This is a genomic window from Micromonospora salmantinae (assembly GCF_022230905.1).
Taxonomy (GTDB): Bacteria; Actinomycetota; Actinomycetes; order Mycobacteriales; family Micromonosporaceae; genus Micromonospora; species Micromonospora salmantinae.
This window is the reverse complement of the sequence record NZ_JAKKFG010000042.1, coordinates 1-225,237: the sequence shown is the minus strand read 5'-3', so window position 1 is coordinate 225,237 and position 225,237 is coordinate 1. Positions and strand designations below refer to the sequence as shown.

Genomic DNA, 225,237 nt, shown 5'->3' with positions numbered 1-225,237 from the left:
GCGGCCCGGCCCGTCACCGGTGCGCAGGGCGCCCAGCAGCAGCGCCGCGCCGGCCAGCCCGGTGAACAGGCCGGCGACCGGGCTGGCCGCCGTCGCCAGGGCGGCGCAGACGGCGGCGAGCGTCAACCGGAGCCAACGCGGCGGGCGTTCCACGCTGACCGCGCAGAGCGCCAGCAGCCCGAACGCCAGCCCGACCGCGAAGGTGATCCGACCACTCGCCAGGTTGCCGACCAGCACCACAGCGCCGAGGACGCCGGCCAGCAGCGGTCGGCGGGCCCGGTTGCGGGTGAACAGCCAACCCAGCGCGGCCGCGCCGACCACGGCGGCGACCGCCCCCAGCGGACGCACCCCGATCAGCGCGCCCAACCTGGCCGTGAAGAGGCTGTAGCCGTACTGGTTGACGCCGCCGTACCAGCCGAAGTCGACCGGCGCGGCCCCGTACCGCTCGGTGAACCCGGCACGGGCCACCTGGGCGGCGAGGTCGGTGCCCATCGGCGGCGCGAGGAGGAACGCGACGGCGAGCAGCGCCGCCACAGCGGTCGCCGCCGTCCAGCCCGCGACGCTCCGCCCGGTTGGGGGCGGCGACGCGTCAGGCATCGAGGACCCGTTCGGCGGCGGCGCGGGAGCGGCGGCCGGTGCGCAGGTACTCGTCGAGGAACTCCCCCGGGTCGTCTCGGCCGAGCAGCCGGGCCACCCCGGCCAACTCCACCCCGTGCCGGGGCAGTTGGTCGCCGGCCCGGCCCCGGACCAGCATCAACGCGTTGCGGACCTGCGCGGCCAGGGCCCAACCGGCGGCCATCTCCGCGGCGTCCGCCGGGTCGATCAGGCCGGCCCGCTCGGCCGCCGCGAGGGCGTCGAGGGTACGCGTGCCACGCAGCGCCGGGTTCGCGCCGGCGTGCCGGAGCTGGACGAGTTGCACCGCCCACTCCACGTCGGCGAGCCCACCGCGCCCCAGCTTGGTGTGGGTGGCCGGGTCGGCGCCACGGGGCAGCCGTTCGGTCTCCACCCGGGCCTTGATTCGCCGGATCTCGACGACCTGCTCGCGGGTCAGCCCGTCGGCCGGGTAGCGCACCGGCTCGATCATCGCCTCGAACTCGGCGCCCAGGTCGGCGTCGCCGCAGACGAACCGGGCGCGCAGCAGTGCCTGCGCCTCCCACACCCGCGACCAGCGGGCGTAGTACTGCGCGTACGCGGCGAGGCTGCGTACCAGCGGACCCTGGCGGCCCTCCGGTCGCAGGTCGGCGTCGACGCCCAGCGGCGGGTCGGGGGCGGGTACGCCGAGCAGCCGGCGCAGTTCCTCGGCGACGGCGTGCGCGGCGGCGCTGGCGGCGCTCTCGCTGGTGCCCGGCGGCGGGTCGTAGACGAAGAGCACGTCGGCGTCGGAGAGGTAGTTCGACTCGTACCCGCCGAGTCGGCCCATGCCGATCACCGCGAACCGCAGCCCTGCCGGTGCCGGCTGGCTGGCCTGGGCGGCCCGCAGCGCGGCGGCCAGGGTGGCGTCGGTGACGTCGGCGAGCGCCGTACCGACCTCGGTGATGTCGGACAGCCCGCGGGCGGGCCGGTTCGCGCCGTCGGGCCTGGTGGGGCTGGGCGCGAGCGCGCCGGCCCGGCAGAGCACGTCGGCGCAGGCCACCCGGACCAGCTCGCGACGTCGCAGCGCGCGCACCGCGCTGGTGGCCTCGACCGGGTCGGTGTGTCGGGCCGCCGCCGCCAGGAACCCCTCCCGCAGCACCTCGGGCGCGCGTGGCGTCAGCTCGTTCTCCTCGGCCAGCAGGCGCAGCGCCTCCGGGTCGCGGGCGAGCAGGTCGGCGACGTACCGGGACAGCGCGAGGACCCGGGCCAGCCGACGGGCGACCGGGCCGCCGTCGCGCAGCAGCCGCAGATACCAGGGGGTGCTGCCCAGCTTGTCGGAGACCTTGCGGTAGTTGAGCAGCCCCCGGTCCGGCTCCGGCGCGTCGGCGAACTCGCTGAGCAGCACCGGCAGCAGGGTGCGCTGGATGGCCGCCGTGCGGCTCACCCCGCCGGTGAGCGCCTGCAGGTGGCGCAGCGCGCCGGCCGGGTCGGCGAAGCCGAGGATCTCCAGGCGGTTCCTGGCCGCCTCCGGGGTGAGCCGCAACCCGTCCGCCGGCACCCGGGCCACCGACTCCAGCAACGGCCGGTAGAGCAGTTTGGCGTGCAGTCTGCGTACCTCGGTGGCGTGGGTGACCCACTCGGCCCGGAAGCTCTCCACGGCGCTGCGCCCCGGCGCGGCCGTGAAACCCAGCGCGGCGGCGAGCCAGCGCAGCGCGCCCGGCTCGGCGGGCACCGTGTGCGTACGACGCAGGCCCTGGAGTTGCAGCCGGTGCTCGACGCTGCGCAGGAAGCGGTAGCCGCGCAGCAGGGCCTCGCCGTCGGCCCGACCGACGTAACCGCCGGCGACGAGCGCGCGCAACGCCGGGATGGTGCCGGGCGGGCGCAGCGTCTCGTCGCCGCGACCGTGCACGAGTTGCAGCAACTGGACGGCGAACTCGATGTCGCGCAGCCCGCCCGGACCGCGCTTGATCTCGCGCTCCAGCTCCTTCGGCGGGATGTGGTCGATGATCCGGCGGCGCATGGCGCGGACGTCCTCGACCGCCTCGGGCCGCTCGGCCGCCCGCCAGACCAGCGGCGCGAGCTGGTCGATCCACTCCTGGGCCAGCGGCAGGTCCCCGGCGGCCGGGCGGGCCTTGAGCAGCGCCTGGAACTCCCAGGTGCGCGCCCACCGCCGGTAGTAGGCCAGGTGGCTGGCGAGGGTCCGCACCAGCGGGCCGCGGCTGCCCTCGGGGCGCAGCGCGGCGTCCACCGGCCAGGCGACCAGCCCACAGATGTAGATCAACCGGGTCGCCACCAGGGTCGCGGCGGACAGGTCGGCATCCTCGGCGGCGACGAAGATGACGTCCACGTCGGAGACGTAGTTCAGCTCGCCGCCGCCGCACTTGCCCATCGCCACGACCGCGAGCCGGGGCCGCTCGGTCCCCTCCGCCAGCTCCGCGACAGCGATCTCGTACGCCGCGGAGAGCGTCGCGTCGGCCAGCGCGGAGAGCGCCGCCATCGTCTGTTCCAGGCCGCGACCGCCGGTCAGGTCGGCCGCCGCGATCCGCAGCAACGCCAGGCGGTACGCGGTCCGCAGCGCCGCCACCGCGTTGCCGCCGTCGGCCGGTTCCAGCCGCCCCTCGGCGGTCGGGGCGAGCCCGTCCGGAGCGGTCCGCAGCGCCTGGTAGTGCTCGGGGTGGGCCACCAGGTGGTCGCCGAGCGCCGCCGACGCGCCGAGCACCGCGATCAGCCGCCGCCGTAGCCCGGGGTCGTTGTGCAGGTCCGCGAGCAGCGGCGATGCGGCACCGCCGTCGGTGGTGCGACCCTCGGCCTCCACGATGCGGTGCAGTTGGCGCAGCGCCAGGTCCGGGTCGGCGGCCCGGGACAGCGCGGCGAGCAACTCCGCGGCGGCCTCGTCGACCGGCTCCTGCTCGGCCGGCTGCCACAGCCGCAGCCCCTCCGGGCCGAGCAGGTCCGCGGCGCGCGCGCCGCCGTCGCCTTCGGCGGTGCCGAAGCCGTACCGGGCGAGCCGGCCCGGTGCCCTGGTCGGCCGGCTCATCAGTGCCCGAGCAGCGGCAGGCCGCGCCGCATCGTGCTGTCGTCCAACTCGCCGAGGGCCAACGCGGCGAACCGGGCGGCGAACGGCTGCCAGACCTCCTCGACGTCGGGCAGCACCGAGGCGCAGGCCGCGACCACCAGCTCCGGGTCGTAGCCCAGCTCGGCGAGTTGGGTCGAGTCGGTGGCCCAGTCGGCGATCATCGCGGCGTCGCACTCGATGTGGAACTGCAACCCCCACGCCCGGTCACCGAGGCGGAACGCCTGATGCGGGTAGCGGGTGGACGCGGCCAGCAGGGTCGCGCCCCGAGGCAGCTCGGTGATCTCGTCGGAGTGCCACTGGAGCACGTCCGGGATCAGCGGCACGTACCGGAACAACGGGTCGTTCTCGGCGGCGTCGCGCCGGCCGACCACGCCGGGGCCGATCTCCGGCCCGGACGGGCTGCGCTCCACCAACCCGGCGTGCGCGGTGGCGAGCAGCTGCGCGCCCAGGCAGACCGCCAGGGTCGGCACTCGGTACCGGACCGCCTTGCGCAGCAGGCCCTCCACGGCGGGAAACCAGTGCGCGCCGGGCGAGCCGTCCGGCAACGGGTACGCCTGTTGGTCGCCGCCGAGCACCACCAGCGCCGCGTACCCCTCCAGATCGGCGGGGAGTTCGTCGCCGGCGTGCGGGCGCACCACCCACAGCTCCAGCCCAGCCTCGGTCAGCCACTCACCCAGCCGGCGCGCGTCGTCCGTCGGGTCGTTCTCGATCACCAGCGCGGTTGCCACCCGTCGAGGCTAGCCGGTACGCCCCACGGCACCACGCCCCGGCACGGGCCGCGCTTCCTCCCGCCGCCCGTGCACAGGTCCCGACCACGGCGGGGTGATTAGGCTCTGCGGTTGTGATCAGCGAGGACACCACAGCCGTACGCCCGCCCGTGCTGCGCCCGGGTGACACGGTGCTGCTGGTGTCGCCGTCCGGGCCGACCTCCCCGGAGCGGGTGGCCCGGGGCATGGAACTGCTCACCGGCTGGGGCCTGCGCCCGGTGCCGGCGCCGAACGCGTACGCCCGCCACGGCTACCTCGCGGGCACCGACGACCTGCGCGCCGCCGACCTGAACGCGGCCTTCGCCGACCCGGACGTGCGAGGGGTGATCTGCACTCGCGGCGGCTACGGCGCCCAACGGATCGTGGACGCCATCGACATGGCCGCCGTCCGCCGCGACCCGAAGGTGGTGGCCGGCTTCTCGGACATCACCGCGTTGCAGTTCGCGCTGTGGCGGGGCGCCCGCCTGGCCGGAGTGCACGGCCCCGGGGCAGCCTGGCGCGACGAGCGGACGCCGCTGCGCTCCGCCGAATCCCTGCACGCGGCGCTGATGACCACCGAACCGGTGTCGATCACCGCGGTCCCCACCGAGGAGACCTTCGGCGTACGCGTCCCGGGTCGCGCCACCGGCACCCTGCTCGGCGGCAACCTGTGCATGATCGCCGCGTCGATCGGCACGCCCGACCTGCCCGACCTGACCGGTGCGGTGCTGTTGATCGAGGACGTGCAGGAGCCCCCGTACAAGGTCGACCGGATGCTCACCCACCTGCGCCGGGCCGGCGCGCTGGACGGACTGGCCGGGGTGGCTGTCGGGCAGTTCACCGACTGCGGCGACGGCTGGGAAACCACAATCGTCGACGTACTCACCGAACGCCTGGGCGACCTGGGCGTACCGGTCCTCGGCGGCCTCCCCATCGGCCACGGCCCCAACCAGCTCACAGTCCCGGTGGGCACAACCGCCACCCTCGACACCACCACCGCCACCCTCACCGCAACCCCCGCAGTCCACTAACCCCCACCCCCACCCCCACCCCACCCCTCCCCTCCCCCCTCCCCGGTGATCAAGAGGTTTGCGTCATGTCCGGAGCGGATCCTGACGGAAACCTCTTGATCAACCAGGGCGGGGCTGAGGGGGACGGGCGGGTCGCCAGTTCAGGCGGGGGTCGGTGGGCTTAGGGGGGTGGGGTTAGGTGGGCTATGGCGCCGATTTCCAGGGCGGCCCAGATGCCGGTGGAGGTGCGGGTGATGCCGTGCGGTTCGGCGTTGGGAGTGGGTAGGGCGTAGCCCTCGATCCGTCCGGCGGGGTCGAGGTGACCGATCCGGTTGGCGCCCCACTCGGTGAACCACGCGCCGCCGTCCGGATCGGCCACGATCGCGTGCGGGCGGGCCGCCCGGTCCGGCAGCGGGAACTCGGCGATCTCGCCGTCCGGGTCGATCCGGCCGAGCTGACCGGCGGCGATCTCCACGAACCAGATGACGCCGTCATCGCCCAGCGTGATGCCGACCGGCCCCGCCTTCACTGTGGGTAACGGATGCAGCGTCACCCTGCCGTCGAGGTCGATGCGACCGATCGCATTGGCCTGGTTGAGGGTGAACCAGAGAGCCTGGTCCGCGCCAGCAGTGATCATCGAGGCGAATCCGCCGGTCACCGGCAGCGGGAATGCGGTGTGGGTGCCGTCGGTCTCCACCCGGCCGATGGTGTCGGAGGTCATCCCGGCGTACCAGAGCGCGCCATCAGGCCCAGCCGCGATGCCACCCGGCCCGGTACCGGCCGGCAGGGCGACAGTGCGCTGCTCACCGTCGACGGTGATCCGACCGATCCGGTCGTCTCCCGAGCGGGTGAACCAGAGCGCCCCGTCCGGCCCGGCCGTGATGATCAGCGGGCGACCGCCGGCCGGCTCCAGCGGGTAGGTCCGGACCGCGCCGTCGGGCGACAACCGGGCGATGCCGCCGGCCTGGGCCAGCGTCAGCCACAGCGCGCCGTCCGGGCCGGGCGTGATGCCGTACGGCCCGGCGCCCGGCTCGACGAGTGGAATCTCCCGAATCTCGACGGTCATGCCGTGGGGTCCTTCCGTCGGTGGATCGTCCACCCTGACCGCTCGGCCACCGCCCACACAACCGATTTCGCCCGCTGCCGGCCCTGATTGTCAGCTCGCTGACAGGGTCGCCACGGCTTCCGCCCAGACTGCCCGGTCACTGTCGGTGACGACAGCGCACGATGACCGAACCTCTGGAGGACAGCATGTCCCGCACCATCCGCAGGAAGCACCTGCTGGCCGGCCTGGCCACCGCCGGCGTCCTCGGCGTCGGGATCGCGGCCCCGACGATCGCGTTCGCCGCCGACACTTCCACGCCGACACCGAGCGCCAGCACCGCCCCGGCTCCCGGCGGGGCTCCGGGTGCGAAGGCCGACCGGCAGGGCGAGTTCGCCGAGGCGCTCGCCAAGGAGCTGGGCGTGCCCACCGACAAGGTGACCGCCGCACTGGAGAAGATCCGCGAGCAGCACCGCCCGACCGACCGCCCGCAGCGCCCGTCCGCCGAGGACCGGCAGGCCGCGCTCAAGCAGCGCCTGGACCAGGCCGTCAAGGACGGCAAGCTCACCCAGGAGCAGGCCGACGCCATCACCAAGGCCGTCGAGGCCGGCGTCTTCCCCGGCCCCGGCGGCCACCGCGGTCCAGGCGGCCACCACGGCGCTGGTACGCCCGGCAAGTAGTCCGGCGAGTCCGGCCCCGGCAGGCACGAGCAGGCCGGGGCCGAACTCGGTACGGCCCGGGCAGGCCGGGGCCGGCCTCGGCACGCCCCGGGCAGCCGGCAGCCGGCCTCGCACGCCCCGGGCAGCCCGCGGCCGGCCTCGGCACGCCCCGGGGCAGACCCGGTCCGCCCTGTTGGCCCGACCCAGAGCCAGCCCGAGCGACAGTCAGGCCAGCCGGGCATCAGCCCGGCCCTGGAAGGGGTCAGGGCTGCGGGGGCGGGGGCGTGAAAACACCCAGGTGGTTGCCGGCCGGGTCGAGTAGGTGGGCCAGTGTGAGACCGCTCGGTGCCGTACGCGCTGGCACCAGGACCCGGCCGCCGGCAGCTTCGGCCTGTCGGCAGGTCTCCGCCACGTCGGCGACTTCGGCGTAGAACACCGCGTAGTTCGGCGACGTCCCGTCAGTTGCCCGGATCGCCCCGCCGATCCCGGTGTCGCCGCCGGCCCCGGTCACGCGGTAGGACCCGCCGTTGGTCGAGCCCTGCTCCTCGAAGGTCCAGCCGAACAACTCTCCGTAGAACCGCTCCGCGTCCTCGGGCCGGTCGGTGCCGATCTCGAACCAGGTGATGGGCGTGGTGGACCTGGACATCTACTGCCTCCAGAATTTCCGTGCCGGCCGTTCGGCCGTCGTCTGGAGCAGTCTCGGGGCCGTTGGCGACAGCGTCCTGTCGGTGTTTCCGGATCACCCGGCGGGGTTTCCAGCGACGAGACCCACCCTGGCCCGCCGCGCCGCGGACGGGTCTCAGACCAGGCTCAGTGGGCGGACCCGCTCGTGCGGGATGTCGAGATCCGTCAGGCGTAGCTCCCGGGTCACCACGTCGGGCAGCGCCCAGACGCTCCGGATCCGGTCCGTGCGGAAGCACCGCAGCTCATCGCGGAGACGGCACCAGGCGACCAGGTACCAGTGTCGGGAGTTGCCGAGGTAGCCGACTGGTTCGACGTCACGGGTCGAGTCGGCGCCGGCACGGTCGGCGTACCGGATGCGCAGCACGCGCCGCGCGGCGACCGCGTCGGCGACGGTGGCCGGGACGGGCGCGGCTGGCCCGTCGCCGATCAGGTGCACCCGGCCGGCGAGACGGTGCGCCTCGGCGGCGTCGGCGGCCGGCAGCACAGCGACCAGCTTGCGCAGCGCGGTGGCGGCCGGCCCGGCGAACGGCGAGCCGGCGAGCCGGTGCAGCGCCACTGCCATAGCCACCGCCTCGGCGGCGGTCAGGTTTACCGGCGGCAGGGTGCGGGCGCGGTCCAGGACGTAGCCGCCGGTGCGCCCGGGTTCGGCCCAGATCGGCACCCCGGCCTCCTGCAACGCGCCGAGGTCCCGTTCGATGGTCCGGCTGCTCACCTCGAAGCGCGCGGCCAGCCAGCGGGCGCTGCGCGGCCGAGGTGACACCGCCCGCAGCTCCTCGACCAGTGCGTAGAGGCGATCCGTGCGGTTCATGCCCCGCACGCTACGGCCGGGGTACGACGCCCTCCGGCGACCGCCCGCACGGCAAAGCGGACGACCGCCACAACGACGCCGACAACCGCCCACCCGGCAACGCGGACAGCAGCCACGGCGACGCGGACAACCGCCCGCACAGCGACGCGGGCAGCTGGCTCAGGCGATGCAGGCGCAGACGATCAGCGCGGCCCCGAAGTGGGTGGCGGCGCTGACCCGGGCGGCCGGGTGCGGCTCGGGCGAGCAGATGACCTCGCCGAGCTTGCCGGGGGTGAGCAGGTCCAGCACCACGAAGGCCAACGCCATGATCGCCAACCCGACCAGTCCGAAGACCACGGTGGAGGCGAGCCCCTTGCCGAAGTCGCTGTAGCTGGTGAGGATCGCGGTGAAGACGATTCCGGCGATGCCGAGCTGGTTGGCGGCGAGCAGCAACCCCGCGTTGGCGTTGCGCTCGACCCAGATCAGGTCTCGCAGCCGACCCGGGGTGAGCAGGTCGACGAGCCCGAAGCCGGCGGCCATGAGGCCGACGCCGACGAGCCCGAACACGACGCTCTGCCAGGCACCGCTGAACAGATCCTCCAGCACCGACTTGCCTCCCGACTCTCCGCCCGGAGGGGTACCGGCGCGGTGATCGAGACGATAGCGGCAGCGCGCAACGGCGTCAGCCCCCGCGTCTACAGGGCCAGGTAGCGCTGCCGCTCGTACGGGGTGACCTCACGGCGGTACTGCTCCCACTCGGCCCGCTTGTTGCGCAGGAAGAAGTCGAAGACGTGCTCGCCGAGCACCTCGGCGACCAGTTCGGACCCGGCCATCACGTCGATCGCCTCGGCGAGGTTCTCCGGCAGCGCCTCGTAGCCCATGGCGCGCCGCTCCGCGCTGGTCAGCGACCAGACGTCGTCCTCGGCGCCCGGCGGCAGCTCGTACCCCTCCTCGATGCCCTTCAGGCCGGCGCCGAGCAGCACCGCGAAGGCGAGGTACGGGTTGGTCGCCGAGTCCAGCGAGCGGACCTCGACCCGGGCCGAGTTGGGCTTGCCGTAGGCGGGAACCCGGACCAGCGCGGACCGGTTGAGGTGACCCCAGCAGACGTACGCCGGGCTCTCGGTGATCCGGTCGGGCAGGTGCTGCGGGAAGAGCCGCTTGTACGAGTTGACCCACTGGTTGGTGACCGCCGTGTACTCGCGGGCGTGCACCAGCAGACCGGCGATGAACGACTTCGCCACCTTGGACAGCTTCATCGGGTCGCCGCTGTCGTGGAAGGCGTTGCGCTCCCCCTCGAACAGCGACAGGTGGGTGTGCATCCCGCTGCCCGGCTGGTCGGTGAACGGCTTCGGCATGAAGCTGGCCTGCACACCGGTGGAGAGTGCTACCTCCTTGACCACGTGCCGGAAGGTCATGATGTTGTCGGCGGTGGTGAGCGCGTCGGCGTAGCGCAGGTCGATCTCCTGCTGGCCGGGGGCGACCTCGTGGTGGCTGAACTCCACCGAGATGCCGATCCGTTCCAGGGCCAGTACGCCCTGGCGGCGGAAGTCCCGGGCCACGGCGTGGGTGGTGTGCTCGAAGTAGCCGCCGGTGTCGACCGGGGTGGGCACCGAGCCGTCCTGCGGACCGTTCTCGAGCAGGAAGAACTCGATCTCGGGGTGGGTGTAGAAGGTGAAACCCTTCTCGGCTGCCTTGGACAGCGCACGGCGCAGCACGTGCCGGGGGTCGGCCCAGGACGGGCCGCCGTCGGGCAGCAGGATGTCGCAGAACATCCGGGCGCTCTCGCCGCTGACGCCGCCTTCGAAGGGGAAGACCTGGAAGGTGGTCGGGTCGGGCATGGCAACCATGTCCGATTCGAAGACCCGGGCGAAGCCCTCGATCGCCGAGCCGTCGAAGCCGATGCCTTCCTCGAAGGCCGCCTCGAGCTCGGCGGGTGCCACCGAAACGCTCTTGAGCGTGCCCAGAACGTCGGTGAACCACAGCCGGACGAACCGGATGTCCCGCTCTTCCAGCGTGCGGAGGACGAACTCCTGCTGACGGTCCACTTCCCCAACCCCTCGCGACACTCTTTTGTCCGCCTTGGCCGGGCTGTACCCGACCTGATCGCCCAGTGTTCCCGGGCCTGGTTACGCAGACGTTACGCGAACTGCCGCCGGCCGTCCTCTCGTGTCCCGCCCGGCGAGCGCGGGGCCAGTGCCGGGCCGCCGAGGCCGCCGCCACGATGGCCGAGCTCCCGCCGCCGCGGCCTCGGGGACGCCCGTCGCGGCGGGTGGCGGCAATCTCGTCGGAGGGTACGGATTGTCGCGACGAGGCTGGGGCAAGATGAAGGCATGCCCACCCTGCGTCTCGCCCTGTCCCAGGTCAACCCGAGCGTCGGCGACCTCGCCGGAAACGCCGACCTGGTCCGCAGCTGGACTCGCCAGGCCGCCGATGCCGGTGCCCAGCTGGTGCTCTTCCCGGAGATGATGCTGACCGGGTACCCGGTCGAGGACCTCGTCTTCCGGCGTTCCTTCGTCGCCGCGTCCCGGGCCGCCGTGGAGCGGCTGGCCGCCGACCTGGCCGCTGACGGTCTCGGCGAGCTGCCGGTCGTGGTCGGTTACCTGGACGCCGACGGTCCGCCGCAGGTCAGCGGGGACGCCGAGCCGGGCCGAGGTGCCCGCAACGCCGCCGCGCTGCTGCACCGGGGCGTCGTGGCCGCCCGCTACTTCAAGCACCACCTGCCCAACTACGGGGTCTTCGACGAGGACCGGTACTTCGTCTCCGGTGACGCGCTGACAGTGGTGCGGATCGGCGGCGTGGACGTCGCGCTGACCATCTGCGAGGACCTGTGGCAGGCCGGCGGTCCGTTCGCCGCGGCCCGGAGGGCCGGCGTCGGCCTGGTCGTCAACATCAACGGCTCGCCGTACGAGCTGAACAAGGACGACATCCGGCTGCCGCTGGTCCGCCGCCGGGCCGCCGAGGCGGGCGCCGCCATCGCGTACGTCAACATGACCGGCGGCCAGGACGAGCTGGTCTTCGAGGGCGACTCGATGATCGTGGGCGCCGACGGTGAGCTGCTCACCCGGGCCCCGCAGTTCGTCGAACACCTGCTCGTCCACGACGTCGAGTTGCCGGCCGCCGCCACCGGGCCGACCACCGAGACGCTGGCCGACGGGATGCGGATCGTGCACAGCACGCTGGACGGCATTCCGCCCACGCCGTCCGGCCCGGCCGCCACCGGCGGGCTGATCGAGCCGGTGGCCGACGAGGCCGAGGTGTGGCAGGCGCTGGTGCTGGGTCTGCGCGACTACGTCAACAAGAACCGGTTCCCGTCGGTGGTGCTCGGTCTCTCCGGCGGCATCGACTCGGCGGTGGTGGCGGCGCTCGCCGTCGACGCGCTCGGGCCGGACCGGGTGGTCGGGGTGTCGCTGCCCAGCCAGCACTCCTCGGAGCACTCCCGGGAGGACGCCGCCGACCTGGCCAAGCGCACCGGCCTGGACTACCGCGTCGAGCCGATCCAGCCGATGGTCGACGGCTTCCTGGCCAACCTGTCGCTGTCCGGCGTGGCAGTGGAGAACCTGCAGGCCCGGGTCCGTGGCGTGATCCTGATGGCGCTGTCGAACCAGGAGGGCCACCTGGTGCTGACCACCGGCAACAAGAGTGAGCTGGCGGTCGGCTACTCCACCCTGTACGGCGACTCGGTGGGCGGCTTCAACCCGGTCAAGGACGTCTGGAAGACGCTGATCTGGCGGCTCGCGAAGTGGCGCAACAGGGACGCGGCACGGCGCGGTGAGACCGCCCCGATCCCGGAGAACTCGATCGGCAAGCCGCCGAGCGCCGAGCTGAGCCCGGGCCAGCTCGACAGCGACAGCCTGCCCGACTACGACGTCCTGGACCCGATCCTCATCGGCTACGTCGACGGTGACCTCGGCCGCGACGGGTTGGTCGAGTCGGGTCACGACCCGGCGATCGTGGACAAGGTGCTGCGGCTGGTGGATACCGCCGAGTACAAGCGACGGCAGTCGGCGCCGGGCACGAAGATCTCCATGAAGGCGTTCGGCCGGGACCGCCGTCTGCCGATCACCAACCGGTGGCGCGAGCACGGCTGAGCCGTACCCCTGGGGGTGCCGGGTCGGTGGCGCGGCCCGGCGCCGCCGCGCGGTGACCTCGCGGCGCGGTCGCGGGTGGCCAGGTGGGGCGGCCCCGCGCTGGTGGAGTGACATCTTGCACTGGGCCCTGCCGTCAGCCCGTCTCGCGGTGCGACGATCGCGGCGGAACCCGGGGACCGCGCAGGCGGCCTCGAGGAAGGGAGACAGAGATGGTGGAGTCCACTCCGCACGAGGTGACCGCGTTGTACGGCGGCCCGGCCACCCGACGGGTCCGCACCCGCGACCTGACGGCCGCCAAGGAGCGCGGCGAGCGGTGGCCGATGCTCACCTCGTACGACCAGTACACGGCGTCGATCTTCGACCAGGCCGGTGTTCCGGTGCTGCTGGTCGGCGACTCGGCCGCGAACAACGTGTTCGGCTACGAGACCACCCTGCCGATCACCGCCGACGAGCTGCTTCCGCTGGTCCGGGCCGTGGTGCGGGCGACCCGGCAGGCGCTGGTCGTCGGTGACCTGCCGTTCGGCTCGTACGAGGAGGGCCCGGCCCAGGCGCTGCGCACCGCCGTCCGGTTCATGAAGGAGGGTGGCTGTCACGCGGTGAAGTTGGAGGGTGGCCGCCGAAACGCCGCGCAGATCGCCGCGATCGTCGGCGCTGGTATTCCGGTGATGGCGCACATCGGTTTCACCCCGCAGAGTGAGCACACCCTGGGCGGCTACCGCGTGCAGGGTCGCGGCGACGCCGCCGACGAGGTGCTGGCCGACGCGCGGGCGGTGGCGGAGGCGGGCGCGTTCGCCGTGGTGTTGGAGATGGTGCCCGGCGAGGTGGCCAAGCGGATCACCCACGAGCTGCCGATCCCCACTGTGGGCATCGGCGCGGGCCCGGACACCGACGCGCAGGTGCTGGTCTGGCAGGACATGGCCGGGCTTCGGACGGGCAAGGCACCCCGTTTCGTCAAGCGGTACGCGGATCTGGCCGGCGCTCTCACCGACGCCACCCGCCGTTTCGCCGACGAGGTCCGCGGCGGCGAGTTCCCCGCCGCCGAACACACCTTCTAGTACCGGGCACGGCGTGATCCACCCGGCTTTGCCTTTGCCGAGATCAGGGGTGGATCACGCCGCTCCTGTCAGAGGTCGGTGACGCGGATGCCGGCGTGCGCCTTGTAGCGCTTGTTGATGGCGATCAGGTTGGCGGTGAACGCCTCGATCTGGTGGGCGTTGCGCAACCGGCCGGCGTAGACGCCCCGCATGCCGGGAATCCGGGCGGCCAACGCGCCGACGATGTCGACCAGCTCACGGTCCTCGGTGCAGATCAGCACGTCCAGGTCGATCCGGTCGACCTCGGGGTCGGCCAGTAGCGGAGCGCTGACGTGGTTGAACGCGGCGCAGACCCGGGAGTCGGGCAGCAGCGCGGCGGCCTGCTGCACGGCGCTGCCCTCGGCGACGGTCAGCGCGTACGGGCCCTGCTTGTCGAAGCCGAGCGGGTTGACGCAGTCGACGACGATCCGGCCGGCGAGCGGCTCGGCGAGGGCTGCGACGGTGGCGGCGTGCCCGTCCCACGGCACCGCGATGATCACCACGTCGCTGCGTCGGGCCACCTCGTCGTTGGCCGCACCGGTGACGCTGCCGCCGGCCGGCACGCCGGGCAGGGCGGCGATCTCGGCCGCGGACTCGGCGGCCCGCTCAGCCGACCGGGACCCGATCAGCACCGCCTGGCCGGCCCGCGCGAACCGGTAGGCGAGGCCCCGCCCCTGGTCGCCGGTGCCGCCGATGATGCCGACCGTCAGCCCGGACACGTCGGGCAGCGTGCTCGCGTCGTATGCCATGGCCTCATCCTCGCAAACCGCTCGGTCGGTCAGCAGCGCCGAGCGCTGTGAGAATCCCCGCTGCCGCGAGCTGGTCGCGCCGGCGGGCGAGGAGTGGGCCAGCGACGGCGGCCCGGTCAGGCCAGCTCGAACAGGACGGTGCGGGCCGTCGGGTCGGCGGTGACCAGGCGGACCCGGACGCGTTCGCCGAGCGGCAGTTGGCCGAGGCAGCGGGCCCGGACCGGCGGGGCGTCCAGCGCGACGGTGCCACCGGGCGGTCGGGGCCGGGACTTGCCGTTGGGCGGGGCGTCGACGTCGAGGACGGCCGCGTCGAAGGTCTCGCCCACCCGCTGCTCCAGCACCGCCGCCTCGGCCAACTCGACGGCGCCACGCGCCGCCGCCGAGGAGACCCGGTCGGTGCTCGCCATCACCTCGGGCAGCCGGGGCAACGCGGCGCGAGCCCAGTCGGGCACCGCCTGGCCCGCGTGCAGGGCCAGGCAGACCTCGGTGGCGTACCGGTCGGCCAGTCGCCGCAACGGCGCCGTCACATGGGCGTACGCGGCTGCCACGCCACCATGTTCCGGCTGCTCCGGCAGCTCCCCGTCGAAGGCGGTGTACGCGGCACCGCGCATCAGCTCGGCAGCCTGGTCGATGAACGCTGCGGCGCGCGGCTGGGCGGCGTCCAGACCGGCGATGACCTGCCCCGGGCCCACGTCGTCCGGCCAGTGCACACCCAGCGGCGCGGCGGCGGCCCGGAGCCGCTGCACCGCCTCCGGCTTGGGCGCCGGCATCGTACGCAGCAGACCCACCCGGCCGGCCAGCATGATGTCGGCGGCGGCCATCCCGGTCAGCAGGGAGATCTGCGCGTTGTGCTCCTCCATCGGCACCGGCGCGCGCAGCACCAGCCGCCAGCCCTCACCGTCGGGCTCCAGATCCTGCTCGGGCAGTGGCAGGTTGATGGCGCCTCGGCTCAGCCCACGGGCGGTCAGCCGGTCGCCGATCTCCGGCAGCAGCGCGATCGGGTCGGGTAGCCGCCCGGCCTCGGCTGCCGCCTGCACCCCGGCGTAGTCGAGTTTGGCGCGGCTGCGGACCAGGGCGCGTTCCAGCTCGACGGCAACGGTGCCGCCGTCGGCGTCCAGGTCGATGGTCCAGACCACCGCGGCCCGGTCGTCGTCGGGCAGCAGGCTGGCAGCACCCTCGCTGAGGGTGTGCGGGTGCATCGGTACGTTGCCGTCGGGCAGGTAGATGGTCTGCCCCCGCCGCCAGGTCTCCGCCTCCAACGCCCCACCCGGGGTGACGTGCGCGGCGACGTCGGCGATCGCGTACCGCACCCGGTAGCCCCCACCGGGGCGGCGGCTGAGGTGCATCGCCTGGTCCAGGTCCCGCGAGGTGGCGGGGTCGACGGTGACGAACGGTATGTCGGTGCGGTCGACGGGCGGCTGCAGCGGTGCCGCAGCCGCCTCGTCGGCTTCACGCTGGGCGTCGGCCGGAAACTCCTCGGGCAGGCCGAGTTCGCGGCGCAACGCGCCGAAGTCGATGCGGGGCGCGAGTACGCGTCGGATGACCACGGGTCAATCCTGACAGCGCCATGGGTGATCCGCTTCCGGTGACCGGCCGGAAATCCGACCGGTGAGGGGATGCTCCGCGCTCAGCCGGTCGCCTTGCGGGCGGCGCTGCGGGCCCCCTTGGGGGCGGTGGCTCGGGCGGCGACCGGGCGGGCCGGAGACTTGCGGGCGGTCACCTTGCGGGCCGGTGCCTTGGCCGCGACGGTCTTCTTCGCCGGGGCCTTCTTCGCCGCCGCCTTGCGGGCGGTGGTCGACGAGGTACCCGTCGCCTTCGCGGCCGGGGCCTTCTTGGCCGGAGCCTTGCGCGCGCCGCCGCTGGGGCGGGTCGACGCGGTCTTCTTCGCCGCGGCCGTCTTCTTCGTCGCTGTCTTCTTGGCGGCGGACGCCTTGGTCGCCACCTTCCGCGCCGGCGCCTTCGCCGCGGTGGTGGTCTTGCGCGCCGGCGCCTTCGCCGCGGTGGTGGTCTTCCTCGCCGCGGTGGTGGTCTTCTTCGCCGCCGAGGCGGTGGTCTTCTTCGCCGCGCTCACCGTCTTCTTCGCCGTACCGGTGGTCTTCTTCGCGGCGGTGGTGGTCTTGCGCGCGGTGGACGCCGGGGCCCGCTTGGCGGCGGTGGTCGTCTTGCGGGTGGTGGTCGAGGCCTTCGCGGGGGCCTTCTTGGCCGCTGCGGTGGTCTTGGTCGTGGCCTTCTTCGCGGGGGCCTTCGTGGCCGCCGTGGTGGTCTTCCTGGCCGGGGCGCGACCCGCCCCGCCGGCGGCCTTGCGGGCCGGTGCCTTCGCGGCAGCCGCGGTGGACTTGCGCACGGGGGTGGTCCGGCTCGCCGCCGTGTTCCGCTCCGCCGCGGCGGTCTTCTTCGCGGTGGTGCGTCGGGCGGCCGGGCGCTTGGTGGCCTGCTGTGCTTCGGCCATCGTGGTTCCCTCCTCGGGGGACGTGCTCTCGCGTGCGTCCTCGCGGAGCACGAAATACCTCGGCGCGAGCCGTCCCGCGCCGCCTATCTGTCGTCCCCGGCCCAACGAGCGTCCTCGGCATCCCACGCCTCGTTCCGCTCCTGCACTCGTTGCAGGGCGTTCTCCGCGTCGGCCGCCGAGTCGTACGGGCCGAGAACGTGCTTCGCCGGACACACGTTGGTGTCCGTCTCGACCCGGTGATGCCGGGTGCACCAGTAGAACTGCCCACCACGTCCGCTGTCGCTCATGGGAATCACTGTGCACCGCGAACCGGCCGGCCGCCACCGGATCGCACAAGTCGCCGACGATCTCCACAGTAGATATGCATCGCGTTCGTCGGGCCGAAATGGCGAAACGCGTGGGACTGGAACTCCAGAAGATGCGCAGGTGAGCCTCGCTATAGGGCACATCTATGATCGCCGGATGGCGACACCGGACTACATCGTGGGGCTGCGCAAGCACGTCGGTCACGACCTGCTCTGGCTGCCGAGCGTCAGCGCGGTGGTCCGCAACGACGCCGGTGAGCTGCTGCTCGGCCAGCGTGCCGACGACGGGCGCTGGTCGGTGATCAGCGGTTTCGTCGAGCCGGGCGAGCAGCCGGCCACCGCGCTGGTCCGCGAGGTACGCGAGGAGACCGGTCTGGAGGTGGCGCCGGTGCGGATGTCCAGCGCCGTGTCGCACCCGCACACGTATCCGAACGGGGACCGCTGCGACTACCTCAACCTGGGGTTCCTGTGCCGTTTGGTGGCCGGCACCGCCCGGGTCAACGACGACGAGTCGCTGGCCGTGCGGTGGTTCCCGCTGGACCGGCTGCCCGAGCTGGACAAGCACGCCCTGCTGGTCATCGCGTACGCGTTGCGCGAGAACCAGCTGGCCGGTTACCTGGAGCCGGGTACGACGTGGGACGACGTACCCGACTGAGGTTCACACCGGGGTCGGCGCGAGGGCGACGGGCGCGGCGGGGGCCGACCGGGCCGCCCGGATGGTGTACGCGAGCGCGTACGGCGTGCAGGCCAGGTAGAGCATGGGTTCCGCCAGCACCTCGTTGGTGACGATGTGGAAGATCTCCCATGAGATGGTGGGCCGGGGTAAGCCCACATTCCAGTCCGTCCAGGCGGCGATGAGCCACAGCGGCGCGGAGATGTGGTCGACGCCGCCCAATGGTGTCGGACCGCTGACCGGGCCAGCGCGACTGCCCGCCGAGACGGCGTCGAAAACGGAGAGAATCACCGCGAGGTCGGCGGCGGCGAGCGCGCCGAGGACGCCCACCCACCAGGCCGCACGGAGTCGATTCCGGCCCGCGAGGCTCGCCGCGGCCCAGAGGGCCAGCGTCAGGCCGGCCAACCAGAGCAGCACCCCGGGCACGAACGTGGCCAGGTCGTCCGGGGAGATGGCTGACAGGAACACGACAGCGGTCACGCCGATGGGAAGCACCACGCCGAGCGCGATGCGCAGCGGGCCGTCGAGTGCGGTGTGCCGGGCCCAGCGTGCGGCGAACACCGCCAGCAGGACGGCCAGCCCGACGGTGAGCGCCGTCCAGATCGGCCTCTGCATCCGCTCGGACCAGCCCTGGGTCACCACGCGCTCGATCGGCATGAGGGCGTACGCGCTGACGAGCACGATTCCGACGCAGGCGATCGGGGACAGCAGCAACGCGGCGGCGGTGCGGCCGATCCGACCGCGCATCAGGCGGCGGTCGACGATCGGGGCGCCGGTCCGACTGACGGCCAGGCTCACTGCGAAGCCCAGCATCCTCGTCCGGTGACCGCTTTCGGCGAGCACGTGCAGCTCGGCGGCCCACTCGCGGCGCAGGTCGTCGCGAACGTCGGCCGGCCAGCGGCGCGCGGCCAACTCCAACAGCAGCTCGGCGGCCCGGCGGGTCATCACGCCGGTGCTCCGGTGGGCTCGGTGCCGCCCCACGAGCGACGGCCGTCGGGGATCGCGGCCCGCAGGTCGGCGAGCGCCTGGCGGGCCTGCGTCACCCCGACGGCGGTCAGTCGGTAGTAGCGGCGGGCCGGCCGCCCGGCCGCGACGGGATCGATCGCCTCCCAGTCGGCGGCCAGCCAGCCGGCCCCCTGCAACCGGTGCAGCACCGGGTAGAGGGTGCCGCTGGGCAGGCCGGTCAATCGCATCAGGTCGAGCCCGTAGCGCTGCTCGTCGGGCTCAACGAGCAGCGCCGCGAGCACCTTCGCGACCGGAATCGTCATCCGCATCCACCCACTGTATCGGAACTCTACATAGGGGTGGGGGACGTCAGGATTCCGCCGTGGCCGGCGCGGGTAAGCACAGCGGGCATGACGACGGACGACGAGCCCGCCGGGCTGCGGGTGCTGACCCTCAACCTGCTCGCCCCCGAATTCGCCGACTGGGAACGCCGCCGAGCCGTCCTCAAGCCGGGCCTGGCCCGCCTGCGACCGGACGTGGTCGCCCTTCAGGAAACCGTCTGGGGCAACGGCTACGACCAGGCGACCGACCTGCTCGGCCCGAACCACCACGTGATACGCCACAGCGGGCGCTCCGCCGACGGGGTCGGCGCCGCGCTGGTCAGCCGCTGGCCGGTCGGGACCGTCCGCGAACTCGACCTACACGTCACTGAACGGGTCGACATTCCCTGGTCCGCGGTGGTCGTGGCGGAGATCGAGGTGCCACCGCCCGTCGGCACCGTGCTGGTCGCCCACCACAAACCCACCTACCAGTTCGGGTACGCCCACGAGCGGGAGTTGCAGGCCGCCCGGTCCGCGACCTTCGTCGAGACACTGCTGGCCGGACGGGACCTGCCCGTCGTCCTCGTCGGCGACTTCGACGACGACGTCGACTCCGCCAGCGTGCGCTTCTGGCGCGGCAAACAGTCGCTGCACGGGTGCAGCGTCGCCTACCAGGATGCCTGGCCGACGGTGCACCCGGACGACCCCGGGCACACCTTCACCCCACACAACCCGCTGGTACGAGCGGGCACGATGCCACTGGAGACGGGACGTCGGATCGACTACGTCATGGTCCGCTGCGGCCCCCACGGGCCGAACCTGGCCGTGGCGTACTGCCAGCGGGTCTTCGACGAACCGGTCGACGGGGTCTGGGCCAGCGACCACTTCGGCGTACTCGCGGACCTGCGGCTGCCCGACCACCCGCCGGGCCGGTGGCGGTGAACGGCAGACTTGGCAGGCGCCGGGCCGACGTTGCGCACGTCGACCCGGCGCCGCAGCTCAGGACGGAACCCGCTCCACCGGGATCCACAGCTCGGCGTCCGCCTGGGTGCCGTCCGCCGACACCCGGACCCGGGAGATCTCCGGTCCAGGTCGGCTGCGGTACGGGTTGGACGGAAACCACTGGGTGAACACGTCACGCCACAGGAACTGCACCGCCTGCGGAAACGCACCGGAGATGGTGAACACCGCCCACGAGCCGGCCTGCACCGGCAGCGCGTCCAGGTCCTCCGGCGGCACGGCGCCGGTCACCACCCCGTGCCAGTAGTCCAGCTCGGTGCCCTCCTGCCGGCTGTCGGCGAGGTTGTCGCTGACGTTGACGATTCCCTTCGGCTCCTGATCGGAGAGCGCCTCGATCCGCTCGGTCGTCTCCTTGTCGATGCTCCTGATGAACGCGACGATCGCCGGGTTCATCCCCTCGTGCACCAGCGGGACCCGGGCCTTGCGCCCCACCAGCGCGAACGCGTCCTTGTCGACGATTCGGTACTCCATGCTGCCGCTCCCTTCGACCGTGAGTCGGAAGGACATCCGGGGCTGGGCGCGCAGCGCTGCGCCCGTACGCCGAGCTTCTCCGGGGCCCACGCCGTGCACGGCGTGGAACGCCCGGGCGAACGCCTCCGCCGAGCCGTAGCCGTAGTGCACAGCCACGTCGAGCAACGTCCGCTCCCCCGCCAGCACGTCCGCACCCGCGACGGTGAGCCGACGCCGCCGGATGTACTCCGACAGCGGCATCCCGGCCAGCGCGGAGAACAGCCGCCGGAAGTGGTACTCCGACGTCAGCGCGATCCGCGCCAGCTCGGCCACCTCGATCTTCTGGTCGAGGTGGCGCTCGATGTACGCCATGGCCTCGTTGAGCCGATCCAGCACCCGGGCCTCCTTCCCTTTCGAGCACTGACGCTAGGTCGCGGGGTGGGTCGCCCACCCGACATCCGATGCCCGCATCGGTCGGGTGCGACCGCACGAACCGCCATGTCGTAGCCTGGCGGACTTTGCTTACCGAGGAGGTTGACGTGGCCGAGTATCCGCAGGACGTCGTACAGCGCTTCCACGGCAACCCCGAACAGGTCGACGCCGCCTCGGCGGCAGCAGCCGAGGTCGAGCAGCCGGGCGGAACCACCCGGGCCGACGGTTGATAATCCTGACGGTCGCTCTGCCGGAAAGGGGTCTTCGATGGTGCGATGGCACTGGGTCGTTCCGGTGGTGGCGGCGGCGATGCTCGCTGGTTGTGGCACCGACACGACCGACCCTGTCGACGCCGCGCTACCCCGCGGGGAGAGCCTCGGCGAGCTGCGTCAGCAGGCACGGGAGGCATTGGCCCGGTACGACCAGGCCGTCATCGACGCAGGTGGCGCTGGCGCCGTCACCCCGACGCCACCACCGTGGAACTCCCCACCGGGCATCGCCATCGAGTCGGCGACCACAACCGGGGCCGGTACGCAGCTGACCGTCGACTTCACCGGCACCTTCGGGCCGGCGACCGGACGCTGTGGCGCCGACTACCACGCGGAGTCGGTCGAGTCGGCCAACGCCGTCGTGGTCATCGTCATCGCGCAGCACCACAACAGCGGCGAGGCGTGCACCCTCGCGGGCTACTCGCGTACCGCAACCCTCAATCTGGCCCAACCACTGGGCAGGCGGCCGGTCCTCGACGTACGCCAAGGGCAACCGGTCCCGCTCACCCGCAGGTGAGCGCGATCAGCGTGTTCAGCGCGGCAGTCACGCGCAGATCTTGGACAGTTTCCGTTATCAGTTAACGGAAAATGTCCAAGATTGGGCCGTAGGCCGAGGATGTGAGCCTGCCAGTGACCATCCGGGTTCGTCAGGAACAGTCGAAGCGGTAGTCGAACGGCCTGGTGGGGCACGCGGTGCAGACGAACAGGTAGATCCCGCCGACGTCGCCCAGCATGAGCCCGGTGGGGTTCTGGATCGTCCGCCACGGGTGATCGTCGTCGGTGTCCCATCCCCAGCCGGCCATCGCCGGACGATCCTCTACCGGAATCCACCGCTTTTCGTCACCGCGGCTGAACTCCCAGCTGGCGACCGTCAGCAGATGGTCCATGAGCGAGCCGCACCCGCAGACCGGCCAGTCCGGAGACTGGGTCCAGCCGGGGTAACCGCCGACCTTGATCCCCGAGGCGACCGCCAGATCGGCTTCGTACTCCCAACCGGTCTCCTGCGCCACCCGCTTCATCGTGTCCTCGATCTGCGGCCAGACGGCACGCGGGAGGTCCCAGGATGGGTACTCGGTAACCCGCTCCGGGTCGAGCACACAGCGGCGGGGGACGTGCGATGGATCTGACTCCACATCCGGTACGGGCATTTCTTGAAGCCGGGCGCCGATGTCGGCGCGGCGACGCCACCGCAGTTCGGGGCGAGGTGACGTCCACGGTTCATGCTCGAATGGGCACCACAACACCTGTAGGACGTCCGCGCCGGCCGGGAACGGCACCTCGGGCACGTCCTCGGCCAGCAACTGCATCACCGGCACCAGCGGCGCCGCCGGTTCACCCGGAGAATCGAGGTAGTGGTCGCCGGGCTCCGGCCCGTCGCACATCGGCCAGGCTTCGTCTGCCGGCCACAGCAGCACGCCGCCGATCGTAGGAGGCGCGCAATCAGCGTGTTCAGCGCGGCGGCTGCTGCATGATCCAGGTGGGCAAGGGCTCCGGCAGGAAGCCCGCCACCTCCCAGCCGGCCCTGCGGTACAGCTCGACGTTGCCCGGGTTGCTGGTCTCCAGGATCGCCGGCAGGCCCTCGGCGGCGGCACGGGCCAGGCCGGCCCGCATGACGGCACGTCCCCAACCGCGTCCGGCGTTGTCGGGGTGGGTGCCCAGGACGCCGAGGTACCAGAACGGGAACGTCGGCAGTGCGGCGTGCACGGCGTCGTCGTAGCCCTGGACGCGGGCCATCACGTCGGCGGGGTAGTGGGCGGCGAGCCCACCCTTCGGTGACCCGGTCGACGACCCGGCCGGTGGCTCCCAGATGGCGACCGACGCACCCCCACCGAGCGTCCAGATCGACGACTGGTGCACCCGGTTGTCGAAAAGGTGCCCGAAGTAGGCTGCGGCGTACCGCGGATAGGTTTCCTCGTCGGGAAAGAGGCACCGCAGGATCGGATCCTTGACGAACGCGGCGACCAGCGTTTGAACCACCGCATCGCGGTCCGCCGGGGTGGCGATGGTGATCTCGGGCGCTGTCACAGCAGTCGACACTATCCGGAAAAGCGCCTTGACCCTGACACGGTGGCGGACCGGAGACTTGCCCCATGGACCTCGATGACTACCGGAGCCACTCCCCCTACAGTGACCCCGGTCGACACGGCGGGCTCCTCGACGCCGTGGCGACCGACATCCCCACCGCGGCGGCGACCGCCCGCAACGTGATCGTTCACTACCGGGCCGGCGGCGTCGAGCTGCCCGACGACCGGCTGGACGAGGTGAACCGCCGCTGGATGGACCGCATCCTCGACACCGACCAGTCCCGCTTTCCCCTGCCACTGAGCGCTGAGCGCCCGGCCGTGGACCGGGTGGCCGGCTGCTGCCGGGACCACACACTGCTATCGATCGCGATCCTCCGTCAGCACGGCATTCCCAGCCGTAGCCGGGTCGGCTTCGCCTCGTACTTCACCCAGGGCTGGCACCACGATCACGTGCTGATGGAGTACTGGGACGGCGAACGCTGGGTCTGGGCCGACCCGGAGCTCGACCCGGCCGGCGACTGGCGGTTCGACGGCTACGACATCGACCCGACGGCAGGGCTGTTCGACTCGGCAGCGCGGGTGTGGTCGGCGTACCGGGCCGGGACGATTGATCCGAACGTCTACGGCGTGGCCCCCGACGTGCCGGTCCACGGCGCCTGGTTCATCTACGACTACGTCCTGCACGAACTGGCCCATCGGCAGAAGGACGAGTTGCTGCTGTGGGACAGCTTCGGCGCGATGACCGACGACCTCGCCAACGCCGACCTCACGCTCGCCGACGAGATCGCCGCCCTGCTGCTCGAAGCCGACGACGGCGACGAGGCCGCGGAGAATGCGCTCGCCGACCGGTACGCGACCGACAGCCGTCTGCGTCCCGGTGCTCAGGTACGCAGCTTCTCCCCGGTCTCCGGCACGGTGAACACTGTCGATCTGCGCGTCAGCCGAAGGTGAAGGCGTACGCCTCGGCGCCGGGCTCGCCGAACGTTATCTCCAGGGTCCGCTCCCGGACCGCGCCGTCCTGGCGGACGAGCTGGTAGAGCCGGCCGTCCTGGAGTACGCCGTTGCCGTCCTCGTCGACGTCAACGCCGTGTGCCGGGCCGGGGGCCGCGCCGTCGAGCAGCACGCGGAACGGGATCGACGCTCCCGCCCCGGGGGCCAGCACGAGATGCGCGTCGCGGGCGTGGAACCGGAAGGCGATGCCACCGCCGGCCCGGTCCAGCACGACGTTCTCCGACCCGATCGTCCACTCCCCCGCCAACGCCCACTGGTTGAGGTCGAGGCTCTCCGGCACCTGGTAGGCGCGGCGTTCGTCGAGCGCCGGACCGTTCGGCGACGCGAAGTGTTCGCCGCGACTGAAACCGAGGTACGTCTCGGGTGTGCGCAGGTTGTCCCAGTCGGCCTCCGCCTCCGGGCCGAGCCCCTTGACGGGTACGGGTTCCCGCTCGATGCCGAGCAGTTGCTGGAGCACCCGCTCGGACTGCTCGTAGCGTCCCTCGCCGAAGTGCTCGTCGCGGATGACACCGTTTCTGTCGACGAAGTAGAGCGCCGGCCAGTAGTGGTTGTCGAACGCACTCCAGATCGCGTAGTCGTTGTCGACCGCCACCGGGTAGTCGATCGAACGGGCCGCCACCGCCCGCCGCACCCGGTCGACGTCGTGCTCGAATCCGAACTCCGGGGTGTGCACACCGACGACGACCAGCCCGTCATCGCGGTAGGCCTGCGACCAGGCACGTACGTACGGCTCCTGGCGCAGCCAGTTGATGCAGGTCAGCGTCCAGAAGCTGACCAGGACGACGCGCCCACCCAGGTCGGCGGGGCCGAGTGGCTCGGAGTTGAGCCACTCGGCCGCCCCGTTCAGCGGGGGCAGGTGCACGGCCATCTAGCGCAGTGACCGGAAGGCGGTGCGAAGCTCTTCGGAGAAGATCTTCGGCTGTTCCCAGGCCGCGAAGTGCCCGCCCACGTCGAGCTTGTTGTAGTAGATGAGGTTGGAGTACGCCTGCTCGGCCCAGCTCTGCGGCGCCTCGTACAGCTCGTCGGGGAAGACGCTCACGGCGACCGGGACGTTCACGCCCTTGGCGGCGAAGAACGACAGCTTGTTCTCCGCGTACAGACGGGCCGCTGAGATCACGGTGTTCGTCAACCAGTAGAGCGAGATGTTGTCCAGGATGTCGTCGCGGGTGAGGCCCGCTTTGGCCCCGTCGAACACCTGCGCGATCAGGGCCAGACTCTTCGCGTCGTGGTCGAGCAGGAAGGACGCCAGACCGACCGGAGAATCCGCCAGCCCGGTCAGCGTCTGCGGACGTGTCGCCATCATGAGGGCGTAGGCGACGTGTTTCCAGACGTAGTTGGCTTCCTCGGCGGCACGCATTTCGTCGTCGGAGAGCCCGGATGGCAGCGAGCCCATGGCGTTGTTCGCGCCGGTGATGTCGCCCTGGAAAAGCAGGTCGATCTCCGGTGGGATCGCACCGGGCATGTTGGTGTGGATGCCGAGCAGTTCCGGAGGTGCCTGGAGGCCCATCTGGTCGACGATCACCGCACCCCAGTCGCCGCCCTGCGCGACGAACCGGTTGTAGCCGAGCCGTTTCATCAGCTCCGTCCAGGCGGTCGCGATCTTTTGCGGGTTCCACCCCGACTCGGTCGGCTTGCCGGAGAAGCCGTGGCCGGGCAGCGACGGGATGACCAGGTGGAAGGCGTCCGACGCGCTGCCGCCGTGCGCCGTCGGGTCGGTGAGCGGCTCGATGATCTTCATCTGCTCGATCACCGAGCCCGGCCACCCGTGGGTGACGATGAGCGGCAGCGCGTCCTCGTGCTTCGAACGCACGTGGATGAAGTGGATGTCCACCCCGTCGATGGTGGTCATGAACTGCGGTACGGCGTTCAGCCGCGCCTCGACCTTGCGCCAGTCGTACTCTTTCTCCCAATAGCGGGCGACGGCCTGAATGGTCGCGAGTGGCACGCCCTGCGACTGGTCGTTCACCGTTTCCTTGTCCGGCCAGCGGGTGGCCTTGATGCGCCTCTTCAGGTCGTCAAGGTCGGCCTGGGGAATGTCGATCGAGAACGGCCGAATCTCCGTGGTGCCCGGACGAGTCTTGGTTTTGACAGCCATGCGTGTTTCCTCTCCGTCTAGGTTTGCGCCTCGCGAGGAGAAATCATGGGTGAAAGGCTCTGCCCGGACTTATGTGCCAACGATGGGCACGCCGCCGCCATATCTCGGAGCCTAGAACGCCGCACCGGTTGCTCGTGGCGATACGAGCAGCACTCTCATCCGTCAGCTCCGGGGGCCGCGACGGCGTGTTCGGCGGCGCGGCTGACCTGCTCCCAGCCCGCCCAGGTGTCCATCCGTCGGCGGGCGATGTCGAACGCCAGGTCGTACACCATGCTGCCGAGCAGGAGCCGCAGCGGCGGCTCGTCGCTGTCGACCAGTTGCAGCAGCGCGTCGGCGGCCAGCCGCGGTTCGCTGTCGATCGACCCTTCCGCCCACTGGCGCTCCAACTCGGCGCGCAGTGGCGCGTAGGCGTCCATCGGGGTGGTGGCGCGCACGCTGGTGTAGAGGTCGGTCCAGTATCCGCCCGGCTGCACGATGCTGAGCTTGATGTCGAAGGCCGCCGCCTCCATCGCCAACGCCTCGCTCATGCCCTCCAGGGCGAACTTGCTCGCGCTGTAGAGGCCGGTGCTCGGGAAGCCGCCGAGCGCGGCGATGCTGGAGACCTGCACGATGTGGCCGGACCGTTGGGCGCGCAGGTGCGGCAGCACTGCCTGACTGACCCAGAGCGCGCCGAAGAGGTTGACCTCGAACTGGGCGCGTGCCTCGGCCTCGGTGAACTCTTCGATCATGCCCATGGACAGGGTTCCGGCGTTGTTGACCACGATGTCGAGCCGGCCGAAGTGCTCGACGGCGGTGTTCACGGCGGCGATGACCGCCGCGCGGTCGGTCACGTCGAGGGGCAGGGTCAGCAGCCGGTCGGCGTACTTCTCGTCGAAGTCGCCCTGGGCGATGGTCCGGGCGGCGGCGACCACCCGGTCACCCCGGTCGAGCGCGGCGTCAGCGAAGGCGCGGCCCAGGCCGCGGCTGGCACCGGTGATGAACCAGGTACGCATGTGTTCTCCCAGCGCTTCAAGACGAGACGGTCCGTCTCGTGATGTGCCGAGACTAGAACCGCGACGTTGCCTACGTCAAGACGAGACGGTTCGTCTCGTACGCTGGTATCGTTCTGCTCATGACGCCCAACACGGCCCGGCGGAGAGAGACCTCCCGACGCGCCATCCTCACCGCGGCCTTCGACCTGCTCCAGGAGACGGGGTACGCGAAGCTCAGCATCGAGGGCATCGCCGCGCGGGCCGGCGTCGGCAAACAGACCATCTACCGCTGGTGGCCGTCGAAGGGCGCTGTCATCTTCGACGCCTTCCTCATGCTCAGCGAGACCACCGAGGGTGGGCCGCCGACGCTGCCGGACACCGGCGACCTGGCGGCGGACCTGACAGTGGTGCTGCGCGCCACGGTCGAGGAGATGAACGACCCCCGGTACGAGCAACCGATGCGGGCGCTGGCCACCGAGATCGCGCTCGACCCCGAGCTGGCCGCGGCGTACGCCGAACGGTTGGACGGGCCGTTGAAGGAGGCCAAACGGCAGCGCCTGCGCAGCGCCCAGCAGGCCGGGCAGATCGCCGACGACGTCGACCTCGGCGTGGCGGTGGACATGATCTGGGGGCCGGTGCTCAACCGCTGGCTGCAACGCAGCGGGCCGCTCACCGCCGAGTACGCCGACCTCGTCGTCGCCACCGCCCTCAACGGACTGCGCCCCCGCCGATCCGGCGAGTGACGATCGGTGGGACGGCTTTGCGCTGCCCCAGCGCGGTGCGGCAACATCAGGTGCCGTGACGGCACCAGGCACGGCCCCCGACAACGACATCCCGGCCGGCGACGACGGCACGCCCCGGTCGAGTCGGCGGGTCAGACACTGGTTGGCCGGCGCCGGCGTCACCGCCCTGGCCGCCGTGCTGGGCATCACCCTCGCCGTCCGCGGCGGTGCCACCCCGGCCTGCGCCGCGCCGCCGACGGGCAACGCCGTCCACAAGGGAACTGCCAGCTTCTACGACGCGGGCCGCTCGGGCGGCAACTGCTCCTTCCCGGGCCCGCCGGCGGACCGGCTCTACGTGGCCCTCGGCGCGTCCCAGTACTCCGGATCGGCGGCCTGCGGCAGTTACCTGGAGGTGACCGGTCCGAAGGGCAAGGTTCGGGTCATGGTGATGGACCAGTGCGGCGGCTGCGGACCCAGCAAGATTGATCTCTCCACCGAGGCGTTCACCAAGATCGCCGACCGGTCGCAGGGCATCGCGCCCGTGACGTACCGGGCGGTGGTGAACCCGCCGCTCGACGGAGGGCTCACCTTCCGGATGAAGGGTGGCGCGTCGAAGTACTGGTTCGCGGTGCAGGTCGGCAACCACGGCAACCCGCTCCGCTCGGTCGAGGCGAAGGGGCCGGGTGGTGGCTTCCGCAAGGCCGCCCGGCAGAGCGACAACCACTGGACCATCGAGGGCGGGATCGGCCCCGGGCCGTACAGCATCAGGGTCACCGACGTGTACGGACGCCAGGCGACCGCCACCGGCATCCGCATGGTCACCAAGCAGGTGCAACGCAGCACCGCTGCCCTCGCCAGCGCCTCCCCCACGCCCAGCAGCTCGCCCTCGGCCCCGCCGAGCCCCACCATCGCGCCCGCACCGACGCCGACGGAGTCGGTCGCGCCGACGGCGACGGTCGAAGCGCTCGCGGGTGCCGCCGCTCCACTCGACCGCCCCCGCTGCTGACCGCTCGCCCTTGGCTGGCCCGGTCACGGCATCGCAATGAGCTGCGGTCGGTCAAAGTCCGCACTGTCAGGCCCAGTCGAGGCGGTGGCGCAGGAGGGACCGTTCGGCCGGGTTGGTGGCGAGGGCGAGGGCGCGTTCGTCGGCGATCCGGGCCCGGATGGCGTCGCCGAGGTCGCGGAGCAGCTCGGCTCGGGTGGCGTGGAACAGGTGGTAGCCGTTCAGTTCACCGGCCAGGGCGTCGACTTCGGCGAGCGCAACTGACGGTCCGCTGACGTAGCGCAGCGCGATTGCCCGGTGCAGCCGGGTGACCGGTGACGGTGCCAGGCGCAACAGCAGGTCGTAGAGCACGGTGATCTGGGTCCAGTCGGTCTCCTCCCACCTGGTGGCCTCGGCGTGGCAGGCGACAATGGCGGCTTGCAGCTGGTACGGGCCTGGCCTTCCCTGCGCTGCCGCCTGGGCGATCAGCCGGCCGGCGGCGGCGATGGCGCGGCGGTTCCACAGAGATCGGTCCTGGTGCTGGAGCTGGACGATCCCATCGTCCCGGTCGAAGCGGGCGCTGGCTCGGGCTCGGTGCAGCCGGATGAGGGCGAGCAGACCGGCGACCTCCGGTTCGGTGGGCATGAGCTGATGCAGCAGGGCGGCGAGGAACTCGGCGTCGTCGGCCAGGTCGCGAGATTGGGCCTGGTCGCCGCCCGTGGACAGGTACCCCTCGTTGAAGAGCAGGTAGATCACCGCAAGGACCTCGGTGAGCCGGGAGCCGAGATCGTCCGCCGACGGGATCCGGTACGGGATGGCCGCGTCGCTGATCTTCCGTTTGGCGCGGGTGATGCGCTGCCCGACGGTGCTCTCCGGGACGAGGAACGCTCGAGCGATCTGCGCGGTGGTCAGACCGCACACCACCCGCAAGGTGAGGGCGACCTGGGCGGCCCGGGGCAGAGCCGGATGGCAACAGGTGAAGATCAGCCGAAGTCGGTCGTCCGCTGGCGGCTCGACCGGCCACGCCACCGACGCCAGCTTCCGGCGGTGGCGCTGCTCGCGGCGAATCTGATCCAGACCGCGGCGACGGGCAACCGTATACATCCAGGCAGCCGGCCGGTCAGGAATCCCTTCCACCGGCCAATGAGTCAGTGCGGCCTCGACGGCGTCCTGGACGAGGTCCTCGGCGGCGCTGAAATCACCGACCAGATGCACCAGGGACGCGGCGAGCTGGCCCGCGTGATCGCGGACCACCCGGGCCAGCTCGGCGTACGTCGGTCGGCTCATCCGGCGATGGGGCGAATCTCCACCACCGGGCAGGCTGGCCAGGACCTGGCGATCCGCAGTGCCTCGTCAAGGTCGGCCACCTCGATCTCGGCGTAGCCGCTGACGATCTCCTTACCCTCCACGAACGGACCATCGGAAACCAGCGGCTCGCCCCGGTCCAGCCGCAGGGTGGTGGCGGTGTCCGGCGGCATCAGGTGGGCATGATGAGTGATCTTGTCCTGGTGGTCGGCGAACCACTGCTGCACGCGGGCGTAGGCCCGGTTCCGCTCGGGCTCATCCATGGCGGCCAGGTCGGCGGCGAACTGGGGCGTGTCGACGAACATCAACACGTACTTCATCGTTCCTCCAACGGCGGTCAACGGGACGAGGCGGGTGATGCGCCTCCACCAACCAGACGACCAGCGAGGCTCCCGATCCGACAACCAGCCGAACCTGTTTCCGGGTACGTGTCAACGACGGTGAGGGTCAGACGCCTGCGAGGGTGAGGAGCCGATCCATCTCGGCCACCGGTAGCGTCGGTGCGGCGGCGGTCGCGCGCGCTACCGACTCGTCCGGATCGGCGAGCAGGGCGCGACGCGCGTGGGCCGGTAGGTTTGGATGCCCGGCGACTGCGTGGCGAACCTCGCTCTCGGGGTCGGTGGCCAGACGTTCGGTCAGCTCGACGGGCAGGCCCAGATCTCGGGGTGCCAGGCATCGCATCCGTGGATCCGGGTCGATGGCCAGCCGGCGCAGAGTTGATGGCGGAAAGGTGAACTCGTCGGCCGGCCGCCAGTTCGTCATCTTGTCCGGACGGAACTCACGGTCGATGCGTTCGGCTGTGGTCAGATCGACAAGGTGTGGGGCGTGTGTGGCCATGGTCGTACGTACGCCGCTGTCGTCGTCGTTGAGCAGCCGGATGACGGCGTCTGCCGGTAGCGCCCGGCTGCGGTCGGGCGGCGGCACCGGGTGCGGTAACCGCGCGTAGTAGGTCGAGCATGGGCGGCTTCGACCCACCCCTTGACAGCATTCGGTGACACGCCTCATGAATCCCCATTTCATCGCAGGCGGAGCGCTTGGGGCTCGACTCCGACGAGGCCCGCAGACGATGGAGCGGTTGCGGGTGCAGATGTGGCCGCAGCGCCTGGGCAGCCCGCCGTGTGGAAACGCTGGGAGGGCGAATCTGGGTTGCGTCAGGACCCGTAGCGCCCGAGCATCGCCGAATGGATGCTGTGGTGCAGTGGGTTCGCACGTCGTGGACCAAGCGTTCGCGCGGCGGAGCCGAGGCGGCCCGGCGTAACGCCGTACCGGTGTCGTTCGCCCTGCCGGCACGGGCGGCGCCGCTCACCCACGAGATAGACATGGCGGAGGCCGACGGGTTCGAGCAACGCGAGCGCCTGATACACCCGCCGTACCGGAGCGAGGTGCGTCTCCGGTTGCTGGACGGCCAACTCCGGGTTGAACTGCTCGCGTCGGCCTGGGGTAGGCCGCGTCGTCACCGCCGGCCGCCCGCGGTGCGACTCGCCCACGGCGAATGGCTGCGCTGGCAGATCAACTACCGCTTCATCAGGACGACTGATGGCGACTGGCTGTACCGCTTGGACACGCTCAACCTGGCACACGGCGACGTTCCGGCCAACACCTTCCTCGGCGAACCGCCTCGATTCATCGACGAGCGCGCGCTTCTCTGGTAGCTGCCACAGCCGCGCCTCGGCCTTCGGGACCCGCCGTACCATCCGACGATGATCTCGAAGACCTTCGATGCGCGCGGCGGGCTCACCTACGTTGACCGCCTCGACGTCACCCGAGGCGACACGCTCAGGGTTGTCCGCCGAATGGCCAGGCCGGGCCGCCCGCACTGAGGGCCGAGGCCAACCCTGTCGACCGCGAGCCAGCAGGATAGATCGAGACCAGCCACCGCAGTCAGCCATACGGTGCCGTGTGCTCGATTGCGGCCTCCAGGAGCCGGGCAGCGAACCGGGCAGCACCAAGCTGCCCGACGACCTCTACGCCCGGTGGGTGCAGTTCGGCACGTTCCAGCCGATCGACCGGCTGCACTCCAACCACAGTGACCGGCTGCCCTGGCAGTACGGCCCGGAGGCGAACGCGTCGGCCAAGAAGTTCCTGAACCTGCGGGAGAAGCTGCTTCCGTACACCTACGCCGCCGCCAAGGAGGCCACCCGCACGGGTACGCCCATCGTCCGCTCGATGTACCTGGCCTACCCAAATGAGCAGGCCGCCTATGCCACCGCCGGTTCGCAGTACCTCTACGGCCCGGACTACCTTGTCGCACCAGTGACGACGCCCGGCACCACCGCCACCACGTCGGTGTGGTTCCCGCCGGGCAACAGCTGGACCGACATCTTCACCGGAAAGACGTACCGGGGCGGCACCACGCAGAACATCACCACCACGCTGGACACCATGCCGCTGTTCAAGAAGCACTAGAGCTTGTTTTTGCAGGGATCCGGACACCGGCCGGGTGGGGCAACCCACCCGGCCGGTTCGTTGCTTGGCTGGGCTCAGCGTCGGTGGGGCCGGCGGGCCAGGGACAACCAGCCGAGGAACCTGGCGTGCATCGTCGGCAGGTCCGGGCGAAGCCCCAGGCCGTAAACGTCGTCGATCGCCTCCTGCATCGACGCGGCCAGGTAGAACGCCAGCGCGATCGAATGACCGTAGAACTCGGTCACGAGCGCGAGCTGCGCCGGGCCACACGGCCAGGGCGCGGCGCAGTTGCGGCACAGCCACGCCGGGCGCATCGGCAGGTGCGGGCGGGGGCGGGCGGTCATCCGACCCGCACGGGACGCCGCCGACGTTTGGCTTTGCTGGTCGGTTTGACGGGCAGGGCCTGCAACCGCACACCCGCACGCATCACGTACAGCTCGCGCTGCGCGACCGCGTCGCCGGCCGCGTTCAGCTGGTAACCCTCAATCCAGACCCACCCGTCGTACGTGTGCCGCTCGGGCAGCTCGCGGATGACGCGTACGAAGATCGGGCGTAGGAACTGCACGCTCGCGGCGGTCGTCAGGTAGACCATGTCGCCGGCCTTCATTGTCCCGATCACTGCGACACCCGCCAGGTGGCCCGCGCCGCTCGTTTCTCTTCCGCCATGCGCCGAACCTGCCAGGCGCGGCCATCACCATCCATCACAGCGGGTAGTACCTGAGCAGGTAACTTTCATCCACCTCGAATGTCGATCGGCTCCGGCTATATGACCGCCGGATACGCTGACCCACCACCCCACATTCGGGAAGGAGCCACACGAATGAGCGTTAGGGCAGCCGCAGCGTTCACCGTGCCCCCTCCGCTCTGGGACGACACCGACATGATCGACGCCTTGGCCGCCCGCGACATTGCACAGGTTTTCCGCTTGGTCCAGCGGGTAACCCGCGCCAGCCAAACCCACCTCGGCGTTGCTACAGGCCTCAGTCAGGCTCAGGTCAGCGAGATCATCAGCGGCACCCGTCGGGTCAGCAGCATCGACGTACTAATCCGCATTTGCAGCGGCCTTGCAATGCCTGGCCACGCGCGGATGACGCTGCTTCTTGGCGAACACCCGTCCCAGGCCACGTCCCGTCCTGCCGGTAACGGTGGCAACCGCACGCGGGCAACTACCGCCCAGGCCGAACGCGCCGCGGGCAGCCGACCGGTCAACGAAGGTATCCGAGAGCGGTACGCCGATGTCACCGCGATCTACTCCAGCCGGTCGGAGTTCACCGCGAAGTTGCCACCACACGTCCTCTTCGACGACGCTAAGGACATTCGGGCTGCCGGACTGTCGCTCAACATTCTCTGCCAGCAGTATGCCGACAACCAACTCCTCAAACTCCTGGCCGCCGGTGCCCATCTCCGCTGCATGTTTCTCGACCCCGCCGGCGAGGCAATTAGAAGGCAAGAGCGTGAGGACGACTATCCAGACGGTCACCTCAGCGCGCTCACCGAACTCAACATCCAGAATCTCGCCGGGCGCATCCGCAATCGGCTCCCGGCGGATGCTCGCGAACGCCTGGCTATCCGCGTGTACGACGAAACCATCCGCGCCAACGTGCTCTTGATTGACGACCGACTCTGCATCATCCAGCCCTACCTACCGCAGATGCGCGGAGTTGACTCCCCGACGATGGTCGTCGAGCGCAACTCTCTCACTCCCGGCCTCTACCCGGTGTACGACGGGATGTTCACCTCACTGTGGGAACGCAGCCGGGACCTATGAACAACTTTGCACGCCTCCTGCCCCTCGCACACGAGGCTGTCGACCTGGCGCACCACATCATGAGGACCCTGAGGCCAGGCACACTCACCAGCAAGGGTGACCGCGACATGGCATCCGAGGTGGACTACGCCATCGAGCAACAGGTCCGCGACCTCCTGGCTGCCAAGGCACCCGAGATTGGCTTCCTCGGCGAGGAGCACGGCTTGAGTGGCGATGCCACCGAACTCATGTGGGCACTCGATCCGGTCGACGGCACCGTCAACTTCGTGCACGGCTCACCCCTGTGCGCCATTTCCCTCGGTCTTATCCGCAGAAGAAGATCGGTCCTAGGCGTCATCGACCTACCGTTCCTAGGAACCCGCTACCACGCCGCCGAAGGATACGGCGCTTTCGCCAACGAGGAGCGTATTTACTCCAGCCGTACAGCAGACTTGAAAGACGCCGTCGTCGCTATCGGCGACTACGCCGTAGGGGTTGATGCGGCAACCAAGAACGCTCAGCGGCTCGCGATCACACATCGACTAGCTCGGAATGTTCAACGGATCCGCATGCACGGATCGGCCGCAATTGACCTGGCATGGCTCGCCCACGGCAAGATCGATGCCTTCATCATGCTCAACAACAAGCCATGGGACACGGCTGCGGGCGTCGTGATCGCCAGGGAGTCTGGCGTTCAGTTGGTCGACATCGACGGAACGCCACACAGTGCGGACTCCGCTGCGACGGTCGGCGGGAACGATCGGATCCTTCCGCTCGTTCTCACGCTCGTGCAGCAGTCTCTTGCCACGCCGTGATCCCACTAGCTCGTTCGTGACTTCACTGGACGTGACGTGTCCACAGATTCTCGATGCAGACGAGAAGGGGCGGACCTCACCAGCATGGCAGCCAAGAAGCGATCTCTCATTGGTGGTGTCGATACCTACCGCGACACTCACCACGCCGCCGTCATCGGCACCAACGGCGGGCTAGCTCCTAGCCGACGCCGAGTTCCCAGCGACTACCGCTGGCTACGCGGATCTGCTGGCCTGGATGCGCTCCTTCGGAAAGGTCACTGCCGTGGGCGTGGAGGGCACAGGCAGCTACGGGGCCGGCTTCGCCCGCTACCTGGCCAGCAAGAACGTCAGTGTCCGGGAAGTGGACCGATCCGACCGCCGGGCCCGCCGCGTGCATGGCAAGTCCGATCCGATCGACGCCATCGCCGCCGCCCGCACGACTCTTGCCGGCACCGCCATGGGCACGCCGAGAACCCGCATGGACCGGTGGAGGCCATCCGTGCGCTCAGGGTCGCCCGCCGAGGAGCGGTCAAGGCCCGCACCGCCGCGCTCAATCAGATGCGCGGCCTGGTCGCCGCCGCCCCCGAGCCCTTGCGAGCCCACCTGACCAAGCTCAGCGCCGCCGTGCTGGTCACCCGATGCGCTGGGCTGAGCTACGACCCAGCCAGACTCCATACGCCGGAACACGCCACCGCCGCAGCCCTGGTTGGGCTCGCCCGCCGGGTCACTGCCCTCACCACGCCCTGCACACCATCGCGCTCTGCCGCCTGCGCAACGACCAGCGCACCCGCGCCTACCAGCAACGACGCATCACCGAAGGCCTCAGCAAGCAGGAAATCCTGCGCTGCCTCAAGCGCTACATCGTCCGCGACGTCTACACCGCCCTACGCGCCGACTTCGCCGCCCTCACCCCTTGACCTCCATAAGAGCATCGGGATGGCTTGGTTCAAGCCGGCCCGCAAGCGGGCCGCGCTGGCCCGGCCCCGACCTGCTGACGATCTCCGGCCGGCATCGGCTGGGCCGGCCGACCACGCTTCGAAACGGTCAGGAGCCTGAAGACCTCGGGGCTCCGCCCCAAACCCCGGCCCTCCTCAGAGATCAACCGGGGCCGGATCACCTCGCCGGGCGCCACAAGGACTACCAGCCTCCCCGGACGGGGCCAAGGTCGTTCGCCCGGTAGGGCGCTCCACCTTGTCCCCGTCCGCCGAGGCTCGAAGGTTGGCGACTGCCCGACGAGGAGATCCTCAGACGATACGCACAGCGCCGCGCCCTCGTCCGGCACTCGATGCCATGCCGTCACTCTGTCCAGGTCGGACCGTCGCGAACACGCTCTATTCGGTGTTGCCCGCACAGAAGGCAGTCGTGTAGGTGGAGCCGGCTATGGTACTCAAGTAGTTCCAGTAGGCGATCCAGCGGTAGCTTTCGGTGTACCCACCTACGAAATGGCAGCGTCCTGCAGCGCCATAGAAGTTTCCATTCGATGTCCGGTAGGCCGTGGTCACGTAGCCCGGATTGAGGCTGTAACAGTTCGAGTAGTACTGGGTCATCGCTGCCCCTTGCGGGGAGGGCGGCGAGAACGAGGTATTACACGGGACGCTCGACGTGTAGTAGTCCTGGTACGAGCCGCTGCTACTGGGACCTGGCACGCAACTGGCGGTGCTGTAGTTCACGTTGCTGTAGGTATAGCTGAAATACCAGCTGACGTTGGCCCCGGGAGCCACCGAGCGACATTCTGCATCGTAGATCCAAACCGTAGCGGCGCCACCGGGAAGGTAGCGGTAGGGCATTACGGTCGCGGTGCTGCTGCCGCAGTTGCGGTAGGTCTGCGTCATCGGAGCACCCTTCGGTGACGCGGGTGCGAATGACGTCCAACATGGAGGGGCGGCGGACGCGACCTCCGGCTGGAGTAAAACGGTAGGGAAAACCGCTGAGATGAACGCGATGAGCACGATCAGGCTTCTGCGCATTAAGGTCCTCGTCATGTCGGCGATCCGGCCTGTTCAGGTCGGAAGCAGGATACTGACAAGGCGTCAAGCTGGGTGCCCCGGCGCCTCGGTCCCTTGTGGCCGCTCATTGGCCAGTGACCGAAGAGCGCAGCGGTCAGGGATGTAGCCGACTCAGCTGCGGCGAGCAGGCATTACGAGTATCACATCCGGCTGTGCGCGCGCTTCCGATCTGAAGCTCCCGGGCGGCGCAGTGGGGAGCGGTGTGAGATGTCGAGAGGCGTTTCCGCTGGTAGACCCCCAGGTGCCCAGGTCGGTAGGACGGACAACTTGACCTCGTAACCCATAGGTCGCCCGTGCCAGCGACGCGCCAGTACCCAGGGCCCGGGCGGTCACCAGGGGCACGAATGGTCACGCAGCTTCGGCCTTGACCTCTGGGCCGTCTGGGCCGTCTGGGCCGTCACCGGGCCGTCAAACGCTGACCAAAGACAACCACCGACGACCACCAGCGCCTGAAGAAACAGCAGGTCAGCCACCGTGTCGGGGCGGCTGACCTGGTGGGCGACGGACGAGTCGACCTGTACGCCGGATTCTGTGCGCGACGCGTACCCCGAGGGGTTTGCGCCGGCGGCGGCCATCCATCTCGGCCTGCCGTTGCCGGCAGGCTCCAGCGGCCTACCCGCAGACATCGGGCGGGCAGCCCTCAAGCGTCTGCGCCGGGTCGTCATCTTGCGGTGACGGCCCTTGCTTGGCCTTGCTCCGGGTGGGGTTTACCGAGCCACCCCGGTCACCCGGGGTGCTGGTGGGCTCTTACCCCACCGTTTCACCCTTACCGTCCCCGTTGGGGTCGGCGGTCTGTTTTCTGTGGCACTTTCCCGCGGGTCGCCCCGGGTTGCCGTTAACAACCACCCTGCCCTGTGGAGTCCGGACGTTCCTCGGCGGCGGGCCGAAGCCCGCCGACGCGGCCGCCCGGTCGACTCGTCCGTCGCGCTCTCATCCTAACGACGAGCGTGCTGCGGGTATTGCCGCCCCGCCTGGGCAAGATCGAGCAGCTCAAGAACGATCCGGCGAATGCTTGCCGTAGGGCGACGGCTAGCCTCGTGGGGCTATGGATCTCTCCCACGCCGCGCTGCTGCTCGCCGCCGGTCTCGCCGCCGGCACTGTCAACGCGGTGGCCGGTGGCGGTTCGCTGATCACCTTTCCGGCGATGATCGCTATCGGGTTGCCCCCGGTGCCGGCGAACGTCAGCAACTCCGTCGCCGTCTTCCCCGGGTACCTGGCCAGCGTGGCGGGCAGCCGGCAGGACCTGCCGCGCCCTCGCGCGGTGGCCACGCTGGTGCCCACCACCATCGTGGGCACGATCCTCGGGGCGTTGCTGCTGCTGGCCACTCCGGCCCGCGCGTTCGAGCTGGTCGTACCCTTTTTGGTCCTCGGCGCGACAGCGGTCCTGGCCTTCCAGGACCCGCTGCGCCGCCTGGTCGGTCACCCCCGGGACCTGTCGCCACGCCGACGGACGATCGCGGTGCAGACGATGGTCGCGCTCGGTGCGGTGTACGGCGGTTACTTTGGTGCGGCGCTCGGGGTGATGCTGGTGGCCGGGCTGGCCCTGGTGCTGGACGCGACCCTGGCCCGGGTGAGCGCGATCAAGAATCTGCTCTCCGCGGTGGTGGGGTTGACGACGCTCGTGGTGTTCGCCCTGTTCGGCCCCCTGAACTGGGCGGCCGTCGCGGTGGTCGCGCCGGCCACCCTGATTGGGGGGTACGCGGGCGCCCGGCTCGTCCGCCGGCTACCGGCGGTGGTTCTCAAGACGGTGATCGTGGTGTTCGGTACGACGATCGGCCTCTACCTGCTCTGGCGCGCCCTGAACTGAACCGCTCGCCCGGCGGTCAGTAGGTCTCACCGACGGGCTCGTGTTCGGTGTCGGCGGCGGCGCGGTTCCAGCGGGACCAGAGCACCCGTTCGCCGTAGCCGGCGGCCATCAGGTGCGCGAAGGCCAGGTAGACGAGCACGCCGACGGCGAGCACCCCGAAGCCGACCCAGAACGGCAGCGACAGCGATTGCTCGGCGAGCTTGCCGGAGATGATCGGTGCCGGCGCGGCGGCGCCCCAGCGGACCAGGTTGAACGCGCCGGTGGCGACGCGCCTATCGCTGGAGCCGAGGCCGAGCGCCAGGTCGGTGAGGTTGGCGTTGGCCAGCCCCATGCAGAGTCCGGCGGCCACCAGCACCACGAGCGCCTCGGCGGTGCTGGTGGAGGTGGCGAAGAGGACCATGCAGACCAGCAGCCCGGCGATGGCCACGCCGACGGTCTGTACCGCGCCGATGCGGTGGGCCAGCCGGTGACCGATCACCATGATGCCGGCGGCCAGGCCGAGCCCCCAGCCGGTGAACGCGAGCCCCAACGGGATGACGTCCAGGCCGAGGAAGAGCGGCGTGTAGCCGAGCACCACGAAGAACACGAAGTTGTACGCGGCGGTGACCACGCAGAGGGCGATGAACGCCGGCCGGCGGTAGGTGGCGAAGATCTGGCCGACGCGTACCGGTGCCTGCCGGTTGGTGGGTTCGCGGAGTTTGCGGGAGGCCACGCCGAGGGCGAGGACCATGAAGACGCCGCAGACGAAGAACGGCAGCCGCCAGCTGACCTCGCCGAGCAGGCCACCGATCAGCGGTCCGACGGCGAAGCCGAGACCGAGGGCGGTCTCGAAGAGTCCCACCACCCATTCCCGGTCGACGGCCAGGTTGACCAGCACCACCATGGCGGTGGCGAAGAACATCGCGTTGCCCAGCCCCCAGACGCCGCGCAGCACTGACAGCTGCACGATGTTGTCGCTGAACGAGGCGAGGATCGCGGCGAGGCCGACCACTGAGACGCCGGTGATGAGCACCGGTTTGAAGCCGAACCGGCCGCTGGCCAGCGTCGCCGGGATCATGCCAAGGGCCATGACCGCGATGTACGCGGTGAACAGCAGCTCGACCTGCCAGGCGGTGACCCCGATCGCCTCGCCGATGGCGGGCAGGATCGGGTCGACGACGGCGATGCCGGCGATGGCGAGGAAGGCCACCAACGTGGTGGCGTAGATGGCACTGCGGTTCGGTTCGGAACGCCGATCCACTCCGACTCCTCAGATAGCTGTATCGTACAGTTACTTATCCTGTATCGTACAGCTATGAGCGACGACCACGACGAGAGCACCCTCGGCCGGATCGAGACCGAGGTGGCCCTGCTGATGCGCTTCGGCGAGGCCACCCGGCGGGCCACCGGCACCGCCGAGCACCGGGTGCTGGACCGCGCGGCGTACGTCATCCTGCGCGACCTGGCCGACGCCGGCCCGCAGAACGTCTCGGCGCTCGCCGCCCGACTCAACCTGGACGGCTCGACAGTCACCCGACAGGTGTCGGCGCTTCAGCGCGACGGCCTGATCACCCGCACCCCGGACCCGTCCGACGGCCGCGGCACCGTCATCTCCCCCACCCCGGCCGGTCTGCAACGGATGGCAGCCGTCCAGGCCGCCCGCACCCGCCTCTACGGCGACATGCTGGCCGACTGGACCCCCGAGGACCGCTCCACCCTGGCGGCCCTGCTAGGCCGCCTGAACCAGGCCCTGATCAACCGCAACCGCCCCCGCTGATCCGCTGATCCACCCCCACCCCGCCGAGCCCCAGCCCAGCCCTCCTGTCCAGCCTCGCCCTGCCCCGCCCTGCCCCGTCGATCTTGCACTTATGGTGGGGGACAAACGGTCTGAATCACCACCTGCCGGGCACCATAACTGCAAGATCGACGCGGAAGACGCCGGGCGCGAGGACACGGGGCGCGAGGACAGGGGCGCGGGGGACAGCGCACGGGGCAGGTGCGCCCGGGCACCGACCCACGTCGGCGCCTGGGCGTACCTCAGGTCAGGCGACCGGTTCGCGGGCCGAGTCGGCGTCGCTGTCGGTGCCCGGGGTGACCCGGGGGTCGCCCTCGTCGGCGAAGTAGTCGTCCGGCTCGGTGCCGTCGACTCCTTCCTCGACCTTCGCGGCCCGCAGCGCGAGCGTCACCAGCGCCGCCACGGCCAGGTTGACAGCCACCGCCACGATGCCGACGTAGATCGTCCGGGTGGTGTCGAACCCGAACTCCGACAGCGGGAACGCCGAGCCGCCGAAGTGCTTCCGGGTCGGGCTGGCCACCTGGTAGAGCATCCACATGCCCAAGCCCATGCCGGCGACCCAGCCGACGATCAGGCCGGCGCGGTGGAACCAGCGGGTGTAGAGGCCCAGCGCCACCGCCGGCAGCGTCTGCAGGATGATCACGCCACCGATCAGTTGGAGGTCGATGGAGAACTGCGGGTCGAGGAAGACGATGCAGGCCACCGCGCCGACCTTCACCACCAGTGAGGTGATCTTCGAGACGTTCGCCTCCTGGGCCGGGGAGGCGTCCCGCTTCAGGTACTCCTTGTAGATGTTGCGGGTGAACAGGTTCGCCGCCGCGATCGACATGATCGCCGCGGGCACCAGCGCGCCGATGCCGATGGCCGCGTACGCGACACCGGCGAACCAGTCCGGGAACTGCTGGTCGAACAGCAGCGGGACGATGGTGTTGTTGTCCACCGAGCCGGCCGAGTTGCCGGGCAGCGGCTTCACACCGGCCGCGATGGCCATGTAGCCGAGCAGCGCGATCAGCCCGAGCAGCAGGCTGTACGCGGGCAGCGCCGACATGTTCCGCTTGATCACGTCGCGGTTCCTGCTGGCCAGCACACCGGTGATGCTGTGCGGGTAGAGGAACAGCGCCAACGCCGAGCCGAGCGCCAACGTCACGTACTGAAGCTGGTTGTTGCCGTTGAGCAGGATGCCGTCGTTCGGGTTGGGCGAGGCGTCGAACTTCGCGTCAGCGGCGGCGAAGATGTCACCCCAGCCGCCCAGCTTGTACGGCAGGTAGATGACCGCCACCAGGATGACGATGTAGATCAGGCTGTCCTTGACGAACGCGATCAGCGCGGGCGCGCGCAACCCCGACTGGTACGTGTAGGCGGCCAGGATGGCGAACGCGATGATGATCGGCAGGTGCCGGGCCAGCGCGTTGTCGCCGGTGACGCCCATCGTCTTGAGCACCGCCTCGATGCCGATCAGCTGCAACGCGATGTACGGCATGGTGGCGACGATGCCGGTGATGGCGATCAGCAGCGCCAGCACCGGCGAGTCGAACCGGTTGCGGACGAAGTCGGCAGGCGTGACGAACCCGTGCCGGTGCGACACCGACCAGAGCCGCACCAGCACCAGGAAGACCAGCGGGTAGATGACGATGGTGTACGGCACGGCGAAGAACCCGGCCGCGCCGGCACCGAACATCAACGCCGGCACCGCCACGAAGGTGTACGCGGTGTAGAGGTCACCGCCGACCAGGAACCAGGTGATCCAGCCGCCGAAGCTGCGCCCGCCCAGCCCCCACTCGTCCAGGTGCGCCATGTCCTTCGGTGCCCGCCACCGGGCGGCCACGAAGCCCATCACGCTGACCAGGAGGAACAACAGGGAGAAGACGATGATCTCGGTGAGATGGTCGCGCCACATCAGCGGCCTCCCCGCTTCTTCGTCATCTGGTAGACCAACGTGGTGGTGCCGACGCCGAGCAGGATGAAGGCCAGTTGCAGCCAGTAGAAGCGCGGGAAGCCGAAGACCCGGGGCGAGTCGCCATTGAAGAACGCCGGGATCAGCGGCACCACGATGGGGATGAAGAGCAACCAGTTCCAGGGGCTGTGGTCCTTCGCCCTGGTCGGCGCCGTGGGCGGCGCCTCCGGTTCGGGTGCAGCCATCTGACACACCTCCGGGGAGTCGTGGCTTCCGATGTAACGGCCGGAGGCTACGACTCTGTGACGGCGGTCACCTGACCCGTTCGGAAGGTGCTGCGCCGAACGGCCGGTCGGCTGCGCCGAACGGCGCGGCCGACCGGCCGTTACGAACGAAGGGTGTGGCGGCTCAGTCGAGGGTGGCGAGGTGGGCGGTGTCGTTGACGGTGCGCACTGCCACGCCGCCGTCGGGCCACATGTCGAGCACCGAGATGCCGGCCGCGTCGAGGAAGAGCCGGTGCAGAAAACCGTCGCCGGCCGCGAGGGCGTCGCGCAGCATCAGCTTGATCGGCGAGACGTGCGAGACGACCACCACGGTCTCACCGGGGTACGCGGTGAGCAGCCCGGAAATGACGCGGTGCGCGCGTTCGGCGACCTGGGTGAACGACTCCCCGTCCGGCGGCGCGATCCGGGGTGAGGCGAGCCAGGCGTCCATCTCCCCCGGCCACTGCTGGCGTACCTCGGCGAAGGTGCGCCCCTCCCACTGGCCGAAGTCGCACTCGATCAGGTCGTCCTCGGTGCGGACCGGCACGTCGCCGCCGAGCGCTTCGGCGATCGACGCCGCGGTGGCCGTACACCGGGACAGCGGTGAGCTGAGCACGGCCGCGACGGACGGGGCCAGCTCGGCCACCCGGGTGCCGGTGGCGCGGGCCTGGGCCCGGCCACGCTCGGAGAGCGGAACGTCGCCGCGCCCGGAGTAGCGCCGCTGCTCGGTGTAGGCGGTCTCGCCGTGCCGGACCAGGATCAGTCGGGTGGCGGTGAAGGTCGGCCGTGGCTCCCAGGAGGCCGGCGCGGTCGCCGGGTCGCTGCCGACGATCGGGACGGCGGGCGGCGTCGAGGGCTGGCCGGCGGCCGCAGTCGTGGCAGGACGGGCCGGGGCCGCGGTCGCCGACGGACGACCCGCTGCGGCGTCCATGGCGGCGTTGGCGAGGGCGTCGGCGTGCCGGTTCTGCTCGCGCGGAATCCAGCTGAACCGGACCGCTGTGAACCGGCCCACCAGCGCGGCGGCCTGGGCGGCGAGGGGCCGCAGACCGGGGTGCTTGATCTGCCACCGGCCGCACATCTGCTCGACCACCAGCTTGGAGTCCATCCGGACGTCCACCTCGGCGGCGCCCAACTCGGCGGCGGCGGTCAACCCGGCGATCAGGCCCTGGTACTCGGCGACGTTGTTGGTGGCGGTGCCGAGCGACTCGGAGCGCTCGGCGAGCACCTCGCCGGTCTCCGGGTCGCGGACCACCGCGCCGTAGCCGGCGGGGCCGGGGTTGCCCCGGGACCCACCGTCGGCCTCCATGGAGACCACGCGCGGCGCCACGACCTACAGGCCCGACTCGTTGGTGCGGACCATGATCCGTCGGCAGTCCTCGCAGCGGACCACGTCGTCGGGGGCGGCCTTGCGGATCCGGGCCAGGTCGGCGCCGGACAGGTCCAGGCGGCACCCGCCGCAGCGGCCCCCGGTGAGCAGCGCGGCACCCAACCCGGTGTCCTCGCGGATCTTGTCGTACAGGTTGACCAGCTCGCTGGGGAGGTCGGCGGCGAGCGGCTGACGGGCGCCCCGCTTGAACTCCTCCTCCTTGGCGATCTCGGCCAGCGCTTCGTCGCGGCGCTGCTCGGTAGCGGCCCGCTTGTCGCGGGTCTCGGCCAGCCGCTGCTCGACGCCGTCCAGTACGCCCTGCGCGGTCTCCCGCTGCTCCATCAGCTCCAGCTCGGCGTCCTCCAGGTCGCCCTGGCGGCGCTTGAGGGAGACCAGCTCGTGCTGGAGCGCCTCCAGCTCGCGGGCCGGGCCGGTGCCGGCGGCCAGCCGGTTCTCGTCCTTCTCCTTGCGGGCCCGGACCTGCTCGACGTCCTTCTCCAACCGGGCGATGTCCCGGTCCAGGTCGTCGACCGCCACCTGGGCGCGAACCCGCTCGTCCTCCATCGACGACAGTTCCCGGGCCAGCGACTCCAGCTCGGCCCGCTCGGCGAGCGTTCGCCTGCGGTGGGCGAGCTGAGCGAGGTTGGTGTCGATCGCCTGGAGGTCGAGCAGGCGGCGCTGCACCTTGGGGTCAGCCTTCACGGTCGGGCTCCTTGTCGTCCACAGCGGGTGCGGCGGCGTGCACGGTCCACGGGTCGGTGTCCAGGTCGGACACCAGCGTCTCGACGTCCAGCGCCTCCCGGAGGAAGGCGGCCAGGTCGTCCAGCCACGGTCGTTCGGTCGCCCAGTGGGCGGCGTCGATCAGGGCGGGACCATCGGCGGCGAGGTGCTCGCCGGCCGGGTGGTGCCGCAGGTCGGCGGTGAGGAACGCGTCCACCCCGGCGGCGGTCGCGGCGCCGAGGAAGCTGTCCCCCGACCCGCCGCTGACGGCGAGGGTACGAACCATACGCCCGGGATCCCCCGCCGCGCGAACTCCCCAGGACGTGACGGGGAGCACCGCTGCCGCGTGCCGGGTCAGCTCGGCGAGGGTCATCGGCTGGGGCAGTTCGCCGATCCGGCCGAAGCCCCGGTCGTCGCCGTGGGCGGGCGAGCCGGGCGCGGGTCGTTGAAGTGGGCGCAGACCGGTGAGCCCGAAGCGGGCGGCGAGGGCGTCGGAGACGCCCGGCGAGGCCACGTCGGCGTTGGTGTGCGCCGCGTAGAGCGCCACCCCGGCCCGGATCAACTGGTGGATGATCCGCCCCTTGAAGGTCGTCGCGGCGACCGACGACACCCCGCGCAGCAGCAGCGGGTGATGCGCGACGATCATGTCCGCGTCGGCGGCGAGGGCTTCGTCGACAGTTTCGGGCACCACGTCGACCACGCAGAGCACCCGGCGGACCGGGGTGGCCGGTTCACCGAGCACCAGGCCCACCCGGTCCCACTCCTCCGCCCAGACCGGCGGAAAGCGCCGTTCCAGCGCGGCCACCACGTCGCTGACTGTGGGGGCGGATCCGCTTGTGCTCACGGCGGGCCAGCTTACCGGCGTCGGGGCCGCCGGGCGGTGACACCCGGCCCGGCCGCGTCGGGTGGAAGATCTGCCGGACGCGTTAGGCGGCGCTCCAGGAGACGGTCTGCAATGCGGCCAGCGGCATCGCCCAGGGGAAGGCGTGCAGGTGCTGTTCCCCCGTTCCGGGCGGATGCAGAGCGATCACATCGTCGCCGAAGAGGACAGTGACACCCCACTCGGCCAACCGGGCCACCCCGGCACGAAACGCCGGGTGGCAGGCCATCGCCGCGTTGGTGTACGGCACCGCCACGATGGGGACGCCCTTGCCCTGCGCCTCGACCAACAGCCCGAGCGCCAGCGTGTCGGTGATCCCGGCCGCCCACTTGTTGACAGTGTTGACTGTGGCCGGGCAGACGATCATGGCGTCGGCGGGCGGCAGCACGTCCGGGTCACCGGGGTTCTTGTAGTGCGTCCGCACCGGATGGCCGGTCTGCCGGATCAGGGCCGACTGGTCGACGAACTTCGCGCCGTCCGGCGTGGTGACCACGCAGACGTCCCAGCCGTCCTGTTGGGCGAGGTCGACCAGACGACCGACGTGCCGGGCCAGCGGCGAACCGCAGGCGATGACGTAGAGCACCTCGCGGTGCCCGCTGTTGTGCGCTGCACCGGCCATCAGACCGGCTCCGCGCTCATACCCCTACTCCCATGTGCTCAGCCAACTCCGCTACCGGAGAAGGCGGCGCACCACGTGTGCGACGGAGGATGTCGGACATCACCTCGTGCGCGATCGGCCGGCAGCGGATCTCCGACGGGGCGAGCCGATCACCGAGCAGCAGCATCTCGCCGGCGTTCGCCACGTCACCTATCTGGGCGTACCCGCGGGCGATGTCGAGCAGGTGGTGGGCGCGGCGCTCGGGCAGCAGCGCGTTGAAGGAGGGCTCCGCGATGCGCAGCTGGTGCACCTCGACGGCCCGCCCCCCGTCGCCCAGCTCCACAGCGGCGGCGGCCCGGTGCAGTTCGACGTTGGTCGGGCCGAACGACGTCCAGTAGTGGTTGTGGTCGCCGCCGAGCAGGGTGGCGGCCTCCTGCGCGCAGTTGATCAGGTCGTCGACGCTGGCCGAGTCACCGATGCGGGACGCGGCCATCGCGCCCTGGAGCAGCAGCATCCCGTAGACGGAGAGGCGGGCCGGGGAGACCTCGTTGCTGCCACCCGGCGCCAGCCGGTTGGCGATCTGGACGTTCAGCTCCAGCGCGGGGCGGGCCCGCCCCATCGCGACCAGGGCGTTGCACACCCGGGTGGTCGCGATCCCGGCGAGCAGCGGGTCGTCGGCCCGCTGGGCCACCGCCATCGACCGGTCGGCGGCCAACCAGGCGAGCTCGCACTCGCCGAGCTTGCGCAGCACCGAGGAGGCGATCTGGTAGACCTGGCCGAGCAGGTGGGCCGCCTCGGCGGCCTGCCCACCGCCGTAGGCGGCGTCGCCCGCCTGGGCGTCGCGCAGCAGCTTCGGCAACGCCCGGGTGAGCATCCCGTAGCGGCCGTACTGGTAGGTGAGCCAGGCGTGGTTGACGGCCTTGCGCATGTCGTCCATCGGCGGCGGGTACGGCGCCGCGTCGAAGTACGCGCTCATCGAGTCGTAGCGCTCCAACGCCGCCCGGATCTCCTGCACCTCGACCTGGTCGATGCAGTTGAGGGCGTCGGCGCGCCGCTCCGGGTCCTTGCCCATCAGCAGCTGCACGTCCATCTGGAGGATGTCGGCGATCTCGTAGAGGACGGAGAACTTGTCCAATCGGCGGACGCCGCGTTCGACCTTGTCCACCCAGCTCTTGGACTTGCCCAGCCGGTCCGCGAAGACCTGCTGCGACATCTTGCGTCGCCCCCGCCAGTAGGCCACTCGCCGTCCTATGGGTAGCTCGTCCATCTCCCCATCCTCCCCTGCCACCGACGACCAATCGAGTCGGGGCGATGTCCGCGGGTGCGGCGACTGTGGTTCATTTTCAGGTTTTCGCTGGTCGCACAGGATGTACGTCAGCCGTACAGCTAGTCCTCGTACTTTTCGTGCAAGTTGCACGAGCCGTTCGTCAACCTCAACGATCGTGGGTTACGGCAGTGACGGTGCTCGACATGCGACCTGGCGAACGCCGGGCCCGACGAGAGGAGTTGGCACACATGTGGGGGAATGTCGTACCGCGCGTTGCCGAACTGTCGCCGCTGGAACGGGTCCGGCTGCGCCGGGTCGCCATCCGGTACGCGGTACACGGCTGGGAGGTCACCCCGGGCGCCTGTCTGGCCCGCAGCCGCTTCGTCTGCGGCCGGGCCGGCTGTCCCACAGTGGGCTGCCACCCCGCCCTGGAAAACTGGGAGCTGGCCGCCAGCGCCGACCCGGCCCGGGTGGCGACCTGGTGGCGGAGCCGACCACACGGGGTGCTGCTGCCCACCGGCCGGGCCTTCGACGTGCTGGAGGTGCCAGCCCACCTCGGCCGACACGTGCTCGACGCGGTCCAGATCCACCCGGCCGGCACCGGCGTACGCGGACCGGTGCTGGTCACGCCCACCGGGCGGTGGATGTTCCTGGTCCGCCCCGGCGACCCGCTCCGGCCGGAGTTGGAGCACTGCTTCCACGTGGTCCGGCACGGGCCGGGCTCGTGGATCCCCGCGCCGCCCACCCGGCTGCCGGAGGGCACCGTCCGTTGGGCTGTCGCCCCGGAGCAGGCGCGCTGGCAGCTTCCGGATTCGTACCTCGTGCAGAACACGTTGATCGGGGCGCTGCGCGCCGCCGGGGTGACGCTCGCCCCCGACCTGCTCCCCGGTCACCTGCCGCTGCCCCGACGAGGCATGTGAAACCGGCCCTGTCGACGATTCGATCCGGTGCCCGACAGCGTCGCCGAGGCGTCGGTCCTCGTTGACAGGGGGACGGTGCGAACGCGCGCCACGAACGGGGGAACGATGTCCACAAACGACAGAGCGCCTCACCCCGGCGGCACCGAGCCGCCCCGGCGCAGCCACCCGGGGCGCCGCTGGGCCGGCACCCGTCCGTCCGGGTCCCGCCCCGGCCGTCCACGCCCCACCGGCTCCCGCCCAGCCGGCACCCACCGCCCCATCCGCTAGCCGGTCGCCGCGCCCCCACACCCAACCCCCGGCGATCTTGCACTTTCTGTCCCGACAATCTCTACGTAACGGGACAAAAGCGCAACAGAAAGTGCAAGATCGCGGGGTGGAGCGGGGCGAGGCCGGGGTGGGGTGGGGGTGCGGGGGCCTAGTTGGTCAGGGGGAGGGCGGTCGAGTGGTACTGGCGGGCGTTGTCGGTTATCGCCGCGTGGGTGTGGTCGTCCAGGCGGGCCAGCCAGTTGAGGCCGGGGGTGCCCATGGCGAGGGCTGCGGTGGCGTACGCGTCGGCCAACCCGAGGTCGGTGCCGACCACAGTCACCGAGCGCAGCCCACTGGCCGGTGCGCCCCGGCGCGGGTCCAGCACGTGCCGGCCCCGCTCGTACACGCCGGACGTGGCCACGGCCAGGTCGGTCCCGCTGAGCACCAGACAGGCCGCCATCGCGTCCCACGGGTGCCGGATGCCGATGCGCCACGGCTCCCCGGACGGCGACAGGCCCCGCACCCGTACGTCGCCGCCGGCGTTCACGCAGTGGTTGACGGCACCGGCGGCGACGAGGCGGTCCGAGGCGACCTGAGCGGCCCAGCCCTTGACGTAGCCGGACGGGTCGAGCCGACCGGTGGCGTACGCGTCGAAGAACCCGTCGGTGGCGCCCCACAGGTCGGCGCAGGTCTCCAGCACGTACCGCAGGTCCGCTGACGCCTCGGAGAGCAGCACCTCGCCCCGGTCGAAGCGGCACACCTCGCTGTCCGGCTGGTAGGTGCTGAACCGCGCGTCCACCTCGTGCATCCAGGCGAAGACCTCGTCCGCCAGCTCGCGTAGCGTCGCCGGCGGCAGATCGTCGGCGAGGTCCAGTGTGATCGCCGTACCCATGATCTGTTCGACCCGGCACAGCCCGGGTCGGGTCAGCGTGGCCCGCACGTCAGAAGGCCTGCTCGATGGCGGACCGCAGCGACTGCTTGTAGGAGTTGCTGGTCTCGGAGGCACCGGAGACGGTGTTGAGGTTCGCGTTCTGCTTCTGCACCACCTCGCCGCCCCTGCCGTCGTAACGGTTGCGGACGTCGCCGCTGTGGATGTCGGATTCACCCCCGCTGGGCAGCGACAGCGCGACGGCCTCGACGATCCGGTTACCCGAGACCACGATCTGCACCTGCACGTACCCGTACTCGTTCTCGAAGCCGTTGCCGGTGACCCGGCGGGTGGTCGACTGGGGTGCCTTGGTGGTGGTCCGCGGAGCGCTGGGGGCCTTCGTCGTCTTGGTGCCCGACGGGCGCGCGGTGGTCTTGCCGGGCTTGGGCGACGTCGACGGCTTGGCGCTTCCCGATGACGTCGGCGTGCCGGCGGCCGGGTCGGTGCCCGGCGCGCCCGCGGCGGCGCCGGGGTCGGTGCCCGCCCCGGAGGGGTTGACCGGCTGGGCGGTCGGCAGGTTCTGGGCGACCTGGCTGGTGCCGGGCGAGCCCTTGAACACCACGAGCGCGGTGGTGCTGGCGGCCAGGCCGGTGATCGCGAGGAGTGCGCGACGCATGGGGATGCCCTTCCTACAGCTCGAACGTGGCCAGGTGGATCTGCCGTCGGGGCACGCCGGCTCGCCGCAGCGCCCGCACCGACTGTTCCACCAGACCGGGCGGCCCGCACAGGTAGACGTCGCGCCGGGCCACGTCGGGCACCAGTTGCCGCAGCCCGTCCGGGCTCATCAACTGGCGGGGGCCGGGGTCGTCGCGGGAGCCGATGACGTACCAGACGGAGGTGTCGCGTTCCTGGGCCAGCCAGTCCAACTCGCGGCTGAGCAGCACGTCGGCAGGGGTGCGGGCCCGGTAGATCAGCGCGGCGCCCGGCGGCAACTCCTCCAGCATGGCCCGGATCGGCGTGATGCCGCTGCCACCGGCGATCAGCAGCGCCCGCTCCCGGAGCCGGTGCGCGGCGGTGAAGGTGCCCGACGGGCCTTCGGCCCAGACCCGGGTGCCCGGTTCCAGGTCGCGCAGGTCGGCGGTGTGGGTGCCGACCACCTTGACGGTGACCCGCAGCCAGCGGCCGTTGGCGGCGGCGGAGACGGAGAACGGGTGCGACTGCCACCAGCAGCCCCGGGTGAGGAACCGCCAGCGGAAGTGTTGACCGCCGAGCATCGCCAGCCTGCCGAGCCGCTCCCCGGTGAGGTAGATGGAGATGGTGTCGGGGCTCTCGGCGACCACGTCGGCGACCCGCAGCTTGTAGCGCAGGTTGAACGCCAGCGGCGCGATCACCCGGCCCCAGAGCAGGGCGGCGACCACCAGCAGGTAGAGCGCGATCCAGCCGGTGCGCACCGGGCCGGGCCGGTAGAGCTGCGCGCCGTGGGCGAACTGGTGGCCGAAGCCGAGCAGCAGGATCAGGTAGCTGGACAGGTGCAGCAGGTGCCACAGCTCGTAGGGCAACGCCCGCCGGATCGCCCGGATGCTGCTGAAGCCGACAAGCATCATGATGCCGGTGGCGACGAACGCCGAGACCATGTCCTCGTAGTCGCCGAGCAACGTGCCGACCTCGGCGAGGACCGACTGGTTACGCAGGTCGGCGTAGCCGACCAGGATCAGCGACATGTGCGCCAGCACGGTGACCAGCAGGGTGGCGCCGATGTCCCGGTGCCAGCGGGCCATGTGCTCGCCGCCGATCCACCGTTCCAGCACCGGCAGTCGGCTCATCATCAGCACCTGCACCAGCAGCAGGTAGCCGGCGACCAGGCCGGTGATCCGGCCGGCCGAGGTGACGGTGGCCGCGGTGGTCCGCAGCGATCCGGCCGGGGTGCCCAGCCACCAGGGCAGCACGCTGGCGAGCAGGCCGACCAGGAGCAGCACGCCGAGCAGCCGGCGGCCGCCGGGCCCGCGCCGGTCCGGGATCTGCGGGGGTACGGGCGCAGCCGACCGGCCGCCGTGCCGGGACGAGGTCCCGGTACGACGGCCGGCGGCGTGGGTGTGCGAATGCGTCACGCGTACAGCTTCATCGGGGCGTACTTCTGGCGGGGGAAGACCTTGTCGACCTCCGCGTTGGTGAGCCCGAACCGGCCCTGCGCCACAGCGCCGTAGACGTTGAACATGTTGTTGTACTCCGGCACGTCACCGGAGTCCAGCTTGTCCAGACCGTTCCAGGTGCCCAGCAGCGAACCGGCCAGCTTCTTGCCGGACAGCAGGGTGACCACGCCGCCGTGCCCGTGGTCGGTGCCGTTGTTGTTGGAGCCGACCCGACGGCCGAACTCGCTGGACACCATGATCGTCACGTCGGCGGCCTTCGGGCCGAGGTCGGTGAAGAAGGCGGCCATCGCGCTGGCCAGCTCGTTCAGCCGGCGGTACAGCTGGCCGCCCTCGCGGGTGCCCTGGTTCTCGTGGGTGTCGTAGCCACCCATGCCGACGGTGGCGACCCGGACGTTGGCGCCACCCTTGATCAGCTGGGCGAGTTGCTGGAACGCGTTGCCGACGCCCTCGTACTTGACGCCCTCGGCGGGCTGGTACGGCTTGGCGGCGAGCTTCTGGGCGGTGGCCAGCGCGCCCATGCCCTCCTGCACGGCTTCCTCGACCGGGTGGTTGATCCCGGTGAAGAGGCCCTTGATGGCCTTCTCCGTGGCGGCCCGGAACCGCTCGTCACCGTTGAGCCGCAGGGAGCCGACGTTGTTCAGCGAGAGCGCGCCGTTGTTGCCGACCAGCGAGCGGGGCAGGGTGCTGCCGATGCCGACGCTGCGGAACGCGGTGCCCTTGCCCAGGTTGTCGACCAGACCGTCGAGCCAACCCCGGCCGCCGGTCTCGTTGGGCAGCCCACCCAGGTTGCAGGCGTCGGCGGCCTGGAAGTGGCTGCGGGACAGCCGCTCGTCGGAGACCGCCGGGATGAAGCCCAACTGGCCGGCCGTGAGCCACTTCTCCAGCGGCTTGAACGCGCCGGTCAGCTTGAAGCCGCGGCCCAGGGACAGCGAGTCGTTGCCGAGCAGCAGGTCGGGCCGGGCCTTGTTGAGCACCGCGTCGTTGTCCGGCGCGATCAGGCTCAGGCCGTCCAGCCCGCCGTAGAGGAAGACGTGGATCAGGGTGCCGGTCTTGGTCGCCGCGAACGACGCCGAGGTGGTGACGAACTGGGCGGTGGCCAGCGCGGTGGCGGTGGCCGCGGCACCGGCGACGAAGGTCCGCCGGGTCACGCCGCGACCGTCCTGCTGGGCCTCCTCCAGGTCCTCCAGGGTGCGGTACCTGTCGAACTCGGCGGCGTTCTCGGCGGCGACGATGTCCGCCTCGGCGCGCAGCAACGCCTCGGCCGGGTTGTCGGCCAGCCGTCGCACGTCGGGGCATTCGGGGTGCAGGGGGAAAGAGTTGTACACAGTCTTCTCCATCGGGTGCCTCACCGGAGGTGGTGCTGGGGGGAAGCGAGGATCGCCCGCGCGACGGCGGTGATGGCCCCGTTGAACGTGGCGTCGACCTTGGTGGTCGCCGCCACACCGGCCACGCCGAGGATGAGGTTCTTCTCCCGCGTGCTCAACTTCTGGCCCACCAGCCGCAGCGAGAGCGCGTCCACGTACGCCCCGGCCGTCGCCGGTGGCTTGGCGACCAGCTTCTCCGGCGCCGTGTACGTGAAGGTGGTGCGGTAGCCGGCGAGGATCTCGCCCGCCTCGTTCCAGCCGTTGACCATCGTGCCGGCCGAGGTCCACGCGACGTAGACGTCCGGGTAGCCGTCCGGGGTCGGATGACCCATCGGGGACTGGCCCAGCTCGCGCATCTTGTCGTGGATCTGGCGCAGCCCCCGGGCGTACGCGGTGCGCTTGCTGTCGCCGTTGTTGTGCTTCGGCGACGCCTCCGGCGAGACGCCCAGGGTGCGGTACGTGGCGACCAGGTACTCCATCGGCCGGCGCACCTTCTGGCCCACCCCGGCCCAGAACTCCGAGGAGCAGAACAGCGTCATCAGGACCGGCTTGATCATGCCCTTGTTCGTGGTGTACGTCTTGGCCAACCGGTCCACAAGGGACTTCGGTGGGGTGTCCGAGACGAACCGGGTGGCCAGGCTCTGCGCCACGTACTTCGCTGTCGACGGGTGCGTCGCGATGTAGGTGATGTACGCGTCGATCGCCGCTTCGGCCTTCTTCGGGTCGGCCGAGTTGTTCGCGTGGGTGAAGCCGAGGATCTTCACCTTGCCGACGTAGTGCTGCTCGGGGCGGAAGACGTACTTGCCCTTGTCGTCCACACCGCGGCCGGTCTGCAACATGGCGGCCTGCCGGACGTCGGGCTCCTTGTAGCCGCCGTCGACGCCGACCGAGTAGAGCTCGAGGTTCTCCCGGGCGAGGTTCTCGTTGATCGCGTCCTTGCGGGAGTCCTTCTGGTTCAGGTAGATCAGCAGCGCCGGGTGCTTGTTCGCGGCGACCAGCATCTCCGGGTAGCTGCCCAGCGCGTGCTTGCGCACGACGTCCTGATCGAACGAGCTGCGGTAAACCTCGCCGCCGTCGAAGTCCGCGGCGACGTGCAGGAAGTCGTTCCAGAAGTCGACCATCACCTCGAACAGCTGGCGCTTGGACCAGATCTGCCGGGCGATGGTGGCGTCGACCATCTCCCGCTCCGGGTGCGCGTCCTGCTCGTTGAGCTTGTCCCGCTGGTCACGCAGCTGCTGCACGGAGAGCTTCTGGGTCGGCAGTTCGGCGAGCTTCAGCTCGCCCTTGCTCGGCTCCAACTTCTCCGGGTCCAGCTGGGCGCGGATCCAGGCGTCCATGCCCTCGCGCTTGATGTCGGCGACCACAGCGGGCGTCGCGCCGAAGGTGGCGCGCCGGGCCAGGTGCAGGATCGGGTCCTTGGCCAGCACCGTCTTCACTGTCACCTTGGTCGCCGCCGCGGCCGCCGCCGGGCCGGAGAAGGTCCGCCCACCGGCCGGCGCGTTCTTCTTCAGCGCCTCACCGGCCCGCGAACCCATGTAGCTTTCGTTCTGCTCGGTGTAGGTACGCACGGTGCTGGGCTGCTGGCCGCTGGGCCGCGCCGCGGTGCCGTCGGTCACCGTGCTGCCGGTCGCGTCGCCGGCCGCCGCTTCGTCGCCGAAGAGGCCACGGATCTGCGGGGTCATGGCGAGCGCCGCACCACCGGCGACGACGGCGGCGGTGCCACCGAGGGCCACCATCGCCTTACGTCGGCCGACCTTGCGACCCGGCTCGTTGTCATCGTCGAGGGTGGGCAGTCCGGTGCCGGCCGGCCGTGCCGGGGCCGGACGGCCGAGGCCCTCCGGGCCGACCCACTGCGGACCGCGCGGGGCGGGCGCGGGCTGCCCGGCGTACTGCTCACGCGGGTCGGCCGGCGCGGCGTAGCCGCCCTGGTGGGGGTGGGGCGAGTCGTAGCCGTAGGGCGCGGGCGTGTGGGGGTCGCCGTAGCCGTCAGCGCTGGGGTGCTGATGTCCGTCCCAACCGCGGTCGTCCCGCGGTCGACGTGGTGGCACATTCTGGTCGGCCATGTACCAATCCCGATTTCTGATGAGCGCCGGAAGCTGCTACCGGGCAGGTGCGGCAGGTGCGGCGACTGTTGCCTGAGGGGGTTGCTACGGCAAGGTAACCAAGGCCCCAGGGCCCTTCAAGGTGGCCGGAACCCACTCGTGAGGGCACTTAAGACAGCGCTCAACGCGACCTCGGCGGTGGGCGGTGGGACGGACCCGCCCGCAGACCTTCCCAGCAGGGCCTACGCGCGGCAGCCGAGCACGGATCGGACCACGCTGCCGTACGCGACAGTTTCGGCGCCGTTCACCACCAAAGGCAAACTTAAGGTTCAGGTAAGCCGGACATGAAGCGCGCTCGCGTGGAGGAAAAGTAGCAGCAACGGGCGAGCGTGAGCCGCCACCGCAGCGGGTATGCCGCCGAACCGCTGAACGCGTGAGGGGAAGGCAGCGCCATGCTCAGCAAAGAGGATCAGCGCAGATTCGACCAGATCACCCGTCAGCTCCGGGAAAGTGACCCGGCTTTCTTCAACCGGCTGGACCATCGGGCCCGAGCCCGCAGGGGCCGCTACCTGATGTTGTTGACCATCGTGCTGTGGGCGTCGCTGCCGGCGATAGCCGTGTTCGCCGGCCGACTCACCGGCGCGATCTGCGCGGTGGTGCTGGTCGCCAACGCCGCGATCATGTGGCGGTTCCGCCGCCGCTGGACGTGACTGCTCGACCGCTCGACGGGACGGCTCAACCGGTGGACGCGACAGCTCACCTGTCGGCCGGACCGAACGCCCGGTACGCGCGGCGCAACCGTTCGAGCAGTCCCGGCCCACCGATGGCCGGGGCCGGCGCTCCGAGCTGGCGCAGCAGCAGGTCGGTGCCGGTCACCAGCCGGGGCGGCCGATCCGGCAGCGGCACCGACGCGGACCAGAACCGGTCCGCCGCCTCCGCCAGCGGCGTCGCCGACAGCCCGGCGAGCGCCCGGGCGGCACCGACCGGCGCACCGGCGTCCACTGTCGACACCGCACCGTCCGGTCCGGACGGTGGGTCGACCGGCGGGGGCGGCGGTATGGCACCGGTGGTCGCGGCCCGCCGGGCGCGGAGTGCGTCGAGCAACTCCGCCCGGGACCGACCGCGCCAGTGCAGCAGCTCGAACGGGTCCGCGTCGAACGCCTCGGCCAGCAGGTAGAACGTCGCCGCGAGGTGCTTGCACGGCACCGCGAAGTCGGGGCAGTTGCAGCGCTGGGTCAACTCGTCCACGGCGGCCGGGAAGAGCGGCGCGCCGGCGGCGGCGAACAGCTCCTCCAACTCGTCGGGGAGGTCTCCGGCGAGCAGCCGGGCGCTGAAGAACGCCTGCCCGGCCAGCTCGTCCTCGATTCGGGACCAGAGCGCCGCCGGGAACGGCTTCAGCGCGATAGACACCTGGTACGGCTGCGGCCGGGAGCCCTGCACCACCGCCTTGACCCGCCCAGGTGTGATGTCGAGGGTGAGCACCTGACCGGCCCGCGCGTACGACCGGCCGCGGGTCAGCCGGGTGCCGAGCGCGAACGACTCCAGCACCTCCAGGAAACGCCGCGACCACCAGGACCGGCCGATCGCGCCCCGGGCACTGCGCGCCCGCAGACCCCCGTCGACCCGACGCGGGCGCCCGTAGTCGGCAAAATCCGTCACTCGACCACCGCGCCGGCTTCCAGGGCGAACAGGTCCCGCAACTGGCCGGTGGACAACTCGGTGATCCACTGCTCGCCGGTGCCGACCACCCGCTCGGCCAGGCTGCGCTTGTCGGCGATCATCGCGGCCACCTTCTCCTCGACAGTGCCGGCACACACGAACTTGCGCACCTGCACCCGTCGGCGCTGCCCGATCCGGAACGCCCGGTCGGTGGCCTGGTCCTCGACCGCCGGGTTCCACCACCGGTCCACATGCACCACGTGGTTCGCGGCGGTCAGGGTCAGCCCGGTGCCGCCGGCCTTGAGGGAGAGGACGAACAGCGGCGGACCCTCAGCCGACTGGAAACGCTGCACCAGGGCGTCCCGCTCGGCCTTGCCGAGGCCACCGTGCAGGAACAGCACCTCCCGGCCGAACCGCGCCGACAGGTGACCCCGCAACATCGCACCGAACTCGGCGTACTGGGTGAAGAGCAGTGCCCGCTCCCCCGCCGCCAGCACCTCCTCCAGGATCTCGGTGAGCCGAGCCAGCTTGCCGGAGCGGCCCTCCAGCGGTGAGCCGTCGCGCAGCAGCTGGGCGGGGTGGTTGCAGACCTGCTTGAGGCGGGTCATGGTGGCCAGCACCAGGCCGCGCCGTTCGATGCCGTCGCTGGTCTCGATCCGGGCGAGCATGTCGTCGACCACCACCCGGTACAGCGCGGCCTGCTCCGCGGTGAGGTTGCAGAGCACCTCCATCTCCAGCTTCTCCGGCAGGTCGGAGATGATCGACGAGTCGGTCTTGAGCCGGCGCAACACGAACGGGCCGGTGATCCGGCGGAGCCGCTCGGCGGCCTCGACGTCGCCGTGCCGCTCGATCGGCTCGGCGAACCGTTTGCGGAACGTCGCGGCCGGCCCGAGCAGACCCGGGTTGGCGAACTGCATGATCGACCAGAGGTCGGCGAGGCGGTTCTCCACCGGCGTGCCGGTCACCGCCACCCGCTGTCGGGCGGGCAGCGCGCGAACCGCCTCGGCCTGCCGGGTCGACGCGTTCTTGATCGCCTGCGCCTCGTCCACCACCACCCGGTGCCAGTCGATGCCGGCCAGGTCGGCGGCGTCACGGGCGGCCACCGAGTAGGTGGTGAGGACCAGGTCCGCGCCGTGCGCGGCCGCTGTGAACTCCGCCCCCCGCGCCCGCTCGGCACCATGGTGTACGTGCACCCGCAGCTCCGGGGTGAACCGGGCCGCCTCCCGCTGCCAGTTGCCGACCAGCGACATCGGACAGACCAGCAGCGTCGGCCCGGCCTCCGGCGGGTCCCCGGCGAGCAGCGCGAGCAGTTGCACCGTCTTGCCCAGCCCCATGTCGTCGGCGAGCACACCGCCCAGACCGAGCGAGCGCAGGAAGGCAAGCCATGCCAGCCCCCGCTGCTGGTACGGCCGCAGCGTCCCCCGAAAGCCCGGTGGCGGGTCCAGCGGGGTGAGCCGCCGCTCGACAGCGCCGGCGAGCAGGTCGCCCAGCGCCCCGTCGGCGGTCACCTCCAGCACCGGCAGTTCGCCGGTGGCCTCGCCGTCGGCCAGCCCGAGGCGGAGCAGGTCGGCGACGGTCAGCTCGCCCGCGGAGCGGAGCAGGCGCAGCCCAGCCGCGAGCCGCCCCGGGTCCAGCTCCACCCACCGGCCACGGAGCCGCACCAGCGGGGTCTTCGTCTCGGCCAGCGCCGCCAACTCCTCGGCGGAGAGCGGCTGGTCACCGAGCGCGATCTCCCAGCGGTAGTCGACCAGGGCGTCCAGGCCGACTCCGGCATCGGCGCCACCCACAGTGCCCGGCGCGGTGCGGCTGCGCGCTCGCAACCGGGCGCCCAGTCGCGCCGACGGACGCTGCCACCAGGACGGCAGCAGCACCCCGAAACCGGCCGCGTGCAGCACCGGGGCACCCGCGCTGAGGAACCGGTGCGCCCCCTCGACGTCGAGTTCCATCGCCTCCGGGGCGGCGGTACGCAGCGCGGCGTCCAGGTCCGGCCAGAGCCGACTGGCCCGGCCCAGCTCGGCGAGGAGCGTCTCCTGTGGGCTGGACGTCCGGCCGACCAGGCCGCCGAGGGTCTGCGGCGCTCGCCAGATGTCCCCGGCGTCGACGTGCAGGCCGGGCTCGTCCGCGGCCTGCAATCCGAACTCCAACCGCCAGCGCGCGGCACCGATCGACCCGACCGACACCGGCGCGCTGTCGGCAGGCACCGGCATACCGTCGGCGGGCACCGCTCGGGTGGCCAGGATCGGTTCGGTGACCTCGTCGGAGGCCGGCTCCACAAGGCGGAAACTGGCCCGCACCGGGCCACCGGCGGCGTCGCGCTGCCAGGCGTCCAGTTCGGCGGAGAGAGTGGACAGCCCGGCCGGGTCGATGGTGAAGTCCCGCTGCGGGCCGGCGAGCGCTGCCAACCAGGCCGGCGCCGGACCACCCGGGCGCAGCCCCCGGGCCAGCGTGGTGCTCGCCAGCGCAGCCCTCGCGGCGGCGTCGGTCAACGCGTCCAGCGCATCCGCGACCAGGGCGGCAGCGGTCAGCTCAGGTCCACTCGAACCAACGGTCGCCGCAGCAGACGTGGCGGCGCTCCCGGTGAGCCCCTGCGCGGCGGCGGTCGGCGCCGTTAGCGCGGCGACGGCAGGCGGCAGGACGGCGGCTCGGGCGGCCGGTGGCAGGGCCAGCGCCAGCGAGCGCGCCCAGGCGGCGTCGGTGCCGGTCAGCAGCGGACGCCAGACCGCCTGCGCGGGCACCTGCCCGGCATCGCCCGACGCCGCCGTCGCGCCAGCGCCGGGCATCCGGTCACCCGCCGTCGTGCCAGCACCGGGAGGCTGGTCGCCCGTCGTCGTGCGCACGCCGGGGAGGACGCGGCCACGGGTCACCAGGTCGGCGGCGAAGTCGGCCAGCTCGGCGAGGTGCCGCACTGTGGCCCCGGCCACCGCTGGGATGTCGTCCAGGGCTCGCAGCAGCGACAGGGCGTCGTCCGGGGCGTACACCAGGGTCGGGACCCGCCACCCGGCCAGTGTGAGCCGGCCGCGGACCGCAGGTGCGACGGTGGTCCGGATCAGCTCTGGTGAGTCGGTCGGCGCGCCCGCCAGGGTGGGCAGGGTGAGCAGCGTGGTGTCCGGCCGGCTCGGCTCGGCGGCGTCGGCGAGGACGGCGGCCAGGTCGGTGTGCCCGGCGGCGAAGGGGTGCGGGCGTTCCCGGGCCGGCCGGCCCGAACGCGCAGCGGGAATCGGTGCGGCGCTGTCCTCGGCCCAGACGGCCAGGCCGCCCGTCGAGCTGCCGCCGGGCAACCACAGCCCGTGGATGACCAGCACCTGCTCCCCCTAGTCGCCGCCCGCCCCCAGAATAGGCGGCCCGCCCGACCAGACGGCCGCACCCACCGCCCCACTGCGCGATCTTGCAGTTCGTGTCGGCGTTCTGCGAACAGTGCACCTTTTGTCGCCACAGAATGTGCACGATCGCGGGGCTCAGAGCGCGCCGGCCTCGCCGTCGGTCAGCTCGCGCAGGATGTCGGCGTGGCCCGCGTGCCGGGCCGTCTCCTCGATCATGTGCACCAGAATCCAGCGCAGCGACACCTCACCGAGCTGCGGGTGCGGCACCACGTGGTCGAGGTCGATGCTCGCGGCGACCGCCCGGGAGCGGGCACAGGCCCGCTCGTACGCCTCGGTGAGCCCGCCGATGCTTTCCTGGTCGCTCAGCGTGAAGCTGGCGAGCGCGTCCTCCTCGGAGGTCAGGTAGACGTCGCCGGGCTCGGGGGCCAACAGGGTCGGGAACCAGTTCCGCTCGACCACTGTCAGGTGTTTGACCAACCCGGCGAGCGTGGTCGTCGACGGCACCAGTCGGCGTCGGGCGTCGGCGTCGGAGAGACCGCGCAGTTTGCGCAGCACCACGGCCCGGTGGAAGTCGAGGAACGAGGTCAGGACGGCGCGTTCGTCGCCGGTGCGGGCGAGCACCGGACCGAGCGTGGGATCGATCGTCTGCTCCATCCGCCGACCCTAGCCACGGGCCGGGCGCCCCGCTGCCCCGCTATCCGCTGCGGTCGGGCGCTTCGCCGGGCAGGATGGGCGCATGGCTTCATCCGTGCAGATCCTTCTCGTCGGCGGCACGGCGGACGGGCAGACCATCACCGTCGAACTGGACAGCAACGGCCGCCCGCCGCTGACCCACCACCACCTCGGCTCCGGTGGGCTGGCCGACGCGCAGATCTACGAGTTGGAGACCGCCCGCGAGGAGGCCCGCGAGTGGCGCTACCGGTGGACCGGCCCGGCGGTGTGACCGCCCGCTCAGACCCGGGTGAGGGCCTGGCTGCGCAGGCTCTCCAACACGCCGCGGGTGACCTCCGAGGTGCCCCGCGCCTGATCGCACACCTCCGCCACCCGTCGTGCGGTGGCCTCGGCGCGTTGCTCCCGCTCGTCCCAGAGCCGGTCCACCTCGGCCAGCAGCGGCCCCTCGACCTCCCGCTCCACGCCGCGTAGCGCCGGCACGCCGAGCCGTTGGGCCAGGTCGAAGACCTTGCCGGCGTACGGCAGGGGCAGGAACGGCGTACCGACCATCGCCGCGAAGATCAGGAAGTGCAGGCGCATGCCGACGGCCAGGTCGAAGTGGCGCATCAGCCCCAGCACCTGCTGCGGAGAGTAGGTGCCGTGCAGGATTCGACCTCGTTCGGCGGCGACCATGTGCGACAGCACGCCGTGGGAGTGCCGGATGTCGTCGCGCTCCATCGGCACGAACAGCACGTACGCGTCGATCCGGTGCACCAGGAAGTCACCGATCTGGGCCAACAGCCGGTGGTAGCCGTCCACGTCGAGGCGTTCGGCGGCCCGGCCCGGCTCCCGCACGCTGATCCCGACGAGGCGCTTGCCGACCGGCACACCCTCCTCGGCCAGCAGGTGGGCCGGGAACTCCTCCGGTTGCAGGAGGAACGCCGGGTCCGCGGTGACCGTGATCGGGTTGAGCAGGCCGGCCTCCTCCAGCACCATCCGGGACTCCTGGTCCCGGACGGTCACCTGGGTCGCGCTGGCGAGCGTCTCCCGGACCATGCCGGTGTCCACCCCGTCGCTGAGCGGCCCGACCCCCACCGCGTACGTGATCAGCGGCAGGCCGCGTTCCTGGGCCACCCGGACCACCCGCAGGTAACGGCGGGCCTCCCGGTCGTACAGGATGCCGCCACCGCCCAGGATGAGCAGGTCGAGCTGGGCCAGGACCAGGGCCGAGTCGGTACGGCTCACGCCCTCCCAGGGCACCGCTTCGACGTCCGGGTGTGCGGCCCGGGTGTGCTCCGGGTTCCGAGAGAAGACGATGATCCGGGCGTTCGGTTCCTGCGTGCGCAGATCGGTGAGCAGGCCGGTGAGGATCGCCTCGTCGCCGAGGTTTCGCCCACCGTACGAGCCGAGCACACCGATGGTCAGTCCGGCGCCGTGCGTCATCCGTCGCTCCTCCCCAGGTGCGGTCCGCGCCGGTTTCCCGCTGGGCAGGTGAACAGTCCTGCCGAAGGGACCCGTCAGCGGGGCCGCCGCCGGCTCAGCCCGCCGTGGTGAGGCGCTTCGCCATCTGCTGCGAGGTGACCTCGAAGCCCAGACTGCGGTAGAGGCCGATCGCCACGGTGTTCGTACCGAAGACGTTCAGACCCAGCTCGGGCACGCCGAGCTGGGCGAGTTCGGCCTCGATGAGCTGGATCATCCGCCGCGCGTACCCGCGTCCCCGGTGCTCCTCGTGCACCTCAATGTTGTGGATCCAGGCCTGGTCCGGGGCGGCGGCCGTCGGCAGGGTCACCCAGATCCAGCCGATCTCGGTGTCGCCGACCCGGCCCACCCGCAGCAGGGCCCTCTCGGTGGCCGCGCCCGCCGGCAGCGACTCCCGGATCTGGTTGACCGACCGGTCGAGGGCCGCCTCCGGGGTCATCCCCCGGTGCGCCACCAGGTCCTCGGCGTACCCCTGCTCCAGTGATCCGAGCAGGCGGGCCAACTCCTGTGCCGTCATCGGCGTCAACGTCAACTCCACAGCGTCTCCCCTTCGTCGTCGCGAGCGGGTGGCCACCTCGGAACTTCCATTTCCCGCCCGCACCAGTGATCGCCGGGCGGGTCAGGGCACAGTGGGTGCCGACTCCAGCTGGTGCGCCAGTTGGGCCAGGTCGTGCAGGCGCAGGTCGCCGTCGAGGCCCTTCAGCGCGGCGGTCATCGCCCCGGCCGCCCGCCCCGCCCGCAGGCCGACCTCGGCGTCCTCGACGACCAGGCACCGCGCCACCGGTACGCCCAGCAGCGCCGCGCCCCGCAGGTAGCCCTCCGGGTCCGGCTTGCCGACGCTGACGTCCTCCACCGTGACGAGCACCGGCGCCTTGATGCCGGCGGCGCCGAGCCGGGCCTCGGCGAGCGGCGTGTCGGCGCTGGTCACCACCGCCCAGGGCAAGCCCAGCCGGGCCAGCGCGTTCAGCAGCTCGTGCGCCCCGGAGGTGGCCGTCACGTCGGACAGGTCGTCGTACTGCAACGCGAGCTGTCGTGCCGCGGCGGCGGCGACCGCCGCCTCGTCGAGCGCGGGCAGCAGCCGGCGGATGGTCCGGTCGGCCGGGCTGCCGTGCGCGATCGCCAACGCCGCCGCCAGGTCGACGCCGTACTCGGCGGCCCACCGCTCCCAGGCCCGCTCCACAGCGGCGTCGGAGTCGACAAGGGTGCCATCCATGTCGAAGAGCACCGCGCCAATGCCTGCCAGTTCCACGACCACGCTCCCCGAATCGCTCGCCCCACCCTCCCCCACCTCGCAAGATCCGCGCAACTTCGGTGATCCTGCTGTCTTGTCGCCTGGTGAGGCGGCAGGATCCGCGACGTTGCGCGGATCATGGCGGACCGCCAGGTCCGCAGGCCGTCGATGATCGCGGGTATCGGACCTCGAGGTCGGAGCGAGACGTCCGATGGCCGCCAGACGGGAGGGCTGCGCGGCCAGATGATCGTTTGCATGACGACGACACTCAACAACAGGGTCGCCCTGGTGACCGGGGGTTCCCGGGGCATCGGAGCCGGCATCGCGCTGCGCCTTGCACAGGACGGGGCCGACGTGGCGCTGACCTACCGGCAGGACGCCGAGCGGGCCGCAACCGTGGTGAAGCAGATCGAGGCGCTGGGCCGCAGAGCGCTGGCAATCCAGGCGGACGGCGCCGACCCGGCCGCCGTGCGGGGCGCGGTCGACCGGGCGGCCGCCGAACTGGGTCGGTTGGACATCCTGGTCAACAACGCCGCGGTGTTCCTGGTCGGCGCCCTGGACGACCTCGGCTCGGCAGAGATGGAGCAGACGATCGCGGTCAACATCAGGGCACCGTACGTCGCCGCGCGGGCGGCGCTGCGACACCTGGGCGACGGCGGACGGATCATCAGCATCGGCAGCAACGTCGGTGAACGGGCGGTATTTCCCGGGCTGACGCTCTACGCGATGAGCAAGACCGCTCTGGTCGGGCTGACCCGGGGCCTGGCCCGTGAACTGGGCCCACGGGCCATCACCGTCAACCTGGTCAACCCCGGGCCGACGGACACCGACGCCAACCCGGCGGACGGACCGAACGCGGCGGCGATCAGCGGATTCACCGCCGTCGGCCGGTACGCTCGCCCCGCCGATATCGCGGCCACCGTCGCACACCTGGCCAGCCCCGAGGCCAGCTACGTGACCGGTGCGGTGGTCAACGTGGACGGCGGCTTCACCAGCTGAGGAACCCGGGCGGTGCCGCCGCGCCATCCGGCGCCGCCCGGCCTCAACGCAGGAACGCGGCTCGTCACCCTTCGTGACCCAACACCGCGCGCACCGCGTCGACGAACAAGATTCGGCGCTTCGTCCGTACCTCGATCGCCGCGAGCCAGCGCTCCCGGTGCCGGTCGCGCAGCGGCGCGCCCCCGTCGCCCGGCTCGTCGGCGAGCCGGCGCTGGTCGGCGTACTCGGTGGTGAGGCTGGTCAACACGGCCCGGCCGGCCACCGCGACCTCCGCCGGGCCCTCCAGCAACACCAGGTTGTACGCCTCGTCCACGGCGCGCATGGCCGCGTACGCCTCGTCGTAGCCGGGCACCGGCTCGCCCCCGCCGACGTCGAGCCACCGCCGGTCCAACTGCCGGTACGCCTGGTCGCAGGCGCTCAGGAACCCGACGTACGCGTCCCGCCGCAGCTCATCGCGACGCGTCGCCCGGCGCTCGGCACTCTCGTGTCTGGCGACGGTGAGCTGGTGGGCCAGTTGCCGACGGGTGCTGAGCGCGCCGACCAGCCCGGTCAGGGCGGCGGCGGCCAGCGTGGACAGTGAGGTGATCAGCGCGACGGCGACGGTGTCCTGCACCAGCCCATCATGGCGGTGCCCGAATCTGGAGCCGTCGCCGGTGGCAATTTGCGTCCCTGTCACCTCTCGTTAGGTGCGCTGGCCTTCTGCCTGATCGGTGGCAACTCAGCAACTGGAAACGCCGAGTGCCGCCCTGCTGAACTGCCAGGGATCGCTCGTATTTGACCTGGACCGATCCAGGTGTGCCGCCGGGCTTGCGGTACCGCTGGACGTCAGGGCAGTTCGTAGCCGGCTTCCTCGACTGCGGCACGTACCTCGGCGATGTCGAGAGGTCCATCGCTCGTCACCGTGACGGTGTCGCGTTCGACGTCCACTGCCACAGTGGTGACACCGGGAATCCGTTCGATCTCCTCGGTGACGAAGCCTGCGCAGTGCCCGCAGGCCATACCGATCACCCGATAGCTGCTGACGGTCATGCCGGCGACTGCCGTCGGTCGGGTGCCTCTGGTGGCGAGGACTCTGAGCTGACCTCGGCTGGAGCGGCACCGCTGACCTTGGCGGGGACCGATCGGGTGAGCATGTGCGCCCGGCGCATCCGCCCATCAGCAGCGAACTGCCCGAAGAAGTGGACGTCGACGCTGCCCTCGCGCTTGGAGGTCTGAAAGTGCAGGGTGTAGCGGGCGGCGATACGGTCCTCGTCCGCTATCGCCTCATGCACCTCCCACCGGGCGCCGGTCTGGTGTTTCCGGGCCGGTCGGGTGTGCGCGATGAGCTTGGCGCGGTCCATCAGGTTGCCGTCGGCGACCTGCACAATGTCGGGCGTGTGGTACCGATCAACGATCACCGTCGGGTCTTCGTCACCGCGAGCCAGGTCGCTCATGAAGGAGGTGAAGAAGTCGGTGATGAACTTCTTCGGGTCGGTGCCATCGAGCGCGCCCATCTCACCCACCATCAGCTCGTGATCCCCGCTGAATCTTTACAGCTCGTAAAATATCTATCTCCGAGAAATTTGGCAAGGTGTAAGAGATGAGTCGTTCAGTGGAGCGCAACCGTCGCGCCGACGCCCGTCGCAACTACAGCGCAATCCTCGATGCGGCAATCCGGCTACTCGACGCGCAGCCCGATGCCAGCCTCGACGCCATCGCCACCGATGCAGGGCTGACCCGGCAGACCGTCTACGCCCACTTTCCATCCCGCGAGCACCTGATGGCCGCCATCGTCGACCGGATCACCGACGACGCCGTCGCCGCGATGGACGCCGCCGAGCCAGACACCGGTGCCGCCGCAGACGCGCTGATCCGGGTGCTCGAGGCCGGTGCCCAGATCGCGGCGCGCTATCCGGTCCTGGTCCAGCAGATCGCGGCACTTCCGGTGAGCCCGGACGTCGACGTGGCACGCCACGCCCCGGTCGCCGAACGAATAACTCGGGTGATCCAGCGCGGTCAGGCGAGCGGCGAGTTCGACAGAGGACTCCCCGCCGACTGGCTCGCCGCGATCACGATCAAGATCGGCCACGCCGCAGGCGAGGAGGTCGACGCCGGCCGGATGACCCACGCCGAGGCTGCCGACGCGCTGCGTACCGCCCTGCTCCGAGTGCTCCGCCCCGGGAACTGATTTTCTCGGGGAGGCTTCGTTGGCGGTGAAGGGTGGGCGCGGCAGGTTTCGAACCTGCGACCCCTCGCTTGTAAGGCGAGTGCTCTCCCACTGAGCTACGCGCCCGGATCGCCCGTGTGGCGGGCCGGTGGCTGGCAAGCTTACCTGCCCGCCACCGACCCGGGCGCACGGCGTACCCCGGTCAGGTTGTCGCTTCGGCGATGGCCTTGCGCCAACCCTGCTGGTCGCGGGCCTCGCCCGGGCCGTTCATCTCGGCGAAGCGGACCACACCGGTCTTGTCGATGAGGAAGGTGCCCCGGTTGGCGAAGCCGGCCACGTCGTTGAAGACCCCGTACGCCTGGGCGACGGCGCCGTGCGGCCAGAAGTCGGCGAGCATCGGGAACTGGTAGCCCTCACGGTCGGCCCAGATCTTGTGGCTGTAGGCCGAGTCGACGCTGACGGTAAGCACCTGCACGTCGTCGTTCACGTATTCGCCGAGGTTGTCGCGCACCTCGCCCAACTCGCCCTGGCAGGTGCCGGTGAAGGCGAGCGGGTAGAAGACCAGCAGCACGGCGCGCCTGCCCCGAAAGTCCGATAGGCGGACCTCCTGGTTGTTCTGGTCCTTGAGCACGAAGTCGGGTGCTTCGGCACCAACCTCGATGGGCATGCGAACTCTCCTCGCGTCGAGTCGGGGCGACCGCGTCAGCCTGCTACCCGGCGGTGGGCGGACCGTCGGGCGAGCGGATCGGCGCTGGCTACTTCTTGGCCTTGGCCCCTCGACGCAGCACCAGACGGGCGCCGCTCCAGTCCCGGCCGGCGTTGACGGTCGAGGTCTGCTGAAGGCCGGCGGTGGGCGCGGACTCCGCGACCTCACTCGGCTCGACGTGACCCTCGCGCCCCGCCTTCGGGGTGAGCAGCCACACGACGCCGTTGTCGGCCAGCGGGCCGAGGGCATCGACGAGCAACTCGAAAAGGTCACCGTCGCCGTCCCGGTACCAGACCAGCACCGCGTCGACCACCTCGTCGGTGTCCTCGTCGACCAGATCTCCACAGCGGTCGGTCAGGGCGTCTCGGAGATCCTGGTCGACGTCGTCGTCGTACCCCATCTCCATGACGACCATCCCCGGTTCGATTCCGAACCGGTCCGCCAGGCTGCGTACCCCGTCGGCGGCCTGACCAGCGGTCGCGCTCACTGTCGCGTGCCTCCTCATCTCGTCCCTGCTCGCGGCGTCGGTGCGACGCCGTCAGGCAAAGTCCACACAGTTGTTGGTCTTCGCGCAAGTGGCGCACCGGGTGGAACGGAATTTACCGTGCCAGCAGCGTACGGGCACCGTCGGTAATGGCTTCGGCGGAGACCAGTACGTGACGTGCTGCCGGACCTAATGGTACAAACGAGTCAACTCCCGCCACTCGACGTGCGGCACCGACATATCCGGCGTCGACCAGCGCGGCGATCACGCCCTCGCCGACCCCGCCGGAGCGGCGCGTCTCGTCCACCACCAGCACCCGGCCGGTCGCCGAGGACTCCCGGATGATGTCGGCCACCGGCAGCGGAGCCAGCCAGCGCAGATCCACCACGCGGGTGCCCACCCCCTCCTCGGCGAGGACGGCCGCGGCCCGCAGCGACATCCGTACCCCGTTACCGAAGGTGATGATGGTGAGGTCGTCCGCCGAGCCGACCCGGTAGACCCGGGCCCGCCCGATCGGCACGTGACCGGCCACCCACCCACCTGGCTCCGGATAGCCGGCCAGCCACTCCCCGTCACCCTCCGTGTACAGGTCGCGGGTATGGTAAAGCGCGATCGGTTCCAGGAACACGCAGACGCTGCCGTCCACCGCCGCGCTCGCCAGACAGGTCCGCAGCATGGGCGCGGCATCGTCCGGCCGCGCCGGCACCGCGACCACCAGACCGGGCACATCCCGGAGTACGGCCACCGAGTTGTCGTTGTGGAAGTGCCCGCCGAACCCCTCCTGGTACGCCAGGCCCGCCACCCGCACCACCATCGGGTTGCGGAACGCACCCTGCGAGAAGAACCGCATGGTGGCCGCCTCACCGCGCAGCTGGTCCTCGGCGTTGTGCAGGTACGCCAGGTACTGGATCTCCGGCACCGGCAGCATCCCGGCCAGCCCGGCACCGAGGCCCAGCCCGAGCACCGACGTCTCGTCGAGCAGGGTGTCGAAGACCCGGGCCGCCCCGAACCGGTCGCGCAGCCCCTTCGTCACCCCGTACACGCCGCCCTTGGCCGCCACGTCCTCACCGAAGAGCGCCATCTGCGGGTGGTCGAGCATCCCGTCGGCGAGCGCGGCGTTGATGCTCTGCGCCAGGGTCATCGGCCCGGCCAGCTCCGGCGGCTTCCCACCGAACGCCTCCGCCCGGGCGCCGGCGCCCGGCCCGCTGGCCCGCGCCGCGGCGTCGGCCACCGCCCGCGCCACCCGCACCGGACGTCGTGGGGCCAGCGTCGACACCACGTCGGCCGCGGAGGCCAGCTTCGGCTCGCCCAGCACCTCCTCGGCCAGCCGGCGTACCTGCCAGCCGGTCTCGTCGTACCGGGCCAGCAGCTCCTCGCCGGTCGCGACGCCGGCGTCGACAAGCAGCCGCGCGGTGGCGGCCACCGGGTCCCGGGCCAGGTCCTCGGCCAGCTCGGCCGGACTCCGGTACGCCGACTCCGCGTCCGCCCCGGCGTGCCCCATCAGCCGCACGGTGCGCAGGTGCAGCACGGCGGGCCGCCGGTTGCGGCGTACCCAGGCCGCGGCCTCCGCCGCCACCTCGTACGTCCGCACCGGGTCGGCCCCGTCCGCGCTGAAGTAGCGGATGCCCGGCTTGGCCCGCAGGGTCGCCTCGACCCAGCCCTCCGGCGAGCGGACGCTGATGCCCAGCCCGTTGTCCTCGCAGACGAAGAGCACCGGAATCCGCAGCCCGGCGTGGTCGTACCACCCGGCGGTGTTGAAGGCGGCGGTGGCGCTGGCGTGGTTGACCGAGGCGTCGCCGAAGGAGCAGACCACTATGGCGTCCGGTGGCCAGGGGGCGTGCGTGGCGCCGGCGCCGCTGCCGACCCGCACGCCGGCCCCGGTACGCCGTCCGGCGCTGTCCAGCCGGCGCAGCCGCTCCACTGCCAGTCCCATTCCGACCGCGCGGGGCAGGTGCGAGGCGATGGTCGAGGTGGTCGGCACGATGGCCAGGTCGGCCCGGCCGAACACCTTGTGCCGTCCCCCGGCGATCGGTTCGAGGCTGGACGCGACCATTCCGCGCAGCACGTCCCGGGCCGCGTCGGCGTACGCCGCGAACCCGTTGGCAGCTCCGGTCGCCGAGGTCGGTGCGGTCCCGGCCGGCTCCGATTCGGACACCTGCGGATCGACGGTCGGCTCGGGTTCGCGGGTCGACGCGCCGTCGACTGTCGACTCACTGTCGGCGGACCGCTCGACGCCAACGGCCCGCGCTCGGTCGACGTCCTGGTCGGCGGCGGCGGGCGGCTCGGAGTCGGTGGCCAACGTCGGGTCGGCGGACGGCTCGGAGTCGGTGGCCAGCACCGGGTCGGCGGCGACCTGGGCGGCGCGCAGGCAGTAGAAGGCGCCCGAGCGGTAGTGCAGCAGCGCCGGATCGGTGGGACGTAGCGCGGCGGCGACAGCGGCGTTGCCCTCGTGCCCGGCCGAGCCGATCGTGTAGAAACCCTCCCCGAAGCTGCGCAACCAGCGGCCGGCCAGGTCGAGCTGCCGGCTGGTCACCTGCGCGTCGAACAGGTCAAGCACCTGCGCGCCGCTCAGCGGGGCGTCGTCGGTGACCGGGTCGGCGGGGTCACGCCGCCGCTCGGCGGCAGGCAGCGCCGCCAGCGTCTCCCGGAACCGGTCGTCGAGATCTTGCGGGGTGGTCACGTCGGACAGCATTACCGACGGAAGCCCCGCTCGCCCAGTGGGACACGGCCGGCGGGGGTGCGCTCACTCCGGCCCGAAGGACTCCGGACAGCCGCCGTCGGACACCTTCCAGACCAGGTCACGAAGGGTGCTCAGCTCCTCGTCGCTCAGCCCGGACAGGAGTCGGGAGTCGGACATCACCTCGATCACCCGGGCTCGCACGACGCGGCCCTCCTCGGTCACCACCAGTGTCTTCTGCCGCCGATCCGTCGGGTCGGTGCGGCGCTCGACCAGCCCGGCCTGCTCCAGCTTGTCGACCAGCACCGTCACGTTCGACCGGTCGCAACCCAACTGACCGGCGAGATCCCGGGCCGGCAGTGGGTGGTCCGGGTCCAACTCCCCCAGCGCCCGGGCCGCCGCCGGGGTGAGCCCCAAATCGGCGAACGCGGCACCCTGCCGGTGTCGCAACGCGGCGGTGACGTGCGCCATTCGCCGCACCACATCGACGGCGAGACCGGCCCGATCCGCCGGACCGCTCACCGCGGAACCCATTTGCCGCGTCACGACCACATCGTACGCACGCCATCTCACCGCCCAGGTCACCGATCAAACTCCTCGGCGAGGACTGGAACCCCGCGGGGGCGGATCGACCGCGATCATCGGTGTTCGACTGCCGGCGACGGACCGGGGCCCTCGCCGTCACCTCCCGGCCACCAACGCTCGCGAGGCTCCCCTAGTCACGAGAGATCGGATTCTGGGGAGGATTTCGTGTCACTGTCCCGACGTACCATCCTGCTGTCCGGCGCCGCACTCGGCGCCGCGGGCGCGGTCACCGGGCTGCCGGTGGCGGCCGGCGCGGCGGCGGCCCACCGGCCGCTGACCTACCCGTTCACCCTCGGTGTCGCCTCCGGCGACCCCGACCACGACGGCTTCGTGCTGTGGACCCGCCTGGCCCCGCAACCACTGGCCGAGGACGGCCTCGGCGGCATGCCGGACCGCGACGTGCCGGTGCACTGGGAGCTGGCCGCCGACGAGCGGTTCCGGCACGTGGTGCGCCGTGGGGTCGCGGTCGCCCGCACCCGCTCGGCGCACAGCGTGCACGTGGAGCTGGCCGGCCTGCTGCCCGGGCGCGAATACTTCTACCGGTTCCGCGCCGAGCGACACCTCTCGCCGATCGGGCGCACCCGCACCGCTCCCTCACCGTCGAGCATGCCGGCCGCCCTGGCGATGGGCTTCGCGTCCTGCTCCCAGTACGAGCACGGCTACTTCACCGCCTACCGCCGCCTCGCCGAGACCGAGCCGGAGCTGATCCTGCACCTGGGCGACTACCAGTACGAATACGCCCCGGACACGTACAACGTCCCGGGTGGCAACCCGCGTGACCATGAGGGACCGGAGACGCGGACGCTGGCCAACTACCGGCAGCGGCACGCCCAGTACAAGACCGACACCGACCTGCAGGCCGCGCACGCGGTGGCGCCCTGGGTGGTGGTGTTCGACGACCACGAGGTGGAGAACAACTGGGCCGACGAGGTGCCCGAGGCGCCGGACCCCGAGTTTCCCGCGCGTCGGGCGGCGGCGTTCCAGGCGTACTACGAGAACATGCCGCTACGACGCACCTCGATCCCCCGGGGCATCGACATGCAGCTCTACCGGAGGGTGCGCTGGGGGCGGCTGGCCACGTTCCACATGCTCGACACCCGGCAGTACCGCGACGACCAGGCCTGCGGCGACGGCTACCGGGACTGCGCGGCGGCATCGGACCCGGGCCGTTCCATCACCGGTGCGGAGCAGGAGGCGTGGCTGCTGGACGGCTTCCGCCGTTCGGACGCCCGGTGGGACATCCTGGGCCAGCAGGTCTTCTTCGCCCAGCGGGACAACAACGCCGGCCCGCTCACCGTCACCAGCATGGACGCCTGGGACGGCTACGTCGCCTCCCGGGACCGGATCACCCGGGGTTGGCTCGGCGCCGGGGTGCGCAACCCGGTGGTGCTGACCGGCGACGTGCACGCGCACTGGGCCAGCGACCTCAAGCTGGATTACTCCGACCCGACCTCGCGCACCGTCGGCACCGAGCTGGTCTGCTCGTCGATCACCTCGACCGGCGACGGCGCGGACTCGGTCTCCGGCTCGCACCCGTGGTTCGCGTTCAACCCGCACCTACGCTTCCAGAACAACCTGCGGGGGTACGTCCGCACGACGATCACTCCGGGGCAGCTCACGGCCGACTTCGACGTACTGCCGTACGTCACTCGGCCGGACGCGCCCGCGTACACGCGGGCCTCGTTCGTGATCGAGGACCGGGTGCCCGGCCTGCACCAGACGGCGGACAACCCGCTCCCGTCAGCGGCTCGCACTGCCGCGCCGTCCGCGGACCCCGGCCAGCAGACCGTCCACCAGGAGACCGTCCGCCCGTAACCCGCTCTACGCCTCACGATCCGCGCAACATCAGGGATCTTGTTGCCTCGCCGTGCATTGAGGCAGCAGTTTCAGGGATGTTGTGCGGATCTTGAGGCGGGACGACGGCGACGACGGACCGGGACGGTGGTCAGGCGGGGAGGAAGGAGAAGCGGACCTGGCGGGTCGGGTTGTCGCCGTTGGTGTCGACGAGGCAGATCGACTGCCAGGTGCCGAGCGCCAGTCGACCGCCGAGCACCGGCAGCGTGGCGTACGGCGGGATGAACGCCGGCAGCACGTGGTCGCGGCCGTGGCCGGGCGAGCCGTGTCGGTGCCGCCAGCGGTCCTCGGTGGGGAGCAGGTCGTCCACGGCGCTGAGCAGGTCGTCGTCGGACCCCGACCCGGTCTCGATGATCGCCAGGCCGGCGGTGGCGTGCGGCACGAACACGTGCAGCAGGCCGTCGCCCTCGCCCGAGACGAACTGCTGGGCCTCCGCGGTGATGTCCCGGACGGTCGGTCGGGACCCGGTCTGGACGGTGATCACGTCGCTGCGCATACGTCGCATTCTGCCGCAGGGTGCGGTCAGGAACTGCCGCCACCGCCGCCAGAGTCGCCGCCACCGGACCACCCGCCACCGGAGTCACCGCCGGACCAGCCCCAGCCGGACCAGCCTCCCCCGGAGTCGCTGCTGCCGCCGGCGGGCTCCGGATCGTCGGAGCGGTCGTGGTCGCCGTCCCGCTGGCGGCCGACGTGCCCGCTCCCGGCGTCACCGGCGGGCATCGGGTGGAAGTGGTACCCGCCGCCGTCCGGGTCCGGACGACGGCGACGACGGCCATCCTGGCCGCTCAGACGGGCCGCGCGGATCGCGTCGCGCAGCAGGCCCGCGCCGAGCACGGCCACCAGGGCGCCGACGGCCACCAGTCCGACCATCGGCAGGCTGCCGGAGGCGAGGGCGACCGCGCCGATGACCAGGCCAACCACCCCAAAAACGATCATGCTTGCGGCGACCGCGACACGGCGTCCGTTCATGGCGGTAACGGTAGGAGTGGCGGTCAAACCGCTCAGGTTCCACAGGGCCGTCGCGCTAAGTTACCGGCGAGTACCTGTGTTCAGCATCGCGTCGGGGGCACCTAGACGTGACGACGGGTGCCACCAGGGGGCAGGATGGCGCTAGAGACCTATCCCACACACAACCGAGGGAACGCCTGTGGCTACGGAACGCAAGCGCCCGGTGATCAGCGACGGCCTACCGAGCCAGCTTCCGGACATCGACCCTGAAGAGACAAGCGAATGGGTCGAGTCGCTTGACGGTGTCATCGACGAACGCGGGGCCAAACGCGCCCGCTACGTCATGCTGCGCCTGCTGGAGCGGGCCCGTGAGCGCCAGGTCGGGGTTCCGCCCCTGACCACCACCGATTACATCAACACCATCCCGTCGGAGCGCGAGCCCTGGTTCCCGGGTGACGAGCACGTCGAGCGGCGAATCCGGGCGTACGTCCGGTGGAACGCCGCCATGCTGGTGCACCGGGCGCAGCGCCCGGAGATCGGCGTCGGCGGGCACATCTCCACCTTCGCCAGCTCGGCGTCGCTCTACGAGGTGGGCTTCAACCACTTCTTCCGGGGCAAGAACCACCCGGGCGGTGGCGACCAGATCTTCTACCAGGGCCACGCCTCCCCGGGCATGTACGCGCGGGCGTTCCTGGAGGGGCGGCTCAGCGAGCACCAGCTCGACGGGTTCCGCCAGGAGCTGTCGCACCCCGGTGGTGGGCTGCCCTCGTACCCGCACCCTCGGCTGATGCCGGACTTCTGGGAGTTCCCCACCGTCTCGATGGGCCTCGGCGGTCTGAACGCGATCTACCAGGCCCGGTTCAACCGGTACCTGCAGCACCGCGGCATCAAGGACACCTCCCAGCAGCACGTCTGGGCGTTCCTCGGCGACGGCGAGATGGACGAGCCGGAGACGCTCGGCGCCATCGGCGTCGCCGCCCGCGAGGAGCTGGACAATCTCACCTTCGTGATCAACTGCAACCTGCAGCGGCTGGACGGCCCGGTCCGGGGCAACGGCAAGGTCATGCAGGAGCTGGAGGCGTTCTTCCGGGGTGCCGGCTGGAACGTGATCAAGGTCGTCTGGGGTCGTGAGTGGGACCCGCTGCTCGCCGCGGACACCGACGGCGCGTTGGTCAACCTGATGAACACCACGACCGACGGTGACTACCAGACCTACAAGGCGGAGTCCGGCGCGTACGTGCGGGAGCACTTCTTCGGCCGTGACGCACGGACCCGCAAGATGGTCGAGCCGCTCAGCGACGACGAGATCTGGAACCTCAAGCGGGGTGGGCACGACTACCGCAAGCTCTACGCGGCCTACAAGGCGGCCACCGAGCACACCGGTCAGCCCACAGTCATCCTGGCGAAGACGATCAAGGGTTGGACCCTCGGCTCGCACTTCGAGGGCCGCAACGCCACCCACCAGATGAAGAAGCTGACGCTGGAGGACTTGAAGACCTTCCGCGACCGGCTCTACCTGGACATCCCGGACTCGGCGCTGGAGGACAACCCCTACCTGCCGCCGTACTTCCACCCCGGCGAGAAGTCCGAGGAGCTGGCGTACCTCAAGGAGCGGCGCGAGCAGCTCGGCGGGTACCTGCCCTCCCGGCGGACCAGCACGAAGCGGCTGGCCATCCCCGGCCCGGAGCGGTTCGCCGACATCAAGCGCGGCTCGGGCAAGCAGAAGGTGGCCACCACGCAGGCCTTCGTCCGTCTACTCAAGGACGTGATGAAGGACAAGGAGTTCGGCAAGCGTTGGGTGCCGATCATCCCGGACGAGGCCCGCACCTTCGGTCTCGACTCGATCTTCCCGACCGCGAAGATCTACTCGCCGCACGGCCAGCGCTACACCTCGGTCGACCGCGAGCTGTTCCTGTCGTACAAGGAGTCGACCTCCGGGCAGATCCTGCACGAGGGGATCAACGAGGCCGGTTCGGTGGCCTCGTTCACCGCGGCCGGCTCGGCGTACGCCACGCACGACGAGCCGATGATCCCGATGTACATCTTCTACTCGATGTTCGGGTTCCAGCGGACCGCCGACGGGCTGTGGGCCGCGGCCGACCAGATGGCCCGGGGCTTCCTGCTCGGCGCCACAGCGGGTCGGACCACGCTCAACGGTGAGGGCCTTCAGCACGAGGACGGGCACTCGCTGCTGATCGCCGCGACCAACCCGGCCGTGGTGGCGTACGACCCGGCGTTCGCGTACGAGATCGCGCACATCCTGGAGCAGGGTCTGCACCGGATGTACGGGGACGCGCAGGAGAACGTCTTCTACTACCTGACGGTCTACAACGAGCCGACGCTTCAGCCGGCCGAGCCGGCCGACGTGGACGTGGAGGGCCTGCTCAAGGGCATCTACCGCTACTCGCCGGCACCGCAGGTCGACGGCCCGAAGGCCAACCTGCTCGCCTCGGGCACCGGGATGCAGTGGGCGCTCAAGGCCCAGCAGCTCCTCGCCCAGGACTGGGGGGTGGGCGCCGACGTCTGGTCGGTGACCTCCTGGACCGAGCTGCGCCGCGACGCGGTGGAGACCGAGGAGTACAACCTGCTCAACCCGGGCGCCGAGGCGAAGGTCCCGTACATCCAGCAGAAGCTGGCCGAGGCGGACGGGCCGAAGATCGCGGTCAGCGACTTCATGCGCGCGGTACCGGATCTGATCGCCCGCTGGGTACCCGGCGACTACACGTCGCTCGGCACCGACGGTTTCGGCATGTCGGACACCCGGCACGCGCTGCGCCGGCACTTCCACGTGGACGCGGAGTCGATCGTGGTGGCCACGCTGCGGCAGCTCGCCCGCAGCGGCGCGGTGGCGACCACGGTGCCGGCCGAGGCCGCCAAGAAGTACGCGATCGACGACGTCAACGCCGCCCCGGTCGGCGAGACCGGCGGCGACAGCTGATTCAGCACCATTGAAAAGGGCCCGGCGCATCAGCGCCGGGCCCTTTTGGGGTACGGAGCGGCGGTGGTCCGGGGGCCCTGGCGGGGATCCGGACCACCGCCGTCGCGGGTGACGCCGGGAGGATGGGCGCTCGTCAGCCGACGGCGGCCAGGTCGGTGAGCCGGGCCAGCGAGTCCTCCAGGTCGGCGCCGACCCGACGCAGTCCGAGGCGCAGCATGGCCGCCTTGACCGGGCCGGCCGGCCAGCGGACCACGATGAGGCGCACGATGGTCCCGCCCTCCTCCTCGTCTCCGGTGAGCTGGACGTAGATCTCGGTGCGTGCCTCCGCCCGAGATCCAGCGCCCTTGGCCCGTTCCCGCCAGCCGATCAGCGTCGGCTCCTGATAGGCGATCACCTCGGCCTCATGCGCCGAGCCGCGCCCAGCCTGGACGAGTTGTCGCCGCCCGAAGCCCTCTCCCGAGAGCACTTCGGCCGCTCGGACCCCGGCCAGCCAGGCCGGTAACTGCTCGGCCCGCTGTACGACATCCCAGACCACTTCAATTGGCGCCGCCACGTGCGCACTGCGTTCCACGAGGATCATTTCCGTCTTTCCTCCGGTGAGGACATCACACGATATCGGCACTCTATGCGTTAAATCGGACTTACCTGGACGGGTTCGGAAAAAGACACGCCGATCAACCATTGCGCATTGCGCCAGGCCGGCCTATGGCGCATTCATCGAGAGCGCCCTAAAGTCCCGAGCACGTTTCACGTTGACCGGGAGGGCGCATGTCGACCGCACCGATGCCCCAGTTCCCCACCGGCTTCCGCTGGGGCGTCTCCACATCGGCCCACCAGATCGAGGGCGCCACCACGGCCGACGGCCGAGCTCCGTCCATCTGGGACACCTTCGCGCGCTCCCCCGGGCGGATCAGCGACGGCAGCAGCGGCGAGGTGGCCTGCGACCACTACCACCGGCACACCGAGGACGTGGCGCTGCTGGCCGGCCTGGGTGTCTCCGCGTACCGGTTCTCCATCGCCTGGCCCCGGGTCCAGCCCACCGGCGCCGGCCCGGTCAACCCGGCCGGCCTGGACTTCTACGACCGCCTGGTGGACGAGTTGCTGGCCGCCGGCGTCGACCCGGTGGCCACCCTCTACCACTGGGACCTGCCGCAACCCCTCGAAGACGCCGGCGGCTGGATGCACCGCGACACCGCCGCCCGCTTCGCCGAGTACGCCGAGAAGAGCGCCGCCCGCCTCGGCGACCGGGTCCGGCTCTGGATCACCCTCAACGAGCCGTTCATCCACATGAGCCTCGGCTACGGCATGGGTGTGCACGCCCCCGGCCGGATGCTGCTCTTCGACGCCTTCCCGGTCGCCCACCACCAACTGCTCGGGCACGGGCTCGCCGTCGCCGCGCTGCGGAGCCACACCGCCAGCCCGGTGGCGATCGCCAACAACTACTCGCCGGTGCGGGTGCTCGGCGACCGCGACGCCGACCGGGCCGCCGGGGCGGCGTACGAGGCGCTGCACAACCGGCTCTTCACCGACCCGCTGCTCGGCCGCGGCTACCCGGAGCTGCCCGGCTTCGACCCGGGCGTCATCCACCCCGGCGACCTCGACACGATCGCCGCGCCGATCGACGTGCTCGGGGTGAACTACTACAACCCCACCGGCGTACGGGCGGCCGAGGAGGGTTCACCACTGCCGTTCGACCTCGTGCCGCTGGACGGCTACCCGCGCACCGCCTTCGACTGGCCGGTGGACCCCGACGGGCTACGCGAGCTGCTCGGCTGGCTGCGCGACACCTACGGCGACGCGCTGCCGCCCATCGAGATCACCGAGGGCGGCTGCGCGTACGACGACGCACCCGACGCCGACGGGCAGGTGGCCGACCCGGAGCGGATCGCGTACCTCGACGGGCACCTGCGGGCGGTCCGCGCCGCCATCGACGACGGGGTGGACGTACGCGGGTACTTCGTCTGGTCGCTGCTGGACAACTGGGAGTGGGCCGAGGGGTTCACCAAGCGCTTCGGTCTGGTGCACGTCGACTACGCCACCCAGAGGCGTACGCCGAAGTCGTCGTACACCTGGTTGCGGGACGTGATCACGGCCAGCCGGCCGGGGTCGGCGCGGTGACCACCCTCGACCCGACGCCGGCGTCGCTGCCGGCGGCGCTCGCCGAACCGACGGTGCCGGTGCGGCGCGGCTGGATCGGCCTGATCTTCGCGGCGAACCTCGGCGTGTGGATGGCGTTCTTCACGCCCATCCAGGTGCTGCTGCCGCAGCAGATCGAGCAGATCGCGCCCGGCGACAAGGAGAACATGCTGGCCGTGGTCACCGGCCTCGGCGCGCTGGCCGCGGTGCTGGCCAACCCCCTGGCGGGCGCGTTCTCCGACCGGACCTGCCTGCGGATCGCCGGCCGCGAGTTCGGTCGTCGGCACGTCTGGACGGCGGGCGGGGCAGTGCTCGGCGCCGCGGCCCTGGTGCTGCTGGCCCAACAACGGACCATCGTCGGCGTCGCCCTGGGCTGGGTCGCCGCGCAGGTCTGCTTCAACGCGATGCTGGCCAGTCTCACCGCCGCCATCCCGGACCGGGTCCCGGTGCGGCAGCGCGGCGGGGTCTCGGGGTGGGTGGGCATCCCGCAGGCGCTCGGGTTGGTACTCGGCGCTGTGCTGGTCACCGCCGTGGTCACCGGCAACGCCGCCGGGTACCTGGCCATCGCCGTGGCCATCCTGCTGCTGTCGCTGCCGTTCGCGCTGCTCACCCCCGACGAACCGCTGCCGCGTACCCATCGACCGGCGATCCGGACGCGGGCGCTGCTGGCCTCGATGTGGATCAGCCCCCGCCGGCACCCGGATTTCGCGTGGGCCTGGATCACCCGGTTCCTGGTCCAGTTGGGCAATGCCCTGGGCACCCTCTACCTGCTGTACTTCCTCAGCGACGGGGTGCGCCACCCCGACCCCGAGGGCGGCCTGCTGGTGCTGATCCTGCTCTACACGCTCGGGATGATGCTGACCGCCGTGGTCGCCGGCCGGATGTCCGACCGTTCCGGCCGCCGCAAGATCTACGTGATCGTCTCCGGGCTGATCATGGCGGTGGCGGCGCTGCTGCTCGCGGTGGCGCCGGTCTGGCCGATGGCGATCGTCGCGGCGCTGCTGCTCGGCGCCGGCTACGGCGTCTACCTCTCGGTGGACGCCGCGTTGATCACCCAGGTGCTGCCCCGGGCCACCGACCGGGCCAAGGACCTGGGCGTCATCAACATCGCCAACTCGGCGCCGCAGGTGCTCGGCCCGGCGCTCTCCGCCCCGCTCGTGGTGTACCTCGGCGGTTATCCCACGCTCTACGCGGTCACCGCAGTGGTCACCCTGCTCGGCAGCGCGCTGGTCGTCAAGATCCGCTCGGTGCCCTAGGGGGCGGTGGCGGAAAGCAGTCGCGTACCGCCGTAGGCTGGGGGACGTGACAGTACGTGTGCGCTTCGCCCCTTCCCCGACCGGTATGTTCCACGTCGGCGGCGCCCGCTCGGCGCTGCAGAACTGGATTTACGCCAAGCAGCAGGGCGGCGTGTTCGTGCTGCGCATCGAGGACACCGACGCGGCGCGCAACAAGCCCGAGTGGACCGAGGGCATCCTCTCCGCGCTGGACTGGATCGGGATCTCCCGGGGCAGCTACGAGGGCCCGTACTTCCAGTCGGCGAACGCAGGCGAGCACCGGGCCGCCGCCGCGCGCCTGAACGAGTCGGGCCGCGCCTACTACTGCGACTGCACCCGCGAGGACGTGCAGGCCCGCACCGGCTCGCAGTACCAGGGCTACGACGGCTACCACCGCGACCGTGGCCTCGGCCCCGGCCCCGGGCACGCCCTGCGCTTCCGTACGCCTGACGAGGGCGCGACAGTGGTGGTCGACCTGATCCGTGGTGAGCCCACCTTCGAGAACAAGCTCATCGAGGACTTCGTCATCGCCCGGGGCGACGGCTCGCCGGTCTTCCTGCTGGCCAACGTCGTCGACGACATGACCATGGGCATCACCCACGTGATCCGGGCCGAGGAGCACCTGCCCAACACCCCCAAGCAGCAGTTGCTCTGGGAAGCCCTCGGGGTCAAGCCGCCGATCTGGGCGCACGTGCCGGTGGTGGTCAACGAGAAGCGGCAGAAGCTCTCCAAGCGCCGGGACAAGGTCGCCCTGGAGGCGTACCGCGACGAGGGTTACCTGGCCGGCGCGATGCGCAACTACCTCATGCTGCTCGGCTGGGCCCCCTCCGACGACCGGGAGATCGTTCCCTGGTCGGTCATCGAGGACGAGTTCCGGCTGGACGAGGTCAACCTCTCCTCGGCGTTCTTCGACGAGAAAAAGTTGCGCGCGTTCAACGGCGAGTACATTCGCGCGTTGCCGGTGGCCGAGTTCATCGACGCCTGCCAGCCGTGGCTGACCGGCACCGGGACCATCGCGCCGCCGCCGTGGCAGCCGGAGGAGTTCGACGCCGACGCGTTCGCCGCCGTGGCGGCACTGGCCCAGACGCGGATCGCGGTGCTCAGCGAGATCGTGCCGAACGTCGACTTCCTCTTCCTGGCCTCACCGCTGATCGACGAGGCCGCCTGGACCAAGACGATGAAGGACGGTTCCGCCGAGCTGCTGGACGACGCCGTCGCGGCGTTCGAGGCGCTGGAGTCCTGGGACGCCGAGTCGTTGAAGTCGACCCTGGAGGCGGTCGGCGCCGAGCGGGGCCTCAAGCTCGGCAAGACGCAGGCGCCGGTGCGGGTCGCGGTCACCGGCCGCACCGTGGGTCTGCCGCTGTTCGAGTCGCTGGAGGTGCTCGGTCGCGAGCGCACCCTGACCCGGATGCGCGCCGCCCGCCTGCGCCTGGTCTGACTGTCGCTCGTCGACGTGTCACGAGCGCGTCGCCGGTGCAACTCCGCATCGCCCTGTCCTTTGCTCTGCACCCCAATAGGCGCCGGTCGCAGACCGTAGCCGTCGCATCCGCGGGTGCAGAGCAAAGGATGACCCGCACGCCTGCCCACCGGGGGGCGGCGAGGATCAGAGGGTTACCGAGCTCGTCGCTGTCGGCGGAACACGAGGCCGGCCCCGAGTGCGGCGAGCAGCAACAGGCCGCCGAGCGCCCAGATCCACCAGCGACCGCCAGAGTCGGACCGCTCCGACGCCGCCGGCACCGTGGAGGCCGTCGAGCTGCCGGGGGTCACCGACGCGGGCCCGGCGGAGGGTGCGCCCTCGGCCGACGTGGCAGCCGAGGGCGAGCCGGCCGGGCTGGTGCCGGCGGCCGACGGCGAGGCGGACGGGTCGGCCGCGGTGCCGGTGGTGAGGGTGAACCGCACCTCGCCCTTCACCGGGTGCCCATCGGACGACGCGAGCTGGTAGCCGACGATGTAGAGCCCCGCGGCGGCCGGCTTGAACGGCACCCGCACCCGACTGCCGTCGAAGGCGGGAGTCCCGCCAGCGACCACATTGTCCGGTCCGGTTATTGTGATCTTCGTCGTGGTCGGCGACGGCTTGGCGAGGAACCGCAGCTCGACCCGGGCGGGTGCCGACGCCACGCGGGCGCCGTCACGCGGGTTACTGCCGGTCAGCTGGTTGTGGGCGGCGGCCGGGGTCGCCGGCACCAGAAACGACACACCGAACGCCACGCCGAGCACCACTGGCATGACCCGCACCGTACGTGTAACCCTGCCCCCCATGAACCCCTCCGTAAGGGTACGATCCGCCCGCTGATCAAACGGCTCCTCATTAGTCGAGCAGAGATCGCAGATAGTTCCAAATACTGTTCCGAAAGCTGCAACTCATCGACGTTCTGCGGAGTCTGTAGGAGTGGACGCGACCATCCGGTCGATGCCGCACCGGCAGATCGGTCCAGACGTCACAACGAAGCCATCCATCGAACGGGGCGAGGAGGCGGGATGGTCCGACACATGAGGCGGTTCGCCGCCGTGTTGGCGGGCACGCTGACGGTGGCACTGCTGTCGCTCGGCACCGCCGGCTCGGCCTCGGCGGCGCCGAAGCCGGCACCCGCCGGAGTGGACATCACCGGCACGGGGCTGTCCGCGCCGCTGCGGCTGCACGCGGACAAGGAGCCCGCCCTCGTGGGCGCGGTCATCGACCAGGTCAACTTCCTCGCTCGCACCGGCATGCCGACCGGTCCGAAGGCAGCCAACCTCGGTCCGAAATACACTGTCGTGGTGCTCGCCGGCGAGACGCCGAAGCAGACCTACGACCTCTATCCCAAGGCGATCGGCGGCCCCCGCGTCTTCCGGCCGGCGAAGCAGCCGGACGGCCGCAAGACCAGCGCCGGCTGGTTCCTGGGTCGGCTCAGCATGTCCGAGACCCTGCGCACCGCCGGTGTGCCGCTGGAGCGGCAGTTCGACACGGTCAGTGGCGGCGCGGGCGGCGGCGAGCGAGTCCTCCCGGAGGACACGCTCGACCCGGCGAAGGACCTCGACGAGGCGCTCGGCGACCTGCAACGCCTGCTGCTGCTCAACGTCGGCGTGATGCTGACCATCACGGTCGGCCTCGCCGGGATCGCCCTACTGATCCGCCGCCGCACACGCTGAGCCGGCGTACCCGCTGACCCGCCGCACTCGCTGGTCAGCGGGTGCGTCGCCGGTGTTCAGCACCAGCGGCGCGGTGGGCGCTCCCGGCGGGTGGCCCGCGGCCGCGGTCGGACCGCGCCGTGCCGATGTGCCCCGGCCCAGCCGGGAAGTTCGCTGAGGCAACCAGCGGGAACGTCCGAGTCGGGCTCGGCGAGACCGGCGGGCTCGGCGGAGCGCTGACGCGGCAGCAGGGGCTCGTCGTCGACGCGCCCGTGCAGCGGCTCCACCGGGTGCGATGGTGCGCCGCCGACCGGCCGGCGGTGCTTGCCAGCCGCCTGCGGGTCGTGGTGCCCCGGCCGGCAGGGCTCGCCCTGGGCGCAGCCGTGCTCGGCCTCCCCGTGCGCCATCCCCGGTCTCCTCACGCTCGCCTCACCCTCGGGTGCTCTCCCCGAGGTGCCCTGTCACCGTACTGGCCGGGACCGACGGGCCGCGCGCAGCGTACCCGGGGTCCGGACCGGCCGGTCCTCGAAGACGCCGCTGAGCGCGGGGGCCGGTTACGCAGTTCACAGCTTCTTCTGGTGCCGTTCACCCGGGGCGTCCCGGCCGAGGGCACACACCGGCGGTCGGTAAGGGTCCGCGTACCCCTTTCGGCGCATGGCGGCGCGGTCGAGGTCCTCCCCCGGTGGGAGTTCGGCGGGCGACGGCTGTGGTGGGATCGGGGCATGCGTGCGCCACCGTGGCTCGACTCCGGCACCCTCGGCCGCGACCTCGTGCTGGCCGGCGCGTCACTGGCCGGTGGCCTGGTGCTGCACGGCCTGGGTTGGCAACCGCAGGTCCGTCCGGACGGGAACGTGCCGTCGGCGTTGTTCCTGCCGCCGCTGGTGGCGGTCTGCGTCGCCGTCGGCCTACGGCGGGTCGCACCACGCGCCAGCCTGGCCGTGGGGACGGGCGCGCTGGTGGTCGACACGGCGCTGGGCAGTTCGCTGGGCACGGTCCTGGTCTACACGCAGGTGCTCTACGACGCCTGCGTGTACGGCCCGCCCCGGCTGTGGCGGTGGTTGCTGCGGATCACCGTGGCGCTGAGCCTGGTCGGGGTGGTCGTCGGCGTGCTCGGGTACGGCCAGTGGCGCGGGGCGGCGCTCGGGGTCCTGGTGGTGCTCGCCGGGGTGCTGCCGGTCCTGACCGGCATCAGTGTGCGGCAGTACCGCGACCAGGCCGCCGCCGAGCGGGCGCGGGCCGAGCAGACCGCCCGGCTGGTCGAGTTGGACCGTCGGCAGGCGGTCAGCGCCGAACGGGCCAGGATGGCCCGGGAGTTGCACGACGTGGTCGCGAACCACCTCAGCGCGGTGGCCATCCACGCCACCGCCGTGCTCTCCGTGCCCGGGTTGGATCGCGGTCAGGTGGAGTCGGCGCTGCGGGTGATCCGGGAGAGCAGTGTGCAGGGCCTCGCCGAGATGCGCCAGATGATCGAGGTGCTGCGCGAGCCCGGGACCAGCGCAGACCCGGCCACGCCGGAGGTGGTCACCGCGCGGCTGGCCGAGGCGGACGGACTGGTCGACCGGGTCCGGGCGGCCGGCCTCGCGGTGCGGGTCCGGACCGATGGCACGCCGGGCGCGTTGCCGGTGGGGGTGGACCTCGCCGCGTACCGCATCGTGCAGGAGTCGCTGACGAACGCGCTCAAGCACGGCACGGGTGAGGCGGAGCTGACGATCGCGTACCGGCCGGCCGAGGTGGTGCTGACTGTGGAGAACCCGGTGCGCCGGGGCGGGGCCGGGCTGCCGGGCGCCGGGGCCGGGCTGATCGGCATGCGGGAGCGGGCCACGCTGCTGGCCGGCCGGTTCACCGCCGGGCCGCACGACGGCCGTTGGCAGGTGCGGGCGGCCCTGCCCACCGGGGAGGGCGGGTGACCGGGCCGGCAAGGCCACCGGACGACGCGGGCCCGGCGACGGTACGGGTGGTGCTCGCCGACGACCAGCCGGCGGTACGGGCCGGACTGGTCCTGATCCTGAACAGCTCACCGGGCGTCGAGGTGGTCGGCGAGGCGGCCGACGGCGACGCCGCGGTGCGCCTGTGCCGGGAGTTGCGCCCCGACGTGGCGGTGCTGGATGTGCGGATGCCGCGTCGGGACGGGATCTCCGCGACCCGGGCGATCGTCGGCGACGGGCTCGCCGACGTGTTGGTGCTCACCACCTTCGACCTGGACGAGTACGTCTTCGGGGCGTTACGGGCCGGCGCGGCCGGGTTCCTGCTCAAGGACACCGACGCCGAGGGCCTGGTGAGCGCGGTACGGACGGTGGCGCGGGGCGACGGCTTCATCGCGCCCACTGTGACCCGCCGGTTGATCACCGCCTTCGCGGCCACCGCGCCGGGCGCGTCGGCGGACGCGCGGGCGGCGCTGGGCACCCTCACCCCACGTGAGCGTGACGTGTTGGCCTGCCTCGGGTTGGGCCTGTCCAACCAGCAGATCGCCGATCGACTGGTGCTGGCGGAGAGCACCACAAAGACCCATGTGAGCCGGATCCTGGCGAAGCTGGACCTGCGCAGCCGGGTGCAGGCAGCGATCCTTGCCCAGGAGGTGGGCCTGCCCGCTCCCCCACAGCCGTGAGACGGACACCGACGGTGGTCGGCGGACCGGTGCCGGCGTGGTTGGCCTGCTCACGACGTGTCAGGCTAGGGCGGTGAGCACGCCGGGCGGTGGGGAGCTGTCGGCCACGCTGCGCCGGATCGAACGATCGGCGGGGGCGTTGGCCACCTCCAGCGTGGCCCGGATGGACGAGACGCTGCCCTGGTTCCGGGCGCTGCCGGCCGACCAGCGTTCCTGGGTGATGCTGGTGGCCCAGGCGGGCGCGAGGTCGCTGGTGCAGTGGCTGCGCGACGGCGGTGGCACTGCGGACAGCACCCAGGAGGTCTCGGACGAGGTCTTCGCCGCCGCCCCGCAGGCGCTGGCCCGGTCGATCACCCTCCAGCAGACCGTGGCGTTGATCAAGGTGACGATCGACGTGGTCGAGGAGCAGGTGTCGCACCTGGCCGCCGAGGGTGAGGAGCAGCAGCTACGCGAGGCGGTGCTGCGCTTCTCCCGGGAGATCGCGTTCTCCGCCGCCCGGGTGTACGCGCGGGCCGCCGAGTCGCGCGGCGCCTGGGACGCCCGGTTGCAGGCGCTGCTTGTCGACGCGCTGCTGCGCGGTGACTCGCCGGACGTCCTGGCCAGTCGGGCCGCCGCGCTCGGCTGGGCGGACGCGCCGCCGGTGGCGGTGGCTGTCGGTCGGTCGCCCGGCGGCGAGGTCTCCGCGGTGCTGCACGTGGTCTACCGGCAGGCCCGCCGGATCGGCGTGGAGGTGATCGGCGGCGTCCACGGCGACCGGTTGGTGATCGTGCTGGGCGGCGCACCTGACCCGCTGACCGCCACCGCGAAGCTGCTGAGCGCGTTCGGGGACGGCCCGGTGGTGGTCGGTCCCGCCGTACCGAGTCTCGACGAGGCGACCGAGTCGGCACGGGCCGCGCTGTCCGGCTTTCGGGCCGCACCAGCCTGGCCGAGCGCGCCCCGGCCGGTGCCGGCCGCGGACCTGCTGCCGGAGCGGGCCCTCGCCGGCGACGCCGAGGCCCGTCGGCGGCTGCGTCACGATGTGTACGCGACGCTGGTGCGCGCCGGTGGGGAACTGCTGGCGACGCTGGACGCCTTCCTGGCCGCAGGTGGGACGCTGGAGAGCGCGGCGCGGGCACTGTTCGTGCACCCGAACACGGTGCGCTACCGGTTGCGCCGGATCGCCGAGGTGACCGGGTTCTCGCCGCTGTCGCCGCGCGACGCGTTCGCCCTTCAGGTCGCGCTGACCGTGGGTCGGTTGGATCCGGTCGCCCCGCTGGCCTCGCCGGTCCCGACTCAGACAATGACCCCGGCTACCCGGAAATCCGCCCAAACCGAGGATGATCCCCGCCGATCTTTGTAGGAAACCTCTAAAGGTCCTAGTGTGGTTTGGTCGAAGGCGGCACCGCGTTACCCGCCTTTATCCGGGAGAGTCATAGACGTGCTCGCCGTACTTAGTCCCGGCCAGGGTTCTCAGAAACCCGGCTTCCTGACCCCCTGGCTCGACCTGACCGGCACCGAGGCGCGACTGCGCGACTGGTCGGCGTTGGCCGGGGTCGACCTGCTGCACCTGGGCACCAAGGCCGACGCCGACGAGATCAAGGACACCGCCCGCACCCAGCCGTTGCTGGTCGCCGCGGCGTTGCTCGCGGCCGAGCACCTGCCCCTGGACGGCGTCGCGCTCACCGCCGGCCACAGCGTCGGCGAGTTGGGTGCCGCCGCCCTGGCCGGTGTGCTGTCGGCCGACGCCGCGATCACCCTGGCCGGGGTTCGCGGCCGGGAGATGGCCGCCGCGTGCGCGTTGGAGCCGACCGGAATGGCCGCGGTGCTCGGTGGCGACCCCGACGAGGTGATCGCCGCGATCGAGGCGAACGGGCTCTACCCGGCCAACCGCAACGGCGCTGGGCAGATCGTCGCCGCAGGCGCCCTGGACGGGCTCGACAAACTCGCCGCCGCGCCGCCGGCACGGACCCGGATCATCCGACTCCAGGTGGCCGGCGCGTTCCACACCCCGTACATGGCTCCGGCCGAGACCGCGCTCGCCGCGGAGGCCGCCGGGATCACCCCCGCCGACCCGGCCCGGACTCTGCTGTCGAACCTCGACGGCACCGCGGTCGACAACGGCGCGGCCATGGTGCAGCGCCTCGTTCGTCAGGTCACCGCACCGGTGCGGTGGGACCTGTGCATGCGTACGCTGGCCGACCTCGGGGTCACCGGCGTGATCGAACTGCCCCCGGCCGGCACCCTCGCCGGCCTGGTCAAGCGGGAACTCAAGGGCGACGGCGCCCCGGAGATCGTCACCCTCAACACCCCGGACGACCTGCCGGCCGCACGGGACCTGATCGCCCGTATCGGAGGTCGTTCATGACTGGCAGTCGCATCGTCTCGATGGGGCACTACCAGCCCTCCCGGGTGGTGACCAACGACGACATCGCCCAGCTCGTCGACACCAACGACGAGTGGATTCGCGACCGGGTCGGCATCGTCAGCCGGCGGATCGCCGACAGTGAGACGGTCGCCGACATGGCCGCCGCGGCCGCCGGCAAGGCGCTGGCCAACTCGGGCCTGACCGCCGCCGACATCGACCTGGTCGTGGTCGCCACCTGCTCCTCCATCGACCGCAGCCCCAACGTGGCCTGCCGGGTCGCCGCCAAGCTGGGCATCACCGCCCCTGGCGCGTTCGACCTCAACACCGCCTGCTCGGGCTTCGCGTACGCGCTGGGCACCGTCGACCACGCCATCCGGGCCGGGGCGTCGCGCAACGCGATCGTCATCGGCGCGGAGAAGCTGTCCGACTTCACCGACTGGACCGACCGCTCCACCTGCATCATCTTCGCGGACGGAGCCGGCGCCGCGGTGGTCTCCGCCACCGCCGACGACGAGCCGACCGGGATCGGCCCGGTCGTCTGGGGTTCGGTGCCGGACAAGAGCGACGCGGTCCGCATCGAGGGTTGGCGCCCGTACATCCAGCAGGAGGGGCAGGCGGTGTTCCGCTGGGCCACCACCGCTATCGCGCCGCTCGCGCTGCAGGCCTGCGAGCGGGCCGGGGTCGACCCGTCGGAGCTGGCCGCGTTCGTGCCGCACCAGGCCAACGCGCGGATCATCGACGGCATCGCCAAGCGGCTCAACATCCCCGACGCGATCATCGCGAAGGACATCGTCGAGTCCGGCAACACCTCCGCGGCGAGCGTGCCGCTGGCCCTGTCAAAGCTGGTAGAGCGCCGGGAGGTGCCCTCGGGCGCACCGGTGCTGCTGTTCGGCTTCGGCGGTGGCCTGACCTACGCCGGTCAGGTCGTCCGCTGCCCCTGACCCCCTCGGGCGCGTACGCGTCCAGGAGTGGCGGTCGGCGACGCCGGCCGCCGGAGAACCCCGATGAAAGGAACCAACCGCAATGACCCGTGACGAGATCACCACCGGCCTCGCCGAGATCCTCGAAGAGGTTGCCGGGGTGAACCCGGACGACGTGGCCGAGGGGAAGTCCTTCACCGACGACCTCGACGTCGACTCGCTCTCCATGGTTGAGGTAGTGGTCGCGGCCGAGGAGAAGTTCGGCGTCAAGATCCCGGACAACGAGGTGCAGAACCTCAAGACCGTCGGTGACGCTGTCAGCTACATCGCGGCGCAGTCCTGATCATGAGTCGTCCAGACGTCGTCGTCACCGGGCTCGGCGCGACGACCCCGCTTGGCGGGGACGTCGCGTCGACCTGGGACGCAATGCTCGCCGGCCGCTCCGGGGTGAGTGCCCTCACCCAGGAGTGGGCCGAGCAACTGCCGGTCCGAATCGCCGCCCAGTTGGCCGTGGAGCCGTCCGAGGTGCTGGACCGGGTCCGCCTGCGCCGCCTGGACCGTTCCGAGGCGATCGCGATCATCGCGGCGCAGCAGGCCTGGGCGGACGCCGGCCTCGCCGGCTCCGACCTCGACGGGGAGCGGTTGGCCGTCAGCGTCGGCTCCGGCATCGGCGGTGCCACCACGCTGCTCGCCCAGGACGACATCCTGGAGGCGTCCGGGCCACGGCGGGTCTCCCCGCACACCATCCCGATGCTGATGCCGAACGGTCCGGCCGCCTGGGTCGGGCTGGAGCTGGGCGCCAAGGCCGGCGTGCACTCGGTGGCCAGCGCCTGCGCCACCGGCGCCGAGGCGATCGCCCTCGGCCTGGACATCATCCGCTCCGGCCGGGCCGACGTGGTGGTGGCCGGCGGCACCGAGGCGGTCATCCACCCGCTGCCGATCGCCGGCTTCAGCTCGATGCGGGCCATGTCCACCCGCAACGACGACCCGGAGCGGGCCTCCCGCCCGTGGGACCGGGGCCGGGACGGCTTCGTCCTCGGCGAGGGCGCCGGCATCGTGGTGCTGGAGCGGGCCGAGCACGCCGCGGCCCGGGGCGCCCGGGTGTACGCGCGCCTCGCCGGTGCCGGCATCACCTCCGACGCGTACGACATCGTGCAGCCGCACGCCGAGGGCGAGGGCGCGATCCGGGCCATCGCCAAGGCGATCGCCGACGCGGACGTGGCCAAGCGGGACATCGTGCACGTCAACGCGCACGCCACCTCGACCCCGGTCGGGGACATGCTGGAGATCGGTGGGCTGCACAAGGCGCTCGGCGACCACCCGGTGCTGTCCGCGACGAAGTCGATGACCGGTCACCTGCTCGGTGCGGCCGGTGCGCTGGAGTCGATCGCCACCATCCTGGCGATCCGCGACAGTGTCGTCCCTCCGACGATCAACCTCGACGACCCTGAGCCGGGCCTCACCCTGGATGTCGCCGCGCACAAGGCCCGCCACATGGAGATCCCGGCCGCGTTGAACAACGCGTTCGGCTTCGGCGGCCACAACGTGGCTCTCGTCTTCGCCCGCCCCTGAGATCCTGCGAAAGGGCCCCTTCTCTCGACGAGGAGGGGCCCTTTCGTCGTTCAGCCTCGGTTGCGGGCGTGCTGTTTGGCGGTGCGCTCGTTGCCGTGGCGGTAGTTGCCGGTCCAGCGGGCCATCACCAACTGCGGGTCGTCGTCGACCTCGGCCAGGAACTCCGCGGCTCGAGCGCCGCGCAGCGTGCCGGCGACCCGGCCGTGGGTGATCACCACAGTGCCGTCCGCCCGTTGCACGTGCCGGAATCCTGCTGCCGCTCCCATGGGGTGAGGCTGTCAGACCGACCGGCGCGGAGGCGACCGGGTTTCCGTGGCGCGGGCGCACGATCCCGATTGACGTCGAGGGACCGCACGGCTTAGATGGGCCAACTGAAGATCGACTGACGGGGATCACCACGATGGACATTCGTACCCGCGTCGCCGTGTCGGCGGCGCTCACCCTCGGCCTGCTGGCCGGCTGCGGCGACGACGCCGCCGATCCCGCCGGGTCCGCGGCCGGCGGCCCGGCCCCACAGGCCACGGGCGAGCCCTGGTACGACGAGACGACCCCGGCGTCGACCGGCGGCACCACCGGCGGCACCGGTTCCCCCTGCCCGGTACCGGTGACGTTTCCGCTGGCCGACGGGTGGACGGCGAAGGCGGTCGAGCCTGCCAAGGGTGAGCTGGCCGAGCTGGTCGGCGAGGCGCTCACCAAGCGCGGCGGCAGCACGGTGCGTTGCGAGGTGGACGGCCGCTCGGCCGGCGGCGGATTCCTGCGGATCTGGGCGGCGGACTCGCCGACTGTCACGCCGCGCGCCGCGCTGGAGAGTTTCGCCGCCGGGGCCGGCGAGACGGTCGCCGGTCAACAGTTCCGCGACCTCCGCGCCGGCGGCTTCGACGCCACCGAGATGACCTGGCTCGCCACCAACCCGCTGGCCGAGGAGGAGTCGCGGAACTGGGCGCTGGCCGTCCAGTCGGCGGGGCAGACGCTGGTCTTCGCGGTCAACGAGGGGCTGATCACCGAACGGACCGACGTGCTGCCGGCGTACCGGCTCGCGGTGCGAGGGCTCGCGAAGGGCGAGTGAGGTGGGCGCTGCGCCGTCCGCTCCCGGTCGGTCAGGTGCGACAGGTCGTCGCGGGCAGTCCGGGAACGGCCACCGGGGATCGGCCGCCCGGCCGGGCCTTGCCGGCGAGCACGGCGGCCAGGGCGGTCATCGACGCCCGGCTGGAGGAGTACGTCGCCAGCAGCGTCGGTGACTTCGCGTCGGCCAGCACGTACGGGGTGTCCATGGCGACCGTGACCGCCGCGTCGGGGCTCAGGTCCTTGGCGCCGTCGCCGTAGCCCACCAGGTGCACGATCGTGCCGCCGCTGGGCTTGACCTGCACCCCGGCGGCGGTCAGCGCGGCGGTGAGGGTGGCCCGGGTGCCGTCCCGACCGCCGGACGAGGTGACGGTGACCGGCCCGCGTACCGCTCCGCCGCAGGCACCCTTCAGCACCGTGACGGCGGCGGCGGCCAGCGCGTCGGCCGCCGCCCGGTGCTCCGGGGCGTTGAGCGTGGACATCTGCGCCGCCGGCAGCTCCGCGAGCTTGAACTTCATGGTCAGCACCCGCGTGACCGCCTCGACCAGCCGGGTGCGGGTCAGCGATCCGCCGCGCAGCGCGGCGAGCAGCCCGTCGTACGCCTGACCGACGTTCGGGGTCATCAGGATGAGGTCGTTACCGGCGTTGAGCGCCCGGACCGCCGCCTCGCCGGGAGCCCAGCGCATCGCGGGCGGCATGTTCATCCCATCGGTGATCACCACGCCCTGGAAGCCGAGTTGGCCGCGCAGGACGTCGGTGAGCAGCTTGTGCGAGAACGTCGCCGGGGTCCCCGGGTCGATCGCGCGCGCGTCCAGGTGACCGGACATCACGGCCATCGCGCCCGCGTCCATCCCGGCGGTGAACGGCGGCCACGCCCCGCTCTGCAACGCCGCGGCGGACTGGGTGAGCACCGGAAGGTCCTGGTGCGAGTCGTCGGCGCTGTGGCCGTGCCCGGGGAAGTGCTTCAGGGTGGCCGCGACCCCGACCGCCTGCAGGCCGCGGACCGCGCCGCCCACCTGCGCGGCGGCCTGCTTCGGGTCGGCGCCGTACGACCGGGAGCCGATCACGGTGCTGCGGGTGGCCAGCACGTCGGCCACCGGGGCGAAGTCGATGTTGATGCCCATCGCGGCCAACTCGGCGCCGGCGGCCCGCCAGGCGGCCTCGGTGAGCTTCGGGTCACCTGCCGCGCCGGCCGCGAGGGCGCTGGGCAGCACTGTGACCCCGTCGGTCACGCGGGTGACGACGCCGTACTCCTGGTCGGTGCCGATGAGCAGCGGCGCCGAACCGGCGGCGAGCCGACCGGCGGCGGTTCGCAGCCCGGCCGTGAGCTCGTGCACCTGCTTGGGGTTGTCGACGTTCGTGGTCTCCTGGTTGCCCTTGGTCGGGTCGTCGGCGCTGAAGCCGACCAGGATCAGGCCACCCAGTCGGTACTTGGCGATCATGTCGGCGGGGGTGTCCACCCCGGCGAGGGCCTGGTTACCGGCCGCCGAGCCGGCGGAGACCTTTGTCGCCGAGTCGCCGTACGCGTACGGCATCAGCACCTGGCCGACCAGGTCTTCGTCGGACAGCGTCGCCACCAGCGCGGCGGCGCGGCCGGCGGGGTCGCTGGCCGGCGGCGCGGCCGGGACGCTCGGGCCCGCGGACGTGCCGACCGGGCTGGGCGTCGGGGTGGGACGCTCCGGGTCACCTGAGCAGCCGGAGACGAGCAGGGCGGTCAGGGCGGCGACAGCGACACTGGCGCGCCACGGGCGATTCGACACGCCGCCCATCCCACCAGCTTCTCCCTTATCGGGGCAACTTGACCTTACCGGTCGTCACCGGTGTGACGGCCCACGGCCAGCGGCCGGCCGACCGGGTCAGCCAACCCGAGTGAGCAAGGTCACCGGGGCGCCGTCGCCGGCGTACCGGTAGGGCTCCAGGTCAGCGTCCCACGCCGTGCCGAGCGCCTTGTCGAGGGCGTGCGCCAGCGCCTCGGGGGCCCGGGAGGCCGCCATCAGCGCCCGAAGGCGGTCCTCGCCGAGCTGGATGTCGCCGGCCACGCCGACCGTTGCCCGGAACAGGCCACGGGCCGGCACGTACATGAAGCGCTCACCGTCGGCACCGGGACTCGGCTCCTCGGTGACCTCGAAACGGATCATGGGCCACTGCCGTAGGGCAGCAGCCAGCTCGGCGCCCGTCCCCGGACGACCGGTCCACCCGCACTCGGCCCGGCGTGCGCCGGGGTCGACGGGCTGACCCGTCCACTGCAGGTTGACCGGCGCGGCTAGGACGCGCGCGATCGCCCACTCGACGTGTGAGCACACGGCGAGCGGGGTCGAATGGACGTATACGACGCCACGCGTTGGCACGGTGACCTCCCGGAGAGCGAGGTGCGTCTTCCCCTACGACCTCGTCCACCCAGGTGGCTGCTGCAACACATGATGACTCCTGTGACGCGTGGTGCGCCAGGGAATCGGAAAAATCGCCGGGTGGAATAGCCGGACGGGTGGTCGCCGTTGCCTCTCAGGACACCGCGACGACCAGCATGATGTCGTGGTCCTGTACAGTTCCACCGGCGGCTTATGCCGCGTTACACCTTCGCGGGTCGAGTCACGTACGACCCGCACACAGCCCCCGGACGTCCAGTCCTCCCGTACGTCTTGCAAGGAGTACCTCCGTGGCGAGCAACACCTCTAAGACCGCGCGCGCGTCCGTCCGGGCCGGCCAGGCTGGCCAGGGTGGCGCCCTCAGCGTGCTGGGCGAGTTCAAGTACCTCATCCCGCTCAACGGCGGCAAGCACGCCTACGTGCGGAACCTGACCAACGGCAAGACCGCGCACCTGCGCACGGACTCCGACGCCTTCGTCGAGGAGATCCGCGTGCTGGCCGCCGCCGGCCACGCCGCCAAGATCCGGGCGGAGATCAACAACCTGGCTGCCACCCACCCGGGTGACGGCTGGGAGGCCACCGAGAAGCGCCTGGTCGCGGCCGGCGTCTTCGAGGGCTGAGCCCTCCCCCACCGCACCAACGAAACCGCCCGCCGGGAAGTCCCGCCGGGCGGTTTCGCACGTCCGGAGGGCTGCGCGGCGGGCCGGGTCAGCCTGGATCGAGCAGGGCGACCTCGCCGGTGGCCAGGTCGTAGAGGCCGCCGACCACTGCCACCCGGCCGGCGGCCACCGACCCGGCCAGCAGGACGTCCTCGCGCAGGGTGCGCACCGTGCGCCGGACGTGCCGGCGGATCGCCAGCGGCTGCACCGCCGGATCGTCGAGCCCCGCCTCGGTCACCGCCGGGGCGATCTCGTCCACCAGGTGCGCCAGCGACCCACCGGGACGTTGCCCGGTGCGCAGCGCCTCCACAGTGGCCTGCACCGCGCCGCACCGCTCGTGGCCGAGGACCATCACCAGCGGTACGCCGAGCTGGCCGACCACGTACTCGATCGAGCCGCAGACCGCGCGATCGAGGACGTGCCCCCCGGTACGGATCACGCAGATCGCGCCGAAGGTCTGATCGAAGATCGCCTCCAGCGGCACCCGGGAGTCGATACAGCCCAGCACCACTGCGTACGGCTGCTGGTCGCCGGAGGCCGCGGCGGCGGCCGTGACGTCGTGTCCGTGCACCGGCTGGCCGCTGACGAACCGCCGATTGCCGGCGAGCAGGTCGGCCAGCGCGGCGCGGGGCGTACCGCCGGCCTGCCGCCCCTGCCCCGACGTCGCACCCATGGGCGCTCCCGACGACCCCATGCCGTTCAGCTTGGCCCGCCGCCGTCCGGCACGGGCGAGGTCGGGAATCTTCGCCCCGGCGTGATTGGCGTGGTGTCATGGCGGGTAGCCGGTGTTACCGCCGGGTACCGGAGGTGCTGGTGGTACTGGGCGGCCCTGGGGAGGTGGCGATGCCGGAGCGGTTCGAGGTCGGTCTGCCGGACGGCGTACGGCTCAACGTCGAGGCGACGGGTCCGACGGATGCCCAGGTCACCGCCATCCTGCTGCACGGCTGGACGCTGGACGGGCGCGCCTGGCACCGACAGGTCGACGCGCTCACGGCGCCGCCGTTCAGCGGTGCGGTGCGGGTGGTCGCCTACGACGCGCGGGGGCACGGCCGGTCCAGTTGCATGGCGCTGCCCACTGCCACAGTGGCCCAGTTGGGTGACGACCTGGCCGCGGTGATCGACGCTGTCGCGCCGACCGGCCCGGTGGTGCTGGTCGGGCACTCGATGGGCGGCATGACGATCATGGAGTACGCCCACCGCCACCCCGCGCACTTCGCCGCCCGTACCGCCGGCCTGGTCTTCGTCTCGACCACCGCCGAGGGGCACACGCACACCGTCTACGGGCTCTCGCCGCGGATCGCCCGGTTGATCCGGTTGGCCGAGACGACCGGCGCCGGCGTGCTGGCCCGGTGTGGCTCGTGGCGCGCGCCCCGGGCACTGCTGAACGCGCTGCAACCGAGCATCCGGTGGATGCTCTTCGGTGACCGCTGCGAGCCGGCCGACATCCGCCTGGTGACGTCGGCGGTGGCTCGGGCCTCGCTGCGCTCGATCGGTGGGTTCCGCGCCTCCATCGGCACCCAGCACCGACTGGACACCCTCGCCGCGTTGGCCCACCTGCCGGCCGCCGCCCTGGTCGGCGACCGGGACCGACTGACCCCACCGCCGTGCGCCGAGTCGATCGCGGCCGCTCTGCCGGCCACCGAGCTGACCGTCTGCCCGGGCGCCGGGCACATGCTGATGATGGAACGTCCGGACGAGGTCAACGCCGCGCTCACCGCCGTCGTACGCCGGGTGCTCGCCGAATCGTCGCCGTCCCACCGTGGCGCGGCCCCCGCCGGGTCGGGTGCCTGAGCACGTTCGCGCACCTCGGGCGCGGCGGGTCGGGTCCAGGGCCGTACTCTTCTCGGTTGGCCCGCGCGGTTTCCGCCGCCTGCCGGCGACCTCTGAAGGAGCGTGCGTTGACCGACCAGACCGGCCTGGAGCAGGAGATCGCCGTCGAGCAACGACACCTCGACCGGGTGTACGCCAGACTGGCCGAGCTGCGGCAGTCGGCCGTCCGCGCCGAGCGTGACGGCTACCGGATGGCCCGGGTGGGCACGCACGGCGCTCTGGTCGAGCGCGACGCGATGGTCTTCCACGCGGCGCAGCGGCGGCACACCCTGGACGCCGAGCACGAGGGGCTGGTCTTCGGCCGGCTGGACCTGCGCGACCGTCAGGTGCTGCACGTCGGGCGACTGGGGATCCGCGACGAGAACGCCGTCACGCTTGTCGTCGACTGGCGCGCGCCGGCCGCGGCCGCCTTCTACCAGGCCACCCCGGCGCAGCCGCTGGACGTGGTGCGGCGGCGCACCATCCAGTCCCGTGCCGAGCGGGTCACCCGGATCGAGGACGACCTGCTGGACCCGACGGCCGCCCCGGAGGGGATGACTGTCGTCGGTGACGGCGCGTTGCTGGCCACCCTGTCCAAGGCCACCGGCCGGGGCATGCGCGACATCGTGGCGACCATCCAGCGGGAGCAGGACGAGGCGATCCGCTCGCCCGGTTCCGGGGTGACGATCGTCGCGGGCGGCCCCGGCACCGGCAAGACCGCTGTCGCCCTGCACCGGGCGGCGTTCCTGCTGTACTCCGACCGCAGCCGCTACGCCGGCGGCGGCATCCTGGTGGTCGGCCCGTCGTCGGTCTTCGTCGAGTACATCGGCTCCGTGCTGCCGTCGCTCGGTGAGGACACCGCGACGCTGCACTCGCTGGGCACCCTCTTCCCGGGGATGACCGCCACCCGCCCCGACCCGCCCGAGGTGGCGGCGGTGAAGGGCTCGCTGCGGATGCGCCGGGTGCTGGAGCGGGCGGCCCGCGACGCGGTGCCGGGCGGCCCGGGTGAGCTGCGGCTGCTCTATCGGGGCACGCTGCTGCGGCTGGACCGGGCCGCGCTGGACCGGATCCGGGACCGCGCGCTGCAACGCGGCGCACGACGCAACGAGGTGCGCCGGGCCGGTTTCGACGGGGTGTTCGCCGCGCTCTGGGCGCAGGCCCGTGAGCTGAGCAGCGGTCGGCTGCCGGAGCAACCGGCCTTCGAGGCGGAGATCGCCGAGCGCTCGGAGTTCCGGGAGTTCCTCAAGGCGTGGTGGCCTCGGCTGCACCCCCGACACGTGCTCGGCTGGCTGGCGCAACCGGACCGGCTACGCCGGTACGCCGGGGGGATCCTCTCCTCGGCGGAGATCCGGCTGCTCAACGCCGCGTACCGGAACCTGGACCCGGCCGGGCTGACGATCGCCGACGTGGCACTGCTGGACGAGTTGGACGCGCTGCTCGGTAAGCCCGCGCAGCCGGCCCGCGCGCGACGCGATCCGTTCCAGCTCGCCGGCGGCGTCCGTGAGCTGAGCACCCTCGGTGAACGGCAGCGGGCCGCCCGCGCGGCGGCCCGGGAGCGTCCGGAGGACTACCGGGAGTACGCGCACGTGGTGGTGGACGAGGCGCAGGACGTCTCGCCGATGCAGTGGCGGATGATCGGTCGACGCGGCCGACTGGCCTCCTGGACCGTGGTGGGCGACCCCGCGCAGACCGCGTGGACCGGCGATCCGGAGGAGCTGACCCGGGCCCGCGACCAGGCGCTGGGCCGGCGCAAGCGACACGACTTCACGCTCACCACCAACTACCGCAACTCGGCGGAGATCTTCGCGGTGGCGGCGGCGGAGATCCGTCGGCTCTACCCGGACCTGCCGCTGCCGACCGCCGTCCGCTCCACCGGGGTCGAGCCGGTGGAGCTGGTGGTGCCCGCGACGGGGTTGGAGACCGCGACAGTGGAGGCCGCCGCCGGCCTGCTGGCCGAGGTGGAGGGGACGGTCGGGGTGATCACGCCGGTCCCCCGCCGGGACGAGGTCGCCGGGTGGCTGGGCGCGCTCGGCGCGCCGAGGTTGCAGGTGGTGACCAGCCTGGAGGCCAAGGGCATGGAGTACGACGGGGTGGTGCTGGTCGCGCCGAGCGAGATCCGGGCGGATCCGGGCGCCGGGGTGCGCACCCTGTACGTGGCGCTCTCCCGGGCCACCCAGCGGCTCACCACCATCGACCCGACCAGCTGACGCGTGCCGACTGCCGCCGGCGCAAGGCGCTGTCCGTACACTTGCACACATAGCGATGTGAGCATACATTTGACCGGGTCCCGACCAGCGGCGGAAGGTGGTTCTCGTGGGCGCAGGTCATGACCACCACCATGGGTCCGTCGCCAATGCCGCACACCAGCACCGAGGTCGACTCTGGGCGGCATTCGGGTTGCTCACCACCCTGATGGTGGTCGAGGCGGTGGCCGCCCTGCACACCGGCTCGCTCGCCCTGCTCTCCGACGCCGGGCACATGTTCACCGACGTGCTCGGCATCGGGATGGCGCTCGCCGCCATCACGGCGACCCGGCGGGCCACCGGCGACCCGCAGCGCACCTTCGGGCTCTACCGACTCGAGGTGCTCGCCGCGCTGGCCAACGCCGTCCTGCTCTCCGGCGTCGCGATCTACGTGGTGATCGAGGCGATCCGCCGCTTCGGCGACCCGCACCAGGTCGTCGCCGGCCCGATGCTCGCGGTCGCCGTGCTCGGCCTGCTCGCCAACATCGCCGCCTTCGCGCTGCTGCGCGCCGGAGCCCGGGAGAGCATCAACCTCCAGGGCGCCTACCTGGAGGTGCTCGGTGACCTGCTCGGCTCGCTCGGCGTCATCGGCGCGGCGCTGCTCATCACCGTCACCGACTGGTGGTGGGCCGACCCCCTGGTCGCGGTCGCCATCGGCGTGTTCATCCTTCCGCGCACCTGGCGGCTGGCCCGCGCCGCCGTCCGCATCCTGGTGCAGGCCGCCCCGGAACACCTCCAGGTGACCGCCGTGCACGACCGGCTCGCCGCCGTCCCCGGTGTCGTCGAGGTGCACGACCTGCACGTCTGGACGCTCACCTCGGGCATGGAGGTGGCCTCCGCTCACCTGACCATGGCACCCGGCGCGGAGGTCGGCGCGGTGCTCACCGCGGCGCGTACGGCCCTGCACGACGACTTCCGCATCGAGCACGCGACGTTGCAGATCGAGCCCGGCGCCGCTTCCGGAGCGTGCGGCTCCATCGAATGGTGACGGAGCCGTAATTTTCCGTGCTGACGCACGCACCGTCCGTCACATTGGCTGCAGCGGCCCCATCCGCACCGGTAGGCTCGGTCCCGGCCTCCACCAGGCGGCGCCCTCCCGGCGCCGGTGGCGGTCGCCGCCTAATCGCCCAACTGGGCGAACCGGGGAACCATGTTCCTGGGGTGTATCCGCGTCAGCGGTAGGGATCTTCCGTCCCGAACCCGTCAGCTAACCCGGTCGGCGGCTGACGGAAGGACATGCGCAGTGGCACCAGCACGACCACCCGCCGCCCGACTGGCGGCACTGATCGTCGCGATGTTCGCCCTCGGCGTCGCGCTTCCGGCCGGCACCGCCTCGGCCTCCCCCCCGACCGGCCTGCGGGCCGCCGCACCCGACTCCGACGAGGAGGGCGGCACCCCGGCGTTGCGCGCCCAACTCGAGGCGGCCAGCAAGGGCTACCTGGACGCGAAGCGCGCCCTGGACACCTCCGTGCAACGGCAGAAGCAGCTCGCCACCCAGCTGACGACCATCGAGGTCGAGATCGGCCAGCGCAACGGCAAGGTCGGCGAGATCGCCGAGGTGGCCTACCGCACCGGCCGGCTCGGTGCGATGTCGGCGCTGCTCAACAGCAACACTCCGGAAGGCTTCATGGACCGGGCGGCCGCGCTGGACGCGGTGGCGGCCAACGAAGACCGGGTGCTGCGCGACCTGCTGAACAGCAAGGACAAGGCCAACCGCACCCGGATCGCCCTGGACGGCGAGATCAACGAACAGCGCAAGCAGGTCGCGGTGATGGCCAAGCGCAAGGAGCAGGCCGAACGGGCCCTGACCGTGGCCACCACACCCAAACCGCAGACCACCGCCGACGGCGGCTCCAACCGGGGCACCTCCAGCGCCAACGCAAAGGCCGCACCGCGCAACTCCGACGGCTCCTGGCCCTCCGAGTCGTGCAGCGTCAACGACCCCACCCCGGCCAACGGCTGCATCACCCCACGCACCCTGCACGCGCTCAACCAGGCCAAGGCCGCAGGATTCACCCGGTACGTCTCGTGCCACCGCCCCAGCGGCTCCGGTGAACACCCGAAGGGCCGGGCCTGCGACTTCGCGGCGCAGAAGGGCGGCTTCGGCGGGGACGCCACCGGCGGCGACAAGACGTACGGCAACAACCTGGCCGCGTACTTCATCCGCAACGCGGACCGGCTCGCCGTGCTCTACGTGATCTGGTACAGGCAGATCTGGCTGCCCAGCAGCGGGTGGAAGTCGTACAGCGGGGCGCACGGCACCCCGTCGACCGACCACACCAACCACGTACACCTGTCGGTCTACTGACCCACGCGTCGTGATGCCTGTGAGTCACCCCGGTGGCTCACAGGCATCACGTGCGTCCGGGGCCGGGCTACGTCGCCGGGCGTACCCCTGATGTCGTCGCTCGTCGGACGACCCGGCAGCGGTCGGCGGGCAGCATCGCGGTATGCCTCGGATCCGACCCAGCACCCGCAAGGCGCTGCTCACCCTGCACCTGGTCACCTCGCTCGGCTGGCTCGGCGCCGACCTGGTGCTGCTCACCCTCGGCATCGCCGTTCAGCGGGGCGCCGACCCGGCGGTGGTCTATCCGGTCACGGCCCTGGTCGGCACTGTGCTGTTCGCGCCGCTGAGCGTCCTGGTCTGGCTGATCGGCGTCGCCAGCTCACTGCTCACCCCGTGGGGCCTGCTGCGCCACCGCTGGGTGCTGGTCAAGCTCGTGCTGACCACGGTGATGGTCGGGCTGGTGCTGTTCCTGCTCACCCCGAACCTGCGTCACGCCGGAGCGGTCGGGGCCGCCCTGCCCGCCCGGGATCGCGCCGACCTGGTCATCGCGCCGGCGGTGTCGACCAGCCTGATGGTCATCGCGACTGTGCTGTCCACCTACAAGCCGTGGGGCCGGCGTCCCGCCACCCGAGCGGCCCGCACAACCCGTGATCGCGCCGCAACAACGATCTAGACGCAACCCCCGCCAAGCACGTCGCGCCCCGCCCTGCCCCGCGATCTTGCACTTACTGTCCCGACACATGTGGCATCCCACCGATATCGACAACCGAAACTGCAAGATCGACGCAGGGGGGCGGCGCGGGGCAGGGCGGGGCGGGGGGCTGGTCAGGCCGGGTTTGGGGGGGTGCCGGTGCGGTCGAGGGCGGCGCCCAGCCGGGTGGCGAGGGCGAGATGAGCGGCCTGGGCCTGGCGGAACGCGTACCGGAACAGCGGCGTCGGCGCGGTCAGGGTGATCTCGACGTCGATGCGGACCAGGCCGTCCGGCTCGGCGCGCAGTCGGGTGTGGTTTCGCACTGTGGTGGCCGGCCACTGGCGGGCCACCATGACGATCTCGTCGGCCTCGTTGATCAGCACGTCCGCGTGGTAGGTGGTCCGGAAGCGCAGCGGACCCGCCGCCAACCGGTCGTTGATCGTGTAGCTGGCCTGGGCGCCGGGCCGGGGCGGCACCCGGCGAACCCGGACGATCAGCGGATGCAGCTCGCCCTGCCGGGTCAGGTCGCTGAGCAACGTTGCCGCCTCGGCGGGTGAGCACCGGGCCTGGACGGTGTAGCTGAAGGTATCGCTGCTGAGCACACCGTCTCCCGCCGTCGTTGGTCGCCCGATCGTCCCGTACCGATGTCTGGCTGGCAACGCCCCGGGCCCTCAGCGCCGCGCGGACCGGGCCGATGCGACGACCCGCCACCACCTGCGCCACTAAGGTCGGTTAGTACAAAATCTTCCGAAGATGCCGGAGGGCGGCCAGCATGAACGGCGACGACCGATGAGCGGGCACGTGATGGTATTCGCGCCCACTCCACAGCTGACGGTGACCGTGGACCAGCCCAACGACCACCCCGAGCTGCACCTGCACCCTGGCGGGCAGGGCGTCTGGCAGGCCCGGATGGTGATCTCCCTCGGAGTCGACGTGGTGCTCTGCGCCGCCCTCGGCGGTGAGATCGGCCAGGTGCTGGAGCCGCTGCTGGTCAGCGAGGGCGTGGACCTCAAGGTGGTGGTCCGTGACTCCGGCAGCGGCGGGTACGTGCACGATCGCCGCGACGGCTCCCGGCAGGAGGTCGCCGACGTGCCCGGGCAGCCGCTGAGCCGGCACGAGATCGACGAGCTGTACAACCTCGCCCTCGGCGAGGGCCTACGGGCCTCGGTGAGCATCCTCAGTGGGCCGAACGAACCGTGGCTGGTACCGGCCGACCTGTACCGACGCTTCGCCGCCGACCTCGGCGCGAACGGTGGCCGGGTGGTGGTCGACCTCTCCGGCGATCACCTCGGTTCGGTGCTGGAGAGCGGGGTGTTCTTCCTCAAGGTGAGTCACGAGGAGTTGATCCGCGACGGCCGCGCCCGCAGTGACGACACCGAGGAGCTGACCCGGGCCATGTACGAGTTGCACGCGGGCGGCGCCGAGACGGTGGTGGTGAGCCGCGCCGACCAGCCGGCGTTGGCGCTCATCGACGGGGAGCTGTTCCAGGTCGAGATGCCCCGGCTGGAGGCCGCCGACCCACGCGGCGCTGGCGACTCGATGACGGCCGGAGTGGCGGCGGTCGTGGCCAAGGGCGGGGACATTCGGACCGCCATCCGCACCGGGGCCGCCGCCGGCGCGCTGAACGTGACCCGGCACGGCCTGGGCACCGGACGACTGGACTCGATCACCGGCCTGGTGGACCGGGTCCGGCTGGTGCCGGCGGACAGCCGGCAACAGGAGCGGACCACCCCGGACGAGTTGGCCGGCCGGGTGGTCGAGCGATGACGCTGCGGGTGTTGATCACCAATGACGACGGGATCGCCGCGCCGGGGATCCAGGCGTTGGCCTGGGCGGCACGGCAGCGGGGCCTGGACGTCGTGGTGGCCGCGCCGATGGAGGAGGCGAGCGGTACCAGCGCCGCGATGAGCGCCATGGAGCGCGACGGGCGAGTCGTCGTGAACGACCACCCGCTGCCGGACCTGGCGGGTGTGCCGGCGTACGGGGTCGCCGGGTCCCCGGGCTTCATCACGCTGATCGCCCTGCACGGGGCGTTCGGCCCACCGCCGTCGGTGGTGCTCTCCGGCGTCAACCGGGGCGCCAACGCCGGCCGGGCGGTGCTGCACTCCGGGACCGTGGGGGCCGCGTTCACCGCCGCCACCAACGGCTGCCGGGCGATGGCGGTCTCCCTGGACGTGCTCTCGGCCGGCGAGGCGACGGCCGCGAGCGGTGGCGCCGCCGTGGACGCCGCAGCCCGGGTACGCGACGCCGAGCGGCACTGGGGCACCGCCGCGCGGGTCGCCCTGGACCTGCTCCCCCGCCTGACCTCCGCGCCGATGGAGAGCGTGCTCAACGTGAACACCCCGGACCTGCCGCACGGGCAGCTGCGCGGGGTGCGGCGCGGCACCCTGGCCAGCTTCGGTCAGGTGCAGATGACGGTGGCCGAGTCCGGCCACGGGTTCGTCCGTACCTCGCTGGAGGAGCCGGGGCAGGCCGCACAGCCGGGCACCGACGTGGCGTTGCTGGCCGCCGGGTACGCGTCGGTGACGGCCGTCCGAGCGGTCACCGAGGCGACCGACATCGACCTGACCGGCCTGGACGAGCAGCCCTGACGGGGACGCCCGGCGCGTTCAGGCGCCGGGCAGCACCTCGGGGGTGGCAGCGCCGGCGAAGTAGGGCTCCGGGGCGCCGAAGAGGCCGAGCAGGCCGGTCACCCAGAGCTGCCGGTGCACGAACCGACTCGGCTCGGTGACCACCAGCTTGACGTCACTGACCTCGGCCGTCTGGAAGCCGGCGACCATGGCGCTGATGCCGACCGAGTCGATGAAGGTGACCAACCTCATGTTGAGTTCGATGCGCAGAGGGCGGCCTTTGGCCAGCACCTCTGCGATCGCTTCGCGCACCTCGTACGCTGTGTCGACGTCGATCTCACCCCGCGGGGCGATCTCCACGACACCACCGGACAGAACCGACTTCACGATCGACAGGCTCACGCGAGCACCTCCACCCGCCCGTCCCCCGGGCGCCTCATCAGTACGCGGGCCGCGACCGAGAGTATTCCTCCGACGGCCTCGGTCGCCACCCCTCGGGATGAGCAATTCGCGGATCCGGGCCCACAAAGCCACCCATATCCGCACTTTTCAGTATCTGATTACTCAAGACTTTTCGTTATCTGACCATCGACGATCGGTCGTGACCGGCCCGCCGCCGAACCAGGGTAGCGGTCCGGGCCCGGCGCGCCCGACAACCGGCCCATGACGTACGCCTGCCCCGTGTGCCGTCGGCGTGTCGCCCACCGCCGGCCGGCGCGACCCGTGCCCCGGTTGCCGACGCGCCCTAGCATCGACCGGGACACCACCGCGACGGAGAGGATCTTCGATGATCAAGCGACTTGCCGGGCTGGCCGGCGTCGGTGTTCTGCTCGCCCTCGTCCTGGCCTGCGGTTTCGGTGGCGGGGGCGACGATGACGACGATGACGACGATGACTTCGCCCGCGGTGTCGCCGTGTCGGCGGTGCGCTGATTCGGTGGCGCGCCGAGTCCCGGCGCGCCGAGCTACCGGTGCTCCGCGGAGGTCGGGGTTTGCGTCCGGCTGACGCGGGGCACTGCGGGGTAGGCGACACCGTGACGCGCTGGAAAGACGCCGAAGTCCGAAGTGGCCGGCGGCTTCGGCACCCGAGGAGGTAACCACGATGTTCGGAACCAACCTGCTGGACCGCCGCAGCAAGCCGGAGCGGATCGCGGACCAAGCCTGGGAGCACCTGCTCTCGGCCGTCAGCTATGCCGGAGACAGTGTGCGGGACACCGCCCGCTCGGCCCGCCAAAACAGCAGCGATCTTGCCGACGGGGCGGGTGACCTGGTGGGATCCGCCGCCGAGGAGGCGCGACGTCGCGCCTCGCTGGCCTTCGACGCGCTCGCCGGCCGTCAGCCGGCACTGCCGTGGACGCTCCTGATCGGCGCCGCGCTCGTCGGCGCGGCGGTCGGCTGGGCCGTCGGCTCCGCCGCGCGGGCCGCCGGCAGCCGGGACGACAGTGCCGTCGACGACGTGGAGTTCGTCGACGTCGACCGCCCCAACTCCCCCGCCATCTGAACGACAGCGCCACGGCGGGCCCCGATCGACTCAGGTCGATCGGGGCCCGCCGTGGCGCCGGGGTGGACCCGGTCCGCCGGGTGCCGGACCCCTCAGGCGGCCCGGCGGACCGGTGTCTGGTGGTGATCCGGGGTCCCGACCCGGATCACCCGTTCAGCGGCTCGTGCAGGTGATGGCCGGGGACGTGTTGCTACCGGCCCACGAGCCGAGGAAGCCGGCGGTGGTGCTGGCCCCGGCCGCGAGCGCGCCGTTCCAGCCCGTGTCCCGGACCGACACGGCCGATCCGGTCTGGGTGTGGGTGCCGCCCCAGAGCTGGTCGATCCGCTGGCCGTTGGTGAAGGTCCAACCCAGCGTCCAGCCGGCGATGGGGGCGCTTCCGGTGTTGCGGACCACCAGCTCGGCCTGGAAACCGCCGGACCAGGAGCCGGTCACCCGGTAGGTCGCCGCGCAGCCGACGGACGGCGGCGGCGTGGTCGGGGGCGGCGTGGTGGGCGGCGGGGTCGTCGGCGGTGGCGTGGTGGGCGGTGGGGTCGTCGGCGGTGGCGTGGTCGGGGGGTCGCCGCCGGTGCGATCGGCGACCAGGATGCCGCGACCGTTGGTGCCGAGGTAGACCCGACCGTAGACACGCGGGTCGCCGGTCAGCGCCTCGGTCGGATTGCCGTACTGGTGGCGGTCGTCGTTGACGCGTACCCAGGTCGCGCCGGCGTCGTCGGAGCGGTGCACGCCCGGTTGACCGTTCACAGTGCCGTAGAGGAACACGGCGGGGTTGGTCCGCCCGGGTGCCGCCTTGCCGAAACCGACGTTGCCGGAGGCGCTGACGCCGTCCAGCCTGGTGAAGCTGGCGCCGGCGTCGGTGGAACGCCACAGGCCACCCGGCCCGGCCAGCCACAATTCGCCGGCCCGGCCCGGCAGGGCCTTGAACCGCACGTCGGTGCTGGGCAGCCCGGTCGCAGCGGTCGGGGTGAAGCTGGCCCCGCCGTCGGTACTCAGGTAGAAACGCCCGCCGCTGAAGCCGTAGAACCGGGTGGGGTCGACCCGGTCGGACTCGATCGTGGCGTTCGCCGGGATGCCGGTCGACGCTGCCCAGGAGTTGCCGAAACCGACCGAGTGGACCACGCGTTGGCCCGCGTCACCGGGTGCCCAGACGAAGCGGCTGCCGTCGGCCGCGGCGGCCACCGTGCCGCCGAGGTTGACCCCGGACGGTTCGGTGCCCTGGAACCAGGTGGCGCCGCCGTCGGTGGAGAAGGCGACGTGACTGTCGTTGGGCCGGTCGGCGTCGGCGAAGTTGCCGGCGCGCACCAGCACCGCGGGCTTGCTCTCGGCGTAATCGAGGCTGGTGGTGGACGTGAACACCGGCTGGGTGAACAGCATCGACGGAATCGCGTCCAGGTCGGTGTGTCGGAAGCCGCCGACGTCGCCGAGCGCGCTGATCAGGGGTGCGCCGCTGGGCGGGCTGATCAGGTCGAGGACGGCGGTCTCCTCCAGCCCCCGGACCATCGGCCGGAGGGTGAACTGACCGCCGGTGTCCCACCTGGTCAGGTCGGTGGTGCCGTAGATGGTGGCGCCGGTGCCGTACATCATGCGGTTGGAGTCGTGCGGGTCGATCTCCACCGACTCGTTCATCCAGCCGAGCTTGGGCGCGTCCTCCGGGGGTGCCGGGTTGAGACCGAAGGTCAACCAGGGCACCGAGCTGATGTCCATGGTGTAGCGGCGGGACCTCTCCGGGTAGTTGCTGAACTCCCAGATTCGCGTCCAGCTCGCCCCGCCGTCTGTGCTGCGGAAGAAGATGGCGTCCGGCCACCAGGAGACCTGGGTGGCCACCAGCAGGGTGTTCGGGCGAAGCCGGTCGATGGTCAGCCCGCTGTAGCCGAAGTAGGCGTCGGCACTGGTGGAGGGCACCGGGCTGATCCGCGTCCAGGCCCCGGTCGACCGGGTGAACTTCCAGACGTCGCCCTTGCCGCCGTCGTACGGGCCGCCGGTGTCGCTGGTGGCGATGTAGAGGTGACCACCGACCGGGTCGACGACCCCCTTGTGGGCCAGGTAGCCGGTGGGCTGACCGGGGATGCGCGCCCAGGTGACGCCGCCGTCGGTGCTGCGGTAGACCGGGTTCTCCTTGTCCGCCACGCCCACGTAGATCGTCTGTGTGGTGGAGCCGGCGGTGCCGGTGCTCTTGTCGAAACTGACCCAGGTCAGGCCCTGGTTCTGGCCGTTGTAGCCGTTCGGGTCGCTGGGATCCGCCCGGTAGTTGCCGACGTTGGGGAAGGCGGCGACGCGGGCCCAGGTCACGCCGTGGTCGGTGCTGCGCCACAGCCCGTTGCCACCCTCGGCGCCGTAGTACACGATGCTGTTCCGGTTGGGGTCGACGGCGAGCCGCTCCCCCATTCCCCGGCCCGGCATGTTGCCGCCGTTCTTGAACGGCAGCTCGGTGGCCTGCCAGGTGGCGCCCTTGTCGGCCGAGCGCAGGATCGCGCCGTTGTTCGGGTCCCAGCCGTTCGTGTACATGCCGACGGCGGCGTACACCCGGTTGGTCTGCACCGGGTCGGTGGCGATGCTGACCACGCCGTTGTAGCCCCACCGGTCGGCGCCGACCCAGTCGAGCAGCGGCGTCCAGGACTGGCTGGTCTGTTCCCAGCGGTACGCCCCGCCGATGTCGGTGCGCGCGTAGATGAGGTTCTTCTCGGTGGGGTTGAAAACGATGCCGGGCACGAAGCCACCACCGCCCACGGGGACGTTCCGCCAGGTGTACGCCTCCGCCGCGGCCGGGGTGGGGGCCGACCCGGCGGCGGTGAACGGGACCACCACGACGGCTGTGGCGGCGGCCAGCACGGACACGACCGTGCCGGCGAGACTTCTCCGCATCTGCGGTTCCTCTCGGGATGGAGCCCCGGGGGACGGGGTCGATCGCCTGGGTGACGCCGTGGCCCGGGGGACGGGCACGACGACGGGGACGGGCAGAGCTGCCCTGGCTCCACCACCCGACGCGACGGCTCCCGCGATCGAGGAACGCGATTACCGTAACCGAAATCGGCTCGCTTTGGAAGCGCTCCCATCATCGATGTTGGTCAGCCTTTCCCACCTCAGCCGCCCAGGTCGGGCCGCGCCGTCACCCGGTCCGGGCGAGGGCGGCTCACCCGGGGCGGCGGCAGGATCGCAGCACGGCGGACCTCAGGCCGCGGCCACCACCCGGTCCGCCATCGGAACAGCGGAGGAGGGACAGATGGCCATCGCGGAGATCAACCGCACCGACCAGGACATCCAGTCCGCCGTGCTCGACGAGCTGACCTGGGAACCGCGGGTGCAGCCGCACGAGATCGGCGTGACCGTCGCCGAGGGCGTCGTCACCCTGACCGGCCGCGTGGACAGCTACGCCAAGAAGTGGGCCGCCGAACGGGCCGCCCACCGGGTCGCCTCGGTCCGGGCGGTCGCCAACGACGTGGCCGTACAGCTCACCGACGACACCGAGCGCGCCGACACCGACCTGGCCGCCGCGGCCAGCCACGGGCTGGAGTGGGACGCGTTCGTGCCCATCGAGAAGCTCCAGGTCACCGTCTCGGCCGGCTGGGTGACCCTGCACGGCGACGTCGAGTGGGAGTACCAACGGCGAGCCGCCGAACGCGCGGTGGCCCGGCTGACCGGCGTACGCGGGGTGAGCAACGGCATCACCGTCCGACCGGCCACCGCGCCGGACGCCCGCGACCTGGCCGACCGGATCGTCGACGCCCTCGCCCGGGCCGGAGCGACAGAGGCCGAACGGATCAGCGTCCGGGTGCACGGCGACACAGCGATACTCGCCGGGTTGGTGCACTCGATGCCCGAACGGGCCGAGGTCGAGCAGGTGGCCTGGTCCGCGCCGGGAATCCGGGAGGTGCAGAACCACATCGCTGTCGCCCCGGTGCTGCGCTGAGCGGGCGCGGGCGCCCGCTCAGCGGGCGCTGAACGGGCGCGGAACCACCCGGGGTGGGTGAGTCCTTCTCACCCACCCCGGGAGCAGGCTGGTGGCATGAGTGATCCGAACGGGCTGATCCAACCGGGACGCACCGCGCCCGGTTTCACCCTGCCGGCCACCCCGGACGGGGCTCTGCTGGGGCCCGAGCAATTCCGTGGCCGGCCGGTCGTGCTCGCCTTCTACCCCGCCGACTGGAGCCCGGTCTGCGGTGACCAGATGTCGCTCTACCAGTCGGCGGCTCCCGTCTTCGCCCAGTACCGCGCGGTGGTGCTCGGCCTGTCGGTGGACAGCATCTGGTCACACCGGGCGTTCGCGGAGAGCCGGGGCATCGAGTTCCCCCTGCTGGCCGACTTCGAGCCCAAGGGCGAGGTGGCCCGCAGCTACGGCGCGTACATGCCCAACGGTGAGGCGGCCCGCGCGCTCGTGGTGCTGGATCCGGCGGGGAAGGTGACCTGGAGCTACCTGTCGCCGCCCGACGTCAACCCCGGCGCGGACGGCATCTTCGACGCGCTGGACCAACTCGCCGCCGATCGGAAGGTGATGGCCGGATGAGTACGCCACTGCAGGTCACCGCCCGACTTCGAGACCCGGTGACCACCGACGACCACATCCGGGGGCCGGCCGACGCGGCGGTGACCATCGTCGAGTACGGCGACTTCCAGTGCCAGTTCTGCGGTGCCGCGTACCCGAACCTGCACGAGTTGCTGCGGCAGCGGGCCGACACCGTACGGCTGGTCTACCGGTACTTCCCGATCGCCAACGTGCACCCGTACGCCGAACGGGCCGCCGAGACGGCCGAGGCCGCCGGGGTGCGGGGCCGGTTCTGGGAGATGCACGACTGGCTCTACGAGCACCAGGACCAGCTCGACCCGGTGCACCTCTCGCTCGGCGTCGAGCAGGTCGGGTTGCCGCCGGACGAGTTGAACGCCGAGGTGGAGAACCGTGCGCACGCGGACCGGGTGCGCCGGGATTTCGTGGGGGGCATCCGCAGCGGGGTGAACGGCACCCCGACCCTGTTCGTCAACGGCATCCGGCACGACGGCGGGTACGACCTGCCCGACCTGCTCACGGCCGCGGACGCCGCCGCCAACGCCTGACCCGCTCAGATCAGCCGCAACTCGCGCGCCCGCCGGACCGCCTCGCGCCGGCGGGTCGCGTCGAGTTTGCGGTAGATGTTGCGGACGTGGGTCTTCACGGTGTTGACCGAGAGGGACAACTCGCTGGCGATCTCCACGTTGGACAGGATGCTCTGCAGGTAGCGCAGGATGGTCAGCTCCCGCTCGGTGAGCGGCTCGTCGAGCGCGCCCCTCGGCCCGGCGGCCGGCCCGGCCGCGCCCTGTCCCGCGCCCCGCACCAGGTCACTGACCAGCGTGAAGTGCGCGGTGCCCGCGTCCAGGTGCGCGGCCAGCAGGTCCCGCACGGGTGGGTCGGCGCGGGTGAAGACCCTCCGGCAGCCCTGTGGGCCGGCCAGGTCCAGCGTCTGCTCCAGGATCCGACCCGCCCGACGCCCGTCCCCGGCGCGCTGGGCCAGCACCGCGTCGAGCAGACCGGCGTCCAGACGTACCGGTAGCGGCCAGGCCGTGGCGGCCGGCGCCTGCCAGTCCGGCAGGGTCCGCTCGGCGGTGGCGGCGTCGCCGGCCCGCAGGTGCACCTTCGCCAACGTCACAGCGAGCACCGGGTCGGCCCCCTCGTTCGCGGCGTCGCCCAGCAGGTCGCGGGCGGAGTCCAGGTCACCCCGCGCGGCCCGCAGTTCGGCCTCGGCGGCCCGCAGCAGACCGGTCAGCTCGTCGGCGGACGGCCGGTCGGCCAGCGCCTCCCGGGCCCGGACGAGCAGCCGCTGGCCGGTCGCCGGGTCGCCGGAGTCGCGGCGTAGCTGCGCCCGGCACAGCGCGGCCACCGCCGCCGCCACCGGTTCGTCGGAGGCGGCGGCCGGCCAGTCGCCGCCCACCTCGGGGTCGCCGGCCCAGCCGCCGGTCACGTCGAGTGCAGGGAGGGCGAGGGCGAGATTCGCGGTGGCCTCCTCGGGCTGGTCGCGCAGCAGCGCCACCACGGCGAGAGCCAGGTACGCGTGGCCGCAGTCGAGCCGACAGGACCAGCCCCGACAGGGCGGCATGCCGAGCGCGTCCCTGGCCGCCTGCTCGGCTGCCCGCAGCTCGCCGCGCACCGCGAGCAGCAGCGCGGCGCGGCTCGCGGCGACCAGTTCGGTACGCGGCCGGCCGGCTTCCCGAGCGGCCGCCCGGGCCCGGACGAACCGGGCGGTGGGCAGCGCCCCGTCGGCCAACTCGACCAGCCCCAGCGCGGCACCCGTGAACGCCCGCAGGTCCAGGTCGTCGGCGGCGGCGCCACCACCGGCCGTCGGGGCGGAACCGGTCAGCCCCGTCGGCAGCCGGGTCGGCGTGGCCTCCGCCGGGCGGGTGCGCAGCAGGCGAGCGGCGGCGGCCCGGACCTCGGTGCGGTCGTCGGCGAGCCGGGCCACTGTCAGCTCCAGCGCGGTGACCAGCCGCAGGAACCGGTCCCGGCGCGGCACCGGCAGGCCCGCGGCGTGCCCGGCGGCGGCCCGCAGGTGACCGGTGGCCGCTGGCAGGTCACCGGCGTGAGCGCGCTCGGCGGCGCAGGCCAACGCCACCTCCGGGTCGGCGCGGACCACCTCCGCCGGCGGCGGCGTGGGGGCCGGGGCGTGCACCGGGTCCCTGTCGTAGCGGGTCAGCTCCGGCCAGTGCGCGACGAACAGGTCACCGGCCAGGTCCCAGCGGCCGGCGGCCAGGGCGTGCCGCAGGGCGTCGGCAGGCCGGCCGTCACCCGCGTACCAGTCTGCGGCCCGGACGTGCAGCTCGCGTAGCTCCTCGGCGGGCAACCGGGCGAGGTCGGCGCGGAGCAGGTCGGCGAGCAGCACTTCGTACCGGTACCAGGGCGGCCGGGTGTCCTCCCGGTGCAGCAGACCACCGGTCCCGGCCAGGTCGGCCAGCACCTGCCCGGCGTCGGCGCGGCCGGTCAACGCCCCTGCCAGATCGGCGCAGACGCTGTCGACGACGGCGGTGCGCCGCAGCAGATCCTCCTCGGCCGGGTCGAGCGTCGCCAGCACCTCCTCGCGCAGGTAGCCGGCGATCTCCGGCTGGTCTCCGCCGAACTGCCCCACCCAGCGTTCCGGGTCGGGCTGTCCGCGTACCGCCAGGGCGGCGATGCGCAGCGCGGCCGGCCAGCCGCCGGTGCGCTCCCGCAGCCGGTGCGCGGCGGTCGCCGGCAGCGCGGCGGCGTGGGCGGTGAGCAGGTCGGCCACCTCGTCGTCGGTGAACGCCAGCTCGTCCGGGCCGATCTCGGTCAGCTCCCCGGCGAGGCGGAGCCGGTGCAGTGGCAGGTGCAGTCCGGCCCGCGCGCCGATCACCAGACGGAGCCGCCCCCGGGCATGCCGTAGCAGGAACTCCAGGCCGGTCAACGCCGCCGGGTCGGCGACCCGGTGCAGGTCGTCCAGGATCAGCAGCACCGGCCGGTCGGCGGCGGCGAGCGTGGCGGCCAGCGCCTCCAGCTGGTCGGGGCGCGGCGGCCGGTCGGGCACCGGGCCGCCCTCCGTCGCACCGGTCGCCGAGCGCAGCGCCGCGGCGAGGTACGCCCAGAGCCGGTCGGAGTCGTCGCCGGCCTCCACCGACATCCACGCCGAGACCGGCTCGTCAGCCGAGGAGACCGACAGGTCGCCGGAGTCCGGCACGATCGCCCCCGGCTCCACGTCGGGTGGCGCACCGCCCAGCCGCGTCCAGGAGGCGAGCAGCGTGGTCTTGCCCCAGCCGGCGGGGGCGGCCACCAGGGTGACCGGTCCCGTGCTGCCCTCGTCCAACCGGCGCAGCAGCCGGGGCCGGGCGACCACCGGCTCCGGCGGCACGGCCGGCGTCAGCCGGGACGCCAACAGCGGTGGCCCCGGTGCCGGCTCGACCCGTACGTGATCCTGTTCCGGCACCCAGCCCCACCCCCCACCACGCGCTCCGCCCCCGGTCGGCGAGCGGTTACCCGGCACGGGCCGGTTCACCCCTTCCGGGCGAGCGCGCTTCACCCGGGTGCGACAGACGATCGGGGGACGTGAACCGGGAGGACGGGTGGTACCGATGGGACGGCTGGCGCGGGCGGGACCCGCCCTGGGCGGCGCGGCGCTGGCCGGGGCGGCGCGGCTGCTGCGCGTACCCCGTTGGGGTGCCCGGCCCGGCGCGGACGGCGACGCTGCGGCGCCGGCCCGGTGGGAGGTGGTGACCGTCGACCGGCCGCCGGAGCAGGTGCTGCCGGAGGGCCGCTGGCCGGAGCCGCTGCGCCGCCTGGACGGGGCGGTCGAGGTGCGGGTGCGCCCGGCGCCCGGTGAACGGGGCACCGAGCTGGCCGCCCGACCGCTGGCCGGCGTCACCCCGCCCACCGGGCTGGCCGCGCATCTGGTCGGCGACGACCCGGGCCTGCTGGTCCGCCGGACCCTGCGCCAGATCAAGCAACGGGTGGAGGCCGGTGAGGTGCTCCGCGCGGACCGCTCCGCGCTGGACCGCCCCGAGGTCCACGGGTGAGAGCGCTGTGTTGGATGGGCGCAGGCGAACTGGCCGTACGAGAGGTCGCCGACCCGGAGCTGCGCAACGAGCGGGACGTCATCGTCCGGGTTCGGCGCAGCGCCACCGGCGGGGGTGACCTGCCGCTGCTGGCCGGCCCGCACCCGCTGCTGCGGCCCGGCGACGTGCTCGGCGCGGAGTTCCTGGGCGAGGTGGTGGAGGTCGGCCCCGGGGTCCGCCGACACCGCGCCGGCGATCGGGTGGTCGTCGGCGCGAGCGTGGCCTGCGGCGGCTGCTGGTACTGCCGCCAGGGCCTGCACTCCTGCTGTGACAACGCCAGCGCCGACCTGCCCAGCGCCGACCCCGACTGGGCCCGCTCCGACGCCGGCTGTTTCGGCAGGCCCCGGGCGGCGGGCGGATTCGCGGGCGGCCACGCCGAGTACGTGCGGGTGCCGTACGCCGACGTGAGCGCCTTCCGGGTGCCGGACGCCGTCGACGACGACCGGGCGGTGTTCGCCGCGGACGTGGCGCCGACCGGGTGGCTCGCCACCGAGTTGGGTGCGGTGCGCCCCGGCGACGTGGTGGCGATCTGGGGCGCCGGGGCGGTGGGTCAGTTGACCGCCCGGTCGGCGGTGCTGCGCGGCGCCGCCCGGGTGCTGGTCGTGGACCGGTACGAGGAGCGGTTGCGGATGGCCGAGCGGCACTCCGACGCCGAGCCGCTCGACTACCGCCGCACCGACGTCGCGGCCGAGCTGCGCGACCGTAGCGGTGGGCGTGGGCCGGACGTGTGCGTGGTGGCGGTCGGCACGCCGCCGGCCCGGTCGAGGGCCGACCGGTTCGGGGGCCAGCACGCCGACCGACCCGACGCGCTGCGGGAGGCCGTGCACGCGTGTCGCAAGAGCGGCGTGGTGGTGGTGCTCGGCGGGACGGGCGGGTTCGTCGACGCGTTCCCGCTGGGTGCGCTGACCGAGCGGCGACTCACGCTGCGCGGCGCCGGTCGGCCGGATCTGCGGGACGTGCCGATGCTGCTGGACCGGATGGCCCGCGACGAGCTGCGGACCGAACACCTGGCCACCCACCGGCTGCCGTTGGCGCAGGGCCCGGAGGGGTACGCGCTGTTCCGGGACCGGGCCGACGGCTGCGTACGCGCCGTGTTCACGCCCTGACCTCCCACTCGTGATCACGTCATCGTCGGCGGTGGATGGCAGACTCCGGGGATGGCAGAGGACCGAACGTACGACGTGGTGTTGTTCGGGGCGACCGGGTTCACCGGCGGCCTGACCGCCGAATACCTGGCCCGGCACGCGCCGGCCGAGCTGCGCTGGGCGCTGGCCGGGCGCAACCCGCAGCGCCTCGCCGCCGTACGGGATCGGCTGGCCGCTGTCGACCCGAGCCTGGCCGAGCTGCCGCTGCTCACCGCCGACGTGACCGACGCCGACTCCCTGCGGGCGGTGGCGGGAAGCGCCCGGGTGGTGGCCAGCACTGTCGGCCCGTACATCCACCACGGGGAGCCGCTGGTCGCGGCCTGCGCCCGGGCCGGCACCGACTACCTGGACATCGCCGGCGAGCCGGAGTTCGTCGACCTCATGTACGTGCGTCACCACGCCGAGGCGACAGGCACCGGCGCGCGGCTGGTGCACGCCTGCGGCTTCGACTCCGTCCCGCACGACCTGGGCGTCTGGTTCACAGTCAAGCAGCTGCCCGCCGACGTCCCGATCACAGTGGACGGGTACGTGCGCGCCGGCGGCCGGTTCTCCGCCGGCACCTACCACTCGGCGCTCACCGCGTTCTCCCGTGCTGGGCAGGCCAGCCAGGCCGCCCGGGCCCGTCGGGCGGTCGAGCCGCGCCCCACCGACCGGCGGGTCCGGGCGGTGCCCGGCCGGCTGGCCCGCTCGGCGGAGCTGGGCATCTGGACGGTGCCGCTGCCGACCCTCGACCCGCAGGTGGTTCGCCGCTCGGCCGCGGCCCGCCCGGAGTACGGCCCGGACTTCCGCTACCGGCACTTCGCCGCCGTGAAGCGGCTGCCCACAGTGCTGGCCGGCGCGGCCGGGCTCGGCGCGCTGATCGGGCTGGTGAAGCTGCCGCCCAGCCGACGCTGGCTGCTCGGCCGGCTCGCGTCCGGGCAGGGGCCCACAGCGGAGCAGCGAGCGTCGTCCTGGTTCCGGGTCCGGTTCGTCGGCACCGGCGGCGGGCAGCGGGTGGTCACCGAGGTCGCCGGCGGTGACCCCGGCTACGACGAGACGGCGAAGATGCTCGCCGAGTCGGCGCTGTGCCTGGCGCTCGACGAGCTGCCGTCGACCGCCGGCCAGCTCACCCCGGTCGCCGCGATGGGTGACGCGCTGCTCGACCGGCTCGTCCGGGCCGGGCTCACCTTCCGGGTGCTCAAGCAGGAGACTCTGGAGCCCGCGGCTTGACCCTCAACCGGGTCGAGGGGGCAGGATGCCCAGCGTGAGCGACCTGCACAGCATCGGCGAGCTGGCCCGGGCCAGCGGCCTGACCGTCAGCGCACTGCGCTTCTACGACTCGGCGGGGGTGCTGGAGCCGACAGTGGTCGACCCGGTGACCGGCTACCGCTGGTATGCCGGGGAGCAGATCGCCCCGGCCCGGCTGGTGGCCGGGCTGCGCCGGATCGGCATGCCGGTGCCGGAGATCGCCGCCGCGGTGCGCGCCGAGCCGGCCGCGGTGCACCAACTGCTCGACGCGCACCTGCGCCGGCTGGCCGACGGGCTCAGCGACGCGCGCCGCGAGGCCGACCGGCTCCGGGCGCTGGTCGACCCGGCCCCGCCGACCGCCACCACCCTCCTGGTCGCGCCCGCCGCCCTGGCCGCCGCGCTCGACGCGGTGCGCTTCGCCGTCGGCGTCGACAGGGAGCTGCCGATGCTCGCCGGGGTGCTGTTCGACGTGGAGTCCGACGGCGTCCGGCTCGTCGCCACCGACCGGTACCGGCTCGCGCTGGCTCGGGCCGGGGCCGACGTCGACGGGCCGCCGGTGCGGGTGTTCGTGCCGGTGGCCCTCGTCGACCAGCTCCGGCCACTGCTCGACACCACCGACACCTGGCCGGTACGGCTGACAGTGGCGGGCGCGGACCTGCGGGTGCGAGTGGCCGACCGCACGCTGACCGGCGCCGCCCTGCCGTACGACTTCCCGGACTACCACCGGCTGCTGCGCAGGTCCGTCGGTGAGCGGCCGACCGCGCGCCGGATCCCGGTGGACGTGGCCGCGCTGCGCGCCGCGCTGGCCGACCCCGCGGCCCCCACCGTCGCCCTCGACCACGACGGCACGACCCGGGAGGTCACGGTGCTCGGCGTCGACGACCGGGGCGGCCTGCGGCTGCTTCCCGCCGCCGACCTGGGCACCGACGCGCTGCGGGTCGGGGTGGACGGTGGTTACCTGCTGGACGCGCTGAACGCGGCCGGCGCGCCGCAACTGGTGCTGGAGCTGGACGGGCCGATCGCCCCGCTGGCGGTACGCCGACCGGACGACGCGGACACCTACTCGGTACTCATGCCGATCCGGCTCTGAGCCGGCGGCCAGCACTCCCCGTCCCGGGAGGAAAAGCCCGCGACGGTAGCATCTGCTGGTTCACCTGTGAACCCCGGACGGAGGCGTACGGAGCAGCATGCTCGACATGGAGTTGATCCGGAAGGATCGCGAGGCGGTGGCGACCGCGCTGGCGAAGCGTCTGGATCCCGCCGAGGTCACCCGTGCCCTGGACGAGATCCAGCGGCTCGACCAGGAACGCCGCGCCCTGATCACGGAGATCGACGCCGAGCGGCAGCGCCGCAAGGCCGAGGCCCGGGCGTACGCGCAGGCGAAGCGGGCCGGCGAGGAGCCGCAGGCCGTCGCGCCGGAGGCGGAGCGTAAGCAGCTCGCCGAGCTGGAGTCCCAGCTCGACGAGGTGCAGGCCCGGCTGCGCGACGCGATGAGTGAGCTGCCCAACCTGCCCAGCGACGACGTCGTGGCCGGCGGCAAGGAAGCCAATCGGGTGGTGAAGACCTTCGGTGAGCCGCCGGTGATTGAGAAGGTCCGCGACCACGTGGAGCTGAGCCGCGCGTTGGGTCTTGTCGACTACGAGCGCGGGGTCAAGCTCGGTGGGTCCGGTTTCTGGATCTACACCGGGGTCGGCGCCCGGCTGGAGTGGGCGCTGCTCAACTACTTCGTCGACCAGCACATCAAGGCCGGCTACGAGTTCCTGCTCCCGCCGCACCTGCTGCTGGATTCGGCCGGTTTCGCCGCCGGGCAGTTCCCCAAGTTCTACGACGACGTCTACCACCTGGACTCGGCGTCCGCTCCGCGTGGCCAGTTCCTGCTGCCCACGTCGGAGACGGCGATCCTCGGCGCGTACCAGGACGAGATCCTGGAGGCCCCGAAGCTGCCGCTGAAGGCGTTCGCGTACACCCCCTGCTACCGGCGGGAGTCGGCCGGCTCGCACTCGGACGAGCGCGGCACGGTGCGGGGGCACCAGTTCAACAAGGTGGAGATCTTCCAGTTCACCCTGCCGGAGCAGGCCGACGCGGCGCTGGAGGAGATGCTCGCCCACGCCGAGAGCCTGGTCGAGGGGCTGGGTCTGCACTACCAGCGCACGTTGCTCTCGGCCGGTGACGCCAGCGCCTCGATGAAGAAGACCCTCGACATCGAGGTGTGGATGCCGAGCACCGGCAAGTACAAGGAGGTGTCGTCGGTCTCCTGGGCCGGCGACTACCAGGCTCGTCGGGCGGCCATCCGTTACCGCGAGCCGGGCGGCAAGCAGACCCGCTTCGTGCACACCCTCAACGGGTCGGCGCTGGCCACCAGCCGGCTCTTCCCGGCCATCCTGGAGCAGTACCAGCAGGCCGACGGCAGCGTCCTGGTCCCCAAGGTCCTCCAAGACCGCCTAGGCACCGACCGCCTAACCCCCCGCTAAACCCAGCCCAGCCCTCACCCCCGCCCTTCCCGGCGTTGATCATGAAGTTATTGCCGCTCGCCTCGGCGTGTCATGGCATTAACTTCATGATCAACAGGGCGGGGGCGGGAGCGCTTCACCAGGGCTGCGGTTAGGAGGAGGGCCGCTAGGGCGGCTACGAGCAGGGTTGGGCCTAGGGTGTCCAGGGTTTTGGACAGGGTTTGTTGCAGGTGGGACGCCGCCTGGATTAGCGGGTCGTTGAGGGCTTCGCGGTGGCCGGCGGCCAGGCGTAGCTCGTAGCGGCCGTACCAGGCGACGTAGCCGCCGGCGATCAGCAGCACCAGGCCACTGAGGCGGGGCACCAGCGCACCGGCGACGCGCAGCCGGGCCACCAGGCCGTCGCGCAGCAGCGCCACGCCGAGCGCGGCGACCGCTACCACCAGACCCATCCCGAGGGCGTACGCGCCGAACAGCGCCAACCCCTGACCGGTCGAGCCGGCCTGGAGGCTGGTCACCACGATCGCCAGGAACGGCGCGATGGCGCAGCCGAGTGACGCCAGCGCGTACGCCGCGCCGAACAGCGCCATCGACGGCCAGGACCGGGTCAGCCGGGGTGCCCGGGCGGACCAGCCGGGGGCGGGCAGCCGCCGACCGGCGAGCAGCCAGCAGCCGGCCACCACCAGCAGCACACCGAGCGCCACTGTCAGCCACGGCAGCCGGGGCCGCAGCCAGCCGGCCAGCGGCGCGAGCGCCAGGCCGAACGCGCCGAACACCAGCACGTACCCCACTGTCAGCCCGGCCGCCGCGGTGAGCGCGCGGCCGACCGCGCCGCGGGTGTCCGACTTCCCCGCCACCAACAGCGAGAGGTACGCGGGCAGCAACGCGAAGCCGCACGGGTTGACCGCGCCGAGCATGCCGGCGGTCAGCGCGAGCAGCAGTGTGGCGGTCACGCCCCGGCCAGTGCGGCGACCTTGGCGGTGAGCGCCTCACCGTCGAGGAAACCGTGGTGGACGACAGTGCCGTTCCGGTCGATGATCACGAAGATGCTCTGCTCGGTCACCTTGAACCGCTTCCAGAGCGCACCCTTGGTGTCCTCGATCTGCGGCGTCGCGCCGAGGTCGAACTCGGTGACGAACTCCTTCATGGCCTTCCGCTCGCCCAGCCCGGCGACGCCCACGATCGGCACCGTGTCCCGGTACCGGGGTTCGATCTCGGCCACCGTCCAGGCCTGGCTGGCGCAGGTGGCGCACCACGGCGCCCAGAACCACAGCACCACCGGTTTGCCGGCCAGCTGTGCCGCGTCGAACGCGGCCCCACCGAGGGTGGTCCCGGTGAAGCGCAGCACGTCCGGGACCTGCGCCGCAGGTGGAACGCCGGTCGCGACGCCGGTCGGCGTGGGCGGGACGCTGGTCGACGTGGGCGGCGCGCCGGTCGAGGCCGGGGCCGATCCGGCCGCGGCGGGCCCACCCGGCGCGGTGCCGGTACAGGCGGCAACGCCGAGCAGCGCCACCACGAGCGCCCCGGCGGTGGCGGCACGGCGAAGCTGCCCGGCCCCTGTCCACGCCCTGCTGATCGGCATCCGCTTCTCCGTTCCGGGTCCGGAAGGGACCCCTGCTGGGCCTGAGGCTTCGCTATTCGGCCTTGGCGAGTCGGAGAGCCAACTCCGGGCAGACCTTGACCGCCTTCAGCGCACCCTCGCGCAGCCAGGTCGGCACGGGGGTGGCCGGGAAGGCGGGATATCCGTTCGCGTCGAGCCGGATGAAGTCCGGTACGACGTGCGCGCAGAGGCCGTGCCCGTCGCAGCGCGACCAGTCCAGTGTGAGCTTCTGCGGGTTCGCGTCGGGTGCGCCCGGCAGCCCCATCACGCCCTTGACCCGTCGGCCACAGCCGTCGCCGGTGCTGTGCAGCCGCAGGTCCTCGGCGAAGACCTCGATCGCGGAGAGCGCGAACCGGGCGGTGCCGTCCGGGTGGCTGCACGCGCCTCGGCCCTTCACCTCGCCGGCGGCGGCGCGCACCACGTCGGCCGGTTGGCTGCCGGCGACGGCCAGGTCCACGGCGCGGGCCAGGTCCGGCAGGCCCATCTTGCACGGCCCGCACTGGCCGGCGGACTCGCCGGCCAGGTAGCGCACCACCTGGGCGGCCTCACCGAGCGGGCAGGTGTCGACACCGAGCGGGACGATGATGCCGGCGCCGAGGGTGCCGCCGACGGCGGCCAGGCCCTTGCGGGAGACCTCGGCCGTCTCCGCCGCCTCCGGGGTGATCCACTTGCCGTGGTAGCCGCCCATCAGGATGCCCTGGGTGGCCGGCACCTCGCACAGGTCGAGGACGTCGCGCAGCGGCATACCGGCGGTGCACTCCACCACCGCCGGCCGGCCCGCCGCGCCGGTCACTGTGAGCAGCACGGTGCCCGGCTCGTCGTCGGTGCCGAGCGCCGCGTACTCGTACGGGCCCAGTCGGGCGCCGACGGCGAGCTGGGCGTACGTCTCGGCGTTGGACAGCAGGGTGGGCAGGCCGCTGACCCCGGAGTCGCTGGAGCGCTTCTTGGTGCCCGGCGGGATGTGCGGCAGCCCGTTGATCCCGTTGACCAGTGCGCCGCCCTCGCCGGAGATGAACCGGTGCGGCACCGTGACGATCGTGGTCTGCACCGGCATCCGGCGCTCGTCGAGGGCCTCCATCAGCGAGTCCCGGCCGACCCCGTCGTCCGCCACGCCGATCACGATCTCGTCGGCGTCCAGCGCGTACGCGGCCAGCGCCGCGCCGTCCAGGATCAGGTGCGGGGCGCGGGTCAGCAGCACCTTGTCCTTCCAGCTGGCCGGCTCCCCCTCGGTGGCGTTGACGACCACCACGGCGGCGAGGTCCTGCCGCTCGCAGGACTCCAGCACCGCGCGCAGTTTGCGGGCGAACGGGAAACCCGCTCCGCCCTTGCCTTTGAGCTGCATGCCCTCGGCGAGCTGGAGCAGCTGCGCCGGCTCCATCGGGCCGATCGGTCCGTGCACCTCCTCGTGCGCGAGCAGGTCGAGCCGGCCGTACTCGGCGAAGCCGGCGGTGAGCCGGGGTTCGCCCACACAGGCGACCGGTGGCACGGCGGTCCGCATCACTTCGCCTCACCCCGCAGCCCGGCCCAGTACGCCCCGTCCACCGCGTCGGGGCTGGCCTTGCGGCGCTTGGACTTGCCCTCGCCGGCTGCCCGTCGAGCACGGCGGGACGCCAGGTCGACAAGGGTCGGGGTGTCGTCGACGGGCGGCGCCACCTCGTCCGGCACGTACCGGGCCGGCGGCCGCCAGTAGTCCGGCTCCTCGGGCAGGTCGTCCTCGGCGCTGTGCCGGCCGCTGCCGCTGCGCGGCGCCGACGAGATCGGGCTGCTGGAGATCGGGCCGGCCGAGATGGGCTCGACGGAGATCGGGCCGGCGGAGATGGGCTCGTCGGCCTGCCACCGGCGTGGGCTGTCCCACGGCTCCTCGGCCTCGTCGAAGGTCGACTGCGGCGGCGCCGAGTAGCGGCTGCCGTCGTCCTCGCTACGGGACCGGCGACGGGACCGCTCGGGGGCCGGTTCCTCAGCGCGTCGCCGGCTGGTCGGCACGGCCTCGTCCCGGGTGCGGGAGCCGCGCCGCCGGGTCACCGGCTCCAGCTCCTCCTCGTCGCGTCGGAACGTGCCGGTGTCCTCCACGCTGCGGCGGGCCGATCGGCTGGTAGTGGTCTCCTCGGCCCGCCGGCTGCGCGAGGACCGTTCGGTGTCGCGGCGGGCGGCCGGCTCCTCCTCCCGGCGACGTCGGCTCGGCCGGGCCGGCTCGACGAGGGAGCCGGGCTCGGGCACCACGGGGACGGTGAACCGTTCGGGGTCACGTCGCGCGGCCGGGGCGGCCCAGGTGGCGGTGGTGGTGTCCGCCCAGGCGGGACGCTTGTCCGCCGCCTTGCTGCGCCGACCCAACCCGGCCAGCAGCGATCTGGCGGTCTTCGCCTCCTCCGCCCGGCCCGCCATCACCGCGTTGCGCACCGCTGCCTGGTGCTGCTCGCGGCTGCGCCGACCGATGGTGACCGAGAACCGGACCAGCAGGGCCAGCACCACCAGCAAAATGCAGCCGAGGTAGCTGAACATCACCCAGGGCGCTGCGGCCCGACCGGCGTTGAGGCCGTGAAAGACGGCGAACGGCCAGGCCAGGTACGCGGTGGAGTGCAGCGTGCGCCACAGCCACTTCGGACCGACGCCGGCGAAGCGGGCCCGGATGATGCCGGTCCAGATCACGCTGACCATCAGCAGCGCGGCCACAGTGCCGAGCCCGACGTAGAGCCCTCGGCCGCCGACGAACGGCACCAGCGCGTCGGTCGCCGCCGCCCGCCCGGTGGCGATCTTGGTGAGGACGTGGAAGCCGAGCCCGGCCACGCCCAGCACGCCGGTGGCCCGGTGCGCCGACTGCATCAGCACCCGGTGCGAGATGCGCAGCACCAGCCGGTCGGTGGCGAGCAGGCCGAGCATCACGGTGAGGCTCAACGCCACCAGGGAGACCACCCCGGCGAAGAACTCGGTGAAGAAGAAGCCGTACGCGTACGCCGTCTGACCGGCGCCGGTCAGCATGATCGCCGCCCAGAGCGCGGCGAGCACCGACGCGATCAGCAGGGCGCTCGCCGACCGCGACGGGGTCCGCACCCCCCGACTGCTGGCGCTGGTCCGGACCGTCGCCGCCTTCTTGTCCTGCTGTGCCCGGGCCATCTGCTCCTCGATCGTCTCGCGGCGGCGTACCACCGGCCGACCCCTGCTCCCCCATCCAGTACGGACCGGCGGGGCGCGCGGATCACTCGTCGACGGAAATTTCTGGGCCGAAATCGAACCGAGGGGCGCGGCCGTGCGTTGTACCCGCTTCCACCCACCGATCCGGACAGCGACAAACGTCCATGCATTGACAGTCGCCGCAACACGCTTGTAACCTTTCAGCAACTTTCAGCCAGGCTTGCAAGATTCCGGCAAGTCGGCACTCCCCCACCGCACCACCACCTCCCGCTCCCGTCAGGAGTCCCCATGCACCGACGTCGACGCGGCTCGGCACTCCTCGCCCTCGGCCTGATCGCCAGCCTGCTCGTCCCCACCGCAGTGACGGCACCCCCGGCCGTCGCCGCCCCGTCCGGCGGCAAGAAGGTCATCGTCCAGCTCTTCGAGTGGAACTGGCCCTCGGTGGCCAGCGAGTGCCAGAGCACCCTCGGCCCGAAGGGTTACGGCTTCGTGCAGGTCTCACCCCCGCAGGAGCACGTGCGGGGCAACCAGTGGTGGCTGGCGTACCAGCCGGTCAGCTATCGGATCGAGTCCCGCAAGGGCACCCGGGCCCAGTTCCAGTCGATGGTGAACACCTGCCACGCGGCCGGGGTCAAGGTGATCGTCGACGCGGTGATCAACCACATGTCCGGTCAGGACAACGGCGGCACCGGCTGGGCCGGCTCGTCCTACTCGCACTACGACTATCCGGGCATCTACCAGACCCAGGACTTCCACCACTGTGGGCGCAACGGCGGCGACGACATCGCCAACTACAACGACCGGTACGAGGTGCAGAACTGCGAGCTGGTCAACCTGTCGGACCTGAGGACCGAGTCGGACTACGTCCGCACGAAGATCGCCTCATACCTCAACGACCTGCTCTCGCTCGGCGTCGACGGCTTCCGGATGGACGCCAGCAAGCACATGCCGGCCGCCGACATCGCCGCCATCAGGGGCAAGCTGTCCCGCTCCGCGTACATCGTGCAGGAGGTCATCCACGGCGCCGGCGAGCCGGTGCAGCCGACCGAGTACACCGGCAACGGTGACGTGCACGAGTTCCGCTACGGCAAGGACCTGGCCCGGGTGTTCCGCTCCGAGCGGTTGGCGTACCTGCGCAACTTCGGCGAGGGCTGGGGGCACCTACCGACCGGCCCGGCCTCGGTGTTCGTGGACAACCACGACACCCAACGCGATTCCGGTGGGGTGCTGACCTATCGCGACCGGGGCATCTACGCGCTGGCGAACGCCTTCATGCTGGCCTGGCCGTACGGCTCCCCGACCGTCATGTCCAGCTACACCTTCAGCAACCGGGACGCCGGCCCACCGTCGGACGGCGCCAACAAGACGCTCAACACCACCTGCTACTCCGGCTGGGAGTGCGAACACCGCTGGCCGGTGATCGCCAACATGGTCGGCTTCCGCAACGCCACCGAGGGCGCCGGCGTGGCCAACTGGTACGACAACGGCAACAACCACATCGCGTTCAGCCGCAGCGGCAAGGGCTTCCTCACCGTCAACGACGAGGACGCCGCTGTGAACGGCCGCTCCTACTACACAGGGCTGCCCGCCGGTCGATACTGCGACGTCATCCACGGCACCTACGCGGGCGGCACGTGCAGCGGACCGGTGATCACGGTGGACGGTAGCGGCTGGTTCGCGGCGAACGTGCCGGCGCACGACGCCGTGGCCATCCACATCGGCGCACGGATCTGATTCGACAGGGGCCTCCGGACGGCGGGTCTCGCCGAACCGGGGGCCCCGACGCATCCGCCACCATAGAGTAGTTTCGTGCCGTTTGACCGAAAGACTCCGTACCGCCGTCGCGGCGTCTGGGTGGCCGCCGCGATCGGCGTACCCGCGCTGCTGGTGACCGCGCTGCTGGTCGGCCAGGCTCTCACCCCCAGCTCGACGGCCCCCGACGACCGCAACGTGGTGGCGGCCGACCCGACACCGAGCAGTGTGGAGCAGAGCCCGGAGGAGTCGATCCCCCCGGCCGCGCCTGCCCCGGACGGGCTGCCGGTGGTCGACTACGACCCCGCACCCGGAGGGTTCCCCGCCGACCCGAACACCATGGACGTCACACCGCTGACCGACGGCGTGCACCCGACCCGGCGGATCGCCGCCTACGACGCGCCCGGCGGCCGGCCGCGTGCCTTCCTCGAACCGAGCATCCGCGGTGTCGAGCTGACCATGCCGATCGCCCAGCGGCGCGCCGGCTGGACGGCCGTCCTGCTGCCCTCGGCCAACCGACGGCTGGCCTGGCTGCCGCCGGGCGGGTTCGAGACGGTGCCGCTGCGCGACCAGATCGTGGTGGAACGCAAGGTCCACCGGCTCACCTGGTACCGGGCCGGCAGGGCGGTGCGCTCCTGGGAGGTCAGCCTCGGCCAGTCCGGCCAGGAGACTCCACTGGGGCGGACCTTCATCCTGGGCCGCACCCCACCCCCGGAAGAGGTCTACGGCGGGGTGGACATCTACGCCCTCGGTTCGGTGCCCGACGACCCGGAGTCGGTGCCGTCCGGGCTGCGCGGCGCGCACATCGGGGTGCACACCTGGCACCACGACGGCGAGCTGGGCGAGAACACCACCAATGGATGTATCCGGCTGACCCGCAGCGGTCAGCGGGAACTGCTCGCCGAGGTCCGTCCCGGCAGCAGCGTCGTCGTGGTCGACCAACTGGCCGCCCCACCGCCGACCGCCTGAGCGTCTGAGCGCACTGTCACTCGCCGAGCAGCCAGCCGTTCTGCTCGGCGACCCGGATCGCGTCGGCCCAGCCGACCTCGGCGACCACTGTAGGTCCTCCTCCAGCGAGAGCAGGGCGGCCCGGCTGCGCTCGTAGGCACAACCGTCGACAGCGGTGACCTCGCCGAAGCTCTTGGTGAGGCCGTCCACCTCGACAGCCGGATGCGTACTGATCATGCCACTGATGCTCCGGCCGGGCGTACCCCGATGCCCGGAGCGGTCGTCACGCCCCGACCGTGACATTTGTCAGGGCGGCCGGATTCCGGACGGGCACAGCGGGTAACCGCCGGGCCGAACCGCGACACCGGGAGGACGCGATGGGTGCCACGCCGCAGGGTCAGGTCGACACGGTCGTGCTGATCCACGGGCTCTGGATGACGCCTCGTAGCTGGGAGGGGTGGTCCCGGCGGTACACCGAGCGCGGCATGCACGTCGTCGCCCCCGCCTGGCCCGGCATGGACCGGTCCGTGGAGGAGCTGCGCGACGATCCGGCCCCGATCGCCGAGCAGAGCATGGCCACGATCGTGGCGCACTACGACCGGATCATCCGGGCGCTACCCCGACCGCCGATCATCATGGGGCACTCGTTCGGTGGCCTGTTCGCCCAGATCCTCGCCGACCGGGGTCTCGGGGCGGCAGTGGTGGGAGTGCACCCCGCTGCGGTGAAGGGCGTGCTCAAGGTGCCGCTGAGTCAGCTGCGCTCGGGCTTTCCGATCCTGCGCAGCCCCGCCAACCGCGGCAAAGCCGTCCCGTTCACCCCCGACGACTTCGCCTACACCTTCGGCAACACGATGAGTCGCGAGGACTCCGACCGGGCCTGGCGGCGCTACGCCGTCCCCGGTGCCGGGCGGGTCTTCTTCGAGGGCGCGTTCGCCAACCTCGACCCCCGCTCGCCGGCCCGGGTCGACGTCGGGCGTACCGACCGGGCGCCGCTGCTGCTGATGGCCGGCGAGGTCGACCACGTGGTGCCGGCGTCGGTCGTCCGCGCCAACGCCGGGCTCTACCAGAAGTCCCGGGCCCTCACCGCGTACGAGCAGTTCGCCGGCCGATCACACTTCACCGTCGGCCAGGACGGCTGGGAGCAGATCGCCGACTACGCGCTGGACTGGGCATTGCGCGCGGCGGCCCTGCCCCGGGAGGCGACCATCGCCAGCGAAACCCCCCGCCGCTGACCGGTCTCACGAGCGAGAAGATCGCGCGGATCTTGCAGTTTCGGTCGTCAATATGGGTGGAACGCCCGTTGTGTCGCGACAGAAAGTGCAAGATCATGAGCAGAGGAGTCCGGGTCCGGCGATCATGGAGTTGTGGTCGACCTTCGGCGCGCAGAGTGAGCGAGCCATCACGATCGACGCGGGGCAGCACCCAGCTCGTGATGTCGGCGGCGGTGAACTGCGCGGAAGCGAGTTCACCACCGTCCAAGACGCTGGCTCAGCCCCAGCCCAGGGAGATGTCGAGGATCTCCAGATCGGGTGGCGCGGCCGGGGCGACCCGCTTGGGATCACGGGAAACCAGGTAGCAGCGGTACAGGACAGCGGTCGCCACGGCGTGGGCGACGTCCAGAGGCACGTCGAACCGCGCTGCAATCCGGGCCACCCGCCGGCTGGTCGGCGCGTCGTACACCGCGACCTTGATGTCCCGCTCCTCAGTGAGGAGCAGGTCGAGCAGGTGGGCCGCTGGTGTGCCAGCCACCTCCAGTTGGGCCTGCCCCAGGCAGAGTGCCGGAATCCACACCTCCTGCGCCGGGTCCTCCTCGGCGAGGGTCAGGATCGCCCCCGGCTCGATGCTCGTGCCGGACGCATAGGCGAGCAGGGCGGACGTGTCCAGGACGAGACCGTTCACGCGGCAGCCGACCCGTCCTGGTCGAACTGGCGCAGCCATTCGGCGTTACGGGCGTGCTGTTCGTCGGTGATCGGCGCTCGTGCCGCGAGGTGCGAACGGGTCCGCTCGATATCCTCGTCGGTCACCACGTAGCCGAGTTGCGCCCAACGGGCACGAAGGCTGTCGGCGCGCATCTTTCGGCGCAGGATCCCGGTGATGAAGCCGGACGTGTTGCCCTGCGTGCGCTCCACGTACGCGGCGACATCATCGGGCAGGCTGATGGTGATGCGGCGAGTCATACTCTGAGCCTACCCGCTGCATACTCAGGCGGAGAGGATGACAGTGCCGCGTGTCCGGCTCAGCCGGGTCTGGCATAGGCAGGCCCGCCTGGGGTATCTCGGTGGGATGAGGGCCAGTTTCCGGCTTGGCCGGGTCGCGGGAGTGCCGGTCGGCGTCAACTGGAGCGTGCTGGTCATCTTCGCGTTGATCGCGTGGGGGTTGGCCGCGAACCAGTTCCCCCGTTCGTACCCCGACCGGTCGCCAGTGGCGTACCTGATCGCCGGGCTCGCTGCGGCGGTGGTGTTCTTCGTCGGTCTGCTCGCCCACGAGGTGTCGCACGCGGTGGTGGCCAAACGCAACGGGCTGGAGGTCGACGGCATCACGCTGTGGCTGTTCGGCGGCGTGGCCGAGTTGCGGGGCGAGCCGCGTGACCCGGGTGCGGAGTTGCGCATCGCGGGCGTCGGCCCGCTTGTCAGCCTGCTGATCGGGGCGTTCTTCGGTGCCATCGCGGCGCTGGTCGCGCTGGCCGGGCAGGGCGGGCTGCTGTTCGGGGCGGTGGCCTGGCTGGCGGGGATCAACGTGCTGCTGGCCGTCTTCAACGTGCTGCCGGCCGCGCCCCTGGACGGTGGCCGGTTGCTGCGTGCCGCGGTCTGGAAGGCCACCGGTGACCGGACCCGAGCGTCGGTGGTCGCCGCCCGGGCCGGCTGGGTGCTGGGTGTGCTGCTGATCGGCCTGGGGTTGTGGCAGTTCCTGTCCGGGGTCGGTTTCGGTGGGCTCTGGTTGGCGCTGATCGGCTGGTTCCTGATCGGCGCGGCCGGGATGGAGGAGCGGCAGGCCCGCACCGGCACCGCGCTGCGCGGGATTCGGGTGGGCGATGTGATGACCCCACAGCCGCAGACCGCCTCGGCGCAGATGACTGTCGCTGACTTCGTCGACCACTACCTGTTCGCGTACCGGCATTCGGCACTGCCGCTGACCGAGGACGGCCGGCCGACCGGCCTGGTCACCGTCGATCGGGTGCGGGGCGTGCCGCCGGAACGGCGGGCGTCGACAACGCTGGCCGAGGTGGCCTGTCGAGCCGACCAACTGGTGTTGGCCAAGCCCGGTGAACAGCTCAACGACCTGCTCCCCCGGCTCTCCGAGTGCGCCGACGGCCGCGCCCTGGTGATCACCGAAGACGGCCACCTGACCGGCATAGTCTCCCCCAGCGACATCAGCCGCGCCGTCCAACGCAGCACCCTCCGCACCCCCACCCCCTCCCGTTGATCATGAAGTTTTGCCCCGACACGCCGCGCCGGGTGGCAATAACTTCATGATCAACGCAGACAGCAGGGGGACGGTCAGCGGGGGAAGTGGCGGTCGAGGGCGTCGGTGCGGAAGGTGCCCTTCGGGTCCAGGTTGGTCAGGAGCGCGGCGAAGTCGGCGTACCTCGGGTAGCGGGCGGACAGCTCGGCCGGGTCGGTGACGAAGACCTTGCCCCAGTGTGGGCGGGGCGCGAAGGGCGCCAGCCGCTCCTCCACGGCGGCCACCACGGGCAGCACCGCCGCGGTGTCGTCGACCCAGGTGAAGTGCAGCACGAAGCTGTCCCGCCGGTAGTTCGGGCTGAGCCACAGCTCGTCGGCCGCCACCGTCCGCAGCTCGGACACCAGCAGCACCGGGGCGATCAGGTCCGCCAGGTCGTCCAGCGCGGCGAGCGCGTCAGCCGCCGCCGTACGGGCGACGTGGTACTCGGACTGCAGTTCGTCGCCGCTGCTCGGGGTGAAGCCGAGCTTGAAGTGCGGCAGCCGCTCGTGCCACGGGCCCGGCTCGCCGAGCTGCGGGGTGCAGTTCTCCGCCGGCATCCCGAGCACCGGGTGCCGGGGCTCGTCGGCCGCGGTGGTGCCCAGCCACTCCGCCGAGGGTGGCGGCTGGTCGGCCACCTGCTTGCGCCACACCTCGCGCAGCCGGGGCGTACGGAAGTCGGTGAAGACACTCACGCTGTACGCCGAGCCGAGCGCCTCGTCCAACGCCGTCCGGTCCAGGTCGAGGCGTACGTACTGGCGCAGCGCGAAGGTCGGCACGATGTCCACCGTGACGCGGGTGACCAGGCCGAGCGCGCCGAGCCCGACCACCATGCCGGCGAACGTGTCGGTGTCGCGGTCGACCCGGAGCAGATCGCCGTCGGCGGTGACCAGCTCCAGGCCGGCGACGGCGCTGGCCAGGTTGCCGTGGGTCTGGCCGGAGCCGTGGGTGGCGGTGGCCACCGCGCCGGCCACCGAGATGTGCGGCAGCGAGGCGAGGTTCGCCAGCGCGTACCCCTGGGTGTGTAGCTGTCGGGCGACGTCGCCGTAACGCAGCGCGCCGCTCACTGTGACCTGCCCCCGCTCGCGGTCCACCTCGACGACCGGTGGCAGCCCGGCGAGGCTGACCAGGTCACCATCGGTGTCGCCGAGACGGTTGAAGGAGTGCCCGCTGCCCACCGCCCGGATCCGGCTGCTGCCGGCGACGAGCCGGCGCAGTTCGTCGACGGAGGTGGGGCGGTGGAACGCCTTCGCGGCGTACCGCACGTTGCCGGCCCAGTTGCGGCGCGGAACGTCAGTGGTCGACGCGGCGTGCGATCCCTGCGCGGTCATGTGGCGGTCTCCCGATCGGTGCTCTGGTGGTCGGCCAACGCGGTGACGAGGGCGTCCAGAACCGTATCCGTCTGGAAGGTGCTGTAACCACGTTGGGCGATCGGCAGGCCGGCAGTGGTGGCGCGTTCGATCTCTCCCCGGGTCGCCTGCCGGGCCGACGCGTCTCCGGACATCAGCGCGTCCTGGCCGCGTCGGATCAACCGGTCGACCCGGTCCATCTGGTAGCCACGCAGGCCGACCGGGAGCTCCGGGGTCTCGAAGGCGGCGCGACGCAGCGCGAGCAGGTCGACGAAACGGGCGCCGGCATACTGGGTGAGCGCGGCGGAGACCTGCTCGGGCTGCTCGCGGACCTGGTCGAGAACGAGCAACTCGACGGCGGGTCGGCCGTCGAGCGGGTGGCGGGCGGTCACCGGCTCAATCGTCACTCCCGGCACGGGCACCAACAGCAGTCGCGGCGGCTCCGGATGGCCGTCGCGCCGGGGCGGCTCGTCGAGGACCAGCGCGTCGACCTCCGCCCACCGGACATCCCGGCGCAGGCCGGGCCGCCGGACGGTGAGCCCGTCCGCGTGGATCCCGAACCGGAACGGCCGCATCGCGCTGACCAGCGCCACCGCTCCGAGCGCTATCGCGCCCACCGCGATGATCGTCCGTAGCAGGGCGCCGTCGCTGGGATAGACCAACAGGAGCACTCCACCGAGTACGCAGACCAGGGCGAGCGCACGGGCCCCCCGATTCCGGCGCAGTTCCACGCTCGGACCCCCGTTTCATGACCGTGGCGTCGGTCCCGACATCTTCCGCCAGACCGGGCACCGAGGACACCGGTCGATCGGGCACGGTTGTTCTCGTCGTCGTCGGGGAACCCTACGCCCATGAGCAGCTACCGCGATCCGGCCGCACGAGGTGACGTCTTCCCCTCCGAGGAGGAAATGGACCCCACCGGCACCGGGGTCGAGCAGGCCAGCGCGCCGCCGACCGGCGGGTTTCCGAGCCACCCGTCGCCCACTCCCGGTCCTCGGCCGACACCGGCGCCCGCGCCCGCCCCGACGCCGGTGCCGGCACCCGGCCCGCCGCCGCGCGCCAGTGGCGCGCAGTCGATCGTGACCCGTCACCTGGACGGCTCGGTGGAGGTGGTCACCGACCTCGACGGTGACGGCGTCGCCGACGTCGTCCAGATCGACGTGGACGGTGACGGGATCCCGGACATCACCTACGTGGACAGTGACCGCGACGGGCGGCTGGACACCGTGCTGGGTGACCCGAACGCGGTCGAGACCGGCGCCCACCGGGCCTGACCCGGAGGCGTGGTCGACTCAGAGCTTCGTCATCACCTCGCTGGCGACCAGCTCGAGGTGCTCCAGGTCGCTGAGGTCCAGCACCTGGAGGTAGAGCCGCTCGCTGCCGATCTCCGCGTACCGGCCGATGGTGTCCAGCACCTCGGCGGGCGTCCCGGCCAGACCGTTGGCCCGCAGCTCGTCCGGTTCGCGGCCGATGGCGGCGGCCCGGCGGGCCACCTCGGCGTCGTCGCGCCCGCAGCAGAGCACCAGCGCGTTGGACCAGACCATCTCGGCCGGGTCCCGGCCGATCTCGACGCAGGCCGCGCGGACCCGGTCGAACTGCGCCGCGGTGTCCGGCACCGAGGCGAACGGCAGGTTGAACTCGTCCGCGTAGCGGGCGGCCAGCCGAGGGGTGCGCTTCGGGCCCGTCCCGCCGAGCAGGATCGGAGGACGCGGCTGCTGCACGGGCTTGGGCAGGGCGGGCGAGTCCCGGACCGGGTAGTACCTGCCGTCGTGGTCGAACCGCTCCCCCGCCGGCGTGGTCCAGAGCCCGGTGATGACGGCGAGCTGTTCCTCCAGCCGGTCGAACCGCTCGGCCAGCGGCGGGAACGGGATGCCGTACGCGCTGTGCTCCTCGGCGTACCAGCCGGTGCCGATGCCCAGCTCCACCCGGCCGCCGCTCATCTGGTCGACCTGCGCCACGGTGATCGCCAGCGGGCCGGGCAGCCGGAAGGTGGCGGCGGTCATCAGCGTGCCGAGCCGGATGCGGCTGGTGTCCCGGGCCAGGCCGGCGAGCGTGGTCCACGCGTCGGTGGGGCCGGGTTCGCCGCTCACGTCACCCATCATCAGGTAGTGGTCGGACCGGAAGAACGCGCCGTAGCCGGCGTCCTCCGCGCAGCGGGCGACGGCGAGCAACTGGTCGTAGCTGGCACCCTGCTGGGGCTCGGTGAAGATCCGAAGTTCCATGATCCGAGCATAGGGAGCCGATCGGCGGTGCCGCGTCGGGACGGCTGCTCTCGTCGTATGCTTTGACAGTCATATGACGGAGAAGGCATATTGGGAAGGTGCCCACCGACGCCTTCACCGTCCTCGCCGAGCCCACCCGGCGCCGGATCCTCGATCAGCTCCGCGACGCCGAACGCAGCGTCGGCGAGCTGGTCGACGGGCTCGGGGTCAGCCAGCCGGCCGTCTCCAAACACCTGCGGGTGCTTCGCGACGCCGGCTTCGTCACCTGCCGGACGGCCGCCCGACAGCGGATCTACCGCCTCGACCCCGGCCCGCTGCGGGACGTCGACGGCTGGCTCGACCCGTACCGGCGGCTCTGGGCCCGACACCTGGACGCCCTGGAACGGCACCTCGACAGTCAGGAGCAGTGAATGGACCGCGACGCGTTCCGCCCGAGCCCACCCGCCGACGTGCGCGCCGAGCCCACCGACGTCGGCGCGACACTCGTCTTCGTCCGCGACCTGCGGCATCCGCCAGCCACCGTCTGGGCGGCACTGACCGACCCGGCCCAGCTCGCGCAGTGGGCGCCGTTCCTCGCCGACCGCGACCTCGGCCACGCCGGCGTCGCCGTGCTCACCCTCGTCGACGGCGAGACCACCCAGGAGGACCCGGCGACGGTACGCCGGGCCGAGCCGCCGCACCTGCTGGAGTACACCTGGGGCGACGACCTGCTGCGCTGGGAGCTGAGCCCGCTGGGCAGCGGCACCCGGCTCACCCTGCGGCACACCGTCGCCGACCCGGGCATTCTGCCGATGGTCGCGGCCGGCTGGCACCTCTGTCTCGACGTGGCCGACCGGTTGCTCGACGGCGACCCGGTCGGCCCGATCCGCGGCGCGGAGGCCAAGGACCACGGCTGGCCCGAGCTGCGCGACGCGTACGCCGAACGGCTCGGTGAGGGCTGACCGGTGCGGTCCCGGCGGCCCCGGAGCCCGGAGCCGCCGGAACCCGGTCAGACGTACGGCCGCTTGGCGTACGCCTCGCGGAGCGCGGCCAACCCGACCGACTTCGGCGTCAGGGTGCCCCACCCGGAGTTGAAGTAGTTGGTGCGCACGATCCGTGGCCCACGCTCGGCGTTGAGCTGGGCGATCGCCGCCGGCACCGTGGCGATCCAGGCCGCCTGGTCCGGGATCTCGGCCGACCTGACCCCCCACTCGGCGATGATCACCGGTCGGGACAGCGCCACCGGGCCGAGATCCGCGACCGCCCAGTCCTTCGTCCGGCGAAACCGGGCCAGCGCGGTGTGGCTGGCGTTGGTGCCGTACGCGTTCCACTGGAGATAGTCGAGGCGGGACATCAGCGACTCCGGGTGGGTGCGCTGGAAGCAGGCCCGGTCGAAGCCGCCCAGCCCCACCGAGAAGGTCGTCCCGACCGGCAGCGTCCGCGCCTTGAACCACGTCAGGATGTAGTTCATCGCCTGCACCGCCCGAGCGTCCGACTCGGCCCAGGTGTACGCCTTGCCGTCCTCGGTGGTGCCGAACTCGTGATCGGTGTCCAGTTCCGAGGCGAGCTGGATGTTCACCCCGAAGCCGAGCGTCCGGTACTGCGACAGGGCACGGGCGAACAACCCGTCACACTGCCCCTTGAGCACCTGGCCGTACCCGTACGCCTTCGGCCAGGTCGCGCCGGGACGCTGCTGGATGGTCATCGTCGGCGCCGGCACTGTGTAGCTGGTGCCGTCCACAGCGAAGCTCTGCGGCCCGTAGTTCGGTGCGCCGTAGTGCTTCAGCTCCAGGACCATGTTCATCTGCACCCCAGCCTTGCCCAGGCTGACCAGCCAGGGTCGGTTGTAGCCGGGGAAGATGTAGCCGTCGGCGAAGCTGCGGTACTGGGTGAGGGACCGGAAGTTGCCGCCGGCCATGTCGGCGGTCGGGTCGGCACCGCCGGAGAGGTAGTAGCCGCCGAGCACGGGTTGGCCCAGGCTGTAGTCGGCGACGGCCGTCGCGGTGTGGCCGGCGGCGTCGCGGACCTGGACGGTTACCCGGGGCATCACGCCACCGACCGATACACGGCCACGGAGCCGTTGTCGGAAACCCGGGTCCAGGTACGTCCGGAGTTGTCGGTGACGGTCACTGTGAGCGGGTCGATGACCGCCGTGACCTTGACCGGCGCGCTGCTGTTGCCCTGCGCGTCGGTGACCACGATGGTGACGGTCAGCGGTTTGGTGTCGGCGTCTGAGTAGGTGATGGTCAGCAGCATCTGGTCACCCGGCGCGAAGACGGATGCGTTCAGGGCTGCGGTTGCAGTGGGAGCGGCCATGTCGGGCCCTTTCTTGCTCGGTCGCCGGGCCTCGGCGCGCGGTTCAGCGACGTCGGACCGGCGGGGTCCACAGTGCGAAAGGCCGGCGGGGCACGGGGACGGCAGGCACGACCGGCGGACCTTGCTGCCTGACTGCCGGTGGTGCTGACGTCCTTGTCCCGATGGGCGGAGGCACCGCTGCGGGCGCCCGCAGGGGTGTCGGTGGCAGCCATGGCCTGTCGTACGCGCGATCGGCACGGCGGCTGTGCCGTGACCGCCACGGCTTCGAGGCCGGGCTGGGTGAGGCCGGCACCGGTGGGGACGATGTTGTCCCCACCGGGCCGGAGGATCGGGATGTGGCCCGCCACCCGTCTACCTCCACCTGTCCCTAGGGTGCTCTACCAGGGGCTTTACCGTCTTGTCCGAATTGCGACAAGGGCCCGGAAGGGCTCGGCGCGACGGTTACTCGGACGGCGTGCCAGGTACGGCCCAGGCCCGCGCGGTGAGCCGGATCGACAGGTCCGGATCGACCGGCAGCCGGGTGGCCAGCAACTCCCGCAGCGCGGCCCGGTCGGATTGACCACCGCACCCGAAGGCTCAGCGACGCCGCCGCGCCGGGTCGAGCAGGGCGGGCGGGGTGTCGAACTTCTCGGCTGCGGCGAGGTCGACCCCCGGTGCGACGATCGCGTCGATCGCGTCGAGCACGTCGGCCGGGAGCACGGTGTCCGCGGCGGCGAGTTGGGCGTGCAGGTGCTCGATGGTGCGGGGGCCGATGATCGCGCTGGTCACGGCCGGGTGCGCGGTGACGAACCCGAGGGCGAGCTGGATCAGGGTGAGCCCCGCCTCGTCGGCGACGGTGGCGAGTTGCTCGACGGCGTCGAGCCGCGCCTGGTTGGCCGGGACGCTGAGGTCGAAGCGGGCGGGCAGGAGCGCCGAGCGGCTGGTGGTGATCTCCCGGCCGGCGCGGATCGCACCGGAGAGCCAGCCCGAGGCGAGCGGGCTCCAGGCGAGCACGCCGAGCCCGTACTGCTCGGTCACGGGCAGGACGTGGGCCTCGATCCCCCGTTGCAGGATCGAGTAGCTGGGCTGCTCGGTGACGTAGCGGCTCAGGTGGTGCTCCCGCGCGGCCCACTCGGCCTGCACGATGCGGTACGCGGGGAAGGTCGAGGAGCCGAAGTAGCGGATCTTTCCGGCCCGTTGCAGGTCGGTCAGCGCCGACAGGGTCTCCTCGTCGCTGGTGGTCGGGTCCCACCGGTGGATCTGGTAGAGGTCGACGTGGTCGACGCCGAGGCGGCGCAGGCTGTTGTCCAACTCGGTGACCAGCCAGCGGCGCGAGGCGCCCCGCTGATTGCGCTCGTCGCCCATCGGCATGCCGGCCTTCGTGGCCAGCACGATGTCGTCGCGACGGCCGGCGATGGCCTTGCCGACCAGTTGCTCCGACTCGCCCTGGCTGTACATGTCGGCGGTGTCGATCAGGTTGATTCCGGCCTCCAGCGCGGCGTCGACGATCGCCGTCGCCTCGCCCTGGGTGGTGTGCCCCAGCTTGCCGAAGTTCATCGCGCCGAGCACGAGGGTGCTGACCTGGACGCCGGTGCGCCCCAGGGTGCGGTACTGCATGGCTGTTCCTCCACGGGAAGGGTGAGGTGACACTGGCCCACTCGCTCTGGCATCCTGAGTAAGTGGAACCACGTTCCGCTAAGAACGATACGGAACAGCGTTCCGTTTGCCAAGTGACGGAGGTAACGGCGCGATGGCCGACATCGACAGCGAATCGGGGAGGTCGACCCCGCGGAAGCGGGCCGACGCCCGGCGCAACGAGGCGACACTGCTGGACGCCGCCGCCGCGGCCTTCGTCATCTCGGGCGTGGACGCGCCCGTACGCGACATCGCCGCCCGGGCCGGCGTCGGCGTCGGCACCATCTACCGCCACTTCCCGACCCGCGCCGACCTCATCGTCGCCGTCTACCGGCACCAGGTCGAGGCGTGCGCGCAGGCGGGCCCGACGCTGTTGGCCGACAGCAGCACACCGCACGCCGCCCTCGCCCAGTGGATCAACCTCTTCGTCGACTTCCTGGTCACCAAGCACGGCCTCGCCGAGGCGCTACAGTCCGACAACGCGGCCTTCGAGACGCTGCACGCCTACTTCCTGGACCGCCTCGTGCCGGTGTGCGCCCAACTACTCGACGCCGCTGCCGCGGCCGGCGAGATCCGCACCGACGTGACGGCCTTCGAGTTGCTGCGCGGGGTCGGCAATCTCTGCATCGGAGCCGGCGCACCCCGCTACGACGCGCGTCGCATGGTCGAACTCCTCGTCGCGGGGCTGCGCCACCACCAGGGCGGCGGGCCGCGATAGTTTGTTGATCATGGCGGACTGGGAGCGCGCACCCGGGTCAATCACCGCCGAGGTCCCGACAGTGTCAATGTAACGTTGACAGATGACGTCGGAGCTGGCCCGGTTGACGGAGGTCCGCGCTACCCGCGCCCGCCTGGACGAGCAGGAGCTGGAGATCATCGACCGCGCGCGCCACGACGGTGCGACGTGGGCCGAGATCGCGATGGCACTCGGCCTCGGCAGCCGGCAGGCCGCCGAGCAGCGTCGACAACGGCTGGCGGCGGCGCGGTGGTCGCGGCGGCGGCAGCTCGACCTCCGGATGCCTCCGCAGATCGCGGCGCTGCGGGCGGCGGTGGCCGACCTCGCCCGGTGGATCGGCGCCGATCAGCGGTGGGACAGCCGATTTCGTCGAGCGGCGCTCGTGCGGAGCACTGTGGGCGCCGCGTTGGATGCCGCCCCGGGCTCGTTGCACGCGTTGGCAGGGCTCCTCGCCACCGATCTCGCCGAAGCGGGTGAGCGACTGCCCGGGCCGGCTCGGACGGCCGCCACGAAGATCGACGTCGCCTTGTCAATGAACCGTTGACAGATTGCAGCGGCATTGCCTGCACATCGCTCAAGCTTGAGGATATGAGTCACATCGACTCAACTCGGAGTGCTCATGCGTCGCAACGCGGGCCTGTTCGTGGCGATCTCCCTGCTGTCCGGCTTCGGCAGCAGCACCATGTCCCTGGTCGCCGGCATCTGGATCCTGGACCTCACCGGCTCCACCAGCCTCGCCGCCCTCGCCGGGCTCTGCGTCTACGCCCCGGTGCTCGCCGGCCCATGGCTGGGCGGTCTGCTCGACCGGGCACCCCGGCGGCCGCTGGTCATCGCCGTCAACCTCATGCTGGCAGCCGCCCTGCTGGCGCTGCTCGCGGTGCGCGGGCCGGGACAGACCTGGCTCATCTTCGCCGTCTCGTGCGCCTACGGCGTCAGCTACGTGCTGATCGACGCCGGCGAGACGGCGCTGCTGCCGTCGGCACTCGCGCCGACCGAACTCGGCGACGTCAACGGGTGGCGCTCGAGCGCACAGGAAGGGATGAAGCTCGTCGCTCCCCTGGCCGGGGCCGGCCTCTACGTTTGGCGGGGCGGCCACGCGGTCGCCGTCCTCAGTGCGGCCATGCCGGTGCTGGTCGCCACCCTGTACGCGCTCCTTCGCCTGAACCGGACGCCGACCGACCGGCCCACCGAACGCGACGACGGCCCGCGTACCGGATCGGTGGTCCTGTTCGGACGGCCAGCGACACGTCTGCCGGTCGTGCTCGCTGCGGTGTCGATCGCCATGTCCGGCTTCACGACGGCGGGAATCTACGCAATCGTCGTGACCGAGCTGCGCCTGCCGACGACGTTCCTGGGTGTGCTGGCCAGCGCGCAGGGCGCCGGCTCCATTCTCGGTGGCCTGATCGTCGGCCGGCTCATCGCGGCGCGAGGTCCCGTTGCCGTCGGTGTCGCCGGAACGGCGCTGTTCACGGTCGGCTGCCTGGCGCGCTGCCTGCCGTGGTGGCCGGCGACTGTCGTCGGGGCGGTGGTGGCCGGCGTCGGGCTGCCCTGGACCCTGGTCGCGGCGGTGACCGCCGTGCAGACCCACACGCCGTCGGCGCTGCTGGGACGGGTCTCCGCGACGGCCAACACCGCGATGTTCGGACCGCTCGTCGTCGCGATCCCGCTCGGCTCCGCGGCCGTCCACCTCGGCGCCCGCCCGCCGCTCATGGCAGCCGCGGCGATCTGCCTGACCGCCGTGGTGGTGGCCACGTTCCGCCGCCGGCCGACGCCGTACGACGAGACGCCGACCGCACTCTCGCCGCTCCGAACGGCGGGAACGGGTCCGCCGAGCCGCTGACCGGGTTCACCCGCGCGGGTGCGGTGAGGGCGCGGCGCAACGAATTGGACGTCACCGCGGCAAGGGTACGACCACCGCGCGCGCCCGGTCCCTCTCGCGGGGCATCCAGAGCTGGTTCGCCTTGGCTACGCTCCCCCACACCAGTGAAGGGGTCCACCGGTGAGAATTCGACGACGGCAGGTCGCGATGATCCTGCTCGGCGCGGCGCTGTTCGGCACGGCCGGCCTGAGCCTCGGCTCCTGGTACGCCGGCCGCGGCACCGCGCCAGTCAACTCCGACCAGGCACAGACCATGGCGGCGGAGTTGCTTCCCGGCACCGAACCATTCGGCTCGAGCGTCGGCCGCAACTACCTCTACGGTGTCCTGGCCCCCGACGACTTCGGCTCGCCGTTCGTGGAATTCCACTACGACGAGGCTGCCGACTGCACGCACTCCGAGTCGGTTCAGCGCAACGCCACCGCACTGGGTTGGCAGGGCAGCCATCGGGTCACGGGCACGCCATGCGATGGCTGGCGGGCCGAACGGGATGGGCTGACGGCAACGTTCACGCAGGTGGACCGCGGGGCGGTCCTGAGGTTTGCGCCAGCCGCGCCCGACGGCTACGTCACTGTCACCCTCGCTGCCGCCGTCCTGGGTGCCGCGGCCGGGGCGGCGCTGTTCTGGCTGGCGGGACGGCAACGTCCGCCGGTACCCCGACTGGTTGGCACGCTGGTGACGATCGTTCTCCTCCCGGGTGTCGTCCTCACCTGGCAGGGCCTGATGGCAAACGGGTTGGCGGAGCCCGCGTGGCCGATCTGGGCGGCCCTCGCTCCCGTACTGGTGCCGCTGGCGCTCGTGCTGCTGCTGGCCGGGCTGATCTTCTACGTGGGTCGGCGGGAGCCGAGCCGGGTTTCCGGCCCAAGCACGAGCCAACCCTGAACCGTCCGCCTGGATACTGTCTAGTCATGCCGCTCAGTCCGGACGAAGTCGAGGTGTTCGAGCACTCCAGGGCGCGCCTGGAGGCAATCGCCTATCGCCTGCTGGGCTCGGCCAGCGACGCGGAGGACGCCGTCCAGGACACCTTCCTCCGCTGGCAGGGCGCCGACCGGGAGCACGTCGAGACGCCCGAGGCGTGGCTGACGAAGGTCCTCACCAACGTGTGCCTCAACCAGCTGACCTCCGCGCGGGCCCGGCGGGAGACCTATGTGGGCACGTGGCTGCCCGAGCCGGTCCTCGCCGGGGACCGGATGCTCGGCCCGCTCGACACCGCCGAGCAGCGCGAGTCGGTCTCGATGGCGGTGCTCACCCTGCTGGAGCGGTTGTCGCCCAACGAACGCGCGGTGTACGTGCTGCGGGAGGCCTTCGGCTACTCGCACGGTGAGATCGCCGAGATCCTCGGCCTCACCGAGTCGAACTGCCAGCAGACCTACCGGCGTGCCAAGCAGCACGTCACCGCCGAACGGGCCCGCGCGGAGGTCGACCTGACCACCGCCCGGAAGATCGTCGCCGAGTTCCTCACGGCCGCCAACAACGGCGAGATTCAGCGGCTCGTGCAGTTGCTGACCGACGACGCGACGAGCACCGCCGACGGCGGCGGCAAGATCCCGGCCCGGTCCGCGCCCATCGTCGGCGCACTGGCGGTGGCGAAGTTCCTGCGTAGCCTGTTCAAGCCCACCGACGTCAAACGGGACCTGGTCGGTGGCAGCCCAGCCATGCACGTCACCACCGCCAACGGCGCTCCGGCGGTGGTGGTCGTGATCGACGACCGGGTCATCGGCGTGATGTCAGTGGAGGTGACGCCCGAGGGTGTCACGGCCATCCACAACCAGGTCAACCCCGACAAGCTCGTCCGCGCCACCCGGCAGTGGTCCGCCTCGGAGCACGAGGAGCCCACCCTCCACGTCTGGTGATCCAGCTCATAGCCGGCTCCTGTCAGGAATCGCGTCGCTGTCTGGTTCAGGAAGCGACCACCACCGAGACAGGAGTGCCGCCATGAAGCACCGCATCGTCGTCCTCGGAGCCGGCTACGCAGGCGCCATCGTCGCCGGGCGCCTCGCCAGGCGGCTGCACCCGGACGACACCGAGATCACCGTCGTCAACGCCGAGGCCGATTTCGTCGAGCGGGTCCGCATGCACCAACTCGCCGTCGGGCAGGACCTCAAACGCCTCCCGCTGAGCGACGTCTACGCTGGCACCGGCGTCAAGCCTCGGCTGGCGCGGGTCACCGCCGTCGACGCCGATCTCAGGACCGTCGCGCTCGCGGACGACAACGGCACCGACGAGATCGCCTACGACACGCTCGTCTACGCCCTCGGCAGCGCTACCGCGGACCAGGGCGTTCCCGGGGTAGCCGAGCACGCGTACGACATCGCCGGCAGGTCGACGGCGCTGCGGTTGCGCGACCGCCTCGCCCACCTCGCGGCCGGCGGGACCGTGCTCGTCGTCGGCGGGGGCCTCACCGGCCTCGAAGCGGTCACCGAGATCGCGGAGGCCCGGCCGGACCTCGATGTCGCGCTCGCCGCCCGCGGCGGTCTCGGCGACTGGCTCAACGTCAAGGCGCAGCAGCACCTGCGCGGCGTCTGTGATCGGCTCGGCATCACCGTCCACGAGCACACCGACATCGCCCGGGTCGAGGCGGCCGGTGCGGTCACCCGCGACGGTCGGGAGATCCCGGCCCAGGTGACCGTGTGGACGACCGGCTTCGCCGTCCACCCCATCGCCGGCGCCACGACCCTGGCGGTCGCGGACACCGGACAGATCATCGTCGACGCCAGCATGCGGTCGGTCTCACACCCCGAGGTGTACGCGGTGGGCGACGCCGCGATCGCCGCAGGACCGGGCGGCAAGCCACTGCGGATGTCCTGCGCCTCGGGCATCCCGATGGCCTGGCAGGCCGCCGACGCCATCGCCGCACGCCTGACCGGTCGGGCGAAGTTCCCCAAGGCCCCGCTGCGCTACTTCAACCAGTGCATCAGCCTCGGCCGCCGTGACGGCATCATCCAGTACGTGACCGCCGACGACCGGGCCAAGCCGTCCCTCCTCACCGGGAAGTTGGCGGCCCGCTACAAGGAGCTCGCCTGCGCGGGCGGGGCCTGGAACATCGCGCACCCGATCCTGTACCCGGTCCGCCGCCACCGCATCGTCCCGACCCGAACGGCGGTCCGCGCGGCCGCTTCCTGAGTGGCGTGTAGGCGGGACGGCTGTTCGTCAGCCAGCACTGCCTCGTCGATCTGACCCCGCTCCCGCGATCTTGCAGTTTCTGTCCCGATCTAAGGTGCATATACACCTAAGTCAACAACAGAAGCTGCAAGATCGGCGCGGTCCTCTTGCTCGACACAGACGAGCGAGGCGGCAGAAGTCCGCCCGCGCGGCGCTCACGCTGTCTGCGTCTGCTCGACCAGGTGGACCAGCATCAGCGCCGTTACCTTGTCGGGCTGCACGAGAGCGGTGCGGATCAGGTACGTGCCACGAGCCAGGTCCACCGTGAGATGGGTGGTGTGCTCCAGCCCGTCGCCGGTGTAGCCGGAGTCGAACAACTCGGCTGGCCCGCTGGTCGTCCACGTACCCGCGTCTTCCCAGCGGGCGATCTTGACCGCTCGGGGGATGAGGCGGACGACGTCCGCCTCGGAGGCGGCGTAGAGCCACCGCACGAAGATCCGCCGGTCCGGGAGGTACGTGGTGGAAGCCGGCTCGTCGGCCAGAACGAGCGCCTGGCCGGTGCCGACGTCGAGCACGCCCACGTAACCGTCGACCCGGCAGGCCCGGTCGTAGTCACCCCAGGAATCATCGTCGTCGACCGACGCGCCCTTCCACTCGCCGAGTGCCGTCGTCGGCACGACGATGAGCGGCCCGCCGCCCGAATCGACCCACTGCAGCAGGCTGACCGGCGTGCGCGTACGAGCAAGGACGCCGGCCAGGTCGGTCATGTCGGTCACTATCGCGTCGGCACCGGCGGCGGCGAGACGTTCGGCCTTGCCGGGTTTGTTGGCGTACCCGATACAGGCGACACCGGCTGCTCGGGCGGCTGTGACGTCGGTGACCGAGTCACCGACCAGAACAGCGGCATCGGCTGCGACCTTCAGCTCTTGCAGGGCCTGCACAACGGGCGCCGGGTTGGGCTTCAGCAGATCGGGGTGCTCGCCTCGGCCGATGACGGCGGCGAAGTAGCGGGCCCGGTCGCGGCGCCCGAGGTAGGCGCCGATGGCGGCTGCGGAGTTGTTGCTGACGATGGCGAGGGGGCGCCCGGTCGCCAGGCATGCCGCGACCAGGTCGAAGGCTCCGATCGTGGTCTCCGCGGACGCCGCCGCCTCGACCTCCGCCGCTGCCAGGGCCGCACCGACGACACCCACCAACTCGGGCGCGAACACGGCGGTCGCGCGGAACAGCTCCAGCGGATCGTCCCCGTCGCGCAGCTCGTCGGGCAGGACGACACCCCGGCTGAGGATCAGCTGACGGAGGTCGGCCGCGATACGCGGCGCGGCCCTGCTGCCGAAGAGGCGGCAGATCGGACCGTCGAAGTCGACGAGTACGACATCGGCCCGCTCGGCGAGCCGGTCGAGTGGCCGTTCTGCCTCGCTCGTCACCATGCGCTCCCGCAGGCCGTCTTCGCCGTCACGGCTGTCGATCCTAGAGGCCGACGTGGGCCGAAGCCGTCCTCGGACGGCTCGGCCCGCCTGCCGCTGCGTCAGGGTGTCACCCGGGTGGCCGGGCTGACCTCCCGCGCTGCTGTCGGTCTCCACGGGCGGCAACGGGGTGGTCCCGAGGACCTTGCCGTCCCTGCCGTACGCGGTGAACGTCGCCGCCTGGTCCGGCGGCACCTGGGTGGTGCCGGCGTTCGACGCGTCGAGGGCGACAGTGGCGGGCGGTGCGCCGCCGACCGTCACCGTGACCCGGGCCGCGTCCGGCGGGGCGATCACCCGCACCTCGCCCGTGGCGGGACGGGCACCGTCCTCGGTCCGGACCCGCCAGCCGATCGGTCGCTGGTCGGCGCCCTCGGCCGGCAACAGCAGCCGCAGGTCGGTCCACCAGCCGGTCCGATCGTCGTCGTGCCGACTCACGCCACCTCCAGGTCGCGTCCACCTCGCGTCTGAGTGCGGACGCAGAGTGAGACGCCACCGACGGCGTCCGGGGTTGAGTGGAGGATGGCGCGCCCGGCTCAGTCCTCTGGTTGTTGACCCACGGACGGCCCATCGGGCCCGGCCTGGCGCTCGGCCTGCCAGACGGCGTGCCCCTTGAGCAGGTATCCGATCCAGTAGATCGCGAAGAGGATCAGGAAGCAGGCGAAGAACACTCCCGAGACGATGCTCGCGAGAACGAACCCTTCCCCGCCGTCGGCCATTCCGCGCGCCGCGAAGCCAACGAGGCCGAGGAAGAAGAAGATGACCATGTAGAGCGGCAGGGTTGAACTGTCTGCCGGGTGAGGCGCGCGAGTCGACCACGGAACGCGAGGCTCATTGCTGATCACCTGCCGAGTATGAACCGGCTCGCTCAAGCGCGGGATCCCGCTCCGCTCGACCGGGGAGGTCGATGCGGAGCGGGACCGTCGACGCGGCTACCCGTCAGAACCCGCCCCATTTTTTGGCCGAGCATTTCCAGGTCTTCCCACCATCCTGCGAGACGCAGAAGACGAGGATCTTGCCGAGGATCGGAAGGTTGAGGCTGAAGAGGTGGCCCTTGGTCTTCGCGTACACAACGCCGGACTTCTCGGCGATGTCGGCCAGCGCCCACCCGGGGTCCGGTCCGTCCAGTGTCGCCACCCGGCGCATCGACTCGATGTCCCTGCCGTCGAGGAGCGTCTTGATCTCGTCCGCCGAGGGCTCACGCTCGCCGATCAGCGTCTCCACCGTGTACGGGCCGTCGACGGCGACGCCATTGGCCTTCTCGAAGGCAGCCTTCGTTTCGCCCACCGTGGTGCCGCCATCAAGGTCGAGGGTGAGGACCAGTTCGCCCGTTCGGCGCGACAACAGGCATTCCCAGATCGTCTTGCCCGACGCGACGCACATGGTCAGGCACCACTCCCGGCCGTCGGGGGTGGACGAGGCGAAGAGCAGGGACGTGGCCGTCCCGCTGTCGCCGCTGCCGTCGTACGTGCCGTCGGCGAGGTCGGCCATGGTCGTGCCGAGGACGTCCCGGCTGCCCGGAATCGTGCCGACGACCTTGACACCGTCGACCTCCTTACCGGCGGCGAGCGCTGCGAGTTGGTCGCCGGTGAGGTTCCGCCCGCCGGTGTCGACGGCCAGCACCCTGTCCAGGTCGCCGACGGGTCGGCCGGTCAGGTCCTCGAACTGTTGAAGCATCGTGCCCGGGGCACCGGGGTGGTCGGTGATCGTCGTCCGGGCCTCCCCCTCGGCGGCCTGCGACGGGGCGTACGAAGCGGTCAGCCCGACGATCAGGGCGGTCGTGACGATGGCGGCGCGCCTGGTGATGTCCCGCAGAGTTGTCATCCTGTCCTCATCTCGTGATCGGTGTCGGCGGGGTGGGACGGGCTACCAGCGACACGTGACGATGTCGCCGAAGTCGTTGGGGGACCCCACGTCACAGTGGTCGTCGATCCACTCACCGATCTCGCCGATCGTGTCCACGATCCAGGCAAAGAACGACTTAATCGCGCCCCAGAGGCTGAAGTAGACGACTGTCGTCTCAGGGGTTCCGCCAGCCTCGTCGATGACGTCCTTCGTCGACATGGCGGCATTCGGCTTCTCGATGATGTCCAGCACCCGTACCCCGGTGTCGTCCTTGCCGGCGAGCAGCGCCTCGACCTGCTCCGGGGTCCGCTCCTTGCCGTCGTCGACGGCCACGATCGCGCGGTCGATCAGCACCTCACGGCTGCCGCTGATGGCTTGGGCGATGCCTGTCATCTCGCCGACCGTGAGGTCGTTGCCGAGCGCGGGGCCGGTGAACCGCCGGACCGAGGCGTCACCCGCCGGGTCGATCCGGATCTCGTCGGCCGTGATCAGGTCGTCCTCTCCGAACGGCGCCCAGGCGAACGTCCACTGCCCGGCGACGCAGCGGAACTGGCCGTACTCCCGGCCCTCGGACGCGGTCTCGGTGCGGAGTATCTTGCCGCGCTCGTCGACGTGCTGGACCACGCAGTCGGCGCCCTTCTGCGGCGGCTTGTCGGTGTGGGCCACGGCGGCGGAGGACATGGCCAGCACCGTCCCGCTGACCACCCCGATCACCGCGAGGCGGTGTGCCAAACGACTCATCGAACGCTCCATTCCTGGTGCGGAAGAAACTGATGTCCGAAGAGTGGCTTGGCGCGCTGAAGCGGCCCGGAAACGGCGCTGAAAGCGGGGTACGTCAGTGCAGCCGCGTGGCGTCGAGCTGGTCGAGGTCGGCGCGGATCGAGTCGGCGTCGGTGTCGCCGAGCTCGTCGAGGATGGTCAGGGCTCGGTGCCACGCGGCACGGGTGGCGGGGATGTCGCCGAGCGCCCGGTGGCTGCCGCCGAGGTTGACGTACGTGCTGGCTTCGGCGTACCGGTCGTTGACCTGCGTGAAGAGTTCGAGGGCGTGCTCGTAGCAGGCGATGGCGCGCCGGTCGTCCCCGAGCTGGTGGTGGGCGTGGCCGAGGCTGTCCCAGGTGTCGGCCTGCCCCTGGACGTCGTCCACCTCCTGCAACATCCGCAGCGCCTCGCCGCACGATTCAAGCGCGTGGTGGTAGTTGCCGAGCAGCGCCTCCTGCCAACCGACCGCGTTGAGGGTGTACCCCTGCCCGGCCCGGTTCCCGGTCCCCCGGAACAGAGTCAGCGCCTGCCGGGAATGGCGCAGCGCCTGCTGGTGCTGCCCCTGCCGCTCGGCCAGTTGACCAAGGTTGAGGCAGGTGTGCGCCCGTCCGGCGTCGTCACCGACGTCGCTGAACAGGTCGAGTGCGCGCCGCAGGTGGTCGTCGGCCTCGTCGTACCGTCGGAGCCGGGAGCAGGCGAGACCGAGGCTGCGGTGCGCGTGGCCCTGCCCCGCCTGATCCCCGATGCGGGACGCGGCGGCCAGAGCGATCTGTTGCGTGCCGAGCCAGTCCTGCCAGTGCCCCTGCCGGTGCAGGAAGCCGGCCATGGCCCAGGCGAGCCGCCAGGCGTGTCCCTCGAACCCGGACCGTGCCGCGAGCGGTACCGCGGCGAGCAGGACGGGGACCTCGGTGGTGAACCACGCCGCGGCGGCAGACCGGCTCCTGGGGCGCTCCGGCGTCACGCCCGCCCGGGGTGGCGGGAGGGTGATCGCGCTGAAGTGCGGGTGCAGTGCCAGGTCGGCGGCGTGGGCGGTGTGCAGGCAGTGGTCGAGCAGCCGGTGCACGGCGTCCCGACGCTCGGCCGGCGGCTCGGCCTCGTCGGCGAGGCTGGCGGCGTACGCGCGCAGCAGGTCGTGGAACGCGTAGCGCCCGTACGTGTGCTCGGTGAAGAGGTTCGCCCGGGTCAGCTCGGTGAGCAGGGGGCCGGTCGCCGGCCCGTCGACGCCGGCCAGGCTGGCCACGGCCGGGGCGGAGACGTCCGGGCCGGGATGCAGGCTCAGCAGCCGGAACAGCCGGGCCGCGGGTGGGCTGAGCGTCCGACACGACCAGGAGAAGACCGCCCGTACGTCGGTGGCCTCGTCGCCTGCGCGGAAGGCGTTCAGGTCGCCCAGTTCGCCGGCGACGGCCGCCAACGAGAAGTGCCGGTTGGTGGCGGCTCTGGCGGCAACGATGGCCAGGGCGATGGGTAGCCGCGCGCACCGCTCGGCGATGGTGTCGGCTGCGGCGGGTTCGGCGGCGACCTGGCGCCCCCCGAGCCGGCGGACCAGCATGTCGCGGGCTTCGCCGGGGCTCAGCAGGTCGAGGGGCACCGGTTGGGCGCTTTCGGTGACGACCAGCGGAATGAGCTGGTCGCGGCTGGTGACGATGGCGAGGCAGTCCGGTGAGCCGGGCAGCAGCGGCCGGACCTGTTCCGCGTCGCGGGCGTTGTCCAGCACCACCAGCAGTTTCTTGCCCGCCACCGTCGTGCGGTACAAGCTCACCATCGCGTCCGGGTCGCGGGGCATCCGGGCGACCGGAACGCCGAGCGCCTCCAGGAAGCCGTGCAGCGCTCGCGCCGGTTCGGTCGGTGTGGCCGCCGGGTCGAAGCCGCGCAGGTTGACGTAGAGCTGCCCGTCGGGGAAGCGTTCGGCCGCGCGGTGCGCCCAGTGCACGGCGAGGGCGGTCTTGCCGACGCCGGCGGTCCCGGACACCACGACGGCGCCGCCCCGGTCGACCAGCGCGTCGAGGGCCGCCAGCTCCGCGTCGCGTCCGGTGAACGTGGGTACGGGGGGAGGCAGTTGCGCCGCGACCCGCGTTGGTGCCGCCGCGGCCGGTGCGGCGATAGCGGTGTCCTGGCGCAGGATGGCGCACTCCAGGTCGCGTAGCCGCGGACCCGGGTCGAGGCCGAGGTTCTCCCGCAGGTTGTCGCGCAGCCGCCGGTACGTGGCGACCGCCTCCCCCTGTCGGCCGTCGCGGTACAGGGCGAGCATCAGCTGCGCGTGCAGGTGCTCGTCGAAGGGGTGCTGTCGGACGAGCCGTTCCAACCCGGGGACGAGGCCGGCGTGCTCACCGACGGACAGCCGGGCCTCGGCGAGCGATCGTTCGGCCTCCAACCGTAGGCGTGCCAGGTGTTCCGCCTGCTCCTCGAGCCAGGCCGACCCGGCCACGTCGGCCAGCGGTGGACCTCGCCACAGTGCGACCGCGGCCGTCAGGTGCCGCACCTGCTCGTTGCGGTCCGTCGAGCGCCGGGCCAGCTCGATGAGGCGCTCGGCGGCCTGTACGTCGGTGGAGTCCGGCCCGGTGTCGAGCAGATATCCGGGCTGGCGAGCCACGATCGACCCGGGCTCGCCGAGCACCCCGCGTAGGTAGGAGACGTGGCGTTGCAACGTGTTCGCCGCGGTGGCTGGTAGCTGGTCGCCCCAGACCACGTCGATGAGCCGGTCGACACTGACGACACGCCCCGCGTGCAGCGCCAACGTGGCCAGAACCGCCTTGCGGCGCACGCCGTTCACCGCCTGTGGACTGCCGGCGACGACCACCTCCACCGGCCCGAGCAGCCTGACGCGCACTCCCGTACCAACCATCGAAATCACCGAATCAGGCTAAATCTCCAGCCCGGCATGCTCGTTCTGTTCGTCGCGCACTGGACAAGATCCAGCGGCCCAATGGGGCTGTCGGCACTTTCAATACCCCCAGGGGGTAGCTACGCTGTGGCCATGCGCGAACGGGTGATCCTCGTCGTCGGATACGACGGGGCGGAGCTGCTCGACATCGCCTGCGTCACGTCCAGTCTCGACATCGCCAACCGGATCGGCGCCGCGCCGCCGTACCGGATCGTCCTGGCCACCCCCGGTCAGCGGGAGATCACCTGCGACTCCGGCCTGCGGCTGGCGGGCGAGGCGAGCCTGGAACGGTTCACCGGGCCGGTGCACACGCTGCTGGTGACCGGCGGCCGTGGGCATGAGCAGGCGGCGGCGAGCCCGCACCTCGTCGGCCACGTCCGGCGGCTGGCCGGTCTCGCGGAACGGGTCGCGTCGGTCTGCACCGGGTCGACTGTGCTGGCCGAGGCCGGCCTGCTCAACGGCCGGCGGGCCACCACACACTGGATGTACGCCCACAAGCTGGCGGAGCGGTTTCCCGACGTACGGGTCGACGCCGAACCGATCTACGTCCGGGACGGCCACCTCGCGACCTCGGGTGGCATGACGAGCGCCCTGGACCTGACCCTCGCCTTCATCGAGGAGGATCACGGCGCTGCCCTGGCCAGGGGCGTGGCGATGGGCACTGTGGCGTACCTGCAGCGGCCCGGCGGGCAGGCCCAGATGAGCATGTTCCTGGCCCGCCGGACCACCGACGACGTCATGGTCCGCGACATCAGCGACCACATCGTCAGCCACCTCGCCGACGACCTGAGCACCGCGGCGTTGGCCCGGCTCACCGGCGTCAGCGAGCGTCACCTGTCCCGACTGTTCGTCGAGCATCTGGGGCAGACGCCGGGGCGCTACGTACGCCGGGTGCGAACCGAGGCCGCCGCGCAACTGCTGGCCTCGACCGCTCTACCGCTGGTGGCCGTGGCACGACGGTGCGGATTCGGCTCGCCGGAGTCACTGCGGCAGGCGATCGTCGACCGGTACGCGATGCCCCCCGCCCGCTACCGGGCGGCGCAGGCGGCGCCCACGGGTTGATGCCAGGGCTTCGGCCCAGCGTCCCAGCGATTCGGACACGATCGATCCCGAAGCGACGCCGACCGTGGCGACGTCGGCAGGATCCTGGTCATGACCGAGCAGTCGTCAAGGCGCCGGCCGGGACTGGCCGACCGGTGGCCTGTCGCGGTCGCACTCGCCGTCGTCGCGGGCGCGGTCACGGTGATCGGCCTGGTGAACGAGCAGGCGGAACTGTTCGGGCCGGCGGTGGCCACCATGGCTGGCATCTACCTCATGGCGTACGCCCTCGGCCGGCCGTGGACCGCGTGGCTGGCATTCGTCATCCTGAGCGTCGTGGTTACCGGCCTGCACCTGCTGGCACGGCTGCTCGCGCTGCCGGTCGATCCGGCGGTCGGGATGACGCTGCTGCTGGTGCCTTTGTGGGTCTGGGCGGCAACTCGACGTCGGTCCAGCCCGACCCGGACGTTCTCGGTGCAGACCGCCGGCATGATGGTGTTCGGCGCGATCACTCTGCTGACCGCGACGACGCAACCGCAGGTGGGGACCGCCGTGGCGGGTGTCGGGTTCCTGGCACACGGCATCTGGGACGCCTACCACTACCGCGTCAACCTCGTGGTGACTCGCTCGTGGGCGCAATTCTGCGCGATCGTCGACGTCGGCGTGGGCATCGCACTGATCATCGCGGCCATAGGCTGACTACCCGGCACACACCGACGCCAATGGAGAATCCGCAATGAACACACGTAACGGCAGGGTGATCGCCGACCAGACCATCTCCGCCGACGGGTACTCGGCCGGGCTCAACCAGAGCGAGGATCGCCCGTTCGGCGACGACGGCGGTGACGGCTGGGGCCGTGGGCTGCACGCCTGGATGTTCGACGCCGCCGAGGAGAACCAGGCCGAACTCGCCCTGAGCGACGCCGCCTCAGCGGTCATCATGGGCCGCAACATGTTCGGCCCGGTGCGTGGCGAGTGGGATCGGCAGTGGAACGGCTGGTGGGGTGACGACCCACCGTTCCACAAGCCGGTGTTCGTGCTCACCCACCACGCGCGGGAGCCGCAGCCGATGGAGGGCGGCACCACCTTCCACTTCGTCACCGACGGGATCGAGTCGGCACTCGCGCGGGCCCGCGCGGCCGCCGGTGGCGGCGACATCTTGATCCACGGCGGCTCGACCACCATCAACCAGTACCTCGCCGCCGGTCTGGTCGACGAACTGCGGCTGCACATAGTGCCGCTCACCCTCGGCGACGGTGTGCGGCTGTTCGACGGCGTCCCACCGCTGAACCTCGAACAGATGACGGCGCGGGCGGCGAGCACGGTCCTGCACGTCACCTACCGCGTGCTCGTCACTCCCTCTCGGTAGCCTGCCCGACGAGCCGGCGGAAAGCCGTAGCGGCAGAGTCGTACGACGGAGGATGCGTTGTCTGCTATCGCCTCACTGACAGTGGTTCCCAGGGACAGCATCACCGAGCTGGCCCGCCTGGCCCGCACATCGCCGTCGTCGTTCCGCACGTACCTGGCCGAACACGGGAGCAAGACGCGGCAGGAGTACGACTGGTCCGGCTACTGCATGCTCTACGTCCTGACCTATCTGGAGGAGCGTGGCATCGACCTGGACCAGTCGGAGTTCAATGCCGAGTCGGAGGCCATCAACAGCGCGTACGGCTTGACCACGCTCATCACTCCAGCACCGGGGTTACTGGATCAGCTCGATCCCGGCGCGCACCGCGCGGAGGACCTGGTCGCCCACTTCGAGGAGATGGGGGTGGACTTCGAGGAAAGCGGCGCGGCCGGTCTGGACACGCTGAGGCTGTTGCGCGACACCGTCACCGAACTCCGCGACGACCAGGTGTTGCTGCTCAACATCGGCTGAGGCCGACTCATCCAGGCGGCGTCACCACAGCGCGAATCGGTTGGCGGGGCCTGGCCGTGGTGTGGCAAGGTGCTCGTCATGACTCAGCCCCGAAAGGTCCATGGCGCGTAGGTCACCCGGTGCGCTGCGCGCACTGTTCAAGTCGGCCGGGCGGAATGCGGGCAAGCTCCGCCCCATCGATGGTCTGTCGAACGGCGCGAACGCGGCGATCGCCAGGCTCGAAGGCACCCATCCGGGTTTCGTTCCAGTAGCGACAGCGCTGGCCGGTTACCGTCGCGCCATTCGACGCTCGGGACGGTGGCTGGATCTAGGGGATGACTGTCCCTGTCCGGGTTGCGATGTGTTGTACCAGCGAGACGTCCTGGGCGACGCGATGCGCCGACTGCCAACGGCCGCCTCCCGCGAGTTGCGGCGTGTCGTCGACCCGTTGGACGACGAGTTTCTCCGGAAGACGCTGCCCGACCCCCGAGCTGCCGAGCTGAGTCCGTGGCACGCGCAGGCGTGGTGGCGGCAACGGATCAGGGAACGGTGACGGCAGCAGGGGCTGGTACGGCAGCCGCAAGCCGGTTTGGCTCATACGAAGGCTCGTGCCAGCGTCGTTCGATGTCGACCCGAGTCGACACCCGGCGCTCTCGGATCACGGCACGATCCACTGTTTTCTCCAGTGCCGTCGACACGAAGATGCGCAGGTCCCACCGGTCAACCAGTTCCGGGCGCAGGAGGAAGACGCCGTCGAAGAGGAGCACGGCGTCGGCGGGGGCGGCCGTGACCGGCGGGGACAGCACGGCATCGGCGTTGCGGTCGTACACAGCGGGTTGGAAGCGTCGATTACCTCCCGGGCCGAGCGGGTCGAGCAGAGCCCGGTTCAGCGCGTCGTAGTCGTGGGTGTCGTAGTAGCAGCCTTCGGCCGAGTACTCGCCGCGCGGATAGCGCTGGGCCCGGGGAAAGAGGAAATCGTCGATCGTGGCGCGAACGACGTGGCGGCCCTGTTCACGCAGGACGGCGGCCAACTCGTCGGCGAGGGTGGTCTTGCCTGCGGCGGGCGGTCCGTCGATGGCGACCCGCGTCGGGTGGGCGCAGTGACGGCGCCAACCGCCTCGGCCAAGCGCTCGACCAGCTCGTCACGCGTGCCGTGAACCATGTCCTGCCCTCCTCACATTGACCGCGCGGCTGTCGGGCCGGATTTGCATCCACATCGAAGTCGGTCACATCACGTAGGGTCTTCCGATGGTCGCAGGGATCCTGGCACACCTCCGCCCGCCGCTTGTCGTCTGCGGACACCTGGTTGCCCTGGTGTTGCTCGTCCTGGACGCGCGCCGTGAATGGAGTGCGTACGGGCTGGTCATGCTCCTCCTGTTGCTTGGTGCGCTTGCCGCGATACCTGCGGCGTTGGTCGACTGGCCAGGGTTCCGGCTGATCAGCCTGATCGCACAGACCGTCGGAGCCGGCGTCATCGTGTTGGCTCTTCATGACTCGGCCGACAAGCGGGCCCTCTGGGTTTACGTGCTGTCCGCCCTGGCGGCGGTGATCTCGCCGATCAGCCGGCCAGGGCTTGGCCGGACGACAGTGATCGGCGTGGGGACGGCAGTGGTGCTCACCATCGGTGTGTCGGCTCCAGCACTGGCCTGGGGTGGTAGTCAGCCCGAGGCGGTGGTTTGCGTGCGGCAGGGTGAGTCCGCTGAGGAGCTGGTGCTGGAGAACCACCGCTTCGACCCGAACCACGTGGTTGCGGGCTTTGGGTCGGAAGGGCCGCAAGCGCCCTGCATGGAGGTGCTGTTCGATCCCGGTGCCACCGCTGGCGACGCCGCCGACGTCGTCCGCCGCTACTCCGTAGACCCGAGGGTCTCGTCCGTCAGCCGGACACGCTGACACTCACCGCACAGGCGCGCCAGTTTTCGGGGTGCCATGAACCAGTTCACCGGTCCCGCCCGGGTCAGGGGCGGCAGGCGTTCGTCTTGATCGTGTAGACGAACGCGTCCCAGGCGGCGGGCTCGAAGCTCAACATCCCGGCATCGGGCGCCTTGGTGTCACGGACGTCGACCTGGACGCGCCGGTCGCGCACCTCCACGCACTGGCCGTTGTTGCCGGAACGGCTCGACTTACGCCAGGCGTTATGTTCCATGCTTGCTCAGCTCCTTGATGAACCTGATCGACTCGGCGGGTGACCGCGCCAGCGTCTTCAGATTGTCGTACGCCGCCGACAGCCGCGCCAGGTCGCGACTCGACTCAAGGAACAGCTCGCCGGCCAGCGTCTCGATGTAGCCCAATGGTGGCTCGTCCTGCTCGAAGCTGAGCAGGGCGAAGCCGCTGCTAATCGCAAGATGGGCACCAGCCTCGAAGCGCAGCACCTGGATCGTCACGTTCGGCAGCCGACTCAAGGTGACCAAGTGATCGAGTTGCTCACGCAGCACGTCCGGACCGCCTACCTCGGTACGCACCGATGCCTCGGACAGGATGGCGTGCATCCGCAGCGGAGTCGGCTTCCGACGCAGCACCTCCTGCCGGGTCATCCGGGCGGAAACCCGCTGGTCGACGGTTTCCGGGTCGGTCTCCCTGCCGATGACGTTGACCTCGCGGGCATAGCTCTCGGTCTGCAGGAGACCGGGCACGAGCATCGGCTCGAAGTTCTTCAGTTCCACGGCCTCGATCTCGTACGCGATGTAGGTGGCGTACTTGCCACCGAGGCGCTGCCACCAGCCGTCCTCACGCAGACCGCGCGCCTGATCGAGCAGCGACGTTCCCGGCTCCTCGTCGATCTTGACGCCATAGGCGACCAGCAACTCCATGACGTCACCGACCCGAGGTCTGATCTCGCCCGACTCGATTCGACTGATCCGAGACGGTGAGCAGGCGAGATTCTCCGCCACTCCCTCGCCGGTCAGACCTTTGGCTTCGCGGAGTTTGCGCAGCTCCCGGCCCAGTCGCCGAGAGCGCGGTGTCGCGGGCGTAAATCGAGGCATGTCGTGATTCTGCGCCCTGCCTCGCGTTTCTCCCTGGCCTGACTCACGTGCTCGGCGTGTCGATCATGCACATCATCTTGCTATGCATCACATGATGCGCAACTCTGATGACTGTCAGCAACGAAGTGTCGCCACAGCGTTAGTCACGGGAGTGGCGCTTGCCCGACCTCGGCGTCGTCAGAAAGCGAGCGTGCGCATGGTTTCCGAAGTCGTGTCGATCGTGTTCGGCGGCCTGGTGCCCGGGTTCCTGTTCGGACTCCTCGCCTTCCGGGTCAAGTCGCGATGGTGCCCGCGCTGCGGCGAGGCCACCGATGCCATCCAGCCGTCGCCGGAGCGGGAGTGATGACCGAGCCCGGCCGTCGAAACGGCAACGAGCCGCCAATCGGGCGGCGGATGGCAGAGCTGCGCGCACGTCGGGGCATGAGCCAGCAAGTCTTCGCCGACCGAATCCGCAAGTCGAAGAGCTGGGTGGACAAGGTCGAGCGAGGGGTGCGTACCCTCGACCGGCTTTCGGTGATCGAGACGGTCGCCGCAGCCCTCGGCGTCGCCCCGGACGCCCTACTCGCGGGCAAGGCCCCGCGCCAGCCTCTCCCCGACACCGGCGGCGACGTGGAACGACTCCGCGCGGCGCTGGCCCGCTACGACCTCCCCGGCCGCGGCAAGCCAGCGCCGTCGTTGGCCCAACTCGATGCCCAAGCGGGGTACGCGTGGACCGCGTACCGCAACGGTCACCACCCCCAGGTGCTGCGGCTACTGCCTGACCTGCTCTGCGATAGCCGCACCCAGCCGGGAGACACCGCGGATTTGCTGGTACGGGTGTACCGGCTCGCCGCCCAGGTGCTGGTCAAACTCGGCGAGGCGGATCTCGCCTGGCTGGCCGCCGATCGGGCGATGGTCGCCGCCTCCGGTGACCCCCAGCGTGCCGGCCTTGCAGCGATCTCTCTCGCACAGGCGCTGCGAGCTCTGGGACGAGGCCGGTTGGCGATGACCGCCGCCGTGAATGCCGTAGACCAGCTTGACCTGGCACCTTCCCACGTCCGGCGGCCGGGCGTCACGGGGACCCTGTTGATCGAAGCGGCGCTTGCCGCCGCTGTCAGCGGGGACGCGAGTGCCGCCGGCGAACTAACCGAGCGCGCGGCTCGCCTCGCCGACGGCCAGCGTCAGCACGACTGCGACGGCATCGGATTCGGTCCCACACCGGTCGACCTCGCCCGCGCCCTGATTGCGATGTGGTCTGGCGACCATCAACTGGCCGTGACCATCCACCGACAGGTCACCAGCGGTAACTCCTGGCACTTACTTCCGGCCGAACACCGGGCCGGCCACCTGATCGACATCACCCACGCCTATTTGGACCTCGGCGATGTACGCGCAGCCGGCCGGGCGCTGGTCGCCGCCGACCGCATCGCCCTTGCCGAGACGCGAATCCGCCCCGTTGCCCGAGCAGCGCTGACCGCTGTGTTCGGCGCCGGACCGACGGCGGCCGACGTGGCTCGGCTAGCCGCCACCATGCGACTGACCCCGCATTGAGCTTATGCGCGACTGGCCACTGAGGCTTCGTAACGGCACTACGACCAGGGCCACCGAAGGCAAGCGTGTCGAGCAGGTGCTGATTGTCGCGGCGTTGTGAGGCTACCGGGCGGTGCTGTACCAAACCTGACCGGCGGGCGGGCGGGCGGGTTACCGCCGCACTGTTGACGCCAGCCCACCAGATGCCAGCGGCGGGGTGAAGCTCTACCGTGCTACCGGGTGTCTGGTGCACGACCCGTGCCAGTCGTAGGTACCGCAGCCCTCGATGCTGTGGCTCAGCAGTCACCTTCGGTGGCCGTCAGTTCGTCTGTCCGGTCGGTAGATGCCGGCCGATGTAGCCGACATAGATCCGTCCGCTCTGCGCCGTATCGTCGTAGTAGTGCATGCGGGGGCTGATCATCGCGAACTGAACGATCTTGAAATGCGCACCCATGAAGAACCTGCCCGCCGCGACGACGGAGACCGGCACGGGTAACACGCGCTTCCTCCAGAACGCCGGGTTGGTCCGGACCTCCTCGCTCTCGTCACGGGCGTGTCGTCGCGTCGGCCACTCGTGGCAGCCATCCGGAGTGTTCTCCAGGAAGCCATGCACGTCCCGAGCCCAGCGCCCGTCTGCCTTCGCCGCTGCATAGTCCTGGAGCACCAACAACGCGTCCCAGGTCTTCGAAGCCCAGGCACCCAGGGGGTCGTTGCTGTCAAGTTCCTCAGCGCAGTCAGGATCGCCCGTGAACACGACGTGCTGGAGCCTTGGCAGCCAACGGAGCAACTCACCGAAGCTGTCCGGCCGAGAGACGTCCGCTTCCGATGGCTGTGCCGTCCAGGCCACCTCTGCTTGCCCCATTGAGGCGAGCCGGTGGCGCAGCGTCCGTTCAGTCTCCGCGGACCGGGTCAGGCGTTCAACCGCGTCCCGGTTCTCGATCTGCTCATCATCCAACTGCCATTTGACGCCGTGATACGCCTTCTGTGTCTCATCGAGTTCGGCCTGGAGCTGCGCGAAACGGGATGCGATGTCTTTCTGCACCCCCTGCGATGACCGACCGACCTCGATCAGGCGCACGATCTCGTCGATTCGGTCGACGGTCAGGTCATCGACCCCTACCTTGATCTTCAGGTAGTCCAGCAACATGCCTTGCTGCGCGCTGGCGTCATCTTGCCGGCGATCATTCTCTCGCGTCTCGACGGCCGCCGCCTGCGGCTGCGACGGAACGAGCGATGGCCGCTTCGAACTGACGTCGCCGAGCCGGTGCACCAACATGTCGTCGGCGATACGTTCCAGCATCCGGTGTACCCGCGCCACCGATGCGGGTAGCGGCTGTTCGAGAGCCTGAAGTTGGGCGTTGGAGGCGAGGACCCGCGCGAGCCGGGGTTGTTCATTGTCGTCGGCGATCCGTTCGGCGCTCAGCACCCGGTGCCGCAGCCCGTCGACGACGGAGTCCGGTTGAATCTGAGAGCGATAGGTACGAAGCCGGCCGGGCAGTATGGCGTGGGCCTGGCCGAGCCGGTCATTGAGCAACCGTGTGGCTTCCCCGTCCAGCACGTAGCACGAGGCCATGCCGATGGTGAACCGGGTCAGGTTGGCGATCCGGTTAGTCCATGGGACTGAAGGCAGCGAGTCGTCGTTGCCTGCGACGAAGACGACACCTCGTCGCTCGGTGTCAATGAGGGCTCGGTGGACCTCGTCGACTTCGTCGCCGCGGATGACGATTGGTCGCGTCGTCAGGCGCGCGGCACCGTCCCAGGCATCGATGATTTCGAGCATAGGCGCGAGAAAACGAGGGGTGCCTGCGAGGCGGGGGCGGCTGCGTGGGTCCTCACTGTCGGGGTCAGGGGATTCGATGTCGATCCAGGCCCACGCCGCCCGCTCTCTCGCGTTGGGCGAGTGTACGGTCAGTTGGATGATCCACTGCCCGTCCGGCTTCGTTTCGACGATCCGTACGCGCGTTGACGTCGATCCATCCTGCCCCTCGTGCTGTAGTAGGAGGGCCCTGACGTTGTCGCCGATGGTCGCCCACCGATTCTCATGAAGCGCAGACGGATCCCAGCCCTTGGGGTCCGCGATCCAACGGTCGAGTTGTTCCCGTACCAGTGGCTGTAGATGGTTCCGTTCGCGGTGGGTCGTGAACACAGACCTGAAACCGAGCATTTGCGCCGTCCCGAGGGGTTACAGGCGAGAGGGCTGCGCCGAACGCGTCGCCGCACTCGCTCGATGCGGCCTCGCTGGCCTCCGCCTGCTACTCCAACACCTGGTTCTGGTTCGGGAGCTGGAGCAGCAGCGACGGTGTCGAGGCCGGCACCTGGACAAGGAGGGGTCAGTCCGCTTGCTGGCTGGTCACCGAGATGGGCCTGTAATCATGGTGCGGATTCCAGGTCATTTAGGAGAGCGTGCACAGGTGCCCAACACATCCGCACCGTATCCAGGTCGGGCACGAGCCCGCGTTCGATCTGGTGCCGAGGGTGAACGAAGTTGCGGTAGTCCCGGACCTTTTCCATGAAGTCCTTGGCGTCGGTCTGGACCCACTTCCGTTGGTGTGCGTACTCGAGCAGGAGTTGCAGGCCGGCGCGGTCGGCCGGGATCCTCCGACCATTACGGCCCGCGAGTCCATTGCTGCGGACGTTCTCGTCGCGGCCAGTCACCACCACATGCAACAGTCCTTCAACGAAACTCCCGATCCCAATGATCGCCAACGCGTACGCGCCGTTGTTCTGGCAGATCGACGCTTCGTCGGCGCGGGCCATGAGGATCTCGATATCCGCGGGTTTGCTGTTCGCGGTTAGTCGTCGGACGCGTTCGTGAAGGTCCGGCGGTGGCCCATACAGGGGTGTGTTACCGGATTGGCTGAGTTGACCGAGCACAGGGCGCCCACCGACATACGTAATAGTGAGCTGCTCGGGCGCCAGGACACGATTCAACTCCTGGGCGATCGGCTCTGCGGCTTCGACACCGCCGTCGTACTCAAGGGGGTCACAGGTGCGACACAGCAAGCGGTCGATCGCAGCGGCGTCGTCGGCATGGGAGATCAACACTTCGGTGAGCCAGGGCACTCGCGGCGAGCCGTCGTACTGCGGATTGCCAGGCCACCGGACGCGGTGCAGGAAGCGCTCGACTTGTGATCCGGTCCGCTCGTACGGGCCGTCGACGTCGCAGATCAGCCGAGCCACTCGTTCCAGAGTGAGTAGGTCGAGGGTAGTCATCAATACACCTCCCGGTCGACGCGCTGCTGCGCGATGTCGAGTGCTTCGGTCAGACGCTGGAGGATGACCGAGCCCCGTTTGCGGAATCCGAGTTCCGTCATCGCCTCCTGCAGGCGCTCATCCCGGTCGCGCTGAAGTTGGTCGCTGACCAGCCAAGTGCAGAGCCGCACCAGTTGGTCCCGGGTGTACTCGGTGATTTTGAGTCCAATGGGCACCTGAGGGCGTGGACCGCGGCGCGGGGTCGGAGGCGACGACGACTCGCTGACCCGTGGCTGGGCCGCTGGCGCAGCCGGGGCCTTCGCGCGGTCAGCACGATCGACCGCCTGCTTCCACCTCGCCACGAGCCGGGCCGTCTGGCCTGCCGGGTCGACATACCAGTCAGTCGACCAGATCCGGTGAAACTCCCATCCGAGCCGTTCCAGGTGCTGCTGGCGCAGCCGGTCACGGTCCCGGGCACTGTGTGCCTGATGGTACGAGTGCCCATCGGTCTCGACGGCGAGCACCATGCGGCCGGGTTGATCCGGGTGAGCGAGCGCCAGGTCGATCCGGTACCCAGAAACGCCCCACTGCGGTACCGCATTGATGCCCTGCTGCTGGACGGCCCGCAGCACGCTGCGTTCGAGGCCGTTGAGTTCAACTCCGGTGTGCTGCCGCCCGCCAAGATCGCCGCCGAGGTCGACAAACTCAAGGTAGCGACGGAGCAGCTCGGGTCCGCGGTTCCTCGTCGCTACGGTCTGGTTTGGGTCCATCTCATGGTGTGAGAAGGCGCTGAGGACCGTCATCCGCCGCCGCGCGCGGGTGACCGCGACGTTCAGGCGCCGTTCACCGCCCTCCTGGTTGAGTGGTCCGAAGCGCAGCGTAAGGCGACCATCTTGGGTCTTGGCGTAGCCGATGCTCAAGATGATGGCGTCCCGCTCGTCCCCTTGGACGTTCTCCAGGCTCTTGACGAAGAACCGCTTGCTCGCGGCTTGGTCCTGCGAGAAGAAGTCGTCAACGCGCTCGTGCTCCCGGCGCCGGCTACGCAACGTCGCCTCAATTCGCAGGGCATGCTTCTGCCCCATGGTTATGACGCCCAGGCTCTCGTTCGGTCGCTGCTCGGCGTGCTCGAGGATGAGTTCGACGGCTCGGTTGACTTCTTCAGTCGAGGAGCCGCTTTGCCCGGGAGAGACGCGGCCGTCCACCGTCTCGAGGCGCAGCGGGCTGTCGACCTGCACGCCGGGAAACGTCACGAGCGATCGGTCGTAGATCTCAATGTTGGAGAACGCGATCAGCCGCTCGTCACGGCTGCGATAGTGCCAAGTCAAGCGGTACCGGTCCGAAATCATGCCGCTGAGGACGTCTAGAACAGACTCGTAGTCCTCAAGGTTGTCGTCGCTAGGATCGTCATCCTCACCGGCGGGGGTCTGCTGGACGAGGCGGCGGAAGAACGGCGTGGGCGGAAGTTGCTTCGGGTCACCGGCCACGACAAGTTGCGCGCCTCGCATGATCGAGGCCACCGCGTCGTGCGGCTCGATCTGGCTCGCCTCGTCGAAGACAACCACGTCGAATGATTGCGTGGCCGGTAGGATCCGGCTGACCACGAGCGGTGACATGGCCCAACAGGGAAACGCCGCGAGGAGCACCTCCGGGGCGCTGCCGAGCAGCTTCCGCAAAGGCAAGTGCCCCCGCTTCTTGGCAGCCTCCCGTCGGACGAGGTCGTTCTGGTCGGGATATGCGTCCCGGGTCTTACGCAGGCTTACCGCCACGTTGCGGCGGACGCGGCGGGCCGCCATCTCGATGTGCCGGCAGTCCGCAGTGCGGTAGTCCTCGACCACCGCGGCGTGCTGTTGTCCCACGAATTGGCCGAGGTACGGAACACGCATACGCATCTCATCAAGAACCACCTGCAACCAGGCACGCAGTAGGGTGTCGGCCGCTTCGCCGCTCGAGACGTGCCGCTGAGCCAGGTCATCGAGCATGTAGCCCAGTCCAAGCGAGCGGAAGAGCTGCTGCTGCTTGTTCAGGTCGGGCATCCGGAACAGCGTCTCGCGGTCGGCATTCAACTCGGCGAGTGTGTTGGCCGCCAAGGTGCTCGGACCACGGTCGAGTCCGTCGATCCGAGCACACGCCGCAACCGCTGCGAGATGGTTGCGCACCCGCGTGAAGGACGACATGCAGAGGTTGGCACCCGCCAACGCGGTGGGTGCGGTGTCTTGACGGCTGAGCTTTCGCCAGCGCTCACGTTGGTTAATCGCGGCGAGCAGGCCCTCGTACATCTCGGATCGTTTCCGTGGGGCGGCCGGAGAGATCCGCCGCAACTCGCGACGCAACTGGAAGCGACGGTAGAGGCCGAGTGGCTCGGGCCGACGAGGCCGGGAGCGCCTTGGTGCTGTCGCATAGACGTAGTCGTCCAGATCCGGGCCGAACACCTGGTCGCCGTAGCCAACGATGGTGCGCTCGACTTCGCTGAGTAGGTCAAACAGGTCTGTCCAAGCGGCAAGGTCGTCGGGCACGTCCAGCCCGGCCCGGTCAACCAACTCCTGGATCTGCCGCTGTGCGCCCTCAAGTGCGCCTGCCGCGAGTCCGTCGAGATGGAGCAGTACTTGCCCGACGTCTTCCGAGGTGTGGATTGCGGCCTTCGCCCACGGCGACTCCCTGCGCCAGATTCGCAGCCCGCCGCGATCCACGAACATCCGGAGGTCGTCCCGCGCGGACTCGATCACCGATCGGTCGAGGTTCCGCAGCTCGGATGCGCGCAGGTTGTACCCGCTGGTGTCGTATGAGGGCAGGGCGAGCATCTGCTCGATAACCTGGAACGCGCTCATGCCCCAGGGCTGTCGGACCTCGTGCAGCTCGGCCGGATGCCGCTGTGCGGCAGCCCGCCGACCGTGTAGGCGCCGATGAAGCTCCGTCGTCTCCACCGGCGGCTCGGTACCAGCTTGGGTGAGGACGTTGGCGATACGCTCAGCGACCTGACGCTTGTTGATTTTCCGGTCGTGGAGGTCGAATACCAGGTTGTCGAGTCCGACATCACCGAGGCGGCTCATCACGGCCTCGATAGCCGCTCGCTTCTCGGAGACGAACAGCACGCTGCGACCCATCGCCGCCATGTACGCGATGATGTTCGCGATCGTCTGGCTCTTTCCGGTGCCGGGAGGGCCTTCGATGACCACGTTCCGACCGGACAGGACGGCATCGATCGCGGACTGCTGCGACGAGTCCGCATCGTGGACCAGGAACTCCTTAGCCAGATCGATCCGATCGGCGCTGGACTTGGAGCCCTGGGCCGGTTCCATGCGCAACTGCTGCCGGGCGACGCGGTCCCCCGCCATTGCACCGATCACCGGGTGCGACGCCAGCAGCTCGGCGGAGCTGCGTAGATCCTTGACCATGGCCAGCTTGTCAAAGCTGAAGACACCGGCGAGAACCGCTGGCTCCAGCCGAAGGGACAGGCCGCTAGGGGCCACCGCCTTGGCAATGAGCTCGTAGGCGGCGCTCAACTGCGCGTCCGGGTCAGCGATCTCGGTCAGCATGGCGCTCAGCTTGTCGCCGAGGGCACTGATGTCCGCCTCCACGCCGTACTGCCGCTCGAGTGCGTACAGGAGGACCGGATTGATCTCGGGGGCCTCGCAAAGCTCCAGTGTGAAGTCGTTCTCGGTCGCTGTCCGGCTATTCAGCGTCAACTGCTGCAGGATCAGTGGCGCCCGCAGCGGCTGCATCGGAACCGATCCTCGTGTGTACGGACCGACCATGCAAAGCAAACCCCGGGTCACCCAGCCTGCCTGGATGCCCTGCTCCTCCTCCAACTCGACAAGCTTCCGGCGAAGGCCGCGTGCCGTGTTGCACGCGGTATTGTGACGCTCCTGGTCCGGAAAGAGCGTTCGCAGGCGGACCTTCTGGCCCCGAAGCAGGCCGGCGACTCCGTCGGCCGTCGCCTCCGCGAAATCAAGCGTGGTGGTCTGCCGCTCCTTGAAATAAAGCAGAGTGTTGCGCGGGCCGAAGTCGATCAGTTGATCTGCCCACCGGCCGGCAGCCTGCTGGACGAGGTTGAGCACATCCGGTTGGTTCGACAGCATCTCGTCTCCAAATCAGTGACGTGCGGCAGTGCTGGTCCGCCGGGCCATCGGCCCGAGGCAAAGCCCTCCAGGATAGAGCGCGCGCGAGGTCGGCATATGCATCGGATTTCCGACAGCAGCGTCATCGAGACGACACCCGTCGGAAACACAGCTTCTTTAACGCTGTAGCGCTGTCGCTTCGGTCAACAGGCAAAGGTCAGAGGTGCAGCCTTGCTGCCACGATGCTGTGAACATTCGGGCTGATTCGGCCCACAGGCGTTCAATCTGCGGGTCCCCAAGGTGCTGACGCGAGTCGATGGCGACTCCTTGGTGTTCGAGTGGCTTGGTCGATGCTGGCTGCTCGAATGCACTCAGTCAGGAGCGATGTCGGCTTGGCGACAGGCGTTTTGGCCGCTCGGTAGCTACGGGATGCCACGGCAGTACGCCCGGTCGAACCGGACAGTCTGGATTTCACGGCGGCGAGGTCGAGTCAGCCGCCGGTCAGCGTCGCCCACTCCATACCGATGAAGATCGTGATCTGTGTGGTGATACAGGCCGCGTGGTTCGCCGCAGGAGCCCGTGTGGTCGGACGCGGGTGTCGTTCGATGTGGCTGAGGTTAAGCGATCTGACGCCCTGATCGCCTACGCCCAACCTTTAGCATGCGCGTTGGCTGACCCGGCATGTCGATGTGCTGTTGAGCGGTATACCTCAAAGTCATATTCATACCTCTGAGGTATACCGCTCAATACCGTGTCCGCCCCGACGGAGGCGACCGACGATCACCGCTGACCCCCGGCTGCACCCACGGCCCCAGCCAGGTTAGGACTTACTCGTCCAGGCTCGCTCCTGCATACCCGGCTCAGAGTCGGGCGCCATCTCGTTAGCCTCAAGATCGCCGTTCTCGATCTGACCCACCTGGCGGGTGTGACCCCATCAGTTCGGCCACCTACTGCTGGGGCGGACCGAGACGCTTACGCTCCTCAGCGAGGTGAAACGCGCTGACCCACGCCTCGGTACGGGCACGTTCCACATCGAGCGCGTCGTTGTCCCCGTCGTGTAGCTCTGCGCGGATGTCGTTCCAGTCATGGAAGTCGCCCATCAGCCCTCTCTCCGTTACCCCTCGGAGGCAAGGCAACGCTCGTACGCGACCTCGGCGACAGTGTGGCGTTCTCGTACCACCGCGTCCAGGCACGGGCCGATGATCCGTGGCAGCCGTCGTCAGGACGGTGCAAGTAGTCGGATTTCGCAGCGGACACCGCTGGCCTTGGCGAGCCGACCATCTCCGGTCACAAGTGGACAGGTCATCAACTCCGCCGCCGCGACATAGGCTGCGTCGTACGCCGTAACATTGCTCCGCAACTGCCACATTCGGTCGAGCAAACCCGAGATTTCAACCTCGTCGATGACCAGTGAGGGCAGAGCGTCGACGGCCTCTTGAGCGCGGGCAGGGCCGAGCTTGCCACCGAGGACCTTGCCCCTGATCACCGACATGACTTCCACCAGAAGATGGCCTGGCGCCGCCCAGTGCGGATCTCCGGTCAGTTCCGCCCGCGCCGCGTCGCCTACCGGCCCGTCGTCGACCAACGCATCAGCCAGGACTGAGGCGTCCACGACAATCATGCGGCGCTACCCCACGGCCCCCGCTGCTCCCGCTGGTCTGCCAGCTCGGCGGCACTTTCCCCCGGAAGGGCGCGAGTGCCATCAGACCGGCCGGCGAAGCGATCGAGGGTCGCCGTGTTGCGCAGACGTCGAGCCTGCGTCTCCACCAACTCCAGCAGGTACGCCTGAAGGGACTGCCCGCGCGCCTTGGCCTGGGCAGCCAAGGCGTCTCGTACTTCTTCCGGGACGTCCCGAATCTGGATAGCAACCATGCATTCATTATGCATGCATCAGCGCCTCGCTGCCCTGGAAGGGCTCGATCCCTCGGTCAACGGATCCCATGGCGATCGCAGCTCAGTCAAGAGCCAGAGGTCAGGAAGTTGGTGGGGCGGGCGGGACTCGAACCCGCGACCGAGGGATTATGAGTCCCCTGCTCTAACCGGCTGAGCTACCGCCCCGAACACCGCGCCGGATCTTATCCCGCTCGGCGGTCAGCAGCCAGCACCGAGCCGGCCGGCGCCCACGCCTGCGCCTGCGCCAGCACGATGGGCAACAGGAATATAACAGCGTGCTCGGGTACGCCTGTCAGCCGGCGCGCAGCTCGTCCAGTACGGCGCCGGCGGCGCGCCAGCCGCTGGTGAGAGCGCCCTGGATCGATGGGCTGTCGCGGTGGTCACCGGCCACGAACAGGCCCTCCCCCAGCGCCACCGGCTTGCGCAGCCGTCCCTGTGGCGGTGGCGCGGCGGGTAGCGCCTCGGGGATGGCCGCCGTGGTGAGGTGGGTCCAGTCGGCGGTGGAGCGGCCGTACAACCGGGTCAACTCGGCCCGGATGGTCGGCTCGGGTGGGGCCGTGGGGCCGACCACCGAGGTGGCGATCAGGTGCCGTCCGGCGGGCGCGTACGTCGCGGCGGCGTTGCTGAGCACCGCGGTGTTGGCGACGAGTTCGCGTCGGTCGCCGTCGACGAGCAGGATCGGTTCGGTGAGCGGCGGCTCGGGAGCGCTGTGGTAGTAGGTGGTGTAGCTGTGCATGCGTACCGTCGCCAGGGCCGGCAGCAGCGCGGCCGCGGCGGGCGGGTCGACGGCGACCACGACGGCCCGGCAGCGGATGTCGCCGGCCTGGGTGCGGACCCGGCCCGGGGTGACCTCGGCTACCGGGGTGTCCAGGTCGAGCAGGTCGGCCGGCAGCGGCGCGGCGATGGCCCGGGGCAGCGCGGCCATCCCTTCGGCGGGCAGGCCGATCCGGCCACGGGCGAAGGAGCGCAGCACCATCGCCAGCACGTGACTGGAGGTGGAGAGTTCCCGGTCGATGAACACACCGGACAGGAACGGTCGCAGCAACTCCTCGATGATCGCATCGGAGAGGCCGGCGCGGCGCAGCGCCGTCTCGCTGCTGGTCTCCGGCGCGTCGAGCAGCCGGGACGCGGGGAGGGTGGCGCACCCGGCGGCGAGCGCGGCGAAGCGCAGCCGGTCGAGCAGGGAGCCGACCCCGGCGAGCGCGGTGCCGGGACCGCCGGTCGGTTCGCGCAGCGGGTTGACCAGGCGCAGCAGCTTGTCGCCCTTGCGGACCAGCACGCCGGAGGTGAAGTGGCCGAGGTTGAGCTGGTCGGTGTCGAGCAGCGTGCCGAGCCGGGGGTAGGCGGTGTTGAGCACCTGGAAGCCCCGGTCGATGAGGTAACCGTCGACCACGTCGGTGGCGACCCGGCCGCCGAGCCGACCCTCGGCCTCCACCAGCCGCCAGGGCACGCCGGCGCGGTGCAGCCGGCGGGCGGCGGCGAGGCCGGCCAGGCCGCCGCCGACGATGACCACATCGGTTTCAGCCAGCACCGCGCGCCTCCCGCTCACCGTTCGCCCGGGACAACCGGCCCGGCCACCAGATCTTCGGCCCGATGTCGTACGCGAGTGCGGGCACCAGCAGCGACCGGACGATGATGGTGTCGATCAGTACCCCGATCGCGACCGCCGTACCCAACTCGACGAGCACCACCAGTGGCAGGACGGCGAGGGCGGAGAACGTCGCGGCGAGCACGATTCCGGCGGAGGTGATCACCCCGCCGGTGACGGCGAGGCCGGCGAGCACTCCGGCGCGGGTGCCGCGCTTGACCGACTCCTCGCGGACCCGGCTCATCAGGAAGATGTTGTAGTCGATGCCGAGCGCGACCAGGAAGACGAACGCGAACAGCGGGAACGACGAGTCCACGCCGGGGAAGTCGAAGACGTGGCGGAACAGCAGCGCGCAGAGGCCGAGGGTCGCCGCGAAGCTGAGCAGCACTGTGGCGATCAGCAGCAGCGGGGCCAGCAGCGCGCGCAGCAGCAGGGCCAGGATGACAGCGATGACCACCAGCACCACCGGGATGATGACGTTCTGGTCGCGCTTCGCGGCGTCCGAGGTGTCCACGTTGATCGCGGTGAAGCCGCCGACCACCGCGTCCGCGTCGGGCACCTGGTGTACGGCCACCCGCAGCTCGCGGATGGTCCGCTCGGCGCCGTCGCTGTCGGGTGGGTCGGCCAGGGTCGCCTCCAGTTGCACCCGCCCGTCGACGACCTTCGGGGCGGCGTCCTCCTCGGGTGGGCCGGTCTGCGGGCCGGCCGAAAGGGGGCGGACGTCGGCGACCCCGGGCACGTCCTTCGCCACCTGGGCGACCTGTCGGGCGGTCTGCTCGGTGGTGAAGATGGTGGCCGGGCTGCCGGTGCCGGCGGGGTAGTGCCGGGAGATCACCTCCTGGCCGTCGACCGAGTCGGTGCGCTGGGTGAACAGGTCGGACTGGCCGAGGGTGGTGGCGCCGAGCTGGGTGAGGCCGAGCGTCAGCAGGGCCAGCACGACTGCGGTGCTCAGCCAGATCGGGCGGGCGTGCCGGGCCACGAAGCCGGCGACGCGGCTCCAGATGCCGTGTTCGGCCCGCGGGTCGGCCTGGTCGGCTCGGGGTCGTCGGGGCCAGAACGCCCACCGTCCGCCGAGCACCAGCAGCGCGGGTAGGAAGGTGAGCATCACCAGCAGGGTGGCGGCGATGCCGATGGCGGCGACCGGGCCGAGTGCCCGGTTGGAGTTGAGGCTGGACAGCAGCAGGCAGAGCAGGCTGACGATGACGGTGCCGCCGGACGCGATGATGGCCGGCGCGGCGCCCTTCCAGGCGGTCTTCATGGCGTCCCACGGGCCGTCGTGCCGGTGCAGCTCCTCCCGGTAGCGGGCGATCAGCAGCAACGCGTAGTCGGTGCCGGCGCCGAAGACCAGCACGGTGAGGATGCCCTGGGCCTGCCCGTTGAGCTTGACCACGTCGGCGTCGGCGAGCAGGTAGACGAAGACCGAGGCGAGGGCGTACGACATCCCGGCGGCGAGCAGCGGGAAGATCCAGAGGACCGGGCTGCGGTAGACGATCAGCAGGATGGCCAGCACCACGACCAGGGTGACCAGCAGCAGTGGTCCGTCGATGGCGGAGAAGACCTCGATCAGGTCGGCGAGCAGACCGGCCGGGCCGGAGACGTCAACGGTGAGGCCGTCGCGGTCACCGCCGGTGATGTCGCGCAGTCGCTCGACGACAGTGCCGATCTCCTCGCCCTGGGCATCGTCCACCGGTACGACGACCTGCAGTGCCTGGCCGTCGTCGCTCGGGATGGGCGGGGGCAGTGGGGTGACCACGCCGGGTATCTGGGCGAACCGGGCGGCGTCGGCGCTCACCCGTTGCCGGTCCGCGTCGGTGATCCCGGAGGGCCGCTCGTAGACGACCAGAGCCGGGATGGTCTGCCGGTCGACGAATTCGCCGGCGAGGTCCTGGGCGCGGGTCGCCTCGGCGTCGGTGGGCAGGAAGGCGGCGTTGTCGTTGGTGGCGACCTCGCTGAGGCGCCCCGCGTACGGGCCGGACACGCCGCCGATCACCAACCAGGCCAGCACGACCGCCACCGCGATCAGCGTGGCCTTGCCGCCTCGTCCGGACATCCGCACTCACCCCATCCTGCCGGGCAAGCAGGTCGAGAGTGGGTGAAACCAGGTCACACGCACACGAAAACGCCCGTCGGCCGGTGGCTGACGGGCGTACGTGGAAAAGCTCCCCCGATTGGACTCGAACCAATAACCTGCCGGTTAACAGCCGGCTGCTCTGCCAATTGAGCTACAGGGGATCGTGCTCCGCCCGACTTCGGATCTCCCCGACGCCTTGCGACGGGACAAGAGTACAGGACATCCCCCGGTGGTGGTCCAGTGGGTTGCCTCCCCGCCGTCGCATTGACAATAGGGGTAAATCGCCATCCCGGCACAACAATGCTTGAGCGGAGAGCAGGATGGGTAGTTAGCTGCGGACAGAGGACGCAGGCGCGAACAGGTCGCCTTCCGACGGGGCAACTCGCCGGGGTGACGGCGCGTCAGGTACGGAAGGAGCCGCCATGCGCGGAAAGATCATGTTTCTTGGCGGGCTGGCTGCGGGATTCGTCCTGGGCGCCCGTGCCGGCCGGGAAAAGTACGAGGAGCTTGTGGTCAAGGGCCGCAAGGTGCTCGACCACCCGACCGTCCAGGAGGCGGCCGGGGTCGCGCAGGCCCAGGCCAACAAGCTCTACAGCGAGGGCAAGGACAAGCTCGGCCAGACCAAACTGGGCGAGAAGCTGGGCACCACCAACGGCAGCACCGGCAAGCAGGAGCTGACCGCCGCCGACGACGCGTTCGCCGGCACGCCCGCCACAGTGGGCGCCAAGGCGGGCACCAGCACGGTCGGCACGACCTCCGGGTCGCCGTCGTCCACGAACCCCCGCACCAAGCCGTCCGGCTCGGGCACGAACGCCAGCACGCTCTGACCAATCGCACGTCGACGGGCCGGTCGCCGCAGGGCGACCGGCCCGTGGTCTGTCCGACGTGCGGTCAGTCCTTGCTGCTGAACGCCGCGTCGAAGGCGGCGCTCGGTGCGTCGAAGGCGAGCCGGCGGACGAACTGCAACGCCTCCGGGGCGCCGACCAGCCGGTCCATTCCGGCGTCTTCCCACTCGACCGAGATCGGGCCGGTGTAGCCGATCGCGTTCAACGCGCGGAAGCAGTCCTCCCAGGGCACGTCGCCGTGGCCGGTGGAGACGAAGTCCCAACCGCGCCGCAGGTCGGCCCAGGGCAGGTGCGAGGCGAGCCGGCCACGCCGGCCATCGCCGGTACGCACCTTCGCGTCCTTGCAGTCCACGTGGTAGATCCGGTCGGCGAAGTCGAAGATGAAGTTCACCGGGTCGAGTTCCTGCCAGACGAAGTGCGACGGGTCCCAGTTCAGCCCGAACGCGGGCCGGTTGCCGATCGCCTCCAGCGTGCGCTTCGTCGTCCAGTAGTCGTACGCGATCTCGCTGGGGTGTACCTCGTGCGCGAACCGCACTCCCACCTCGTCGAACACGTCGAGGATGGGGTTCCACCGGTCGGCGAAGTCCTGGTAGCCGCGCTCGATCATCGACGGCGGCACCGGCGGGAACATCGCGAGGGTGTGCCAGATCGACGAACCGGTGAAGCCGACGACCGTCTTCACCCCGAGCTTCGCCGCCGCCCGCGCGGTGTCCTTGATCTCCTCGGCGGCCCGCTGACGAACCCCCTCGGGCTCCCCGTCGCCCCAGATGCGGCCGGGCAGGATGTCCTGGTGCCGCTCGTCGATCGGGTGGTCGCAGACCGCCTGACCAACCAGGTGGTTGGAGATCGTGAAGACCTCAAGGTTGTGCTTCGCGAGGGTCTCCCGCTTGCGCTCGACGTACGAGTCGTCGGCGAGCGCCTTGTCGACCTCGAAGTGGTCGCCCCAGCAGGCGATCTCCAGACCGTCGTAGCCCCACTCGGAGGCGAGCCGGCAGACCTCCTCGAACGGAAGATCGGCCCACTGGCCGGTGAAGAGCGTGATGGGTCGCGCCATTGTCCTTCTCCCCTAGTGTGATGGGGATTCCTTGTGCGGACCGGGGCGAGGGTGACCGGACGTGCGCGGCACCCGAGCGGTCACCGGTGGGTGCGGAACACACCTGAGCCCGGCGGGTTGCGCCTCCCACCGGGTCACCGGCCACCAGCACGGTCGCCGACCCCCACCCTATTTCCGCAGCACCCCATCGGGGAAGCCCCGCGGTCGGCCGATCATCCGATCATTTCCTCGGGCGCGGGCAGGACAGCCCGTACGGTGAAGCCACCACCGACGCGTGGGCCGGCGGAGAACGTGCCGCCGAGCCGTTCGGCGCGCCTGCGTACCCCGAGCAGACCCCGACCGACGCCCTGGCTGCCGCCGCCGGACGGAGCGGGACCGGCGCCCTCGTCGCGGACCTCGATGGTGATGCCCGCGGCGTCGTAGCGCAGGCGGACCCCGACCGGAGCGCCCGGCGCGTGCCGGCACGCGTTCGTCAGCGCTTCCTCGATGATCCGGTACGCCACCACGTCGACCGGGCCGGGCAGCGGTCGGGGTTGCCCGGCCATGGTCCAGCGCACCGGTTGACCGGCGGTGAAGCCCTCCACCAGCGCGTCGAGGCGGTTCAGGCTGGGCGCCGGCTCGGACGGGTCGTCGGGCTCGTCGGCCCGGCCCAGCGCACCGAGCAGCTGATGGCCTCGCGCCAGCACCGTCCCACGCCACTGCGCGAACAACCCCATGCAGGTCAAGGTACGGCAGCCCGCTGTGAGCCGGTCGGCGGCGGTCAGGCCGGCTGGGCCGGAGGGGCCGACGACGTGAGCCGTGGCCCCTCCGGGGTCAGTCGGTCAGGGCAGGGTCCACTTCTGGTTGGCCGCGTTGAGGCAGGTCCAGAGGTGCACGATGGTGCTGTCGGCGGAGTTGTTGCCGGAGACGTCCAGGCACTTGCCCGACGACGGGTTGCGCAGGGTGCCGTCGGACGCGGCAGCCCAGTTCTGCGCTCCGCTGCCGTTGCAGGTCCAGAGCTGGATCTTGGTGCCGTTGGCAGAGCCACCACCGGAGACGTCCAGACACTTGCCCAGCGCCTTGATCGTCGAGCCGGCCACGGTCCAGGTCTGCGCGGTGCTGCCGTTGCAGGTGTAGATCTGGATCTGGGTGCCGTCGGCGGTGCCGGCGTTGCGCACGTCCAGGCACTTGCCGGCGAGACCCTTGACCGGGCCTACCCCGGGAGTGCCGCCGCCGCCCTTGACCAGTGTGAAGTCGTCCAGGTCGAAGAGCCCCGTGCCGCTACCGGTGAAGGTGAGGTAGAGGTTCTGGGTGCTGGACGGGACGTTGGTCAGCGCCGTGGAGACGTTGGCGTAGGTCGTCCAACTGCCGGTGTTCGGCACCGCGACGGTGCCGAGCACCGGGCCGGTGGCCGAACCGGTGCGCACCTGGATGGCGCCACCCGCGCCGCCGGAGACGACCCGGGCCGTGAACGAGGTGACCCCGGTCAGGTTGACCCCGTTGTAGGCGGCCCAGTCGCCCGGTTCGATGTAGCCGAGGGTCTGCCCACCGTTGGCGCCCTCCTTGGTGAACGCGGAGACGCCGTTGGCCGAGCTGAAGGTCTCGGCCTGGATCGTGCCGGTGGGCGGCGGGGTCGTGCCCAACTCCTTGATCCGGATGTTGCGGAAGGAGGTGTCGTCACCGGTGCCGTGGTTCTGGATGCCGATGTGTCCGGCGAGCGAGCGGACCGGGTCGGTGTTGGTGAAGTCGTTGATCTTCACTCCGTTGAGGAAGACCTGCAGCCGTTCCCCCTCGACCAGCAGCTCGTAGGTGTTCCACTCCCCCGGCGCGTTGAGCGCTGCGTCGCGGGCGGCGATGTCGGCGGCCTTGTACGTGTAGATCGCGCCGGTGGTGCGGTCGACCGCGTCGGTGGCGTCGATCTGGACCTCGTAGCCGTTGTTGATCGCCGAATACGGGTCACTCGACGGCGGGAAGCCGATGAAGACGCCGGAGTTGTCGTCACCGGCCAGCTTCCAGTCCATCTTCAGCGAGTAGTTGGTGAACTGCTTGGCGTTGTACCAGTACAGCCCCATGCCGCCCACCGAGGTCAGGGTGGCGTCGGTGTTGGTGAAGCTGCCCGGGCCGGCCTGTGACCAACCGGCCGTCGAACCGTTGAACAGCGGGGTGTAGCCGGTCTCGGGCCGGCAGTCGGCCTTGCTCCGACCGGAGGCGTACCGGATGCCGCCGAGCAGGTGGTTCCGGAACCCCGCCTCCGCGTACGACGCCTGGGTGTGCCCCGCGCCGGTGTAGAAGGACCGGCCGCCGCTGTAGCTCTTGCACCAGCTCAGCGGGTGGTCGGCGCCCATCCCGCCGCCGGAGTACGACGACTCGTCGAGGGTGGCCAGCACGTGGGCGCTCGACCGGGCGTTGGTGCGGTAGTTGTACCACTCGTCGGTGCGGGTCCAGGTCTGCGGCAGGTGAGCGGTGGCCGCGTGGCCCCGGTCCTCCACCTTCATGTTGGCCTGCTGGATCGCGGGGTGCGAGGCGAACCACGCCCCCACGAGGTTGCCGTAGAACGGCCAGTCGTACTCGGTGTCGGCTGCGGCGTGCACACCCACGTATCCGCGGCCGGAGCCGATGTACGACTCGAAGGCGGTCTGCTGGCTGGCGTTGAGTACGTCGCCGGTGGTGTTGAGGAAGACGACCGCCTCGTACTGGTTGAGGTTGCTCGTGGTGAACGCGGCGGCGTCCTCGGTCGCGGCGACCGTGAAGTTGTTGCCCGCACCCAGGTCGCGGATGGTCTGGATGCCGACCGGGATCGCGTCGTGCCGGAAACCAGCGGTCTTGGAGAAGACCAGCACGTCGTAGGGGGCGTCGGCGGCGCTGGCCGGGGTGGCCGGGGTGGTGCAGGCGATGACGGCGAGTGCGGCCATGGCCGCACCGAGGACGGGTCGCAGGCGTCTGCGCATATCGCTCTCCTAATTGCGGTTAGGAGGGGCCCCTCGCCTCACACTAGGCGTTGTCGAAGGGCCCCTCCCGCCAGCTCAGGGCAGGGTCCACTTTTGGTTGGCGGCGGCGGTGCAGGTCCAGAGGTGGACCACCGTGCTGTCAGCGGAGCTGTTGGCGGAGACGTCGAGGCACTTGCCCGACGACGTGTTGCGGAGCGTGCCGTCGGCCTGGGCGGCCCAGTTCTGCGCGGCCGTCCCGTTGCAGGTCCAGAGCTGGATCTTGGTGCCGTCGGCGGTGGCGCCGCCCGACACGTCCAGGCACTTGCCCAACGACTTGATCGTGGAGTTGGGGGTGACCGCCCAGGTCTGCGCGGCACTGCCGTTGCAGGTGTAGATCTGGATCTGCGTGCCGTCGGCGGTGGCGGCGTTGCGCACGTCCAGGCACTTGCCACCGAGGCCCTTGATCGCCCCGGCCCCACCGGCCGGGGGCGTCCCGGTGACGAAGGTGAAGGCGTCCAGGTCGTAGAGCGCCCCGGTGCCCGACCCGGCGAAGGTCAGGTAGAGCGTGGTCGTGCCGGTCGGCGGGTTGCTGATCGTCCCGGTGACGGTGGTGAAGGTTTCCCAGCCGCCGGTCACCGGGACCGTGGCCGAGCCGAGCACGGTGCCGGTGGCCGAGCCGGCTCGGACCTGGAGGGTGCCGCCGGCGCCCGCCGAGGAGACCCGGGCGTTGAACGAGGTGACGTTGCCCAGCCGGTACGGCTGGAACGCGATCCAGTCGCCGTTGTTGATGTCGCCGACGGTCTTGCCACCCTCGGCCGGGGTCTTGCTGAACACGTTGATCCCCGACGAGGTGCCGTAGAACTCGGCCTGGCGGTGCCGCGGCGGCAGCGTGTGCTGGGTGTGCGTGGTCAGCCCACCGGCGTCGGTGTACTCGGCGTCGAAGATCGCGAAGATGTTGGCCGCGTCGTCGTGCTCACCGTCGACCGGGATGGTGATCGAGCCCGAGCAGCCGGTCTTCGAGGTGATCTGGTGCCCGTGCTGGTCGTGCCCGAGCACGTAGGTCATCTTGACCTTCGTGCAGTCGATGGTGCCGTCCTCCGGGTCGGTCACGGTGATGCTGTAGGGCACCGTGTCCCCGAAGCCGAACAGCTGACCGTTGCCCGGGTTGTTGATCGTGACGGTGGGCGCGGTGTTGCCGACGCTGATCTGCACGCTGCTGCTGCCGGTGGCGCCCTGCGGGTCGCGCACCGTCAGCGTGGCGGTGTAGGTGCCGTTGGCGCTGTAGGTCTTCGTCGGGTTGGCGGCGGTCGAGGTGGTCCCGTCACCGAACGCCCACGAGTAGGTCAACGCGCCGCCCTCAGGGTCGGCCGAGCCGGCCGAGGAGAACGTCACAGCGAGCGGGGCCGCGCCGGAGGTGCGGTTGGCGCTGGCCTTCGCGGTGGGCGCCCGGTTGCCGCCGCCGACGTAGTCGAAGCGGTAGAGCGCCGAGTTGGCGTCACCGTTGAAGTAGCCGGTGCCGTAGTCGAGCACGTAGTACGCGCCGTCCGGGCCGAACGCCGAGTCCATCACCTGCTTGCCGACCCAGGGGAAGGTGTCGATGGTGCCCCGGGAGCCATCGGAGTTGACGTGGATCGGCTTGATCCAGCCCCGGCCGAACTCGGTGGCGAAGAACTGCCCGTCGAACGACTGCGGGAACTTGGTGGTGGAGGTCGACGAGGCGTTGTACCGGTAGACCGGGCCGCCCATCGGCGACTCGGAGCCGCCGCCGAACTCGGTCGGGGTGCCGGCGTCACCGGCGTACCGGATCCAGGCCGGCTGGGCCGGCGGCAGAGTGGTCAGGCCGGTGTTGCGGAACGAGTTGTTCGTCGGCCCGCCGGTGCAGTTGTACTTCGCGCCGCTGGCGCTGGTCGCGAAGTCGAACTCGTTGTACGTCTCGGTGCTGGTGTTGGTGCCGGTGCAGTACGGCCAGCCGTAGTTGCCCGGTGCCGCGACCCGGTTGAACTCCACCTGGCCGGACGGCCCGCGGGTGGAGCTGGTGGAGCCGGCGTCCGGCCCGTAGTCACCGACGTAGACCACGCCGGTGGCCTTGTCCACGCTGATCCGGAACGGGTTGCGGAACCCCATCGCGTAGATCTCCGGCCGGGTCCTGGCCGTGCCGGGGGCGAACATGTTGCCCGACGGGATGGAGTACGTGCCGTTGGCGTTCACCTTGATCCGCAGGATCTTGCCGCGCAGGTCGTTGGTGTTGCCGGCGCTGCGCTGCGCGTCGTACGCGGGGTTGCGGTTGGTCCGCTCGTCCAGTGGTGAGTAGCCGGACGACTCGAACGGGTTGGTGTCGTCGCCGGTGGACAGGTAGAGGTTGCCGGCGGCGTCGAAGTCGATGTCCCCACCGACGTGGCAGCACACGCCCCGGCTGGCCGGGACGTCGAGCACGTCGACCTTGCTGGACTGGTTGAGCGTGAAGTCCGAGTTGAGGGTGAACCGGGAGAGCCGGTTGACGCCGTTCCAGGCCGAGAAGTCGGTGCCGGTGGCCGGCGCGTCCCCGCCGGGGGTGGAGAGCGGCGGGGCGTAGTAGAGGTAGATGTAGCGGTTGCTGGCGAAGCCCGGGTCGATCCCGACGCCCTGCAACCCCTCCTCGTCGTGGCTGTAGACCGACAGGGTGCCGATCACGGAGGTGGTGCCGTTGGCGTCGGTGCGGCGCAGGGTGCCGTTGCGGGCGGTGTGCAGGACCGAGCGGTCCGGCAGCACCGCCAGCGACATCGGCTCACCCATGTCGGTCACGCCGCGAGCCAGCTCGACCTGCTGGAAGTCGCTGGCGACGATCGTGTGTGCCTGGGCGGGGGCCGAGCCGGCGGCGAAGGTGACAGTGCCGGCGGCGACCGCCAGGAGCAGCGCGGATCCGGCGGAGAACCATCGTCGGGACCGTTGTCTGGGAGCGTCCTTCATGGACATCTGTGCTGTCCCTTCCTGACGTGTGACTGCCAGGCCGGGCGCGCGCCGTCGCGCCGGATGCCGTAGCGGTGGTGGGGGGTCGATGGGTTACCGCGCCGCCGGTTCACCTCGACGAAACATTGTCGTGTTGGTCACGACACTAAGTCGCACGTGTCGATGTGTCCATACCTTCCGGCGGTTCAGCATCAACTTTCGTCGATTTGATCGAAAGTCGCCGGTCAGGCGCGTCGGTCGATCGCCTGCCCGGCCAGCGCAACCAGGGCCGCGCGGGCGTCATCGGCCACCACGGCGTTCTGCAGGGCGGAGAGCGCGGCCTCGGTCCGGACCCGGATCATCTGCTCGATCCGCTCCCGCGCGCCGGTCGCCTCGATGATGTCGCGCAGCTCCGCCGCGCCCTCGGCGTCCAACGCCGGGTTGCCGAACAGCTCCCGCAACCGGATGGTCTGCGGCCGGTCGGCGGCGCTGCGGGCCAGCGCCATCATGACTGTGGGCTTGCCCTCACGCAGGTCGTCCAGGACCGACTTCCCGGTGACCGCCGGGTCACCGAACACGCCCAGGACGTCGTCGCGGAGCTGGAACGCGTCACCCAGCGGGTCACCGAACTCGCCCAGCGCGGCGATCAGCTCCGGCTCCGCGCCGGCCAGGGCAGCACCGATCTGCAACGGCCTGGTGACCGTGTACCGGGCGGCCTTCATCCGGATCACCGTGAGCGCGCTGGCCACCGAGCCGTCACCCACGCCCGAGACCAGGTCCAGGTACTCCCCCGCGATCACCTCGGTACGCATCAGCGCGAACACGCCGTACCCCCGGTGCACCTGCTCGGTGCTCAGCCCGCACTCGTGGAACATCTGATCCGACCAGGCCGCGCAGAGGTCCCCGCAGAGCAGCGCGGTGTTGCGGCCGTACGCCTCGGGGTCACCGCGCCACGACGAGCGGGCGTGCAGGTCGGCGAAGAGCCGGTGCACCGACGGCTCACCCCGGCGGCGGTCGCTGCCGTCCAGGATGTCGTCGTGGATCAGCGCGAACGCGTGGAACAGCTCCAGGGCCGCCGCGGCCACCACGATCGGGGTGCCGTCGGCCGCCCCAGCGCCGCGCCAGCCCCAGTAGCAGAAGAGCGGTCGTAACCGCTTGCCACCGGCCAGCACGAACCGTTGCAGCGCGGTGAACACGCCCCGCGGCGCCCCGTCCGGCCAGTCCGGGCCCTGCCGGCTGAGAAACCCGGCCAGCTCCGCGTCGAAGCGCGCCCGCAGCTCGCTGGCGTCGGTGGGCGCGACGGTGACCGTCATGAGCCCTCCCCCGACCCGCCCGCACCGCCGGGGCTCAGCCCGGCCAGCTCCAGCAGCAGCGCCTTGACCTCGGTCGCCGCGATCTTGTCCCGGGCCGCGGTCGGGTCAGAGCAGAGCAGCACCGGGCCGTCCGCCGGGTCGTCCGGCAGCCGCCCGTGCGAGCCGCGCACCGCCCGCGCCCCGGCATCGAGGCCGACGGCGCTCATCAGGTACCGCATGCCGAGCTTCTTGCGGGCCAGGGCGACCCCGGCCCGGGCCTTCGCGGCACCGGGGTTGGCCGGGTCGAAGAACAGCTCCGCCGGGTCGTAGCCCGGCTTCCGGTGAATTTCCACGAGCCGGGCGAAGTCGGGTGCCTGGGCGTCGTCCAGCCAGTAGTAGTAGGTGAACCAGGCGTCCGGCTCGGCCACCAGCACCAGCTCACCGGCGCGCGGATGGTCCAGCCCGTGTGCGGCCTTGCCCTCGGCGTCGAGCACCTCGGCCACCCCGGGCAGGCCGGCGCAGAGCTTCGCCACCGCCGGCACGTCGGCCGGATCCTTGACGTAGACGTGCGCGATCTGGTGGTCGGCGACCGCGAACGCCTTCGACGTCCACGGGTCGAGGTACTCCATGCCCGCCTGGGTGTGCACCCGCAACAGGCCCTCGGCGCGCAGCAACCGGTTGACGTCCACCGGGCGGGACACGTCGGTGATGCCGTACTCCGACAGCACCACCACAGTGGCGTCCCGGGCCCGGGCGGCGTCCAGGAGCGGGCCGAGCACCGCGTCCAGCTCGGCTGCCGCCGCGGCGGCCTGAGCCGACGAGGGACCGAAGCGTTGCAGGTCGTAGTCCAGGTGCGGAACGTAGACAAGGGTCAGGTCGGGTGACACGTCGGCGAGGATCTGCTCGGCCGCCTGGCAGATCCACCGCGACGACGGCAACCCGGCCGTCGGCCCCCAGTAGGTGAAGAGCGGGAAGGTGCCCAGCCGCCCGGTGAGCGCGTCGTGCAGCTCCGGCGGGTCGGTGTAGCAGTCCGGTTCCTTGCGCCCGTCGGCGTAGTAGACCGGGCGGGGCGTCACCGTCCAGTTGACGTCGGCGCCCATGGCGTACCACCAGCAGACGTTGGCCACCGTGTAGCCGGGTTCGGCCCGACGGGCGGCCTGCCAGAGCTTGTCCCCGCCGACCAGCGCGTTGTGCTGCCGCCACAGCAGCACCTCGCCCAGCTCCCGGAAATACCACCCGTTCCCGACGATCCCGTGCCCGCTGGGCTGCTCGCCGGTGAGGAAGGTGGACTGCACCGAGCAGGTCACGGCGGGCAGCACGGTACCCAGCTCGGCCCGGAAGCCGCCGTCGGCCACCCCCCGCAGTCGAGGCATGTGCGCCAGTAGTCGGGGCGTCAACCCCACCACGTCGAGGACCACCAGTCGTCGGCTCATCGCGTCACCCCCATGCTCACGGTTCGTTCTGCGGTCAGGCCGAGGCCGACCAGTTCGTCCCGGGCGAAGGCCAGCTCCGCGGCGATGCCGGCGGCCAGCTCCGCGTCGGTGCCGGGCCGTCGGGCGGCCGGCAGCACCCCCCAGGTGTACGTCTCGACGTCGAGGTGGTCGCAGCCGGCGGTCGGGCCGTCGAAGAGCGCTCTCAGGGCCGCGCGGAGCACCGGCAGGGTCGAGCCGAGCGGCTCCTCGGGTGGGGCGTGCAGCGGCACGTGGTAGTGCACCCGCCACGGGCCGGGCAGCGCCCGGTCCAGCGCCTCGTCCAGATCGTCGGCCGCGTACGTCGGGTCGGCCGGGTCGGCCAGACCGGCGCAACCGGCGCCCCGGGTCTGGTGCAGGAAGCGCGGCTCCACCCAGCGGCGCAACGCCTCGGCCCCGCCCTCCGGGTCGGCGGCCTCGACAGCGGCCGAGACCTGCACCTTCACCACCGGCAGTCCGGCCGCCCGCAGTCGTTGCAGTGCTTCGGCCGGCTCCTCCCAGGCACAGGCCAGGTGGGCCAGGTCGAGGCAGACACCCAACCGGTCGGTGTCCATTCCGGACAGCAGCTCGGCCGCCTGACCGGTGCTCTCCACCACACAGCCGGGCTCCGGCTCGAAGGCGACGCGCACCTCACGGCCGGTGTCCCGCTGCACGTCGGCCAGGCCGGCGGCCAGCTGGTCCAGGCGGCGTCGGGCCGCGTCGGCCCGGTCGGTGTCCCACGGTCGACGCCAGGCCAGCGGCAGCGTGGAGATCGAGCCCCGGGCGGCGTCGTCGGGCAGCAGGTCGGCGAGCACCCTGGCCAAATTCAGTGTGTACGTCAGGCGCTGCTCGGTGGTCCAGTCCGGGTGGTACACGTCCTGCTTGACCACCGGGGCCTGGAAGGCCGCGTACGGGAAGCCGTTGAGGGTGACCACCTCCAGGCCGCGCGCGTCCAGCTCGGTGCGCAACCGGCGGCGGAGCGTCGGGTCGGCGGCCAGCTCGGCGGCGACCGGGGCGGCCAGCCACAGTCCGAGCCCGAGCAGGTCGCTGCCGAGCGTCTCGCGGACCGGCACCGCGTAGGTTTCCAGTTGACCGAGGATGCCGGCGAGGTCCTCGGCCGGGTGCACGTTGGTGCAGTAGCCCAGGTGGACGGTCTCGCCGCCGGCATGTCGCAGCCGCATCAGCTGCCGCCGCGCAGGATCGAGTTGCCGGTCTGCGGGTCCACCGCGGCGGCGGTGTCCAGGTCGCTGAGGTCGAGCCGCCCCGACTGACCGTAGAACTCCACCGGGTTTCGCCACAGCACCTTGTCGACGTCGTCGTCGCTGAAGCCGGCCGCGAGCATCGCCTCGCCGGTGGCCCTGGTCAGCAGCGGGTCGGAGCGCCCCCAGTCGGCTGCCGAGTTGACCAGCATCCGTTCCGTGCCGTACTCCCGCAGCAACTCCACCATCCGCTGCGGGGTCATCTTGGTGTCCGGGTAGATGGAGAAACCCAGCCAGCAGCCGCTGTCGCGGACCAGCTTCACCGTCACCTCGTTGAGGTGGTCGACGACCACCCGACCCGCGTCGATGCCGGACTCGGCGACCACGGCGAGGGTCCGCTCGCAGCCGCGCGCCTTGTCCCGGTGCGGGGTGTGCACCAGCGCCGGCAGGTCGTACGCCACCGCGAGGGCGAGCTGCGCCGCGAACGCCTCGTCCTCCTCGGGCGTCATCGAGTCGTACCCGATCTCGCCGACCGCCACCACCGCGTCCTTGTCCAGGTAGCGGGGCAGCAGGTCGAGGACCGGCCGGCAGCGCGGGTCGTTGGCCTCCTTGGGGTTCAGCGCGATGGTGGCGAAGTGGCGCACCCCGAACTGCCCGGCCCGGAACGGCTCCCAGCCGATCAACGAGTCGAAGTAGTCGGTGAACGAGGCGGCGCTGGTGCGCGGCTGACCCAGCCAGAACGCCGGCTCCACCACCGCGCGCACTCCGGCGGCGGCCATCCGTTCGTAGTCGTCGGTGGTGCGCGAGGTCATGTGGATGTGGGGGTCGAAGATGCGCATTCACGCCTCCCGGGGCAGTGCGGCGGTGAGCCGGTGGAGCAGGTCGTTGGCGTCGGCGGGCAACTCCCGGCCGGCGGCGTGCCGTTCGGCGGCCAGCGCGGCCAGCATCGCGGTCAGCTCGCCGTCGGCCCGGGTGTCCAGGTCCGCCACGTTGGCCAGGGGAACGCCGCTGAACACGCACTTGAGCACCGCCTGCCGCCAGGCGGCCTGGTCGAGGTGCCGGGCGTACGGGCCGAGCGCGGCGGCGACCAGCCGGGTGTCGTTGGTCCGGATCGCGTCGTGCAGCAACGGAACCCCGTCGGCGCCGATCGGCAGCAGCGGCAGGGCGCGCAGCACGGCTCGTCGTTCGGCCGCGTCACCGTGCTGGTAGAGGCGCTCGGCGTACGCCGCGTGCTCGCCGGGCAGGCTGGTGAGCAGCAGCACCCGGGCCGCGTCGTCGGCGGTCCAGCCGGGGGCGTCAGGCAGTGCGGCCCGCCCGCAGCGTCGGCCGACGGCGGGAAAGAGCCGGGTGATCGCGGTGGGCTCGGTGCTGACCCGGCGCAGCGCCGTGTCCAGCCAATCGGGATCGGGTACGCCTCCCAGCGCGGCCCGCAGTGAATCCGGTGTCATCCCGTCTCCTCCCTTGTGCTGCTCCCCGGTGCCCCGCCACCACCCTTTGCTCTGCACCTATATATGCACCGGGGCCTCTTCGGCAGGTCGCGCCTCGGCAGGTGTCGCCCCGGCAGGTGTCGCTTCGGCAGGTGCAGAGCAAAGGGTGTGGGCAGGGTCGTATTCGGTAGCCGCGGCGGCCCGCAGGAACTCGATCGACCGGGCGGCCACGGCGGGCGCGGCGTGCGAGTCGCGGGGCAACTCGACGGCGACCAGACCGCGGTAGCCGGCGTCGCGCAGCGCGGCCAGCACCGGCGGGAAGTCGATCTCGCCGACGCCGAACTCCAGGTGCTCGTGCACGCCTCGGCGCATGTCGTCGATCTGCACGTTGACCAGGTGATCGGCCACCTCGGCGACGCACTGCGGCACCGGCCAGGGCTCCAGGCACCGGCAGTGGCCGATGTCGAGGGTGATGCCGAAACGAGCCGGGTTGTCGAGTGCCGCGTGCAGCCGACGCCAGTCGGCGATGTCCTGCACCAGCATGCCCGGCTCCGGTTCGAAGCCGAGTGTGACGCCAGCGGTGTCGGCCGCGTCGACCACTGTGGCGCAGCCGGACACCAGCCGGTCCCAGGCGCACTGCTGTGACACCGCCTCGGGTCGGACACCGGCCCAGAACGAGACCGCCTCCGCGCCCAGGTCGGCGCCGATCCGCACGGCCCGGCGCAGGAACTCGATCCGCCGCGTCGGGTCGTCGTGCAGCAACGTCGGGGCGTGCTTCTGCCACGGGTCGAGCAGGTAGCGGGCACCGGTCTCGATGACCACCGCCAGGCCCAGCGACTCCAACCGTCGACCGACAGCGGCGACCCGGCGGGTGAGCCCGGGCGCGAACGGGTCCAGGTGGTCGTGGTCCAGGGTGAGCGCCACCCCGTCGTAACCGAGGTCGGCGATGACGGCGAGCGCGTCGTCGAGGCGGTGGTTGGCGAAGCCGTTCGTGCCGTACCCGAGGCGCAGCGTGGTGGCGTCGGCGGCCGACGCACCGGGCCGGGGCTCGGGGACGCTCATGTCGGGGAGACCTTCCGGGCCAGCCGTCGACCCAGCGGCGCGGCCGCCGCGACGGCCACCCCGAGCAGACCCGCCCCACCCCGTGCGGTGAGGGCTCCCTGGAGGGCCGGCAACCCGGTGATCCCGGCGCCGACGGCCGCGCGGACCCGCCCGGCCGACGGGTCCCGGACCACCTCGGCCTGGGCCGCGCCGTACCGGGCGGCGTACCAGCCGGCCAGCACCGCGGGCAGCAGCGCCGCGATAGTGGCCGACCGGCTGCGACCCGCGCGCACGCCGGTCTCGTCGACGGTGTCGGCCCGGTCGGTGGCCCCGGGCTGGTTCGTCGATCGGTGGGCTGCGCGTCGAGCGCCCGGCACGGCGACGGCGGCACTGGCGGCGACCAACGCGGTGCCGGCGAGGGTGCGCATCGGCAGGGTGGCGTCGGCGCCGCTGACCTCCCGGCGGGACAGCGCGGTGACCGTCCAGGTGTGCGCGGCGACGGTGGCCGCCGCCGGCAACGCCCGGGTGATCCGGCCGCCGGACGCGCCGAGCAGCACGTCCAGCCCTCGGCAGGCGGCCATCACGGCCGGGCCGGCCGCGGTGTTCTTGGCCAGCAGGTCGTACCCCCAGATGGTGGCGGCCAGCGGCACGGCGAGCGCGGCGGCGCGGCGACCGCCCGCGGCGGCGGCCAGGCCCACGCCGGCGGCCGTGAGGCCGGCCGCGAGGCCGACAGCGGCGGCCGGGGTGATCCGCCCGCTCGGGATCGGCCGCTCGGGCCGTTCCTCGGCGTCCAGGCGTCGGTCGGCCCAGTCGTTGGCGGCCATGCCGGCCCAGTAGAGCAGCACCGATGCGCCGGCCAGGGCCGGGGTACGCGGGCTCAACGCGCCGGCCGCCGCGGCCCCGGCGATCACGTCACCGGGCACCGAGAGCGCGGCCGGCGCCCGGACCAGCTCGGCGAGATCAGCCAACGTTGTCATGGTCACCGTCTCCGCCGTCGTGCAGTTGCCGGGTGAAGGCGGTCAGCCGGGCCCACTGCTCACCCAGCGAGTGGGTGGGCGCGCCCAGCGGGTCCTTGAAGAAGAAGCCCAGGTCGGCCAGCGGCCCCACCTGCCCGGCGGCGTGCGCGGCGGCGGTGAGCCGGGCCAGGTCGAGCACCAGCGGCGCGGCCAACGCGGAGTCGCAGCCGTGCCAGGTGAACTCCATCCGCATGCCGGTGCCGAGGAAGCCGCTGAAGGTGATCAGATCCCAGGCGGTCTTGAAGTCGCCCAGCTCCTCGACGTACTCGATGCGGGTGCCGCCCTGCGGGACGTAGCCCAGCGTCTCGCCGAGCACCCGCTGCTTGCTCTGCACCTTCGCCGCGTTCGCGGCCGGGTCGGCGAGGGTGGCGCCGTCGCCACCGCCGAGCAGGTTGACCCCGGACCAGGAGCCCACGGCCAGGTTGCGCATCGCGAACATCGGCGCGAGCACCGACTTGACAAGGGTTTCCCCGGTCTTGCCGTCGTGCCCGGCGTACGGCAGTCGGGCCTCCTCGGCCAGCGCGGCCAGCGCCGGTAGCCGCAGCCCGGTGGACGGGGTGAAGTCGATGTACGGGCAGCCGGCGAGCACTGCGGCGTACGCGTAGAGGGAGCTGACCGGCAGCACCTCGTCCGGGCCGTCGAGGGCGGCGCGTAGCGCGGCCGGGTCGGCGTGCGCGGGGTGCGGTTCGGGTGCCGGCTCGGTGGCGGAGACGTTGACCACCACCACCCGGTCCAGTTCGTGCCGCTCGCGGAAGCTGGTCAGGTCGCGGACCACTGCCTCGGCCCGGTCGGCCTGGGTGTCGCCGACCGGTGCTGGGCGCAGTCCCTGCTCGACCACGCCCAGCTCGTCGCGGAGCGCGGCGACCAGTCGCCAGGGGATGACACCGGCGTCGGCGAGGGCCTCGGCGCGCTTGCACAGCGGAGTGGTGGCCAGATCGTGTCCGCCGAAGACCAGATCGGTGAAGGCCGGCAGGGCCGGGCCGCGCAGCTCGGGAAGCTCGGTGACGCAGCCGGTCGGCCCGGCCAGGCCGGCCCGCAGCGCGAGCCCCCCGACGATGCTGGTGGTCGCGACCGAACCGCGCGCTCCTACCAGCCAGACACCTGTTCGCATGGTGCTCCTTCCCCTTCACGAGGAACCGTCGGTACCGCTAAATATAGGAATATCAGAATATGTTTCGGAAAGATACGGGCCAGTTTCGGAAAGTTTCGGGCCGGGGTGGATGGGCCCCGTCCGCTCGCCCCGCACCGGAACAGCACCGGCTTCCGACGTCGGCGTCGGCGGCGACGACGCCGGACCGGATCCCGGCAGGTGCGAGCAGACGGGGCTGGTAGGCAGGGTCGGGTCGGCGTCTCGACCCTGCCTCCCCCGCATCCGGCCGGTCGAGGCATTGGCATGCCTCGGCCGGGCGTCTCAGGCCGCCGCGCCCACCGGAACACCGACCGAACCACTACCCGCCGGGAACCGGCGAGCGGATGCGGTACGGGTGGGGGCGGCGGCGGGCGGTGTCATCAGGTCCTCCGGAGGTCACCGGTGGTGGCGGTCCTCCGGTGCGACCGGGGAATCCCGGTCCGGTCGCACCGGACGACCGTCCTGCTCGTGCGCCACCGGGCCGTAAAAGCCCGGCCGCACGCTCTCCGAAGCCGACCTCTGTCCCGGCCACGGGGCGCAATCCGTGGCTGGTCCCTCGCCGGTCGGCTTCGGAAAGCCGGTCGGGCGATGGCGGTGCGAACACCGCCGTCGCGGATGGTCAATGGTCAGACGGTCGCCGCGGTCAGCGTCGGTTCCACCTCGGCCCAGGAGGAGCCGAGCTCCGCCGAGCGGGCCACCGCGTCCAGCACCAGCTGGACCTGCAACGCGTCGGCGAAGGAGGGAGTCGGGTCGACACCGGTGGCGACCGCCTCGATGAAATCGCGCATCTCGTGCGTGAACGAGTGCTCGTAGCCGATGATGTGGCCCGGCGGCCACCACGCCGACATGTACGGGTGCTCGCCCTCGGTCACCAGGATGCGGCTGAAGCCCTGCTCCACGGCCGGGCGGGTCGCGTCGTAGAACTCCAGCTCGTTGAGGCGCTCCAGGTCGAAGACCACACTGCCCAGCGAGCCGTTGATCTCGACGCGCAGCGCGTTCTTACGGCCGGTCGCGAACCGGCTCGCCTCGTACGTGGCCAGGGCGCCACCGTCGAGTCGCGCCACGAAGACCGCGGCGTCGTCGACGGTGACAGTCCCGGTGGGCGCCGTCTGGCCGTCCACCGAGGCCGCCAGACCGCTCGACTCGGCCGGCAACGGCCGCTCCTTGACGAAGGTCTCGGTGACCGCGCTGACGCCGCTGATCCGCTGACCCGTGACGAACTGGGTCAGGTCGATGATGTGCGCACCGATGTCACCGAGCGCGCCGGAGCCCGCCCTGTCCTTCTGCAACCGCCAGACCAGCGGGAACTGCGGGTCCACGATCCAGTCCTGCAGGTACGTCGCACGGACGTGTCGAATCACCCCGAGCCGTCCGTCGGCGACCAACTGGCGCATCATCGTGACCGCGGGGACCCGGCGGTAGTTGAACCCGCACATCGACCGCACTCCGGAGGCCCGGGCGACGTCCGCCGCAGCGGTCATCGCCCGTGCCTCCTCCACCGAGTTGGCCAACGGCTTCTCGCACAGAACGTGCTTGCCTGCGGCCAACGCGGCGAGAGCGATCTCGGCATGACTGTCGCCCGGGGTGCAGATGTCGACGACGTCGATGTCGTCCCGGTTGATCAGGTCACGCCAGTCGGTGGTGTACGCGTCCCAGCCGAGTGTGTCGGCGGCGTCAGCCACCTTCGCTGTGTCTCGGCCGCAGATCAACGCCATCCGGGCCCGCGCCGGCAGGTCGAAGACGCGGTTCACGGTGCGCCACGCCTGTGAGTGCGCGGCGCCCATGAACGCGTAGCCGACCATGCCGACCCGCAGTTCTTTGTCTGTCGTGGACAAGGTGGGTCTCCCCCCGGTATGTCAGAACCCGAGCTTGTCGTAGCTGCTCGCGTTCTCCTTGGTGATCGTCTCCGAGGCCAGGGTCACTTCCTTGGGCACCTGCAGCTCGGTCAGGTCGCCCAGGCCCCGACCCTGCGCGATGAGCCGCGCGAGCGAGACCGCCGAGGAGGCCATCGACGGGTTGTAGGTGACAGTGGCCTTGAGCACGGTGTTGTCGGCCTTGATCGCGTCGATCGCGAGCTTGGAGCCCGCGCCGCCGACCATGAAGAACTCCGACCGGTTGGCCTGCTTGATGGCCGCGAGCACACCGATGCCCTGGTCGTCGTCGTGGTTCCAGATGGCGTCGATCTTCGGCAGCGCCTGGAGCAGCTGGGACGCCTCGCGCTGACCGCTGTCCGAGGTGAACTCGGCCGAACGACGGTTGCCCACCTTGAACCCGTAGGTCGCCAGGGCGGCCTTGAAGCCCTCGCTGCGCTCGACGGTCAGCGGGATCTCCAGACCGGCGATCTCACCGATGACCGGGTTGGCGACGCCCTTGTCCTTGAGCATCTTGCCGATGAAGTGCCCGGCCGAGACGCCCATGCCGTAGTTGTCGCCCTTGATGACCAGCCGCGAGGCCAGCGCGTCGGGGAACGCCCGGTCGAGGTTCACGATCGGGATGCCCGCCTGCATCGCCTGGAGGGCAACGGCGTTGACCTCCTTGCCGTCGTGCGGCAGCACGACGATGATGTCCGGCTTCTGGGCGATCAGCGTGCCGAGCGTGGAGCGCTGGGCCTCGGAGTTCGACCCACCGTCGACCTCCTTGAACTCCACGTCCGAGTAGGCGGCGGCCTGCGCCTTGGCGTTGGCGTGGATCGCGCCCATCCAGCCGTGGTCGGCGGCCGGGGCGGAGAAGCCGATGACGACCTTCTTGCCCGGGGCGTTGTTGCCTTCACTGTTTCCGGCGGCCTTGGTCTGGGTGCTGGCGGCCGGGGTCTCGTTGCTGGTGCAGGCGGTGAGGAGGGTGGCAGCGCCCACTGCGGCTCCACCGAAGAGCAACCGGCGGCGCGACAGGTCGCGACTGTGCTGGGTCATTAATGACCTCCTGGGAGCGGGATTTGACTTATTGAGGGTGTGCGGGGCCCGGCCACCGTCGAACTTTCTCGACGTCGCCAGGACAACGGTGCGGTGCGTCAGGTTGCGGTGGTGACCCTGTTCCGCGCGAGGAGCCGAGTGACTGACTTGAACTGGAACTGCTGGACCAGGACGGCGGCGACGATGATGCCGCCCTTGACCATGTTCTGCGCCTCGATGGAGAGGCCGTTGATGGCGAAGAGGTTCGTGATGGTGGCGAAGATGATGACGCCGAGCAGCGAGCCGACGATCGTGCCCCGGCCGCCGCTGAGCAACGTCCCGCCGATGATCGCCGCGGCGATCGCGTCCAACTCGTACAGGTTGGCCATCGCCGCCTGTGCCGAGGTTGCCTGCGAGGTGAGCATGATGGCGGCGATACCGCAGCAGAGACCGGAGAGCGCGTAGAGCAGCATGGTGTGCCGCCGGACGTTGATGCCGGCCAGCCGGGCCGCCTCCGGGTTACCACCGACGGCGATGGTCCGCCGGCCGAAGGTCGTGCGGTTGAGCACCACCCAACCGGCCAGCACGACCGCGCCGAGGATGTAGACCAGGATCGGGATCCCGATCACCTTGCGCGCGGCGATGTCGTTGATGAAGGTGCTGCTCGACACCTGGGTCTGCTTGTTGGAGATCGACGCCGCGAGCCCTCGCGCGGCCACCAGCATCGCGAGCGTCGCGATGAAGGGAACCAGCCGCCCGTACGAGATGAGCACACCGTTGACGAGACCGACGCAGATGCCGACCGCGAGGGCGGTGAAGATCATGCCGCCGGCGCCGTAGCTCTGGGTGGCCACAGTGGTGCACCAGACCCCGGCCAGCGCGACGATCGCGCCGACCGACAGGTCGATGCCACCACCGATGATCACGAAGGTCATCCCGACAGTGACCACGCCGACGACCGAGGCCAACTGGAGAATGGCCAGGACGTTGTTCCAGACCCAGTTCGGGTCGCCGTACAGGTCGGGCTTGGTGACCGCGCCGACCACGATGAGCGCGGCCAGCACCCCGATCAGGCCGAGGTTGCGCTTGGCGCCGTCGCCACCGTCACCCCGCCACCAGGAGAGCTTGCCCCCGGATCCTGCCTTGTTATTTGCCACCGCCGTCTCCGCCGGGTCCACCGGCGGCGACTGCGCCGGAAGCTGCGGGCGCTCCGGTGTCGCGGTGGGAGTGGGAGTCGCGTCGCTCATGCCGGTGCGCCTTCCATCAAGGACCCCGCCATCACGAGGTCAAGCACAGTGTTCTCGTCGAGTTCGCCGGCCGCGGCTTCGCGGACGACCCGCCCTTCCCGCATCACCAGCACCCGGTCGGCCAGACCCAGCACCTCGGGCACCTCGCTGGAGACCAGCAGCACCCCAACGCCCTGTGCGGCCAATCCCCGGATGACCTGGTAGAGCTCGGCCCGGGCGCCCACGTCCACGCCCCGGGTCGGCTCGTCGAGAAGCAGCAACTTGGTGCCGCCGAGCAGCCAACGCCCGACCACCACCTTCTGCTGGTTGCCGCCGGACAGCGTGCGTACCGGCCGGTCGACGTCCCGGGGCCGCAGCTCCAGGGTCTCCGCGATCCGGTCCGCCTCGGCGCGTTCCTTGGCGGCGTTGGTGAAGCCGAGCCGCGCGTACCGGCCGAAGGTGGCCAGCGTGACGTTGCGGTAGATCGGCTCGCCGAGCAGCAGCGCCTGGCTCTTGCGTTCCTCCGGGGCCATTCCCATGCCGGCGCGAACCGCCGCGCCGACGCCGGGCCGCAGGACCTTGCCGTCCATCTGCACCGTGCCGGCCTCCGGGAGGCGGGCACCGTAGATCGTCTCCAGCAGTTCGGAACGACCGGAGCCGACCAGCCCCGCGATGCCCACGATCTCCCCGGCACGCACGTTCAGCGACACGTCGGCGAACTCGCCGGTGCGGGTCAACCCCTGCACCTGGAGCAGGTCGGCGCCAGCGGGGTCGTCGGTCGGCCGGTCCGGGAAGACGTACTCGATGGTGCGGCCGGTCATCCGGCTCACCAGGTCGCGGGTCGGGGTGTCGCGCGCCGGCAGGTTCGCCGCCGTGGTCCGGCCGTCCTTGAGTACGGTGACCCGGTCGCCGATCTCGCGGATCTCCTCCAACCGGTGGGAGATGTAGATGACGGCGATGCCCTGCGCGGTCAGCTCTCGGATGATCCGGAACAGGTTGCCGACCTCGTCGTGGGCCAGCACCGCGCTCGGCTCGTCCATGATGATCAGTCGGGCCTCGTGCGACAGCGCCCGCGCCATGCTGACGATCTGTTTGCCGGCCGCCGGCAGTGACCGGACCATCCGCCCCGGCGGGATCTCACCGTGGCCGAGCCGGCTGAGGATCTGCCGGGTGTGCCGGGCCATCCGACCGCGCCGGACGAAACCGAAGTTGCGGTACTCGTGTCCGAGGAACGCGTTCTCCGCCACCGACAGATCCTCGACGAGGTCGAGCTCCTGGTAGATGGTGGCGATGCCCGCCTTCATGGCGGCCTGCGGGTTGGCGAACGTGGCCGGCTCACCGCGCCACTCCACCTGCCCGGAATCCGGTTGGTGCACCCCGGCGAGCACCTTGATGAGGGTGGACTTGCCGGCGCCGTTCTGCCCGAGCAGGCAGTGCACCTCGCCGGCACGCACCTCCAGCTGCACGCCGTCGAGCGCGCGTACGCCGGGGAAGGTCTTCACCAGATCGGTGAGGCGCAGGACCACCTCGCCCGCGACGGTGTCGGCGGGAGCCTCGACCAGCGGCGCCTCGGCGACGGCCTCGGCCGACGCGGTGGCGGGGTCATCCTCGGGCAGAGCCACAGTCTCCTCCTCGCTCACGACGGAATCTCGAACAGCTTCATGCGGCTTCCCCGAAGGCGACGTCGCTCGCGAGCACCGCCGCGCCGGTGACACCGGCACGGCCGCCCAGCTCGGACAGGACGACGGGAAGGTTGCCGGTGGCCAGTGGCAGTGACCGGCGGTAGACCACACTGCGGATCTCGGCGAGCAGGATGTGGCCCAGCTGGGCCAGCCCTCCACCGATCACGATCATGGACGGGTTGGTGAAGCTGACCAGACCGGCGAGCACTCCGCCGACCCGCCGTCCGCCGTCCCGGATCAACTGGATGCAGGTCACGTCGCCCTCGACGGCGCCCTCGGCGACGTCCAGCGCGGTGACGACACCCCGCAGCGCCAGTCGCTCGGCCAGCGCCGGCGACGTGCCACTGCGGGCGGCGGCTGCGGCGTCCTTGGCGAGCGCGGCGCCGCTGAACAGCGCCTCCAGGCAGCCGATGTTGCCGCAGGAGCACATCGGACCGTGCGAGTCGACCTGGATGTGGCCTATGTCGCCGGCACAGCCGTCGGTGCCCCGGTAGACCTCGCCGGTGAGGTAGATGCCGCACCCGATGCCGGTGCCGATCTTCACGAAGAGGAAGTCGTCCACCGAGTGGGCGACACCACCGTGCCGCTCGCCGATCGCCATGATGTTGACGTCGTTGTCGACCACCGCCGGGCAGCCGTGCTCCCGGCTGAGCAGCTCACGCACCGGGAACCGGTCCCAGCCCGGCATGATCGGTGGTGAGACCGGAACGCCGTCGCGGAAGCTGACCGGGCCGGGTACGCCGATGCCGACCGCGTCCAGTCGCTCGTACGCGCCGTCGACCCGGGCCTTGTGCAGCAGTTCGTTGACCCGTTGCAGGGTCACCTTCGGGCCGTTGCGGATGTCGGCCGCCTCGGCGTAGTGGGCCACCGGTTCGAGGCGGCCGTTGACCACCTCGACGTCCATCGAGCTGGCGCCGAGGTCGACGGCGGCGAAGCGCAGCTTCGGGTTCAGCTCGACGAGAGTCGAGCGACGCCCGCCTCGGGATGCGGCGAGCCCGGCCTCGGCCACATAGCCCAGCGTCACCAGGCGATCAAGCTCGGCCAGCATGCGCGGACGCGGCATCTGGAGCCGGTCGCCCAGCTCGGCCCGGGACACGGCACCCTCGTCGCGGAGCAGCCGCAACAGGCGCACGTGTAGGGGGTCGACGGTGCGCACCCGGGCCCCCTCTTCTTTGGCAGCGTTCACATCGACGCAATGCCGATGTGTTGTGTCCGACACAGTAAGAGCGTTCCACGCCGCCTGTCCAGAGCTTCAACCGTTCCGAGACCAACTTTTGTCCGAAAGAACAAAAGCTACTAGTCGATCATGGAAAGGATCACGGACGGCCCGCGTCCCCTCGCCCGCAGTTCCATCGACGGACACGCAAACGCCCCGCCAGCCGATCCTCGGTGGCGGGGCAATTTGGCGCGGGGCGGTGGCCGCAGGGCGATCAGGGCTGAGCCGTCAGCGGCGGCCGGCAGAATTTCGCTTCTTGCGGAGCTTGCGGTCGTCGCGCAGCTCGACGTACGGCTCGTCGTCGACCGAGTGCCCGGCCGAGATGGCGCGACCCCGCTCCAACTCGGCGTCGAACTCCGCCCCCAGCAGGATCGCGATGTTGCTCAGCCAGAGCCACACCAGGAAGATGATGACCCCGGCCAGCGTCCCGTACGTCTTGTCGTACGAGCCGAAGTTGCTCACGTAGAAGGCGAACAGGCCGGAGATCACCAGCCAGATCACCACGGCCAGCACCCCGCCGGGGCTGATCCAGCGGAAGCCGCCGTGCCGCGCGTTCGGTGAGGCCCAGTAGAGGATCGCGAACATCAGGCTGACCAGGATCAGCAGCACCGGCCACTTCGCGACGTCCCACACCGCGACCGCCGTCGAACCGAGCCCGATCACGTCACCGACCGACTCGGCGAGGCGGCCGGTGAAGACCACGATCACCGCGCACACCAGCAGCAGCACGCCGATCACCGCTGTCACACCGGCCCGGATCGGCAGCGTCTTCCAGATCGGCCGACCCTCCGGCACGTCGTAGATCGTGTTGGACGCACGCATGAACGCGCCGATGTAGCCGGACGCGGACCAGAACGCGGCCACCAGACCGATGATCGCCGCGACGCTGGCCAGGCCGCCGTTCTGCTGGGCGGTGTTGATCGCGCCCTCGATGATCTCCTGCACGCTGTCGTTCGGCACCGCCTGGTTGACGGTGTCCTTGACGCCCTGGGTGGCACTCTCGCCGAGCAGCCCGAGTAGGGAGATCAGCACCAGCAGGCCGGGGAAGATTGACAGCACCCCGTAGTAGGTAAGCGCGGCGGCCCAGTCGGTGAGGCTGTCGTCCTGGAATTCGGTGATCGTCCGGCGCATCGCCGCCTTCCAGCCGCTGCCGGGCAGGTCGGTGGGGCTGTCCGGGCCCGCGTCGGGCCCGACCGGCGTGGTGGCCGGATCACCCTCGCGCTCACGCTGGGCGGAAGACTCGTCCGAGGTCATCGCCCCTCCTCCTGGTCGGCGGTGTCACCTCCGGACATGCCCCGTGGACGGGCGCGGATAACCCCTACTTGTAGAGCAACCTCGCCATTCGGCGGGAAGCCACCAGCAGACCGATCGCCATCATCGCCAGCAGGTAGAGCACGTCGAGCAGCCAGAGCCAACCACCACTGCCCAGCGCGACCCCGCGGAGCAGGTGCACCGACCGGTACAGCGGGGTGATCTCGACGAGCCAGTGCAGCACTGTCGGGTAGGCCTGCGCCGGCACGAAGGTGCCGGAGAAGAGGAAGAGGGTGAACTGCGCGGAGGCCATCAGGTCGAAATCCTGCCAGCTGCGCATGAAGGTGGAGATCGCCATGCCGAGCGCCCCGAACGCGAACCCGACAAGCACCGCGGCCGGGAGAGCGGTCAACGCGCGGGTGACGCTTGTCAACTCCAGCGCGACCATCACGCCGAGGAACGCCGCCGAGTAGGCGCTGCCCCGCAGCATCGCCCAACCCAACTCGCCCACGGCGATCTCGAACGGCCGTACCGGGGTGGCGATCATCCCGTCGTACAGCTTCATGTACTTCATCTTGCCGAAGAAGTTGAAGGTGGTCTCCGCGAGCGCACCGGTCATCGCCGAGGAGGCGAGCATCGCCGGGGCCACGAACTCGGCGTACGAGACCAGCCGCCCGTCGGGCAGCGGCAGGTCGCCGACCAGCGCGCCGACGCCCACCCCGATGGAGAGCAGGTAGAGCAGCGGCTCCACGAAGCCGGAGAGCAGCAGCAGCCAGTAGGCCGACTTCAGCGCCGCGACGTTGCGCCCGACCACCGACGCCGACCGCCGGGACGCGGCGGAGACGTCGACCAGCCGGGGCAGGATCAGCGTGACCACGGCATCCTCTCTGCTTGCTCTTCGGGTTGCTGTTCAGACGACGAGCTTGCGACGGAACGCGCGCACCGCCAGCAACCAGCCGGCGACCGCCCAGGCGGCCAGGTAGAGCAGGTGCCCGACGATCGACCACTGTGGGGCGACGCCGAGCGTGGCCGCGCGGCACAGGTCCACGGCGTGCCACAACGGTGTCGCGTACGCCAGCCAGCGCAGCGCCTCGGGCAACGACTCGACCGGAAAGAACACCCCGGCGAAGAGCGTCATCGGGATGACCGCGAACCGGAACAGCATCGCCAGCCAACTGTCGCTCGACACCGATGCGGCGTACGCGAAGGTCGGTGCGGCGACGGCCAGCCCGAGCAACGCCACCACCGGCAGGGTGGCCACCGCCCACGGCGACCGCAACGCCCCGAACAGCCCGGTGACCAGTAGGAACGCCACAATCGTGGTGAGCACGCGGAACAGCACGAAGGCCAGGTGCCCGGCCACGATGTCACCCACCCGCAGCGGCGACGCGCCCTGCGCGAAGTAGGTCTTGACCCATTGGAAGTTGCTGAACACCGGCCAGGTCGAGTCACCGACGGTCACCTGGAGCGCTGTCGAGGCGATCAGCCCGGGGACCAGCCAGTCGAGGTAACGCACCCCGCCGACGCCCTGGTCGATGTAGGCGCCGACGCCCACCCCGAACCCGAGGACCGTCAGCACCGGCAGCAGGAACGAGGAGAACACCCCGGCCCGCCAGGTGCGCCGAAGCCCCACCAGGTAGTGCTCGAACACCGCGTACGCCGGCACCCATGGGAACCGCGCCGATCCCGCCGCACTCACCCGACCACCCCGCCCACCGCGCCGACCACCACGACCTGTCTACCCCCGGGGTACGACAGACCGCGGTCACCCTACGACGACCCCGCCGACGTGTCGCCCGGATTTGTGCGCGTCAGGGTTGGCGACTCGCGGCAGGAGTCACCAAGCTGTCCACCATGGGCCACCCTCATGACAGGAATTCTGAAGTCCAACGACTCCTCGAAGAGCTGTGCGTCAAGCTGGGCTTCTGCCTGCCCCCTGCAGAGAACCTTCGGCTCCGCGAGTCCTCTCCCAACGACGCGGACAGCTTTACCGATGCGGTCTTCGCGGCCGAGGGGATGGGCGATACGAGCGGCACGGGCCTCCGTCGCCAGGTACGGGAGGTCATCGATCAGCATATGAGCCGATGGGTAAGGGCGGCCGATCAAGCAGCCGGAGACTGAGCGCTAACTACCGGCGGAAGGAGTCGGCACCGACGAACGCCCGCCACGCGTCAGGCGGGAAGAGCAGCGCGGGGCCGGTCGGGTCCTTGGAGTCGCGGACGGCCACCAGCCCAGGCAGGTTGCTGGCAACCTCCACGCACGCGCCGCCGCTGCCGTTGCTGCGGGTGCTCTTGCGCCACCGGGCGCCGGTCAGCTCCATGTCTCCGCCACTTCCGCGATCAGGTCGAGGGACTGCTGCTGCGATAGTGCCTCACCCCGGATCGACTCCCACACCTCGACCATCTGCCGGACGTACTCGGACCGGTCGATCACCTGCCCGTGGCGCTGCCCGTCCAGATAGACGACATCCTCACCGGTGGCGGCGGTGGCGATCACGAAGGGACCATCGAGCCCAGCGTACGCACCGGCCGACAGCGGCACGACCTGGATTCGGACCCGGGGCAGGGCCGAGCCGAGCTTCACAAGGTGACGCAACTGCTCGCGCATCACCTCCGGCCCGCCGATGTGGCGGCGCAGCACGTACTCGTCGACGACCACGCTGAGCAGCGGCGGCCGGTTCCGGGTGAGCACGCCCTGCCGGTCGAGCCGGGCGGTCACCTGCTGCTCGACCTCGTCCGCCGCGAAAAGCCCGGCACCGGCCAGGATGGCGCGGGCGTAACCCTCGGTCTGCACCAGACCCGGCACGTAGAGCGGCTCGAACCAGCGCAGCGCTGTGGTTTCCTGCTCGACGCCGGCCCAGTCGCGGAACCACGGCACCACTGCCTCCCGGCTGATCCGCCGCTGGATGCGTTCGAACCGACCGTCGGCCGAGAACACGGCGTCGCACCGGCGGGCGAAGTCCAGACTTGGCCGGCGCTCGGATGTCTCCACCTTGGCGACCAGCGCCCCGGAATAGCTCAACGCCTCGGCCAGCGCCGTCTGCGACATCCCACTGGCGGCCCGAGCCAGTCGCAACTCCTCGGCGAAGTGCTCCAGCATGGACGAACTCTCCACGGACACCCTCCGTACATTCCCGTACCGTGCCGGGCCGATCGCCGTACGCGCTGGTCGTCGGCGTGCGGAACCTCCCACCGTAGTCGGGTCTTCACCAGACTGTCACGCAGCGGAACCGCTCACGGGATCCAGACGGCGGGCGGAACCAGGCCGGGAGCGCCCCGTGACCCCCGATCCGGGGCGCTCCCACCCACCCCGATGGAGGTTCCCTCGTGCGACTCGCCAGGTCGGCTCATCACGGCGGCGGGCGCTGATGCCGCGGTACCGCCCCCACGTAGCGGCACGCCCGTCCTGGCGCTGCCGGGTCTGCGGCGCGGCGTGGCCCTGCTCGCCGGCCCGCCTGGCGCTGCTCGGCGAGTACCGCGAGGACCGGATCGGCCTGCTCATCTACCTCGCCGCGTTGCTGTACGAGGCGGCCGGAGACCTCGCCGGCCAGGCCGGTCAGGACCGACTGACCGACCGGTTCATCACCTGGGCCAGAGCCCGTTGAGCGGCGACCGCCGGCAGATCAGCGGTGCGACCGCGCCCAAAGTTGCCCAATTCCGGCGTCTTAGGGGTGCCGTGGCCGCATGGGCAGAATCGAGCGGTGGGCTCAGGCACGGGCACGTTGGGGCCGACCCGGAAAACCGCCTACGCCGCAGCCAAGGAACGGCCGGGCGCCGGTCAGTCGACCAGGGTGCGGCCGGTCAGGTGCAGGAAGACGTCCTCCAGGCCGCTGCGCCGGACCAGCACGTTCGCCGGCTGGAGCCCCAACGCGGTGACCTCGGCGACCGCCGCGTCGCCGTCGGGCACGTAGAGCAGGACCCGGTCGGGCAACACCTCGACCCGCTCCCCCAACCCGTCGAGCTTGCCGGCGAACGGCTCCTGCGACTCGGCGGCGAAGCGCAGCTCGACCACCTCACGGGTCGAGTGCTGCTCGATCAGCGCGCGGGGCGAGCCCTCCGCGACGATCCGGCCGCCGTCCATCACCACCAGGCGGTCACAGAGCTGCTCGGCCTCGTCCATGTAATGCGTGGTGAGCACCAACGTGACGCCCTGCTGCTTGAGCCGGAACAGCCGCTCCCACACCAGGTGCCGGGCCTGCGGGTCGAGCCCGGTGGTCGGCTCGTCGAGCAGCACGATCTCCGGATCGTTCACCAGCGCGCGGGCGATGGTCAGCCGACGCTTCATGCCACCGGAGAGCGGCTCGACCTTGCTGTCGGCCCGCTCGGTGAGCTGGACGAAGTCGAGCAGCTCGGCGGCGCGCTCCCGGGCCGCCCGGCGGGAGATGCCGAAGTAGCGGGCGTAGACGGTCAGGTTTTCCCGGACGGTCAACTCCGGATCGAGATTGTCCAGCTGGGGGCACACCCCGAGGCGCGCCCGGATCGCCGGCCCGTCAGCCACCGGATCCATGTCGAGGATGCGCAGCTCACCCCCGCTGGGTGGGGAGATGCAGCCGATCATCCGCATGGTGGACGACTTGCCCGCGCCGTTGGGCCCGAGGAAGCCGAACGCCTCACCCGGGCGAACCTCGACGTCGATGCCGGCCACGGCGGTGAAATCGCCGAACCGCTTCACCAGCCCGCGAGCCTGAATCAGTGGTCGCCCCGAAGTCACCGCCCGACCCTAACCGCCGGGTCCGACAGCCCTCCACGCAAATATTCGCCGGCGACCAGTCGGCCGCCACTGTGTCCGTACCACCGGCGGCGAAACGCCGATCGATGCCCCACCCGTCAGCCAATCGACGTGTATCGTCCTTTTGTGTCGCCCATCAGCTCGCCCGATGGTTCGCCGTCACCTGCCCGACCAGCCAACTCTCCCGTTGATGGGCCCGCAGCGAGCCCCGGCGGCGGGCCACCCCGACCACGACCGGAAGCCGAGCCGACAGAGCCCGGCGCGAGCAGGCCAGACGCGAGCGGGACGGGCGTGGCCGAGCGGACGACTCGGGACCTGGCCGCCCAGTTCGAGGACGAGAAACCGGGACGGGTGCTCTCCGGGCCGGCGGGTCTGCTCCTCACCACGGCGGCGCTGGCGGTCGGCGCTCTCGCCCTGTGGCAGGTGTTCCGCCCGCTGTCGCAGGGCAGCAAGTACTACTTGATCATCTTCCTGGCCGGCGTACTCCCGCTGGTCTTCCTCGCCTACCCGGCCGACCTGCGGCTACCGGCCCGCCTCCGCGCCCGGCGACGACGCGCCAACCACGCCGAGACCACCGAGAGCGACAGGCGCGTCCCGGCACTCGCGTCGTCGGGGCCCACAGTGACCGACTGGGCTCTGGGCGCGCTGGCCGTCGCGGCCTGTCTCTATCCCGTCCTGCCGATCCGGATCGGCAGCGGTGGCGGCGGCTACAACGCGTTCCTCGACCGGCAGGGCCTACTGGCGCCGACGGATCTGGTGCTGGGCACCGTTCTGCTGCTCCTGCTGCTCGAGGCGTGTCGACGTACCACCGGTTGGATCCTGCCCGCGGTCTGCCTGCTGTTTCTCGGCTACGGCTACTACGGTGGCCTGCTGCCGCAGTCCTGGCCGGTCGCGCACGCCGGCCTCGACTTCAGTCAGCTGGTCGACGCGTTCTACAACTCCGACAGCGGCTTCTACGGCACGCCACTCGACGTGGCCGCCTCGTACATCGTGCTGTTCACCATCTACGGCGCGGTGCTGGAGTTGTCCGGGGCCGGGCGGTTCTTCGTCGAGTTGTCGGCCGCGGCGTTCCGACGCTCCCGTACCGCCGCCGGCCGGACGGCGGTGGCCTCGGGTTTCCTGCTCGGCACCGTCTCCGGCTCCGGCGCGGCGACGACCGTGAGCATCGGCGCGGTCACCTGGCCGCTGCTGCGCCGCGCCGGCTACCCGCCGGAGCGGGCCGGCGGCATGTTGGCCGCGGCCGGGGTGGGCGCCATCCTCTCCCCGCCCACTCTGGGTGCGGCGGCGTTCATCATCGCCGAGTACCTGGGCGTCTCGTACCTCCAGGTGCTGGGCTGGGCGACGGTACCGACGGTGCTCTACTACCTCGGCATCCTGCTCGCCGTGGAGATCGACGCTCGCCGTTCCGGCGTGCGCCCCGTGGTGATCGACGTCGACTCGCCCTGGCGGCTGCTGGCCCGGTTCGGCTACCACTTCGCCTCGCTGATCGCCATCATCGTGTTCCTCGCGATCGGTGTGTCCGCGACGAGAGCCGTCGTCTTCGCCGTCGTGCTCACCGTCGCGTTGTCGTTCCTGGCCCCCAGGAACGAGGAGCGCGCGCACCGGCTCACCCCGGGCCGGCTGGTGACCGCGCTCGTCACCGGCGTACGCGGCGTCCTCGCCGTCACCGCTGTCTGCGCCGCCGCCGGCATCATCACGGCGACCACCACGAAGACCGGCCTCGGGCCGCAGGCGGCGGCGCTGCTGATCGGCGGGGCGCAGGCGGCCACATCGGACCCGACGCTGGTGCTGGTGCTCACCGCGCTGCTCGCCGCCGTCGCGCTCAGCCTGCTGGGCCTGGCCGTGCCGGTCACCGCGTCGTTCGTGATCGGTTGGGTGATCGTCGGTCCGGCCCTGCTCGACCTGGGCGTCGCCGCGCCGGCGGCGGCGATGTTCGTCTTCTACTTCGCGGTGCTGTCCGAGGTGTCCCCACCGACAGCGCTCGCCGCGGTGGCCGCCGCCGCGGTCACCGGCGGCCGGCTGGTGCCGACCATGTGGCAGACCCTGCGGTACGCATTGCCGGCGTACCTGACCCCGATCGCGTTCGTCATCACGCCGGCCGGGCTCGGTCTGCTCGGCATCGGTGGCGTCCAGCGGATCGCCTTCGCCGCCGCAGTCACAGCGCTCAGCGTGGCGGTGCTCGCCGTCGCCGCCGGTGGCTGGCTGCCCGGCGTTGGCCCGGCCGGCGCCCCGGAACGGGTCTTGGGCGCCGTCGCCGGCGTCACACTGCTCTGGCTCGAACCCGTCCCGGTCACTGTCGGCGCGGCGCTGGCCGTCGTCGCGGCGGCGGGCGTGTTCGTCCGACGCGGCGCCGCCAACCGGTCATCGTCCGGATCACCAGCCAATCCTGTGGAGGAACAACTGTGAGACGAATCGACGTACGGCTCGCGGCGGGCCTGAGCGTGCTCGCCCTCGTCACGGTCGGTGCCGCGGGTTGCGGAGGTCAGCAGGGCGGCGCGGCCACTGACGACACTGCCAGCGAGGTCACCTGCGAGGTGACGAAGGAGACCCGCGTCGGCATCGCCACCGGCAACGCGACGGGCGTCTACTACGTGGTCGGCAACGCCCTGGCCGGGCAGTTGTCCGGGGCGACCGGTGGCAAGCTCACCGGCACCGCCGCCGAGACCGGCGCCTCGGTGCAGAACGTCGAGCAACTGGTCGGCGGCCAGTACGACGTGGCGTTCTCGCTGTTCGACACGGCGGTCAACGCGGTCGAGGGCAAGGGCAGCTTCACCGCGCCGCAGCCGGTGCAGGCGCTGACCCGCATCTACGACAACTACACCCAGGTGGTGGTCCGCAACGACTCCGGGATCACCTCGGTGGCCGACATGCGGGGCAAGCGGATCTCCACCGGCTCACCGAAGTCCGGCACGGAGGTGATCGCCAACCGGCTGTTGGAGGCCGCCGGCCTCGACCCGGCAACTGGCATCCGGGCGCAGCGACTGGACCTGACCAAGACCGTCGAGGGGATCAAGGACGGCAGCGTCGACGGCTTCTTCTGGTCCGGTGGTCTGCCCACCGGGGGCCTCACCGACCTGTTCACCACTGCCGGCGACTCGGTGAAGTTCGTCGACATCTCGCCGTTGCTGCCGAAGATGACCGCGTTGAGCCCCGCCTACCAGGCCGGGACGATCGGCCGGGACGCGTACAAGACGGCCACCGACACCCCGACCATCGTCGTACCCAACGTGTTGTTGGTCCGTAAGGACCTGGACGCCAACGTCGCCTGCGCGATCACCCGGACGGTCTTCGACAAGCGGGACACGCTGGCCCAGGCGAACCCTGCGGCCCGGGGCATCTCGCTGGAGACCGCCCGCAGGACCCAGCCGGTTCCGCTGCACCGCGGCGCCGAGAAGGCGCTGAAGGACCTGGGCGCGAACTGACCCGGCCGGTCAGACGTCGGCCGGCGCGGTGGCGGCGCGGGCCACGCCGACCAGCCGGTCGGCCTCGGCGAGCACTGCCTCGTCGCCCGTCGGAGTGCCGGGGTCGAGTCGGACCGTCCAGGTCAGACCGTCGACTCCGGCCACGCGCCGGGCCGCGACCCGCGCCGCGCCGCCGGGCACCGGCTGGTGCTCGGTGTACGCGACCGAACGGGTCACCCGGGCCCGCACCTGGTGCGGCAACTCCCCCGGGTCGAGCAGCAGGTACGTCTCGGCCGGGCCGTCAGCGACCACCGTGTAGCCGTCCCGCTCGACGAGCGGCTCGGCGGGGGTGACTGTCAGCTCCCGGCCGGACCAGACCGCCTTGAGGATGGTGTGCCAACCGAACCGGTGCCCTCGACCGGGCAACCACAGCCCGAGGTTGGTGGCGACCACCACCCCGTCGCCCTCGCCGTTGCCGGCGGCGGCCCAGGCCAACACCCGCTCGTCGGCGGTCAGCGGCGGCCGGTCGGCCGGCGGCAGCTTCGGCTTGCGGCTGAACAGTCCCATCTAGAGGCCTCCCGCGGCCTGCTCGCGCAACGCCCGGGCGTGCTGCTCCAGGGACAGCAGCTCACCGAAGGCGGCGAAGTACTCGTCCTTGTTGTTGACCGGGTTGATCCGCTGGATGCGTGACTTGAGGTCCCGGACCCGGGCGGTCACCGACCCGAACTGCACCCGGGCCATCGTGATCGACACGTAGCGCGGGTCCGGTTCGCCGTCGATCCGCAGTGGTTCGACTGCCAACTCCCCGACCAGCGCCGCGGCCGCCAGGTCCTCGCAGGCGTCGCGGACCGACTCGATCCAGACCGCGCCGCCGGTCGCCGACGCGGCACCACCGGCCGCGGCGATGGCCGTACGGACCGCGATGTGAACCGGGTGGCGGTATTCGGTGGCCTCGACCGCGTCGAACATCGGCCCGGCGAGGACCGGTTGCTGGAGGGCGAGTTTGAGCGCCTCCCGCTCGACCATCGACTGCGGGCTGTCCACCGCCGGCTCGGGGCGGGCCGAGGTGGGCCGGGCGGCGGGGGCCGCGTCGCGGGCGCTGGACGGCGGAGTGTTGCCGGCGGCGAGCACCGCCCGCTGCACCGGCTCGATCTCCATGCCGAGGTCCATGGCGAGCTTACGGACGTACTCCGGGCGCTTCTCCCGGTCCTTCAGGCGCGCGACCAGCGGCGCGGCGTGACGCATCGCCTCGACCCGGCCGTCGACGGTGTCCAGGTCGAAGCGGCTGATCACGTGCCGCAGCGCGAAGTCGACCAGCGGCTCGCGGCGGGCGACCAGGTCACGCACCGCCAGGTCGCCCTTGGCCAACCGCAGGTCGCACGGGTCCATGTTGTCCGGGCTGACCGCGATGAACGTGCGCCCGACGAAGCGCTGGTCGTCCTCGAAGGCGCGCAGCGCGGCCTTCTGCCCGGCGGCGTCGCCGTCGAAGGTGAAGATGATCTCGCCGGCCACCTCGTCGCTGTCGAACAGGAGCCGACGCAGGACGGAGATGTGGTCAGCGGCGAAGGCGGTGCCGCAGGTCGCCACCGCAGTGGTCACCCCGGCCAGGTGACAGGCCATCACGTCGGTGTAACCCTCGACGATGACCGCCCGACCCTGCTTGGCGATCTCCCGCTTGGCCTGGTCGATGCCGTAGAGCACGTGCGACTTCTTGTAGATCGGCGTCTCGGGGGTGTTCAGGTACTTCGGGCCGTCGTCGTCGTCGAAGAGCTTGCGCGCGCCGAAGCCGATCACGTCGCCGGCGAGATCGCGGATCGGCCAGAGCAACCGGCGACGGAACCTGTCGATCAGGGTGCCGGAACGGGACTCCCGGGACAGCCCGGCGGTGACCAACTCCTGGTGGGTGAAGCCCTGCTGGCGCAGGTGCTTGGTGAGCGGGTCCCAACCCTCCGGCGCGAAGCCACAGCCGTAGCGCTCGGCGGCGGCCCTGTCGAAGCCCCGTCGCGCCAGGAACTCCCGTGCCGGCCGGGCGCCGGCGGTGCTCAGTTGCGCGCTGTAGAACTCGACGGCGGCGGCGTGCGCGGCGACCAGGCGCTGCCGCTGACCCTGCTGCGGGCGGGGGCGCGGGGTGCCCTTGTCGTCCTCGATGTAGCGCAGTTGGATGCCGGCGCGGCCGGCCAGCCGCTCGACGGACTCCACGAAGCTGAGGTGGTCGGCGTCCATCAGGAACTTGATCGCGTCCCCGCCGGCCCCGCAGCCGAAGCAGTACCAGACGTTGCGGGCCGGGGACACGTTGAACGACGGACTCTTCTCGTCGTGGAACGGGCACAGGCCCTTGAGGTTGCCGCCGCCGGCGGACTTCAGGGTGACCGTCTCGGAGATCACATCCCCGATCGAGGTGCGTTCCCGGACCAGTGCGATGTCCTCGTCCCGGATCCGCCCAGCCATGTGCCACCCCCTCGCCGTACATCCTGCCCTGCCGGACCGACGACACGCCGGCCGGGGGACGCCGGTGTGGCGGCGGCCGCTGCCGGCTGGGCGGTTCCGGCCCGCAGGCCGGGTCCGCACGGGGACCATGACCAGATGCGCCGGGTACGGACCGAAGCCCCCCGCCTGCCGAGATGGCTGGCCGCTCGGATGGGGCTACCCGGGCAGACCCCGCAGACGGACGAGGCCGGCCACCGGCACGCCACCTGGCTGGAGCTCTTCCTCGACCTCATCTTCGTGTACGCGCTGGCGGCGGTGGTGGCCCGGCTGGGCAACGAACCGTCCCCGTCGCCGAGGGCAGTGCTGGCCGTGATCGGGCTCTTCGTGGTGATCCAGTGGGCCTGGATGGGGCAGGTGTACTACGACACCCGGTTCGATCCGGACGACGCGTTGCACCGACTGCTGGTGCTTGTCGCGTTGGTCGGCGCGGGCGCGATGACCCTCGGCGTCGACGAGGTCCCGGAGAGCGTCCTGCTGCCGGTCGGGTACCTGATCGTGCGGGGCGTGCTGCTCCTGCTGTACCTGCGCGCCTGGCCGACCAGCGCGAAGGCCCGAATGGTGACGACTGTCTACCTGATCGGCTTCGGGTCGGGCTGGTTGATCTGGCTGGTGTCGCTGACAGTGCCCACCGAGCTGCGCCCGGTCCTGTGGATCGTCGCGATGGTCATCGAACTGGCCACACCCTGGGCGGGGGTGCGCTGGCTCAACCGCTGGCCGGTGGACAACAGGCACCTGCCGGAACGGATCGGCCAGTTCACCATCATCGTCCTGGGTAGCGCGCTGGCCAGCCTGCTCTTCGCCGTGCCGGACCACCCCCCGCCACACATGATCCTCACCGCCGCGATGGCCTTCCTCATCCCGGCGGCGGTCTGGTGGGTCTACACCACCTTCGTGACCACCCGGCTGCTCCAGAGCCGGCTGCGCGGCGGGCAGGCGTACAGCTACCTGCACATTCCGCTGGGCGGCGCGCTGCTGCTGCTCGGCTGGTCGCTCGGGCAGGTGGTGCGGCTGGTCGACGACAACGCGAGCCGGCTGCCGCTGGAGCTGCGGCTGCTGCTGGGCGCCTCGATGGTGGTGTGGACGGCCTGCGGGCTCGCCCTGTACTGGCTGTGGACCCGACCGAGCGCCGCCCGGTTGGCGATCGCCGCCTACGGGGTGCTCTCGGTCAGCCTGATCACCGCGACGGTGCACCAGCCGAAGGTGATGCTGTCGCTGCTCTCCCTGGCCGTCGTCGGGTACGCCGTCCTGCTCAGCCGGCGCCTTGCCCGGGCCGGCAGGGAGATGAACACCCCCGAGGGGTGAGCGGCGCTCAGGCCACCGCGGCGGGCTGAGGGATGGCCGTCTCCTCGGCCGCCACCTGCTGGTTCCAGTCGGCCTTGGTGGAGCGCCAGCCCTCGTCGTCCATGCCGCGCCGCCAGTAGCCGGAGATGGAGAGCCGGTCGAGGGGCACGCCCCGCTCGCCGCGCAGCAGCCGGCGCAGCTCCCGGACGAAGGCGGCCTCGCCGTGCACGAACGCGTGCACCTGGCCGGCCGGGAACTCCAACGCCCGCACCGCCTCGATCAGCGCCTGGCCCACCGGGCGGTCGCCGCGATGCAACCAGGTCAGCTCCACTGCCCCCGGGCTGAGCAGCTTCTGCTCCTCCGCCGGGTCGGCGATCTCCACGAAGACGTGGGCCGGGGCGCCCAGCGGTAGGCGCTCGCACGCGGCGGCGATCGCCGGCAGGGCGCTCTCGTCACCGACCAGCAGATGCCAGTCCGCGTCCGGGCTCGGGGCGTACGCGCCGCCGGGGCCGACGAAGTGCACCGGATCGCCGGGGCACAGCGCGGCGGCCCACGGGCCGGCCAACCCCTCGTCGCCGTGGTGCACCACGTCGACGGTCAGCTCGCCGGACAGCGGATCCCAGCGCCGCACCGTGTACGCGCGCAGCCGGGGCCACTGCTCCCGGGGCAGGTCCCGGCGGATCGCGGCGAGGTCCAACGGCTGCGGGTACGCGACCCCCGACTGCGGGAACACCACCTTGATGTAGTGGTCGGTGAACTCGCCCACCGGCAGGCCGATCAGTTCGTCCCCACCGAGGACGAGCCGGATCAGGTGGGGGGTGGGCCGCTCGGTGCGCAGCACCCGGGCCGAGGTGACGTTCCTGGAGCGTTCCGTCATGTCAGTTAGGTTAGCCTAAGCTGGCTCGTGGTCGCCCGGGGGTGTCCCTTTGCCGACCAGCCGGGTGTGCCAGGTCACCGCCGCCGGGTCGGTGAGCGAGGCGACCTGGTCGATCACCACCCGCAGCCTGGCCCGGTCGTCCGCGGCGGCCCGCCACAGCGGGGCGAAGATCGGGTCGAGCCCGTCCGGGGCGCGCCGGACCAGCGCGGCGACCAACTCCGCCAGCATCGTCCGCTGCCGCTCGTAGCGGCCCCGGAAGCCACTGCGACGCATCACGTAGCGCAGCGCGATGCCCTTGAGCAGCGCGCACTGCGCCCGTACCAGGCGGGGCACCACCAGGTCGGCGGCGTAGCGGCGGTGCGGGCCCGGACCGAAGCGCTCCTCCGTGGCCGCCACCGCCGCGGACACGAACAGCCCGGTCACCCCGCTGGTGGTGGCCTTCAACGCGACCTGCGCGCGATGGCTGCCGTCGTACCCGGCGAACGGGGCGAGCAGCGGACCGGCCAGCAGATCGACGAGCACCTCGGCCAGGTCCGCGGCGGACTCCCCGGAGTAGGCGGCGGCCACGTCGGCGCAGAGCGCGGCCCGCTCGTCGGCGTCGGTGAGCAGCGGGTGCAACGTGACGTAGCCACCGTGGATGCCGTCCTCCACGTCGTGCACCGAGTACGCGACGTCGTCGGCCCAGTCCATCACCTGGGCCTCCAGGCAGCGCCGGTCGCCGGGCGCACCGGCGCGGATCCAGTCGAAGACGGCCGCGTCGTCGGCGTACACCCCGAACTTGCGCTCCCCCGGCCGGCGCGGCCAGGGGTACTTGCCGATCGCGTCCAGCGACGCCCGGGTCAGGTTCAGCCCGGCGGACGAGCCGTCCGGGGCGAGCACCTTCGCCTCCAGGCGGGTCAACACCCGCAGGGTCTGCGCGTTGCCCTCGAAGCCACCGCACGGCGTGGCGAGCAGATCCAGCGCAGCCTCGCCGTTGTGCCCGAACGGCGGGTGCCCGAGGTCGTGCGCGAGCCCCGCGACGTCCACCACGTCCGGGTCGCAGCCCAGCCGGGCACCCATCTCCCGGGCGATCTGGGCCACCTCCAACGAGTGGGTCAGCCTCGTACGCAGGAAGTCGTCGGTGCCGGCGGTGTGCACCTGGGTCTTGGTGGCAAGTCGGCGAAACGCCGCCGAGTGCAGCACCCGGGCCCGGTCGCGCTCGTACGGCGACCGGCGATGTCCGGTGTCCTTGGGCGGCTCCTCGACCAACCGCGCGTCCGGCTCACTCCTCGCGTTCACGGAGCCGCCACAGTTCGCGACTGCGGGGCTCGCAAGACCGGCTCACTCCTCGCGTTCACGGAGAACGCAGAACTCGTTGCCTTCCGGGTCGGACAGCACCGTCCACTCGACGTCGCCCTGACCGATGTCGACGTGCCGGGCGCCCATGTCGACCAGGCGCTCGACCTCAGCCTCCTGATTGGCGGGGCGCAGGTCGAGGTGCAGCCGGTTCTTGCGCTCCTTGCCCTCGGCCACGGGGCCGAAGAACAGGGCGGGCAACTGGTCCGGGGACTGGCGGATCTCCACTCCGCTCGGTGTCTCGGTGACGACCTGATAGCCGAGCGCCTCGGCCCACCAACGAGCCAGTCGGGCCGGATCGCGGGCGTCGACAGTCAGGCTCTCCCAGACACTGGTCATGCAGTCACCTCTTCCCGTTCGACGCGGCGCCCAATCGGCCGTGTGCGAGCGAGCCAAGATTACGCCCGCCAGCACTGCTCGACAGGCTCACGACGCATCGATGAAGGGCGCACAACCACCGATTGGCCCCCAGTTGCCGACCGATCGCCGAGGGTTACGGGCTCGCGGCCGGAAGTCGCCACCGGTAGCCTTCCCAGCGCGGAACGTAACCAGCCGACTGACACGCAGAGCCGACCGGTGAGGGGTAACGCTCGTGGACGCAGACACGGTGATGGGAACGGAGCTACGCCTGCTGCGCCAGCGCCGACCCGACATCGCCGGCACGGTGCTCGCGGGCACCGACGGCCTGCTCATCTCCAGCGACCTACCCAGCACCGACGCCACCCATCTCGCCGCGCTCGCCGCCGCGAGTTTCGGGCTCGGGCACCGGGTGGCCGACACCGTCCGGCAGGGTGAGTTCCGGGAGTCGTTCGTCTGCACCACAGCAGGCTGCGTGGTCACCTATCCGGCCGGGCGCAGCGCCCTGCTGACCCTCGTCACCATCTCGGCGGCCGGGGACCTGGAGGCGCTGCACGAGGAGGCGCGAGCGGTGGCCCGCCGCGCCGGGTCGTTCCTGGACGTTCGTGGCGGAGGCATCGGCGCGACCTCCGTACCGGACGCGCACGCCCCGCTGGCCACGCGTACCCCGATGGCGACCCTGCCGGCGCAGTTGCGCCGCTCGTCCCGACCCACCTGGCGTCGTCCGCCGATCTGAGCGCCGGCGGCGGCCGGGTGACCAGGCCGCCGCCGACGTGCGTCAGCGGCTGTCCGACCCGCCGGTCTCCACTACCGCCCGACCTGCCTCCAGCCGGGCCACCGGCACCCGGAACGGCGAACAGGACACGTAGTCCAGGCCGACCTCGTGGAAGAAGTGCACCGAGTCCGGGTCGCCGCCGTGCTCACCGCAGACACCGAGCTTCAGCCCGGGGCGGGCGGCCCGACCCTCCTCGGCGGCGATCCGCACCAGCCGACCGACGCCGTCGCGGTCGATCGACTCGAACGGCGAGATGCCGAAGATGCCCAACTCCAGGTAGCGCCAGAAGAACGCGCCCTCGACGTCGTCGCGGGAGAAGCCCCAGCCCATCTGGGTCAGGTCGTTGGTGCCGAAGGAGAAGAACTCGGCGGCCTCGGCGATCTGCCCGGCGGTCAGCGCCGCCCGGGGCACCTCGATCATGGTGCCGATCAGCACCTCGACGCCGCTGTCCCCGACCACCTCGGCGATGATCTTCTCGGCCTCGGCGCGGACCGTCTCCAACTCCTGCACGGCACCAACCAGCGGCACCATGATCTCCGGCTTGGCCACGCCCCCGTCGCGGGCGCAACTGACCGCCGCCTCGGCGATGGCCCGGACCTGCATCGCGAACAGGCCGGGGATGACCAGGCCGAGGCGTACGCCCCGCAGCCCGAGCATCGGGTTCTCCTCGTGCATCCGCCGGACGGCGGCGAGCAGCGCCTCCTCCTTGGCTACGTCCTCGCCGCGTTCCTGGGCGACCGCCACGTTGACGGCGAGCTGCTCCAACGGCGGAAGGAACTCGTGCAACGGCGGGTCGATGAGCCGGACGGTGACCGGCAGGCCGTCCATCTCGCGGAAGATCTCCTCGAAGTCGGCCCGCTGCAACGGCAGCAGCGCCGCCAGCGCCGACTCCCGCTCGCCCGGGGCCCGGGCCAGGATCAGCCGCTCGACCAGCTCCCGCCGCTCACCGAGGAACATGTGCTCGGTGCGGCACAGCCCGATGCCCTCGGCGCCGAAGCGCCGGGCCCGAGCGGCGTCCGCGCCGGTGTCGGCGTTCGTGCGGACCGCCAGCCGCCGCTTCCCGTCGGCGTGCGTCATGATCCGGTGTACGGCCCGGACCAGCGCGTTGTCGATGTGCTCGGGGTCGAGGCTGCCCTCGAAGTACTGCACCACCTCGGAGGGCATGACCGGCACCTCGCCGAGGTAGACCTTGCCGGTGGTGCCGTCGATGGACACGACGTCGCCCTCGGTGACGGTCTGCCCGGCCACTGTGAACCGCTTCGCCGGCACGTTCACCTCGATCTCGTCGGCACCGGAGACGCAGGTCTTGCCCATGCCCCGGGCCACCACCGCGGCGTGGCTGGTCTTACCGCCGCGCGAGGTGAGGATGCCCTTCGCGGCGATCATGCCGTTCAGGTCGTCCGGGTTGGTCTCCCGGCGCACCAGGATCACCGACTCCCCCTCGGCGGCCAGCTCGACGGCCCGCGCGGAGGTGAAGACCACGGTGCCGGACGCCGCGCCGGGCGATGCGCCGATGCCCTTGGCGACCGGCTGGAACTCGTGGTCGAGCTGGAAGCGCGGGAACATCAGCTGGGCCAGTTGCGCGCCGTTGACCCGGTGCAGCGCCTCGTCCAGGTCGATCAGACCCTCGTCGACGAGTTGCCCGGCGATGACGAACGCGGCGGCGGCGGTGCGCTTGCCGACCCGGGTCTGCAACATCCACAGCTTGCCGCGTTCGATGGTGAACTCGATGTCGCAGAGGTCCTTGTAGTGCTCCTCAAGCCGGGCCATGATGCCGAGCAGCTCGTCGTAGGATGCCTTGTCGAGCTGCTCCAACTCCTGCAACGGCACTGTGTTGCGGATGCCGGCGACCACGTCCTCGCCCTGGGCGTTGGCCAGGTAGTCGCCGTAGATGCCCTGCGCGCCGCTGGCCGGGTCACGGGTGAACGCGACCCCGGTGCCGGAATCCGGGCCGAGGTTGCCGAAGACCATCGTCACCACGTTGACCGCGGTGCCGAGGTCGGCCGGGATGCGCTCCTGGCGGCGGTAGAGCACCGCGCGCTCGGCGTTCCACGACTCGAAGACCGCCCGGATGGCCAGGTCGAGCTGTTCGCGTGGCTGCTGCGGGAACTCCCGACCGGTGTGCTTCAAGAAGATCTTCTTGTACGCGTCGACCAGCCCACGCAGGTCGTCGGCGTCCAGATCCAGGTCGTTGTGGGTGCCCCTGGCGTGCTTGGCCTCGTCGAGCGCGTGCTCGAACTCCTCGCCCGGCACCTCGCAGACGGTCTTGCCGAACATCTGGATGAGTCGCCGGTAGGAGTCCCAGGCGAACCTGTCGTTCTGTCCCGCCTGGGCGGAGAGCCCCACCACGCTCTGGTCGTTGAGACCGACGTTGAGGACGGTCTCCATCATGCCGGGCATGGAGAACTTGGCACCGGAGCGGACGGAGACCAACAGTGGGTCCTGCGGGTCACCGAGGCGCTTGCCCATCGCGCGCTCCAGCGATTCCAGGTGTGCCTCGATCTGACCGGCGAGCCCGTCCGGCTCCCGTCCCGTCGCGAGGTACGCCTGGCACGCCTCGGTGGTGATGGTGAAGCCGGGCGGGACGGGCAGGCCCAGGTTGGTCATCTCGGCGAGGTTTGCCCCCTTGCCGCCGAGCAGCTCCTTGAGTTCCTTGTTGCCTTCGGAGAAGTCGTAGACGTACTTGTGATCGACGGTCTCTTGCGCTGCCACCAGAGCCTCCACAACACACGCGCCGGATTGACACTTAACGAAGGTTCAGTTTTCTTCTTCCCCGGGACGGACCGCCGGTAATCCCGGGGTCAACGTCGATCGGTGGGCGAAGGTTAAGCGAACATCGAGTGACCTGGGACCGTTCGGTGACAATTGGCACAGCCATCACGACTATCCGTGTTCGTACCGGTTTTTGGGAACGCTTCCATGCGCACCATCACGCATCCCGGCCGAGCGTCGTACGCTTGACGCCACGCCAGCCGGTGAACCTCACTTTTGCCATAACCGACGCGAATACACCCCCCGGAGTCGCCGCCGTGTCGACCACCCCCTCCCCCGGCCCCACCGCCGTCCCCGCGCCGCTGTCGGCGGAGGAACCGGACGCGGCCACGCTGGCCCGCACGGCCGAGCAGACCGCCGGCACGTTGCTCGCCCCGGCGGCCCCGCACCGGCTGACCGACGTCGTGCCCGCCCCACAGCAGGCCCGGCCCGACCCGACCGCCGACTGGGCGCTCCCGGCCGAAGCGGTCATCGTGACCAGCGCCGACCCCGCCGCGTTTGCGGTCGCCGAGCAGCTCGCCCAGCTCCTGCGTCCGGCCACCGGCTACCCGCTGCCGGTCACCGACGCCACCACGCCGGAGCCCGCCGGTGGCATCGCGCTGGTGCTCGACGACACCGCCGACCTCGGCGCGGAGGGCTACCGCCTCGACATCGCCACCGACGGGGTACGCGTCACCGCCGCCACCGGCGCCGGCCTCTTCTACGGCGTACAGACGCTGCGCCAACTGTTGCCGGCGGCCATCGAGAGCCCCAGCCCGGTCACCGAACGCTGGGCGTTGCCCGGCGGGACCATCACCGACGCACCCCGGTTCCCCTACCGGGGCGCGATGCTCGACGTCGCGCGGCACTTCTTCGCCGTGGAGGACGTGCTGCGGGTGGTCGACCACCTGGCCCGCTACAAGCTCAACCACCTGCACCTGCACCTCACCGACGACCAGGGCTGGCGGATCGCCGTGGACTCCTGGCCGAAGCTGACCACCGTCGGCGGGACGACCGAGGTCGGCGGCGGCCCCGGCGGGCACTACACGAAGGCCGACTACCAGCGGATCGTCTCCTACGCGGCCGCCCGCCACATCACCGTCGTCCCGGAGATCGACCTCCCGGGGCACACCAACTCGGCGCTGGTCGCGTACCCGGAGCTGGCACCGGACAAGATCGCGCCGCCGCCGTACACCGGCACCGAGGTCGGCTTCAGCTACGTCGACCCGGCCGACGAGCGGACGTACGACTTCGTCGCCGACGTGCTGGGCGAGGTGGCCGCGCTCACCCCCGGCCCCTGGCTGCACATCGGCGGCGACGAGGCGTTCAAGGTGAAGGGCGAGGTCTACACCGGTTTCGTCGAGCGGGTCCAGCGCATCGTGGCCGACCTCGGCAAGACAGTCGTCGGCTGGCACCAGCTCGCGCCGGCCGCCCACCTCGACGGGCGGGTCCTGCAGTGGTGGGGCACGAACGGCGAAGACCCCACCACCGTCGACGCCGTACGCAGGGGCGCCCGGCTGATCGTCTCCCCCGGCAACCACGCCTACCTGGACATGAAGTACGCCCCGGACACCCCGATCGGGCACGACTGGGCCGGCCTCATCGACGTGCGAAAGGCGTACGACTGGGATCCGGGCATGCACGTCGCCGGCGTACCCGCCGAGGCGGTTCTCGGTGTGGAGGCCCCACTCTGGACCGAATCGGTCACCTCGCTGGCCGACATCGAACTTCTGCTCCTGCCCCGCCTCCCGGCCATCGCCGAGTTGGGCTGGTCACCCCGGGCAAGCCACGACTGGGCCGGCTTCCGCGACCGCCTGGCCAGCCAGGGCCCGCGCTGGACGACGGCCGGGATCACCTTCCACCGCGCGCCCGAGATCCCCTGGCCCACCGCACCGACCATCCCGACACAGCGCACCACACCCCAGACCGACACCGCCAAGCCCTGACCCCGGCGTTCGGGTTGTCCGGTTTGACCGCTGGTGTCGGGTAGTCGGGGCCACCCCCGTGGCGGAATCGTGGGCCGGGCCGGGTCGTTATACCTGGCAGACCACCGCGACTGTCCCGGTCGTGGGGCGCGGCAGCCGCCCGGGAACACCCGGCAGGCCGCCCCGGTTACATCCCCCGCAACGCCCGAGCAGGTCCCCCCGGATCGCCGGCGTCGCCACGAACTTCCCCGCACCACCCACCCCCGGGTGTGGTGCGGGCACCCCCGATGCAGAGGAGCACGCCATCATGCGTACCGATCTGATCCGTAAGACCGCCCTGACCGCCGCTGGTCTCGCGTTCACCGGTGGCGCCATCGCCGGCCCCGTCACCACCGCGTTCGCCGCACCCACCACCAGCACCCCGGCCGCGCAAACCCAGACCGACCGCAAGGGCCACGGCGAACGGGAACTGGGCGTGCGCTACGAGGCCCAGCCGAACTTCTACTACTGCGGGCCCGCCGCGACCCGAAACGCCCTGTCCGTACAGGGCAAGGAGATCAGCGTGGACGCCATGGCCAAGGAGATGGGCACCACCGAGGCCGGCACCAACTCCATCAACGACATCACCCCCGTGCTGAACAAGGAAACCGGCAAGACCAACGCCTACCGCTCCGTCGAGATCAGCACCCCCGACGCCGACACCAAGCAGACCGACACCCTGCGCGCCGACATCGTCCGCACCGTCGACGACGGCCGGGCCGTGGTCGCCAACATCGCCGGCACCAGCACCGACACCGACGGCGTCACCCACTCCTACGAAGGCGGGCACTACATCAGCGTCGTCGGCTACCGCGACAACGGCAACACCGTCAAGATCGCCGACTCCGCCGATGCGAACACCGCCTCCTACTGGATCAGCACCGAACACCTCGCGGACTGGATCGCCACCCGCGGCTACGCCACCAGCTGACCCCCCGCACCACACACACCCAGCACACACCGAAGGGCCGGACCCCACCAGGGTCCGGCCCTTCGGCACGCCCGGGCCACTAGCCCCGCCGGCCGAGCACGGGCAGCACGGGCAGCGCGACGAGCCAAGTCCACGCGCCCGCCGTCAGGCGCGAACGAAGTCGACGGGCATCCGAGCCGACCGAGCCATTCACCCCGGCAAGCCGCCCACCGGACCGAGCCGCGCCGACCCACAGCGGGCCACCCCACAGCGGGCAACCCCAGCCACTCACCCCGGCACGCCGCCCACCGGACCAAGCCGCGCCTACCCACAGCGGGCAACCCCACAGCGGGCAACCCCACTGACCGCGCCCACGGGTCCTTTGGAGCTGATGCCGTAGACGAATCAGAGGCAGGGCCGCCCGAGCCGAACTGGTGATTCGTTCACGACATCAGCTCGATAGGGCGCCGAACTCATCTGCCCAGCCCGCACGGAGTGGCGAGGAAGACCAAGTGCCACGACCCGAGGGCTCGAGGGTGACCGGCGCGCCGGCACGACTCCGCGGCGAGCCTGCGTTCCGGAGGGATGGTCGCGGGGCACCTCCGGCCGACCGGCCAAGGGCTCAGCCGCCGGAGTCGTCCATCTCGGCGCCCTCGGGGACCGTGTCGTCGTCTCGACTGGCCAGCCAGCCCTCGGGCAGGAAGACCTTGCCGGGCGAGTTGGTACGCCCGCGCGGCTGACCCAGGGCGGTGACCGGGAACGGCTCGGCCGGGTCGAGCTTGCCGAGCAGGTCGTCGAGCTGCGCCAGGCTTTCGATCATCGCCAGCGAGCGCCGCAGCTCACCGCCGACCGGGAAGCCCTTGAGGTACCAGGCGACGTGCTTGCGGAAGTCGGTGCAGCCGTCCCGTTCACCTCGGGCCGGGTTGCGGGCGCCGGCCGTGAACTGGTCGACAAGCAGCTCGGCGTGCCGGCGCATGGTCACCGCCACTTCGCCGAGGGTGGGCAGCCGCCGCTCCGGCCGACCGTTGAAGGCGGCCTCCAGGTCGGCGAAGAGCCACGGTCGGCCCAGACAGCCGCGCCCGATGACCACGCCGTCGACGCCGGTGTGGGCCACCATGCGCAGCGCGTCGTCGGCTTCCCAGATGTCGCCGTTGCCGAGCACCGGCACGTCGAGGGCCTGCTTCAGGGTGGCGATCGCGTCCCAGTCGGCGGTGCCCGAGTAGCGCTGCGACGCCGTGCGCCCGTGCAGGGCCACCGCTGCCACGCCGGCGTCCTGGGCGGCGAGCCCGGCTTCGACGTACGTCAGGTGGTCGTCGTCGATGCCCTTGCGCATCTTGACAGTGACCGGCACGCCGGACGGTGACGCGGCAGCCACCGCGGCCCGCACGAGTCGTGCGAAGAGCCGGCGCCGCCACGGTAGCGCCGCGCCGCCCCCACGTCGGGTGACCTTGGGGACCGGGCAGCCGAAGTTGAGGTCGATGTGATCGGCCAGGTTGCGCTCGACGACGATCCGCACGGCGGCGGCGGTGATCTCCGGATCGGTGCCGTAGAGCTGGAGACTGCGGGGCTTCTCGTCGTCGCCGAACGCGATCATGCGCAACGTCTTCGGGTTGCGCTCGACCAGCGCCCGCGTGGTGATCATTTCGCAGACGTAGATGCCGCCACCCTGCTCGCGACAGAGCCGACGGAACCCGATGTTGGTGATCCCGGCCATCGGCGCGAGCACCACCGGCGGCCACACCTGGTGCTGGCCGAGAGTCAGCGGGCGCAGCGCGGGCACGGTCGAGGCAGTCACCGGACAAGTGTACGGGGCCCCGACCGGCGCTTATCGCGTCGGCCGAGGCCCCGTGCGCAGAGTCTCAGCAGCCGGGGAGACGCTCGATCAGGTAGCGCTCGACCTGGTCCAGGGAGACGCGCTCCTGGGCCATGGTGTCCCGGTTGCGCACCGTCACCGCGTTGTCGTCCAGGGTGTCGAAGTCGACGGTCACACAGAACGGGGTGCCGATCTCGTCCTGCCGGCGGTAGCGGCGCCCGATCGCCTGCGAGTCGTCGAACTCCACCACCCAACGCTTGCGCAGCAGGGTCGCGAGGTCCTTGGCCTTGGGCGACAGCGCCTCGTTGCGGGACAGCGGCAGCACCGCCACCTTGACCGGGGCGAGCCTCGGGTCGAACCGCATCACTGTGCGCTTGTCCACGCCGCCCTTGGTGTTCGGCGCCTCGTCCTCGTCGTACGCCTCCAACAGGAAGGCCAGCACCGCGCGGGTCAGACCCGCGGCCGGCTCGATGACGTACGGCATCCAGCGCTCACTCTTGCTCTGGTCGAAGTACGACAGGTCGACGCCGGAGTGCTTGCTGTGCGTGGAGAGGTCGAAGTCGGTGCGGTTGGCGACACCCTCCAGCTCGGCGAACTCGGTGCCACCGAACTGGAAGCGGTACTCGATGTCCACCGTCCGCTTCGAGTAGTGCGACAGCTTCTCCTTGGGGTGCTCGAACAGACGCAGATTGTCCGCCGAGAGGCCGAGGTCGAGGTACCAGTTCCAGCGCTCCTGGAGCCAGTACTCGTGCCACTGCTCGTCGGTGCCCGGCTCGACGAAGAACTCCATCTCCATCTGCTCGAACTCGCGGGTCCGGAAGATGAAGTTGCCCGGGGTGATCTCGTTGCGGAACGACTTGCCGGTCTGCGCGATGCCGAACGGGGGCTTCTTGCGGGCGACCGTCTCGACGTTCTTGTAGTTGACGAAGATGCCCTGCGCGGTCTCCGGGCGCAGGTAGTGCAGCCCTTCGTCGCTCTCCACCGGGCCCAGGTAGGTCTTCATCAGGCCGTTGAACATCTTCGGCTCGGTGAAGGTGCCCTTGTTGCCGCAGTTGGGGCAGTTCAGCTCGGCCAGTGAGGTGAGCGGCTTGCCGTGCTTCTCGGCGTACGCCTCTTCCAGATGGTCCGCCCGGAACCGCTTGTGGCAGAACTGGCACTCGGTGAGCGGGTCGACGAACTCGGCGATGTGGCCGGACGCCTCCCACACCTTGCGGGACAGGATCACCGCGGAGTCCAGGCCGACGACGTCGTCGCGCTGCTGGACCATTGTCTTCCACCACTGCCGGCGGACGTTCTCCTTGAGTTCCACGCCGAGCGGACCGTAGTCCCACGCCGATCGGGTGCCTCCGTAGATCTCACTGGAGGGGAAGACGAAGCCTCGGCGCTTGGCGAGGCTGACGACGGCATCGATACGGTCGGCTGGCATGTTTCCTCCTACGCCGGCTGGCGGTCGGCGGGGGCGAGATGTGGATGGAACGGTCGGTTCGGGACAACGGTACGACCACCGTCCCCCCGAGCCCAGCAGAATACCGGGGACGGGTCAGCTGACCTCGCAGACCTCCACGCCGCCGCTCTGCCCGTCCTGGCCGAGGCTGACCTGTTGCCGCTCCCGGTCGCCACCGTCGAGGGTCACGTCGACCGGCACGGTCAGGTAGGTGGTGTCCACCTCACCCACCCGGAACGCGGTCACCTGCGGTTCGGCGGCGGCCCGTCGCTCGAACTCCGGCCGGGACTCCCGCCGCTGCGCGTCGTCGCAGAGCTGGTCGTACGCCCGCCCGTAGTTTCGCTCGACCAGCGCCTGGTAGTAGTCGCCGGTCACGGTGCGGGCCTGTTCCCGGATCGCCTGGACTCCGCTGACGGCCAGGCCGACGACGGCGGTGCCACCCCCGCCACAGCAGAGCACCACGGCGAGCGCGCCGACGCCGAGGCCGATCCAGAGCCGGGTCCGGCGGCCCTCGGTGGGCGGCGCGGCGAACGGCGGAGCCACCCCGGGACCGGGTGGCGGGGCGGGTGCGGTCATAGGAGCAGCGTAGTGTCCGGCGGCTCAGCGGTAAGGACCCGCAGCCCGATCACTCTCGGCGACGACCACGGCCCCGCCGGGGGCGGCGGTGGCCAGCGCCTCGTAGGCGGAGGGCTCGTCGACGGACTCGGCGAGCAGCGGCACGGCGCTGACCTTGACCTCGAAGGCGCCCAGCGCCCGCCGGTACGTGCCGACCGACTCCCACTCGGTGACCAGTGACCAGTACCGGGGGTCGTCCAGCGCCCGGACCAGTTGGCCGCGCAGGTAGCCGGGCCGGGCGGCCAGCGCGGTGAGGGCGGCGTGCGCCCGTTCGGTGAAGCCGTCGGCGGCATCGACGTCGACCACGAACCGGTTGGTCACCAGCACCGGGGGTTCCTCCTCGTAGAGTCTGTGGGATGCAGCGTACGCAGCGCCCTCTGCTCGCCCGGTTGGCCGGGGCGAACCCGACGTCGGTGTTCCTGCTCACCCTGGTGGTGGTGCTGGTGGCGTTCTTCACGCCCGGGGTGATCGGCGGGCTGCTCACGCTCGCGCTCGCCGGGGTCCTGATCGCCCTGTTGGCGACGACCTGGGCGGTTCAGGCGCCACAGACCCGGCTGATCCGACTGGTGATGCTCACCCTGCTGGTGACTGTGGGCCTCGCGAAGCTCCTCTGACATGCAATCATGCGTTTTTGACAATCATTATCGTTGCCACGGACAGTTGACGACATGACCAACCGCGCCACGTACCGTGTCCTGGCCGCCGCGACCGCCCTCCTCGCCCTGGGCGCCGGGGCCGGCTGCTCCACCGGCGGCGCCGCCGGCGCCGACCCCCAGCGAGTCGACGTGGTGGCCGCGTTCTACCCCCTCCAGTTCCTGGCCGAACGGATCGGCGGCGACGCGGTCCGGGTCACCAACCTGGCCAAGCCCGGCGCCGAGCCGCACGACCTGGAACTCAACCCGAGCCAGGTCGGTGAGGTCAGCGAGGCGGAGCTGATCGTCTACCTCAAGGGGTTCCAGCCGGCGGTGGACGACGCCGTGGCCCAGAACGGCGGCGACCGGGCGTTCGACGTGACCAGCGTCCAGCCGCTGTTGGACGCGTCCGCCGGCGGGCACGACCACGAGGGCGAGGAGGGGCACGCCGAGGAGAGCGGCGGCAAGGACCCGCACGTCTGGCTCGACCCGACCCGACTGGCCGGCATCGGCGACCAGCTCGCCCAGCGGCTCGGCAAGGCCGACCCGGACCACGCCGCCGACTACACCGCCCGGGCGGCCGCCCTGCGCGCCGACCTGACGACCCTGGACGGCGAGTTCAAGCACGGTCTGGCGACCTGTCAGCGGCGGGAGATCGTGACCAGCCACGCCGCGTTCGGCTACCTCGCCGACCGCTACCAGCTGGACCAGGTCGGCATCACCGGGCTGAGCCCGGACGTCGAGCCCTCGCCGCAGCGCCTCGCGCACGTGATCGAGGAGGCGAAGGAGCACCAGGCCACCACGATCTTCTTCGAGACCCTGGTCAGCCCGAAGGTGGCCGAGACCATCGCCGGTCAGGTCGGCGCGAAGACCGCGGTCCTCGACCCGATCGAAGGGCTCGCCGCCGGCAGCAACGGGGACTACCTTTCGGTGATGCGCACCAACCTGCGGACCCTGCAGACGGCCTTGAGCTGCTCGTGACCTCACCTGTCATCACTGTCGAGCACGGGGTGGTCGGCTACGACGGCCGCCCCGTGCTCCGGGACATCTCGCTCACGGTGACCGCCGGCGAGGTGGTCGCGATCCTCGGCGCCAACGGCTCGGGCAAGTCCACCCTGATCCGCGCCGTGCTCGGGCTGGTGCCGATCAGCGCCGGCTCGGTCACCCTCTTCGACCGGCCGTTGCGCCGGTTCCGGCAGTGGGCACGCATCGGGTACGTCCCGCAACGCCTGGGCGCCGGCGGCGGCGTACCGGCGACCGTCCGCGAGGTGGTGGCCTCCGGCCGGCTGGCCCGTCGCGGGGTGCTGCGTCCGCCGGGTCGAGCCGACCGGTCCGCCGTCGACGCCGCGCTGGGCGCGGTCGGGCTCGCCGACCGGGCCGGTGACCCGGTGTCCACGCTCTCCGGCGGCCAGCAGCAGCGCACCCTGATCGCCCGCGCCCTGGCCGGCCAGCCGGAGCTGCTGGTTCTCGACGAGCCCACCGCCGGGGTGGACGCGGCCAGCCAGGAGGCGTTCGCCGGCGCGCTGCGCGACTTCGTCGGCGACGGCGGAACTGTGCTTCTCGTCGCCCACGAGCTGGGCCCGCTGCGACCGGTGATCAGCCGGGCCGTCGTCGTCCACGAGGGTCGCATCGCCCACGACGGCGCGGTGCCGGACCCGGCCGGCCATCACGCGGAGCCGGACCACGACCACGTGCACCCGCACTGCTACGACGAGCCCGCCGGGCTGTGGAGCAACTGACAGATGGAACTCTTCCAGTACCCCTACATGCAGCGCGCCCTGATCGGCGCGCTGGTGATCGGCCTGGCCGCGCCGGCGCTCGGCATCTACCTGGTGCAGCGCCGGCTGGCGCTGATCGGCGATGGTGTGGGGCACGTGGCGCTGACCGGCGTCGGCGCGGGGCTGCTGCTCAACCGCTCGCCGGTGCTGGTCGCGGTGATCGCCGCCACCATCGGCGCGATCGCCATCGAGATCGTCAGGGCCCGTGGGCGTACCTCCGGTGACCTGGCTCTGGCTCTGCTCTTCTACGGCGGCATCGCGGGCGGCGTACTCCTGGTTGGCCTTTCCGACGCGACCAGCGCGAACCTCAACGCCTACCTGTTCGGGTCGCTGACCACCATCTCGCCCGCCGACCTGACCACCATCGCGGTGCTCGGCGCGGCGATCCTGGTCACGATGATCGGGTTGCGGCCGGCACTCTTCGCGGTCAGCCACGACGAGGAGTACGCCCGGGTCTCCGGCCTGCCGGTCCGCACCCTGAACCTGCTGATCGCGGTCGCCACAGCGGTCACCGTGACCATCGCCATGCGGGCCGTCGGCGTGCTGCTGATCAGCGCGTTGATGGTGGTGCCGGTCGCCACCGCCCAGCAGGTCACCCGGGGTTTCCGCAGCACGATGGCCGCCGCGATGGCGCTCGGGCTCTTCGCTGCCGGCTCGGGTGTCTGGGTGGCGGCCACGGCGGACACCGCACCGGGCGCCTCGGTGGTGCTGGTGGCGATCGCGTCGTTCCTGGTGGTGGCCGTGGCCGGCGCCGTCTGGCGGGCCGTGCGCCGTCGGACGACGCCGACCGCCGCACCGACACCGGAACCTCACGAGGTCGTGCTGAGCTGAGCCTGCTCAGCGCGACCTCGGTGGTATTGGTTACCGTTGCAGGATGACCAGCGCGACGGGCTACGACGGGTTCGACGGGGCCAGCGAGCTGCTCCGCGCCCTGTCCGCTCCCATTCGACTGGCCATCGTCAGTGAGCTGGCCGGCGGCGAGCGGTGCGTGCACGAGTTGGTGGAGAAGCTCGGCGCGGCGCAACCACTGGTCTCGCAGCACCTGCGGGTGTTGCGCGGAGCGGGCGTGGTGCGCGGCTCCCGCCGAGGCCGGGAGATCGCCTACAGCCTGGTCGACGAGCACGTCGCGCACATCGTGGCGGACGCGGTCAGCCACGCCGGGGAGGGATCATGAGCGAGAGCAGCGCCGCGGTACGCAACACCCGGCAGCGTTCGGCGGTGAGCGCGCTGCTGGGCGAGATGGAGGGCTTCCACAGCGCCCAGGACCTGCACGCCATGCTGCGGCAGCGCGGCGAGCGGGTCGGCCTGACCACCGTCTACCGCACCCTCCAGGGGCTCGCCGACGCCGGTGAGATCGACGTGATGCGTCCGCCGGGCGGCGAGCACCTCTACCGCCGGTGCAGCGAGGGGCACCACCACCACCTGGTCTGCCGGGTGTGCGGGCGCACGGTCGAGGTGGCCGGCCCGGCCGTGGAGAGCTGGGCCGATCGGGTGGCCGCCCAGCACGGCTACGCCGACGTCAGCCACACCCTGGAAATCTTCGGCACCTGCCCGACCTGCCCGCGCTGACCACCAGCGCCCTGTCGGTCGCGATCCGGGCTCACTTCACGGCTACACCGGGCCAGGCGTTCGTGGCACGCTGGCCGGCGTGAAAATCTATGCCGATCGGTTTCCGACCGCCGCCCGTCAGTTGCTCACCGACCTGCTCGTCGTCGCCTGGGTGTACGCGGCGATCCGCGGCGCGCTGTGGCTGCACGACCTGGTGCAGAAGCTCGCCGTGCCGGGGCAGAAGTTGGAGGGCGCCGGCAGCGGGCTCGCCGACAACCTGGGCGACGCCGGCAGCAAGGTCGGCCGGGTGCCACTGGTCGGCGACGAACTCACCGCACCGTTCCAGCGCGCCGCCGACGCCGCCCGGTCGCTCGCCGACGCCGGCCGCGACCAGCAGCAGCTGGTCGACCAGCTCGCCCTGGCCCTCGCCATCGCGGTGCTGATCTTCCCGCTCGGCATCGTGCTGTTCGGCTGGCTGCCGCTGCGGGTCCGCTGGATGCGCCGGGCCGGATCGGCGACGAAGCTGGCCGCCGGGCCAGCCGGCCGGGACCTGCTCGCCCTGCGCGCGCTGGCCACCCAGCCACTGGGCAAACTGACCCGAATCGGTCCGGATGTCGCCGAGGCGTGGCGGCGCGGCGACGACGCGACAGTCGACGCCCTGGCCGCCCTGGAGCTGCGCCAACTCGGCCTACGCGGCCGGGGCCGCTAAGGTCCCCGTCCGCCGGCACGCCCCTGCGGCATCCCCCGCCGCGCCGATCTTGCAGTTTCGGTTGTCGACATGAGTGGGATGCCCCATTCGTCGGGACAGCAAGTGCAAGATCGCGGAGCGCGAGCAGGCCGGGCGCAGGGTCAGCCCGACGAAGGTGTCGTTAAGGTCGTCGGGTGTTCTACTTCCTCGTCGTCATCGCCGTCCTGCTGCTCGGCTACGCCGCCGTCCTGGTCTACTTCGTCCGCCGGGGCAAGAAGATCCCACCCGCTGCGTACCTGGCCCTGGCCGGGCTCAACGGTCTGATCCTGGCGGGAGTGCTGGCCTGGGCGGTCTCCCGCTGATCACGCACCGCCCGGCCCGCGCACC

At 71.2% G+C, this 225,237-nt stretch carries 214 protein-coding genes, 3 tRNA genes, 1 other RNA gene, 5 pseudogenes and 1 riboswitch (1 of these 224 only partly in view); of the genes and pseudogenes, 93 read left to right on the top strand and 130 right to left on the bottom strand.

Annotated elements, in window-relative coordinates; translation table 11 throughout:
- The 3 genes in view from PSH03_RS24950 to PSH03_RS24940 are tightly spaced (each overlapping or abutting the next) and all read right to left on the bottom strand, a layout consistent with a single transcriptional unit that may run on beyond the window.
- Positions 1-597 carry the start of a hypothetical protein gene (locus PSH03_RS24950; RefSeq protein WP_238690579.1) on the bottom strand. Its footprint begins 1,023 nt before the window's first position, so the window shows 597 of its 1,620 coding nt (coding positions 1-597); it begins with the start codon at positions 595-597; its stop codon lies beyond the left edge, outside the window.
- A complete protein-coding gene (locus PSH03_RS24945; protein ID WP_238690578.1) occupies positions 590-3,610 on the bottom strand; it encodes a bifunctional [glutamine synthetase] adenylyltransferase/[glutamine synthetase]-adenylyl-L-tyrosine phosphorylase in 3,021 nt (1,006 codons plus the stop codon). Before PSH03_RS24945 ends, PSH03_RS24950 begins: the two co-directional genes overlap by 8 nt.
- Positions 3,610-4,377 (bottom strand): type 1 glutamine amidotransferase, encoded by a 768-nt coding sequence (locus PSH03_RS24940; protein ID WP_210787071.1) that lies wholly within the window; start codon positions 4,375-4,377, stop codon positions 3,610-3,612. Before PSH03_RS24940 ends, PSH03_RS24945 begins: the two co-directional genes overlap by 1 nt.
- Before the next feature lie 113 nt (positions 4,378-4,490).
- Between PSH03_RS24940 and PSH03_RS24935 the strand changes: the two genes are divergently transcribed.
- Positions 4,491-5,426 (top strand): S66 peptidase family protein, encoded by a 936-nt coding sequence (locus PSH03_RS24935; protein WP_238690577.1) that lies wholly within the window; start codon positions 4,491-4,493, stop codon positions 5,424-5,426.
- A 160-nt stretch (positions 5,427-5,586) separates the two neighbouring features.
- Here the strand turns inward: PSH03_RS24935 and PSH03_RS24930 are convergent, their stop codons facing one another.
- Positions 5,587-6,471 carry a Vgb family protein gene (locus PSH03_RS24930; protein WP_238690576.1) on the bottom strand — a complete coding sequence of 295 codons (885 nt, stop codon included), beginning with the start codon at positions 6,469-6,471 and terminating at the stop codon, positions 5,587-5,589.
- 185 nt (positions 6,472-6,656) lie between these two features.
- Here PSH03_RS24930 and PSH03_RS24925 point away from each other — a divergent pair, with 185 nt between their 5' ends.
- Entirely contained in the window at positions 6,657-7,127 is a 471-nt protein-coding gene (locus tag PSH03_RS24925; protein ID WP_210787427.1) for a hypothetical protein, read from the top strand.
- Positions 7,128-7,368: 241 nt separating this feature from the next.
- Here the strand turns inward: PSH03_RS24925 and PSH03_RS24920 are convergent, their stop codons facing one another.
- The 4 genes from PSH03_RS24920 to glnA form a co-directional block, all read right to left on the bottom strand.
- Positions 7,369-7,752 carry a VOC family protein gene (locus PSH03_RS24920; protein ID WP_112582648.1) on the bottom strand — a complete coding sequence of 128 codons (384 nt, stop codon included), beginning with the start codon at positions 7,750-7,752 and terminating at the stop codon, positions 7,369-7,371.
- A 153-nt stretch (positions 7,753-7,905) separates the two neighbouring features.
- On the bottom strand, positions 7,906-8,598 hold the full coding sequence (locus PSH03_RS24915; RefSeq protein ID WP_210787426.1) for a helix-turn-helix transcriptional regulator: 693 nt from the start codon (positions 8,596-8,598) through the stop codon (positions 7,906-7,908).
- 159 nt (positions 8,599-8,757) lie between these two features.
- Positions 8,758-9,183 (bottom strand): DUF350 domain-containing protein, encoded by a 426-nt coding sequence (locus PSH03_RS24910; protein WP_210787425.1) that lies wholly within the window; start codon positions 9,181-9,183, stop codon positions 8,758-8,760.
- Positions 9,184-9,272: 89 nt separating this feature from the next.
- Entirely contained in the window at positions 9,273-10,622 is a 1,350-nt protein-coding gene (gene glnA / locus PSH03_RS24905) for a type I glutamate--ammonia ligase (RefSeq protein ID WP_210787424.1), read from the bottom strand.
- Positions 10,623-10,907: 285 nt separating this feature from the next.
- Between glnA and PSH03_RS24900 the strand changes: the two genes are divergently transcribed.
- Complete coding sequence (locus tag PSH03_RS24900) at positions 10,908-12,665, top strand: NAD+ synthase (RefSeq protein WP_210787423.1); 1,758 nt, start codon at positions 10,908-10,910, stop codon at positions 12,663-12,665.
- 209 nt (positions 12,666-12,874) lie between these two features.
- Complete coding sequence (gene panB / locus PSH03_RS24895; protein ID WP_210787422.1) at positions 12,875-13,720, top strand: 3-methyl-2-oxobutanoate hydroxymethyltransferase; 846 nt, start codon at positions 12,875-12,877, stop codon at positions 13,718-13,720.
- Positions 13,721-13,788: 68 nt separating this feature from the next.
- Here the strand turns inward: panB and npdG are convergent, their stop codons facing one another.
- The 4 genes from npdG to PSH03_RS24875 form a co-directional block, all read right to left on the bottom strand.
- Complete coding sequence (npdG, locus tag PSH03_RS24890; RefSeq protein ID WP_238690575.1) at positions 13,789-14,487, bottom strand: NADPH-dependent F420 reductase; 699 nt, start codon at positions 14,485-14,487, stop codon at positions 13,789-13,791.
- 116 nt (positions 14,488-14,603) lie between these two features.
- Entirely contained in the window at positions 14,604-16,034 is a 1,431-nt protein-coding gene (locus PSH03_RS24885) for an RNB domain-containing ribonuclease (protein WP_238690574.1), read from the bottom strand.
- Positions 16,035-16,114: 80 nt separating this feature from the next.
- Positions 16,115-16,936 (bottom strand): histone, encoded by an 822-nt coding sequence (locus PSH03_RS24880; protein ID WP_238690573.1) that lies wholly within the window; start codon positions 16,934-16,936, stop codon positions 16,115-16,117.
- A gap of 83 nt (positions 16,937-17,019) precedes the next feature.
- Positions 17,020-17,223, bottom strand: coding sequence for a hypothetical protein (locus tag PSH03_RS24875; protein ID WP_238687280.1), 204 nt, complete (start codon positions 17,221-17,223; stop codon positions 17,020-17,022).
- Between the two features lie 175 nt (positions 17,224-17,398).
- On the opposite strand from PSH03_RS24875, the gene PSH03_RS24870 reads away from it, so the two are divergent.
- Positions 17,399-17,896: an NUDIX hydrolase gene (locus tag PSH03_RS24870; RefSeq protein ID WP_238690572.1), complete on the top strand. Its 498-nt coding sequence runs from the start codon at positions 17,399-17,401 to the stop codon at positions 17,894-17,896.
- Positions 17,897-17,899: 3 nt separating this feature from the next.
- On the opposite strand, the gene PSH03_RS24865 is transcribed toward PSH03_RS24870, so the two are convergent.
- Positions 17,900-18,859, bottom strand: coding sequence for a hypothetical protein (locus PSH03_RS24865; protein ID WP_238690691.1), 960 nt, complete (start codon positions 18,857-18,859; stop codon positions 17,900-17,902).
- A complete protein-coding gene (locus PSH03_RS24860) occupies positions 18,859-19,188 on the bottom strand; it encodes a PadR family transcriptional regulator (RefSeq protein WP_210783547.1) in 330 nt (109 codons plus the stop codon). Before PSH03_RS24860 ends, PSH03_RS24865 begins: the two co-directional genes overlap by 1 nt.
- 81 nt (positions 19,189-19,269) lie before the next feature.
- On the opposite strand from PSH03_RS24860, the gene PSH03_RS24855 reads away from it, so the two are divergent.
- Positions 19,270-20,121, top strand: coding sequence for an endonuclease/exonuclease/phosphatase family protein (locus tag PSH03_RS24855; RefSeq protein ID WP_210783545.1), 852 nt, complete (start codon positions 19,270-19,272; stop codon positions 20,119-20,121).
- Positions 20,122-20,178: 57 nt separating this feature from the next.
- Here the strand turns inward: PSH03_RS24855 and PSH03_RS24850 are convergent, their stop codons facing one another.
- On the bottom strand, positions 20,179-21,045 hold the full coding sequence (locus tag PSH03_RS24850; protein WP_210783543.1) for a GyrI-like domain-containing protein: 867 nt from the start codon (positions 21,043-21,045) through the stop codon (positions 20,179-20,181).
- A gap of 143 nt (positions 21,046-21,188) precedes the next feature.
- Between PSH03_RS24850 and PSH03_RS32620 the strand changes: the two genes are divergently transcribed.
- Positions 21,189-21,311: a hypothetical protein gene (locus PSH03_RS32620; protein WP_255751071.1), complete on the top strand. Its 123-nt coding sequence runs from the start codon at positions 21,189-21,191 to the stop codon at positions 21,309-21,311.
- A gap of 37 nt (positions 21,312-21,348) precedes the next feature.
- Entirely contained in the window at positions 21,349-21,867 is a 519-nt protein-coding gene (locus tag PSH03_RS24845; protein ID WP_238690571.1) for a hypothetical protein, read from the top strand.
- A 130-nt stretch (positions 21,868-21,997) separates the two neighbouring features.
- Here the strand turns inward: PSH03_RS24845 and PSH03_RS24840 are convergent, their stop codons facing one another.
- Together PSH03_RS24840 and PSH03_RS24835 are read right to left on the bottom strand one after the other, a co-directional pair.
- Positions 21,998-22,765: a hypothetical protein gene (locus tag PSH03_RS24840; RefSeq protein ID WP_238690570.1), complete on the bottom strand. Its 768-nt coding sequence runs from the start codon at positions 22,763-22,765 to the stop codon at positions 21,998-22,000.
- Positions 22,766-22,799: 34 nt separating this feature from the next.
- A complete protein-coding gene (locus PSH03_RS24835; protein WP_210783535.1) occupies positions 22,800-23,375 on the bottom strand; it encodes a GNAT family N-acetyltransferase in 576 nt (191 codons plus the stop codon).
- Between the two features lie 65 nt (positions 23,376-23,440).
- Here PSH03_RS24835 and PSH03_RS24830 point away from each other — a divergent pair, with 65 nt between their 5' ends.
- Positions 23,441-24,325 carry a transglutaminase domain-containing protein gene (locus PSH03_RS24830; protein WP_238690569.1) on the top strand — a complete coding sequence of 295 codons (885 nt, stop codon included), beginning with the start codon at positions 23,441-23,443 and terminating at the stop codon, positions 24,323-24,325.
- Here the strand turns inward: PSH03_RS24830 and PSH03_RS24825 are convergent.
- The 3 genes from PSH03_RS24825 to PSH03_RS24815 all read right to left on the bottom strand — a co-directional run bounded on the left by PSH03_RS24825 (position 24,312) and on the right by PSH03_RS24815 (position 27,472).
- Entirely contained in the window at positions 24,312-25,253 is a 942-nt protein-coding gene (locus tag PSH03_RS24825; protein ID WP_238690568.1) for a redoxin family protein, read from the bottom strand. The genes PSH03_RS24830 and PSH03_RS24825 overlap by 14 nt on opposite strands.
- Positions 25,254-26,480, bottom strand: coding sequence for an epoxide hydrolase family protein (locus PSH03_RS24820; protein ID WP_238690567.1), 1,227 nt, complete (start codon positions 26,478-26,480; stop codon positions 25,254-25,256).
- Between the two features lie 155 nt (positions 26,481-26,635).
- Positions 26,636-27,472, bottom strand: coding sequence for an SDR family oxidoreductase (locus PSH03_RS24815; RefSeq protein WP_210783526.1), 837 nt, complete (start codon positions 27,470-27,472; stop codon positions 26,636-26,638).
- A gap of 119 nt (positions 27,473-27,591) precedes the next feature.
- On the opposite strand from PSH03_RS24815, the gene PSH03_RS24810 reads away from it, so the two are divergent.
- Entirely contained in the window at positions 27,592-28,194 is a 603-nt protein-coding gene (locus PSH03_RS24810; RefSeq protein WP_238690566.1) for a TetR/AcrR family transcriptional regulator, read from the top strand.
- Positions 28,195-28,249: 55 nt separating this feature from the next.
- A complete protein-coding gene (locus tag PSH03_RS24805) occupies positions 28,250-29,179 on the top strand; it encodes an expansin EXLX1 family cellulose-binding protein (RefSeq protein WP_238690565.1) in 930 nt (309 codons plus the stop codon).
- Positions 29,180-29,245: 66 nt separating this feature from the next.
- Here PSH03_RS24805 and PSH03_RS24800 read toward each other — a convergent pair whose 3' ends face one another.
- The 3 genes from PSH03_RS24800 to PSH03_RS32945 form a co-directional block, all read right to left on the bottom strand.
- The gene (locus tag PSH03_RS24800; RefSeq protein ID WP_238690564.1) at positions 29,246-30,442 is read right to left on the bottom strand and encodes an RNA polymerase sigma factor; all 1,197 of its coding nucleotides are present in this window, start codon (positions 30,440-30,442) and stop codon (positions 29,246-29,248) included.
- Positions 30,439-30,780, bottom strand: a complete 342-nt coding sequence (locus PSH03_RS24795) for a YciI family protein (RefSeq protein WP_210783520.1) — start codon at positions 30,778-30,780, stop codon at positions 30,439-30,441. The genes PSH03_RS24800 and PSH03_RS24795 overlap by 4 nt, the downstream gene beginning before the upstream one ends.
- A gap of 127 nt (positions 30,781-30,907) precedes the next feature.
- Positions 30,908-31,435, bottom strand: a complete 528-nt coding sequence (locus PSH03_RS32945) for a hypothetical protein (protein ID WP_238690563.1) — start codon at positions 31,433-31,435, stop codon at positions 30,908-30,910.
- A 206-nt stretch (positions 31,436-31,641) separates the two neighbouring features.
- Between PSH03_RS32945 and PSH03_RS24785 the strand changes: the two genes are divergently transcribed.
- Positions 31,642-32,112: a hypothetical protein gene (locus tag PSH03_RS24785; protein ID WP_238690562.1), complete on the top strand. Its 471-nt coding sequence runs from the start codon at positions 31,642-31,644 to the stop codon at positions 32,110-32,112.
- A gap of 247 nt (positions 32,113-32,359) precedes the next feature.
- The gene (locus PSH03_RS24780; protein ID WP_238690561.1) at positions 32,360-32,866 is read left to right on the top strand and encodes a glycoside hydrolase family 31 family protein; all 507 of its coding nucleotides are present in this window, start codon (positions 32,360-32,362) and stop codon (positions 32,864-32,866) included.
- A gap of 74 nt (positions 32,867-32,940) precedes the next feature.
- On the opposite strand, the gene PSH03_RS24775 is transcribed toward PSH03_RS24780, so the two are convergent.
- Both PSH03_RS24775 and PSH03_RS24770 read right to left on the bottom strand, forming a co-directional pair.
- Complete coding sequence (locus PSH03_RS24775) at positions 32,941-33,207, bottom strand: hypothetical protein (RefSeq protein ID WP_238690560.1); 267 nt, start codon at positions 33,205-33,207, stop codon at positions 32,941-32,943.
- Complete coding sequence (locus tag PSH03_RS24770; RefSeq protein ID WP_372494867.1) at positions 33,204-33,482, bottom strand: hypothetical protein; 279 nt, start codon at positions 33,480-33,482, stop codon at positions 33,204-33,206. Before PSH03_RS24770 ends, PSH03_RS24775 begins: the two co-directional genes overlap by 4 nt.
- 261 nt (positions 33,483-33,743) lie before the next feature.
- On the opposite strand from PSH03_RS24770, the gene PSH03_RS24765 reads away from it, so the two are divergent.
- The 4 genes from PSH03_RS24765 to PSH03_RS24750 all read left to right on the top strand — a co-directional run bounded on the left by PSH03_RS24765 (position 33,744) and on the right by PSH03_RS24750 (position 36,321).
- Entirely contained in the window at positions 33,744-34,631 is an 888-nt protein-coding gene (locus PSH03_RS24765) for a DUF5919 domain-containing protein (RefSeq protein ID WP_238690559.1), read from the top strand.
- Entirely contained in the window at positions 34,628-35,425 is a 798-nt protein-coding gene (locus tag PSH03_RS24760; RefSeq protein WP_210787644.1) for an inositol monophosphatase family protein, read from the top strand. The genes PSH03_RS24765 and PSH03_RS24760 overlap by 4 nt, the downstream gene beginning before the upstream one ends.
- A gap of 235 nt (positions 35,426-35,660) precedes the next feature.
- Positions 35,661-36,011 (top strand): hypothetical protein, encoded by a 351-nt coding sequence (locus tag PSH03_RS24755; protein ID WP_238690557.1) that lies wholly within the window; start codon positions 35,661-35,663, stop codon positions 36,009-36,011.
- A gap of 31 nt (positions 36,012-36,042) precedes the next feature.
- A complete protein-coding gene (locus PSH03_RS24750) occupies positions 36,043-36,321 on the top strand; it encodes a hypothetical protein (protein ID WP_238690556.1) in 279 nt (92 codons plus the stop codon).
- A 414-nt stretch (positions 36,322-36,735) separates the two neighbouring features.
- Here the strand turns inward: PSH03_RS24750 and PSH03_RS24745 are convergent, their stop codons facing one another.
- Both PSH03_RS24745 and rnpB read right to left on the bottom strand, forming a co-directional pair.
- Positions 36,736-37,236, bottom strand: coding sequence for a hypothetical protein (locus PSH03_RS24745; RefSeq protein WP_210787669.1), 501 nt, complete (start codon positions 37,234-37,236; stop codon positions 36,736-36,738).
- A gap of 676 nt (positions 37,237-37,912) precedes the next feature.
- An RNA gene (gene rnpB, locus PSH03_RS24740) (RNase P RNA component class A) lies at positions 37,913-38,328 on the bottom strand.
- A gap of 127 nt (positions 38,329-38,455) precedes the next feature.
- Here rnpB and PSH03_RS24735 point away from each other — a divergent pair.
- The gene (locus tag PSH03_RS24735) at positions 38,456-39,217 is read left to right on the top strand and encodes a sulfite exporter TauE/SafE family protein (protein WP_238690555.1); all 762 of its coding nucleotides are present in this window, start codon (positions 38,456-38,458) and stop codon (positions 39,215-39,217) included.
- A gap of 16 nt (positions 39,218-39,233) precedes the next feature.
- Here PSH03_RS24735 and PSH03_RS24730 read toward each other — a convergent pair whose 3' ends face one another.
- Positions 39,234-40,457 carry an MFS transporter gene (locus tag PSH03_RS24730; protein WP_238690554.1) on the bottom strand — a complete coding sequence of 408 codons (1,224 nt, stop codon included), beginning with the start codon at positions 40,455-40,457 and terminating at the stop codon, positions 39,234-39,236.
- Between the two features lie 54 nt (positions 40,458-40,511).
- Here PSH03_RS24730 and PSH03_RS24725 point away from each other — a divergent pair, with 54 nt between their 5' ends.
- Complete coding sequence (locus tag PSH03_RS24725; RefSeq protein WP_238690553.1) at positions 40,512-40,973, top strand: MarR family winged helix-turn-helix transcriptional regulator; 462 nt, start codon at positions 40,512-40,514, stop codon at positions 40,971-40,973.
- A 265-nt stretch (positions 40,974-41,238) separates the two neighbouring features.
- On the opposite strand, the gene mctP is transcribed toward PSH03_RS24725, so the two are convergent.
- The 7 genes from mctP to PSH03_RS24690 form a co-directional block, all read right to left on the bottom strand.
- A complete protein-coding gene (gene mctP / locus PSH03_RS24720; protein WP_210783500.1) occupies positions 41,239-42,888 on the bottom strand; it encodes a monocarboxylate uptake permease MctP in 1,650 nt (549 codons plus the stop codon).
- Positions 42,888-43,130, bottom strand: coding sequence for a DUF3311 domain-containing protein (locus tag PSH03_RS24715; protein WP_091409411.1), 243 nt, complete (start codon positions 43,128-43,130; stop codon positions 42,888-42,890). The genes mctP and PSH03_RS24715 overlap by 1 nt, the downstream gene beginning before the upstream one ends.
- 163 nt (positions 43,131-43,293) lie before the next feature.
- Positions 43,294-44,475: a bifunctional RNase H/acid phosphatase gene (locus PSH03_RS24710; protein WP_210783498.1), complete on the bottom strand. Its 1,182-nt coding sequence runs from the start codon at positions 44,473-44,475 to the stop codon at positions 43,294-43,296.
- A gap of 3 nt (positions 44,476-44,478) precedes the next feature.
- The gene (locus tag PSH03_RS24705) at positions 44,479-45,216 is read right to left on the bottom strand and encodes a zinc ribbon domain-containing protein (protein ID WP_210783496.1); all 738 of its coding nucleotides are present in this window, start codon (positions 45,214-45,216) and stop codon (positions 44,479-44,481) included.
- Complete coding sequence (locus tag PSH03_RS24700; protein WP_372494875.1) at positions 45,206-46,042, bottom strand: Nif3-like dinuclear metal center hexameric protein; 837 nt, start codon at positions 46,040-46,042, stop codon at positions 45,206-45,208. Before PSH03_RS24700 ends, PSH03_RS24705 begins: the two co-directional genes overlap by 11 nt.
- A 118-nt stretch (positions 46,043-46,160) precedes the next feature.
- Positions 46,161-46,733, bottom strand: coding sequence for a flavoprotein (locus PSH03_RS24695; protein WP_238690551.1), 573 nt, complete (start codon positions 46,731-46,733; stop codon positions 46,161-46,163).
- A 16-nt stretch (positions 46,734-46,749) separates the two neighbouring features.
- Positions 46,750-47,979, bottom strand: coding sequence for a helix-turn-helix domain-containing protein (locus PSH03_RS24690; protein WP_238690550.1), 1,230 nt, complete (start codon positions 47,977-47,979; stop codon positions 46,750-46,752).
- A gap of 248 nt (positions 47,980-48,227) precedes the next feature.
- Between PSH03_RS24690 and PSH03_RS24685 the strand changes: the two genes are divergently transcribed.
- Positions 48,228-48,899, top strand: a complete 672-nt coding sequence (locus PSH03_RS24685; protein WP_091409390.1) for a bifunctional DNA primase/polymerase — start codon at positions 48,228-48,230, stop codon at positions 48,897-48,899.
- A 415-nt stretch (positions 48,900-49,314) separates the two neighbouring features.
- Here the strand turns inward: PSH03_RS24685 and PSH03_RS24680 are convergent, their stop codons facing one another.
- From PSH03_RS24680 to PSH03_RS24660, 5 genes are read right to left on the bottom strand one after another with little or no spacing between them, the layout of a single operon-like run.
- Positions 49,315-50,037, bottom strand: a complete 723-nt coding sequence (locus tag PSH03_RS24680; RefSeq protein ID WP_238690689.1) for an FAD:protein FMN transferase — start codon at positions 50,035-50,037, stop codon at positions 49,315-49,317.
- A 49-nt stretch (positions 50,038-50,086) separates the two neighbouring features.
- Positions 50,087-50,689, bottom strand: a complete 603-nt coding sequence (locus tag PSH03_RS24675) for an FMN-binding protein (RefSeq protein WP_238690549.1) — start codon at positions 50,687-50,689, stop codon at positions 50,087-50,089.
- A 13-nt stretch (positions 50,690-50,702) separates the two neighbouring features.
- Positions 50,703-52,121, bottom strand: a complete 1,419-nt coding sequence (locus tag PSH03_RS24670) for a ferredoxin reductase family protein (protein WP_238690548.1) — start codon at positions 52,119-52,121, stop codon at positions 50,703-50,705.
- Positions 52,118-53,500 (bottom strand): DUF1501 domain-containing protein, encoded by a 1,383-nt coding sequence (locus PSH03_RS24665; protein WP_238690547.1) that lies wholly within the window; start codon positions 53,498-53,500, stop codon positions 52,118-52,120. The genes PSH03_RS24670 and PSH03_RS24665 overlap by 4 nt, the downstream gene beginning before the upstream one ends.
- Before the next feature lie 8 nt (positions 53,501-53,508).
- Positions 53,509-55,590 (bottom strand): DUF1800 domain-containing protein, encoded by a 2,082-nt coding sequence (locus PSH03_RS24660; protein WP_210783479.1) that lies wholly within the window; start codon positions 55,588-55,590, stop codon positions 53,509-53,511.
- Between the two features lie 431 nt (positions 55,591-56,021).
- On the opposite strand from PSH03_RS24660, the gene PSH03_RS24655 reads away from it, so the two are divergent.
- Positions 56,022-56,279: a DUF3040 domain-containing protein gene (locus tag PSH03_RS24655; protein WP_091409372.1), complete on the top strand. Its 258-nt coding sequence runs from the start codon at positions 56,022-56,024 to the stop codon at positions 56,277-56,279.
- Positions 56,280-56,325: 46 nt separating this feature from the next.
- Here the strand turns inward: PSH03_RS24655 and PSH03_RS24650 are convergent, their stop codons facing one another.
- From PSH03_RS24650 to PSH03_RS24640, 3 genes and pseudogenes are all read right to left on the bottom strand, one after another.
- Positions 56,326-57,228 carry an SWIM zinc finger family protein gene (locus PSH03_RS24650; RefSeq protein WP_210783477.1) on the bottom strand — a complete coding sequence of 301 codons (903 nt, stop codon included), beginning with the start codon at positions 57,226-57,228 and terminating at the stop codon, positions 56,326-56,328.
- Positions 57,225-59,975 (bottom strand): annotated as a pseudogene (locus PSH03_RS24645) (DEAD/DEAH box helicase); the annotation flags it as partial. The pseudogene PSH03_RS24645 and the gene PSH03_RS24650, both read right to left, overlap by 4 nt.
- 708 nt (positions 59,976-60,683) lie before the next feature.
- Positions 60,684-61,202, bottom strand: a complete 519-nt coding sequence (locus PSH03_RS24640) for a DinB family protein (protein WP_210783473.1) — start codon at positions 61,200-61,202, stop codon at positions 60,684-60,686.
- 82 nt (positions 61,203-61,284) lie between these two features.
- Between PSH03_RS24640 and PSH03_RS24635 the strand changes: the two genes are divergently transcribed.
- Positions 61,285-61,491, top strand: coding sequence for a DUF8847 domain-containing protein (locus PSH03_RS24635; protein WP_030488784.1), 207 nt, complete (start codon positions 61,285-61,287; stop codon positions 61,489-61,491).
- Between the two features lie 8 nt (positions 61,492-61,499).
- Here the strand turns inward: PSH03_RS24635 and PSH03_RS24630 are convergent, their stop codons facing one another.
- The 3 genes from PSH03_RS24630 to PSH03_RS24620 form a co-directional block, all read right to left on the bottom strand.
- Positions 61,500-62,642 carry a polysaccharide pyruvyl transferase family protein gene (locus tag PSH03_RS24630; protein WP_210783469.1) on the bottom strand — a complete coding sequence of 381 codons (1,143 nt, stop codon included), beginning with the start codon at positions 62,640-62,642 and terminating at the stop codon, positions 61,500-61,502.
- A 94-nt stretch (positions 62,643-62,736) separates the two neighbouring features.
- On the bottom strand, positions 62,737-63,216 hold the full coding sequence (locus PSH03_RS24625) for a GNAT family N-acetyltransferase (RefSeq protein ID WP_238690545.1): 480 nt from the start codon (positions 63,214-63,216) through the stop codon (positions 62,737-62,739).
- 81 nt (positions 63,217-63,297) lie between these two features.
- The gene (locus tag PSH03_RS24620; protein WP_238690544.1) at positions 63,298-63,927 is read right to left on the bottom strand and encodes an HAD-IA family hydrolase; all 630 of its coding nucleotides are present in this window, start codon (positions 63,925-63,927) and stop codon (positions 63,298-63,300) included.
- Positions 63,928-64,164: 237 nt separating this feature from the next.
- Between PSH03_RS24620 and PSH03_RS24615 the strand changes: the two genes are divergently transcribed.
- Complete coding sequence (locus PSH03_RS24615) at positions 64,165-64,908, top strand: SDR family NAD(P)-dependent oxidoreductase (RefSeq protein WP_210783465.1); 744 nt, start codon at positions 64,165-64,167, stop codon at positions 64,906-64,908.
- 64 nt (positions 64,909-64,972) lie between these two features.
- Here the strand turns inward: PSH03_RS24615 and PSH03_RS24610 are convergent, their stop codons facing one another.
- The 3 genes from PSH03_RS24610 to PSH03_RS24600 all read right to left on the bottom strand — a co-directional run bounded on the left by PSH03_RS24610 (position 64,973) and on the right by PSH03_RS24600 (position 66,401).
- Positions 64,973-65,521, bottom strand: a complete 549-nt coding sequence (locus PSH03_RS24610) for a hypothetical protein (protein ID WP_238690543.1) — start codon at positions 65,519-65,521, stop codon at positions 64,973-64,975.
- 212 nt (positions 65,522-65,733) lie between these two features.
- Complete coding sequence (locus PSH03_RS24605) at positions 65,734-65,937, bottom strand: heavy-metal-associated domain-containing protein (protein ID WP_210783461.1); 204 nt, start codon at positions 65,935-65,937, stop codon at positions 65,734-65,736.
- Positions 65,934-66,401 (bottom strand): nuclear transport factor 2 family protein, encoded by a 468-nt coding sequence (locus PSH03_RS24600; protein WP_210783459.1) that lies wholly within the window; start codon positions 66,399-66,401, stop codon positions 65,934-65,936. Before PSH03_RS24600 ends, PSH03_RS24605 begins: the two co-directional genes overlap by 4 nt.
- Positions 66,402-66,487: 86 nt before the next feature.
- On the opposite strand from PSH03_RS24600, the gene PSH03_RS24595 reads away from it, so the two are divergent.
- The gene (locus PSH03_RS24595; protein ID WP_238690542.1) at positions 66,488-67,075 is read left to right on the top strand and encodes a TetR/AcrR family transcriptional regulator; all 588 of its coding nucleotides are present in this window, start codon (positions 66,488-66,490) and stop codon (positions 67,073-67,075) included.
- 33 nt (positions 67,076-67,108) lie between these two features.
- On the opposite strand, the gene PSH03_RS24590 is transcribed toward PSH03_RS24595, so the two are convergent.
- From PSH03_RS24590 to PSH03_RS24570, 6 genes and pseudogenes are all read right to left on the bottom strand, one after another.
- A tRNA-Val gene (locus PSH03_RS24590) sits at positions 67,109-67,180 on the bottom strand.
- 76 nt (positions 67,181-67,256) lie between these two features.
- Positions 67,257-67,721, bottom strand: coding sequence for a peroxiredoxin (locus PSH03_RS24585; protein ID WP_210783455.1), 465 nt, complete (start codon positions 67,719-67,721; stop codon positions 67,257-67,259).
- A gap of 88 nt (positions 67,722-67,809) precedes the next feature.
- Entirely contained in the window at positions 67,810-68,247 is a 438-nt protein-coding gene (locus PSH03_RS24580) for a DUF3052 domain-containing protein (protein ID WP_030330240.1), read from the bottom strand.
- A gap of 112 nt (positions 68,248-68,359) precedes the next feature.
- Positions 68,360-70,447 (bottom strand): annotated as a pseudogene (locus PSH03_RS24575) (thiamine pyrophosphate-dependent enzyme); the annotation flags it as partial.
- 140 nt (positions 70,448-70,587) lie between these two features.
- Positions 70,588-70,936, bottom strand: a pseudogene (locus PSH03_RS33070) (transketolase); the annotation flags it as partial.
- Positions 70,937-70,987: 51 nt separating this feature from the next.
- Positions 70,988-71,455 (bottom strand): MarR family winged helix-turn-helix transcriptional regulator, encoded by a 468-nt coding sequence (locus PSH03_RS24570; protein ID WP_238690688.1) that lies wholly within the window; start codon positions 71,453-71,455, stop codon positions 70,988-70,990.
- A 216-nt stretch (positions 71,456-71,671) separates the two neighbouring features.
- Between PSH03_RS24570 and PSH03_RS24565 the strand changes: the two genes are divergently transcribed.
- Positions 71,672-73,321 (top strand): alkaline phosphatase D family protein, encoded by a 1,650-nt coding sequence (locus PSH03_RS24565; protein WP_210783451.1) that lies wholly within the window; start codon positions 71,672-71,674, stop codon positions 73,319-73,321.
- Positions 73,322-73,451: 130 nt separating this feature from the next.
- Here the strand turns inward: PSH03_RS24565 and PSH03_RS24560 are convergent, their stop codons facing one another.
- Both PSH03_RS24560 and PSH03_RS24555 read right to left on the bottom strand, forming a co-directional pair.
- Complete coding sequence (locus PSH03_RS24560) at positions 73,452-73,856, bottom strand: YjbQ family protein (protein ID WP_167457620.1); 405 nt, start codon at positions 73,854-73,856, stop codon at positions 73,452-73,454.
- Positions 73,857-73,882: 26 nt separating this feature from the next.
- A complete protein-coding gene (locus PSH03_RS24555) occupies positions 73,883-74,329 on the bottom strand; it encodes a hypothetical protein (protein ID WP_238690540.1) in 447 nt (148 codons plus the stop codon).
- 178 nt (positions 74,330-74,507) lie between these two features.
- On the opposite strand from PSH03_RS24555, the gene aceE reads away from it, so the two are divergent.
- A complete protein-coding gene (gene aceE / locus PSH03_RS24550; protein ID WP_210783447.1) occupies positions 74,508-77,246 on the top strand; it encodes a pyruvate dehydrogenase (acetyl-transferring), homodimeric type in 2,739 nt (912 codons plus the stop codon).
- A 133-nt stretch (positions 77,247-77,379) separates the two neighbouring features.
- Here aceE and PSH03_RS24545 read toward each other — a convergent pair whose 3' ends face one another.
- Complete coding sequence (locus tag PSH03_RS24545) at positions 77,380-77,826, bottom strand: SRPBCC family protein (RefSeq protein ID WP_210783445.1); 447 nt, start codon at positions 77,824-77,826, stop codon at positions 77,380-77,382.
- Between the two features lie 188 nt (positions 77,827-78,014).
- On the opposite strand from PSH03_RS24545, the gene PSH03_RS24540 reads away from it, so the two are divergent.
- From PSH03_RS24540 to gltX, 3 genes are read left to right on the top strand one after another with little or no spacing between them, the layout of a single operon-like run.
- Complete coding sequence (locus PSH03_RS24540; protein WP_210783443.1) at positions 78,015-79,364, top strand: GH1 family beta-glucosidase; 1,350 nt, start codon at positions 78,015-78,017, stop codon at positions 79,362-79,364.
- Positions 79,361-80,638: an MFS transporter gene (locus PSH03_RS24535; RefSeq protein ID WP_238690539.1), complete on the top strand. Its 1,278-nt coding sequence runs from the start codon at positions 79,361-79,363 to the stop codon at positions 80,636-80,638. Before PSH03_RS24540 ends, PSH03_RS24535 begins: the two co-directional genes overlap by 4 nt.
- A 46-nt stretch (positions 80,639-80,684) precedes the next feature.
- Positions 80,685-82,094: a glutamate--tRNA ligase gene (gltX, locus tag PSH03_RS24530; RefSeq protein ID WP_308194397.1), complete on the top strand. Its 1,410-nt coding sequence runs from the start codon at positions 80,685-80,687 to the stop codon at positions 82,092-82,094.
- Positions 82,095-82,267: 173 nt separating this feature from the next.
- On the opposite strand, the gene PSH03_RS24525 is transcribed toward gltX, so the two are convergent.
- On the bottom strand, positions 82,268-82,882 hold the full coding sequence (locus PSH03_RS24525) for a copper resistance CopC family protein (protein WP_238690538.1): 615 nt from the start codon (positions 82,880-82,882) through the stop codon (positions 82,268-82,270).
- Positions 82,883-83,134: 252 nt separating this feature from the next.
- Between PSH03_RS24525 and PSH03_RS24520 the strand changes: the two genes are divergently transcribed.
- A complete protein-coding gene (locus tag PSH03_RS24520) occupies positions 83,135-83,785 on the top strand; it encodes a hypothetical protein (protein WP_210783437.1) in 651 nt (216 codons plus the stop codon).
- A gap of 56 nt (positions 83,786-83,841) precedes the next feature.
- Here PSH03_RS24520 and PSH03_RS24515 read toward each other — a convergent pair whose 3' ends face one another.
- Positions 83,842-84,171 carry a hypothetical protein gene (locus tag PSH03_RS24515; RefSeq protein ID WP_210783435.1) on the bottom strand — a complete coding sequence of 110 codons (330 nt, stop codon included), beginning with the start codon at positions 84,169-84,171 and terminating at the stop codon, positions 83,842-83,844.
- Positions 84,172-84,486: 315 nt separating this feature from the next.
- Here PSH03_RS24515 and PSH03_RS32710 point away from each other — a divergent pair, with 315 nt between their 5' ends.
- The 7 genes and pseudogenes from PSH03_RS32710 to fabF all read left to right on the top strand — a co-directional run bounded on the left by PSH03_RS32710 (position 84,487) and on the right by fabF (position 91,205).
- The gene (locus tag PSH03_RS32710) at positions 84,487-85,671 is read left to right on the top strand and encodes a sensor histidine kinase (protein WP_305076104.1); all 1,185 of its coding nucleotides are present in this window, start codon (positions 84,487-84,489) and stop codon (positions 85,669-85,671) included.
- On the top strand, positions 85,668-86,369 hold the full coding sequence (locus PSH03_RS24500; RefSeq protein ID WP_210783431.1) for a response regulator: 702 nt from the start codon (positions 85,668-85,670) through the stop codon (positions 86,367-86,369). The genes PSH03_RS32710 and PSH03_RS24500 overlap by 4 nt, the downstream gene beginning before the upstream one ends.
- On the top strand, positions 86,329-87,708 hold the full coding sequence (locus tag PSH03_RS24495) for a PucR family transcriptional regulator (RefSeq protein WP_372494865.1): 1,380 nt from the start codon (positions 86,329-86,331) through the stop codon (positions 87,706-87,708). Before PSH03_RS24500 ends, PSH03_RS24495 begins: the two co-directional genes overlap by 41 nt.
- 78 nt (positions 87,709-87,786) lie before the next feature.
- Positions 87,787-88,704: pseudogene (locus PSH03_RS24490) on the top strand (ACP S-malonyltransferase); the annotation flags it as partial.
- A gap of 5 nt (positions 88,705-88,709) precedes the next feature.
- Positions 88,710-89,654 (top strand): beta-ketoacyl-ACP synthase III, encoded by a 945-nt coding sequence (locus tag PSH03_RS24485; RefSeq protein WP_091409280.1) that lies wholly within the window; start codon positions 88,710-88,712, stop codon positions 89,652-89,654.
- Between the two features lie 82 nt (positions 89,655-89,736).
- Positions 89,737-89,976 (top strand): acyl carrier protein, encoded by a 240-nt coding sequence (locus tag PSH03_RS24480; protein WP_030330276.1) that lies wholly within the window; start codon positions 89,737-89,739, stop codon positions 89,974-89,976.
- A 2-nt stretch (positions 89,977-89,978) separates the two neighbouring features.
- Positions 89,979-91,205, top strand: coding sequence for a beta-ketoacyl-ACP synthase II (gene fabF / locus PSH03_RS24475; RefSeq protein WP_124855678.1), 1,227 nt, complete (start codon positions 89,979-89,981; stop codon positions 91,203-91,205).
- A gap of 50 nt (positions 91,206-91,255) precedes the next feature.
- Here fabF and PSH03_RS24470 read toward each other — a convergent pair whose 3' ends face one another.
- Complete coding sequence (locus tag PSH03_RS24470) at positions 91,256-91,471, bottom strand: hypothetical protein (protein ID WP_238690536.1); 216 nt, start codon at positions 91,469-91,471, stop codon at positions 91,256-91,258.
- Between the two features lie 134 nt (positions 91,472-91,605).
- Between PSH03_RS24470 and PSH03_RS24465 the strand changes: the two genes are divergently transcribed.
- The gene (locus PSH03_RS24465) at positions 91,606-92,271 is read left to right on the top strand and encodes a lipoprotein (RefSeq protein ID WP_238690535.1); all 666 of its coding nucleotides are present in this window, start codon (positions 91,606-91,608) and stop codon (positions 92,269-92,271) included.
- Between the two features lie 31 nt (positions 92,272-92,302).
- Here PSH03_RS24465 and PSH03_RS24460 read toward each other — a convergent pair whose 3' ends face one another.
- Positions 92,303-94,036: a glycoside hydrolase family 3 protein gene (locus PSH03_RS24460; protein ID WP_238690534.1), complete on the bottom strand. Its 1,734-nt coding sequence runs from the start codon at positions 94,034-94,036 to the stop codon at positions 92,303-92,305.
- An 87-nt stretch (positions 94,037-94,123) separates the two neighbouring features.
- Positions 94,124-94,615: a DUF3145 domain-containing protein gene (locus PSH03_RS24455; protein WP_210783421.1), complete on the bottom strand. Its 492-nt coding sequence runs from the start codon at positions 94,613-94,615 to the stop codon at positions 94,124-94,126.
- Positions 94,616-94,923: 308 nt separating this feature from the next.
- On the opposite strand from PSH03_RS24455, the gene PSH03_RS24450 reads away from it, so the two are divergent.
- Positions 94,924-95,253: a hypothetical protein gene (locus tag PSH03_RS24450; protein ID WP_030330285.1), complete on the top strand. Its 330-nt coding sequence runs from the start codon at positions 94,924-94,926 to the stop codon at positions 95,251-95,253.
- Positions 95,254-95,341: 88 nt separating this feature from the next.
- Here the strand turns inward: PSH03_RS24450 and PSH03_RS24445 are convergent, their stop codons facing one another.
- Positions 95,342-95,965, bottom strand: coding sequence for a carbonic anhydrase (locus PSH03_RS24445; RefSeq protein WP_238690533.1), 624 nt, complete (start codon positions 95,963-95,965; stop codon positions 95,342-95,344).
- Between the two features lie 170 nt (positions 95,966-96,135).
- Between PSH03_RS24445 and PSH03_RS24440 the strand changes: the two genes are divergently transcribed.
- The 5 genes from PSH03_RS24440 (at position 96,136) to PSH03_RS24420 (ending at position 102,304) form a co-directional block, all read left to right on the top strand.
- Positions 96,136-97,083, top strand: coding sequence for an alpha/beta fold hydrolase (locus PSH03_RS24440; RefSeq protein WP_238690532.1), 948 nt, complete (start codon positions 96,136-96,138; stop codon positions 97,081-97,083).
- A 107-nt stretch (positions 97,084-97,190) separates the two neighbouring features.
- Complete coding sequence (locus tag PSH03_RS24435) at positions 97,191-99,308, top strand: HelD family protein (protein ID WP_238690531.1); 2,118 nt, start codon at positions 97,191-97,193, stop codon at positions 99,306-99,308.
- 106 nt (positions 99,309-99,414) lie between these two features.
- Positions 99,415-100,332 carry a cation diffusion facilitator family transporter gene (locus tag PSH03_RS24430; protein WP_238690530.1) on the top strand — a complete coding sequence of 306 codons (918 nt, stop codon included), beginning with the start codon at positions 99,415-99,417 and terminating at the stop codon, positions 100,330-100,332.
- A gap of 118 nt (positions 100,333-100,450) precedes the next feature.
- Positions 100,451-100,582, top strand: a riboswitch (cyclic di-AMP (ydaO/yuaA leader).
- Positions 100,583-100,587: 5 nt separating this feature from the next.
- Positions 100,588-101,652, top strand: a complete 1,065-nt coding sequence (locus PSH03_RS24425) for a coiled-coil domain-containing protein (protein ID WP_372494864.1) — start codon at positions 100,588-100,590, stop codon at positions 101,650-101,652.
- 142 nt (positions 101,653-101,794) lie between these two features.
- The gene (locus PSH03_RS24420) at positions 101,795-102,304 is read left to right on the top strand and encodes a hypothetical protein (RefSeq protein WP_238690529.1); all 510 of its coding nucleotides are present in this window, start codon (positions 101,795-101,797) and stop codon (positions 102,302-102,304) included.
- 152 nt (positions 102,305-102,456) lie between these two features.
- Here PSH03_RS24420 and PSH03_RS24415 read toward each other — a convergent pair whose 3' ends face one another.
- The gene (locus tag PSH03_RS24415) at positions 102,457-102,924 is read right to left on the bottom strand and encodes an SRPBCC family protein (RefSeq protein ID WP_238690528.1); all 468 of its coding nucleotides are present in this window, start codon (positions 102,922-102,924) and stop codon (positions 102,457-102,459) included.
- A gap of 202 nt (positions 102,925-103,126) precedes the next feature.
- On the opposite strand from PSH03_RS24415, the gene PSH03_RS24410 reads away from it, so the two are divergent.
- Both PSH03_RS24410 and surE read left to right on the top strand, forming a co-directional pair.
- Positions 103,127-104,089, top strand: a complete 963-nt coding sequence (locus tag PSH03_RS24410; RefSeq protein WP_238690684.1) for a PfkB family carbohydrate kinase — start codon at positions 103,127-103,129, stop codon at positions 104,087-104,089.
- Positions 104,086-104,913: a 5'/3'-nucleotidase SurE gene (gene surE, locus PSH03_RS24405; RefSeq protein ID WP_210783405.1), complete on the top strand. Its 828-nt coding sequence runs from the start codon at positions 104,086-104,088 to the stop codon at positions 104,911-104,913. Before PSH03_RS24410 ends, surE begins: the two co-directional genes overlap by 4 nt.
- 18 nt (positions 104,914-104,931) lie before the next feature.
- Here surE and PSH03_RS24400 read toward each other — a convergent pair whose 3' ends face one another.
- Positions 104,932-105,294 (bottom strand): STAS domain-containing protein, encoded by a 363-nt coding sequence (locus PSH03_RS24400; RefSeq protein ID WP_030330302.1) that lies wholly within the window; start codon positions 105,292-105,294, stop codon positions 104,932-104,934.
- Between the two features lie 385 nt (positions 105,295-105,679).
- Between PSH03_RS24400 and PSH03_RS24395 the strand changes: the two genes are divergently transcribed.
- Together PSH03_RS24395 and PSH03_RS24390 are read left to right on the top strand one after the other, a co-directional pair.
- On the top strand, positions 105,680-105,823 hold the full coding sequence (locus PSH03_RS24395; protein WP_158629639.1) for a hypothetical protein: 144 nt from the start codon (positions 105,680-105,682) through the stop codon (positions 105,821-105,823).
- Between the two features lie 169 nt (positions 105,824-105,992).
- Entirely contained in the window at positions 105,993-106,391 is a 399-nt protein-coding gene (locus PSH03_RS24390) for a hypothetical protein (RefSeq protein ID WP_112582570.1), read from the top strand.
- Between the two features lie 153 nt (positions 106,392-106,544).
- Here PSH03_RS24390 and PSH03_RS24385 read toward each other — a convergent pair whose 3' ends face one another.
- On the bottom strand, positions 106,545-109,250 hold the full coding sequence (locus tag PSH03_RS24385; protein WP_238690527.1) for a cellulose binding domain-containing protein: 2,706 nt from the start codon (positions 109,248-109,250) through the stop codon (positions 106,545-106,547).
- A 358-nt stretch (positions 109,251-109,608) separates the two neighbouring features.
- Between PSH03_RS24385 and PSH03_RS24380 the strand changes: the two genes are divergently transcribed.
- From PSH03_RS24380 to PSH03_RS24370, 3 genes are all read left to right on the top strand, one after another.
- Positions 109,609-110,295 (top strand): BON domain-containing protein, encoded by a 687-nt coding sequence (locus PSH03_RS24380; RefSeq protein ID WP_210783401.1) that lies wholly within the window; start codon positions 109,609-109,611, stop codon positions 110,293-110,295.
- 96 nt (positions 110,296-110,391) lie between these two features.
- The gene (locus tag PSH03_RS24375; protein ID WP_210783399.1) at positions 110,392-110,889 is read left to right on the top strand and encodes a redoxin domain-containing protein; all 498 of its coding nucleotides are present in this window, start codon (positions 110,392-110,394) and stop codon (positions 110,887-110,889) included.
- Positions 110,886-111,434, top strand: a complete 549-nt coding sequence (locus tag PSH03_RS24370) for a DsbA family protein (protein WP_091409221.1) — start codon at positions 110,886-110,888, stop codon at positions 111,432-111,434. Before PSH03_RS24375 ends, PSH03_RS24370 begins: the two co-directional genes overlap by 4 nt.
- A 5-nt stretch (positions 111,435-111,439) precedes the next feature.
- Here PSH03_RS24370 and PSH03_RS24365 read toward each other — a convergent pair whose 3' ends face one another.
- Positions 111,440-114,355: a helix-turn-helix transcriptional regulator gene (locus tag PSH03_RS24365; RefSeq protein ID WP_372494862.1), complete on the bottom strand. Its 2,916-nt coding sequence runs from the start codon at positions 114,353-114,355 to the stop codon at positions 111,440-111,442.
- Between the two features lie 76 nt (positions 114,356-114,431).
- On the opposite strand from PSH03_RS24365, the gene PSH03_RS24360 reads away from it, so the two are divergent.
- From PSH03_RS24360 to serS, 5 genes are all read left to right on the top strand, one after another.
- The gene (locus PSH03_RS24360) at positions 114,432-114,872 is read left to right on the top strand and encodes a hypothetical protein (RefSeq protein ID WP_255751068.1); all 441 of its coding nucleotides are present in this window, start codon (positions 114,432-114,434) and stop codon (positions 114,870-114,872) included.
- Positions 114,869-116,017, top strand: a complete 1,149-nt coding sequence (locus tag PSH03_RS24355) for an alcohol dehydrogenase catalytic domain-containing protein (protein ID WP_238690524.1) — start codon at positions 114,869-114,871, stop codon at positions 116,015-116,017. The genes PSH03_RS24360 and PSH03_RS24355 overlap by 4 nt, the downstream gene beginning before the upstream one ends.
- Before the next feature lie 51 nt (positions 116,018-116,068).
- Entirely contained in the window at positions 116,069-117,265 is a 1,197-nt protein-coding gene (locus tag PSH03_RS24350; protein ID WP_238690523.1) for a saccharopine dehydrogenase family protein, read from the top strand.
- Between the two features lie 25 nt (positions 117,266-117,290).
- Positions 117,291-118,373, top strand: a complete 1,083-nt coding sequence (locus PSH03_RS24345; protein ID WP_238690522.1) for a DNA polymerase III subunit beta family protein — start codon at positions 117,291-117,293, stop codon at positions 118,371-118,373.
- A 97-nt stretch (positions 118,374-118,470) separates the two neighbouring features.
- A complete protein-coding gene (serS, locus tag PSH03_RS24340) occupies positions 118,471-119,754 on the top strand; it encodes a serine--tRNA ligase (RefSeq protein WP_238690521.1) in 1,284 nt (427 codons plus the stop codon).
- A gap of 47 nt (positions 119,755-119,801) precedes the next feature.
- Here the strand turns inward: serS and PSH03_RS24335 are convergent, their stop codons facing one another.
- Genes PSH03_RS24335 through PSH03_RS24320 form a run of 4 tightly spaced genes read right to left on the bottom strand, consistent with a single transcriptional unit; the run spans position 119,802 to position 124,474 of the window.
- The gene (locus PSH03_RS24335) at positions 119,802-120,683 is read right to left on the bottom strand and encodes a cytochrome c biogenesis CcdA family protein (protein WP_238690520.1); all 882 of its coding nucleotides are present in this window, start codon (positions 120,681-120,683) and stop codon (positions 119,802-119,804) included.
- Positions 120,680-121,312, bottom strand: coding sequence for a TlpA family protein disulfide reductase (locus PSH03_RS24330; protein WP_210783949.1), 633 nt, complete (start codon positions 121,310-121,312; stop codon positions 120,680-120,682). The genes PSH03_RS24335 and PSH03_RS24330 overlap by 4 nt, the downstream gene beginning before the upstream one ends.
- Before the next feature lie 52 nt (positions 121,313-121,364).
- Positions 121,365-122,828: an NADH-quinone oxidoreductase subunit NuoF family protein gene (locus PSH03_RS24325; protein WP_210783948.1), complete on the bottom strand. Its 1,464-nt coding sequence runs from the start codon at positions 122,826-122,828 to the stop codon at positions 121,365-121,367.
- Positions 122,828-124,474, bottom strand: coding sequence for a ferric reductase-like transmembrane domain-containing protein (locus tag PSH03_RS24320; RefSeq protein ID WP_238690519.1), 1,647 nt, complete (start codon positions 124,472-124,474; stop codon positions 122,828-122,830). Before PSH03_RS24320 ends, PSH03_RS24325 begins: the two co-directional genes overlap by 1 nt.
- Before the next feature lie 273 nt (positions 124,475-124,747).
- Here PSH03_RS24320 and PSH03_RS24315 point away from each other — a divergent pair, with 273 nt between their 5' ends.
- The 3 genes from PSH03_RS24315 (at position 124,748) to PSH03_RS24305 (ending at position 128,391) form a co-directional block, all read left to right on the top strand.
- Positions 124,748-126,193 (top strand): alpha-amylase, encoded by a 1,446-nt coding sequence (locus tag PSH03_RS24315; protein ID WP_210783947.1) that lies wholly within the window; start codon positions 124,748-124,750, stop codon positions 126,191-126,193.
- A gap of 75 nt (positions 126,194-126,268) precedes the next feature.
- The gene (locus PSH03_RS24310; protein ID WP_238690518.1) at positions 126,269-127,180 is read left to right on the top strand and encodes a L,D-transpeptidase; all 912 of its coding nucleotides are present in this window, start codon (positions 126,269-126,271) and stop codon (positions 127,178-127,180) included.
- A 356-nt stretch (positions 127,181-127,536) separates the two neighbouring features.
- Positions 127,537-128,391: an alpha/beta hydrolase gene (locus PSH03_RS24305; RefSeq protein WP_238690517.1), complete on the top strand. Its 855-nt coding sequence runs from the start codon at positions 127,537-127,539 to the stop codon at positions 128,389-128,391.
- A 256-nt stretch (positions 128,392-128,647) separates the two neighbouring features.
- Here the strand turns inward: PSH03_RS24305 and PSH03_RS24300 are convergent, their stop codons facing one another.
- The gene (locus PSH03_RS24300) at positions 128,648-129,058 is read right to left on the bottom strand and encodes a PIN domain-containing protein (protein WP_210783944.1); all 411 of its coding nucleotides are present in this window, start codon (positions 129,056-129,058) and stop codon (positions 128,648-128,650) included.
- Positions 129,055-129,336, bottom strand: coding sequence for a hypothetical protein (locus PSH03_RS24295; RefSeq protein ID WP_210783943.1), 282 nt, complete (start codon positions 129,334-129,336; stop codon positions 129,055-129,057). The genes PSH03_RS24300 and PSH03_RS24295 overlap by 4 nt, the downstream gene beginning before the upstream one ends.
- Positions 129,337-129,442: 106 nt before the next feature.
- Here PSH03_RS24295 and PSH03_RS24290 point away from each other — a divergent pair, with 106 nt between their 5' ends.
- Entirely contained in the window at positions 129,443-130,582 is a 1,140-nt protein-coding gene (locus tag PSH03_RS24290) for a site-2 protease family protein (protein WP_210783942.1), read from the top strand.
- Positions 130,583-130,656: 74 nt separating this feature from the next.
- On the opposite strand, the gene PSH03_RS24285 is transcribed toward PSH03_RS24290, so the two are convergent.
- Both PSH03_RS24285 and PSH03_RS24280 read right to left on the bottom strand, forming a co-directional pair.
- Positions 130,657-131,928, bottom strand: a complete 1,272-nt coding sequence (locus PSH03_RS24285) for an FAD-binding protein (RefSeq protein WP_238690516.1) — start codon at positions 131,926-131,928, stop codon at positions 130,657-130,659.
- Positions 131,925-132,677: a hypothetical protein gene (locus PSH03_RS24280; RefSeq protein WP_238690515.1), complete on the bottom strand. Its 753-nt coding sequence runs from the start codon at positions 132,675-132,677 to the stop codon at positions 131,925-131,927. The genes PSH03_RS24285 and PSH03_RS24280 overlap by 4 nt, the downstream gene beginning before the upstream one ends.
- A 120-nt stretch (positions 132,678-132,797) precedes the next feature.
- On the opposite strand from PSH03_RS24280, the gene PSH03_RS24275 reads away from it, so the two are divergent.
- Positions 132,798-133,220, top strand: a complete 423-nt coding sequence (locus PSH03_RS24275) for a hypothetical protein (protein ID WP_238690514.1) — start codon at positions 132,798-132,800, stop codon at positions 133,218-133,220.
- A gap of 18 nt (positions 133,221-133,238) precedes the next feature.
- Here PSH03_RS24275 and PSH03_RS24270 read toward each other — a convergent pair whose 3' ends face one another.
- Positions 133,239-134,168 carry an LLM class F420-dependent oxidoreductase gene (locus PSH03_RS24270; protein WP_238690513.1) on the bottom strand — a complete coding sequence of 310 codons (930 nt, stop codon included), beginning with the start codon at positions 134,166-134,168 and terminating at the stop codon, positions 133,239-133,241.
- Between the two features lie 98 nt (positions 134,169-134,266).
- Here PSH03_RS24270 and PSH03_RS24265 point away from each other — a divergent pair, with 98 nt between their 5' ends.
- On the top strand, positions 134,267-134,578 hold the full coding sequence (locus tag PSH03_RS24265; RefSeq protein ID WP_238690512.1) for an ArsR/SmtB family transcription factor: 312 nt from the start codon (positions 134,267-134,269) through the stop codon (positions 134,576-134,578).
- The gene (locus PSH03_RS24260) at positions 134,579-135,109 is read left to right on the top strand and encodes an SRPBCC family protein (protein WP_238690511.1); all 531 of its coding nucleotides are present in this window, start codon (positions 134,579-134,581) and stop codon (positions 135,107-135,109) included. It abuts the gene before it with no gap.
- Positions 135,110-135,156: 47 nt separating this feature from the next.
- On the opposite strand, the gene PSH03_RS24255 is transcribed toward PSH03_RS24260, so the two are convergent.
- The 3 genes from PSH03_RS24255 to PSH03_RS24245 all read right to left on the bottom strand — a co-directional run bounded on the left by PSH03_RS24255 (position 135,157) and on the right by PSH03_RS24245 (position 138,059).
- Positions 135,157-136,194: a hypothetical protein gene (locus PSH03_RS24255; RefSeq protein ID WP_238690510.1), complete on the bottom strand. Its 1,038-nt coding sequence runs from the start codon at positions 136,192-136,194 to the stop codon at positions 135,157-135,159.
- Positions 136,194-136,463, bottom strand: coding sequence for a hypothetical protein (locus PSH03_RS24250; protein WP_210783935.1), 270 nt, complete (start codon positions 136,461-136,463; stop codon positions 136,194-136,196). Before PSH03_RS24250 ends, PSH03_RS24255 begins: the two co-directional genes overlap by 1 nt.
- A 576-nt stretch (positions 136,464-137,039) precedes the next feature.
- Entirely contained in the window at positions 137,040-138,059 is a 1,020-nt protein-coding gene (locus PSH03_RS24245; protein WP_210783934.1) for an aldo/keto reductase, read from the bottom strand.
- 133 nt (positions 138,060-138,192) lie between these two features.
- Here PSH03_RS24245 and PSH03_RS24240 point away from each other — a divergent pair, with 133 nt between their 5' ends.
- From PSH03_RS24240 to PSH03_RS24215, 6 genes are all read left to right on the top strand, one after another.
- A complete protein-coding gene (locus PSH03_RS24240; protein ID WP_238690509.1) occupies positions 138,193-138,795 on the top strand; it encodes a TetR/AcrR family transcriptional regulator in 603 nt (200 codons plus the stop codon).
- Positions 138,796-138,877: 82 nt separating this feature from the next.
- Entirely contained in the window at positions 138,878-139,357 is a 480-nt protein-coding gene (locus tag PSH03_RS24235) for a hypothetical protein (protein WP_210783932.1), read from the top strand.
- Between the two features lie 75 nt (positions 139,358-139,432).
- A complete protein-coding gene (locus PSH03_RS24230) occupies positions 139,433-140,653 on the top strand; it encodes an MFS transporter (protein WP_238690508.1) in 1,221 nt (406 codons plus the stop codon).
- Positions 140,654-140,812: 159 nt separating this feature from the next.
- Entirely contained in the window at positions 140,813-141,571 is a 759-nt protein-coding gene (locus PSH03_RS24225) for a hypothetical protein (protein ID WP_238690507.1), read from the top strand.
- A 26-nt stretch (positions 141,572-141,597) separates the two neighbouring features.
- The gene (locus PSH03_RS24220; protein WP_210783930.1) at positions 141,598-142,542 is read left to right on the top strand and encodes an RNA polymerase sigma-70 factor; all 945 of its coding nucleotides are present in this window, start codon (positions 141,598-141,600) and stop codon (positions 142,540-142,542) included.
- Positions 142,543-142,624: 82 nt separating this feature from the next.
- Positions 142,625-143,812, top strand: a complete 1,188-nt coding sequence (locus PSH03_RS24215; RefSeq protein ID WP_238690506.1) for an NAD(P)/FAD-dependent oxidoreductase — start codon at positions 142,625-142,627, stop codon at positions 143,810-143,812.
- A gap of 194 nt (positions 143,813-144,006) precedes the next feature.
- Here PSH03_RS24215 and PSH03_RS24210 read toward each other — a convergent pair whose 3' ends face one another.
- The 5 genes from PSH03_RS24210 to PSH03_RS24190 all read right to left on the bottom strand — a co-directional run bounded on the left by PSH03_RS24210 (position 144,007) and on the right by PSH03_RS24190 (position 150,697).
- Positions 144,007-145,689: an Imm21 family immunity protein gene (locus tag PSH03_RS24210; RefSeq protein WP_238690505.1), complete on the bottom strand. Its 1,683-nt coding sequence runs from the start codon at positions 145,687-145,689 to the stop codon at positions 144,007-144,009.
- Between the two features lie 98 nt (positions 145,690-145,787).
- Positions 145,788-146,096: a hypothetical protein gene (locus PSH03_RS24205; RefSeq protein WP_210783926.1), complete on the bottom strand. Its 309-nt coding sequence runs from the start codon at positions 146,094-146,096 to the stop codon at positions 145,788-145,790.
- Positions 146,097-146,190: 94 nt separating this feature from the next.
- Positions 146,191-147,075: a hypothetical protein gene (locus tag PSH03_RS24200; RefSeq protein ID WP_210783925.1), complete on the bottom strand. Its 885-nt coding sequence runs from the start codon at positions 147,073-147,075 to the stop codon at positions 146,191-146,193.
- Between the two features lie 42 nt (positions 147,076-147,117).
- Positions 147,118-147,837: a hypothetical protein gene (locus tag PSH03_RS24195; RefSeq protein WP_210783924.1), complete on the bottom strand. Its 720-nt coding sequence runs from the start codon at positions 147,835-147,837 to the stop codon at positions 147,118-147,120.
- A gap of 94 nt (positions 147,838-147,931) precedes the next feature.
- Positions 147,932-150,697, bottom strand: coding sequence for an AfsR/SARP family transcriptional regulator (locus PSH03_RS24190; protein ID WP_238690683.1), 2,766 nt, complete (start codon positions 150,695-150,697; stop codon positions 147,932-147,934).
- Between the two features lie 132 nt (positions 150,698-150,829).
- Here PSH03_RS24190 and PSH03_RS24185 point away from each other — a divergent pair, with 132 nt between their 5' ends.
- From PSH03_RS24185 to PSH03_RS24165, 5 genes are all read left to right on the top strand, one after another.
- Positions 150,830-151,798, top strand: a complete 969-nt coding sequence (locus tag PSH03_RS24185) for a GlxA family transcriptional regulator (RefSeq protein WP_238690504.1) — start codon at positions 150,830-150,832, stop codon at positions 151,796-151,798.
- Between the two features lie 90 nt (positions 151,799-151,888).
- Positions 151,889-152,473 (top strand): hypothetical protein, encoded by a 585-nt coding sequence (locus tag PSH03_RS24180; protein WP_238690503.1) that lies wholly within the window; start codon positions 151,889-151,891, stop codon positions 152,471-152,473.
- Between the two features lie 37 nt (positions 152,474-152,510).
- Positions 152,511-153,143: a dihydrofolate reductase family protein gene (locus PSH03_RS24175; RefSeq protein WP_210783921.1), complete on the top strand. Its 633-nt coding sequence runs from the start codon at positions 152,511-152,513 to the stop codon at positions 153,141-153,143.
- A 57-nt stretch (positions 153,144-153,200) separates the two neighbouring features.
- Complete coding sequence (locus PSH03_RS24170; protein WP_238690502.1) at positions 153,201-153,653, top strand: hypothetical protein; 453 nt, start codon at positions 153,201-153,203, stop codon at positions 153,651-153,653.
- A gap of 340 nt (positions 153,654-153,993) precedes the next feature.
- Positions 153,994-154,185 (top strand): hypothetical protein, encoded by a 192-nt coding sequence (locus PSH03_RS24165; protein WP_238686921.1) that lies wholly within the window; start codon positions 153,994-153,996, stop codon positions 154,183-154,185.
- Here the strand turns inward: PSH03_RS24165 and PSH03_RS24160 are convergent.
- Positions 154,172-154,794: pseudogene (locus PSH03_RS24160) on the bottom strand (nucleoside/nucleotide kinase family protein). The gene PSH03_RS24165 and the pseudogene PSH03_RS24160 sit on opposite strands and share 14 nt — an antisense overlap.
- Before the next feature lie 86 nt (positions 154,795-154,880).
- On the opposite strand from PSH03_RS24160, the gene PSH03_RS24155 reads away from it, so the two are divergent.
- Positions 154,881-155,522: a hypothetical protein gene (locus PSH03_RS24155; RefSeq protein ID WP_238690501.1), complete on the top strand. Its 642-nt coding sequence runs from the start codon at positions 154,881-154,883 to the stop codon at positions 155,520-155,522.
- 64 nt (positions 155,523-155,586) lie between these two features.
- On the opposite strand, the gene PSH03_RS24150 is transcribed toward PSH03_RS24155, so the two are convergent.
- Both PSH03_RS24150 and PSH03_RS24145 read right to left on the bottom strand, forming a co-directional pair.
- A complete protein-coding gene (locus PSH03_RS24150) occupies positions 155,587-155,775 on the bottom strand; it encodes a DUF397 domain-containing protein (RefSeq protein WP_238690500.1) in 189 nt (62 codons plus the stop codon).
- Positions 155,765-156,613 carry a helix-turn-helix domain-containing protein gene (locus PSH03_RS24145; protein WP_238690499.1) on the bottom strand — a complete coding sequence of 283 codons (849 nt, stop codon included), beginning with the start codon at positions 156,611-156,613 and terminating at the stop codon, positions 155,765-155,767. The genes PSH03_RS24150 and PSH03_RS24145 overlap by 11 nt, the downstream gene beginning before the upstream one ends.
- A 196-nt stretch (positions 156,614-156,809) precedes the next feature.
- Here PSH03_RS24145 and PSH03_RS24140 point away from each other — a divergent pair, with 196 nt between their 5' ends.
- Both PSH03_RS24140 and PSH03_RS24135 read left to right on the top strand, forming a co-directional pair.
- Entirely contained in the window at positions 156,810-156,956 is a 147-nt protein-coding gene (locus tag PSH03_RS24140) for a hypothetical protein (protein WP_238658476.1), read from the top strand.
- Between the two features lie 77 nt (positions 156,957-157,033).
- Complete coding sequence (locus tag PSH03_RS24135) at positions 157,034-158,143, top strand: helix-turn-helix domain-containing protein (RefSeq protein ID WP_238690498.1); 1,110 nt, start codon at positions 157,034-157,036, stop codon at positions 158,141-158,143.
- A gap of 298 nt (positions 158,144-158,441) precedes the next feature.
- On the opposite strand, the gene PSH03_RS24130 is transcribed toward PSH03_RS24135, so the two are convergent.
- From PSH03_RS24130 to PSH03_RS24090, 9 genes are all read right to left on the bottom strand, one after another.
- Positions 158,442-159,902 carry a hypothetical protein gene (locus PSH03_RS24130; protein WP_238690497.1) on the bottom strand — a complete coding sequence of 487 codons (1,461 nt, stop codon included), beginning with the start codon at positions 159,900-159,902 and terminating at the stop codon, positions 158,442-158,444.
- A gap of 590 nt (positions 159,903-160,492) precedes the next feature.
- Positions 160,493-161,335 carry a hypothetical protein gene (locus PSH03_RS24125; RefSeq protein WP_238690496.1) on the bottom strand — a complete coding sequence of 281 codons (843 nt, stop codon included), beginning with the start codon at positions 161,333-161,335 and terminating at the stop codon, positions 160,493-160,495.
- Positions 161,335-165,390 (bottom strand): PDDEXK-like endonuclease domain-containing protein, encoded by a 4,056-nt coding sequence (locus tag PSH03_RS24120; protein ID WP_238690495.1) that lies wholly within the window; start codon positions 165,388-165,390, stop codon positions 161,335-161,337. Before PSH03_RS24120 ends, PSH03_RS24125 begins: the two co-directional genes overlap by 1 nt.
- A gap of 1,198 nt (positions 165,391-166,588) precedes the next feature.
- Positions 166,589-166,990 (bottom strand): type II toxin-antitoxin system VapC family toxin, encoded by a 402-nt coding sequence (locus PSH03_RS24115; RefSeq protein WP_210783911.1) that lies wholly within the window; start codon positions 166,988-166,990, stop codon positions 166,589-166,591.
- Positions 166,987-167,241 (bottom strand): FitA-like ribbon-helix-helix domain-containing protein, encoded by a 255-nt coding sequence (locus PSH03_RS24110; protein WP_210783910.1) that lies wholly within the window; start codon positions 167,239-167,241, stop codon positions 166,987-166,989. The genes PSH03_RS24115 and PSH03_RS24110 overlap by 4 nt, the downstream gene beginning before the upstream one ends.
- Positions 167,242-167,350: 109 nt before the next feature.
- A tRNA-Ile gene (locus tag PSH03_RS24105) sits at positions 167,351-167,427 on the bottom strand.
- A gap of 127 nt (positions 167,428-167,554) precedes the next feature.
- The gene (locus PSH03_RS24100) at positions 167,555-168,793 is read right to left on the bottom strand and encodes an FAD-dependent oxidoreductase (protein ID WP_238690494.1); all 1,239 of its coding nucleotides are present in this window, start codon (positions 168,791-168,793) and stop codon (positions 167,555-167,557) included.
- A complete protein-coding gene (locus PSH03_RS24095; protein ID WP_238690493.1) occupies positions 168,783-170,900 on the bottom strand; it encodes an MMPL family transporter in 2,118 nt (705 codons plus the stop codon). Before PSH03_RS24095 ends, PSH03_RS24100 begins: the two co-directional genes overlap by 11 nt.
- A 109-nt stretch (positions 170,901-171,009) precedes the next feature.
- Positions 171,010-171,082, bottom strand: a tRNA-Asn gene (locus PSH03_RS24090).
- 261 nt (positions 171,083-171,343) lie between these two features.
- Between PSH03_RS24090 and PSH03_RS24085 the strand changes: the two genes are divergently transcribed.
- The gene (locus tag PSH03_RS24085) at positions 171,344-171,748 is read left to right on the top strand and encodes a hypothetical protein (protein WP_091409037.1); all 405 of its coding nucleotides are present in this window, start codon (positions 171,344-171,346) and stop codon (positions 171,746-171,748) included.
- Between the two features lie 64 nt (positions 171,749-171,812).
- Here the strand turns inward: PSH03_RS24085 and PSH03_RS24080 are convergent, their stop codons facing one another.
- From PSH03_RS24080 to PSH03_RS23975, 22 genes are all read right to left on the bottom strand, one after another.
- A complete protein-coding gene (locus tag PSH03_RS24080; RefSeq protein ID WP_030488695.1) occupies positions 171,813-172,820 on the bottom strand; it encodes a sugar phosphate isomerase/epimerase family protein in 1,008 nt (335 codons plus the stop codon).
- 212 nt (positions 172,821-173,032) lie between these two features.
- Entirely contained in the window at positions 173,033-173,536 is a 504-nt protein-coding gene (locus tag PSH03_RS24075; protein ID WP_238690492.1) for a sensor histidine kinase, read from the bottom strand.
- A 105-nt stretch (positions 173,537-173,641) separates the two neighbouring features.
- Positions 173,642-175,747 (bottom strand): ThuA domain-containing protein, encoded by a 2,106-nt coding sequence (locus tag PSH03_RS24070; RefSeq protein ID WP_238690491.1) that lies wholly within the window; start codon positions 175,745-175,747, stop codon positions 173,642-173,644.
- Positions 175,748-175,822: 75 nt separating this feature from the next.
- Positions 175,823-178,678: a PQQ-dependent sugar dehydrogenase gene (locus tag PSH03_RS24065; RefSeq protein WP_238690490.1), complete on the bottom strand. Its 2,856-nt coding sequence runs from the start codon at positions 178,676-178,678 to the stop codon at positions 175,823-175,825.
- 218 nt (positions 178,679-178,896) lie between these two features.
- The gene (locus PSH03_RS24060) at positions 178,897-179,964 is read right to left on the bottom strand and encodes a polyprenyl synthetase family protein (protein WP_210783904.1); all 1,068 of its coding nucleotides are present in this window, start codon (positions 179,962-179,964) and stop codon (positions 178,897-178,899) included.
- Entirely contained in the window at positions 179,961-181,376 is a 1,416-nt protein-coding gene (locus tag PSH03_RS24055) for an alkaline phosphatase family protein (RefSeq protein ID WP_210783903.1), read from the bottom strand. The genes PSH03_RS24060 and PSH03_RS24055 overlap by 4 nt, the downstream gene beginning before the upstream one ends.
- Positions 181,373-182,572: a metabolite traffic protein EboE gene (gene eboE / locus PSH03_RS24050; protein WP_238690489.1), complete on the bottom strand. Its 1,200-nt coding sequence runs from the start codon at positions 182,570-182,572 to the stop codon at positions 181,373-181,375. The genes PSH03_RS24055 and eboE overlap by 4 nt, the downstream gene beginning before the upstream one ends.
- A complete protein-coding gene (locus tag PSH03_RS24045; RefSeq protein WP_210783901.1) occupies positions 182,572-183,429 on the bottom strand; it encodes a TatD family hydrolase in 858 nt (285 codons plus the stop codon). Before PSH03_RS24045 ends, eboE begins: the two co-directional genes overlap by 1 nt.
- Positions 183,430-184,038, bottom strand: coding sequence for an EboA domain-containing protein (locus tag PSH03_RS24040; RefSeq protein WP_238690488.1), 609 nt, complete (start codon positions 184,036-184,038; stop codon positions 183,430-183,432).
- A gap of 57 nt (positions 184,039-184,095) precedes the next feature.
- Positions 184,096-185,079 (bottom strand): sugar phosphate isomerase/epimerase family protein, encoded by a 984-nt coding sequence (locus PSH03_RS24035; RefSeq protein WP_238690487.1) that lies wholly within the window; start codon positions 185,077-185,079, stop codon positions 184,096-184,098.
- On the bottom strand, positions 185,076-186,035 hold the full coding sequence (locus tag PSH03_RS24030; RefSeq protein WP_238690486.1) for an SCO3242 family prenyltransferase: 960 nt from the start codon (positions 186,033-186,035) through the stop codon (positions 185,076-185,078). The genes PSH03_RS24035 and PSH03_RS24030 overlap by 4 nt, the downstream gene beginning before the upstream one ends.
- Positions 186,019-187,185, bottom strand: coding sequence for an inositol-3-phosphate synthase (locus PSH03_RS24025; RefSeq protein ID WP_238690485.1), 1,167 nt, complete (start codon positions 187,183-187,185; stop codon positions 186,019-186,021). The genes PSH03_RS24030 and PSH03_RS24025 overlap by 17 nt, the downstream gene beginning before the upstream one ends.
- A 644-nt stretch (positions 187,186-187,829) precedes the next feature.
- Positions 187,830-189,005 carry a Gfo/Idh/MocA family protein gene (locus PSH03_RS24020; RefSeq protein WP_372494874.1) on the bottom strand — a complete coding sequence of 392 codons (1,176 nt, stop codon included), beginning with the start codon at positions 189,003-189,005 and terminating at the stop codon, positions 187,830-187,832.
- A gap of 54 nt (positions 189,006-189,059) precedes the next feature.
- Entirely contained in the window at positions 189,060-190,112 is a 1,053-nt protein-coding gene (locus PSH03_RS24015) for a substrate-binding domain-containing protein (RefSeq protein ID WP_210783896.1), read from the bottom strand.
- 98 nt (positions 190,113-190,210) lie between these two features.
- Entirely contained in the window at positions 190,211-191,338 is a 1,128-nt protein-coding gene (locus PSH03_RS24010; protein ID WP_210783895.1) for an ABC transporter permease, read from the bottom strand.
- Positions 191,335-192,843, bottom strand: a complete 1,509-nt coding sequence (locus PSH03_RS24005) for a sugar ABC transporter ATP-binding protein (protein WP_238690682.1) — start codon at positions 192,841-192,843, stop codon at positions 191,335-191,337. Before PSH03_RS24005 ends, PSH03_RS24010 begins: the two co-directional genes overlap by 4 nt.
- Positions 192,844-192,976: 133 nt before the next feature.
- Positions 192,977-194,155 (bottom strand): ROK family protein, encoded by a 1,179-nt coding sequence (locus PSH03_RS24000; protein WP_210783894.1) that lies wholly within the window; start codon positions 194,153-194,155, stop codon positions 192,977-192,979.
- Positions 194,156-194,443: 288 nt separating this feature from the next.
- A complete protein-coding gene (locus tag PSH03_RS23995; protein WP_238690483.1) occupies positions 194,444-195,469 on the bottom strand; it encodes a YihY/virulence factor BrkB family protein in 1,026 nt (341 codons plus the stop codon).
- Between the two features lie 64 nt (positions 195,470-195,533).
- Positions 195,534-196,343, bottom strand: coding sequence for an ABC transporter permease (locus PSH03_RS23990; protein ID WP_238690482.1), 810 nt, complete (start codon positions 196,341-196,343; stop codon positions 195,534-195,536).
- A gap of 33 nt (positions 196,344-196,376) precedes the next feature.
- Complete coding sequence (locus tag PSH03_RS23985) at positions 196,377-197,165, bottom strand: ABC transporter permease (RefSeq protein ID WP_238690481.1); 789 nt, start codon at positions 197,163-197,165, stop codon at positions 196,377-196,379.
- A 429-nt stretch (positions 197,166-197,594) separates the two neighbouring features.
- Positions 197,595-197,786 (bottom strand): DUF397 domain-containing protein, encoded by a 192-nt coding sequence (locus PSH03_RS23980; RefSeq protein ID WP_238690480.1) that lies wholly within the window; start codon positions 197,784-197,786, stop codon positions 197,595-197,597.
- Positions 197,777-198,580, bottom strand: a complete 804-nt coding sequence (locus PSH03_RS23975) for a helix-turn-helix domain-containing protein (RefSeq protein WP_238690479.1) — start codon at positions 198,578-198,580, stop codon at positions 197,777-197,779. Before PSH03_RS23975 ends, PSH03_RS23980 begins: the two co-directional genes overlap by 10 nt.
- 253 nt (positions 198,581-198,833) lie before the next feature.
- Here PSH03_RS23975 and PSH03_RS23970 point away from each other — a divergent pair, with 253 nt between their 5' ends.
- Positions 198,834-199,070 (top strand): flavin reductase, encoded by a 237-nt coding sequence (locus PSH03_RS23970; RefSeq protein WP_112675795.1) that lies wholly within the window; start codon positions 198,834-198,836, stop codon positions 199,068-199,070.
- Positions 199,071-199,243: 173 nt separating this feature from the next.
- On the opposite strand, the gene PSH03_RS23965 is transcribed toward PSH03_RS23970, so the two are convergent.
- Positions 199,244-200,176, bottom strand: coding sequence for an ABC transporter ATP-binding protein (locus PSH03_RS23965; RefSeq protein ID WP_238690478.1), 933 nt, complete (start codon positions 200,174-200,176; stop codon positions 199,244-199,246).
- A gap of 309 nt (positions 200,177-200,485) precedes the next feature.
- On the opposite strand from PSH03_RS23965, the gene PSH03_RS23960 reads away from it, so the two are divergent.
- Complete coding sequence (locus PSH03_RS23960) at positions 200,486-202,600, top strand: TRAP transporter permease (RefSeq protein ID WP_238690477.1); 2,115 nt, start codon at positions 200,486-200,488, stop codon at positions 202,598-202,600.
- Entirely contained in the window at positions 202,597-203,616 is a 1,020-nt protein-coding gene (locus tag PSH03_RS23955; RefSeq protein WP_238690476.1) for a TAXI family TRAP transporter solute-binding subunit, read from the top strand. Before PSH03_RS23960 ends, PSH03_RS23955 begins: the two co-directional genes overlap by 4 nt.
- A gap of 9 nt (positions 203,617-203,625) precedes the next feature.
- On the opposite strand, the gene PSH03_RS23950 is transcribed toward PSH03_RS23955, so the two are convergent.
- Both PSH03_RS23950 and dnaG read right to left on the bottom strand, forming a co-directional pair.
- A complete protein-coding gene (locus tag PSH03_RS23950; protein WP_210783886.1) occupies positions 203,626-204,162 on the bottom strand; it encodes a hypothetical protein in 537 nt (178 codons plus the stop codon).
- Positions 204,163-206,043: a DNA primase gene (gene dnaG / locus PSH03_RS23945; RefSeq protein ID WP_372494854.1), complete on the bottom strand. Its 1,881-nt coding sequence runs from the start codon at positions 206,041-206,043 to the stop codon at positions 204,163-204,165.
- Between the two features lie 135 nt (positions 206,044-206,178).
- Between dnaG and PSH03_RS23940 the strand changes: the two genes are divergently transcribed.
- A complete protein-coding gene (locus PSH03_RS23940; protein ID WP_210783884.1) occupies positions 206,179-207,384 on the top strand; it encodes a low temperature requirement protein A in 1,206 nt (401 codons plus the stop codon).
- A 7-nt stretch (positions 207,385-207,391) separates the two neighbouring features.
- Here PSH03_RS23940 and PSH03_RS23935 read toward each other — a convergent pair whose 3' ends face one another.
- From PSH03_RS23935 to PSH03_RS23925, 3 genes are read right to left on the bottom strand one after another with little or no spacing between them, the layout of a single operon-like run.
- Positions 207,392-208,240 carry a siderophore-interacting protein gene (locus tag PSH03_RS23935; RefSeq protein ID WP_238690475.1) on the bottom strand — a complete coding sequence of 283 codons (849 nt, stop codon included), beginning with the start codon at positions 208,238-208,240 and terminating at the stop codon, positions 207,392-207,394.
- Between the two features lie 15 nt (positions 208,241-208,255).
- Entirely contained in the window at positions 208,256-209,518 is a 1,263-nt protein-coding gene (locus tag PSH03_RS23930; protein ID WP_210783882.1) for a deoxyguanosinetriphosphate triphosphohydrolase, read from the bottom strand.
- A gap of 42 nt (positions 209,519-209,560) precedes the next feature.
- Positions 209,561-209,914, bottom strand: a complete 354-nt coding sequence (locus PSH03_RS23925; protein WP_112590341.1) for a VOC family protein — start codon at positions 209,912-209,914, stop codon at positions 209,561-209,563.
- A 253-nt stretch (positions 209,915-210,167) separates the two neighbouring features.
- On the opposite strand from PSH03_RS23925, the gene PSH03_RS23920 reads away from it, so the two are divergent.
- Complete coding sequence (locus PSH03_RS23920) at positions 210,168-210,668, top strand: roadblock/LC7 domain-containing protein (protein WP_210783881.1); 501 nt, start codon at positions 210,168-210,170, stop codon at positions 210,666-210,668.
- A gap of 42 nt (positions 210,669-210,710) precedes the next feature.
- Here PSH03_RS23920 and ppdK read toward each other — a convergent pair whose 3' ends face one another.
- Positions 210,711-213,419 (bottom strand): pyruvate, phosphate dikinase, encoded by a 2,709-nt coding sequence (gene ppdK, locus PSH03_RS23915; protein WP_238690474.1) that lies wholly within the window; start codon positions 213,417-213,419, stop codon positions 210,711-210,713.
- 245 nt (positions 213,420-213,664) lie between these two features.
- Here ppdK and PSH03_RS23910 point away from each other — a divergent pair, with 245 nt between their 5' ends.
- Together PSH03_RS23910 and PSH03_RS23905 are read left to right on the top strand one after the other, a co-directional pair.
- Complete coding sequence (locus PSH03_RS23910) at positions 213,665-215,404, top strand: beta-N-acetylhexosaminidase (protein WP_372494853.1); 1,740 nt, start codon at positions 213,665-213,667, stop codon at positions 215,402-215,404.
- Between the two features lie 286 nt (positions 215,405-215,690).
- Positions 215,691-216,353, top strand: a complete 663-nt coding sequence (locus tag PSH03_RS23905; RefSeq protein ID WP_238690472.1) for a C39 family peptidase — start codon at positions 215,691-215,693, stop codon at positions 216,351-216,353.
- A gap of 601 nt (positions 216,354-216,954) precedes the next feature.
- Here the strand turns inward: PSH03_RS23905 and dusB are convergent.
- The 4 genes from dusB to PSH03_RS23885 form a co-directional block, all read right to left on the bottom strand.
- A complete protein-coding gene (gene dusB, locus PSH03_RS23900) occupies positions 216,955-218,127 on the bottom strand; it encodes a tRNA dihydrouridine synthase DusB (RefSeq protein ID WP_308193532.1) in 1,173 nt (390 codons plus the stop codon).
- 64 nt (positions 218,128-218,191) lie between these two features.
- On the bottom strand, positions 218,192-219,571 hold the full coding sequence (locus tag PSH03_RS23895) for a glycine--tRNA ligase (protein ID WP_091409675.1): 1,380 nt from the start codon (positions 219,569-219,571) through the stop codon (positions 218,192-218,194).
- Positions 219,572-219,685: 114 nt separating this feature from the next.
- Positions 219,686-220,165 carry a hypothetical protein gene (locus PSH03_RS23890; RefSeq protein WP_210786999.1) on the bottom strand — a complete coding sequence of 160 codons (480 nt, stop codon included), beginning with the start codon at positions 220,163-220,165 and terminating at the stop codon, positions 219,686-219,688.
- 24 nt (positions 220,166-220,189) lie between these two features.
- Positions 220,190-220,531, bottom strand: a complete 342-nt coding sequence (locus PSH03_RS23885) for an antibiotic biosynthesis monooxygenase family protein (protein WP_210786997.1) — start codon at positions 220,529-220,531, stop codon at positions 220,190-220,192.
- A gap of 29 nt (positions 220,532-220,560) precedes the next feature.
- Between PSH03_RS23885 and PSH03_RS23880 the strand changes: the two genes are divergently transcribed.
- From PSH03_RS23880 to PSH03_RS23845, 8 genes are all read left to right on the top strand, one after another.
- Positions 220,561-220,818 (top strand): hypothetical protein, encoded by a 258-nt coding sequence (locus PSH03_RS23880; RefSeq protein ID WP_030338196.1) that lies wholly within the window; start codon positions 220,561-220,563, stop codon positions 220,816-220,818.
- 54 nt (positions 220,819-220,872) lie between these two features.
- Positions 220,873-221,817, top strand: a complete 945-nt coding sequence (locus PSH03_RS23875; protein ID WP_238690471.1) for a metal ABC transporter substrate-binding protein — start codon at positions 220,873-220,875, stop codon at positions 221,815-221,817.
- Complete coding sequence (locus PSH03_RS23870) at positions 221,814-222,575, top strand: metal ABC transporter ATP-binding protein (protein WP_091409689.1); 762 nt, start codon at positions 221,814-221,816, stop codon at positions 222,573-222,575. The genes PSH03_RS23875 and PSH03_RS23870 overlap by 4 nt, the downstream gene beginning before the upstream one ends.
- Before the next feature lie 3 nt (positions 222,576-222,578).
- Entirely contained in the window at positions 222,579-223,445 is an 867-nt protein-coding gene (locus PSH03_RS23865) for a metal ABC transporter permease (RefSeq protein WP_210786984.1), read from the top strand.
- Between the two features lie 43 nt (positions 223,446-223,488).
- Positions 223,489-223,788, top strand: coding sequence for an ArsR/SmtB family transcription factor (locus PSH03_RS23860; protein ID WP_030338189.1), 300 nt, complete (start codon positions 223,489-223,491; stop codon positions 223,786-223,788).
- Positions 223,785-224,183, top strand: coding sequence for a Fur family transcriptional regulator (locus PSH03_RS23855; RefSeq protein ID WP_091409697.1), 399 nt, complete (start codon positions 223,785-223,787; stop codon positions 224,181-224,183). Before PSH03_RS23860 ends, PSH03_RS23855 begins: the two co-directional genes overlap by 4 nt.
- 79 nt (positions 224,184-224,262) lie before the next feature.
- Positions 224,263-224,871, top strand: coding sequence for a hypothetical protein (locus PSH03_RS23850; protein ID WP_238690470.1), 609 nt, complete (start codon positions 224,263-224,265; stop codon positions 224,869-224,871).
- A 173-nt stretch (positions 224,872-225,044) separates the two neighbouring features.
- Positions 225,045-225,212: a hypothetical protein gene (locus PSH03_RS23845; protein ID WP_210786980.1), complete on the top strand. Its 168-nt coding sequence runs from the start codon at positions 225,045-225,047 to the stop codon at positions 225,210-225,212.
- The last annotated feature ends 25 nt before the right edge of the window (positions 225,213-225,237 follow it).

Bases quoted from the DNA above. Each gene is read 5' to 3' on its own strand.
- PSH03_RS24945 (WP_238690578.1), bottom strand. From the start codon at position 3,610: ATGAGCCGGCCGACCAGGGCACCGGGCCGGCTCGCCCGGTACGGCTTC.
- PSH03_RS24930 (WP_238690576.1), bottom strand. From the start codon at position 6,471: ATGACCGTCGAGATTCGGGAGATTCCACTCGTCGAGCCGGGCGCCGGG.
- PSH03_RS24925 (WP_210787427.1), top strand. From the start codon at position 6,657: ATGTCCCGCACCATCCGCAGGAAGCACCTGCTGGCCGGCCTGGCCACC.
- PSH03_RS24920 (WP_112582648.1), bottom strand. From the start codon at position 7,752: ATGTCCAGGTCCACCACGCCCATCACCTGGTTCGAGATCGGCACCGAC.
- PSH03_RS24915 (WP_210787426.1), bottom strand. From the start codon at position 8,598: ATGAACCGCACGGATCGCCTCTACGCACTGGTCGAGGAGCTGCGGGCG.
- PSH03_RS24900 (WP_210787423.1), top strand. From the start codon at position 10,908: ATGCCCACCCTGCGTCTCGCCCTGTCCCAGGTCAACCCGAGCGTCGGC.
- panB (WP_210787422.1), top strand. From the start codon at position 12,875: ATGGTGGAGTCCACTCCGCACGAGGTGACCGCGTTGTACGGCGGCCCG.
- npdG (WP_238690575.1), bottom strand. From the start codon at position 14,487: ATGGCATACGACGCGAGCACGCTGCCCGACGTGTCCGGGCTGACGGTC.
- PSH03_RS24880 (WP_238690573.1), bottom strand. From the start codon at position 16,936: ATGGCCGAAGCACAGCAGGCCACCAAGCGCCCGGCCGCCCGACGCACC.
- PSH03_RS24875 (WP_238687280.1), bottom strand. From the start codon at position 17,223: ATGAGCGACAGCGGACGTGGTGGGCAGTTCTACTGGTGCACCCGGCAT.
- PSH03_RS24870 (WP_238690572.1), top strand. From the start codon at position 17,399: ATGGCGACACCGGACTACATCGTGGGGCTGCGCAAGCACGTCGGTCAC.
- PSH03_RS24865 (WP_238690691.1), bottom strand. From the start codon at position 18,859: ATGACCCGCCGGGCCGCCGAGCTGCTGTTGGAGTTGGCCGCGCGCCGC.
- PSH03_RS24860 (WP_210783547.1), bottom strand. From the start codon at position 19,188: ATGCGGATGACGATTCCGGTCGCGAAGGTGCTCGCGGCGCTGCTCGTT.
- PSH03_RS24855 (WP_210783545.1), top strand. From the start codon at position 19,270: ATGACGACGGACGACGAGCCCGCCGGGCTGCGGGTGCTGACCCTCAAC.
- PSH03_RS24845 (WP_238690571.1), top strand. From the start codon at position 21,349: ATGGTGCGATGGCACTGGGTCGTTCCGGTGGTGGCGGCGGCGATGCTC.
- PSH03_RS24830 (WP_238690569.1), top strand. From the start codon at position 23,441: ATGGACCTCGATGACTACCGGAGCCACTCCCCCTACAGTGACCCCGGT.
- PSH03_RS24825 (WP_238690568.1), bottom strand. From the start codon at position 25,253: ATGGCCGTGCACCTGCCCCCGCTGAACGGGGCGGCCGAGTGGCTCAAC.
- PSH03_RS24820 (WP_238690567.1), bottom strand. From the start codon at position 26,480: ATGGCTGTCAAAACCAAGACTCGTCCGGGCACCACGGAGATTCGGCCG.
- PSH03_RS24815 (WP_210783526.1), bottom strand. From the start codon at position 27,472: ATGCGTACCTGGTTCATCACCGGTGCCAGCCGCGGCCTGGGCCGCGCC.
- PSH03_RS24810 (WP_238690566.1), top strand. From the start codon at position 27,592: ATGACGCCCAACACGGCCCGGCGGAGAGAGACCTCCCGACGCGCCATC.
- PSH03_RS24800 (WP_238690564.1), bottom strand. From the start codon at position 30,442: ATGAGCCGACCGACGTACGCCGAGCTGGCCCGGGTGGTCCGCGATCAC.
- PSH03_RS24795 (WP_210783520.1), bottom strand. From the start codon at position 30,780: ATGAAGTACGTGTTGATGTTCGTCGACACGCCCCAGTTCGCCGCCGAC.
- PSH03_RS24785 (WP_238690562.1), top strand. From the start codon at position 31,642: ATGGATGCTGTGGTGCAGTGGGTTCGCACGTCGTGGACCAAGCGTTCG.
- PSH03_RS24775 (WP_238690560.1), bottom strand. From the start codon at position 33,207: ATGACCGCCCGCCCCCGCCCGCACCTGCCGATGCGCCCGGCGTGGCTG.
- PSH03_RS24765 (WP_238690559.1), top strand. From the start codon at position 33,744: ATGATCGACGCCTTGGCCGCCCGCGACATTGCACAGGTTTTCCGCTTG.
- PSH03_RS24760 (WP_210787644.1), top strand. From the start codon at position 34,628: ATGAACAACTTTGCACGCCTCCTGCCCCTCGCACACGAGGCTGTCGAC.
- PSH03_RS24755 (WP_238690557.1), top strand. From the start codon at position 35,661: ATGCGCTCCTTCGGAAAGGTCACTGCCGTGGGCGTGGAGGGCACAGGC.
- PSH03_RS24750 (WP_238690556.1), top strand. From the start codon at position 36,043: ATGCGCTGGGCTGAGCTACGACCCAGCCAGACTCCATACGCCGGAACA.
- PSH03_RS24745 (WP_210787669.1), bottom strand. From the start codon at position 37,236: ATGACGCAGACCTACCGCAACTGCGGCAGCAGCACCGCGACCGTAATG.
- PSH03_RS24735 (WP_238690555.1), top strand. From the start codon at position 38,456: ATGGATCTCTCCCACGCCGCGCTGCTGCTCGCCGCCGGTCTCGCCGCC.
- PSH03_RS24725 (WP_238690553.1), top strand. From the start codon at position 40,512: ATGAGCGACGACCACGACGAGAGCACCCTCGGCCGGATCGAGACCGAG.
- mctP (WP_210783500.1), bottom strand. From the start codon at position 42,888: ATGTGGCGCGACCATCTCACCGAGATCATCGTCTTCTCCCTGTTGTTC.
- PSH03_RS24715 (WP_091409411.1), bottom strand. From the start codon at position 43,130: ATGGCTGCACCCGAACCGGAGGCGCCGCCCACGGCGCCGACCAGGGCG.
- PSH03_RS24695 (WP_238690551.1), bottom strand. From the start codon at position 46,733: ATGGCCGGTGCAGCGCACAACAGCGGGCACCGCGAGGTGCTCTACGTC.
- PSH03_RS24690 (WP_238690550.1), bottom strand. From the start codon at position 47,979: ATGGACGAGCTACCCATAGGACGGCGAGTGGCCTACTGGCGGGGGCGA.
- PSH03_RS24685 (WP_091409390.1), top strand. From the start codon at position 48,228: ATGTGGGGGAATGTCGTACCGCGCGTTGCCGAACTGTCGCCGCTGGAA.
- PSH03_RS24680 (WP_238690689.1), bottom strand. From the start codon at position 50,037: ATGGGTACGGCGATCACACTGGACCTCGCCGACGATCTGCCGCCGGCG.
- PSH03_RS24675 (WP_238690549.1), bottom strand. From the start codon at position 50,689: ATGCGTCGCGCACTCCTCGCGATCACCGGCCTGGCCGCCAGCACCACC.
- PSH03_RS24665 (WP_238690547.1), bottom strand. From the start codon at position 53,500: ATGGAGAAGACTGTGTACAACTCTTTCCCCCTGCACCCCGAATGCCCC.
- PSH03_RS24660 (WP_210783479.1), bottom strand. From the start codon at position 55,590: ATGGCCGACCAGAATGTGCCACCACGTCGACCGCGGGACGACCGCGGT.
- PSH03_RS24655 (WP_091409372.1), top strand. From the start codon at position 56,022: ATGCTCAGCAAAGAGGATCAGCGCAGATTCGACCAGATCACCCGTCAG.
- PSH03_RS24640 (WP_210783473.1), bottom strand. From the start codon at position 61,202: ATGGAGCAGACGATCGATCCCACGCTCGGTCCGGTGCTCGCCCGCACC.
- PSH03_RS24635 (WP_030488784.1), top strand. From the start codon at position 61,285: ATGGCTTCATCCGTGCAGATCCTTCTCGTCGGCGGCACGGCGGACGGG.
- PSH03_RS24630 (WP_210783469.1), bottom strand. From the start codon at position 62,642: ATGACGCACGGCGCCGGACTGACCATCGGTGTGCTCGGCTCGTACGGT.
- PSH03_RS24615 (WP_210783465.1), top strand. From the start codon at position 64,165: ATGACGACGACACTCAACAACAGGGTCGCCCTGGTGACCGGGGGTTCC.
- PSH03_RS24605 (WP_210783461.1), bottom strand. From the start codon at position 65,937: ATGACCGTCAGCAGCTATCGGGTGATCGGTATGGCCTGCGGGCACTGC.
- PSH03_RS24600 (WP_210783459.1), bottom strand. From the start codon at position 66,401: ATGGGCGCGCTCGATGGCACCGACCCGAAGAAGTTCATCACCGACTTC.
- PSH03_RS24595 (WP_238690542.1), top strand. From the start codon at position 66,488: ATGAGTCGTTCAGTGGAGCGCAACCGTCGCGCCGACGCCCGTCGCAAC.
- PSH03_RS24585 (WP_210783455.1), bottom strand. From the start codon at position 67,721: ATGCCCATCGAGGTTGGTGCCGAAGCACCCGACTTCGTGCTCAAGGAC.
- PSH03_RS24570 (WP_238690688.1), bottom strand. From the start codon at position 71,455: ATGGGTTCCGCGGTGAGCGGTCCGGCGGATCGGGCCGGTCTCGCCGTC.
- PSH03_RS24560 (WP_167457620.1), bottom strand. From the start codon at position 73,856: ATGCGCAGCGACGTGATCACCGTCCAGACCGGGTCCCGACCGACCGTC.
- PSH03_RS24555 (WP_238690540.1), bottom strand. From the start codon at position 74,329: ATGAACGGACGCCGTGTCGCGGTCGCCGCAAGCATGATCGTTTTTGGG.
- PSH03_RS24545 (WP_210783445.1), bottom strand. From the start codon at position 77,826: ATGATCCTCGTGGAACGCAGTGCGCACGTGGCGGCGCCAATTGAAGTG.
- PSH03_RS24540 (WP_210783443.1), top strand. From the start codon at position 78,015: ATGTCGACCGCACCGATGCCCCAGTTCCCCACCGGCTTCCGCTGGGGC.
- PSH03_RS24525 (WP_238690538.1), bottom strand. From the start codon at position 82,882: ATGCCAGTGGTGCTCGGCGTGGCGTTCGGTGTGTCGTTTCTGGTGCCG.
- PSH03_RS24520 (WP_210783437.1), top strand. From the start codon at position 83,135: ATGGTCCGACACATGAGGCGGTTCGCCGCCGTGTTGGCGGGCACGCTG.
- PSH03_RS24515 (WP_210783435.1), bottom strand. From the start codon at position 84,171: ATGGCGCACGGGGAGGCCGAGCACGGCTGCGCCCAGGGCGAGCCCTGC.
- PSH03_RS32710 (WP_305076104.1), top strand. From the start codon at position 84,487: ATGCGTGCGCCACCGTGGCTCGACTCCGGCACCCTCGGCCGCGACCTC.
- PSH03_RS24485 (WP_091409280.1), top strand. From the start codon at position 88,710: ATGACTGGCAGTCGCATCGTCTCGATGGGGCACTACCAGCCCTCCCGG.
- PSH03_RS24480 (WP_030330276.1), top strand. From the start codon at position 89,737: ATGACCCGTGACGAGATCACCACCGGCCTCGCCGAGATCCTCGAAGAG.
- fabF (WP_124855678.1), top strand. From the start codon at position 89,979: ATGAGTCGTCCAGACGTCGTCGTCACCGGGCTCGGCGCGACGACCCCG.
- PSH03_RS24470 (WP_238690536.1), bottom strand. From the start codon at position 91,471: ATGGGAGCGGCAGCAGGATTCCGGCACGTGCAACGGGCGGACGGCACT.
- PSH03_RS24465 (WP_238690535.1), top strand. From the start codon at position 91,606: ATGGACATTCGTACCCGCGTCGCCGTGTCGGCGGCGCTCACCCTCGGC.
- PSH03_RS24460 (WP_238690534.1), bottom strand. From the start codon at position 94,036: ATGGGCGGCGTGTCGAATCGCCCGTGGCGCGCCAGTGTCGCTGTCGCC.
- PSH03_RS24445 (WP_238690533.1), bottom strand. From the start codon at position 95,965: ATGGGTGCGACGTCGGGGCAGGGGCGGCAGGCCGGCGGTACGCCCCGC.
- PSH03_RS24440 (WP_238690532.1), top strand. From the start codon at position 96,136: ATGCCGGAGCGGTTCGAGGTCGGTCTGCCGGACGGCGTACGGCTCAAC.
- PSH03_RS24420 (WP_238690529.1), top strand. From the start codon at position 101,795: ATGCCTCGGATCCGACCCAGCACCCGCAAGGCGCTGCTCACCCTGCAC.
- PSH03_RS24410 (WP_238690684.1), top strand. From the start codon at position 103,127: ATGGTATTCGCGCCCACTCCACAGCTGACGGTGACCGTGGACCAGCCC.
- surE (WP_210783405.1), top strand. From the start codon at position 104,086: ATGACGCTGCGGGTGTTGATCACCAATGACGACGGGATCGCCGCGCCG.
- PSH03_RS24395 (WP_158629639.1), top strand. From the start codon at position 105,680: ATGATCAAGCGACTTGCCGGGCTGGCCGGCGTCGGTGTTCTGCTCGCC.
- PSH03_RS24390 (WP_112582570.1), top strand. From the start codon at position 105,993: ATGTTCGGAACCAACCTGCTGGACCGCCGCAGCAAGCCGGAGCGGATC.
- PSH03_RS24385 (WP_238690527.1), bottom strand. From the start codon at position 109,250: ATGCGGAGAAGTCTCGCCGGCACGGTCGTGTCCGTGCTGGCCGCCGCC.
- PSH03_RS24380 (WP_210783401.1), top strand. From the start codon at position 109,609: ATGGCCATCGCGGAGATCAACCGCACCGACCAGGACATCCAGTCCGCC.
- PSH03_RS24375 (WP_210783399.1), top strand. From the start codon at position 110,392: ATGAGTGATCCGAACGGGCTGATCCAACCGGGACGCACCGCGCCCGGT.
- PSH03_RS24370 (WP_091409221.1), top strand. From the start codon at position 110,886: ATGAGTACGCCACTGCAGGTCACCGCCCGACTTCGAGACCCGGTGACC.
- PSH03_RS24360 (WP_255751068.1), top strand. From the start codon at position 114,432: ATGGGACGGCTGGCGCGGGCGGGACCCGCCCTGGGCGGCGCGGCGCTG.
- PSH03_RS24350 (WP_238690523.1), top strand. From the start codon at position 116,069: ATGGCAGAGGACCGAACGTACGACGTGGTGTTGTTCGGGGCGACCGGG.
- PSH03_RS24345 (WP_238690522.1), top strand. From the start codon at position 117,291: ATGCCCAGCGTGAGCGACCTGCACAGCATCGGCGAGCTGGCCCGGGCC.
- serS (WP_238690521.1), top strand. From the start codon at position 118,471: ATGCTCGACATGGAGTTGATCCGGAAGGATCGCGAGGCGGTGGCGACC.
- PSH03_RS24330 (WP_210783949.1), bottom strand. From the start codon at position 121,312: ATGCCGATCAGCAGGGCGTGGACAGGGGCCGGGCAGCTTCGCCGTGCC.
- PSH03_RS24325 (WP_210783948.1), bottom strand. From the start codon at position 122,828: ATGCGGACCGCCGTGCCACCGGTCGCCTGTGTGGGCGAACCCCGGCTC.
- PSH03_RS24315 (WP_210783947.1), top strand. From the start codon at position 124,748: ATGCACCGACGTCGACGCGGCTCGGCACTCCTCGCCCTCGGCCTGATC.
- PSH03_RS24305 (WP_238690517.1), top strand. From the start codon at position 127,537: ATGGGTGCCACGCCGCAGGGTCAGGTCGACACGGTCGTGCTGATCCAC.
- PSH03_RS24295 (WP_210783943.1), bottom strand. From the start codon at position 129,336: ATGACTCGCCGCATCACCATCAGCCTGCCCGATGATGTCGCCGCGTAC.
- PSH03_RS24290 (WP_210783942.1), top strand. From the start codon at position 129,443: ATGAGGGCCAGTTTCCGGCTTGGCCGGGTCGCGGGAGTGCCGGTCGGC.
- PSH03_RS24285 (WP_238690516.1), bottom strand. From the start codon at position 131,928: ATGACCGCGCAGGGATCGCACGCCGCGTCGACCACTGACGTTCCGCGC.
- PSH03_RS24275 (WP_238690514.1), top strand. From the start codon at position 132,798: ATGAGCAGCTACCGCGATCCGGCCGCACGAGGTGACGTCTTCCCCTCC.
- PSH03_RS24270 (WP_238690513.1), bottom strand. From the start codon at position 134,168: ATGGAACTTCGGATCTTCACCGAGCCCCAGCAGGGTGCCAGCTACGAC.
- PSH03_RS24260 (WP_238690511.1), top strand. From the start codon at position 134,579: ATGGACCGCGACGCGTTCCGCCCGAGCCCACCCGCCGACGTGCGCGCC.
- PSH03_RS24255 (WP_238690510.1), bottom strand. From the start codon at position 136,194: ATGCCCCGGGTAACCGTCCAGGTCCGCGACGCCGCCGGCCACACCGCG.
- PSH03_RS24250 (WP_210783935.1), bottom strand. From the start codon at position 136,463: ATGGCCGCTCCCACTGCAACCGCAGCCCTGAACGCATCCGTCTTCGCG.
- PSH03_RS24245 (WP_210783934.1), bottom strand. From the start codon at position 138,059: ATGCAGTACCGCACCCTGGGGCGCACCGGCGTCCAGGTCAGCACCCTC.
- PSH03_RS24240 (WP_238690509.1), top strand. From the start codon at position 138,193: ATGGCCGACATCGACAGCGAATCGGGGAGGTCGACCCCGCGGAAGCGG.
- PSH03_RS24235 (WP_210783932.1), top strand. From the start codon at position 138,878: ATGACGTCGGAGCTGGCCCGGTTGACGGAGGTCCGCGCTACCCGCGCC.
- PSH03_RS24230 (WP_238690508.1), top strand. From the start codon at position 139,433: ATGCGTCGCAACGCGGGCCTGTTCGTGGCGATCTCCCTGCTGTCCGGC.
- PSH03_RS24220 (WP_210783930.1), top strand. From the start codon at position 141,598: ATGCCGCTCAGTCCGGACGAAGTCGAGGTGTTCGAGCACTCCAGGGCG.
- PSH03_RS24215 (WP_238690506.1), top strand. From the start codon at position 142,625: ATGAAGCACCGCATCGTCGTCCTCGGAGCCGGCTACGCAGGCGCCATC.
- PSH03_RS24200 (WP_210783925.1), bottom strand. From the start codon at position 147,075: ATGACAACTCTGCGGGACATCACCAGGCGCGCCGCCATCGTCACGACC.
- PSH03_RS24195 (WP_210783924.1), bottom strand. From the start codon at position 147,837: ATGAGTCGTTTGGCACACCGCCTCGCGGTGATCGGGGTGGTCAGCGGG.
- PSH03_RS24190 (WP_238690683.1), bottom strand. From the start codon at position 150,697: ATGGTTGGTACGGGAGTGCGCGTCAGGCTGCTCGGGCCGGTGGAGGTG.
- PSH03_RS24185 (WP_238690504.1), top strand. From the start codon at position 150,830: ATGCGCGAACGGGTGATCCTCGTCGTCGGATACGACGGGGCGGAGCTG.
- PSH03_RS24180 (WP_238690503.1), top strand. From the start codon at position 151,889: ATGACCGAGCAGTCGTCAAGGCGCCGGCCGGGACTGGCCGACCGGTGG.
- PSH03_RS24175 (WP_210783921.1), top strand. From the start codon at position 152,511: ATGAACACACGTAACGGCAGGGTGATCGCCGACCAGACCATCTCCGCC.
- PSH03_RS24155 (WP_238690501.1), top strand. From the start codon at position 154,881: ATGGTCGCAGGGATCCTGGCACACCTCCGCCCGCCGCTTGTCGTCTGC.
- PSH03_RS24150 (WP_238690500.1), bottom strand. From the start codon at position 155,775: ATGGAACATAACGCCTGGCGTAAGTCGAGCCGTTCCGGCAACAACGGC.
- PSH03_RS24145 (WP_238690499.1), bottom strand. From the start codon at position 156,613: ATGCCTCGATTTACGCCCGCGACACCGCGCTCTCGGCGACTGGGCCGG.
- PSH03_RS24140 (WP_238658476.1), top strand. From the start codon at position 156,810: ATGGTTTCCGAAGTCGTGTCGATCGTGTTCGGCGGCCTGGTGCCCGGG.
- PSH03_RS24135 (WP_238690498.1), top strand. From the start codon at position 157,034: ATGAGCCAGCAAGTCTTCGCCGACCGAATCCGCAAGTCGAAGAGCTGG.
- PSH03_RS24130 (WP_238690497.1), bottom strand. From the start codon at position 159,902: ATGCTCGAAATCATCGATGCCTGGGACGGTGCCGCGCGCCTGACGACG.
- PSH03_RS24125 (WP_238690496.1), bottom strand. From the start codon at position 161,335: ATGACTACCCTCGACCTACTCACTCTGGAACGAGTGGCTCGGCTGATC.
- PSH03_RS24120 (WP_238690495.1), bottom strand. From the start codon at position 165,390: ATGCTGTCGAACCAACCGGATGTGCTCAACCTCGTCCAGCAGGCTGCC.
- PSH03_RS24115 (WP_210783911.1), bottom strand. From the start codon at position 166,990: ATGATTGTCGTGGACGCCTCAGTCCTGGCTGATGCGTTGGTCGACGAC.
- PSH03_RS24110 (WP_210783910.1), bottom strand. From the start codon at position 167,241: ATGGTTGCTATCCAGATTCGGGACGTCCCGGAAGAAGTACGAGACGCC.
- PSH03_RS24095 (WP_238690493.1), bottom strand. From the start codon at position 170,900: ATGTCCGGACGAGGCGGCAAGGCCACGCTGATCGCGGTGGCGGTCGTG.
- PSH03_RS24085 (WP_091409037.1), top strand. From the start codon at position 171,344: ATGCGCGGAAAGATCATGTTTCTTGGCGGGCTGGCTGCGGGATTCGTC.
- PSH03_RS24080 (WP_030488695.1), bottom strand. From the start codon at position 172,820: ATGGCGCGACCCATCACGCTCTTCACCGGCCAGTGGGCCGATCTTCCG.
- PSH03_RS24075 (WP_238690492.1), bottom strand. From the start codon at position 173,536: ATGGGGTTGTTCGCGCAGTGGCGTGGGACGGTGCTGGCGCGAGGCCAT.
- PSH03_RS24070 (WP_238690491.1), bottom strand. From the start codon at position 175,747: ATGCGCAGACGCCTGCGACCCGTCCTCGGTGCGGCCATGGCCGCACTC.
- PSH03_RS24065 (WP_238690490.1), bottom strand. From the start codon at position 178,678: ATGTCCATGAAGGACGCTCCCAGACAACGGTCCCGACGATGGTTCTCC.
- PSH03_RS24060 (WP_210783904.1), bottom strand. From the start codon at position 179,964: ATGACGGTCACCGTCGCGCCCACCGACGCCAGCGAGCTGCGGGCGCGC.
- PSH03_RS24055 (WP_210783903.1), bottom strand. From the start codon at position 181,376: ATGAGCCGACGACTGGTGGTCCTCGACGTGGTGGGGTTGACGCCCCGA.
- eboE (WP_238690489.1), bottom strand. From the start codon at position 182,572: ATGCGGCTGCGACATGCCGGCGGCGAGACCGTCCACCTGGGCTACTGC.
- PSH03_RS24045 (WP_210783901.1), bottom strand. From the start codon at position 183,429: ATGCGCATCTTCGACCCCCACATCCACATGACCTCGCGCACCACCGAC.
- PSH03_RS24040 (WP_238690488.1), bottom strand. From the start codon at position 184,038: ATGACACCGGATTCACTGCGGGCCGCGCTGGGAGGCGTACCCGATCCC.
- PSH03_RS24035 (WP_238690487.1), bottom strand. From the start codon at position 185,079: ATGAGCGTCCCCGAGCCCCGGCCCGGTGCGTCGGCCGCCGACGCCACC.
- PSH03_RS24030 (WP_238690486.1), bottom strand. From the start codon at position 186,035: ATGACAACGTTGGCTGATCTCGCCGAGCTGGTCCGGGCGCCGGCCGCG.
- PSH03_RS24025 (WP_238690485.1), bottom strand. From the start codon at position 187,185: ATGCGAACAGGTGTCTGGCTGGTAGGAGCGCGCGGTTCGGTCGCGACC.
- PSH03_RS24020 (WP_372494874.1), bottom strand. From the start codon at position 189,005: ATGGTCGGCTACGCGTTCATGGGCGCCGCGCACTCACAGGCGTGGCGC.
- PSH03_RS24015 (WP_210783896.1), bottom strand. From the start codon at position 190,112: ATGACCCAGCACAGTCGCGACCTGTCGCGCCGCCGGTTGCTCTTCGGT.
- PSH03_RS24010 (WP_210783895.1), bottom strand. From the start codon at position 191,338: ATGAGCGACGCGACTCCCACTCCCACCGCGACACCGGAGCGCCCGCAG.
- PSH03_RS23995 (WP_238690483.1), bottom strand. From the start codon at position 195,469: ATGACCTCGGACGAGTCTTCCGCCCAGCGTGAGCGCGAGGGTGATCCG.
- PSH03_RS23980 (WP_238690480.1), bottom strand. From the start codon at position 197,786: ATGGAGCTGACCGGCGCCCGGTGGCGCAAGAGCACCCGCAGCAACGGC.
- PSH03_RS23970 (WP_112675795.1), top strand. From the start codon at position 198,834: ATGCCGCGGTACCGCCCCCACGTAGCGGCACGCCCGTCCTGGCGCTGC.
- PSH03_RS23950 (WP_210783886.1), bottom strand. From the start codon at position 204,162: ATGGGACTGTTCAGCCGCAAGCCGAAGCTGCCGCCGGCCGACCGGCCG.
- dnaG (WP_372494854.1), bottom strand. From the start codon at position 206,043: ATGGCTGGGCGGATCCGGGACGAGGACATCGCACTGGTCCGGGAACGC.
- PSH03_RS23940 (WP_210783884.1), top strand. From the start codon at position 206,179: ATGCGCCGGGTACGGACCGAAGCCCCCCGCCTGCCGAGATGGCTGGCC.
- PSH03_RS23935 (WP_238690475.1), bottom strand. From the start codon at position 208,240: ATGACGGAACGCTCCAGGAACGTCACCTCGGCCCGGGTGCTGCGCACC.
- PSH03_RS23925 (WP_112590341.1), bottom strand. From the start codon at position 209,914: ATGACCAGTGTCTGGGAGAGCCTGACTGTCGACGCCCGCGATCCGGCC.
- PSH03_RS23905 (WP_238690472.1), top strand. From the start codon at position 215,691: ATGCGTACCGATCTGATCCGTAAGACCGCCCTGACCGCCGCTGGTCTC.
- PSH03_RS23895 (WP_091409675.1), bottom strand. From the start codon at position 219,571: ATGCCAGCCGACCGTATCGATGCCGTCGTCAGCCTCGCCAAGCGCCGA.
- PSH03_RS23890 (WP_210786999.1), bottom strand. From the start codon at position 220,165: ATGACCGCACCCGCCCCGCCACCCGGTCCCGGGGTGGCTCCGCCGTTC.
- PSH03_RS23880 (WP_030338196.1), top strand. From the start codon at position 220,561: ATGCAGCGTACGCAGCGCCCTCTGCTCGCCCGGTTGGCCGGGGCGAAC.
- PSH03_RS23875 (WP_238690471.1), top strand. From the start codon at position 220,873: ATGACCAACCGCGCCACGTACCGTGTCCTGGCCGCCGCGACCGCCCTC.
- PSH03_RS23865 (WP_210786984.1), top strand. From the start codon at position 222,579: ATGGAACTCTTCCAGTACCCCTACATGCAGCGCGCCCTGATCGGCGCG.
- PSH03_RS23860 (WP_030338189.1), top strand. From the start codon at position 223,489: ATGACCAGCGCGACGGGCTACGACGGGTTCGACGGGGCCAGCGAGCTG.
- PSH03_RS23855 (WP_091409697.1), top strand. From the start codon at position 223,785: ATGAGCGAGAGCAGCGCCGCGGTACGCAACACCCGGCAGCGTTCGGCG.